A 224,267-nucleotide genomic window follows, 5' to 3' on the forward strand; every position below is an offset into this window, starting at 1 on the left:
ACTCGCAGCCCGTCCACCCCGCGCACCTTCAGCGACGGGTCGACGACGGCGTTCTCGCCCGTTCCCATCGAGCAGGTCCCGACGGGGTGGTACAGCGTCTGCGTCTTCTCGCGCACGTAGTCGGCCAGTTCGCTGTCGGTCAGGTCGTGGCGTTCCGGCAGGAACGGCTTGTCCAGGTACCGCGCGAGCGGACCGGACTTCCCGATCTCCACCAGTGCCCGCATCCCGGCCAGCATCTTCTCCATGTCCACGGACTCGGCGTAGTAAGCCGGATCGATTTCGGGCTTCCACAGGGGATTCGACGACTTCAACCGCAGCCGTCCCCGGCTCGCGACGTCCACCAGGGTCGCCGCCGACGTGAAGCCGGGCACCGTCGGCTCGCGCATTCCGTTGTCGTAGAACAACGTCGGCGCGACGTGGATCTGCATGTCCGGCGGTGAGACGCCGTCCGCGGCGGGGAAGAACGCGCCCGCCTCGCCGATGTTCGAGGCCAGCGGGCCGCGTTTGGTGAGCTGGTAGCGCACCAGGCCGCCCGGCGTCGCCGCGTCCACCAGGTCGGTGGTGCCGCGGGTCGACCAGATGATCCCGCAGGCGGGGTGGTCGTGCAGGTTTTCGCCGACACCGGGAAGCGCCGCCACGACGTCGATCCCGTGCTCCCGCAGGTGTTCCGCCGGGCCGACCCCGGAGAGCATCAGCAGCTGCGGCGAGTTCACCGCGCCACCGCTCAGCAGGACTTCGGCCGACGCGCGCACCGTCGTCTCGACGCCTTCGTCCAAATAGGACACACCGACGGCGCGGGTCCCTTCGAACACCACGCGCGTTGCTTGGGCGTTGGTCCGCACGGTGAGGTTCGGACGCGACAACGCGGGCCGCAGGTACGCGTCGGCCGTCGACCAGCGGCGGCCCTTCTTGCAGGTCACCTGGTAGACGCCGGCGCCTTCCTGCGACTCGCCGTTGAAGTCGTCGGTGCGCTTGAGGCCCCAGGCGACCGCGGAATCCACCCAGGCGTGGGACAGCTCGTGGGTGAAGCGGCGGTCTTCGACGTTCAGTGGCCCGTCGGTGCCGTGCAGCGGCCCGCCGAGCCGCTGGTTGCCTTCCGCCCGTTTGAAGTACGGCAGGACGTCGTCGAAACCCCAGCCCTCGGCGCCGTGCCCGTCACGCCAGCCGTCGTAGTCCGCGCGGTTGCCGCGGATGTAGATCATCGCGTTGATCGAGGAACAGCCGCCGAGCGTCTTCCCGCGCGGCCAGTACAGCGTCTTGCCGGTGTGCTTCTGCTCGACCGTCTCGTAGTTCCAGTCCCACTTCGTCTTGAACAGACCGGGGAACGCCGCGGGAATGTGGATCTCGTCCGCGTCGTCCTCGCCGCCCGCTTCGAGCAGGAGCACCCGCGCTGACGGATCCTCACTCAGCCGGTTCGCCAGCACGCATCCCGCGCTGCCCGCGCCGACGATGACGTAGTCGAAGGAGTCCTGATCGGCCACGGTGCCTCCTGCTGCTGCTCACCCGGTGTTGGCGTGCTGCCAATGGCCCATCTTGGCCCAGCGACGCGCTCCGAGCATCCCCCAGTCGAAGGACTGATGCGAGCTCAGTCGGAGTCGGGTGAAAAAGAAGCCACGCAGGGCCCGCCTTCGGCACTGTCGTCGGTCTCGATCCGCCCGGGCTGCCGGACCCCGTCGACCTCGCCCGCGAGGTGCAGGATCGTCTGCTCGGCCGTGGTCAGCAGGTCGGCCTTCTCGACGGTGTACCTGGCCTCGCCGTGGATGATCTGCTGCACGCCGTCGCGGGTCGTGTCGGGCACCTTCTCGCACAGCACCGACAACGCCGCCGGGATGTCACGCGTGTTGATCGCGTCGACGAACTTGTTCCCCGCCTCTTCCCCGGTCTTGACGTCGGGCCGCGGCGACGGCTTCGTCTCGATGCCCGGCAGCGGCTCGGGCTCGCCGCCGACCTTGGCGTCACGCACGCACCAGCCGCCCTCGCCGGGGATCATCGCGATCCCGACGGTCTGACCCCCTGCGGTGAACGCGGCCGAGTACTCCTGCGCCGCACGCTGGTGCGCGGGCGTGCTCAACTGTGCGCCGTCGGAGACGGCCATGGTCTGCTCGAAGGTGTAGGACCGCTTCGAGCGGATCGGGCACCAGAGCTGACTGACGCGGTCTTCGGCGACGCCGTTCACGAACGACTGGCTCAGCTGCTCCGGCGTCGCGCGCGAGGTCGTGTCCGCCTTGGCCTTGAAGAACCCCGGCGAGACGAAGCCGGTGAACGCGACACCGCCCGCGATCAGGACGAAGACCAGCACGAGAGTGATCCAGAGCCAGGCCTTCGACTTCTTCGGCGGCGGGTTGTACCCGTACTGCGGTTGCCCGTAGGTCATGCGGCAACCGTAGTGAAGTAGGCTCGGGCGGTACCCACGACCTGCGTGAATAAGGAGCAGCCTGCCGTGGCCCGAGTCGTTGTCGACGTCATGCCCAAGCCCGAAATCCTCGACCCGCAGGGGCAGGCCGCGCTCGGCGCCGCCGGTCGTCTCGGCTTCACCGGGATCACCGAGATCCGTCAGGGCAAGCACTTCGAGATCGAGGTCGACGACTCCGTCGACGACGCGACGCTCGAAAAGATCGCCGAAGGATTCCTCGCGAACCCGGTCATCGAGCAGTGGACCATCAAGCGGGTGGAAGCGTGAGCGCCCGCATCGGGGTCATCACCTTCCCCGGCACGCTCGACGACGGTGACGCGGCCCGCGCCGTCCGCTACGCCGACGCCGAGGCCGTGCCCCTGTGGCACGCGGACGAAGACCTGAAGGGCGTCGACGCCGTCGTCGTCCCCGGTGGCTTCTCCTACGGCGACTACCTGCGCGCCGGCGTCATCGCCCGCTTCGCGCCGGTGATGTCTTCGGTGATCGAGGCCGCCCACAAGGGCATGCCGGTGCTGGGCATCTGCAACGGCTTCCAGATCCTGTGCGAGGCCGGGCTGCTGCCGGGCGCGATGATCCGCAACGCGGGCCTGCACTTCATCTGCCGTGACCAGTGGCTGCGCGTCGAGAACAACGACACCGCGTGGACCACCCGGTACGACAAAGACGCCGAGATCCTCATCCCGATGAAGAACATCGACGGCTGCTTCGTCGCCGAGCAGGCCACCCTCGACGAGCTGGAGGGTGAGGGCCGCGTGGTGTTCCGCTACGTCGGCGGCAACCCGAACGGCTCGCGCAACGACATCGCCGGGATCCGCAGCGAGAACGGCCGCGTCGTCGGGCTCATGCCGCATCCGGAGCACGCCATCGACGCCCTCACCGGGCCTTCCGACGACGGACTCGGCATGTTCTACAGCGCCGTGGACGCTCTATCTGTGTCTTTGGTCGCGCGCTGACGTGAACCCGCCGAAGGGGCGCCGTTTCGTACTCAGCTCACGTTGAGTGCGGAGGCGCCCCTTCATCGTGTTCACGTGGGCCTTCGGCCCGAAAGAGGGCGCGCGACGTGAAGTCTCCGTCGGGCGCGGGGCGCCCTTGGGGAGACGCGTTTCCACCTGACCGCACGCTATGAACGGACCGTTCCTTGCAAAATTTGCAAGGAACGGTCCGTTCATAGCGTTTCAGGAGGCGGCGGCCACCAGGGCGGCGTAGGGCCCACCGGCGGCGAGCAGTTCAGCGTGCGAGCCCAGCTCGGTCACCCGGCCGCCCTCGATGACCGCGACCCGGTCCGCCGCGGCCGCCGTGTGCAGCCGGTGCGCGATCGCGATCACCGTGCGTCCTTCGAGCACCGCGCTCAGCGATCGCTCCAGCTCCCGCGCCGAACCTGTGTCCAGCAGCGATGTCGCCTCGTCCAGCACCAGTGTGTGCGGGTCGGCCAGCACCACCCGCGCCAGCGCCAGCTGCTGCGCCAGCGCCGCCGGGACGGCGACCGCCCCGGCGCCGACCTTCGTGTCCAGTCCGTCCGGCAGGCCCGCCACCCACTCCGAAGCCCCGACCGAGGCCAGCGCGGCCAGCAGCCGGTCGTCGGACCAGTCCCCGGCGGGCAGCGTGAGGTTGTCCCGCAGCGTCCCCGCGAACACGTGCTGCTCCTGGGTCAGCAGCAGGACCTCGCCGCGCAGGACGTCGTCCGGCAGCGTCGACACCTCGGCGCCGCCGACCCGTACGGAACCCGACGTCGGCGCCGACATCCCGGCCAGCAGCCGTCCCAGGGTCGACTTGCCCGCACCGGACGGCCCGACGATCGCCAGCCGTTCACCGGCGGGCACCCGCAGGTCGATCCCGTGCAGCACTTCGCGGTCCGCGTTGTAGCCGAAGCGCACGTCGCGCACCTCGATGTCCTGGCCGCGCGGCGTCTCCGAAGCCGTCTCCGAAGACGGAGCGGGCCGCACGCCCAGCAGCCGCCGCAGCGAGGCCCCGGCGACCTGCATGTCCGCGAGCCAGAACAGCGCCTCGTTCAGCGGACCGGTCATGACCTGCGAGTACAGCAGCATCGCGGTGATCGTGCCGAGCCCTTCCCAGCCGTTCGAATAGGCGAGCAGGCCCAGCCCGAGCATCACCGGCACCGGCAGCACGTAGCTGATCTCCAGCGACGGGATCCACCGCATCTGCAGCGCCCGGATCTTGCGCTCGCCCAGCATCGACGCGTCGAGCCCGTCGTGCCCGGACCGGATCCGGCGGCCGGTCAGGTTCAGCGCCTCGGCCGTCCGCGCGCCCTCCGCGGTCTCGTGCGTGGTGGACTGGAGTTCGGACCACTTGTCCAGCATCCGCCGCATCACGTCCGGGATCCGGCGCTGGTACCAGATGTTCACCGGCACCAGCAGCGGCAACGCCACCAGCAGGCCCAGCGCCAGGAACGGCGACGTGAGCACCATCGCCACCACGGTGAACACCACCGTGACGGCGGCGATCAGGATCTCCGGCGCGCCGAACCGCACCGCGTGGTCGATGCGGCTGACGTCGGTGGTCGCCCGGCTGAGCAGGTCACCGGTGCCCGCGGCCTCGACCGTCCCGAGCGGCAGGTTCAGCGCGTTCCCGACGAACTCCTCGCGGTTCTTCGCCAGGATCCGCTCGCCGAACACCCGCGCGCGGAGCCGGGCCAGACCCTTGAACCACGCCTGTGCGCCCAGCACCACTACGAACGCGACCGCGAGCCAGGTGATCGTGGTGGTCGTCGTGCCTCCGACGACCTCGTCCACCAGCACGCCCAGCAGCCGCGGCCCGGCCAGCCCGATCGCGGTCGCGACGCAGAACAGGCCGAGCATCACGGAGAACTCGCGCTTGTTGTCCCGCGCGGTCTCCTTGATCCATCGTCGAACGTCTTTCTTGTCTGCCAAAGGCAGCTTTTTCATGCCGGTACTTTCGTACTCACGACCACATCGGCCACATGTGTCCACAGTGGACTTTGACTGAACACGACGGTGGTCTTGCCGCGCCGCAGCTTCGCGACGCGTTCGGTTATGCGGGCTTCGGTATGCGCGTCGACGGCCGAGGTCGGCTCGTCGAGCAGCAGGACGTCGGCGTCGGTCGCCAGCGCGCGGGCCAGGTTCAGCCGCTGCCGCTGACCACCGGAAACCTCACGTCCGCGTTCGCCGATCACCTCGTCGACGCCGTTGGGCAGCGCGTCCACGATGTCGTCGGCGTCCGCCGCGTACAGCGCTTCGGTGATCTCGACGTCACCGGGCTCGGTGGGGGCGACCTGTTCGCGCAGCACTCCGGAGAACCAGATGTCCTGGTTGTGCGCGAACACGACCCGCCGCCGCAGCTCGCCGAGGGCGACCCGGTCCACCGGAACCCCGCCGACAAGAGCAGGTTCACTCGGATCGGTGAACCGCGCCATCCGCGAAGCCACCGCTTCGGCATCGGCTCCGACGTCGATGACGGTCAGCTTCCCGGCCTCGGCCTTGATCCCGGTCGTCTCGTCGTACAGGTCCAGCGGGCCTTCCGGCAGCGGGACCGGGTGCTCCGGCTCGGCGAGCGTGCGTTCGGTGGACAGCAGTTTGCACACCTTCCGCGCCGAAACCAGCGCGGCGCTCAGCACACCCGCGAACTCGGTCGCCGTCGTCACCGGGATCACCAGGAACACCGAGACGCCGTAGAACGTGATCAGTTCGCCGACGCCGATGGTGCCGTTGATCGCCAGCTGCGCGCCCAGCCAGGTGATGACCACCGTGACCAGTCCCGGCAGCGCGACCTCGGCGCCCGCGAGCCACGCTTCGCTGCGTCCCACCTGGACACCGGCCGCCCGGACCCGCTGGCTGGAGCGGCGGAAGCGGTCGAGGAATTGCTTCTCGCCGCCGACACCGCGAAGGATTCGCAGGCCGGAGACGATGTCCGCGGCCAGCGCGTTGACGTCGGTCTTCTCCTCGCGCTGCTTCGTCTGGCGCTTCTCCAGCGGCTTCAGCAGCGGACCGATGCCGACCACCGCCAGCGGGACGCCGACCAGTGCGACCACGCCGAGCAGCGGGGACGTCGACAGCAGCGCCGTCGCGCAGACGATGAACGCGATCAGCGAGCCGAAGGCCCGCCCGAGCACCTCGAAGGAGTCACCGATCGGGTTGATGTCGCTGGTGGTGATCGCGACCACGTCACCCGTGGTGGTCGTGTCGCGCAGATTCGCGCCCAGCTTCGCCGCGTGTTCGGTGGCGAGCCGCTGCGTCACCCCGGCGCCGTGGATCCAGCAACCGTAGGAGGCGAAGTGCTGCACCGTGCCCGCGAGCGTTTGCGCGATCCCGAGCCCGGCGGCCGCGAGACCCCACAGCCAGACGGAATCGCCGTCGCCGCGCCCGATCGCGTCGATGCCCCGCCCGATCGCGACCGGCAGCAGGGCGATCGGCAGCGACCACAGCGCACCGCTGATCGCCGAGACGGCGAGCAGTCCCGGGCGCGCGAGCATCATCCTGACGAGGTACCGCCAGGCGGTCGGCTTGGCGGGCAGGCGTAGTCGCGGAAGGGGATATGTGGCGGAAAGCACGATTATCGACGGTAAGCGGATCACCGCCGCGAGCGCGACCGATTTATGCGTGGGCGACCGCGAGCTGCCCTAAACGCTCGCCTACTCTTAAGGCCGTGGCGAACCCTGAGGTTGACACCGTGACCAGCACCGTTGACACCACTCAACGCGCCGAGGCGACCCCCGAAACGACCCAGCCGTACGTAGAGCTCGGCCTCGCCGACGACGAGTACGCCCGGATCCGGGAGATCCTCGGCCGCCGTCCGACCGACGCCGAACTGGCGATGTATTCGGTGATGTGGAGCGAGCACTGCTCGTACAAGTCCTCGAAGAAGCACCTGCGCTACTTCGGTGAGACCGCCACTCCCGAAATGAAGGAGAAGATGCTCGCCGGCATCGCCGAGAACGCGGGCGTCGTCGACATCGGCGAGGGCTGGGCGGTCACCTTCAAGGTCGAGAGCCACAACCACCCGTCCTACGTCGAGCCGTACCAGGGTGCCGCGACCGGCGTCGGCGGCATCGTGCGCGACATCATGGCGATGGGCGCGCGCCCGCTCGCGGTGGCGGACGCGCTGCGCTTCGGCCCGGCGGACGCCCCCGACACCCGCCGGGTGCTCCCCGGTGTGGTCGCCGGCGTCGGCGGCTACGGCAACTGCCTCGGCCTGCCGAACATCGGCGGCGAGCTGGTGTTCGACCAGAGTTACGCGGGAAACCCGCTGGTCAACGCCCTGTGTGTCGGCGCGATGCGGGTCGAGGACCTGCACCTGGCGTTCGCCTCGGGCAAGGGCAACAAGATCATCCTGTTCGGCGCGCGCACCGGCCTCGACGGCATCGGCGGCGTGTCCGTCCTCGCCAGCGACACCTTCTCCGGCGACGAATCCTCGGGTGGCCGCAAGAAGCTGCCCAGTGTTCAGGTCGGCGACCCGTTCACCGAGAAGGTGCTCATCGAGTGCTGTCTCGAACTGTTCGCCCAGAAGCTCGTCGTCGGCATCCAGGACCTCGGCGGCGCCGGGCTCTCCTGCGCGACGTCGGAGCTGGCGGCCGCCGGTGACGGCGGCATGCACATCTACCTCGACCGGGTTCCGTTGCGCGCCACCGGGATGACCCCGGCGGAGGTGCTCTCCAGCGAGTCGCAGGAGCGCATGTGCGCGGTCGTCTCGCCGGAGAACGTCGAGGCGTTCATGAAGGTCTGCGAGAAGTGGGACGTCATCGCCACCGACATCGGCAAGGCCACCGACGGCGAGCACCTGGTCATCACCTGGAACGACGAGGTCGTCGTCGACGTCCCGGCGCACACCGTTGCGCACCAGGGCCCGGTGTACGACCGCCCGATCCAGCGTCCGTCCACACAGGACGCGCTGCAGGCCGACACCTCGGCCAAGCTGCCGCGTCCGTCCACATCGGACGAACTGCGGGCCGACATCCTCAAGCTGATCTCGTCGCCGAACCAGGCGTCGAAGGAATGGGTGACCTCCCAGTACGACCGCTACGTGCGCGGCAACACCGTGTCCGCGCAGCCGTCGGACTCCGGCGTCATCCGGATCGACGAGTCGACCGGCCGCGGGGTCGCCGTCTCCACCGACTGCAACAGCAAGTTCGTCTACCTCGACCCGTACGAGGGCGCGAAGCTCGCGCTGGCCGAGGCGTACCGCAACGTCGCCACCAGTGGCGCGAAGCCGGTCGCGGTGTCGGACTGCCTGAACTTCGGCGCGCCGACCGACCCGGGCGTGATGTGGCAGTTCGAGCAGGCCGTGCACGGTCTCGCCGACGGCTGCGTCGAACTCGGCATCCCGGTCACCGGCGGCAACGTCAGCTTCTTCAACCAGACCGGTGACGTCGCCATCCTGCCGACCCCGGTGGTCGGTGTGCTCGGCGTGATCGACGACGTCACCCGCCGCATCCCCACCGGGATCGGCGCCGAGGCCGGGGAAACCCTGCTGCTGCTCGGCGAAACGCACGACGAGCTGGACGGTTCCGCCTGGGCGCGCGAACTGCACGGCCACCTCGGCGGCCGCCCGCCGAAGGTCGATCTGGCCCGCGAGAAGCTGCTCGCCGACATCCTCATCGCCGGTTCCCGCGACGGCATGATCTCCGCCGCGCACGACGTCTCCGACGGCGGCCTGATCCAGACCCTCGTCGAGACCGTCCTCATCGGACAGTGCGGCGCCCGGGTCTTCCTCGACTCGGAGCAGGACCCGTTCGTGCAGCTGTTCTCCGAATCCGCGGGCCGGGTGCTGGTCGCCGTGCCGCGCACCGAGGAACTGCGGTTCACCGAGATGCTCACCGCGCGCGGCCTGCCGTGGCGCAAGACCGGCGTGGTGGACCCGGAATCGGGCTCGCTCGAACTCCAGGACATCACGGAGTTCACGCTGGACGAGCTTCGGGAGACCTGGGAGCGGACCCTTCCGGCACTTTTCGACTGAAGCGTCGTGAGTGGTAAGTGTCGTTAGAACGACACTTACCACTCACGACATCTTTGAACCCGCCCCGAACTCGGCGCCCTCCAGCGAAGGCGGCTCCGCGAAGGTCGCCACGCTGAAGTCGACCGGGGTCTCGACGACGAGGTTGTCCAGCGACACCTTGCGTTCGAAGCTCGCCCGCGTGAGTACGAACCCGCCGTGGATCGTCGCGTTCTCGAGCAGGAACTTCCCGGACAGCTGGGTGTCGGTGAGGTCCAGGTAGGTCAGCACCTCGCAACGATCCGCGCCGAACCAGCCGACCCGCCTGCCGAGCAGTCCCAGCTTGTCGAGCCGCGCGTCGCTGAGGTTGAGCGAAAGCGTCGGCCCGGTGGTCCCGGCGTGGGGAAGGATGTCGCGGATCAGCCGTTCGGCCGCGCGCCGGACCAGCCGTTCCCGCTCCGCGGCCGCCTTGTCCGCCGGTTCCCACTCGCGGTCTCGGTCGAAACTCGGATGTTCGAACGGCCGCCGCAAATAGGCGCACAGCACGTCGAGCACCGTCTGCCGGTATTCCGGACGTGTCCTGGCCAGTCCCGCGAGCGAATGCATCGCGCCGACCCGGACCTGATCGGCCTCGTTGCCCAGCAGTTCGATCGACTTGGCGAAGCGCTCGTCGGAGATCCGGCTGCGCTCGATCTCGTGCCTGTCCTCTTCGGTCCGCCTTCGCCGGTCGTTGAGCCAGAGCCCGTAGAGCGCGGCGATCGCCCCGCCGGCGAGGGCGCCGGTCTTGAGCGCGTCACCGCGGCTGGTCGCGCGATCCGTGAGCAGCCAAGCGGTGACCCCGACGAGCACCACGACCGAGGACAGCAACGTCCACAGCAGCGGCGACTTGAGCAGGCGCTTCATCGGTCCTTCACCGTGAGCCGGGCACGGCCGTCCGGCAGGGTCTCGACGGTCCAGCCGTCCGGGAGTTCGTGGTCCCTGGCGGGTTCCACCGTCGTGTTGTACAGCGAAACGGTGCCGGGCGGCTCGCGGAAACTCAGATCCGCGAGGCCTTGGAACCGGGCGCGGTGCAGATCCAGCGTCCCCTTGAACCGGGAGCCGGCGAAGACCGCGTCCTTGGCGAAGACACTGTCCTTGAAGGACGTCTCGCCCGCGAACACGGTGCCGCGGAACTCGGCGTCCTCGGAGAAGCGGACCCCGCTGAACCACGCCCGTTGTTCGAATTTGGCGTCATTGCACCGGAAGAAGCCGATCAGCTTCTTCGGGACCGTTCCCGCGCCGGTCAGGTACACCGGCCCGAGGAACACACAGCCGGACAGGTTGGTGCTGCTGTACAGACCGCCGTAGCGGAGCAACAGCTTGCCGATCTTCCGCTCCGAAAGATCGAAGTACTCCAGCACCGCGCCGGTCAGGTCGAGGTCGTATCCGGGCGTGCCCTCGGAATCCGCGGCCGGGAGCAGTTCCCCGATCAGCCGTTGCGCGGTCTGCCGCACCTGGAGTTCTTGGTCCTCCTCCGCGGAGCCCTCCTGCGGTGCGGTGTTCCCGTCCCGTTTCGCCGTGTCCTTGTACCGCGGATGTTCGAACGGCCGCCGCAGGTACGAGCACAGGATGTCCAGCACGGTCTGCGTGTAGATCGCCCGGCCGCGGGCCAGCCCGGCCAGTGCGTGCAGGGCGCCGACCCGCACCTGGTCGGCGTCGTGCCCGAGCAGTTCGACGGCCTTCGCGAACCGTTCGTCCGAGATCCGGTCGCGGTCCTGGTCGGCCCGCCGCTGTTCGAGTTCTTGCCGCTGTCGCTCGACTTCCTGCCGCCGCTCCTCGACGCGGCGCCGCCTGTCGTTGAGCCACAACGCGTACAGCGCGACGATGGCGCCTCCGGCGATGCCGCCGGTCTTCAGTGCCTCGCTGCGGCTGGTCGCCGGATCCGTCAGCAACCAGCCGCCGACCGCGAGCAGCAGGACGAGCGAAACGACGAACGTCCAGAGCAGCGGGGAGCGGAGGAACCGCTTCATCGGACCTTGGAGACCAGCAGGGAAGAGACGCAGTAGGCGCTGCCCGATTGGCTCTGCGCGATCACGGTGCCCTTGGCGTCGGCACCCTCGACCGTTCCGGTGATCTCGGCCATGACGATGCTGCTGGTGCCCTGGGTCTTCTTGACCTCGGCCGTGGAGCCCGGCGGCAGGAAGAGGTCGATCATGCTGCCCATGTTCGCCCGCCGGTTTTCACAGGCCAGGGCGACGGCGCCGGTCTTGTCGCCGCTGGAGATCTTGGCGAGGAAGTCCGTGATGACCTGGACGCCCTGAGGATCGCCGGCACCGCCGCCGTTCTCCGTGCTCCTCGGGGTCCTGGTCGTGCTCGACTTCGGGCTGCTCTTCGGCGCGGAGGTCGGCGCGTTCTCGGACGACGACGCGGGCGGCGCGGCGGTGTTGTTCCCGTCGTCCTTGCTGAGCAGGAAGCCCGGCGCGACGAAACCGGTGACACCGAAGGCGATCAGCACGACCACGCCGATCACGATCCCGATGATCAGCCCGGTCTTGCTCTTCTGCGGCGGCGGGCCGCCCTGGCCCTGCGGGTAACCCTGGTTGTTCGGGTCCCAGCCCTGCTGCTGGTACTGCTGGTTCGGGTCCCAGCCCTGCTGGGGCTGCTGCTGGTACTGCTGCGTCTGGTCCCAGCCCTGCTGCTGCCCGTACTGCTGAGGCTGACCGTACTGCTGGGTCTGGTCCCAGCCACCCGGCTGCGGTTGCTGTCCCTGGGGGTCCTGGCCGTAGGGCTGGCCTGGCTGGGGTGGGTAGGTCATCGGTCTCGCCTTCCGTACTGGGGCCTGAGGCTGGAGATCAGACGACCGGCGGTCAGCGCTGGTTCCGGATCCGCCCATGCCAGGGATTTCTGCTCGGAAGGTACCTGGCGTGAAAAAACGGCTCCCGGCCGAGGCCGGGAGCCGCCTTTTCACGGAATGCGCAGCTCAGCCGTTGGCCAGTGCCTGCAAACGGTCATAGGCGCCGTTGAAGGTGTTCTGGTCGAGCGGGCTGGAGGTGTACTGCCACACGGTGTAGAAGCTCCAGCCGTACGGCAGCGTGCCCACGGTGGACGCGTACCGCGCGATCCACAGCGGGACGGTGCCACCGAAGTTCTGCGACGTGCCGACGCAGGTGCTCCACCAGCTCGTCGAGGTGTAGATGACGGGCCAGCGGCCGGTGCGTGCCTTGTAGCGGTCGTGGAACGCGCGGATCCATGCCCCCATGGAAGCCTGGCTCAAGCCGTAGCAGGTGGCGCCGTACGGGTTGTACTCCATGTCCAGCGCGCCCGGCAGGGTCTTGCCGTCCTTGGACCAGCCGCCGCCGTTGTTGATGAAGAAGTCCGCCTGCGCCGCACCGCTGGAGACGTTCGGCAGGGCGAAGTGGTACGCGCCGCGGATGAAGCCCTGGTTGTAGGAACCGTTGTACTGCTGGGCGAAGTACGGGTTCTTGTAGCTCGTGCCTTCGGTGGCCTTCGTCCACACGAAGCGCTTGCCCTGACCCCACCAGTAGGCCCAGTCGACGTTCTTCTGATAGCTGGCCACGTCCATGCCCGCGACGGTCGCGAGCACCCCGGCCTCCGGCTGCGGCTGCGCGGCCTTGGCCTTCGATTCCGGGGTGGAGGTGTCGCCTTCCACACGCCGGATCTGCGATCCGATCGTGTGGTCGTTCTGCTGGAGATCCTGTTCGATCGACATGATCTCGGGGGACGGGGCGGCCGACGCCTGGACCGTGCTGCCGAGCAGGAGCAGCGCGGAGCCGACGGCGATGGTGATTCTTCGGGAAGTGCGCATTACGACAATCCCTTCACGGATAACCCTCGCTGAGGACGGCGACCTTGCAGGTGGTAGCCGTCCGGGCACGATTGTTGACGATGAGTGCCGGGTTTGTCACTAACTTCCGTGAAATTGGTACTACGCGTGGGTGATTTTCATTTCCAACTAGGTCGGGTTATGTGATCTTGTAACACCCACTCGGGGGACCGCTCAGCCGACGGCCAGCGCGCGCACCCGGTCGACCGTGCCGTTGAACCAGTTCTGGTCGCCGGGCAGGCTGCCCTTGTTCGAGAACTGCCAGATGGTCTGGTGTTTCCAGCTCGCGGGCAGCTCGCCGATCTCCGTGTTGTAACGCGCCAGCCACAACGGGTTCTGCCAGAACACGTTGCTGTTGCCGGTGCAGCGCTTCCACCAGCTCGTCGACGTGTAGATCGCCGGATGCCGCCCGGTCCGCCACAGATAGGTCTCCGCGAACGACGCCATCCACGCCACCATCTGCGCCGGCGTCTTGCCGTAACACGTTTCGCCGTAAGGGTTGTACTCGACGTCGAGCGCGCCCGGCAGCGTCTTGCCGTCACCGGACCAGCCGCCGCCGTGGTCGACGAAGTAGTGCGCCTGCGCGGCGCCGTCCGAGATGTCGGGGCGGGCGAAGTGGTACGCGCCGCGGATCAGGCCGACACCGTAGGAACCGTTGTACTGCTGGGGAAACCGCGGATTGACGAAGCCGGTGCCTTCGGTCGCCTTCACGTAGACGAACTTCGCGCCGGTCCTGGCGGCTCCGGGCCAGTCGACGTCGCCCTGATGTCCGCTGACGTCGTGACCGAGCGTCTGCGCTTCGCCGCCGTACAGCGGCCCCACCGACACATTGACGCCTTCGTGCAGCGCGATCTGCGAACCGGCGTAGTGCTCCTCCGCCCCGTCGTATCGGGGCCCGCTTTCACGTGCGACGGCGGGGGTCTGCGCGAGCAGCAGAACCCCCGCCGCGAGGACGGCCCCCCAGCCTTTTGAACACACTCTGCGACTCATCACGTCGCCACGATCCCCCGCGGAAAGGGAATCAGCGACTCGAACATCACCCGAAAGAGTGGCCTGCAGGCCGAAAAAATTGGGCCGAGTGGGTTAATCGGACCTCAACGACGCTCGTCCAGAAGGGCTTTGTCGAGGTGCTCCGAGGGGATGATCGCGGTGAGCCGGTCGTGGGGATTGATCGTCACGGGGTGCCCGGCGAGCAGCGGGACCATGTCCCGGCCCAGCACCGCGCGGGCATGCGGCCATTCGCGCGGGACCAGCGCCTTCGCCGTGTACGCCGGCACGAGCACCTTGCCGTCGGTGTTGTGGAAGCCGATCACCGTGCGCTGCACCGGGGAAAGCGCGTAGACGAACAGCGTCGAGTCGAGGATGACCCGGGGCAGATCCGCGGCCGGGCGGTGGTTCGTGCGCACCAGCTGAAGCAACTGCTCGAGTTCGTTGCGCGGCTCCGGGAAGCCGAGCGCCTTCGGCGAGGGGCGGTAGCGGTCGTTGGGGTGGAAGTCCTCGACGATCTCGCCCGCGCCGTTCACCGGGTACGCGCCGACGACCGCCCAGGACGGCACCGGGCCGTCGGGATCGAAGGCCTCGTCGATGACATAAAGCCAGCTGTTCGGGTTGGCCCTGGCGTTGGCGCGCATCTCTTCGGTGATCTTCGGCTTGGCCTGTTTCCGCTTGCCCGCCGGGCTCGACGCCAACCGATCCGCCTCGTCCCGCTGCGCCATCGCCATCCCCACGTTCCGGGTGCCTGAAGGTTTGTTCGCGCTCACTCTACTGTTCTCCCATGGCCTCTTCGCGTTCGGTCGACCCCGCTGAGTTACGTGCCGCGATCGCGGCGATTTCCCCTTGGTTGAGCGGATCCGGTCCGGAACCGGCCCGTCCGGAGCTGGCCGCGGCGGTGCGGCTGAGCCTGCGGACGCTGGCCGGGGACGCCCCGGGGAAGAGTGTCGAAGTGCGGGTGCCGCCGTTCGCGGCTGTGCAGTGTGTCGAAGGATTGCGCCATACGCGCGGGACGCCGCCGAACGTCGTCGAAACGGATCCGCGCACGTGGCTGGAACTGGCGACCGGGCTGCTCGGCTGGGCCGACGCCGTCGAATCGGGGCGGGTCACCGCCTCCGGGAGCAGGGCCGATCTGGCCCGCTGGCTGCCGCTGGTGCGCCTCTGAACCCGCTCCGGCATGCGAGGAACGGTCCGTTCCTTGCGAAATTTGCAAGGAACGGACCGTTCATAGCAGCTGGGGGCGGGCTTAAGCCTTCCGGCCGATGCCGCCCGAGATCGTCCGCTGAGCCGTGTTCAGCTCCTTGATCCGCGGGCCGTCCGGCCACCAGTCGGCGCACAGCTGGACGCCCGGCTCGACCATCTCGAGGTCGTGGAACAGCTCCTCGATCTCGGCCTTCGTGCGGAAGGTGCCGGACCCCATCGGGCTGTGGATGAAGAACTCCTCCATCTTGCGCGCGATCTCGGACAGTTCGTCCTGCGGGTCGGAGAAGTGCGAGATCGCCACGTACGAACCCGACGGCAGCGCGTCGATGTACTTCTTCATGATCTTGGCCGGTTCGTCGTGCGGCCCGTTGTAGTGGTGCAGGGTCCCGAGCTGCAGCAACGCGATCGGCCGCGTGAAGTCGATGTGCCGCCGGATGTCCGGGTTGTCGACGATCCGCTCCGGCTCGAAGATGTCGTCCGACACGAAGTGCGTGTTCTCGTTCTCTTCGAGCAGCGCGCGCCCGTGTGCGAGGACGACCGGGTCGTTGTCGACGTAGACGACCTTGATCTCCGGGTTGATCCGCTGCACGACCTGGTGCGTGTTCTCGGCGGTCGGGAGGCCGGATCCGAGGTCGAGGAACTGCGTGATGCCCGTCTGGCTGGCGAGGAACCGGCACGCGCGGATGAGGAAGCCGCGGTTCTCGGTCGCCAGGTCCTGCGCCTCGGGGGCCGCCTGCTGGACCTTGCGCAGCACCTCCCGGTCGATCTCGTAGTTGTCCTTGCCGAGCAGGAAGGCGTCGTACACCCGGGCGATGCTTGCCCGCGTCGGGTCGACACCCACAGGCACTCGTTCCGTCCGGGGCGGGGCGTCGGGCATCTTGAACCTCACAAAACTGTGTCGGAAGTCTCGGGCTCTACGTAGAGTAGAACCACGTACGCGACCGGTAAACCGAGCCGTCCCTGTCGTGTCGAGGTCCAAACGTGTACTTTCAGTAATCGGCTTGTTCCCCTGTGAGTGTCGTCTTACGAAAGGTCCCCGGTCGATGAACGCGGTCACCCCGCCTGGCGGTGAGCAGTCCCTGGGTCCCACCGCGCGGCGGATGATCCTCGGCTCTCAGCTCCGGCGGATGCGTGAGGACGCGGGCATCACGCGCCAGGAGGCCGGCTACAGCATCCGGGGTTCCGAATCGAAGATCAGCCGTCTCGAACTGGGCCGCGTCGGCTTCAAGGAACGCGACGTCGCCGATCTGCTGACCATGTACGGGATGACCGATCCCGGTGAGCGGCAGCAGTTCCTCGACATGGTCAAGGAGTCGAACGAGCCGGGTTGGTGGCGCCGCTACGGCGACCTGATGCCGAGCTGGTTCAACGACCTCGTCGGGCTCGAAGAGGCGGCGGCTCGCATCCAGGTGTGGGAGCCGCTGTACGTCACGGGTCTGCTGCAGACCGAGGACTACGCGCGGGCGATCATGAGTCACGGCCGCAAGGACATGGTCAACGAGCAGATCGACCGCCGGGTCGCGCTGCGGATGCGGCGGCAGAAGATGCTGTCCCGGCCGGACGCGCCGCGGTTGTGGCTGGTGCTCGACGAGTCGGTGCTCTACCGCCCGATCGGCGACCGCGAGGTGCTGAAGGCGCAGATCGACCACCTGCTGGAGATGATCCAGCAGCCGAACATCTCGGTGCAGGTCCTCCCGTACGACCGGAGCGGCTACTCCGCCGACAGCGCGTTCTCGCTGCTCAGGTTCGCCGAAGAGGAATTGCCGAACATCGCCTACACCGAGTACCTGACCGGCGCGCACTACATCGACAAGCGCGACGAGATCGAGCGGTACAGCCGGGCGCTGGACATGCTCGCGGTCGACGCGGAGACGCCGGACCGCAGCCGCCAGATGTTGATGAAGCGCCGCGCCGAAATCTGAGCCACTCACCGTTGTGGTGTTCTCCCGCCGTCGCGGTGACGACCGGGGTTTCCTTGCCTGCACCCGAAAGTTCGACCACAAACGGTAGTTGTTCACCCATCGGGGGCTGCGGTCGTCACGCTTTAGTGGGACGGCCGAGGACTTAAGTCATCACCGCATGCGAATTCTGCAAAAACTTCTGCACGTGCATTTACCGCTGCAGTCACACGTGCTAACTTTGGGATCACAGGCAAATGCACATGCAGATGCATCGCCCGAAGTCTTCTGTCGGGGAAGGTGGGGACAATGGCTGAACAGTTCGACAACGGCATCCCGGCCGATCGTCTTACCGGTGCCCAGTGGCGCAAAGCCAGCTACAGCAACGCCATCGGCAACTGTGTCGAGGTGGCACCGCTCGCGTCCGGCGAGATCGCGATGCGCAATTCGCGCTTCCCGACCGGTCCGGCCCTGATCTACACCCAGGCTGAGATGGCCGCGTTCCTCGCGGGCGCCAAGGACGGCGAATTCGATGACGTTCTCGGGTGACACCATCACCGCGGAAATCACCGACATCGAAAGCGGCCTGCAGGAACTGATCCACCGCGGGTACCAGTTCGTGCACCCGTGCGACGCGAACGGCGAGGTCATGGCCGTGGTCGGCGTGCGAGTCCACGACAACGTGGTCGACGTGGTCCGGCTCAACGCCGAGGACGACGTCGTCGCGACCCGCATGCCCGGTACCGAGGAGGACATCCTCGAGCCCGCGGTCTGGCTGTGGCGGTCCGCCGGCGACGCGGCGACGGTGCTGACGGCACTGCTCGCGCTCCCGGACGAGCGGACTCCCGGCGCGCTGTTCCTTCCGGAGACCGCGGCCAAGGGCTGCTGGGTCCCCGGCCGCGGCGGCACGTCCAAATGGCTCGCCGCGGGCTGAACCAACTCCCTATGCACAGTCGACCGCCTCTGTCGAGGGGGAGCGGTCGGCTGGTCGGGGGTCGTGAGTGCCGGGCCTTGACACCCGCTCGTCACTCACGGTCATCACTCGAAGCGTGTCCAGTGCCACGTCGCGCGGCGCGTTGATCTCCGGCTCACCGTTTAGACTGGTGGTGGCCTGCCCTCTTCTCCCTGGGAGCACCTCGGTGGTTTCCGACCCGTCCGTCGCCGGACAGCCCGTGACCGACCAGCCCGATCCGGAACCCCGCGAGGAATGCGGCGTCTTCGGTGTCTGGGCGCCCGGAGAAGAGGTCGCGAAGCTGACCTACTACGGGCTCTACGCACTTCAGCACCGCGGCCAGGAGGCGGCCGGCATCTCGGTCTCCGACGGTTCGCAGATCGTCGTCTTCAAGGATCTCGGCCTGGTCAGCCAGGTGTTCGACGAGCAGGTCCTGCAGTCGCTGCAAGGACATATCGCCGTCGGCCACTGCCGCTACTCGACCACCGGCGCGACCATCTGGGAGAACGCGCAGCCGATCTTCCGCACCACCGCCACCGGCAGCGGCCTGTCCTTCGCGCACAACGGGAACCTGGTCAACACCGCCGAACTGCGGGATCGCACGGTCGAAGCCGGGCTCAAACCGCACGCGGGCCTGACCGGTTCGTCCAGCGACTCCGACCTGGTGTGCGGGCTGCTCGCGGCCAACGCCGCCGACAAGGGCATCGAAGCCGCCGCGCTGGAACTGCTGCCCACCCTCAAGGGCGCCTTCTGCCTGGTCTTCGCCGACGAGTCCACCTTGTACGCCGCGCGTGACCCGCACGGCGTGCACCCGCTGGTGCTCGGCAGGCTCGAACGCGGCTGGGTGGTCGCGAGCGAGACGGCCGCACTCGACATCTGCGGTGCTTCGTTCGTGCGTGAGGTCGAGCCGGGTGAGCTCATCGCGATCAACGCGGAGGGCCTGCGTTCCTCTCGGTTCGCGAACCCCGAGCCCAAGGGCTGTGTCTTCGAGTACGTCTACCTGGCGCGCCCCGACACCTCGATCGCCGGCCGCAGCGTGCACGCCACCCGCGTCGAGATCGGCCGCAAACTCGCCGTCGAGCATCCGGCCGACGCCGACCTGGTCATGCCGGTGCCCGAATCCGGCACCCCGGCCGCCATCGGCTACGCGCAGGGCTCCGGCATTCCCTACGGCACCGGCCTGGTGAAGAACGCCTACGTCGGCCGCACCTTCATCCAGCCGTCGCAGACCATCCGCCAGCTCGGCATCCGGTTGAAGCTGAACCCGCTGCGCGACGTCATCCGCGGCAAGCGGCTCGTCGTGGTCGACGACTCCATCGTCCGCGGCAACACCCAGCGCGCGCTGGTCCGCATGCTGCGGGAGGCGGGCGCGCTCGAGGTGCACGTCCGCATCGCGTCGCCGCCCGTCCGCTGGCCGTGTTTCTACGGGATCGACTTCGCCTCGCGCGCCGAACTGGTGGCCAACGGCGTCGACCTCGACGGCATCCGCCGCTCCATCGGTGCGGACACCTTGGGTTACATCTCCCTGGACGGGCTGGTCGCGGCTTCGGAGCAGCCGAAGTCGCGGTTGTGCACCGCGTGCTTCTCCGGCGAGTACCCGATCGCGCTCCCCGAAGACGCGCTGATCGGGAAGCACCTGCTGGAGAGCCTGGACTCGGTCAATGGCGCGGCGAAGCCCGTCAGCCCCGCCGGGTACGGTGCTGAAGACGCCATCCGGCGTCCCTAGCCCGATTTCCTTTCTTCCAGAGTTGGAGTCCGCTTCCGTGAGCGAGTCCACGAGCGCCACGTACGCCGCCGCCGGCGTCAGCATCGACGCCGGTGACAAAGCCGTCGAGTTGCTCAAACCGCACGCCGAGAGGGCCACGCGGCCCGAGGTGATGGGCGGGGTCGGCGGTTTCGCCGGACTGTTCTCCCTGAAGCTGGACAAGTGGAAAGAGCCGGTGCTCGCCTCGTCGACAGACGGGGTCGGCACCAAGATCGCCGTCGCGCAGGCGCTCGACAAGCACGACACGGTCGGCATCGACCTGGTCGCGATGGTCGTCGACGATCTGGTCGTCACCGGCGCCGAGCCGCTGTTCATGCAGGACTACATCGCCGTCGGCAAGGTCGTGCCGGAGAAGATCGCGGCACTGGTCGGCGGCATCGCCGAAGGCTGTGTCCAGGCGGGCTGCGCGCTGCTCGGCGGCGAGACCGCGGAGCACCCCGGCCTGATGGGCGAGCACGACTACGACCTTTCGGGCACCGGCATCGGCGTCGTCGAAAAGTCGAACTTGCTCGGCCCGGAGCGGGTCCGCCCCGGTGACGTCGTCCTCGCGCTCGGCTCGTCCGGCCTGCACTCCAACGGCTACTCGCTCGCCCGGCACGTGCTGCTGGAAATCGCGCGCATGCCGCTCGACGGGCACGTCGAGGAGTTCGGCCGCTCGCTGGGCGAGGAAATGCTGGAGCCGACCAGGATCTACGCGAAGGACTGCCTCGCGCTGGCGGCCGAGGCCGACGTCCGCACGTTCGCGCACATCACCGGCGGCGGCCTGGAGCAGAACCTCGCCCGTGTCATGCCGCGCGGCCTGGTCGCGCGGCTCGAACGCGGCACCTGGACCCCGGCGCCGGTGTTCGCGCTGATCGGCCACCGCGGCAAGGTCGAGCGCGCCGAACTGGAGAAGACGTTCAACATGGGCGTCGGCATGGTCGCGATCGCCGGCGCCGACGACGTCGACCGGGCGCTGGCGATGCTGACCGCGCGGCACGTGCCGGCGTGGATCCTCGGCGACGTGCAGCCCGCGGAAGATCCGGACGGCCCCCGCGCCGTGCTTTCCGGTGACCACCCGCGCTTCTGAATATTCTCTTGGCGCTGGTGGAACACTGGGTCCGTGGCTGATGACATGGTGGTCGGCACCCGGTTCGTGATCCCGGGTGCCGAATTGAGCGAACGGTTCTCCCGGTCTTCGGGTCCGGGTGGGCAGGGCGTGAACACCACGGACTCGCGGGTCGAACTGTCCTTCGACGTGGCCGGTTCGGCTTCGATCCCGGACCATCTCCGGGCCCGGATGCTGGACCGGCTTTCGTCGCGCCTTGTCGACGGCGTCGTCACGATCACCGCGTCCGAACACCGCTCCCAGCTGATGAACCGGGAAGCCGCGCGCGCCCGGCTGATGATGCTGCTGCTGGACGCGTCGGCGCCGCCGGCCGCCAAGCGGCGTCCCACCAAACCTTCCCGAGGTTCGAAGGAACGCCGCCTGGCGTCGAAGAAACGCCGCGGCGAGGTCAAGAAGTCACGCCGCGGTGGCTACTCAGACGACTGACAGATGCACGCACTCGGCCGCGGTCTTGAAACCGACCCGGCCGTAGACGCGTTCCGCCTGCCCGGCGCCCGGCGTCAGGAACACCGACCGGCCGCCGCGCGCGTGAGCTTCACGCGTCAGGTACTCCGTCATCGCCGCCGCGATACCGCGGCTCCGGTACTCCTCGAGCACCCCGATCCCGGCGACCTCCGTCGCGCCGTCGAGGATCTCGGTCGCGACCCCGCCGCCGACGACCTCGCCGGACTCGGTCACGGCCATCACCGAGAGGGTGTCGCCGCTCAGCTGATCCGGCGTCGGCTCGACGTGCTCGCCGGGGTCGGGCTCGCCGAACGCCACGTTCTGTACCCGGATCATCCGCCGGAGTTCGGCCGGTGTCTTCGGGGTGACTAGCGTGATCCCGGTGGGAACCGGCTGTTCGACGACCTGCCCCGGAGTGCAGATCATCAGCGGAACCCGCCGCTCCAGCGTGTAACCGCACTCGAGGAGCACGGCCTCGGCAGCCGGAACCGCTTCGGTGAGGAACTCCAGACGCGGCACGAGCCCGCGCTCGCGGAACGCCTCGGTGAGCGCGGCGACGTCGTCCGCGGTGGGGACGTCGCCGTCGTCAGGGATCGCGTAGTTGAGGAACATGTGGTCGTTCCCGGCCGTGAAGGTCGCCAGGAACGGCCCGATCCGCTCGGTCTCCCGGAACTTCGCCGCGGTGAGGCGAATGTAGGACTGCAAAGCACGAATCGTCTCGGAAAGCACTGGTGGAAAGCCTTTCGGGCAGAAGAAAGAGACGCACGGGAGGACCCGCGTGCGTGGTGGAGCTGGCGTATGCGCCGGCTAGCTCGTGCCGACGCCACCGAAGGCGTCAGGCATGAGGCATCCCTCTTTCTTGAAAAGACACTGCTCGGTACGTAGGGCTTTCGTGATCACTCTCGCACGACGGTCAAACCGTTTATCTCCGCTGCGGATGCGCGATGCTCGAATACCGCTCGTCCCACACCGATCTCGGGACCCGCAGCCGGACGGGGGCGTCACAGACCCGCCGCACCTGCACCGGGATCTTCACCGGCGGCCGGACGTCCAGGCGGTGCCACAGCCGTCTGCTCACCGCGGCACCCGCCACCGCGCCCAGCGTGTTCAGCAGGATGTCGTCGATGGAGGTCACCCGGCCGGCCTGGATCAGATACTGCGTGCCCTCCACCAGCACCGACACGGCCAGCGCGCCCAGCGCGATCCGGAACAGTGAACGCAAGCGGCGGGAGCGCACCGGAAGCAGCGCGCCGAGCGGGCTCAGCATGAGGACGTTGCCCAGCGCCTGCCAGAGGTTGGCGCTGTCACTCAGGACGAGACGCAGGTCGGTGCCGGGTTCGAGGCTGAGCCTGCTGGCCTGCGCGCCGGCCACCGGCATCGTGACCAGGCACAACACCAGGAAACAGCCCAGCGCGAGCGTCATGTCGACGGCGGCCGTCGCCGACGCGCAGAAGCGGTCGGCTTGTCTTCGCCGTCGTCGATGCGCCGCGAGCAGCGGCCAGCCGAGTAACGCGTACGGGATCGCGGTGATCGTCAACGGGATCATCGCGCCGAAAGCACGGAGCAGCTCTCCCATGGCCTTCCTTTCCGGAGCGCCCAAGATCACCTTCGCATCACAAGATCAACTCGGCATGGCGGAGTGACCGCACTAAGAGGTGATCTTTTTCGCGCTGGACCGTCCACAAAGGAGGCCTGTGGACAACCTGTGGACAGATCTGGAAGTAACCGGAAGAAGGTGTTATCGCACAAGGAAAAGCCTTGTGAGTGACCTGTGTACTACTTGCCGTGTCCGGCGAGCCGCCGCGCGTGTTCGAGCAGTTTCTGGAGGTGCAGACCACGACGCACGTCACACGGGTGCGAGGTCGTCCCGCTCGCGGCCATGGCGGCGAAATCGTCCAGGAGCGCGGTGTACGACTCGCCTGCGGCGCCCGGCTTGCGGCCCAAAGTGCGGTAACCGTGCTCGCCGTAAACGGCCACTTCGACGACCGTCGGCTGGATCGGCAACCGCAGCGACAAGGTCGCCGTACTGGTCGCGCCACCCTCGTGGGCTAACAGCAATTGCCACAGATCGTCATCGGTCCGATGCGCGGCGAGCACGTCGGTGATCTCACCGAGCGCCGCGTCCAGTAGATCGAGGGCGTGCGGACCGATGTCGGCGAGCGCGCCGGAGTCATGCCGCCACGCGGACGACTGATACTGACCGCCGAGCAGTGCACCCGAAAGCCATCGCGCGCCACCGCCCCGCCAGCCGCCGGCTTCCTTGATGCCGTCGAGCCACTCGCGGGTCATCGGCGAAAAACGCAAAATCAAGACCACGAGGGCGGCCACACCCGCGGCCTCCACCGCGTCCGCGAGCCGTCGCGCGCCGTCGAGATCCGCGGCGATCGGCTTCTCCAGGATCAGATGCTTTCCGGCCTCGGCCGCCTTGACCGCCAGCTCCGCCTGCACGGCGGGCGGAACCGCGAAGGCGACCGCGTCCACCTGGTCGAGCAGCTCGTCGAAACTGTCGACAGCCTGCGCGCCGTGTGCTTCGGCCAGCTCCTTCGCGGCTTCAGGACGCCTGGCCCAGACCGCGCGCAACGTCACCCCGGGGTGATCGGCGAGGCCCGGCGCGTGCACCGTCTTCGCCCACGGACCGGCACCGACCAGACCCACGCGCAGCTGTCCCTGTCCCACGCCTCCGAGTCTAGGGCCCTGGCGTTTAGTCCTCTGAATGCGGTAGTTGCGCGTGCAAGAACCGCATCCAGAGGACTAAACGCGTAGGAAGACGGGTCGATCAGGAGTAGCTGTAGAAGCCGCGGCCGGTCTTCTTGCCGAGCAGGCCGGCGTCGACCATGCGCAGCAGCAGCGGCGGCGACGAGTACAGCGGCTCCTTGAACTCGGCGTACATCGAGTCCGCGATCGCCTTGATGGTGTCCAGGCCGATCAGGTCCGAAAGCCGCAGCGGGCCCATCGGGTGCGCGGTGCCCAGCTCCATACCGCGGTCGATGTCCTCCGCCGACGCGAAGCCCGACTCGATCATCCGGATCGCCGAAAGCAGATACGGCACGAGCAGCGAGTTCACGATGAACCCGGCGCGGTCCTGCGACCGGATCACCGTCTTGCTCAACGCCGTGGTCGCGTGCTCCTCCGCGCGGCGGGCGGTGTCGTCGCTGGTCAGCAGCGAGGGCACCAGCTCGACGAGCGGCAGCACCGGGACCGGGTTGAAGAAGTGGATGCCGACCACCTGCTGCGGGCGGCCGGTGGCCATCCCGAGCTTCATGATCGGGATCGACGAGGTGTTGGACGCGAACACCGCGTCCTCACGCTCGACGATCTTGTCCAGCGACCGGAACACCTCGACCTTGGCCTGCTCCTGTTCCAGGATGGCCTCGATGACGAGGTCGCGGTCGGCGAACTCGCCGATCTCGGTGGTGAAGCGGAGCCGTCCGAGCGCCGCGTCGGCGTCTTCCTGCGAGAGCTTCCCGTTCTTGACCCCGCGTTGCAGCGACTTCTCGATCCGCGCTCGCCCGGAGTCCAGCGCCGGCTGGTTCACCTCGGTGACGATCACGTCCAGACCGGCCCGTGCGTGCACCTCGGCGATGCCGGAGCCCATGAGCCCGGCTCCGATGACACCTACTCGTTCTACGTCGGACATGGCACCTCCTCGTTTTTGGGCAGCACGCGACACGCGAGGGCGGTTACCCGGGCAAACCCGGATCCACCCTCGCGTGTCACGCGTTGCTCAGCGGCGGTAGTCGTCGTACCCGTCGTACGGGTCGTCGTCAAACCGCTTGTCGTCCTCGTGCCTGTCTTCCGAGGAACTACTGGACAGCTCGCGCTGCAAAGCATCGAAGTCGGTTTCGTGCGAGCTGTACTTGAGCTCGCGCGCCACCTTCGTCTGCTTGGCCTTAGCCCGGCCGCGCCCCATGGCTCGACCCCCTCGCACAGGGGCGGGGCGGCCGGGGGAATCGGCGGCCCCGCATCGTCTCGACAATTATTTCCTGCTGACACCGTACCGTGTCCGGGGGGTTGGATGCGACGTGGCACGGTGTGCCGGTGGCGACAGTGTTCACCGGACGCCGGTTACCGGCCGGTCGGTGGCGATAGTCGCAGGTCGGCGTGCCACGATGCTCGTGTGCCCCGTCCGTTCGCGGCTTACCTCCGCGTCTATGAGCCCCTGCTCGCGCTGGGGGATCCACCGGACGAACGCCTGCTCGAGGCCGTCGAAGCGGCCCGGCTCGATCGTTCGGCCGCGGGCGAGCGCGAGCAGACACTGTGGCTCAAGTCACAACACGTCGGACGGTTGCTGCCCGCCGAACTCGCGGACGGCAGGCCCGCGCCCAGTCTCATCACCGATGTCCTCGTCATGGACCCCGAAGACGTACCCGAGGGTGAGCACGGCGACGCGGGTCCGGGCCCGCTGATCTGCCCGATGGAGATCCGCGCCCGCTCGGCCGCGGCGTTGGTGACCTTCCTCGGCGACGCGCATCCGGCGCTGAAGAACGCGGTGCTCGACGCGGGCGGCGCGTCGCTCGACACGATCCGCTCGCGGGCGAAGTCCGCCATCGGCGACTTGTCCGCTTCGGCCTCGCACACGCTCTCGACGACGTGGACCGTCCCGCTTCCGTGGTTCGTGCTGTTCGATCCCGGGATGCGCCGGGTCAAACTGGGCAAGGGCCGCGACGACCCCGAGCGCGAAGTGTCGTGGCGGGTGTCCATGGCCGACGCGCGGCATCGTGCTCGCGAGGTCGGAGACCTGCTCGAAGCGACCTTCGGTGACTCAGGACCCGGCCGGGTGCTGCTCGAAACGCGACGCTGGCTCGACAGCTTCCACCCCGGTTCCGCGGTCGAACTCGACTACGGCGGTCTCGTGCAGCTCTTCGGAGACGCGATCCTGCAGGCAGACACGACCGCCGAAGAAGTGCACGACATCCTCGACGCGCTTCGCACCGGCAACGTCGACGAGCTGGCGGAACTGTTCGCCGACCTGCGGGACTTCTGGGGTGACCTGGCCGCGCGGGAACGCGCGAACTAGCCGAAGAGGCCGGTGACGACCCTCAGTTCGCCGACCGGTTTCCCGCCACCCAGGACCGCGTTGCGCGCGAGGTCGCCGGCTTCGTCGCCCGGGTCGATGCCGAGGTGACGCAGGGTCGCGAGCAGCAGCGGGATCCGGGCGCGGGCGGCGCCGTCGTCGATCTTCAGCGCCAGCGCCGTGCCGTCCGGGAGAGCGAACGCGTGCACTCCCTCGGCGCCGCCCTTCGAAAGCAGGCCCTCGACGCTCCGCATGAGCACGGTGTCTTCGCGGCCGGTGCCCGCGACGTGCCACGGATGCGCGCGGACTGCGTCGGCGACGCGGCGGTCCGGCCCGCCCATCGCGGTGACCAGCCTGCCGAAGGACCGGGCGAGGCCGGTGAGGGAGAACGCGAACAGCGGGGCGCCGCAGCCGTCGACGCCGACCGTTTCGATCGTCTCGCTGGTGAGGTCGGCGACCGTGGCTTGGACGACCTTCTGCAGCGGATGGGTCGCGGCCGCGTAATCCTTGGTCGGCCAGCCGAGCTGCGCGCAGGTCATGAGCATCGCGGCGTGTTTGCCGGAGCAGTTCATGGCGGCGCGGCGTTTCCCGGCCGGGGCCGCGGCCAGCATGCTCGGCTCGTGCAGCGGGAAGGCGGGCGGGCAGGCCAGCGCGTCCTCGGTCAGCCCCGCGAGGGAGAGCATCGACAAGGCGCCCTCGACGTGGCCGGGCTCGCCGTTGTGCGATCCGCAGCCCAGCGCGAGCTCTTCGTCGCCGATCGTGAGGCCGGCGCGGAGCATCCCGACGGCTTGCAGGGGTTTGTTGGACGAGCGCGGGTACACCGGCCGCTCGATGTCGCCCGCGGCGAACCGCACCGACCCGTCCGGGGCGGTGATCACGAGCGCGCCGCGGTGCGTGCTCTCCACGAACCCGGACCGGACGACCTCGACCAGGACGGGATTCGTCACTCGGGCCCGCCGCGTTCGGTGTCGAGCAGGTCGTCGACCGATGCCGTGCCCTTGCGGTAACGGGTCGCGATCTCGGCGTTGATCGTGTCCATCACGCCCTGCACCTCGCGGCGGTACGAAGAGACCGAGACCTCTTCGTCGGCGTACCGGTTGAGGGCGTTGATCAGCTTCTCGTCCGACAGCGTGCTGACGTCGGAAAGATCCGTGTCGCCGATGAGCGCCTCGGCGAACCGCCGATGCTCGCCGGCACGCGACGGCTCCAGCCGCTGATGCCTGCCCGAGCCCGTGGCCGGGCCGATCGCGTTGTCCGCCAGGATCGCGGCAAGCCGCTCGACGACACTGCTCTCGTCACCGCCCGAAGTCCGGCGCTTCTGCTCGGCCCGCACGATGTCGATCCGCGCGTGCAGCAGACGCCGCAGGTACGACAGGTCGGTCTCCTCCTGCGCGGCCTCGTCACGGCGCTCGCGCAGCACGGAAAGGGTCAGCTCGCCGAGGTCGCTGAGATACCCAGGGCCGAGCACGCGGTCGATACGACGGCGACCACCGGGCCGGACTTCGATCACCCGCGTAGCTTATCGCGCTCCAGCGGAAATGTTCCGCAGGGAGCGATACCACAAGGATCTCTGTCCCTCACGACACCCTCCGGCGCCACGCTGCTCTTTCGGTTCCTTCCAGAGCGCGCCCCCCACCCGTCCCGGGGGCGGCCCCTGGTCCAGTCTACCGGGGGTGGGGGCGGAAAAGTGCTGGTCGGCGAGGTTGTCCACAGGTGGATGGGGTTGTGGACAACTTGTGGATGACTGTGGTGGGCGGGAGTACATGAAGGCCCCCTTTGTTGCGTCTAGCGCAATGAAGGGGGCCTTCATGTACTTGGACGCGAGCGAAGGGCGAGTTTCCAGCGCTCAGCCGAGGGAAGGGGTCCTTCACGCGCAGCCCATGTGACGGATGGGGCTGCTGTGACTAGTGAGGCGAGAGTGACGCACCGCAGGTCCGTGAAGGCCTCCTTGAGGGACCCAGAGTCCCTCAAGGAGGCCTTCACGGACCACGCCGCGAGAGTCGCAAGGTAGTGAACGGCCCCTTCCCTACCCTCAAGGTAGGGAAGGAGGCCTTCACGGAACGGAACGGGAACGCGACCGGCAAGCCCGCGTAGCAACGTAAGCCCGCAGAAGCCCCTCAGCTCAACCCCGCAGTCGCTGAGCCGCTTCCCGTCCGGGAGCCGGCGCTTCGCCAGGCACGGAGTCCGGGTCGATGGCCGCCTGCACGACGCGGTCCTCGGCGCCGACCAGCAGTTCCGCGCCCGGCTTCGTCGAGCGTTTGACCAGCGCCAGCGCGATCGGGCCCAGTTCGTGGTGCTGCACCACGCTGCCGACGCGGCCGACCGTCCGCTCGCCCAGCAGCACCGGGTCGCCGGTTTCCGGCGTGATCTCCGGCGAACCGTCCAGGTGCAGCAGCGCCATGTACCGCGGCGGCCGCCCGACGTTGTGGACCTTCGCGACGGTCTCCTGTCCGCGGTAGCAGCCCTTCGCCACGTGCGCGGCGGAGTCGACCCAGTTCACCTCGTGCGGGATCGTGCGGTCGTCGGTGTCGAGGCCCAGCCGCGGCCGCAGCGATTCGACCCGCAGCGCGTCGAACGCCCAGCTGCCCGCGGGGCGCGCGCCCGCGTCGGTCAGGCGGCGCCACCAGTCGGCGAGTTCGGCGCGGGGCACGGCGAGGTCGACGCTGTGCCGTCCGGGCCACGGCATCCGTCGCGCGAAACCGCCGGGGATCGGCACGACCGAGTACGGGTCCGAGCTCAGGGAAACATCCACGGCGGCCAGCACACGGTCCGCCTCGGGCCCGAGGACGGTCAGCAGCGCCAGCTCGTCCGAGACATCGCGGATGTCCACTTTGGACCAGAACTTCATCGCTTCGAGGTAGTCACGCAGGGTCTGCTTGCCGCCGGACGGCAGCGCGCTGGTGGCCACCGCGCCCCGGTCGCTGTCCAGCCACACCGTTCCGTCCGCGTGCGCGACGACCATGTGGGTGTCGACGCGGCCATGGGTGTCCAGGACGAGCGCCTCGGTGCCGGTGCCTTCGGCGAGTCCGGTGACGTGCTGCGAGATCACCAAATGCAGCCAGGACAACCGTTCTTCCCCGGTCACGGCCAGGATCTCGCGATGCGAACGGTCGATCACGACCGCGCCGCGCGCGGCCGTCCGCTGCTCGGCGAAGGGGTCTCCCCAATGCCACGGGACACCCTCTTCAGGATGCCCGTCGGGAGCCGCGATCGGTCCGGGAAGGTCGAGCAGGGGGGAGCGGTAGGGCATGAAACCCATGCTAGTGAGTACCGTGTCCCCATGCGCGTGCTTGCCTTTCTCGACGGGACCCTGGCCGACCCCGAAGCCGCTCACCTGCGGGTAGACGACCTCGGGCTGCTTCGCGGTGACGGCGTGTTCGAGACGATCCTCGTCGTCGACGGGCGCCCTCGTGAGCTCCGCCCGCATCTCGAGCGGCTGGCCCGTTCCGCGGCCATGCTCGACCTGCCGGAGCCGGACCTCGCGGACTGGGAGCGCGCCGCGCAGACCGTCATCGACAACTGGTCCGGCCCCGCCGAAATCGCGCTGAAACTGGTGTACACCAGGGGAATCGACGGTGATCCGGAGGCGAAGCCGTTCGGGTTCGCGCTCGGTGTCGAGATCGACGAGAAGGTCCAGCGGGCCCGTGTCGAAGGCGTCGCGGCGATCACTCTCGAGCGCGGTATCGAGCCCGATCTCGCCGAGCGCGCGCCGTGGCTGCTGCTGGGCGCGAAGTCGATTTCGTACGGCGTCAACATGGCCGCGCTGCGGGAGGCGGGCCGCCGCGGCGCGAGCGATGTGATTTTCACCGCCGCCGACGGTTCGGTCTTCGAGGGGCCGACGTCGACGGTCGTCCTCGCGAAGGAGAGGACGATCTACACGCCGCCGGCGACCATCGGCATCCTGCCCGGCACGACGCAGGCGGCGCTGTTCCGCGGTGCCGAGCGGGCGGGCTGGTCGGTCAAGGTCGAGCCGCTCAAGGTCTCGGACCTCATCGAGGGCGAGGGGCTGTTCCTCGCCTCGTCGGTCCGCAAGCTGACCAGGGTGCACACGCTCGACGGCGTCGCGCTCACCGACTCCAGCGCGATCCACGCCGAACTGGCCGCCGCGTACGAGAGCGAGTACGCGATCAGCTGAGCGTCGTCCGAAGCTTGGCGATGGTGTGAAGGACCTCGGCCCGGTGCTTCGCCATCGTCATCCACGAGGGCAGTCGCGCGACCAAGGTCAGGCCGGGGCGATCCCCGAGTCCGCGTTCTCGCAGCGTCGCCGCGACGAACCGTTCGATCAGGTCCAGGTGGCTGACGTGGAACGCCCAGAGGGTGTGCCCGCCACAGCAGTCGGCTCGCAGCCACAGAGGTTCGCGAAAGAACGGGTCGATCGGACGGTTCCACACCCGGTGGTCCGGGCGGGGAGGAACACGCACCAGAGCGCAGCCGGCGCAGGTCAGCCGGTCGGGTGTGACCGAGGCACGGTGCGAGCAGCGCGGGCAGACGACCAGGATCGGCTCGTCCGCGAGATCGTCGAGCCGGGTCTGGGGATCGCGGAACCGTGGGGTGTCCATCAACCCAGCGGGCTGATGATCAGCAGGTGCGGCAGGATCGCTTCTTCGCGGTAGGCCGCGATCTTGTGGTGCCCGTCGAGGATCACCGCCGCGTCGGCGGTCTCCAGTACGACCGCGACCGGCCGGTGCCCGCTCTTGATCGCCGTCCGGTAGTAGCCGACCCGGGACACGTCGGCGGGCGGCCAGTCGGCGCTCGGGGTCAGGTAGCGGTCCTCGGCGAGCCGTTCGGGGCCGGTGACCTGATATTCGCCGTCGGCGAAGAGATCGAGAAGCGGGCGGAGTGTGTCGCCGAGCGGGCGTCGCATCTGGCCGGTGGCCAGCGCGATCCGCAGCGACTGCGGGAGTTCGGGTTGGACGGGGACCGAAGTTGTGGCGATGACACCTGTGCCACCGTCGACCTTTACCTGTTCCACACCTTCGTGGACGAGTGAAAGCGGAGAAGGGTTCCGGGTCGGGCCTGCGCGAGTGCCGGGAGTGACGCCTGTCTCACCACGGCCGCCACCGGGTAACCACCGGTAGTTGGATGATCCGCCAAGAACACGACCGGCAACCCGTTCGGCGGCACCTGGACAGCGCCGGTCAACAGGCCTTCGCTCGGCAGTTCCCGCTCCGCGTATTCGTCCCCGCGAGCCAAGGCGGGCCCGTCGAGCCGGAGCCCGACGCGGTTGGATTCCGCCGTCACCGTCCAGGTCTTCGCGAGCCCGGCCGCCAGGTTTTCGAACCAATGCGCCCGCGGCCCCGGGTCGACCAGTACGGCGACCTCCGCCGGAGCTATCGTGGGCAAGACGACGTCGGCGCCTCCGGTCACGGACGGTGCGCCGAGAGGGAGGACGTCGCCCGCCTTCAGCGGCGCGGGCCCGATCTCCGAAAGGACGTCCCGCGAGCGGCTGCCGAGTTCCGCCTCGACCGTGATTCCGCCGGAAACCGCCAGGTAGCACCGCAAACCGGTGGCGGGTGCGCCGATCGCCATGACCTGGCCCGCGGCCAGCCACACCGGTGCGTGCGAGCCGACGTCGCGTCCGTCGACCTCGACGGTGACGGCGGGGCCCGTCACCGCGATGGTGCAGGACGCCGACGCGCGCAGTCGCAGGCCGCCGAACAGGCACTCGACGCCCGCGGCGTCCTCGGCGTTGCCGACGAGCCGGTTGGCCAGTTTCAGCGCGGAGACGTCCAGCGCGCCGGACGGCGGGACACCGAGATGCGCGTAACCGGGCCTGCCGAGGTCCTGGATCAGCGCGAGCGGGCCGGTCTCGACCACTTCGAGCGCCCTCATCCCGCACTCCGGAACCGCACCCGGTCGCCGGGGGCCAGCAGCGCGGGCGGGTCGGCGCGCGGATCGAACAGGACGGTCCGGGTGTGGCCGATCAGCCGCCAGCCACCGGGCGAGACGCGCGGGTAGACGCCGGTGAACTCGCCCGCGATCCCGACCGAACCCGGCGGCACGCGAGTGCGCGGAGTCGACAGCCGGGGCTGCCGGAGCGGCTCGGGAAGTCCTGTCAGGTAACCGAATCCGGGCGCGAACCCGGTGAAGGCCACGGTGTAGACGGCGCCGGTGTGCAGCCGGACGACGTCCTCAGTGGACACTCCGGCGTCCCGTGCGACGAGTTCGAGATCCTCGCCGTCGTAGGTGACGTCGAGAGTGATCTCCCCGGCTTCGCCTTCGGGCGGATGTTCGAGATCGGCGTCCGCCAGCAGGTCACGAGCGGCCAAGAGGGCGCCGGAGCCCGGGGTTTCCACCACGAGCAGGCTGCGGGCGCCGGGGACGAGTTCGGCGATCCCCGGCGGGCGCGCGGCCGAAATCGCGGCGTGTGCCGCGATCGTCTGGGCAAGGGAATCGCAGTCGAGAAGGGCGGCGTGCTCGCCGTAGGCACGCCACCGCATGGAAAGAGGGTCAGCCCACCACGCGACGCAGCAGCGCCGACGTGTGCGGCTGGAGTTCCTGGCCCATCATGGCGCGCTCCTCGACATAGCCGAGTTCGCCGTTGACGATGCCGTAGAGCCGCTGCGACGCCGTGACGTCCTTGGCGCTCGACGAGCGGACGACCGCGTCGGTGCCCAGCTCCCAGGCCGGGACCGAAGCCTTGCCACGCGGCTTGCCGTAGAAGAGTTCCACGATGCCGGTGTTGTGGGTCAGCAGCAGTTCGATCGTGTCGTCCGCCTGCGGCCGCCAGAACCCGGATTCCCGCGCGGCCGGACGGATGACCTTGCCGTCCTCGTCGAGCAGCCAGGCACGCGCCTCGTGGATGAGGAACGGGCGGCCGTCGTGCGCGATGGTCAGCTGCATGCCGAACCGGTACGGGCCTTCGATGGTCGGGTAGTCGACCTCGCCCTCACCGCGCCAGACGCCGACGAGCGGCAGCAGCGCCAGGCAGGCGTCGTTGAGGTTCGCTCCTTCGCGCAGGTTCGCCGTGTCGCCCGGGATGGGCATGTCGTCGAACTGCGGAAGGTTCCGGTCGCGCGTGTTTTCCGCGCGCTTCTCCGCGGCCTGGATGGCCTCGTCGCCCTTGGCCGTCATCGGTCAGCGCTGGTCCGCGTAAAGCCGGTAGACGACGTACACGGCGAACCAGGTGATCGCGACGCCGGCGAGCACCAGCAGGGTCGTAAACAGGATCTCCACGCCACGCACTTTAGTCGCTACCTGCCCGGACAGGCCTGCCGAGGTCGCGTGGCCGTGCCCACACGCGCGTGAAGGCCCCCTTCCCTCGGCTCAGCCGAGGGAAGGGGGCCTTCACGCGCGAAACGTCAGGCGACAGAGATGGCGAGTTGGTGCACGCCCGGTCCCTGTGCGGTGACAGAGGCTTCGCCGTTGCCGGAGCGGTGCAGCGCGCGCACCGTCCAGTCGCCGGGGGCCGCGTAGAAGCGGAAGTCGCCGTCGGCCGACGAGACCACCTCGCCGGTGAAGTCGCCGCCGCCGTCCAGCAACCGCACGAAGGCGCCGCCGACGGGGCCCTCCGAACCGGTCACCTTGCCTGCCAGCACGACCTGGCCGCGGGTGTCGTAATCGGCGGGCGTGGCCTCCTGGACCGGTGCGCCGCAGCTGTCGTCTGCCGCCATCACTTAGCTCCCAACTCGACCGGCACGCCGACGAGCGAGCCGTATTCCGTCCATGAACCGTCGTAGTTCTTCACGGCGTCGTAGCCGAGGAGCTCGTGCAGCGCGAACCACGCGATGGACGAACGCTCACCGATCCGGCAGTACGCGATCGTGGACTTCGACTCGTCGAGGCCCTCGTCGGAGTACAGCTCCTTGATCTCTTCCTCGGTCTTGAAGGTGCCGTCCTCGTTGGCGACCTTCGCCCACGGGACGTTCAGCGCGCCCGGGATGTGGCCGGGGACCTGCGACTGCTCCTGCGGCAGGTGCGCCGGGGCGAGCAGCTTGCCGGAGAACTCGTCGGGCGAACGCACATCGACGAAGTTGCTGGCACCGATGGCCTGGACGACCTCGTCGCGGAACGCGCGGATCGAGAGGTCCTGCTCCTTGGCCTTGTACTCGGCCGGCTCGCGCTTGACGTCCTCGGAGTTCAGCTCGCGGCCGTCGAGCTCCCACTTCTTGCGGCCGCCGTCGAGCAGCTGCACGTTCTCGTGGCCGTAGAGCTTGAAGTACCAGTACGCGTACGCGGCGAACCAGTTGTTGTTGCCGCCGTAGAGGATCACGCGGTCGTCGTTCGAGATGCCCTTCTCGGACAGCAGCTTCTCGAAGCCCTCCTTGTCGACGAAGTCGCGGCGGACCCCGTCCTGCAGGTCCTTGCGCCAGTCGAACTTCACCGCACCGCGGATGTGTCCGTTGTCGTACGCGGTCGTGTCCTCGTCGACCTCGATGAACACGACACCCGGGGTGTCCAGGTTCTCTTCGGCCCACTGGGTGGTGACCAGGACGTCTTCACGGCTCATGGAGCTGACTCTCTTTCTGGGTTAGGACGCGCGAGGGCTGGGGCTGAAACGTTTGATGAGCAGGTACATCTCGCAACCGAGACAGAAGTCGAACGCCGCGTTGAGGAAGGCCGCGAGCAGCGCGAACGCCGTCGCGACGAAGCCGAGCGCGGTCAACCCGGTCGCGAAGCCGACGGTGCCGACGACGGCGAACACGAACCCGACGGCCTGCGCGAACCGCAGCGGGGCGGCGTCCTCGCGTTCGGCCGTCGGGCCGAGCCGCGGCGCGACCAGGTAGCGGTAGAGGACGGAGTACGGCGAGGGCTTGAGCCCGATGAAGGCCCCGATCGCGAACACCACCGCCTGCGCCGCGAGCAGTGGCCACCACTGGGTGATGAGCACGACCGCGAGCACGATCGTCGTCAGGATGGCGGCGAAACGCGGACCACGGGGGTCGACGGCCGGTCCTGCGGACATGGTTCCTCCTGCGAACGAGAGGGAAAGGTGCGTGCCGGAAGGGCACGCGCAGGCATCAGGGCGCGTTCAGCGAGCCGGACACAGGCTGCTGCGAACGCGGCACAGATCCACTGCGCGGCGCTGGGTCAGCAAGGTTCGGGGCAGCCTGTTCACGGGCACGAGGGTACGCAGAGCTCCCTCAGGTTGGGAACCGTGTTCACACCTTGGGACGCTTCCCAAAATTCGGGATCAGACGTTCGCCAGGTGGGGTTTCAGGGCTTCGAGAAGCTCCTGACCTCGGGGAACGCCGCCGACGCGAAAAACCTCCCGGCCGTCCGGCGTCAAGGCCAGCGTCGTCGGAGTCCGCAATATCGAAAGTGCTTGGGCGACTTCGGGGGTCTCGGTGACGTCCAGATCGACGTGCGTGAGGCCGTCGGTCTTGTCCGCGAGCGCCGACAGGATCACGCGGGTGTGGCGGCACGGCGCGCAGAACGTCGTCGAGATCTGGACCAGGGTGACGCCTTCGGGCGCGAGGGCGTCCGAGACGCGGCCGGGCAGTGCGGGCTCGCCTGTCTTCGCCGCGCGGACGCGGCCGTTGCGCGCCTGCAGCAGCGCGCCCGCCACGCCGCCGAGCACCAGTACGCCCAGCAGCACCCACACCCCGGTCATCCGCAAGTCACCCCTGAGGCTTCGCTCCGCTGAAGGCGACGTTCTTGCCTTCACCCTTGATGGTCACCGAGCCGCTGTTCACGCGTACCGACGTCGGGGTCACCGAGAACGGCATCGCGCCGGTGTCGATGGTCGCGTTGAAGTTCGGCAGCAGCGCGTCCTGTACCGCTTGGGGAACGACGGTGGTCTCCTTGTCATTCCCGAACTGCAGCCGCTTCGGCTCGATGCTGATCTTCTGGCCCTTGAGTTCGATCATCGCGAAGCAGAAGATCTCCACCTTCTGCCCGGCGATCTGCACGTTGCCCGACAGCCGGATGCCCGCGCTGGAGCTGTCGATCGGTTCGCCCTGCGCGTTGGTGGTCGGCGGCGTCGTCTCGCCCTGGCCGTTCTCGCCGTTGCGGACGTAGTCCTCGGTGACCGGCTCGATCTTGAGGTTCTCGATCTTGTCGAGCGGGGCCTGCTTCGCGATGTCGGAAGCCTTGACGGTCACTTCGCCCTTGAGCGTGCCGATGACGATCGACTTCGTGTTGCCGGAGGTCAGATCCGACAGCGGCGCCGTGACGTCACTCATGTCCGCGTTGAAATCCACGTCCCGCAGCTTCGGCGGGACGGCGACGCCCTGGGCGTTGATGGTGATGTGACTGTAGTCACCGGAAAGGGCCTGGGTCAGGAACGGGAAACCGTGCACCGTGACGGCCGGATCGTTGGCCAGCGCCAGCTGTTCGCGGGTCTTCTGGGAGATCGTGTGCTCGGCGAACGCCGCCGCCCCGAAATCGGCCCCGACCAGCAGCACCACCAGTACCGCGAGGGCGATGAGCCAGCCCCGTCCACGGCGCTTTCCTCGCTTGGCGGACCGGCCGGGGGACGGTCGGTCGTCATGCGCCACGGGCCTGCTCACCATTGCGTCGAATCTCCTTTGTAAAGCTCTTTGGCCAGGTGTGATCGATCCAGCACGGGGTAGGTCCTCGGCTGTTCACCCGCTATTCTCACTAAGCACCGGCTGTAGCCACGTTCGAGGCGACCACGACTGAAGGCGGTGCGGCGATGAGCCTGGACCTTCTGGTACTGACCCCGGAAGCAGATGCCACCACGGTGCTCCCCGCCCTGGATCTGCTGCCCCACACCGTACGCGTCCGTGCTCCGGAAGTGACCGCGCTGCTCGACGCGGGCCACCGCGACGTCATCGTCCTCGACGCCCGCAGCGATCTCGCCTCCGCGAAGAGCCTCTGCCGCCTGCTCAAGGGCGCCGGTGAGGACGAGACCTCCACGCCGGTCATCGCCGTCGTCGGCGAAGGCGGATTGGTCGCGGTCAGCGCGGAATGGCGCACCGACGACATCCTCCTTCCGACCGCTGGCCCCGCCGAGGTCGACGCGCGGCTGCGGCTGGTCACCACCCGCGACGGCGCTTCCGCGCAGGTCGACGCCGAGCTCCGGGTGGGCGAACTGGTCATCGACGAGGCGACGTACACCGCGAAGCTGCGCAAGCGCACCCTCGAGCTCACCTACAAGGAGTTCGAACTCCTCAAATACCTCGCGCAGCACGCCGGCCGGGTGTTCACCCGCGCCCAGCTGCTGCAGGAGGTCTGGGGCTACGACTTCTTCGGCGGCACGCGCACGGTCGACGTCCACGTCCGGCGCCTGCGCGCGAAGCTCGGGCCTGAGCACGAGCAGATGATCGGGACCGTGCGCAACGTCGGCTACAAGTTCGAGCGGCCCGCCAAGGGCACTGCTGCCGCGGCCAAGCAGGCCGTAGCCCCGGACGCGAGCGTCTACGAGCCGAGCGAGCTTTCCTCGCACTGAGTCCCCTCTCCTCCTGCCTGACAAGACGCCCGGGCGCCCCGCGGGTTCCCCGGTAGGGTCGGTTTCATGCTCGAACTGCTGTGGACCGGTGAACCGGAAACGGAAGAGATCCGCCGTTTCCTGCTCGCCGTGCGTGAAGCCGACGGCCGCCCCGAGGACACCGGTTTCGCCGGTGGACAGCATCTTTTGGGACAGATCGACGGCGAGCTGGTCGCGTACGCGCACCTGGACACCGAAGGCGATTCGCACGGAAACCAGGTCGCCGAGCTTTTCGTTCATCCCGGGCACCGCCGCTCCGGGCACGGCAGGGCGCTCACCAAGGCGCTCGTCGACCACGTCGAAGGGAAGCCGCTGCGCGTCTGGGCGCACGGCGATCACCCCGCCGCCGTCCACCTCGCCGGTACCGAAGGCTTCGAGCGCGCGCGGGAACTGCTGATCCTGCATGCCGACGTCGAAACAGCCGATTGGCCGGAACCCGTGACGCGCGAAGGCGTCACACTGCGCACCTTCGTACCCGGCCAGGATGAGGAAGCGATGGTCCGCGTCAACGCGCGTGCCTTCGACTGGCATCCCGAGCAAGGCGCCCTGACCGCCGACGACGTCCGCGCGACCGAAACCGAGGCCTGGTTCGACCCCGACGGCTTCTTCCTCGCCGAGGAGAACGGTGAGGTCGTCGGCTTCCACTGGACGAAGGTCCACGAGGCCGTTCCCGGCCGATTCGGCGGCGAGCCCGCCGGCGAGGTCTACGTCGTCGGCATCGATCCGGACGCGCAGGGCGGCGGCCTCGGCAAGGCGCTCACGCTCGCCGGGCTGCGGTATCTCCGCGATCGCGGACTCGGCCAAGTGATCTTGTACGTCGAAGGCGACAACGCCCCCGCACTCGCCGTTTATTCGAAGCTCGGCTTCACCCGATACGAGGTCGACGTTCAATACGCTCGGTAACCGTGTTCACACGTGCGGCACTTGACCGGTCACGGAGAGCAGACGCGCAGGTCACGGCCGGGACACGGTCCACTTTCGGAGTAGTCGCGCTGCTCACATCGGCCGCCTTGTTCACTTGCCGTTCACCCTCTGACGGCCACCTGTCCACTGTCGGTGCTTAGTGTCCGGGTCCGGAAGGAACGCTCCCGTTCCACCGATCCGGCGAAAGTCTCCCAGTGGAGGAAATGCAGTGAAGATCATGCGGCCCGCGGGCGCGATCGGCATCGTGGCCACCGCCGCCCTCGTGCTCGGCGCCTGTGGATCCGACCCGGCGGCGACCAAGCCCGGCAGCACCGGTGCCGCCGCCGCGCCCAGCGGCACGGCCGACGTCGATTGCGGCGGCAAGAACCCGCTTTCGGCCGAGGGCTCGTCCGCCCAGAAGACGGCGATCGACATCTTCGTGCAGGCCTACGCCGCCAAGTGCTCCGGCCAGAAGGTGAACTACAACCCCAGCGGTTCGGGCGCCGGCGTCAAGCAGTTCAACGGCAACCAGGTCGACTTCGCCGGATCCGACTCGCCGCTCAAGTCCGGTGAGGAAGCCGACAAGGCCAAGGCCCGGTGCGCCTCCGACGCCTGGAACCTCCCGCTCGTCATCGGCCCGGTCGCGGTCGCCTACAAGGTTTCCGGGGTCGACAAGCTGACCCTGACCCCCGAGGTCACCGCCAAGATCTTCAACGGCGGCATCACCAAGTGGAACGACCCGGCCATCAAGGCGGTCAAGGGCAACGAGGGCGTCAACCTGCCGGACAAGCCGATCCAGGTCATCTCCCGCACCGACGAGTCGGGCACCACCGACAACTTCCAGAAGTACCTGAAGATCGCCTCGAAGGGCGCTTGGACCCAGGGCGACGGCAAGAAGTTCAACGGTGGCGTCGGTAACGGTGCCGAAAAGTCCAACGGTGTGGCCAGCGCGGTCAAGGCCACCGACGGCGCCATCACCTACGTCGAGTCCGCCTTCGCGAAGGACGGCCTCAACGCCGCCCTGATCGACAGCGGCTCCGGCGGTGTCGAGCTCAACGCGGCGAACGTCGCCAAGTCCCTCGACGCGGCGAAGTTCAAGAAGGAGGGCTCCAACGACCTCGCCCTCGACCTCGACGCGATCTACGGCAGCAACGTCGCCGGCGCGTACCCGGTCATCCTCGCCACCTACGAGATCGTCTGCTCGAAGTACGCCGACGCCGAGGTCGCCAAGGCCGTCAAGGCCTTCCTGACCGTCGCCGCCACGGACGGCCAGAAGCCGCTCGCGGACAAGGGTTACGTGCCGATCCCGCAGAGCCTGCAGGACAAGGTCCTGACCGCCGTCAAGGCCATCGCCTGACCTTCAGGTTGATCGGTAGAAGACAGGCTGGACAGAAGTAGTCGATGAGCGATTCATCTTCGCCCAGAACGCCCACCGGCGACCCCGGTGGGCGTTCTGGCGTCCGCGAGACCTTCACGGAGGACCCGATTTCGGAGCAACCTGCCGCGTCACCGCCCGAGAAGTCCTCGGTGCCGCTCGCGAGCCCCAATTCCAGGACGGTGCGACCCGGTGACCGCATCTTCCAGTTCCTGACCACCGGTGCCGGCGTCTTCGTCGTCGCACTGATCGGCCTGATCGGACTGTTCCTGCTGGTGCAGGCCATTCCGGCGCTCCAGGCCGACGAAGCGAGCTTCCTGACGAGCCAGGTCTGGCAGACCGATCCGGGCGACATGCGCTTCGGCATCATGGGCCTGCTGCTGGTCACGGTCTACTCGTCGCTGCTGGCGCTGATCATCGCGATGCCGATCTCGCTCGGCATCGCCCTCTTCCTGACCCAGTACGCGCCGAAGCGGCTGGCGCGGCCGTTCGCCTACGTCATCGACCTGCTCGCCACGGTCCCCTCGATCATCTACGGCCTGTGGGGCCTGATGGTCTTCGCGCCGACGATCGAGCCCTTCTCCCGGTGGGTCAACGACACCTTCTCGTGGATCCCGATCTTCGCGGCGGGCAACGTCTCGCCGGACATGCGCGGCACGATCTTCACCGCGGGCATCGTGCTCGCCGTGATGATCCTGCCGATCATCACCTCGCTGTCCCGCGAGGTGTTCGAGCGGACCCCGACCCCGCACATCGAAGGCGCGCTGGCGCTGGGCGCCACCCGCTGGGAGGTCATCCGCACCACGGTGCTGCCGTTCGGCAAGGCGGGCTACATCGGCGCCTCCATGCTCGGCCTCGGCCGAGCGCTCGGCGAGACGATCGCGCTCGCGATCATCCTGACCGGCGCGGTGGGCCGCGAGTTCACCTGGAGCCTCTTCGACGGCGGCGCCACCTTCGCCTCGAAGATCGCGGCGGACTACGCGGAACTCAACAACGAGATCTCGGCGGGCGCGTACATCGCGGCCGGCCTCGTGCTGTTCCTGCTGACGTTCGTCGTCAACTTCGCCGCGCGATCCATCATCGCCAAGAAGGGGGACTGAGCATGTCCACCACGCTCGAGAAAACCCCCGCCACCACCCCCGCCTTCCAGCAGGTCAGCCTCGCGCGGAAGGCCAAAAACGGCCTCGCCACGGCCCTGATCTGGCTGTCGTTCCTCATCGCCGTCGTGCCGCTGGTGTGGCTGCTCGCCACGGTGGTCATCAACGGCGTCAAGCGGATCCCCTACAGCAACTGGTGGACCGAGGACTTCGGCTCGGTGCTGTCGGACGTGGTCGGCGGCGGCGTGGCACACGCCGTCATCGGCTCGGTGCTGCAGGGTGTGGTCTGCGCGATCATCGCGGTCCCGATCGGCATGCTGGTCGCGATCTACCTGGTCGAGTACGGCCGCGGCAAACTGGCGAAGACCACGACGTTCATGGTGGACATCCTCTCCGGTGTCCCCTCGATCGTCGCGGCGCTGTTCATCTACGCGCTGTGGATCACCACGTTCGGCCTCCCGCGCAGCGGTTTCGCCGTGTCGCTCGCCCTGGTGCTGCTGATGATCCCGGTGGTCGTGCGGTCCTCGGAGGAGATGCTGCGGATCGTCCCCGACGACCTGCGCGAAGCCTCCTACGCGCTCGGCGTGCCGAAGTGGAAGACGATCATGAAGATCGTCCTGCCGACCGCGCTGTCCGGCATCATCGGCGGCATCATGATGGCGCTCGCCCGGGTCATGGGCGAGACCGCGCCGCTGCTGGTCCTCGTGGGCTACTCCGCCTACGTGAACTGGGACATCTTCGGTGGCGAGCAGGCCGCTCTGCCGCTTCTGATGAACAACGAACGGGTCAGCAACCCGTTCGACGAAGGTACCGTCGCTTTCGACAGGATCTGGGGTGCCGCCCTCACCCTGGTGCTGATCATCGCGATCGTGAACCTCCTCGCCATGCTCTTTGCCCGTCTTGTCGCCCCGAAGAAGAAGTGAGCTGTTTGAGATGGCCAAACGAATCGACGTCAAAGACGTGGACATCTACTACGGCAAATTCCACGCCGTGGACGGCGTCACCCTCTCGGTGCCGCCGCGGAACGTCACCGCGTTCATCGGCCCTTCGGGCTGCGGCAAGTCGACGGTGCTGCGCACGCTGAACCGCATGCACGAAGTCATCCCCGGCGCCCGCGTCGAGGGCGAGGTGCTGCTCGACGGCGAGGACATCTACGGCGCCGGCGTCGACCCGGTGCAGGTCCGCCGCACCATCGGCATGGTGTTCCAGCGGCCCAACCCGTTCCCGACGATGTCGATCCTCGACAACGTCGTGGCGGGCCTCCGCCTCGGCGGCGCCAAGGGCAAGAAGGAACTCGACGAGGTCGCCGAGCGCGCGCTGCGCGGCGCGAACCTGTGGAACGAGGTCAAGGACCGGCTCAACAAACCGGGCGGCGGCCTCTCCGGCGGTCAGCAGCAGCGGCTCTGCATCGCGCGGGCGATCGCCGTGCGGCCCGACGTGCTGCTGATGGACGAACCGTGCTCCGCGCTCGACCCGATCTCGACGCTCGCCATCGAGGACCTGATCGGCGAGCTCAAGAAGGAATACACGATCGTCATCGTGACCCACAACATGCAGCAGGCGGCGCGGGTCTCGGACCAGACCGCGTTCTTCAACCTGGCGGGTGTCGGCCAGCCGGGCCGCCTGGTGGAGCTGAACGACACCGAGAAGATCTTCTCGAACCCGGACGAGAAGGCGACCGAGGACTACATCTCGGGCCGGTTCGGCTGAGTCTTTTTTGCGCGTGAAGGCCCCCTTCCCTCGGCTCAGCCGAGGGAAGGGGGCCTTCACGCGCTTTGGGGGGCTGGACTGGCGAGGCGACGTTGCGAAAGCCACTTTCGCAACGTTGAAGGTTGCGAAAGTGGCTTTCGCAACCCCTTTCCGGGCGACCAGATCGAGTCGATTTCGCGTAACTGAGTGGACGGCACGTGTGCTCCGACGGACGACACGCGTGACTGGATGGACGACACGCGGACGCGACCGGTCCCGCCGCGAGTCGTTCGGCTGGACACGCGTGTCGGCCAACCAATCACGCGTGTCGTCCATCTGAGCACACGTGCCCGCCCGACAGGGTTTGTAAGACAGGATGCGGGTTCTAACCCGAATCGCCACTCACGACCTGGGCGAGCGTGGCGGGGCGCTGACGTGACGAAGAAGGGGCCCTTCACCGCATCACATGCGGTGAAGGGCCCCTTCGTCAGCGCTCGACAGAAGTTACAGCTCGTCGGGTCCGTAGCCGGGCATCTTGCCGGTCACCACGAAGATCATCCGGCGCGCGACCGAGACGGCGTGGTCGGCGAAGCGCTCGTAGAAGCGGCCCAGCAGGGTGACGTCCACGGCCGCGGCGACGCCGTGGTCCCAGTTCCGGTCCATGATGACGGTGAACAGGTGCTTGTGGATCTCGTCGACCTCGTCGTCGTCCGACTCGATCGTGCGGGCGGCCTCGACGTCCTTGGACTTGATGACCTGTTCGACCTGGCGGGCCAGGCTCACTCCGACCTCGCCCATCTTGGCGAAGTCGGCCTTCACCTCGTCGGGCAGCACCGGGTCCGGGTGACGGCGGCGCGCGGCCTTGGCCACGTGCAGCGCCAGATCGCCCATCCGTTCCAGGCTTTCCGCCGCGTGGATCGCGGCGAGGACGGTCCGCAGGTCGGTCGCGACGGGTGCCTGCAGTGCCAGCAGCGCGTACGCCTGCTCCTCGCATTCGGCGCGCGCGTCGTCGACCTTCGCGTCGTCGCTGATCACCTGCTCGGCGAGTCCGAGATCGACCTCGAGCAACGCCCGGGTCGCCCGCTCCATCGCGTCGGCGACCTGGAGGGACATGCTCGCTAGGTTCTCGGCGAGCTGTTCGAGTTCGACATGGTAAGCCTCACGCATGGCCCAACCCTACGGGGAACGGGCACCAAAAGCCGCATCCCAGAGTGAACCCGACGTGAACCCGGACTAACGAATGATCCTCAGCCTGAGCTGGTGCTCTTCTTGGCGCCACCGGACTTGGCGGAGCTGGTCGGAGCGGCCGCCGTGTCGCTCGCGGGAGGCGCCGGCGCCTTCTCTTCCAGCGGGGTGTTGTTGATCAGCGCGTCGAAGACGGCCTTCGCCCGGCTCTGCACCAGGACCTCGTTGCCGCGCTTGTTCGCCTCTTCGGTGGTGGGCACGGTGAGGAATTTGACCTTGTCCGAACCCATCCCGCGCATCGACTTCGCCAGCGTCATCATCTGGTTGATGCCGAGGTTCTCGCCGAAGGTGGCCTTGGCGAACGCGTCGATGAAACCGCTGAGCTTGCCGGTGTCCAGGATGACGTCCTTCGACATCACCGTCTTCAGCAACGCGCCGAGGAAGGCCTGCTGCCGTTTGATCCGGCCGTAGTCCGACGTCGGGTCGCCCTTGACGTGCCGGGCGCGGACGTAGTTCAGCGCCTGGTCGCCGGAGATCCGGACCTCGCCCGCCTGCGGGATGATCATGCCGAGCGTGGTGTCGTCGACCGGCTTCTCGTTGTACACGGTGACGCCCTGCACGGCGTCGACCATGGATTTGAAGCCGTTGAAGTCGATCCCGACGAAGTGGTTCATCTTCATGCCGGTGATCTGCTGGATGACCTTCGTGACGCACTGCGGGCCGCCGACCGCGTAGGCCGTGTTCAGCTTCGCGATCTTCTGCGCCGGCGAGGTCTCTTCCTTGTACGACGACGTCGCCGGGTCCCAGCGCTTGCATTCGGGACGGTTGATCTCGAGGTCGCGGGGGAAGGACACCATGACGACGCGCTGCCGGTCGGCGGGGACGTGCGCGATCATCACCGTGTCCGAACGGGCACCCGGGGTGCCGTCGGCGTCGCCGACGCCGTCTTCGGCGGCCGCGCCGTCACGGGTGTCGGAGCCGACCATCAGGAAGTTCTCGTCGCCGGTCTGACCGGCGGCGTCCTGGATGTCGGCGGAGTCTTCGTCGAGCGAGGCGACGTTGTTGAACTTCGCGTCGAACCAGGTCTGGGCACCCCAGGCCGAACCGATGGAGAGGAACACGAGCGCGGCGACGACGGCGGCCGCGATCCGGCCGGCCTTGGCCGTCTGCCTGGTCTTGCGTTCCTTCTTCTCCTGCAGGCGGGTCTGCGGCGACGATTCCCCGGAGGCCTCCGCAGGCTCGGAATCGGTGGTCGTGACCACGCGCTGCAAGGCAGTGCGGGTCTGCTCCAGCAGTGCTGCGGGACGGGAAGCGAGCCGTTCGCGGCGCTCGCGTTTCTTGGCCTCTTCGGCCTCGAGTTCGTCGTGCGCGGCGGAGAACCGGGCGAGCGTGTGGTCGATCTTGCGTTTGATGATCGTCGCGTCGTCGATCGCTTCGAGCTCGTCGGTCATCGTGAGCGGGTCCATCTCGGACCGCGGCGGGACACCGGGCGAGAGGGACGGCTGCGGGACCGGGGCGACCGGGGGTTGCTGCACCGGCCGCTGCGGCGGGCGGCGGGGACGACGTGGGGGCGCCGGGGCGACGGGCTGCTGCTGCGCGCCGGGATTCACCACCGGCGGACGGCGCTGCGTCGGCGCTTCGGGGGTGGGCGCGACCTGCGGAGTGCGGCGCGGCTGGCGTGCGCGAGGCGGGCGCGGGGTCTCCGCGGGCGGCGTCTGAACAGGCGGTGCGGCGGGGCCGGCCGCACGAGGCGCGGGCGCCGGGCTTTCGACGGGGGCGGCCGAACGAGGCCGACGTGGTGCGGGCGGCTCCACCCTGGCGGCACGCGCACCGGGTCTCGGAGGCTCGGGAGACGGCTCGTCCTGCCGGAGACGGCGCGGAGCGGGTGCCTCGGCGGCGGGGTCGAAGGTCGGGCGCTCACCGGTGTGACGTGCGACGACGTCGGAAACGCTGATCCCGCCGTGGGTGTCCATCGAGCGGCGTCGAGCCCTGCGGCCGCGCTCACCGGGACTTCTCTCCGTCTGGCTGTGGCGACCGGTCCCCGGGTTGTGGTGCTCGTCGGGCACTCGGTCTCCTTTCACGAATCGGTCGAAGCTCTTTCGTTATCGTACGGACACCTTGGGTTCGTGACGACAACCATCCCGGAATTTTCTTCACCCAAGGTACCGAGAAGCGCCGAGCGGTCCATGCGATCGGGTGAGCGGTCGTGGTTAAAGCTGCGTTAAAAGGTGCGAAACCACTACGCAGAGTGCGAGTGTTGGCCGAGTGAGTGGCCTAGCCGCCGGCCGAGTCCGCCGCGTTCATCGGATGCGGAATCGTCCGTGAAGATTCCTCATCGTGATAGGCGACTTTGTTCCGTCCTGCCCGTTTCGCCATATACAACAAAGCGTCGGCACTACGCAACTGTCGTTCCGGTTCCACCGCGGGATTCGCTTCCGCGCGGCTCTCGTGCGAGAGTCCCACGCTGATCGTCACCGACAGGCCGGGCCGGATCCGGCGCCACGGATGGCGGGCGACCCGGATACGGGCGGTGTCCGCGATGCGCACGGCGCGGGCGGCGTCGACGTCCGGGATGACGAGCGCGAACTCCTCGCCGCCGTAGCGGGCGCAGAACGCCTCGGGCGGCAGCCCCTGTTGCAGCAGATCGGCAACTTCACGCAGCACCCGATCGCCGACGAGATGCCCGAAAGTGTCGTTGACGCCCTTGAACAGGTCGAGGTCGACCAGCGCGATCGCGATCCCTGGCGGGCCGCGGTGGCCGACCGCCGGGCCGTGCAGCCACTGGTCGAGGTAGCGGCGGTTGTAGCTGGACGTCAGCGTGTCCCGCAGGCTGCCGGCCCTGGCGAGGTCGAAGGCGGATTTGAGGTGGTGATAGGCGCGGCGCCAGTCACCCTGGGTGGCGAGCACCCCGGCGATCGACTCGTGGAGGCTGAGCAGATCGGTGGCCGGCGCGCCCGATGGGAGCGCGGCCTCGTCGTCGGCTGCCACGCTCACCTCCGCCACGAATTGGTTTTCGTCGTATAGGAGGGATCTCTTGAGGTATGAGTACGGTCCAAAGTGAATATCGCTCAAGTGGACGACGGTCGAGCACCATTGTCACGCACCGAAGTGCCGTTCTGTAAGGCCGAAAACGGCTCGGCGTCTTTGAGCTGCGAAAACTGATCTTTCGCCCAGTAACTCACGTCAGTCACATCGTCATTCAGCAACAGTGCGTAATCATTCCAGCTCACCCAGCGCCAGTCGCCGACCTCGTCCGGATGCGGTTCCGGATCTTCGTCGACCCAGGCGACGAAGACCGGGCAGAACTCGTTCTCGACCACTCCATCGAATGGTGGCGTGGAGTAGCGGTACGCCGGAAGGACGCAGCGGAGCCCGTTCAGCCGGGGCAAGCCGAGCTCGAAGTCGGCACGGCGCCGGACGGCCTCCTCGATCGGCTCACCGGGTGCGGGATGCCCGCAGACACTGTTGGTCCAGACCCGGGGCCACACCTTCTTGGTGGCCGCGCGGCTGGTGATCAGCAGGGCCTGGTCGCTGCTGCGCAGCAGGTAACAGGAGAACGCCAGGTGCAGCCTGGTGTGCTCGTGGTGCGCGGCCAGCTTGGGCGCGGTTTCGCCGGTCGGCTCGCCGTCCTCGGTGACGTAGACGATGCGTTCGGTGTCCACTTCGGTCGTTTCGTTCACCGGACCCACTGAACCAGCAGGCTCGCTGTAACCGGTACCGCGACCAGAGTTACCCCTGTTAGTGGGATGAGAGGTGCTCCACGAGCAAAGAAGTGACGGCCTCGGGCGCCTCTTCCACCACCCAGTGGGAGGCGTCCTCGATCATCTCGAAGCGGTACGGGCCGGTGACCCGGTTCGCGGTGTCGAGCGCGGCCGTCGACCCGAAGGCGGCGTCCTCGGTGCTCCAGATGTAGAGCGTCGGAACCTCGATCGGCCCGATCTTCCCGCCGGGACGGCCGGCGCGGTACCAATTGAGCGCGGCGGTCAGCGCGCCCGGTTCGGACAGCCGCCGGACGTACTCGTCGACCTTGCTCGGTGGTAGCTTCCAGTCGAACATGCGGCGCAGCGCGTCGGCGTTGTTCTCGAGCATCCGCCGTTCGGTGACGCGGGTCTGCCGCCATTCGGTCATGTACCCCGAACGGAGGTGCTGGTCCTCGTCGGTCTTCATGGCCTCCGCCAGCGCCGCCGGATGCGGCGTCGAAATGACGGCGAGACTGCGGAGCCTGCCGGGATGCGCGTCGGCCGTCCACCACGCGACGGCGCCGCCCCAATCGTGCCCGACGAGATCGAATTCGTTCCACCCCAAGCGATCCGCGATCGCGATGACGTCAGCGACGAGGTAGTCCATGTTGTACTCGGACGCCTGTTCCGGCCGGACGTCCGGCGAGTAACCGCGCTGATCCGGTGCCACCGCGCGATAGCCCAGCACGCCGAGCGTGGCGACCTGGTGCTCCCATTCCACCGCTGCCTCGGGAAACCCGTGCAGCAACAGGACGGGGCGGCCGTCTTCGGGGCCCGCCGCGATGGCGTCGAAGGAACCGGCGTCGGTGGGAATGGTCAGCTGCTCGATCACGGCACCGACTTTACGGGGACGGTCAGCCGCCCGAGTGCATGTCCTCGGCTTCGGGGACGCAGTCGTCGTCCGGGTCGTCGAGCCAGCCGTGCGGCAGCGTGACCTTGCCCGGCGAACCCTGCCGCCCGCGCGGCCCGGTGGCGGCGCTGGGGAACGGGGCGTCGTGGTCGAGCTTGGCGATGAGATCGTCGAGTTCGTCCATACCGGACAACATCGCGAAGCCGCGGCGAAGTTCGGAGCCGACCGGGAAACCCATGAAGTACCAAGCCATGTGCTTGCGGATGTCCCGCATCGCCTTGTCGTGGCCGTCGTGTTCGACGAGCAATTCCGTGTGGCGGCGCAAGACTTTCGCGACTTCGCCGAGATTCGGCGGCGTCGGCTGCGGACGCCCGGCGAAGGCGGCTTCCAGTTCGCCGAACAGCCAAGGCCTGCCCAAGCAACCGCGTCCGACCACGACACCGTCGCAGCCGGTCTCGTCGACCATGCGCAACGCGTCTTCGGCGGAGAAGATGTCGCCGTTGCCGAGCACCGGGATACTGGTGACGGCTTCCTTGAGCGCCGCGATCTTCGTCCAGTCGGCCTGGCCGGAGTAGCGCTGCGCGGCGGTGCGCGCGTGCAGGCTGACCGCCGCCGCGCCCTCCGCCTCGGCGATCCGCCCGGCGTCGAGATAGGTGAGATGGTCGTCGTCGATGCCCACCCGGAACTTGACCGTGAACGGCACACCCGCCTCGGCCGCGGCCTTCGCCGACTCGCGCACGATGTCCGCGAACAGCTTGCGTTTGAACGGCAAGGCCGCTCCGCCGCCCTTGCGCGTCACCTTCGCCACCGGGCAGCCGAAGTTGCTGTCGATGTGGTCGGCGAGCCCTTCGCCGGTGATGATGCGGACGGCCTCGGCCATGGTCTTGGGGTCGACCCCGTAAAGCTGCATGGACCTGGGCTTTTCGTTCTCGCCGAAGGTCATCATGTGCATGGTGCCGGGGTGGCGCTCGACCACCGCGCGGGCGGTGATCATCTCGCAGACGTAGATACCCGCGCCGTACTCCTGGCACAGCTGCCGGAACGCGACGTTGGTGATGCCCGCCATGGGAGCGAGCACGACCGGCGGATCGACCTCGTAGGGGCCGATCTTCAGGACGGGCTTGCTCAGGGTGGCTGTCACGTCCTCCATTGTCGCCTGTGGTGTCTGTCACTCGCAGGTGGGCCGGTCTCCGCCGCCGATCGCCTCGCCGCGAGGGGCGGTCACCCACCATTTGGTCGTGCCGTCGGGGTAGGTCCCGTCGATGTAGGTCATGCAGTCGGCGGTGATCACGCCGGTGTGCTTCGGGGACCTCAATTCGATCCGCAGGTTGTGGAAGCGGTACTTCTCGTTCTCGAGAACCTCGTCTTCGTCTCTCCACACGGTCAGTTCGGGAAAGTGGAGGCTGTCGAAGTGCATGGATCGGACGCCTTCGAAGTGGAGTTCGGCGGGGTCCTCGTCCGGCCTGAAGACGGATCGGAGGAACAACTGCGAGTGTCCGGCGCCGTATCGCCACAGTTCGAAGGTGCGCGACGTGCTGAGGAGCGTTTCACCGGGGTTCATCAGGCCAGTATGGAGAAATTCCGATACCCGGTTCGGAAGTGATGCGCAGTTCGGACATGCGTAAGGCCAGGGTCCCGGTATTCCCCGGGTGCACATGGCCTTGCGACTCGTGCGATGCCCACGGCGCCACACTCCGCGTCGTCCTGACCTGCTCGGGCGACATCACAAGCGTAGCTCGTGTGCGCGCAGAGTACTGAAACCTCCATTGCCGCGTGTGCTGCCTGTCGCTCGCAGGTGGAACGCGCCCGACGGAGAACCACGCGACCGCTCGGCTGCCGGTTCGGCTCACTTGTTCCAGACGGTGACCTTGGTACGAATGGTGTTACCGGCACCGACCACGTCAAGGACGAAGATCCGTCCCTCGGCAGTGCGCCCGCATACCTGATTTCCGGTAGTGACCTGGACCTGGTTGGAGCCGTCCGTGTCCACGGCCGAAGCGCACTCGCCTTTGCCTGGCCGTCCGCTCTTCTTCCAGGACGTCACGATCGTATTTCCTTTGACATACAAGGAGTCGCTCGAAATTCTGGCGAGGTACTCACCGTCGGTGTAATTCGGTGGGTTGTGGTCGAGGTTGAACTTGCCCCACGTGAGCTCGCCGGTCCAGTAGACCGCTCCGTCGGTCTTGGGTTGCGGTGCTGTTGTCGGGGCTTCACCGACGGGCCGAACTTCTGGCGTCGCGGTGACGGTGACCGTCTCAGTCGAGGAGACGGTCGTTGCCTTCGACTGTTCCGCGTCCGGAGCGCTCGTGCGGCCGAGGAAGAAACCGGCCCCGGCCAACGCGGTCACCAATGCGGCGATCGCGGTGATCCATTGATGGCCGAGTTGACCCCAGCCGCTCTTCTTTGTGGATTCCTGATCATCACTCATGATGCCCCCCTGACCCTCCGTGATCGGGGTAACACCTTAGTGGCGGAGCATCGAACTCATGAGCCCGGCCCCGTGAGCTGATCGTGCCGTACAAGCGGACTCGTCAGGACGACTTCGCCAATTGGCTGACTCGCTGGAACGACATGCCGGAGGACGCCTTCGCATTCCTTGAAAATGTCGACGGCGAAGACCTCGCCCAGTTCCAGGATCCACGCCGCGCGTTGCCGCCTGGCGGCGACAGTGAACCTGTCTAGGGGCGGGAGACGCAGTCATCAAGGCCGGGCTGGGCATCTCCCGAGATGGGATGAGCACGGTCCGCTCGTCGCCGCCGCGCATCACCGGATTTCGGCGGCTTCGCCTTCATGAGCGTCCAGACAAGGCGCGACTCCGCCGTCGATGGCGAGGCGGGTCGACAGGGGCTGCCTGGCCGGAATCGCGGTCATTCCAGACTCAAGATCCGGTGCCGGACGGTCGATGAGTCTGTCCGGGGCACCCACGAGCGGTCTTGAGTCGGCAGATGCGCGGGCTATAGATCGGCAGATCAGCGACAACATCTTCGGCAGACCAGCGACACGTGTATCGGCAGATCCACGGACGCTGGTAGGGTCGAGCCGTGCACAGAGCTGACGGCTACCTTCCGCGCAGAGCCGCTGACATGGTCGTGGAGGCGCTCGGCGACACGCGTGTCGTCATCCTCAACGGAGCACGTCAAACGGGTAAAAGCACCCTTGCCGAACTGTGTTTGCGTGACCACCCTGCTGGCGTGCGGCGATACCTGGATGATCCGCGGACCAGGGCTTCGGCCGCTGCGGATCCAGTGGCATTTCTGGACGCGCCGGGGGCCATGCTCATCGATGAGGTCCAGCGGGTTCCGGAACTGTGGCTGACCATCAAGCACATAGTGGACCGAGACCCGCGTCCGGGGCGGTTCCTGTTGACCGGCTCGGCACGGCTGCTCGGCTTGAGTCAACTTCCTGATTCCCTGCCGGGACGCTCGGAGACGATCGAACTGTTCCCCTTGTCGCAGGGGGAAATCACTGGCAAGCCCGATGGTTTCGTCGACGCCGCGTTCGAGCACGGCAGTCGGCTGCGAGCAGTATCCTCGACCTTGCGCCGCCGCGACTATCTGGCTCTTGCCGCTCGTGGTGGATACCCCGAAGCCGTTCGTCGTGAAACGCCCCGGCGGCGTGCTCAGTTTTTCAGGTCGTATCTCGACGACATCATGAGCCGGGACGTGCACCAAGTCGCGGACATCCAACGCATCTCCGATATGCGGCGATTGATCGGAACGCTCGCGGCCCAGTCCGGCGGCTTGCTCAACTACAGCCGGCTTTCATCGGATCTGGCTCTCCCCGCGTCGACTGTCCGTGATTACGTCGGACTCCTCGAGCTGATCTACCTCATCCGATTGATTCCGGCGTGGTCGGCGAACGCGACGACACGGGCGGTCGCCACGCCGAAGCTGGTGTTCAACGACGTGGGGCTGGCAGGGCACCTCGTCTCCGGCGTCAACAACGACGCCACGACCGGCGGACTGGTCGAAACCTTCGTCATCGGCGAACTTGCCCGCCAGATCACGTGGAGCCAGACGATGCCTCGTCTGCATCACTATCGTGACCGCGACGGCTACGAGGTCGACGCGGTGCTGGAGGACAACGCCGGTCTGGTGGTGGCTATCGAAGTGAAGGCCGCGGAAACCGTCCGGACCGACGATTTTCGCTCGATCCGGGTTCTGCAACGCCGGCTGGGCGACCGGTTTCGTGCCGGTTTCGTCCTCTATTGCGGCGACCAGCAGCTTCCCTTCGGAGAGAACCTCGCTTGTCTCCCGATCAGCGCGCTGTGGACCACTCGGCCGGAGTGAAGAACGTTCTCTTTCGGTAGCTTCGCCTCCATGAGCGTCCGGACCAGACTCGACGACCTCTACGCGCGACGGCTCCGCGCACGTCTTCGCCGAGGCCCGCTACCGCGGCATGTCGGCGTGATCATCGACGGCAACCGTCGCTGGGCTCGCCGGATGGGGTTCGAGGACGTCCGCGAGGGGCATCGGCACGGCGCCCGGCACATCGCGCGGTTGATGACGTGGTGCGAAGGCCTCGGCATCGGGCACGTGACGGTGTACCTCGCTTCGGTCGACAATCTGACGAAGCGTGCGTCGCCGGAGATGGCCTTCCTGATGCAGGTGATCGAGGACGTCGTCCGTGACCGGCTCACCGCGCCGGGTGCGAACTGGCGTGTCGTGCCTGTGGGGCGTCTCGACATGCTGCCGTCGTCCACGGCCGAAGTGCTGAAGCAGGCCGAAGAGGACACTCGCGGCGCGACGGGGCCTGAGCTGACTCTCGCCATCGGGTACGGAAGCCGCGAGGAGATCGTCGACGCCGTGCGCGATCTGGTGCTCGAAGGGGCGGCGGACGGCAAGTCCCTTGTGGAGATCGCGGAAACCGTTTCCGTGGACGCCCTTTCCGCGCATCTGTACACGGTGGGCAGTCCCGATCCGGACCTGATCATCCGGACGAGCGGCGAGGTCCGGCTGTCCGGATTCCTGCTTTGGCAGGCGAAGGATTCCCAGCTGTACTTCTGCGACGCCAACTGGCCGGGCTTCCGGTACATCGACCTTCTGCGGGCGCTTCGGGTGTGGGCTCGATCTCGATGATCTTGCAGGTCGCGACCACATCGTCATCACGATTGAGTAGTGCTACGGATCCATCGGCGGGTCTCAGGCCGCATGCTGGTCGCCATGACCACCGATGGGGATGTGCTCCTCAGGCTCGCCGGGGAGATCGACGACCTTGGGGCCCGCCTCGCGCGGGTCGGTACGGAGCTGCGGACCGTCCGATCAGGAGCGGAGCCGACGCGCGAAGAGGCGCCTGAGCAGGCTGCCCAAGAGCAGCCCGCGCAGCCCGAGCAGCAGGCACCGCAAGCAGAGCAGCAGGCACCGCAGGCCCAGCCCCAAGCCGAGCAGGCCCAGCAGCCGCCAGCCGAGCAGCCCCAGCCGCAAGCCCAGCAGGCACCGCAGCCCCAGGTGCCGCAGCAGCCGTACCCCCACCCCCAGTACCAGCACCCGCAGTACGCCCACTACCAGCAGCAATACCAGCAGGCCCAGTACGCGCAGTGGCAGCAACAGCAGTACCGGCAGCAGCACGCGCCGCAGCAGCCCTACCGCCCGTATCAGCCTGCCCCGAAGGTCACGCTCGGCGAGAAGCTGAGCAAGGAAGGCGCCGGCAGCAGGCTGCTGGCCTGGATCGGTGGCGCGGTCACGCTGCTGGGTGTCGTGCTGTTCCTCGTGCTCGCGATCCAGCGTGGCTGGTTCGGCCCGTTGCCGCGGGTGCTCGGGGGCGCCGTGCTCGGTGCGGCGCTGGTCGGGATCGGGCTTCGCCTGCACCGCACGCCGGCGGGCCGCACGGGCGCGTTCGCGGTCGCCGCGACCGGGATCGGGGCGTTGTACCTCGACGCCATCGCCGCGACGACGATGTACGAGTACCTCCCTGCCTACGCCGGTCTCGCGATCGGGCTCCTGATCGCGGTCGGCGGGTTGCTGCTGGCCGTGCGGTGGAAGTCTTCGCTGCTCGCGACGGCCGTCGTGCTCGGCTGTGTGGTCTGCGCGCCGATCATCACGCAGGGTTTCACCCCGCAGCTGGTCGCGTTCCTGCTGGTGGTCCAGGTCGCTTCGACGCCGGTGCAGTTGCGCCAGTCGTGGCCGTCGGTGGCGGTCGCGGCCGGGATCCCGCCGCTGGTCGCGTCGGTCTTCAGCACGGCGTTCACCGGTTTCGGTGGCAGCACCGCCAACACTGCCGCCGCGCTGGCCGCGGGAGGCGTCGCACTCGCGCTGGCGCTGATCGTCACGGCCAAGCGGCCTGGGGACGCCGCCGCGCTCGCCCTGCTGGCCGTCGCGCCGGCGCCGTCGTTGCTCGCCGCGTTGTTCCTGCCGAAGACCCCGGCCGTGCTCGTCACCGCGTCGGTGGCGCTGGTGCTGCTCGGGGTGTGGGCGGCCGGGCAGTGGCTCGACGGCTGGACGGGTGACCTCGCTGGCGCCGCCGGGCTCCTGGCGGCCCTGCAGACGACGATGACGCTGTTCGACGGCAGTGCCCGTTCGGCGATCCTCATCGGCGAAGGCGTTCTGCTGGCACTGGTCGCGCTGTGGACGAAGAAGCACGTCGCGCTCTTCGGCGGGCTGGGCTTCGCCGTCATCGGCGGCATGATCGCGCTGGCCTTCGACGTCCCGCCGACGCTGTTCTTCCTGATCAGGAACCGGCCGGACGCCGACCTCGCCGCCTCCTTGCTGGTGGCCGTCGCGATCCTGGCGGTCTCGATCACGCTTCCGTGGGTCGCGCATCGGCTCGGGCTGTTCAAGGCCGCGTCGGAGAACGTGGTGCCGTGGCTCTTCGCCGGGGTCTGCGGGCTCTACGGCGCGGGCGCGATGGTGCTGTGCGGCGCGCTGCTGGCCGTCCCCGGCCGCTCGGGTTTCCTGGTCGGCCACGTGGTGATCACGGTGTCCTGGACGGTCGCCGCGCTGGTGCTGCTCATCCGCGGCATCTCCGCGGTCAGCCTGCGGGTGATCGGGTTCGTGCTGGTCGGGGCGGCGGTGCTGAAGCTGGTGCTGTTCGACCTCTCCGCGCTCGACGGTCTCGCCAGGGTCGCCGCTTTCCTCCTCGCCGGTCTGGTGTTGCTCGGCGCCGGGACGCGCTACGCGAAACTCGTCGCGTCTCGCTGAGCGGACGAGGAAGAAATGTCGGTGGGCCGTGGTTGGGTCGGGCATGAGCTACCGACCCGACCCGCGGCTCGCCGAGCGGGCGAAGGAGAACGTCGCCTGGCTGACCACGATCAGCCCGAAGGGACGCCCTTCGCCCCGCCCGGTGTGGTTCGTACTCGACGGCGACGACATCATCGTCTTCAGTCAGCGGGACACGGCGAAGACCCGGCACATCGAGGCCAACCCCGAGGTCAGCCTCCACTTCAACAGCGACGAGCACGGCGGCTCGATCCTGGTGATCGGTGGCCGGGCCGAGATCCTGCCGGACGGCCTCCCCTCGGAACAGCCGGGCTATCTCGAAAAGTACGAGAAGCACTACCCGGCGATCGACTACGACATCGCGAAGTTCGACAAGGAGTACGGCGCCCGGATCAGGATCCGGCCCGAACGCACCTGGGGGTTTTAGGAAACGCCGCTAGAAGCCGACGGTCACACAGGCCAGCCTGGCGCCCGCGGTCCCGGCGTGCCCGGGGTCGGTGTGCGTATGCGTTTCGTGGATCACGATGGAGTTCGCGCGCCGATCGGTGAACGTCCAGTCCACTTTGGACACGGCGGCGCCGCGGCCGGTGGCGTCGGTGGTGAGGTCGAGCCAGATCTCGTTGCGGGGGTTGGCGTAGGCCGGATCCACCGACGGCTTCACCGGGTCTTCGACGTTCTGGTAGTGCGGGCCGGCGAGGTCGCCGGTGGCACCGCACGGCTTCGTGTGCGCGTGGGCGCCGTATTCGCGGTTGGGCAGCAGGCCGGTCACGAGGACCGCGGTCGAGGTTCCGTAGGCCTTGGACGTCAACCCGAAGACGTGCGCGCGGGCGCCGGGCGGCACCAGTTCGGGTTTGTAGATCGTGAGGCCGCTCTTGGCGGTGATCACGTGGACGCGGGAGCCGGGGACGGCGGTGGCCGGCCCGGCGCCGGCGGTCAGGGCCAATGCGGCCGCGGACAGGATGAGGGCGAGTGTGGGGATGGGGCGCATGCCCCCTGCCTAGTCCGCCCGAATCGGACACGCCAGAGCGGTCACTCCGTCGGGCGATCATTCTCAAACTATGGGCAGGATACGTGAGTACTAACCCTCCGGATCGTACTTGGCTGGTCGCGGTCGCCGCCGCTCTTTGGGGCACCGACGGGCTTCTGAGGCTTCCGCTCGCCGAGGCGCTCCCGGCGGCCACGGTCGTCTTCTGGGAGCACCTGCTCGTGGTGCTCGTGCTGAGCCCGTTGATCCCCGGCGCCTTCCGGGCGTTGCGCCGATGCGGTCCGCGGGAATGGCTGGCCGTGCTCGCGATCGGCGGCGGCTCTTCCGCGCTGGCGACGGCGATGTTCACCGCGGCCTTCAAACTGGGCGATCCCGTGACGCCGTTGGTGCTGCAGAAGCTCCAGCCGGTGTTCGCCGTTCTGGCGGCATATTTCGTACTTCGTGAGCGGGTCCGCCCGGGGTACGCCTTCTTCGCGGTCCCGGCGCTGTTGGGCGCTTGGCTGCTGGCGTTCAAGGATCCGCTGAACATCCAGCTCGCCGCGGCGAAGGCGGCGCTGCTGGCGATCGGCGCGGCCGCGTTGTGGGCGGCGGGCACGGTGCTCGGACGGCTGCTCTCCACCGAACTGGCGCCGAAGGAGGTCACCACCCTGCGGTTCACCGTCGGGCTCCCGGTGGCGGCGGGCATCGTGGCCGTTCAGGGCGGCGAGTTCGCGGTCGGCTGGGACAACGCGCTCGGGCTCGCACTGCTCGCGCTGGTCCCCGGCCTGCTGGCGCTGAGCCTGTACTACGTCGGCCTGCGGTCGACGCCCGCGGCCAGGGCGACGTTGGCCGAGCTGGCGTTCCCCGTCACGGCCGCCATCATCGGCGTATTGTGCTTGAACGCCGATTTGTCGGGTACTCAGTGGCTGGGCCTCGCCGTAGTGGTCGTGTCAGTGACATCGCTCGGCTGGCACGAGAAGGTCAGGCGTCAACCGATGGTCCTGGAGCCACCACATGGTCGAGCACACCGGCGAGACGAAGAACGAACGCCTGACCCGCAACGTCAGTGAGCTCCTGCAGGAGCTGCGGGTCGCGCAGGCCGGCGTTCAGATCCTCTTCGGTTTCCTGCTCACGGTGGTGTTCACCGACGAGTTCCACGCGGCGAGCGGGTTCGAGAAAGCCGTCCACCTGACGGCGGTCCTGCTCACGGTCTGTTCGACGGTGCTGCTGACGGCGCCCGCCGCCTGGCACCGGCTGTTGTTCCGCACCGGCAATCGTGAGCGGATCCTCACCGTCGGCAACCGTTCCGTCCTCGTCGGGCTCGGCTGCCTCGCGGCCGCCATCACCACGACCGTCGCGCTCATCGCCAAGGTCGTCTACGGCCCGATCTCGATGACGATCTTCGGTGTGGTGTCGGCGGTGCTGTTCGTCGTCATGTGGTTCGTGGTGCCGAAGAAGATCGACCGCAACGGCGACTGATCACCGACCGGCGCGCACCGGGGTTCCTGCCGGAAGGCCGAACGCGGCGGCCGACACCGACTTCGGTTCGTCCGGGCTCGCGCCGTCGAGCACCCGGCGGGCGCCGACCCACGAGAACATCTCCTTGACCGAGGGCGAATAGCCGGCACCGTCCTTCGCGAGCTCCCGGTCGAGCACGCGGTACCCGTCGGGAGTGCGTTCGACGCGGTAGACCATCGCCCGGCGGCGGAATCCGCTGCGCGTGACGAGCTCGCCGCCCTCTTTAGCGACCTCGTCGCAGCTCGCGACCAGGCCGATCTTGACCCGCTCGCCGTCCGGGCGGGTCTCGATCACCTTCTGCGTGCACACCCAGCGGATTTCCGGGCCGCCGGAACCGGCGAGCGCGCGCACATGCCGGTCGATCGGCGGCAGCGCCTCTCGCGCGACGGCGTCGTCCACCGTCGGCATCTCGTCCACGATCCACCAGGCCGCCGCGGTCACCACCACACCGACCCCGGCGAGCACGGGCCAGCGTTTGACGTTCCCCATGTGACGAAGCTACCGAGCGGGGCAAGTGTTCACCCGCGGTTCGGGACGCGTTGCCTCCGCGACCGTAGGTTGCGGCCGTGAACGACTCCTCCAGACGGACCTTCCTGCGCGGTGCGGGCCTGCTCGGCGCCGGTGCGGCGGTGTCCGCGTTGCCGGCACTCGGTGCCCCAGCGGCTTCGGCGACCTTCGGCCACCACGGCCCGGACGCCGAAGACGGCCGCTTCACCCTCGCGGTCCTGCCCGACACCCAGTACCTCTTCGACGCCGACCGCGGCGATCCCGCGCCGTTGGACGCCACGCTGCGGTACGTCACCGGCGGCGACGAGAACATCGTCTTCCTGGCGCATCTCGGCGACCTCACCGAGAACGGGCAGCCGGGCGAGTTCGACCAGATCAGCCGGTCGTTCCAGCACCTGGACCGGCGACGGTTCCCGTACAGCACGCTGGCGGGCAACCACGACATCAAGTCCTCGACCGACGACCAGCGCGGTCGCACGCCGTATCTGGACGCGTTCGGCCCGCAGCGGCAACGGGGTTCGCGGACTTTCCGCGGCGCGAGCCCGGACGGCTACAACAGCCACCACGTCTTCCGTGCGGGCGGACGTGAGTGGCTGCTGCTCGCGCTCGACTGGCGGCCGTCGGCGGGCGGGCTGGAGTGGGCGCGGTCGGTGCTCGCGCGGAACCCGCGGCTTCCGGCCATTCTGACCATCCATGAATTGGTATGGGCCGACGAGGCCGGACAGGCTCAGTTCTCGGAGTTCGGGCAGCGGGTCTGGGACGAGCTGATCGCCGGGAACGACCAGATCTTCCTCACCCTCAACGGGCACTTCTGGCCGCCGGGCCGCGCGGTGAAGCGGAACAACGCGGGCAACGACGTCCATCTGCACATCACCAACTACCAGGACCGCTACTACGGCGGCAGCGCGATGATCCGGCTCTACCGGTTCGACCTGGCGCGGAACGTGATCGACGTCCGCACGTTCTCGCCGTGGCTGGCGGACCAGGCGCCGCGGCTGAACGAGCTGCAACGGCGGGAGATCGAACGCACCGGTCCGGCGGACTACTTCAGCCTGGAGGTCGACTTCGAGTCGAGGTTCGCCGGTTTCGCGCCGGTCCCGGTCCCGCCCGCGCGGCCTGCCGATCGGCAGCTGATCCGCGGGACCGTGGCCTATTGGCGGTTCGAAGGCCGTGACGGCGCGCCTGTCGGTGGCGTGCGCGACCTTTCGGGCCGTGGCAACGATCTGGTCCGGGTGACCCTGCCCGGCAGCGCACCCGAGGCGCTGCGGTTCTCCGGCGAGTTCTCCGGGCGGCAGCCGTCGAGGTCGAGCCTTCGCTTCGACGGCGGCAAGAAACCGGCTCGCGGCGGGTATCTGCGCACGGCGGACTCCGCGCCGATGAACGCGGAGACGTTCGCCCGCGGCTACACCGTCGAGGCGTTCGTGAAGCTGCCCGCGGATTTCAAGGACGGCAAGCATTCCTGGGCGGCGATCTTCGGCAGGCAGGGTTCCGGCGGCAAGGCGGGCAAAACCGGTGACGACCCCGGCGAGCCGTCGGCCACACTGTCCCTTTCGGACGGTGCGGCGTTCCAATGGGCGGTGTTCCCGGTGAACCAGAACGGGATTTCGACCTGCTGGAGCCACGAACTGGCGTTGCAGGAGTGGATCCACGTCGCGGCCGTCAACGACGGCAGGCGGACGACGCTCTACGTCGACGGCTGCCCGGTGCTGCGGAATCCGAAGACGCCTGCCACGGGGATCGCGAACCCCGGCGGCTCCTGGCTGATCGGCGCCTACGCCTACGACTCGATCGTCGAGCAGGCGTTCCACGGCTGGCTCGGCGACGTCCGTGTGGTGGGGAGGGCGCTGGACCCGCGCGAGTTCATGCTCGGCTGAGTGCTTCAGGCGGTGCGCGGTAATGGTGGATCTTCGTCCCCATTATCGCGCACTGTCGTTTCCGGTGGAATACCGGGTCCCTCTTGACAAGCGGTGGACAATAGAAAATCGGCGCCCAATCAGAAATGCTGATCGGTACGCCGAATGTGTTGTCAGTCTAACCGCTGTGAGGGGAACTTGTCAAATCAGGGGTACGACGAGGAATTGCGGTCCGAACGGCAGTATGTCGCGTCGCTCTACGGACGGCTGGACACCGAACGCGCGCGGGTGAAGGAGGCGTATGCCGTTGCGCTGCGGGGAGAAGGCTTCGCGCTTTCCGACCGTGAGGTGTCCGCCGACGCCAAGGCGAGCGAGATGGCCAGGCTGAAGATCGCCGACGAGGGCCTTTGTTTCGGCCGTTTGGACGCCCTTTCGGGAGAACGGAGGTATGTCGGCCGGATCGGCCTTTTCGACGAGGAGAACGACTACGAACCGTTGGTGCTGGACTGGCGGGCGCCGGCGTCGCGCGCGTTTTACTGCGCGACGGGCGCGTCCCCGGAAGGAACGTCCCGGCGCCGTCAATTCCGCACCCTCGGACGTGACGTCCTCGACTTCACCGACGAGGTCTTCGGCCGTCCGGAATCGGCGGGCGAACGGGGTGACGTCGCGTTGCTGGCCGCGGTCAACGCGCCGCGCGGCGAGGGGATGCGGGACATCGTCGCGACGATCCAGGCCGAGCAGGACGAGATCATCCGGCTGGACCACGCGGGCGTCGTCGTCGTGGAGGGCGGCCCCGGCACCGGGAAGACGGCGGTGGCGCTGCACCGGGTGGCGTACCTGCTGTACACGAAACGTGAGCGCATGGAACGCCGCGGCGTGCTCGTGGTCGGGCCAAGCAGCGGCTTCCTGGACCACATCGGCCGGGTCCTGCCGTCGCTCGGCGAGACCAGCGTCGTCTTCGCGACGCCTGGTGACCTCGTCGCCGGTTTGCATGCCGAACGCGAGGATCCGCCGCCGGTGCAGCGGCTGAAGGGCTCGCTGGCGATCCTGGACGTGCTTTCGGCGGCGGTGGCGGACCGGCAGGAACTCCCGGCCGAGGCCGAGCCGATCGAACTCGACGACGTCACCGTGCTGGTGGACGCCGAGATCGCGGCCGCCGCGCGTGCGGTGGCCAGGGAAAGCGGCCTGCTGCACAACGAGGCGCGGCCCGTCTTCGACCGGGAGGTGATCGCCGCGCTGGCCACCCGCGCGGTCGACCGGCTCGGCGCGGGCTGGCTGCCGCGGGACGACGAGCACACGCGTCCGGAGCTGCTGAAGAACGCCCGGCGCGACCTGGAAGCCAGCGAGGAGCTCCGCGCGGTGCTCGACCGCCTCTGGCCGGTGCTGACGCCACAGCGGCTGCTCGCCGACCTCTACGCCTCGCCGGAGCGGTTGCGGGCGGCAGGGGCCGATCCGGCGCTGTTCCGCGAGGACGCCGACGCGTGGACGGTGTCCGACGTGCCGCTGCTGGACGAAGCCGTCGAACTGCTCGGCAGGGACCGCACCGCCGAACGCCTGGCGGCGGAACGGGAGCGGCTGGCGCGGAAGGAATACGCCGAGCGGGTGCTGGAGATCGTGGAGGTCGAGGACGACCACGACGACTACGAATTCGCGCTCCGGCCGACGGACGTGCTGATGGCGGAGGAGCTGGCGGACCGGTTCGCCGAACGCGACGAACGGGATCTGGCCGAACCCGCCGCCGCCGACCGGGAATGGACCTATGGCCACGTCGTGGTCGACGAGGCGCAGGAACTGTCCGAAATGGACTGGCGGGTGCTGATGCGGCGCTGCCCCAGCCGGTCGTTCACCGTCGTCGGGGATCTCGCGCAGCGGCGGTCGCCGTCCGGCGCGCGATCGTGGGACGCGATGCTCTCCCGGTACGTCGCCGACCGATGGTTGTATCGGAAACTGACCGTCAACTACCGGACGCCGTCGGAGATCATGGCGGTGGCTGCCTCGCTGCTGGCGAGGTTCGCGCCGGACGCCGTTCCGCCGGACTCGGTGCGTTCGTGCGGCGTGCGGCCGTGGGCCCGTCGAGTGTCCGAAATGGACATCGAAGAGGCAGTCGCCGAGTTCACCCGCGAGGAAGCGGGGCGTGAGGGGACTTCGGTCGTGATCGGGCCGCCGGGGGTGCCGGGCGCGATCCCGCCGTCCGCCACCAAGGGGCTGGAGTACGACGCGGTACTGGTGGTGGAGCCGGAGCGGATCCTCGCGGACGGCCCGAGCGGCGAGGCGGAACTGTACGTCGCCCTGACGCGGGCGACGCAGCGGCTCGGGGTCTTGTACAGCGGGGCGCTGCCCGCCGTGCTGCGCGGGCTGGACACGCGGCGGCGGACGCCGGACGCGTACTTGCGCTGTGTCTAGCCCCTCCGCGAGTGCAATGAAAGGTCCCTTCCTTGCAAATTTTGCAAGGAAGGGACCTTTCATTGCACCTTCGGACCTTGATTCGGGTGCCCGCGAGCCCGTGGTCTTGGGGTCGTGAGTCCCCTTCAGGCCGCCGCCGGTCCGATGCGCGGCGGCCCTGGCCTACTTGGTCAGGTTTCCCCAGGCGTATGTCTGTTTTGCCAGTTTCAGGTAGACCAGTGTTTCGGTGCTGACGACACCCGGTATGGGCCGGATGTCGTCGTTCAGCACACTCAAGAGGTGTTCGTCGTCCCGGCAGGCGACCTCGGCGAGCAGGTCGTAGCCTCCCGCGGTCAGCACGACGTAATGGACGTCCGGCAATCCGGAGAGCTGGTCGGAGACCGCTCGCGGATCGCCATGGACCTTGATCCCGACCATCGCCTGACGGCCGAGCCCGACGTTCGCCGGATCCGTGACCGCGACGATCTGCATCGTCTCGTCCCGCAGCAGTCGCTGGACGCGCTGCCGCACGGCACCCTCCGACAGTCCGACGGCCTTGGCCAAGGCCGTGAACGAGGCCCGCCCGTCGACTTGCAGTAGAGCGATCAGAGTGCGATCGGTATTGTCCAAACCTCTAGGCGTGCGCTGCTCCATCTGCGCGCGTGGTTCGTCACCCATGCCGTCCCTCCCTTTGTTTCGGCATGCGATTCTTGTCGCGCAGCGTATCGATCAATGTCCAGAATGCTACCGCCGTTAAGTTGTTTGTCGCGATTCTCTTTCCCGGCACCTTCGACCCGAGGATTCTGTCGCGCGACAGGCCGGGTGCCGAGGTTTTCGGACGGCGTGTCAGCCCAGGTCGCGTTTCAGCAGGTCTTCCTCGGTTTCGCGGCGTACGAGCAGGGTCGCCGTACCTCGCGAGACACCGACCACAGGGGGCCTGCCGACGAGGTTGTAATTCGACGCGAGCGAGTGGTGATAGGCCCCGGTGCACGGAACGGCGAGCAGATCGCCGGGATGGACGTCGTCGGGGAGCGAGAGCCCGTCGGCGAGGACGTCACCCGATTCGCAGTGCCGTCCGACCACCGTCATCGGCCGCCGTGCGGCCCGGCTGCGCCTGCCGATCAGGCGCGCGGTGTACGCCGCCCCGTAGAGCGCGGGCCGCGCGTTGTCGCTCATCCCGCCGTCGACGGCGACGAAGGTGCGCGAACCGCGTTTCACCGCGCAGACCCGGTACACGGTGATCCCCGCCGGGCCGACGATCGCGCGGCCCGGTTCGATCGTCAGTTTCGGCAGCGGGAAACCGTGCGAAGCGCATTCGTAAGCGAGCGCGACACGCAGACGCCGCACATAACCGTCGATGTCGAAACCCGTGTCGCCGGGCAGATAACGCACGGCGTGCCCGCCGCCGAGATCCAGTTCGCGCAGGGTGATGCCGTGGGTTTCGCGGAGCGCGACCAGCACCGCGATCATCTTGCGGGCGGCCAGTTCGTAGAAATCGACCCGGGACACCTGCGAACCGATGTGGCAGTGCAGACCGGCCAGGCGGAGCCCGGGTTGGGCGAGCACCGCGGAGACCGCGCGGCCGAGGTTGTCGCGGACCTCCTCGCGCAGCGAGAAGCCGAACTTCTGGCCTTCGGTGCCGGTGGTGATCGCCGCGTGCGTCCCCGCCGCGACGTCGGGTGTCACGCGGACCAGCACCTGCTGGGCGCCGGTGGCCAGCGCGCCGAGCTGCTCGATCTCGTCGAGCGAGTCCACCACGATCCGGCGGACGCCGTAGGACAGCGCCGCCTTGAGGTCTTCGGGGGTCTTCGCGTTGCCGTGCAGCAGGATCCGCTCGGCGGGGAAGCCGGCCGACCGCGCCACCGCGATCTCGCCCGCCGAGCAGGTGTCGAGGGAAAGTCCTTCTTCGGCGACCCAGCGCAGGACGGCGCGGATGCACAGCGCCTTGCTCGCGTACGCCACCTCGGCGTCCGGCAGCGCCCGGCGGTACGCGCGGGCGTTCTGGCGGACCTCGTCCTCGTCGAGCAGGTACGCCGGTGTCCCGAACCTCGCAGCGAGGTGGGACACCGGCGCGCCGGCGAACAGCAGTTCCCCGCCGTCCCCGAGCCGGGTGCTCCGCGGCCAGACCCCGGGTTCGAGGTGGTCGGCGGCTTCGCAGCCGAGGCTGGGCAGGAGCTCGCTGAGCGTCACGGTTACCTCCGCGTCGATCGGTCAGTGCTCTCTCAGCACAACTCCGATCGACCCGGCACGGCCGCTTCGGCAACGTCTCCCTGACGCGTTCCGGGGGCTCGCTGACGCGATGTTTACGCGCGAGTAACCCGGGCCACAGCGATCTAGCGGACGGCTTCCGGAACGGTGTCCAGCGCCCGAACCATGTGCACGGCCAAGGCGAACGCGGCCTCGTTGCCGAGGTCGGTGTGTTCGTTGACGATCTTCTTCACGGTGTCGACCCGCATCTCGTAGCGGGAGACGGGGACGGTATCGGCGTTCATGGTGATCCTCTATTCGGTTGTTTCGGGTTTCGTGGCACAGGTGCAGCCGCGGCTGAACCCGCCGGCCGCGGTCGCGGTGCAGAAGCGGCGGGCGATCGCGTCGTGCGCGGACAGGGGATGCGGGCAGCTCGGGCAGCGGTCGTCGGCGGCGGGTTCGGCCACATCGCCGAGGGAACGGATCGAGGAGGTCATCGCGCGGCCACCGGTTGAGCGCGCAACGGCGCCCCCACTTCGTGCAGATGCCTGAGTACGTAGCCGTACGAGGCCGCCCAGCCGCACTGGGCGTAGTCGATGCCGTGCTTCGCGCAGAACTCCCGCACGATCACCTGCGCGTGCTTGAGGTTCGGCCGCGCCATGCTCGGGAAGAGGTGGTGCTCGATCTGGTAGTTGAGCCCGCCGAGCGCGAAGTCGACGACCGGGCCGCCGCGCACGTTGCGCGAGGTCAGCACCTGCTTGCGCAGGAAGTCGAGGGTGTGCCCGGCCGACAGCGTCGGCATTCCCTTGTGGTTCGGGGCGAACGAGCAGCCCATGTACACCCCCCAAAGGCACTGGTGCACGGCGATGAAGGCGAAACCGACACCGGGCGAGAGGACCACGAACACCGCTGTCAGGTACGCGGCGACGTGGGCCAGCATCAGCGCCGATTCGAGCTTCCGCCGTTTGAAGCCGCGCTGGAAGATCGCCGTGATGCTCGAGACGTGCAGGTTCAGGCCTTCCAGCAGCAGCAGCGGGAAGAACAGGAACGCCTGGTATTTCGCCATCCAGCGCAGGAAACCACGTCGTCCGGTGCCCTGGCCCTTGGTGAAGATGAGCGCGGCGAGGTTGACGTCCGGGTCTTCGTCCTCGTGGTTGGGATTGGCGTGGTGGCGGGTGTGCGTGCCGATCCACCAGCCGTAGCTCAGCCCGGTCAGTCCGCCGTGGACGAAACCGGTGACGTCGTTCGCCTTGCGGCCGCGGAAGATCTGTTTGTGTCCCGCGTCGTGGCCGATGAAGGACAGCTGCGTGAACATCATCGCGAAGAACGCGGCAAGGAACAGCTGCCACCAGGAGTCCCCGAGATGTGCGAACGCGACCCAGCCGCCCGCGAAAGCGAGCAGGTTCAAGGCGATCTTCACCGCGTAGTACTTGCGCCGTCGGTCGAGGAGCCCGGCGTCTTTGACCAATTTGGACAGTTCAGCGAAGTCGCTGCCCTGCCTTGTCTGTGTGGAGGTCATAGAAGAGTCACACCGTTCTGGTTCGTGAAAGTGGACAATCCAGCAACGGGTTTCAGAACACCGAAGGGGTCTGGTTCGGCCGAGAAAAGGCACTGGTACCACAACACGCCACGGTCGCTCCGTGGCCTGCCCCCAGTGTCCCACGGCGGCGGAGCGGAAGCAATTCACCAAAACCGCAAGATCCGGCGTACAGTCGAAGACATCGAGGGAAATTTCCCCCGGTTCCATCCGGTCGTGAGACTCGATCGGAGACAGGAGCACCGGCCAGACACATCGTTCTTCGCGCTCATGGTCCCGCCGGCATTGTCCGGTGAGCAGCCGCCCGCCGCGCTACAGCGCGCCCCGAGGCGCCCATCAGGGCCACGCCGCGATCGTCGATGGCCACGACCTCTGACCTGTCGCCGTGTCCGCACCCGCCCCTGGTCGGTGCGGGCACGGTCCGAAAATTCGCTAGCGAAGACCCCACTTCTCAAGCAGCCCGGCGACTTTCCCGCGTTCGCCGTCGGTCAGCGCGCGGCTCGGCGGCCGGACATCGGAGCGGCACAAACCCAGCTGTGCCAACGCTTCCTTGACCACGCTCACGTTGTTGGCGTTGCCGTCCGCGGCTCGTAGTTCCTCGAACGGCCGGACGCGTTCCCAGCAGGCCATCGCGCCGCGGAAGTCACTGTCCCGCAGTGCGCGGAACATCTCCAGCGAGATCGACGGCGCGACGTTCACCAGTCCCGACGTGAACCCGGTCGCGCCGACGGCGAAGTAGCCCGGCGCCGAGAGCTCCGCCAGTCCGGCGATCCACACGAAGCGATCGATCCCCGCGTCCCGTGCCACCGAAGCGAAACGAACCGGATCCGGCACGGCGTACTTCACCCCGATCACGTTCTCCGCCGCGTCGGCGAGGCTGGCGAGCTGCCGGCCGTCGATCTTCGGATCACGCACGTACGGCACGACACCCAGTTCCGGGACCGCGGCCGCGATGGCGCGGTGGTACTCGACCCAGCCCTCCGCCGAGACGTACGGATGCACCGGCTGATGGATCATGATCAGCTCCGCGCCCGTCTCGCGCGCGTGCCGTGCCGCCCCGATCGCCGTCCGGACGTCGTGCCCGACACCGGCGACCACACTCGCCCGTCCCGCCGCGGCCCGGACCGCCAATTCGAGGCAGCGCCGCGCCTCGGCCTCGTCCAACGCGTAGAACTCGCCGGTGTTCCCGTTCGGAGTCACGACGTCGACACCGCCGGTGATCAGCCGGTCCACCAAGTTCACGTAGGACTCCGGAGCCACGGCGCCGTCGGCGTCGAACGGGGTCACCGGGATGGCCACGACCCCGGACAGCCGCCGTTTCCGCTCGTCGAACCGCGAGGAGGCCACTGGCATGTCCTATCTGATATATGATGTGACACTTCACTCTAACAGATTCGAAGTCGTCCACAGGTGGACAACCTGTGGACAACTCAGTGGAGAGTCTACTTAGGACAGTGTGGCGAGGAAGGTTTCCAGCTGCTCGACGACGAACGCGTGATCGTCGGCCTGGGGCAGTCCCGAGACGCCGACTGTGCCGACCGGCCCCACGCCCTCGACGATCACCGGGAACACGCCGCCGTGCGCCGCGTACAGGTCCGTGTCGAGGCGGGAAGCGGCTTCGAACGTCGTGCCCTTCGCGCGGAACTGTTCGCCGACGAGGAACGAGCTGTGCCCGTACCGGTCGACGACACGGCTCTTGCGGTCGATCCACGCGTCGTTGTCGGCCGAGGTCCCCGGCAAGGCCGCGTGGAACAGCCGCTGGCCGCCGCGGCGCACGGACACCGTCACCGGGAGGGCGCGGTCCCGTGCCGCCGCGAGGAGGTGGGCGCCCAGCTTCAGCGCGGTCTCGTTGTCGAACCGGCGGAAGACCAGGCGCTCCTCCTGCGCGGCCAGCACGGCCAGGATGTCATCGCTCATGGCATCCATTAAATCAACACTGTTGTGTAAAGGCTACCGAAGCGCGTCCAGCGCGAAGGCGGCGTACATCGCGACGCCGTTGGCCATCGCGTCCTCGTCGAAGACCACGCGGTTCGAGTGGTTCGCCTCCGCCTCGTCCGGGTCGACGCCCGCCGGCCGGGCGCCGAGGAACGCGAACGCGCCCGGAACCCGCTGCAGGACGTAGGAAAAGTCCTCCGCGCCCATCACCGGGTTCTCCATCACCTCGGTGTTGTCGGCCCCGAGCACCTCGGCCGCCAGCTCCAGCACGCGCTCCGCGACCTGCGGATCGTTCACCGTGACCGGGTAGCCGGCGACGACTTCGGCGCTCACCCGGACGCCGTGCGCGGCGCCGACCGCTTCACAGACCTTCGGCAGTTCCTCGCGCACGTACGCCTGCGTCCGGTCGGACAGCGTGCGGATCGTGCCCTCCAGGAACGCCGTCTCCGGGATGATGTTCGTCGTCGTCCCGGCCTCGATACGGGTGACCGAGACCACCGCGGGCTCGAACACGCTCACCTTGCGGGTCACCATCGTCTGCAGCGCGCTCACCATCGCGGCCGCGGCGGGCACCGGGTCGATCGCCTGATGCGGTGCCGAGCCGTGCCCGCCCCTGCCGGTGACCTTCACGTGGAAGCTGTTCGCCGACGCCATGATCGGGCCGGGCCGCGTCTGCACGACCCCGGACGCGGCCGAGGTGAAGATGTGCAGGCCGAACGCCTTCTCGACGCGCTCGCCGGCGGCTTCGAGCACGCCTTCGTGGATCATGTGGCGCGCGCCGTGCTCGCCTTCCTCTCCGGGCTGGAACATGAACACCACCGACCCGGCCAGTTCGTCGACGTGCTCGCTGAGCAGCCGCGCGGCCGACGCCAGCATCGCGACATGGGTGTCGTGCCCGCAGGCGTGCATCGCGCCGTCTTCCTCGGAGGTGAAGTCGACGCCGGTGTCCTCCTGCAGCGGCAACGCGTCCATGTCGCCGCGGAGCAGGATCGCCGGACCCGGCTGCTCGGCGAGGAGGACGGCGGTCAGCGAGGTGGTGGATTTGCCCTCGGTGATCTCCAGCGGGAGGCCTTCGAGGGCGGCCTTGATCGAGGCCTGGGTTTTCGGCAAGTGGAGGCCGATCTCCGGATTCCGGTGGATCTCCCGGCGGAGCTCTACGGTTTTCGTCTGGAGCGCGCGGGCTTCCTCCAGCAATCCGGCGAAGCGCGCATCGGGGAGGGTGGGCAGGTCGGTCGGTCCGGTCATGTCTCGATAGTGGCGCATGCGGCGCTTCGGGCGCACCGTGCGTGCGTTCCGAAAGCGGGCGGAATACGGTGTGCGCATGGCGGTGCAAGAGCCGATCACGGGGTTCGCGGTGGCCGTGGTGCGGGAGGACGGTCGATGGCGGTGCAGCTCCCTTGATCCCGGGGCCCTGGCCGAACTCGACGCTGCGATCACTGAGCTCGGAAAACTGCGCTCGACAGGGGCCGCCTTCGGGCTGCTCGCGGTCGACGACGAGTTCTTCGTGATCGTCCGGCCGAGTCCGAGAGGGCCGTCGCTGCTGCTGTCCGACGCCGCCGCGGCGCTCGACTACGACATCGCCGCCGACGTCCTCGACGTGCTGAGAGTCGACCCGCCGGACGAGGACGACGACGCGGTCTGGCCGGAAGGCGATCTGGAGATCCTGGCCGATCTCGGACTGCCGGGGGCCGAACTCCAGGTGATCGTCGGCGAGGTCGACCTCTATCCGGACGAACAACTCCAGATGGTCGCGCAGCGGTGCGGATTCGCCCCCGAGTTCACCAAGATCCTGGACGAGATCTGAGCCCCGCCGCCTCCGCCGCCGACATCGCCGCCGTCCGGGCGGCGATCGGCGCGGCGCGAGGTGCGGGCGACGACGTGCCGATCGGCGCCGTCGTCCTCGCCCCGGACGGGACACCGCTCGCCTCGGCGCGCAACGCCCGCGAGGAACTCGGCGACCCGACGGCGCACGCGGAGATCCTCGCGCTGCGGGCCGCGTCCAAGCTCTACGGCGACGGCTGGCGGCTCGAAGGCTGCACGCTCGCCGTGACACTGGAGCCGTGCACGATGTGCGCCGGCGCCCTCGTGATGGCCCGGGTCGCGAAGGTCGTCTTCGGCGCATGGGAGCCCAAAACCGGGGCCGTGGGGTCGTTGTGGGACGTCGTCCGCGACCGCCGGCTCAGCCACCGCGCGGAAGTCGTCGGCGGCGTCCTGGAGGCCGAATGCGCGGCCCTGCTCGAAGACTTCTTCCACGGGCAACGGGGTAACCGCACCGGGTGACGGATGTGTCGGATCCGGCGACCCGGGTAACCCTGGGGCAGGCGGCCGCAAACGGCGGCCGCAGTCGAAGGAGGAACACCCGCCATGAGCGTTTTCGACAAGGCGAAGGACAAGGCCGAGCAGGCCATCGGCGCCGCCAAGGAGAAGCTCGGCGAGAAGACCGGCAACCAGGACCTCGCGAACTCGGGCCGGGCCGACCAGACCGAAGGCCAGGTCAAGGAGACCGGACACGACCTGCGCGACCGCGCCGAGGGTGGCGTGCAGGACCTCAAGGACAAGTTCAACAAGTAGTCCGGACGCAGAAGAGCCGGTCTCCGTGGAGACCGGCTCTTCGCTGCGGTGGCGGTGGGATTTGAACCCACGGACGGGTATTAACCGTCACACGATTTCGAGTCGTGCTCCTTCGGCCGCTCGGACACGCCACCGCCGAGAACAATACCGGAGGGGCTTCCGGGGCCTTCAGGGGGTCAAGAAAGCTGCGCGGTGATCTCGTCGATCGCCGCCGTCTGGTTCTCGACGATCTCCTTGGCGAGCGCCTTGGTCTCGGCGTGCTGTCCCGACGACAGCACGGTTTTGGCCATCTCGACGCCGTTGCGCAGGTGTTCGGCCATCAGCGGGAGCCACGTCTTGTCGAACTCGGCGCCGGTCAGGTTCTGGAGCGAGGCGACCTGCCCGGCGGTGATCATCCCCGGCATCGTGTGCCCGGCGTGACCCGCCGCGGGCAGCACGGCCGCGTTCCACGATTGCAGCCAGCCGGTCATCGTCTGGACCTCGGCCGACTCGGCCTTGACGATCTTGGTCGCGGTGGCCTTCACGTACTCGGACGCGGACCGTTCCGCGGCCAGGTTCGCGACCTGGATCGACTGCTGGTGATGCGGCACCATCTGCTGGGAGAAGGTGATGTCGGCCTGGTTCGCGCCCGGCGTCGCCGGTGCCGCGCCCGTGGCCGTCGAGCAGCCCGCGAGCACCCACACGACCAGCCCGAACAGTGCCATCGGCAGTCGCCGTCGCATCGATACCTCCGTAGTCAGGGGAAACCGGCCCCTCCGTTCTGTGATACGGCTGTGACCTTCCGGCGGTTCAAAATCGGATTAGCCTTGGCAGGCATGACGGATCCGAAGACCGTGGTGACCGGTTTCCTTCAAGCCCTCGAAGAGCTCGACATCGACCGCGCGCTGGGCTTCGTCGCGATCGACATCGTCTATCAGAACGTCCCGCTGCCGCCTGCCCGTGGCCTTTCGGCGGTGGAGAAGCAGTTGCGCACCATGGCCCGCTACGGCAGCGGGTTCGAGGCGCGCACCCACCACATCGCCGCCGACGGCCCGATCGTGCTCACCGAGCGCACCGACGTCCTGCGTCGCGGTTCGTGGGCGGCCGAGTTCTGGGTGTGCGGCACGTTCGAGGTGCGCGATGGCCGGATCGTGCTGTGGCGCGACTACTTCGACTGGACGACTTTCCTGGCCGCCAGCGCGAAGGGCGCGGGCAAGGCGGCGGTCGCCGGGGCGAAGTCGCTCATCGGGAAGTACAAAAGCAGGCAGGAACTCGCGAGCGGCAAGGACGGCTAGAGCCGACACGCGGGTGTCGTCCATCCAGTCATGCGTGTCGTCCGTCGGATCACGCGCGTCGTCCGATCAGCCACGCGAAACCGCAGGCCGGCCTTTCGCCGCGTCTGATGCGGCGAAGGGAGCCTGCACCACCAGTCACAGCGGGCGCTCGCGTGAGTTGTCGCGGTCGTGGGACATGAGAGTTCGGCGTCGGAAGCGCTGAAGGCGAGGCCCGAAATGACACACCGCCGGTGTACGGGCTCCGTCCTCCCCCGACGGGTCCCGTGCACCGGCGGTGCGCCCCCAGTTCCCCCTGCTCACCCTCCCCGGTGAGCGTTCCGGCGGAATTCACGCGAGCCGCCGCGCTTCCGGTCGCGAAGATCGACGACCAGGGCGAAGGCCAGCAGCGATCCGACGACCATGCCTGCGATGAGCAATCCCATCCGACACCCCCTCGGGTCCCGTGAGCGGGAGAATGTGTCCTCGCTCACGTGATCCAAGGTAGCGCCGGAAATGGCCGGATGTACCCGGACTTGAGGTTCATTTAAGGCAGGGAAACCCCAATGGGCTATTTGTGCGGGGTTCCCGCGACATAAACGTCACCGTCGGCCACGGAGACGTCACGCGCACTCGACGCGCCGGTCGCCAGAATGCGCGCGGGGTCGCGGAAACCGGTGATCATTTCCACGCGCTGGACCGGTTTCGGTGTGGTGATCACGGTTTCCGGCTTCCAGACGCGGCCGTTCTCCAGCAGGAACGTTTCGATGTCCGGTTGTCCGTCGCGGGTAGCGTAAACGCGCCAAGTGCCGCCATTGAGCTGTTCGATCTCGCGCAAACGGAGTCCGTTCGCGACTTCGCGCACTTCCCAGTTCCGGCCGTTCCACGCACCCGCGAAATCGCGCGGCGAACCCGCGGCGTCGAACTGGAACCACGTGACGAACGGTTTGCCGTCGCGTTGGGTGCCGGCCTGCAGGATGTAATCCGGCGACTTGAGCCCGCCGGGGAGTTCGAGCGGGGTTTCGGTGACCTTGAGGTACCGCTCCTGCTCGGCGTCGTCGACCTGCGTGCCGAGGTCGCGGCCCGCCGCGGAGAAGAAGCGCAGGGTGCGGACGTCGAACGAGAGGTAGTAGACGTTGCGGTGGTAGACGTCGTGTTTGTGCTGTGCCGGCCCGCCGCCCGCGAGGGTGTAGACGAACTGGATCCGCCCGGAAGACGGCAGGTACCGCAGCTGCCCGACGTAGATCTCGTCCATGTGGTCTGCCCTGCCCAGCGAGCCGAACGCCCACTGCTTCCCGGTCAGCTGAACGGAGTTCTTCCACGTCCGCCCGTTGTCGCGGGAGACGAGGTACTTCATCGGCCGGAAGTCCGTGTTCGCGCCCGGCGTGACCTGATCGGCCGTCTCGCGATAGAACAGGAACAGCGTGCCGTCGGTGGTCTTGACCGGCATCGGGTAGCTCGCCGCGTCACCCTCGGGGACCTCGGTGTCCGTCCAGGTGCCCTCGAGGGAATGGGCGCGCGGCGCGCGGCTGATCACCGTCCGCGTGTTGTGCATGCCGCGGAAGATCAGCAGGTGCCCGTCGCCCGCCAGCAGCATCGTCGGATAGTTGTGCGGATCGGATTCGCCGTCGGCGATCTTCTTCGGCGCGGTCCAGGCGCCGGTCCGGTGATCGTAGGCCTGGACGTAGGTGTCCGCGGCCTTGCCGGACCACGAGATGAACGTCTTGCGCGCGACCGGGTCGAAGATCCCGCCCGCGTTCGGCCGCCGGTCGGTGCGGGACGCGACCGTACTCGCCGGGGTCATCACCTCGAACGAGGTCTTCTCCGGTGGCTTGGCGGCCGCCTGGGGGATCGGGGTCACGAGACCTGCCGCGATGAGCACGCAAAGCAGTCTGCGCATGAGGACGCCTCCTGGTGTGACAGGCGGCGGAAGCCGATCATCTCACGCGAAACCGGCACTGGGAACTACGAAAGTGTGGGTCCGAACGGACCAACGGTGACGAATCGTTGTCTTGCCGTCTTCCTCATTTCACTTGTCCGGGGGAGTATTCCTCGACCGATCTTGCGAAATGGGGACTCAGAGTGACCATATCCCGACGTGCCGCCCGGCGAAGGGCCCTGACCGTGGCCGTCGCCTCCGGGCTGGTCGTGAGCGGTGTATCCGCTCCGGCCGCGCTCGCCACGCCCAGCGCCGACGCCGTGATCGCCGAGGTCTACGGCGGTGGCGGTAACTCGGGCGCCACGCTGACCAACGACTTCGTCGAACTCGCCAACCGCGGCGCGGCCGCCGTGAGCCTCGACGGCTTCAGCGTCCAGTACGCGCCCGCGTCGGGGAGCAGCTGGCAGGTCACGCCGCTGACCGGCGGTGTCGCGCCGGGCGCGCGGTACCTCGTGGCGCAGGCGAAGGGCGCGGGCGGCACCGTCGCGCTGCCGACGCCGGACGCCACCGGTTCGCTGGCCCTGTCCGCGAGCGCCGGCACCATCGCGCTCGTCCAGGGCACCACGGCGCTGACCTGCAAGACGGCCGCCGACTGCGCGGCCGACACCAGGATCAAGGACCTCGTCGGTTTCGGCTCGACAGCCACCATCCGGGAGGGCGCCGTGGCGCCCGCGCCGTCCAACACCGCGTCCGTCGCCAGGGGGACGGCGCTCGCGGACACCGACGACAACGCCGCGGACTTCACCTCCGGGGCGCCCACCCCGACCAACGGCAAGGGTGAGACGCCGGGCGACACCGGCCCGCCGCCGGTGACCGCCAAGATCCACGAGATCCAGGGCACCACCCGGATCTCGCCGTTCAAGGACCGCAAGGTCGCCGGGGTCACCGGTGTGGTGACCGCGATCCGGAGCTTCGGTTCGGCCCGCGGGTTCTGGCTCACCGACACCGCTCCCGACGTCGACCCGCGCACCAGCGAGGGCCTGTTCGTCTTCACCGGCTCGACCACCCCCGCCGTGGCCGTCGGCGACGCGGTGACCGCCACCGGCACCGTCCGCGAGTTCTACCCGGACGCGCCCGCGACCTCGCCGTACCAGTCGCTCACCGAACTGACGAGTGCACAGTGGACGGTCGATTCGAGCGGGAACGCTTTGCACGCGGCGACCGTCGTCACGCCGGACACGGTCCCGGACACCGTCGCCCCCGCGCCCGGCGGAAGCATCGAGCCGTTGCCGCTGGAGCCGGCGAAGTACTCGCTGGACTTCTGGGAGACGCACGAGAGCGAGATCGTCAGCGTCTCCGACGCGCGCGTCGTCGGCCCGACGTCGTCGTTCAACGAGCTTTACGTGACCACCAAACCGAAGCAGAACCCGAGCGTCCGCGGCGGCGCGGTGTACCTGGACTACGACCGGCTCAACACCGGCGTGCTCAAGGTCGCTTCGCTGATCCCGTTCGCCGAGCAGCCGTTCCCGAAGGTCAACACCGGCGACGTGCTCACCGGTGAGACCTCCGGCCCGGTCGAGTACAGCAACTTCGGCGGTTACACGCTGTTCGCGACGAAGCTCGGTGCCGCCAAGGACAACGGTTTGCAGCGCGAGAGCACCCGCGCGCAGCGTGGCGGTGAGCTGTCGGTGGCCACCTACAACGTCGAGAACCTGTCCGCTTTGGACGGTGCGGAGAAGTTCGGCGAGCTGGCCAAGGCGATCGCCACCAACCTGGCGAAGCCGGACATCCTGAACCTGGAAGAGATCCAGGACAACAACGGGCCGGCGAACGATGGCACCGTCGCCGCCGATCAGACGTTGCAGAAGTTCGTCGACGCGATCGTCGCCGCCGGCGGGCCGCGCTACGAATGGCGCCAGATCGACCCGGTGAACGGCAAGGACGGCGGCCAGCCGGGTGGCAACATCCGCGTCGGCTTCCTGTTCAACCCGGCCCGCGTGTCCTTTGTGGACCGCAAGGGTGGCGACGCGACCACCCCGGTCGACGTGGTCAAGGAACGCGGCAAGACCCACCTGACCGTCTCACCCGGCCGCGTCGACCCCGCCAACGAAGCGTGGGAGACCAGCCGCAAGCCCCTTGTCGGCGAGTTCGTCTTCCAGGGCCGCACCGTGTTCGTCATCGCGAACCACTTCAACTCCAAGGGCGGCGACCAGCCGACGCACGGCCGCAACCAGCCGCCGGTCCGGAGTTCCGAGGTGCAGCGCGTCAAGCAGGCGACCGTGCTCCGCGGTTTCGTCGACAAGCTGCTCGCGTCGGACAAGAACGCGAACATCGTGGTCGCCGGTGACATCAACGACTACCCGTTCTCGCCCGCGGTGCAGACGCTGACCGCCGGTGGCGCGCTGAAGGACCTCATCGCTTCGCTGCCCGAGAACGAGCGGTACAGCTACGTTTTCGAGGGTCAGTCGCAGGTGCTGGACCACATCCTGGCGTCGAAGGCGCCGCGCGGGCTCGACTACGACGTCGTCCACCTGAACGCGGAGTTCGCGAAGCAGGCCAGCGACCACGACCCGCAGGTGCTGCGATTCCGGCCGAGCGCGGGCAACCCGGTCCTGGACGCCTTCCACGACCTGGCGGACTACCTGGAGCGCGTCTTCGGCCCTTACCTGCCGAAGCCCTGATCCGCCGCAATCAGTCACCTACTTGCGTAGGACGAATCTCGCAAGTAGGTGACTGATTGCGTGGTCAGGAGCGTTTCGCGCGCCAGCCCAGGGAAAGTACGGCCTGCACGAGTTCCTGGTAGCTCGGCTTGACCTCTTCCAGATACTTCTCCAGGTAGCTGGGCCGCGCGTTCGGGACCGGCCTCGGGTCCTCGTCGTCGGGCAGCCACGAGAGGCCTTCGACGTTGTGCTGCGCCATCTTCCACCAGCGGGTGCACCGGTCGACGGCGCGCTGCTCGCGTTCGGCGGCGTCCGCGACGGCCTGGTGCGCCTCGGCGAGCCGGGCCTCCAGTTCGTCCGCGCGGCCGATCTCCCAGTTGCGGAGGTTCTCCGCCGAGGTGCGCGCGCGGCCGACGATCTCCTTGTACCGCATGGCCGCGGTGATGCCGTCATCCATCGAGAAGCCCTTCCGGACGCTGGAACGGGATGATCACCTCAGGGGCGCCGTGGGTGGTGCGGTCGAAGAACAGTGCCCGGCCCGCCCGCGGCGACCAGTGCACGACCTGGCCCGCGGCGAACGGCGACAGTTCGTTGCCTTGGACGTCCAGTGCCGCCCAGGTGCCGATGTCGTCGGTGCCCGCGAAACCGAGGGTGTCCTTCAGCCGGGCGATGCTGCGCCACCAGCCGATGGTGTGGACGCCGTGTGTCGGACCCTGTTTCAGCAGCACGCGCAGCTGATCCAAACCGCTCTTGAGCTGACCGGGCGCCTTCGCCTCCAGCGCGGGGATCGAGGCGTCGACGCCGTACAGCAGCAACACCTGTGCTTTGTCCAAAGAGGACAGGTTCTCCGCGATATCGATTACCCGGGCGGGTAAATCGTCGACCAGGGTCGCCTCGTGTCCCTCCGCGCGCAGTCGCTCGGCCAGCTCGGCCACGGCGGGGACGGAGGCTTCGATGGGGCACGAGAGCACGAACTCCACCGACTCGTAACGGTACTGGCGGGCCAGCGATCGAGCGGCGGAGTCCATGATGGACAGTGCCTCCGCGGTGGCCGCGCCGAGGACGGCGACGTTCCGGCCCGGTGCTTTCGGCAGGTCCACCCCGCAGGCGGCCTCGTCGACGTCGATGGACTGGCCGAGCAGCGCACGCGGTTTGTCCGTCGGCTTCAGCTCGGTGAACGCCGGGAACTGTTCCAGCACCGGGGAATGCGCGCCGTCGAACAGCCGGGGCCGCTTGAACGACTCCGAGTACTGTTCCCAAAGCCGTTGCTGCAGCTTGTTGAAGACGTCCTTGCTGCTCGCGTCCGGCACGTGGGCGAGCTGATTCCCGTGCGCCACACCGGAATCGTGGTTGATCACCGCATGCCACTTCGGCGCCGAGACCGCCGCGTTGTTGGTCTCGGACAGCACGCGCCGTGCCTTCGGCATCGCGATCCGCAGCGTGCACTGCTCGAACACCGCCGGTTTGCCCCAGAAGGCCTCGATCCCGGCGACGTCCTGGCTCGCCAGCACCAGGTGGATGCCCTGGGACCGGCCTCGCCGCGCGATGTCCTCCAGCAGCTGGGTCGCGGTCGCGGTCACGCCGTCGCGGCCGGCGAACAGGTACTGGAATTCGTCGATGACGGCGACGATCCGCGGCCAGTGCCCGCCGGGATCCTGTTCGCGCAGGTCCGCGAGGTTGGTGACCTCGTGCAGTTTCGCCGCGGCGGACCGGCGGCGCAGCTCGTCGGCGAGGAACCGCAGCAGCGCAAGGCCGAACTCGCGGTCGGTGTTGACGTTGACCCCGATGAGTTTGGCGTGCGGCAGCCAGCTGGCGTCCCGCCGCCCCGGCGCGAGCCCGGCGAACGACACGCCTTCCTTGAAGTCCAGCAGATACAGCGCGAGTTCGTCCGGCGAGTACCGCGCCGCGAGGCTGCCGAGCAGCGAGTACAGGAAATTCGTCTTCCCCGAACCGCTCGGCCCGCCGATGAGCACGTGCGGGCTGGCGTCACCGATGACGACTTCCACCGGCTCGCCCTCGAAGAACCCGACGGGCGCACGGAGTTCCCGCGCCGAACTCTCCTTGCCCAGTTCGGTGGGCAGCAGGTCGGCGAACGCGCGGGGCCCGCCCTGTTTGGCGATCAGCGCCTCGGCGATCCGCCCGGCGGCCCGGATGACCTGCCCGGACGGCATCGGCGGGTCGAGGTCGACGATCAGGTCGGGGCCGGTCATGCTGCTCGTCGCGTGCCGGTCGTCGTGCAGGCTCAGCGATTCGACCGACGTCGACAGCATGGTCGGCACGTCGATCAGGATCAGGCAGATCCCGGCCGCGAGCGCCCCGGTGGCGACGCGTTTCAGTTCGCGGGCACGCTCCGGTTCGAGGGTCTCGCCGTTGCCGTACAGCACCGCGACGCGGAACGGTTCGACGCGCTGGCCGCTCGCCCGCCGGATCTCCCGCAGCGACGTGTGCCCCGCCTGCATCCCGGTCGCGTGGATGCGGCGGATGTGCCCGGCCAGCTCGTCGAGGAGGTCTTCGAGCCGCCCGGGGTCGTACAGGGTGAGCGCGCTCGTGCGGCTCAGCGGGTACAGGTCGGGCAGGATCGCGGTCAGCTGGCCGACGTCCCACAGGTGGACGCGCACCGCGCCGGGTTCGAACGTGCTCAGGATCCGCATCAGCAGGTTCTGCACGATGCCGTCCACCGCGGCCCGGGTCTTCGGTGCCGACGTGATGGACAGATGCGACTCGTCGAGCAGCGGCAGCGCGACGTCGAACGTGCGCGGGACGTCCCTGCCCGGCACGGTGGCCGAACCGATGCGCCACAGCCCCGGCGCGGTGATGCCGGGATTCCCGCCGACGCGGCCGAGCCAGTTGCCCGGCTCCCGGCTCGCGGGGCCCGGCGCGTTGTTCGCGACGAGTTCGCGCAGCTCGTTCGGGCCCGCTTCCCAGTCCGCGTAGAACTGGCCTCGCACAGTGCCGAGCAGGCCGAACACCTCGTTCGCGGCGGGGTGCCGCGACCATTCGGTGTACTGCTCCGAGGTGGAGTTGTTCATCCCCACCCGGACTATGTGCTGTTCCAGTTGCAGTTTGGCCAGTTCCGCTTCGGCGGACTGGCGGGCGCCGGCGGCGGCGCCGAGGACGAGCCCGATCCGGTGCCGGACCCGCTCCAGCGCCGTAACGACGCGATTGCGCTGTTCACTCGCTTTGCTGCCCATACCGGCTCGCCGATCTCAGAGGCGTGATTGGTAACCGCTGACCAGGTCGTCAGCGGCGGAAAGGCGCGTCAGGAGGTTTTCGATCCCCTCGTCGGCCTGCGCCAGCTGCGACGGCACCCATGGAACGGCTTGGGCCTGTGGTTCCACAAGAGCGCGCCTGGATTCCTCGAGCAGGCTTCTGGCCCGCTCGGCATGGGCACGTCCGTCGGCGAGGCCGGTTTGGACGGCCGTCAGCAGCTGGTGCAGTTCTTCGAGGTACATGCGCTAGAGGCGGGTCGAGTAGGACTCGGCCGACGAAATGCCCGCCTGGATCGTGCTCTGCATACCGGTGATGCCCTGCAGGGCCTCGGCGAGAAGCCCGTGCGCCTGGCTCACCTCGTGCTGGGTGCTGCCCTGGGTGGCCTGGGAAAGCGAAAGCTGTGCTTCTTCGAGAGACTGCGCTGCCTGCTGAAGTGCGGCGATGCTCGCGGATGCCTTCTCGTTCGCGAGCGCGATACCAGCGCGGATCTCTTCGACTCCGGCCATTTTGGCGGACTCCTTGGGACGTCGGGGGCTGGAACGACCACTATTAAACTTAGCGTGATCAACTGACTCTGTTAAGTGAAGGTCCTGCTAACTAATCAACAAGGCCCCGGACGTCGGAACGTCCGGGGCCTTGCTGACGGCGGAGGATACAGGATTCGAACCTGCGAGGGCGTGAACCCAACACGCTTTCCAAGCGTGCGCCTTAGGCCGCTCGGCCAATCCTCCGTGGGGAACTTTACCGGATGCCCTTTCGGCCCCGCGAAGGCGGGTCTGACCTGCGTTCGCGGCTTCCCGGGCTCAGGCGGGCGCGGGGGCGAGAACGTCGGCGACGACGCAGGTGATGTTGTCCGGTCCGCCGCCTTCGTTGGCCAGGTCGATCAGCCTCGGGACGGTCTCGGCGGGATCTTGGAAGGCGCCGAGGACGTCCTTGATAACGGTTTCGACAACCGTTGCCGTTAACCCGTCCGAGCACAGCAGGAGACGGTCTCCGGGGGCGGCGTCGAAGGCCCAAATGTCCGCTTCGCCGCTCCCGGTGCTCAGGAGCGCCTTCATCAGCAGTGAGCCGCGAGGGTGACCCTCGACCTCCGACGGGTCGATGCGGCCGTCGTCCGCGAGCGCTTGCGCGAGGGTGTGGTCGCGAGTGAAGCGCTGAAGCGTTCCTCCGCGGAGGAGGTATCCCTTGGAGTCGCCGATGTGGGCGGCCGTGAAGTGCGAGCCGTCGAACAGCAACGCCGTCAGGGTGGTGCCCATGCCCCGCGTCTCGGGCTCCTGCTCGGCCGTCGCGGCGAGCCGGTCGTCGATGGTGCGCAGGCCGCCCGAGATCACCTCGGCCAGGTCGACTTCCGCGAGGTCGAAACCGTGGAGGTCCGCGTCGAGCCGGGACAGGACGCCGACCGCCTCGGCGCTGGCCACCTCGCCGTGCGGCTGGCCGCCGATGCCGTCGGCGACGGCCAGCATCCTGGCGCTGGCGTAGACCGAGTCCTGGTTGACCTGGCGGCGCCGCCCGACGTCCGAGCCGGCCGCGTACCGAAGGGTGTACCTCATGGACCCCAGTAAAGCAGCTGTGTACTGAGTTCACAAACAAAGGGCTGGAATGCTCAGCTGTCGGTTACGATGCGCCGATGGAGGAGCAAGCCACCGTCAGCGCGGCGGACATCGCGCGGATCGCCGGCGTCGGCCGCGCCGCGGTGAGCAACTGGCGTCGACGTTACGGAGATTTTCCGCCGCCCGTCGGCGGGACGGCGTCGAGCCCCCTCTTTTCCCTTGTCCACGTCGAACACTGGCTGCGTGAGCGCGGCAAACCGGTCGAGATCTCGCTCGGTGACCGGATCTGGCAGCGGCTGCGGAACCTCGGCGACGACCTGGCGCTCGGCGACCGGGTCGGCAGGGTGGGCGCCTACCTGTCGCGACGAGGTGTCCGGGAATGGACCTTTTCGCCCCGCTACGACGATGTCGAGCTGTTCGAACTGGTGGACCGCTTCGCCGACGAGCAGGGCGCGCGGGACGCCTTCGAGTTCCTGTGCGAGCGCTACGTCGAGGCGCACTCCCGACGGCTGCCCGTCACTCCCGGGCCGGTGGCCGCGCTGGTGGCCCGCCTCATCGGTCCCGAACCCGGCGTCGTGCTCGACCCCGCGTGCGGGCTCGGGACCCTGCTGCTCGCCTCCGGCGGGACCCGGCTGCTCGGCCAGGTCGACGATCCGGCGACCTCGTGCATCGCCGCGCATCGGCTGCTGCTCGCGGGGGCCGACATGGAGATGTATGGCGCGGACGCGCTGTCGATGGACTCCTACGAAGGGGTTCTCGCGGACGCCGTCGTCTGCGATCCGCCGTTCAACGAACGCGAATGGGGCTACGACGACCTCGTCGGCGACCCGCGGTGGAAGTACGGCCAGCCGCCGCGAGGCGAACCGGAACTGGCGTGGGTCCAGCACTGTCTCGCGCATGTGAAGCCCGGCGGGCTGGTCGCGATCCGCATGCCGCCCGCCGCCGCCGGACGCCGCACCGGACGGCGGATCCGCGGGAACCTGTTGCGGGCCGGGGCTTTGCGCGCGGTGGTGACCGTCGCCGGAGCGGATCTCTGGCTGTTGCGCCGACCGGAACCCGGGGAGCGGCCGCCGTCCCGGCTTCTCCTGTCGGCCGATCCGTCCACTGTGGAGGAACAGTGGCGAGCGCATCTGCGCGGCGCCGAGGTGCCGGGCGCGGTCCGGATCATCGACCTGCTCGACGAGGAGATCGACCTTTCCCCGGCACGGCATCAGGCGCGGGACGAACACGCGGGTGAGGCGTTCCTGGAAGTCCGGAAGCGGTTCGACGGGATCCGGCCGGAACTGCCGTCGCTGGCGGTTTCCGACGAGAAGCCGGCGTTCACCACGATCGGCGAGCTGCTGAAGTCCGGCGTGCTCATCGTGCCGGAATCGGTGGAAGAGGGCGATGTCGTCGCGTCGCCCGCCGTACCCGCGTATGTCCACAGTGGAGAGATGGTCCCGGCGGAGCCGACGATGTCCAAGTACCGCACCGATCCCGAACGGCTGGACGCCGCGTTCCTCGCCGGCTGCCTGCGCGCGGCCGGGCAGGTCGCGCCGACCTCCTCGACCAGGATCGACCTCAAGCGCACCCGGATCCCGCGCCTGCCCATCGAGACACAGCGGTCCTACGGGGCGGCCTTCACCCGGCTCGCCACCTTCGAGGCCGCCCTGCGCGAGGCGGCGGAATCGGGCCTGGAGCTGGTGCGGCTAGGCTTGGCGGGGCTCACCGAAGGACAGCTCGAGCCGGAGAACTAGGTTGCTGATCGCCGATCGCTACGAACTCGACGAGCTGCCGCTCGGCCGGGGTGGGATGGGCGCGGTCTACGCGGGCCACGACCGGCATCTCGGCCGCCGCGTGGCGGTGAAGTTCCTCGGGCTCCCCGGCGGTCCGGACGCCGAACTCGAGCAGCGGTTCATCCGCGAGGCGCGGATCCTCGCGACCCTGGAACACGCGGGCGCGCCGACGCTGTACGACTTCGGCACCTACGACGAGCGGCTGTACCAGGTCATGCAGTTCATCGAGGGCGTGACCGTCGCCGATCTCGCCGCCGAACACGGGCCGCTGCCGGTGCCGACGGCGGCCGCGATCGCGGCGCAGGCCTGCGCCGTGCTGTCCGCCGCGCACGCGCTTTCGATCTGCCACCGCGATCTCAAGCCCACCAACCTGATGTTGTGTCCCGACGGCAGCGTGAAGGTGCTCGACTTCGGGCTCGCGATGCTGCGCGAGACCGACGTCGCCCAGTTCACCCGTGCCGGGCAGATCCTGGGCACCCCCGCGTACATGGCGCCCGAGCAGATCCAGCGCGGGATCGCCGGGCCGCGCAGCGATCTGTACGCGCTGGGCTGCGTCCTGCACGAAATGCTGACCGGCAGGCAGCTCTTCACCGGCCCGACGGCGTACGCGGTCTTCGAGAAGCAGGTCAAGGAGAGCCCGGCCGAAGTGGACGGTGTCCCGGATGGACTGCGGGTGCTGCTCGCGGATCTCCTGGAGAAGGACCCGGAACGGCGTCCGTCCGACGCGGACGAACTGTTCGGGCGGCTGGCCGTGTTCGCGCGGGACCTGCCGCCGCTGCCCGGATATCTGGACGAAGGCGCCAATCCGGGCCGGATGTACGCGCGGGTCGTCGGCCGCGTGCCCTGAGACGCGATCGTGACCTTCCGATCAACAACCCCGGACGGGTGACCTCCGTCTTTACCCATGTCAGCAGGACTACGGGCAAACGGGGGTACGGGTCGTGAAGAAGTTCCTGGTGGGGGTGAGCGCACTGGCCACGGCGCTGGTGCTGACCGCGTGTTCCGGCAACGCCGGCGGCAGCGCGCCCGGTGGCGGCGCCGTCGCGCAGGGCGGCCCGGTGGGCGGGACCACGACCACGTCGGCGCCTGCCACGTCTTCGCCGACGCCTACGCCGACGCCCAGTAGCTCCAGCTCCAAGCCGAAGCCGACATCTTCGAAGCCCAAGCCGACGCCGAAGCCCACGCCGAAACCGGCGGCCAAGCCCGCCGCCAACGCCGCCGCCGTCCCCTGCAAGGCCGCACTGGCCTCGCCGGGCGTGAGCGCCTGTGTGGACCTCTCCGCGCTGAAGACGTGGCTGCTGCAGGACGGCAAGGTCATCTACGGCCCCGTCAAGCAGCTGCCCGGCAAGAAGGGGCACGCCACGCCGACCGGGGTCTTCCACGTTTCGGCCAAGGTCAAGAACTACCACTCGAAGCAGTTCGACGCGCCGATGCCGAACTCGGTGTTCTTCCTGCCGGGCATCGCGTTCCACACCGGCAGCCTCTCGGTGTACTCGCACGGCTGCATCCACCTGTCCGCGGCGGCTTCGCAGAAGTACTTCACGACGCTGCAGAACGGCGACATGGTGCAGGTCGTGGCCTGAGGGTCGTGATTCGGGTTCTACCAAGTGGCGACGGTTGCCGCAGGTCACGCGCTCGGTTGCCCTGGCCGACGGGAGCCGGCACGCTCCTGGTGTCCACTGTGGACATATTTCGATGCCTGCGTGTCCGATTGATGACGAAATGGGCGGTTCTGTCAAGGGGTCGTGAGTGGCAAAGGTCGTTCTAGCCCTCATTGCCACTCACGACCCCCTCTCGTAGCTGCGCAAAGCACCCAAATCGGGCACCCAGAGCCGGACTAGTGTCCGGTGTGGACAGTCGCGTCTCGGGTCCGCAGCCGCTCAAGATCGACTTAAAGCTACGCGGCGAGTCGGGTTCTGACCCGAATCGCCACTCACGACTACCTGTACCGGCCATGTCACGTGATCGACCGGACGACACGCGTGATCCGGCGGACGACACGCGTGACTGGATGGACGACTCGACCGCGGCGGGGGCCCGCCACGAGTCGTCCGGTCAGTCACGTGAACCCGCCACCCGCAGTAGATACCTAAGGCACTTTCGGCCCAGTAACCCGAATCGCCACTCACGACCACGGTGAGGCAGCGTTCTCGTGTGGATCATTGCGGTTCGGTTGCTTCGGCACGGATTCCGCAATGACCCGGCCTTCCCCGGCGACCTGCCATGACACGCCGGAAATGGGGAAGCGCCGATGAAGCCGAGCCGGGCACTCACTCGCATACTCGTGGCCTTGTCGGTTGCCATCCTGCTTCTCCCGGGATGGGTTGCCGCTCCGGAAGCGAGCGCGGCGCCCACCCTGCCGTCCGGCTTCGTGTTGCGTGATCAGCCGAGCGGTCAGGCCGCGTTCGACCTGACCGATTTCGCTTATCTGCCGGACGGTTCGGTGCTCAGTATCGGCAAGAGCGGCAAGGTCGCCTGGGTGCCCGTGACCGGTCCGGCACGGACGGTCGCGACCCTTCCCGTCCACGACAACGGGGATCTCGGCCTCGTCGGTCTCGCCGTCGCCCCGGATTTCGCCATCTCGCGCCGGATCTACCTCGCATGGTCGTTCGACACGGGCGGCGGCGCGTTCACCATGCGGGTGGCGCGCTGGACGGTGACCGGAACGGACATCCCCACCGGACTCGCGAACGAACGAGTGCTCGTCGACCTTCCCGGGTTCCACAACGTCCACGGAGTCTCCGGGCTCGTCGCAGCATCGGACGGGACGTTGTGGATCTCCATCGGTGACGCCGCCGACTTCACCAGGATGGATCCGGGCGCGTTGCGCGCACTCGACCTCGATCAGCTGTACGGCAAGATCCTGCACGTCACGCCGGATGGCGTCGGCTTGCCCGGCAACCCTTATTACTCCGCCGCGGCGCCGAATTCGAATCGCTCCAAGGTTTTCTCCAGCGGTTACCGCAGCCCGTTCCGGTTCTCCCTCGACCCGCGGCTCGGCCTGCCGGTCGTGGGCGACGTCGGCTGGAACACCTGGGAAGAGGTCGACGTCGTGCGGCCGGGCGCGAACCACGGTTGGCCTTGTTGGGAAGGGAATTCTCCGACGCCCGGATACGCCGGCCTCGCCGGTTGCGCGGGTGTGGTGAACACGCCGCCGATCACCGCGTACCACCACGGTTCCGGGGTCGACGAAGGGAACAGTGTCACCGCCGGAATCGTCTACAGTGGATCGTCCTATCCGGACGAATACCGCGGCGCCTTCTTCTTCGGCGACTACGTCACGCAGAAGATCTGGACGATGACGTACGACAGCCAGGGCAGGCTCGTCCAGGCACCGCAACGGCCGCCGAAGTTCACCGGCGTCGGCGGCCCGGTCAAGTTCGCGGCCGCGGCCAACGGCGACATCGTGTACGCCGACATCCACACCGGGAACCTGCGGCGGCTCAGCTATCCGGGGACGAACGCGGAACCGGTCGCGGTGGCGGCGTCGAGCACCGAGCCGTCGACGAGGACGGTGACCTTCGACGGCGCCGGGTCCTACGACTTCGACGGCGATCCGCTGACCTACCACTGGGATTTCGGCGACGGTACGAGCCAGACCGGGGTCCGGGTGACCCACGCCTACGGTGCCGGAATGACGAGTGCGAGCGCGCGGCTCACCGTCACCGACCGGCTCGGTGCCTCCGGCGGCACCGATGTGGTCGTGGTTCCGGGAAACCATTCGCCGGATCCGGTGATGACGGATCCCGGCGCGCGGACCTTCGCGGTCGGGGAACCGGTCGTCGTCGGGGTGACGGCGACCGATGCCGAGGACGGCGCGCTGCCGGTCGCCTGGACCACGCTGATCCGGCACTGCCCGGAGGAGGCGACCTGTCACGCGCATCCCGGTTCGCCGGGCGGCGGACCGGATTTCACCGTGCCCTTCACCGATCATCAGGACTCCCGCGTCGAGATCACCGCGACGGTGACCGACAGTGCCGGGGTGGCGGCGAGCAGGACCTACGTCGCCCTGCCGCGTGAGCACCGGCTGACGCTGGCCGGCAGCGTCCCCGCGGCGTTGAGCATCCCGGCCGAGGGCGGGGTGAGCACGGCGATGGTGACCGAGGGTGCGACGTTCGAGGTGGTGGCGGAGGAGGTCGCCGCGGACGGCGTTTCGACGTTCGTGAACTGGTCCGACGGGAGGACGTCGCGCACGGTGACCGTCACCGTCCCGGCGCACGACCTGACCATGACCGCGAACTACCTCACCCCGATCGACAAGCGCTATCAGGCGGAACCCGCGCTGCGGCAACGGCTCGGCGCGCCGGCCGGGCCCGAGATCACCGACGGGACCGTGCGCTACCGGGCGTACGCGGGCGGCAGGCTCTACTGGAGCGCCGAGACCGGCGTGAAGCAGATCGAAGGCGAGATCCTCAAGAAGTACCTCGCGCTCGGCGGGCACCGGAAGTTCGGTCCGCCCGCGACGGACGAGGCCGCCACTCCGGACGGCGTCGGGCGGTACAACCACTTCCCGAACTGGCCGGGCACGGCGCAGTCCTCGATCTACTGGACGCCGTCGACCGGCGCGCATCCGGTGTACGGGCGGATCCGGGTCAAATGGGCGGCACTGGGCTGGGAGAGGGGGCCGCTCGGCTACCCGGCGACGGACGAGCTCCCGACCCCCGACGGCGCCGGCCGGTACAACCACTTCACGAAGGCGGGCTCGGTCTACTGGACGATGGCCACCGACGCGCACGCGATCTACGGGGCGATCCGGCAGCGCTGGGCCGCGCTCGGCTGGGAGCGGTCGTACCTGCGCTACCCGGCGACGGACGAGTTCGGCATCCCCATCGGACGGCAGAACAGCTTCCAAGGCGGCTACGTCACGTGGAACCGGAGCACGGGGCAGGTGATCGACCGAAGGTGGTGATCACAATTCGATAAAGGCACTCGAAAGTGTGAAATGCGCACCTGGGCCCCGTCGATGAGACGTTCGACTGGGGAAGGGGCCCTTGCATGCCTTCGAAATTCCGCGCGCTCTGTCACGCCGTCGTGACGTTGCTGATAGTGACCTTGCTGGTGCCGCTGACGTCGACTTCCGCGTCCGCCGCACCCGTTATGCCGCCCGGCTTCGTCCTGCGTGACCAGCAGAGCGGGCAGGCTCCATACGACCTGACCGACTTCGCCTACCTGCCCGACGGCTCGATGCTGACCACCGGAAAGCAGGGCAACGTCGCCTGGGTGTCCACCACCGGACAGACGCAGAGCATCGCGACCCTGTCCGTTCGCAGCACCGGCGACCTCGGGCTGGTCGGTATCGCGATCGCACCCGACTACGCCACCTCCCGCGCGATCTACACAGCCCGCGCGGTCGACGTCGCCGGCGGCGGGATCGCCCTGCGCGCCTCGCGCTGGACCGTCTCCGGCACCGACCGGCCGACCGGGCTGACCGGCGAAAAGGTGCTCATCGAGGGCGCCGCCAACACCGACATCCACGGCATCACCGGTGTCGTGGCCGCCCCCGACGGCACGGTGTGGGTCTCGACCGGCGACAGCTCCCGCTTCCAGGGCGCGGCCGACCCGTTCGCGCTCAACGTGTACGACCTCGACAAGATCTTCGGCAAGATCTTCCACATCACCGCGGACGGCGCAGGCGTGCCGGACAACCCCTACTACACCGCGGCGAACCCGACCTCGCTGCGCTCCAAGGTGTTCGCGAGCGGTTTCCGCAGCCCGTTCCGGTTCAGCCTCGACGCCAGCACCGGCCTGCCGGTGGTCGGCGACGTCGGCTGGGGCACCTGGGAAGAGATCAACTTCGTCCAGAAGGGCGCGAACCACGGCTGGCCGTGTTTCGAGGGCAACCAGCCCTCCGACGGTTTCTCCGCGATGCCGCAGTGCGCGTCGGCCGTGAACACCCCGCCGATGCTGGCGATCCGCCACGGGCAGGGCGTCGACAACGGCAACAGCATCACCGCCGGAATTGTCTACAATGGAGAGTCGTACCCGGAGGAATACCGCGGCGCGTACTTCTTCGGTGACTACGCCACCCAGAAGCTCTGGACGGCCAAGTACGACACGCAGGGCCGCGTCGTCCGCCCGCAGGAGACGCCGCCGAAGTTCACCGGCATCGGTGGTCCGGTCAAATTCCTCGCCGCGGCCAACGGCGACATCGTGTACGCCGACATCTACACCGGCCTGCTGCGACGGCTCAGCTACACCACCGGGAACAAGGCTCCCGTCGCGGTGGCGACTTCGGAGACGAACCCCGAAACCCGCACGGTCTCCTTCGACGGCAGCGGTTCCTACGACTTCGACGACGACCCGCTGACCTACCAGTGGGACTTCGGTGACGGCACCACCGGCACCGGCGCGAAGGTCAGCCACACCTACGCGGCCGGGACCGAGAAGTTCACCGCGAAACTGACGGTGAAGGACGGCCTGCAGGCCTCCGGGAGCACGGACATCGCCGTGGCGCCCGGAAACCACTCGCCGAAGCTCGTCATGACCGACCCCGGTGACCGCCTGTTCGCGGTCGGCGAGGAGGTCAAGGTCGGCGCGACCATCACCGACACCGAGGACGGCGCCCTCCCGGTCACCTGGACCACGCTGGTCCGGCACTGCCCGGAGAACGCGGTCTGCCACGCGCATCCCGACCGCGGCGGCACCGGCCCCGAGTTCACCATGCCGTTCACCGATCACACGGACTCCAACCTGGAGTTCACCGCGACGGCGACCGACAGCGCCGGCGTCACGGTCTCGAAGACCTACGTCGCGAAGCCGCGCGAGCACCGGCTGACCCTGACCAGCAACATCGCCGCGGCGCTCGGCATCACGCCGGAAGGCGGCGCCACTTCGGCGATGGTGGTCGAAGGCGCGACCGTCGAGATCCAGGCGGCCGAGGTCGCTTCCGACGGTTCGTCGACCTTCACCGGCTGGTCCAACGGGGCCACCGGGCGGCTGACGAACATCACCATGGGCACCGTCGACCAGACGATCACGGCGAACTACATCACGCCGATCGACAAGCGCTACCGCGACGAACCCGCGCTGGCGCAACGACTCGGCGCGCCGACCGCACCCGAAGCCGTCGACGGCACGGTCCGCTTCCGCACCTACGAGCGCGGGCGGCTGTACTGGTCGAAGGAGACGGGCGTCAAGCAGATCGAAGGCGAGATCCTCAAGAAGTACCTCGCCGCCGGTGGGCATGTGAAGTTCGGCCCGCCCGCCACCGACGAACAGGCCACTCCGGACGGTGTCGCCCGGTACAACCACTTCCCGGTCTGGCCCGGCGTTCTGCAGTCGTCGATCTACTACACCGTGAACACCGGAGCCCACCCGATCTACGGCAGGATCCGGCAGAAGTGGGCGTCGCTCGACTGGGAGCGGGGACCGCTGGGTTACCCGAGCACCGACGAGGCGGGCACTCCGGACGGGCTCGGCCGCTACAACCACTTCAGCAAGGCCGGTTCGATCTACTACACCGTCCAGACGGACGCGAGGGCGATCCACGGCCGGATCCGCGTCCGCTGGGCGGCGCTCGGCTGGGAAGCCGGGCCCATGGGATACCCGGCCACGGACGAGGCGGCGACCCCGGACGGCGTCGGCCGGTACACCCACTTCACCAAGGCCGGTTCCATCTACTGGTCGATGGCGACCGACGCGCACGGCGTGTGGGGCGAGATCCGCAAGCGCTGGGCGGCGCTCGGCTGGGAACGTTCTTACCTGCGTTACCCGACCAGCGACGAACTCGTCGTCACCGGCGGAAGGCAGAACAACTTCCAGGGCGGCTACGTGTTCTGGAACGCCTCCAACGGTTCGGTGACCGACCGCCCCTGGTAGGCACTGATCGCGCGTGAAGGCCCCCTTCCCTCGGCTCAGCCGAGGGAAGGGGGCCTTCACGCGCTTGGGGGCCTCAGCGCAGGAGGTCGGCGGGGACGGTGCCCGTCGAGGTGAGCGGCAGGCCGAGCGCGACGCGTTCGGTCAGCCAGGGGCTCGGCCGGTAGCGCTGATCGCCGGTGCTCGCGACGAGTCCGCGCAGGACCCGCAGCAGGAGGTCCGCGCCCGCTTCGTCGCCCCAGGTCAGCGGGCCGCGAGGGTAGCCGAGGCCGAGCCGGACGGCGGTGTCGATGTCCTCCGGTGTGGCGAGCCGCTGTCCGGCGATGAAGCAGGCGGTGTTGACGATCGACGCCAGCAGCCGCTGCGCGATCGGCGCGGGGCCGTCGCGGACCACCGTCACCGGCAGCCCGGTCGCGGCGAGCGCGCCCCAGGCGGTGCGGCCCGCGGCCGGGTCGAGCGCGGGGTGGACCGAAAGCGTCAGGCGTTTCCCGTAGCCGCCGAGCGGGTCGACGCCGACGACCCGTTCCGCCGGGAGGCCAGCGGCCAGTGCGGTGTCCACAGTGGACGAACCGATCGGGCTGACGATCAGGACCGTGTCCGGGTAGGCGGAGTGCACGACCTGGATCCCCGCCGCGGAAAGCAGCGTGCCGAGCCGTTCGTCGTCGACCCACACGGGAGTGGTGGGGGCCTCCGGCGCGGTCGGCTCCGGCTCCACCTGCTGTTGCCCGTCGACGTAGCTGTAGAAGCCCTCGCCGTTCTTGCGTCCGAACAGCCCGGCGGCGACGCGGGGACGCGTCAGCCACGACGGCCGCAGCCGCGGTTCGCCGTGGAAGCCGCTCCAGATGCTTTCGAGCACGGCGTGCGAGACGTCGAGGCCGGTGAGGTCCAGCAGTTCGAACGGGCCGAGTTTCAAGCCGAGCACGTCACGCGCGACGCGGTCCACCTCGGCCGGGGTCGCGATCCCCTCGGCGAGGATTTGCAGTGCCTCGGTGCCCAGCCCGCGTCCGGCGTGGTTGACCAGGAAACCCGGCGCGTCGCGCGCGAGGACGGGTTCGTGTCCCCAGCCGCGGACGAGTTCGGTCACGGCGGGCGGCAGCCACGCGGCCGTCCGCGCGCCGGGCACGACCTCGACCAGCCGCATCAGCGGGACCGGGTTGAAGAAGTGCAGGCCGAGCAAACGGCCCGGATCGGTCAGCGCGGCACCGATCTCGGTGACCGAAAGCGAGCTGGTGTTGGTGGCGAACACGGTGTCCGGGCCGCAGATCCGTTCCAGTTCGGCGAACAGCGCGCGTTTGATCTCGAGGTCCTCGCGGACCGCTTCGATGACGAGGTCGACACCGTCGGCGGGGGCCAGCGGGTCTTCGGCCGCGATCAGCCTGCCTTTCGCGGCCGTGGCGGCTTCTTCGGTGATCTTGCCCTTCGAAGCGAGCTTGCCGAGCATCGCGCCGACGTGATCGATGGCCTCGCCGACGGCGTCGGGCCGGGCGTCGGCGAGCTCGACCTCGAGCCCCGCCGTCACGGCCCGCTGGACGATGCCCCGGCCCATCACCCCGGTTCCGATGACCCGGATCCTGCCGACCTGCTCCGCCCACTTCTCCACCGCGAGCCGCCTTTCCCTCGATGTCGTCCCGTCGTGACGCTAGCCGCCACGCCGGTATCTCGCCCGGAAGGGTGATCCGTGCCCACTCGGCGTAAGGCCACCGACCCGGCGCGGTCCCCTCCGCGAAGACCAAGTGTTTCGCGCCCCACCCCGAAGGGAAAGCTCCCATGGTGACCGTCCCCGCCGCCACAGCCGTCCGGACCACGCCGTTGCTCCTCGTCGCCGTTCTCTTCGGCGCGGTCGCCGCGTTCTTGGCGAGCCAGGCCTTGTGGTCGCTCACCGCGGTGGCCGTCGTGGTCGCCGCCGCCGTCCTCGCGGGCGGGGTGTGGCTGACCGGCCGGAAGAGCGGAAGTTCTCCCGCCGAGAGCTGATTCGGCACAGCTCTAAGATCGCCGTGTGACGGCGAAACGCTTGACGCGCGAAGAAAGCCGCGAGCAGACCAGGCAGCGCCTGCTCGCGGCGGCCGCCGAGCTGTTCTCCGAACGCGGGGTCAACGGCACGTCCGTCGAGCAGATCGCCGAACGGGCCGGATTCACCCGAGGGGCCTTCTACGGCAACTTCGACGGCAAGCACGAGCTGGTCGTCGAACTGCTGCGCCGCCGGACCCAGCGCGAGGCCGAAGAGGTCTCCGCGCTGCGTGAGGGCGTCGGCTCCTTCGCGGAGATGATGGACCGCCTGCGCGCGTGGAACGTCGAACGCGCCGAACACCTCGCCGGCTGGCTCACCCTGCGCACCGAGCTGGCCCTTTACGCGCTGCGGAATCCCGACGCGCGCCCGCTCGTCGGCGAAGGCGAGAAGTCGACAAGGGCACTGCTGGAGACCTCGATCCGGACCGAGCTCGCCGCGCGGGGCGCGGAACCGCCAGCGGACCCGGCCTTCCTCGCGTTGATCCTGCACGCGCTCGAGGACGGTCTCCTGTTGCAGCGTTTCCTCAGCCCGGAGGGGACGGGCGACGAGGACGTGGTGGACGCCGTCCAGCTGCTGATGCGGTCTTGGACCGCGCTCAGCCGGTCATCTTGATCCCGGTGAACTCGGCCATCTGACGGATCCCGTGCGCGAAGAAGGCGTCCGACGGGTCGACGGAGCCGACATACTGGCCGAACAGCTCGAAGTTGATCATCCCGAACAGCTGGGTCCAGGCCATGATCAGCCGGGAGGCTGTCTCGGGCGCCAAGTTGATCTTGAGGATCTCGGTGACGGCGTCGAGCTGGTGCAGTAACTCGACGGGCATCTCGCCGACCTCGGTCTCGACCCGGAGGTTCGCGTCGCGCAGGACCGCGACCAGCGCGAACGCCACCCGGCCCGCGGGTGCGACGGTGTCCTGCGGGGCCTGGTAGCCGGGGATCGGCGAGCCGTAGATCAGCGCGTACTCGTGCGGGTGCGCCTTCGCCCAGGCGCGGACCGCGTGCCAGATCGACTCCCACCGCGCCAGCGAGGACTTCTTGGGGTCGTCTGCCGCCTCCGCGGCTTCGCCGACGGCGTTGTAGGCGTCGACGATCAGTGCGGTCAGCAGCTGTTCCCGGCTGGAGAAGTACCGGTAGAGCGCCGACGAGACCATGCCCAGCTCCCGCGCGACCGCGCGGAGCGAGAGACCGAGCGCGCCGACTTCGGCGAGCTGGCGGCGGGCTTCGTCCTTGATCTCGCGGGTGAGCTCGGCTCGGGCGCGTTCGCGCGCGGTCTGGGTGGCAGCCATGCTCTCACCATAGAGCATCGCACCAAAACAAGAGCACTGCTCTTGACATGACGCACTGCTCTGGTGTTCACTGCTCTTAACAGAGAGCACTGCTCTCGAAAACTTCGAGGAGCCGAGATGACCGCCACTTCCCCCGCCGCCGCCACCCGCTACGTCAAGCCGGCCAAGGCCACCAACGCGTTCAACGAGTTCGTGCTCAAGCTGACGAAACTCGGCGTCTCGGTCATGGGCAGCCGGGTGCTCTCGGTCCGGGGCCGGAAAAGCGGCGAACTGCGCTCGGTCCCGGTCAACCTGCTGAAGCTGGACGGCGAGCGCTACCTGGTCGCGCCGCGCGGTGTCACGCAGTGGGTGCGTAACCTGCGCGTCGCGGGTGAAGGACAGCTCAGCGTCGGGCGCCGGACCGAGACGTTCACCTACACCGAACTCGCCGACGACGAGAAGCCGGCGATCCTGCGCGCGTACCTCAAGCGCTGGAAGTTCGAGGTCGGCGTGTTCTTCGACGGTGTCGACGCGAAGGCCTCCGACGAAGAACTGCTGGCGATCGCGCCCGGCTACCCGATCTTCAAGATCGCCTGAAACCGCGAGTTACGCCTCCAATCACGCGTGCCGTCCCTCTGGACACGCGTGTCGTCTCTCCGATCACGCGAGTTCGCCGTCCAATCACGTGAGTTACGCCCCTAGTCACGCGAGTTACGCCTCTGATCACGCGAGTTCGCCCTCCTGAGGCGGACCTCGCGTGTAGCTGGGCGGATGTCACGTGCGCGGAGACGGATCTCGCGTGTGCGGAAGCGGATCTCGCGTGCTGGGCTGGATACGTCGGCCGTGTCGTCCGGCTGGACACGCGTGTCGTCTCTCTGATCACGCGTGTCGGCGGCCGGTGGAAGTCCGAAAGCGAAAAGGCGCGGCTAATCCTCGGTAGGTGCCCGACGCGGGCGGCGGGCGGTGGCCGCCACCAGCACCACCCCGACCAGGAACGCGACGAGCCCGATCAGGAACCACAGTTTCTGCCCGGTCATGAAGCTGCCGGTCAGCACGCCCGCGCCCTGGAGCACCCAGACGCCGCCCACCAGCAGGAAGACCAGTCCGATCGTGAGCGTCACCCAGCGTTTCATCCACGGCTCCCCGCCTCGACGTGCCCTGCGGTGATTCTGGCACCGGGAGCCCCGTCCGGCGAACCGATCATCGTCTGCCGACGAGGCCGTTCCGGAACGCGTAGACGACGGCGTGCACCCGGTCGCGCAACCCCAGTTTGGCGAGGATGCGGGAAACGTGGGTCTTCACCGTCTCTTCGCCCACGTGCAGATGCGCGGCGATTTCCGCGTTGCTGGAGGCGTCGGCGACGAGCATGAGGACTTCGCGTTCGCGTGAGGTGAGCCGTTCCAGTTCCGCCGGTTGGGCGGCCGCGGGTTCGATGCTGGTGGCGAAGGTCGACACGAGCCGCCGGGTCACCGTCGGGTCGATCAGCGCGTCTCCGCGTGCGGCGACGCGCATGGCCGAGACGAGTTCCTCGGGCGCGAGGCTTTTCAACAGGAACCCGCTCGCGCCGGCCCGCAGTGCGCGATACACGTACTCGTCGGAGTCGTAGGTCGTCAGCACGAGGACGCGGGTGTCGTTACCGGGCGCGGACATGATCGCCTCGGTCGCGGCCAGACCGTCCAATTTGGGCATTCGGACGTCGAGCACGGCGACGTCCGGGCGCAGTGCGGCCGCCTGCGCGACGGCTTCGCGTCCGTCCGCGGCCTCGCCGACGCATTCGAAGTCCGCCTGGGTGTCCAGCACCGCGCGCATCCCGGACCGGAACATCGCGTGGTCGTCCGCCAGCAGAACCCGGATCACTGTGCCTCCAAAGGAAAACCGACTCGAATCCGCCAGTGCCGCCCGTCGTCGAGCGGTCCGCATTCCGCCTGGCCGCCGAACAGCGCGACCCGTTGCCGGATTCCGGCGAGGCCGCGTTTCGTCGACTCGGCCGGCGTGTTCGGGCGGCCCATCTCGTTCGTGATCGTGAGGACGACCTCCGTCTGCCGGTAGGCGAGGTCGATCTCGACGATCCCGCCGCGACCGTGCCGGAGCGCGTTCGTCAGCGCCTCCTGCGCGATGCGGTACAACGCGACGTCCACCGAGCCCGGGAGTTCCCGCGACCCGCCGTGGGTGGTCAGCCGCGCGGGCAGCCCGGCGGTGCGGAGGTTGTCGAGCAGTTCGTCGAGGTTGTCCAACCCCGGCTGCCGCTGTGCGTCGGCGTTCTCCTTGCCGTGCAAGAGATCCAGCAGACGCCGCAGGTCGGCCATCGCGGCCCGGCTCGACGATTCGACGGCCGAGAGCGAACGCCGCACGGCGGGTTCTCCTTCTGGCAGCCCGAGCCGCGCGGCGCCGGCGTGCACACCGATCGCGCTGACGTGGTGGGAGATCACGTCGTGCAGGTCGCGGGCGATCGTCGTGCGTTCTTCGGCGACGGCCCGGCCGACGGCCTCCGCTTCGTGCTGCTGCCGTTGTTCCTCCGCGCGCTGGAGATCGGCGATGTACGCGCGCCGCGCGGTCGTGTAGCGGCCGACCATCCACGGCAGCAGCCCGCTCACGCCGACGTCGATGACCAGCACCCGCCAGTCCCGATCGCCCCGGTCGACCGGGATGAGGTTGCAGGCGACGAGACCGGCGAGCATCGCGGCGAGTGCGGCCAGCGCGGGTTTGGTCGCGAGCCAGGCGCCCGCGCGGTAGCCCGCGATCAGCACGCCCGCGTTCGTGGCCTGCAGGTAGTGGTCGTACGGGTACAGCATCAGCGGCGCGGCGACGAGCAGGACGGCGTGCGCGCCGGAAACCCAGCCGGAGTACCGCGAAGGCCCGGCGAGCGCGGCGTTGGCGAGGATTCCGCCCACCAGCGGCACCCACACCTGCCAGCCGAGCGAGAGCGGCGGTCCGCCGATGAGATACAGCCCGGCGTCGGCGACCAGACAGACGGCCGCGACCGCGTACGCCTGTCTCGCCAGCGAACCACTGATGTCCCGCACGCGCCCAACTCTGCCCTATTTCGCTGGACAGGGGTTCCTAAGATCGAAAGCCATGGGGACCACGAAGACGCCCGTGCTCTGGACGACCGGGGCGCCGGCAGCCGGGAAATCCACCACCGCCTGGGGTTTGTACACGCGCATCGTGGAAGCGGGCGGCAACGTCGCGTACGTCGACATCGACCAGTTCGGGCTGATCGGCCCGCCTCCGGGCGGTGGCGAAGCCGCACATGCGATCAAGGCGGCCAATCTGCTGCGGGTGCTGGAGATCCTGCGCTCCCGGGGTGCCAGGCAGCTCGTCGTGTCCGGGATCGTGGACCCCGAAAACGGTGTCGAGCCGCATTTCGAGGGCGGCGGCTTCGACCTCACCCTCATTCGGCTGACGTGTGATCGCGACGAACTCCGGAGCCGGTTCCTCGGCCGTGGTTCACCCGCCGCCGCGCTGCCCGACCTTTACGCGGTGGCGGACGCCTACGACCGCACCGGTTTCGGCGAGGCGATGGACACGACCGGGCAGCGGCACGAGGAGACCGTGGAGGCGCTGTTCCCGCGATGCGTCGTGGGCGACGGACCGGTCCGGGCGCCGGATGTCGTGGAGCCACTGCCCGGTCCGGTGACCGTGGTGACCGGCCCGACGGCGGTCGGCAAATCGACGGCCGCCTTCTGCGCGCTTCGGGACCTCTGGGCGCGCGAAATTCCTGTCGCCTACGTCGATCTAGCGCAACTCGGGTTCGCGAACCCCGGGCCGGATCCGGCACTGGAGGCGGCGAATCTCGCGGCCGTCTGGCGCGGCTACCGCGAAGCCGGAGCGAAGCGGCTGATCGTCGTCGCCAGGGAATTCCTTCCGGAGCACCGGCGGGTCTTCGAGGAAGTCGCCGTCGTCCACCTCGACGCGGACGCCCCGACGCTCACCGAACGCGTCGGGCGCCGCGCCGAGGGCGAAAGCGCACTACTGGCGGGTGACGAACTACGCGGCGTGCCGCCAGTTGTACGGGACCGGGTGGCCGCCCGCGCGATCACCGAGGCGGCCCGGATGCGGCAGGCCCGCACCGACCGCGTCGTCCTGGACACCACCGGGCAGGAGCCCGCCGAGACGGCCGCCGCGCTGCTCGCCGTCGTGGCTCAGTAGCGACCCTGTTGGCCCGGACCCTGTTGACCCTGACCGGGCGGCCCGCCGCGCTGGTTCTGCCCCGGTTTGCCGATGGTCGTCGCCGTCGCGGTGTCGCCGGTGACCCTGGCGTTCACCATCACCGTCTCGCCGGTCTTGGGATCGCCCGTCTTCCGCGTCGACGCGTCGATCGTGTAGACCTGCTTGTAGCCGTCCTTGCTGGTCAGGCTGATGGACGTCGCGCTGATCTCGGTGATCTCGCCGGTCTGCGTTCGTTCGGTGCGGTAGCCGCCCTTGCCGTCGGAGACGACGAAGTCGCCGTGCAGCGTGTCGCGCGGCATACCCCCGCCAGGGCCGACGAGCACCCGGCCGCCGCCGGGGCCGCCCATCATCCCGCTCTGTTCGGCGCCGTTCGCGGCGGTTCCGGCCCAGATCGCGGCCCCGCCGCCGGCGGCGATCACCACCGCGACCCCGGCCGCGATCGCGGTCTTGCGGCCCGACCAGGTCTTCTTCGGTTCACCCGCCGGGGCAGGCGCACCCCAGGTGGCGGTCTCGTCCGCCGGGGGTTCGGCGGGTTTGGTCGGTTCGGTCATCTGGTCGCCTCCGTGTGGTCGGTTGCGGCCATGGTCGGCGCCGTCGCTGTGCGGAAGCTGTGCCGTCGGTGGGCACGCGCTGTGTTTCGCTCCCCGGCAGGGTGATCGTTCACAGGAAACGCACAGGCGGGACACAGAGAAGCCTCATCGGGGCCGCCCAGGATGGCAGCATGACCAGTGTGAACGTCCCTTCGCCCGGTTCCGGCAAGGCGGGCCTGCGCCGTGCCGACGGCAGCCCCGTGCGGGTGCTGGTCGTCGACGACGAGGCGACCCTGTCCGAGCTCGTGTCGATGGCGCTGCGCATGGAGGGCTGGGACATCCGCACCGCCGCCGACGGTATCGAGGCGGTCCGCGTCGCCAGGGAATTCCGGCCGGACGCGGTGGTGCTGGACGTCATGCTGCCGGATATGAGCGGCCTGGACGTGTTGCGGCGCCTGCGTTCCGAGGTGCCGAACCTGCCGGTGCTGTTCCTGACCGCGAAGGACGCGGTGGAGGACCGGATCGCCGGGCTCACCGCGGGCGGCGACGACTACGTCACCAAACCGTTCAGCCTGGAGGAGGTCGCGTTGCGGCTGCGCGCGCTGTTGCGGCGTGCGGGCGGGGTGGCCGGGCCGAGCGGTTCGACGCTGGTCGTCGGAGACCTGACGCTGGACGAGGACAGCCGCGAAGTGCACCGCGGCGGTGACTTGGTGCCGCTGACCGCGACCGAGTTCGAGCTGCTGCGTTACCTCATGCGGAATCCGAAGCGGGTGCTGTCGAAGGCGCAGATCCTCGACCGGGTGTGGAGCTACGACTTCGGCGGCCAGGCCAACATCGTCGAGCTGTACATTTCCTACCTCCGCAAGAAGATCGACGCCGACAGGGAACCGATGATCCACACGATGCGCGGCGCCGGGTATGTCCTCAAACCCGCGGGGTAGGCGGCCGTGGTCGCTGCGACGGCGGTTGATCGCGCAGGTCGCGGGGCTGCTCGCGCTCGTCTGCCTGGTGGTCGGCGTGGTGACCGAACTGGCGTTGCGCGACTTCCTGTTCGACCAGCTCGACGCCCGGCTCGCCGAGACGAGTGAACGCGCGAGCCGTCCGCCGCCACCGGGCCGTCCCGGCGGGGAAAGGGTTCCCGAGGGCCTGCGCGCGTACGGGCAGAGCACCGGTTCGTTGTTCGTGACCATCCTCCCGGACGGGCGCGTGATCGCGGCGGTGCTGCGGTCCAGCTACGACGCGAAGATCGCCGATCCGTTCCCCCACGACCCGATCGGCCAGGTCCAGCTGTCCGCCCTGCTGCGGTCGACGCCGACCGACAAGCCCACCGACGTGGACCTCGGGGCACTCGGGGAATACCGCGTGGTGGCCAAACCGGCGGCCAACGGCAGCGTCGCGATCACCGGACTGCCCACAAAGGACGTCACGGATACGTTGTGGAACCTCGGTTTCATCTTCGGCGGCGTGGCCATCGGCGGCATCCTCCTCGCGGGCGCGCTCGGTGCGGTGACCGTGCGGCGCACCATGAAACCCCTCGACCGGCTGGCCGCCACCGCGACCAGGGTCGCCGAACTCCCGTTGGACCGCGGCGAGGTCGCGCTGTTCGAGCGAGTGTCCGAAGTGGACACGGATCCGCGCACCGAGGTCGGCAAGGTCGGCTTCGCGCTCAACCGCATGCTCGGCCACATCGCGAGCGCCTTGTCCGCCCGTCAGGCCAGTGAGAGCCGGGTGCGCCGGTTCGTCGCGGACGCCAGCCACGAACTGCGGACCCCGCTCGCGGCCATCCGCGGCTACGCGGAACTCACCCGGCGGTCCGGCTCCGAGGTGCCGCCGGACATCGCGTTCGCGATGGGCAGGGTCGAGTCGGAATCGACACGGATGACCGGCCTTGTCGAGGATCTGCTGCTGCTCGCGCGGCTCGACTCCGGCCGTCCGGTGGTGCACCAGCCGGTCGATCTGTCCCGGCTGGTCGCGGACGCCGTCGCCGACGCGCACGTCGCCGGGCCGGAGCACAAGTGGCTGCTGGAGGTGCCGCCGGAGCCGATCACCGTCCTCGGCGACGCGGATCAGCTGCACCAGGTGGTGATCAACCTGCTGGGCAACGCGCGCACGCACACCCCGGCGGGCACCGAGGTCACCACTTCGCTGTCCATAATGGACTCGACGGTGACACTGTCCATTGTCGACAGTGGTCCGGGTATCCCGCCGGCGATCCTCCCGGACGTCTTCGAACGCTTCGCCCGCGGCGACGATTCGAGGTCACGGGCGGCGGGCAGCACCGGACTCGGGCTGGCCATCGTCGCGGCCGTCGTCGCCGCGCACGGCGGGCAGGTCGGGGTCGCCAGTCATCCGGGGCGGACGGAGTTCCGGGTCAGGCTCCGGGCGTCCAGTCACTGTTAGCGCCGCACAGGATGACGCAGGGCAGCTCGCCCTCGGTCCGTCCGGCCAGCCACCCGGCGAACGGGACGGCCGCGGCCGGTTCGACGGCGAGGCGGAACTCCTCCCAGAGCCGGTCCCGCGCGGCGAGCAGTTCCGCGTCGCTGACCAGTGCGGAGGTCACCCGCTCGCGGAGCACGGCGAACGGGACGCTGCCGATCCTGGTCGCGCCCAGCGCCGACGCCGCCACCGAGTCGATCTCCACGTCCACCGGCTCGCCCGCCGCCAGCGCGGCGTCGAGCGCACGGCACCGCTCCGGCTCGACGGCGTACGTCGGCAACCCGGCCAGCGACGTCCCCGCGACCAGCCCGCCACCGCCGACCGCGACCAAGAACGCGTCGACGTCCGGCGCGTCCTGGACCACTTCGGCCGCCACAGTGCCCTGACCAGCGACGACGGTGGGATCGTCGTACGCGTGCAGATACCGCGTACCCGGCTCAGAGGCGGCTTCGAGCGCCTTCGCGGCGGCCTCGGCGTACGTCGCTCCGTGACGGATGAGCTTCGCGCCCGCGGCCTCGATCCTGGCCGTCTTCGCCTGCGGAGCCGACTCCGGCACGTACACCGTCGCGGGCACATTCAGCAGCGAAGCCGCCGTCGCCACGCCCAGCCCGTGGTTGCCGCCGGACGCCGTCAGCACCCGCTCCGGCAACGGCCCGCTCAGCAGCGCGTTCACCGCGCCCCGCAGTTTGAACGACCCGCTCCGCTGCAGATGCTCCAGCTTGAGCACCAGCGGCCGCCCGTCGACCTCGGCGCGCAGCAGCGGCGTGTGTCGCACGAACGGGTGGACGGCTTCGGCGGCCTCGAGGACATCTACCCAGGTCGGAGTACTCATACCCCCCACTGTCCTCCATGCCTGGACGGGAGTGACTACACTGGTCCTCGGATCCCGCGCGGCGTCCATCTTGTGAACCTCCCCAGGGCCGGAAGGCAGCAAGGATAAGCAAGCTCTGACGGGTGCGCGGGATCCCCTTTCATTTCCGGGGTCCAGTCCCCGCCCCGAGGGTCAGGGCCTCGGCAAAGTCGCCTAACCGCTGTTCGGTTCTCGGTGGGGGTCGTGAGTGGTAATGAGCGTTAGAACGCTCATTACCACTCACGACCTGACCTCAGGGGCAGGGAAGGAGTCCTTCACGGACCTGCGATCCCGACCCAAGACACCCGTGGCTCTGACCCGAATCACTCACGAGCCCTAGAAGATCCCGAAGACGTCCTTCGGCGGTACAGGCGACGGCAGGGCTTCCGCGTCGGTGACGGGTTTCGCTTTGCCTTGCAGGTCGCGGAGGTCTTCGCCCGCGACGCAGCGAGCCGGATAGGCGGACGACGCGGCCCGCCGGGTCATCTCGGTCACCGGCAGTTCGACGCGGGAAGCGGCGACGACGATGTTCCCGAACCGGCGGCCCCGCAGGACACCCGGCTCCGCGAGCAGCGCGAGGTGCGGGAACGACGTCGCCAGTGTCGCCAGGAACCGGCGAAGGAACGGCAGGTTCGGACCGTCGGAGATGTTGGCCAGGTAGGTCCCGGCCGGCCGGAGGACGCGCGCGACCTCGTTCGTGAACTCGACGGTCGCGAGCCCGCCGGCCAGGATTCCGCGTTCGAAAGCGTCCACGATGACCAGGTCGGCCGAAGCGTCGTACCTGCCGGAGACGCCTTCGCGGCCGTCGCCGACACGGACCTTCAGCCCCTTCAGGCCCAGTTGCTCGCGGATGAGCGCGACGAGCTCGCCGTCGGCGTCGAAGACCAGCTGCCGCGAGCGCGGCCGCGCGGCGGTGATGTAGCGGGGGAGCGTGCAGGCCGCCCCGCCGACATGCAGCACGTCGAGCGGTCCTTCGCCGAGGCAGTCGACGACGTCGGCGATCCGGCGGATGTAGTCGAACTCGAGATCCGTGGGGTCGTCGAGGTTGACGTGCGACTGGGCGACCCCGTCGACCGTGATCATCCAGGCGTTGGCGCGGTCGGCGTCTTGGAGCAGCTCGGCCGTGCCGAAGCGGACCGGATACTTGCCGGGGGTCGGTGCCGGTCCCACCTGTCGTGCCCTCCCGGTAGTCTCGCCGCGTGGCTCTAGCTCTATACCGAAAGTACCGTCCGGCTACCTTCGCCGAGGTCGTCGGGCAGGAGCATGTGACCGATCCGCTGCGTACGGCGCTGGCCGCCGGGCGCATCAACCACGCCTACCTCTTCTCCGGCCCGCGCGGCTGCGGCAAGACGTCGAGCGCCCGCATCATGGCGCGTTCGCTGAACTGCGCGAAGGGTCCGACGCCGGATCCGTGTGGCGAGTGCAACTCGTGCCGCAACCTCGCGCCCGAAGGCCCCGGCAGCGTCGACGTCACCGAACTCGACGCCGCCAGCCACGGTGGCGTCGACGACGCCCGCGAGTTGCGGGACAGGGCCTTCTACGCCCCGGCGGACTCGCGCTACCGCGTCTTCATCATCGACGAGGCGCACATGGTCACCACGCAGGGCTTCAACGCCCTGCTGAAGATCGTGGAAGAGCCGCCGGAGCACCTGATCTTCATCTTCGCGACCACCGAACCGGACAAGGTGCTGCCCACCATCCGGTCGCGGACGCACCACTACCCCTTCCGGCTGATCCCGCCCAGCTCCATGCGTGAGCTGCTGGAACGCAACGTCGCCGCCGAGGGCGCGCAGGTCGAGCCCGCGGTGTATCCGCTGGTCATCCGCGCGGGCGGCGGTTCGGCGCGGGACACGCAATCGGTGCTGGACCAGCTGCTGGCAGGGGCGGGGCCGGACGGCGTCGACTACTCGCGCGCGGTGTCGCTGCTGGGTGTCACCGACGTCGCGCTCATCGACGGCATGGTCGACGCGTTGGCCGCGGACGACGCGGCCGGCGTGTTCGGCACCGTCGAGAGCCTCGCCGAGGCCGGGCACGACCCGCGCCGGTTCGCCACCGACCTGCTCGACCGCCTGCGCGATCTGGTGATGCTGCGTTCGGTGCCGGACGCCGGTGAGCGCGGGCTGGTCGCCGCGCCGGACGACGAACTCAAGAAGATGAAGGAGCAGGCGGGCAAACTGGAGCCCGCCACGCTCTCGCGCTACGCCGACATCGTCCACAATGGACTCTTGGAGATGCGGGGCGCGACCTCGCCGCGGCTGGTGCTGGAACTGCTGACGGCGCGGATGCTGCTGCCTTCGGTCGCCGAGGGCACCGACGCGTTGCTCGCCCGTCTCGAACGGCTCGAGCGGCGTGCCGCCTCGGCTCCGGCGCCCGTCGCCAGTGGTCCGGCTCCGGCCGCGCAAGCTGCTCCGGCTGCTCCGGCCGCTCCGGTGGCGCAGTCCGCCCCGGCCGTGCCTTCGGGTGAACCCGTCCGAGAGTTCCAGCGGCCGTCGCGACGTCCCGCCGCACCCGCTCAGGAGTCCGCGCCGTCCCCGCAGGCCGCCGCACCGGCACCCCAGCCCGTCGCGCGGCCGGAACCGGTCGCCGAACGGCCCGCCCCGCAACGCCCGTCCGCGCCCACCCCGCCGCCGGCCGCGCCCGCGGCGGCGGCAGCGCCTTCGGATGGCTCGACGGACGTGGACGGGATCCGCGCCCGCTGGCCGCAGGTGCAGGCCGCGATCCGCAAGATCCCGGGCGGCACCGTCACCGGCGCGATGCTCACGCAGGCCAGTGTGGTGAGTGTCGAAGGCAACGCCGTCACGCTCACGCACAACGCGGAACCGGTGGTCCGCAGGCTTTCCGAACCGCTGCACACGGAGCGCATCGCGGCCGCGTTCAAGGCGGTCTTCGAAGACGACTGGCAGATCCGGTGCGTCCACGGCGGCGCGCAGCCCCGGCAGGCCGCCGCTCCCAAGGCCGCGCCGACGTCGTCCGCGCCTGAGCGTTCCTTCACCCGCCGGTCCGCCGAAGCGCCCTCCGCGGCTCCGGCGCCTCCCGCGCCGAAGCCGGAGCCCCAGCGGCCGAAGGTGGTCACGACCGAGCCCGACATCCCGCTCCCGCCCGAGCCGGTCGAGGAGGACGAGGACCTCTACAACGAGGACGCGAGCCCCGCGCCGCCGCCTCCGCCGCTCCCGCCCGAGAAGGATCCGGAAGAGATCGCCCGGAAACTGCTCGCCGACCACCTCAACGCCCGCCCCCTCGACGAACGCAAGTAGTCACCTGGATGCGGGGGTCACCGGGTCAGGGTGACTCGCCAGGCCGGGTGATCGGTGCCGGGGATCGACGTCTTCCCGGAGCTGCCGAAGTCGAAGGCGCTCCCGGCGATGATGTGCTGCACGCTGCCGTCGCCCTTCCGGAACGACCCAGCGGGAACGCACGCCTGCGCGCTCGGATCACCCGGGTAGCGCAGGTTCAGGTCGCCGCCGAACACGGTGCCGGTGCCGTACTTCGCCAGCAGTCCCTTCAGGTCCTGGCACTGCTGTTCGACCGCGGGCCGCTTCGTCGACAGGTGCGTGGTGCACGCGTTGACCGTGCCGAACTTCGCGCACAGGTACGCGCGCTGTTCCGCCCCGCCGTCCTGAGGCCCGAAGTAGCCGCCTTCGCGTGCCTTCACCGCGCCGAGGTCCTGCCTGGCCAGCACGGCGATGCCGTACTCGCCACGCCCTGACGTGCACGGATACGGCGTCGTCCGGCCGTTCTCCTTCTTGCCGACGGGCTGCCACACGACCGTGTAGACCCGGCCCGACTGCGCCTTGACGTCGGCGGCCAGCTTCGTCGTTTCCGACGCGCAGGCCTCGTTCAACGTCACGACGGCCGGGTTCACCGCGACGATCGTGCTCGCCGCCTTCGCCATCGGATTCGTCCCGCCCTGGTCGAAGCATTTCGCGACACCGCTGCGGCACAGGTTCATCTGCAACACCGGGAAGTCCGCCGCCGCCGCGGCGGCGGGGGCGGCCGTGCCGAGGAGCAGGGCGACGGCGGCGAGTACCGATTTCATGGAGAGGTCCCTTCGTGGAGTTCCCCGGTGAGCAGTGCCGTGCCGAGGCGGGTGAGGTGGTGCAGGATGGCGCCGCCCTGCCGGGCGCTGGAGACGAGCCCGGCCTCGCGCAGCACGGCGGCCTGTTTGCTGGCCGTGCCGATCGAGGTGCCGAGGCATGTGGCCAGCTTGCTGGTCGTACGCGGTACGCGCAGCGCCCCGAGGCTCTCGGCGCGGGTCCGGCCGAGAAGCGCCACCAGTTCGGGGGACGTGTCCGCCGGACGGGCGCTCGTCACGCGGGCGGGGTAGAGCAGCACCGGCGGCAGCGCCGGATCGATGAAGGTGACCGGCGTGTTCGCGCAGAACCGGCTCGGGATCAGGGTCAATCCCCGGCCGCCGAGGTGGACGGTCCGCTCCCGGGGGTACGCGACCTCCAGCACCTCGCCGTCCCAGCCGCGCACGCCGGGGATGCCGCGCATCATCGCTCCCGCCCCCTCGGTGGCCAACGTGCGGACGCGGCGGGCGCGATCGGCGGCGACGGTCTCGCGCATGCTGTGCCAGAACGGCGCGATCACCAGTTCGTAGGAGTCGCGCAGGGCGCCGACGACCCCGTGCACCTCCTCGCGATCGCCGTCGGCGAGCCGTTTCACCCAGTGCGGCGCGGCGCCGGTGAACACGGTCCGTAGATCGGCGCACAACCGGCGGCGGGGTGTGCACGCCACCGCTTCGAGCCCGCTTTCGAACGATCCCGCCGAGCCGGGTGGGGTCAGGAAGTCGGGAAAGTTCCCCTTCGGCGGAACCAGCGTGAACAGCGTCTTCAGTGATCGTGCCGCTTCTTCGTTCTGCCGCGCGTTCAGCTGGACTCGCTGACGCCAGGCCGACGGATGGTTCTCCCGCAGTTGATGTGAACCGAGGACCAGTTCCCACAACGGGTCGGGTGCTTCGGCGATCCGGATCCCTTGGAGATCCTCACGATCGAAGATCATGCGCAGAGTCATGCCATGTCCCCCTCAAGACGGCATTTCATTCGCTGGCGGTAACTCAAACGTGCCTGACGCGGCCCGGCAAGCAGTTCGGCCAGATCCGGGAGGGTGAGACGAAAACCCGGCGCTGACCTGCGGGAACGTAGGCGCCTGAGACGTCTCTGGGACGGCAGGCGGCGGCAGGGTTTTCGCTGGAGCGAAAAGGTGTGTCCCCGCGCGCGGCCATCGGTGACGCTTCGTGGGCACCATTCGGGGAGGGCCCATGACAGGTGGAGAGCACGGCCGCGCCTTGGCGGAACTGCTCGTGGAGCTGAAACGGCGTAGTGGCCACAGCTACGAACGGATCGGCGCCAAGGCGCAGCTGAGCCGGTCGACGGTCCATCGCTACTGCAGCGGGGTCACCGTTCCGGTCACTTTCGGTCCGCTGGAACGGATCGCGACGGTCTGCCGGGCCGGACGCGACGAGCGGGCGAAGCTCTTCCGGTTGTGGGAACGCGCGGACGCGGCAAGGGGGAGGGACGCCGCGTCCGCGCCTCCCGTTCCGGCGCCAGGGAAACGGAACCGGATGGGCTGGTGGCCTCGGCGCCTGCGGTGGAAGCGGTCTTGCCGAGCCCCTAGCCCGTTAGGTAGTCCTCGATGGCCTTCGCGATGACTGCCGCGTACTGCTGACGTCCTTCTTCACTCGCCATCGCCGCGGCCTCGGCGGCGTTGCGCATGTTCCCGCATTCGACGAGCGCGGCCGGCCGGGTCGAGAGGTTGAGACCACCGAGGTCGCCGCGCGGGGCGAGCCCGTTCGAACCGAGGTACGTCGACGTCGGGAAACCGCCCGCGCGGATGCCGTCCCGCAACGCCGTCGCGAGTTTCACCGAGGGCTCGCCCTGCTGGGGGTTCAGCGGCGGGGCGGAATAGGCGACGTGGAAACCGTGCGCTCCGGCGGAATTCGAGCCGTCCGCGTGGATCGACACGACGGCGTCCGCCTCGGCGTCGTTCCCGATCGCGGCGCGTTCGTTGACGCACGGCCCGACCCCGGTGTCGTTCTGCCGGGTGAGGACGACGCGGATTCCCTTGGCCACCAAGGCCTGCGAGATCCGCTGCGACACATCCCAGGTGAACGCGTGCTCGGAATAGCCGGAATTCGTCGAGGTTCCGGTGGTGTTGCACGGTTTCGTGTTGCCGCGCCCCGCCGGGACCTGCTTGTTGATCTCGCCGGGCTTGCCGGAGTTCCCGCCGTTGTGGCCGGGATCGAGCACGACGACCTTGCCCGTCTTCGGCTGCCGTGTGCCCGGAGGCGGCTGAGGCGCGCTCGAAGGCGGCGCGCTCGTCGTGGGACTCGGCTGCGGAAGCGTGGTGAAGACCGTGGTGGTCCCCGGAGCGGACGGACTCGACGGCAACGACGCGGGGGTGTCCACCCCGCACGCCGTGAACAGCGTCAAGCCGATCGCCACCATGAGGCCCATCCGTCGTCGCACGGCGCCCACGGTGCCACACGGGTGACGGCTAGGCTGGTAGGCGGCACGGGATTTTCCAGGAGAGGACCGATCGGATCATGGTGCAACCCGGTGGCGGCTTCGACCTGTCGCAGATCATGCAGCAGGCACAGCAGATGCAGCAGAAGCTGGTCGAGGCCCAGGAAGAGCTGGCCAACACGGAGGTGACCGGCACTTCCGGCGGCGGCCTGGTCACCGCGACCGTGTCCGGCGACAGTCAGCTCAAAGCGCTGGCCATCGACCCCAAGGTGGTCGACCCCGACGACGTCGAGACCCTGTCCGACCTGGTCATCGCGGCCGTGCGGGACGCCTCGGCCAACGCGCAGAAGCTCACCGAACAGAAACTCGGCCCGCTCGCCGGCGGTCTCGGCGGCGGGATGCCGGACCTCGGCGGCTTCCCCGGGCTCGGCGGCTAGCTTGTACGAGGGTGTCGTCCAGGATCTGATCGACGAGCTCGGGCGGCTGCCCGGCGTCGGTCCCAAGAGCGCGCAACGGATCGCCTTCCACCTGCTGGCGGCCGATCCCGCGGATATCTCGCGCTTGCAGGAAGTGCTCGGCAAGGTCAAGGAAGGCGTGCAGTTCTGCGAGGTCTGCGGCAACGTCTCGGAACAGGAGACCTGCCGGATCTGCCGCGACACCCGCCGCGACCTCACGGTCATCTGCGTGGTCGAGGAGCCGAAGGACGTCCTCGCCGTCGAGCGGACGCGCGAGTTCAAGGGCCGCTACCACGTGCTCGGCGGCGCACTGGACCCGTTGTCCGGCATCGGGCCGGAGCAGCTGCGCATGCGTGAGCTGCTCGCGCGGATCGGCGGCGCGGAGATCAGCGAGATCATCATCGCGACCGACCCGAACACCGAAGGCGAGGCGACCGCGACGTACCTCGTGCGGATGCTTCGCGACTTCCCCGGCTTGTCCGTGACGCGGCTGGCGTCGGGGCTGCCGATGGGCGGCGACCTGGAGTTCGCGGACGAGCTGACGCTGGGGCGGGCACTTTCGGGCCGGCGGGCTCTGTAGCTCCTCGCGCACTGTGACGGCCGCGAGGAGCTCCTGCGGACCCTGAAGTCACTCACGAAACGCCATGAACGGTCCGTTACTTGCAAATTTCGCAAGTAACGGACCGTTCATGGCGCGTGAAGGGGCTTTCGGGCGCGTCAGGTCCGAGACCGCGCCCCAAGTGTCATGAAAGGGTCATTCAGGACAAAAAACGTCCTGAACGACCCTTTCATGACATCCGCGAGGGGCCGAGCGAAGCGTCAGCAGTAGCCCAGGCGAGCCAGCGTGTCGACGATGATCTCCGACGGGTGGAACTTGTCGACCCAGGACTCACCGCGGCGGTTCTGGTAGGTGTCGAGGAAGTTCTGCAGCTTGTCCCCGCGCATCTCGGTCAGCACGACGGTCTCGCCCAGGTGCTGCGGCGTCTCGGTGCGCTCGCGGTGCACGGCGCACGGCAGGCCGAGGTAGTAGCACTCGGCCGACAGGCCGCCCGAGTCGGTGACGACGTATTCGGCGCGCGCGACCAGCGGCAGGAACTTCAGGTACCGCATCTTCGGCTGGATGATGAAGTTCTTCTCGTCGAAGAGGTTCGCCAGGCCGAGCGAGCGGATCTTCTCGCGCTCGGGCGCGCCCGCCATGTAGAGGATCGGCATCTGCTTGCTCTGCTCGCGCAGGATCTCCAGCGCCTCGCGGTACTTGTCCGCGCGCGAGACCAGCTCGAAGCGGTGCAGGGTGGCGAGGCCGAACTTCTCCGGCAGGCCCTCGACGTCGAGCGGGCCGTTGATGGCCATCCGCATCGCGTCGATCGCGGTGTTCGCCTCGGTGTCGACGACGACGCCGCGTGCGTTGCGGAGGTTGTTCACCTCGCGCGCGCTCGGCGCGAAGTGCATGTCGACGATCTTCGCGGCGATCTTCCGGTTCAGCTCCTCCGGCAGCGGCGACATGATGCTGCCCGACCGCGCGCCGGCCTCGACGTGCCCGACCCGCGACTTGAGAATCCGCTTCCCGATGAGCGAGCCGTACGGCGTGGTGAACGTGTCACCGTGCACCAGCACCAGCGGCGGACGGCCGTCCTCGACCAGCGCGGCCTTCAGTTCGGCGCGGCGGCTCCACGCGGTGCGCAGCACCTGCGCGGCCCAGCCCGGCACCTGCGCGGGCGACTCCAGGTTGTGCGCCTTCTCCTTCGGCACCAGCCAGACGTCGGGCTCGGGGAGGTTCAGATCGGCGAGAACGTCCGAGACCTCGTCGACGTGCTGGGCGGTGAACCAGATCTTCGGCCGGACCCCGCGTTCGAGGATGCCGTGGTAGACCGGCGCGATTTTGATCAGTTCCGCCGTGGTGCCGAGAATGAAGGAAATCACCGGAACAGCCATTCTGTCGGGGTCTGCGGTGCCCGAAGGATACTGGTGGGCCGCGCAAGGTAACCTCGCCGGGGTGAGTGCGAATTCGCTCCTCCCGGCCCTGTCCGTGGTGATCCCGGTCTACAACGAGCAGAACTGGATCGACCGCAGTGTGGGGGCGCTGATCGCGTCGGCACAGGCGGCGAGCTGGCCGGTCGAGGTCGTCGTGGTCGACGACGGCAGCACCGACGGCACCGGCGGCAAGCTCGCCAAGCTGCAGGAGCTGTACGGCATCACCGTGCTCACCCAGCCGAACAGCGGCCGGTTCGAGGCACGCCGGGCGGGCATCGCGAAGGCGTCCGGGCGGCAGATCCTGCTGCTCGACAGCCGCGTGATCGTGGACTCCGGCTCGCTCACCTTCCTCCGCGACCAGCTCGCGGACCATCCGGAACGCACGGTGTGGAACGGTCACGTCAACGTCGCGTCCGAACACAATCCGTATGCGGGATTCATGGCCGGGCTGGTCAAGATCCCGTGGCGCCGTTATTGCGCGAACCCGCGGTTGATGTCCTTCGGTATCGAAGAGTTCGACGTCTTCCCTAAAGGCACGGGATTCTTTTCCGCGCCGAAGGACGTTCTCGAGGATTCGTCCAACGCGTTCGAGTCGCTCTTCGAAGACGTCCGTTTCGCCAGTGACGACACGGGTGTTCTGCGCTGGATCGCCGAACGGCACCGCATCTTCCTCGCGCCCGGCTTCTCCGCGACCTACCACGGCCGGGATTCGTTCAAGAAGTTCATCGGCCAGTCGTATTTCCGCGGCACCACGTTCGTCGATTCGTATCTCGCGTCGCCGGGGCCCGCGCGCAACGGACTGTTCGCCGCCATGGCCGTCGGAGTGCTCGGGCTCGGTGTCGCCGCGAAGCGTCCGAAGACCGCTGTCGCGCTGGCCGCCGCGGGTTCGACGGCCGCCGGCTTCGCGGTGACGAAGTTCGGCGCGACCAAGGCCGAGGCCAAGGCGGTCGCCCAGCTCACCCCGGTGTTCGCCGCCGGCTTCGGCGCCGGAGCGCTCCGAGGCCTCTTCATGGCACTGCGGGCCCGGCTGCGGCGATGAGCAGCACGGTGAGCAGCGAAAAACTGGCGAAGGACATCGGGAAATCCGCCGGGCGGATCGGCGTCTACCTGCTGATCGCGATCGCCCTCGGCTACGTCCTCACCGTCGTCTGGGGCCGGACGCTCTCGCAGGCCGACAACGCCGTCCTGCTCTCCTTCTGGGGCATGTTGATGGGGCTGGGCGCCGCCCTGTCCCCGCTCGAGCAGGAGATCTCGCGTCAGTCCGCGCACGCCGCGCTCGACGGCCGCAAGGCGGGCCGCCCGGCGGTGATCGCCTTCGCCACCAGCGCGATCGCCGTGGTGCTCGTCGGACTGGTCACGCTGCTGCCGCCGATCACCGACAAGGTCTACGGCGGCCAGTTCGCGCTCGCCGTGATCGTGCTCGCGGGCGGGCTTTCGTTCGCCTTCCAGTTCGCCGCGCGCGGTCTGCTGATCGGCCAGGACCACGTCCGGTCCTACTCGTGGCTGATCCTGGTCGAGGCCGCCGTGCGGATCCTGGTGGTCGCCGCGCTGGTGGTCGCCGGGCTCACCCAGGTCTACTGGTTCGCCATCGCCGCCGCGACCGGTTCGTTCGCCTGGCTGCTCTTCGCTCGTGGTGCCGCCAAGCTGGTCGATCCCAAGCTCGAAGCCGACGCGCCCGCGAGGCCGATCGTCAAGAACATGCTGATGCTCCTCGCGGGCGCCGGGCTCACCGCGAGCGTCATCACCGGGTACCCGGCGCTGGTCAGCCTGCTCGCTCCCGGTGGCGACAAGGACAAGCTCGGCGTGCTCTTCCTCGCCCTGTTCGTGGCCAGGACGCCGCTCACGCTGATGGCGCCGGTCCAGGCCCTCGCGGTGCCGACCGTGGTGCGCCTGTCGAGCACCGAGGAGGGCAAGCACCGGCTGCGGAAGCTGCTCGCGCTCGGCTCGATGGGCGCGCTGGCGCTCGGGGCGCTCGGCGCGCTGATCGGCTGGCTGATCGGCCCTTGGGCGGTGCGCCTGGTCTACGGCGCCAAGAACGACCCCGAGGCCTGGTGGATGGCCGGACTGGTCTGGTCCTCGGTGCTGCTGGCCGCGATGCAGCTGCTCGCCGCCGTCCTCGTCGCGCAGGCCAAGGCCACGAAAGTGCTGATCACCTGGGCGGCCGTCGTCGTCGCGACCGCGCTGGTCCTGCTGTTCTTCCCGGGCGACACCGTCGTGCGCGCCGTCGTCGGCCTCGCCGCCGGACCGACCGTCGGCCTGCTGGTCGTCATGGCGTTCGTGGTGCGCGGCACGCCCGGGCCGGGCAACGCGCGGCCTTCCGAAACGTCTCGATAGTGTGGCGGCGCCATCGCGCGCCGCGAACTTCGGTGGCGTTCCTGACGCCGAATAGGGTTGGACAGCGAATTCGATGAACGTTCTTTTGGTCTTGCTGGCGTTCTGGCTGCCGGGGCTCGTCTTCGGCGGCGCGATCAGGCTGCGCGGCTGGACCCTCGCCGCCGCGGCCCCGCTGCTGACCTTCGGCCTCGTCGCCATCGGCATCCCGATCCTCGGCCGCTTCGGCATCCGCTGGACGATGCTGAACGTCGGCCTGTGGGTGCTGCTGCTGTCCCTCGTCGGCTTCGGCCTTTCGTTCCTCGTGCTCCGCTTCACCGCGAAGCGGCACCCCGAGTGGGCTGAGGACGAAGACGACGACGAGACCAAGCGCTCCCTGCGTGACCACCTGCTGATCGGCGCCGGTGTGGTGGTCGGCCTCGGCGTCGGCCTGGTCACCTTCCTGCGTGGTTCGCACAGCCTGGAGAACGTCCAGCAGGGGTGGGACGCCCCGTTCCACGGCAACCTGGTGCGCTGGATCGCCGAGCACGGCGACGCGCGCGCGTCGACCGTCGGCACCATCGCGAACCTGCCTAACCAGCACGACTACTTCTACCCGGACACCTACCACGCGCTGCTCGCCCTGATCTTCGGCAAGGGCGGCCTGACGATGATGCCGACGCTGAACCTGGCGGCGCTCATGGTCGTGCTGACCGTCCCGGTCGGCGTCGCGGCGATGTGCCGCGCCTGGCGCATGCCGGTCCTCGCGACCGCCGCCGCCGCGGCCGTGTCCACCTGGTTCACCGCGTTCCCGTACGACTCGCTGTGGCGCGGCCCGCTGTGGCCGTACGTCGCCGGGGTGGCGCTCGTCCCCGCGATGCTCGCGCTCGCCCGCCTGCTGCTCAAGCCGAACGGCATCGCCGGACCGGTCGCGATCGGCGTCGGCGTCGCCGGGCTGGCCGGCCTGCACACCAGCCTGATCTTCGTGATCATGGTCTACTTCCTGCTGATCCTGCTCGCGGTGCTGTTCCGCTTCGAGAAGATCGACTGGCGCCGGAGCGCGGCCTCCCTGGTGGCCACGATCGGGGTCGCGGTCGTCCTCGGCGTGCCACAGGTGCTGCCCGCGCTCTACAACGCGGGCGGCGTGACGAGCGCGTTCTGGGCATCGGAGACCAGCGTGTCCGGCGCGCTCGGGCAGACCATCACGTTCTCGCCGATGGCGTCGTTCCCGCAGTGGTGGATCGGCATCCCGGCGATCATCGGTGTGTTCTTCCTGGTCCGGCACCGGCGGATGCTCTGGATGGTCGGCGCGTACGTCGTACTCGGCGGCCTGTTCGCCGCGACGATCTCGCTGGAGACCCCGCTCATCCACACCCTGACCGGCGTGTTCTACAACGACCACTGGCGGATCGGCGCGCTCGTCCCGCTGGCGGGCGCCGTCGCGTTCGGCGAGTTCGTGCACACCACGTCGGGCAAGATCGCGGAGAAGCTCGGCGAGCGCAGGCCCGGCCTGAACCCGGTCACCGCGGCCATCGCGGGCGCGGTGGTGGTCGGCCTGGTCGTCACGGTGCTGAGCAAGGGCGGCTACATCGGCCGTAACTCCGCGCGGCTCGCGATGAACTACGGCGAGGGCCCCTCGGTCAGCAAGGGCGAGGAAGCGGCCTACGCCTGGCTCGGGAAGCACGTCGTGCCGGGCGAGCGCGTGATGAACGACAAGGCCGACGGCTCGGTGTGGATGTACGCCCTTTCGGGGGTTCAGCCGGTCGAGTGGACCAACTACGGCGCCGAGTTCACCACCAAGGCGGGCTGGCTCAGCGTCTTCCTGAACGACATCAACCGCGAGCCGCGCGTGCGCGAGGCGCTCACCGACCTCAAGGTGCGTTACGTGCTCGTCGGCAAGGGCAAGGTGGCCCCCAACGCGCAGTCCGCGGTGGGTCTCCAGCGCCTCGACATCACTCCGGGTTTCAAACGCGTCTTCCACAACCTCGACGCGTCGGTTTACGAAATCGAAGGTCAGCAAGGTGTGGTCGCCGATGGCGCGCCCGCCGGGTCCGACACCGCTCACGGCCAGTAAGAAGATAGAGTGATCCAGTGTCCAGTACGTCCGTGACCACCCGCCGCGTACTCATCGTGATGCCCGCGTTGAACGAGCAGGCCAGTGTCGGTGCGGTCATTTCCCAGGTCAAGCAGTCCTTGCCGGGCATGGACGTGCTGGTCGTCGACGACGGCTCGTCCGACGACACGGCCAACCTCGCCCGCGCGGCGGGCGCGGAGGTGGCCCGCCTGGCGGTGAACCTCGGCGTCGGCGGGGCGATGCGCACCGGCTTCCGGTACGCGGCCGCCCGCGGCTACGACGTCGTCGTGCAGGTGGACGCGGACGGTCAGCACGACCCCGACGAGGTCGCCGCCCTGCTGGACGCGCTCGACGACGCCGACATCGCGATCGGCTCGCGGTTCGCGGGCAAGGGTTCGTACAAGGCGAGCGGCCCGCGGAAATACGCGATGGTCGCGCTCTCGCTCGTTTTCTCCCGGCTCGGGAAGACCAAGCTCACCGACGTGACCTCCGGGTTCAAGGCGATGGGCCCGCGCGCGATCAAACTGTTCGCCGCGTACTACCCGGCCGAATACCTCGGCGACACGGTCGAATCGCTCGTGATGGCGATCCGCGCCGAACTGAAGATCAAGGAAATCCCGGTGATCATGCGCGAACGGGCGGCCGGAACGCCGAGCCATTCGCCGGTGAAATCGGCCGTCTACCTCGGCCGCGCCGGACTCGCCCTGCTGCTGGCGCTGGTGCGCCGCCGCCCCGCCGTCGACTCGTCGGATTCGGCGTAAAAGGAGCTGATTATGGCTGGCTGGCGCATTCTCAGCATCGTCGTCGCCTGTCTCGTGCTGTTCGTCGTCCTCGAGATGATGCGACGGCGGAAACTGCGGGAAAAGTACGCGGGTGTTTGGCTCGTCCTCGCCGTCGGTGTGGTCGTGCTCGCCCTCGTTCCGCAGGCCGCCGACTTCCTGGCCCGGGTAACCGGCGTTCAGACGCCGTCGAACTTCGTATTCCTCTTGGCCGGTGTGGTGCTCGCACTGGTCGCCCTGCATCTGTCGACCGAGGTCGGGCATCTCGAAGAAGAGGTCCGGACCTCCGTCGAGGAGATCGCGCTGCTCCGCTGCGAACTCGCCGACGCCCAGCGTGACCTGGAAGAACGCGTCGCCGCGCTCGAAGCGAGGACGGCCGCGCCCGACAACGTCAAAGGGCTCCCCGAAGTGAGCCCCGCACGCGCACGCTGATCGACGCCCTTTTCGCGGCCCCGCCGAGGTTGGGCGCCGTCCGCGTGCTCACCGTCGACGGCCCGTCCGGCTCCGGGAAGTCCACGCTGGCCGGGAAGATCGTCGCCGAACTCGCCGGCCGCGGCATCCACGTCGCGCTGGTGAGTACCGACGAGTTCGCCACCTGGGACGAGCCCGTTTCATGGTGGCCGCGCCTGGAAACCGGGGTACTGGAACCGTTGCGCGCGGGCAGGCCCGGCCGCTACCGGCGGGTGGACTGGACCAGCGGCACCCCTCGACCGGGTGAAGAAGCCGAGATCCCGGTCCCCGATGTCCTGGTGCTGGAAGGCGTTTCCAGTGGCCGCGCACGGATCCGGCCGTCGTTGTCGCTGCTGACCTGGCTCGACGGCGGGAACGAGGCCGAACGCCTCGACCGCGCGACGGGCCGCGACGGCGAGGAATCCCGTGTGGACCTGCGGCGCTGGCAACTGTTCGAACGCGGGTGGTTCGCCGTGGACGGGACCCGTGCCGCGGCGGACCGGGTGATCACCTCGCGCGAGTGGTGAGCCGGTGCCGGATGGCGGTCTCGCGTGACTGGACGGACTCGGTGATCGCCACGTTCTTCCCACAGGCACCAGTGGTCACGGCGGCTGCGCGTGAAGGACCCCTTCCCTCGGCTCAGCCGAGGAAACTCGACCTTCACACCTTGCCGAGGTACGTGAAGGGCTCCTTCCCTACCTTGAGGGTAGGGAAGGAGCCCTTCACGTCATGCCGGGCCCAGCTCAGCCGAGCCGAGGCAGGAACGCCACCTTGAGCCTCAGCACTACAGCGCCTTCACGCGCAAACCCCAGTACATGAAGGACCCCATCCTTGCGCCTAGGTACAGCAAGGAGGCCTTCACGGACTTCAGGACCCCGGCGCGGCACCTTTGTGCGGGTAGGCCTTACCACTTGCGAGAGGGACCCGATACCCACGGATGTCCTGTTTTGTCAGTGACCCATTGGTAGTAGCGGTAAGCACCCATTTGAGTCAGTGACCCGGCACTCTGCGCGTTAGTGGTCCGAAATTGATTACACTCCGTCCAGAATTGCGGACACTTTGCGGTCGTATTGGCCGTCGTGTAGCGCGATCGTAACCTCGCGTGCTTAAGTGCGGGCTGAGTTCCCGCTAGTGTCGGCGAGCACACCGATCGTCCGCGGAGTTCGAGTTTCGATCGATCGACGCCGACGGTGCCTAAACACCGAATATCTCCTCAAGGGGTGCCAGATGCAGCAACTGCGGGTGACCCGAGCACGCCGTGTGGCCCTGATCGGGCTTGCCGGCGCACTCGCGGTCTCCATTTCCGCCTGTGCCGAATCGAAGCGTGAAGAAGGCGCAGGGGGTGGCTCGGGAGGCACCATGGTCTTCGGGGCCGCCGGTAACCCGAAGACGTTCGACCCGCTCTTCAACGACGACGGTGAAACCTTCCGCATCATCCGCCAGATGATGGACACGCTGATCATGAACAAGCCGGGGACCGCGGACCTCGAGCCGGGTCTGGCGGAGAAGTGGGAAGGCAGCAACGAAGGCAAGACCTGGACCTTCACCCTGAAGAAGGGTGTGAAGTTCCACGACGGCACCCCGTTCAACGCCGAAGCGGTCTGCTTCAACTTCAACCGCATGTTCAACATGAAGGGCGCCGCCGCCCAGAGCCAGATGATCTACTACGGCGACGTCTTCGAGGGCTTCGCGAAGAACGAGGGCGACGCTTCCGGCGACCCGGTGTTCAAGGACTGCCAGGCCAAGGACGAGTCCACCGCCGTCCTGAACCTGAACAAGGCCAAGGGCGCCTTCCCGGCGGCCTTCACCCTTCCGTCGCTGTCCATCCAGAGCCCGGACGCGCTGAAGAAGTACAACGCCGACGCCGTCACCCAGAGCGGTGACTCGTTCTCCTACCCGGAGTACGCGCTGAAGCACCCGACCGGCACCGGCCCGTTCAAGTTCGAGAGCTGGGACCAGGCCAAGGGTGAGATCACGCTGGTCAAGGCCACCGACTCGCCGACCCAGACGGCCAAGCTCGACAAGCTGGTCTTCAAGGTCATCCCGGATGAGAACGCCCGCAAGCAGGCGCTCAAGGCCGGCGACATCCAGGGCTACGACTACCCGTCGCCCGCGGACTACGGCCTGCTGCGCAACGACGGTGAGCAGGTGCTCATCCGCCCGTCGTTCAACATCCTGTACCTGGGCATCAACCAGAAGAACAACCCGAAGCTGAAGGACCCCAACGTCCGCAAGGCGCTGGCGTACGGCCTCAACCGTGAGCAGTTCGTGAAGTCGAAGCTCCCCGAGGGCGCCGAGACCGCGACGCAGTTCGTGCCGAAGGCGATCGACGGCTACAACGAGAACGTCACCAAGTACGACTACAACCTTCAGAAGGCGAAAGACCTGCTGAAGGCGGCCGGCGCCGAGGGCATGACCCTCAAGTTCTACTACCCGACCGAGGTCACCCGGCCGTACATGCCGAACCCGGCCGACATCTTCACCTCGCTGTCCGAGGACATGAAGGCCATGGGCATCAAGGTCGAGCCGATCGCCAAGCCGTGGAACGGTGGCTACAAGGACGACGTCCAGAAGGCGGGCAAGCACGACGTGCACCTGCTCGGCTGGACCGGTGACTACAACGACGCCGGTAACTTCGTCGGCACCTTCTTCGGCCGCGAGAAGGCGGAGTTCGGTTTCAGCAACCCCGAGCTCTTCACCGCCCTCTCCGCCGCGGAAGACGCGCCCGCCGGTGCCGCGCACACCAAGGCGTACCAGGAAGTCAACAAGCAGATCATGGAATACCTGCCCGCCATCCCGATCTCCTACGGCCCCCCGGCGATCGTCGTCGGCCCGAAGGTGAAGGGTCTGGTCGCCAGCCCGCTGACCGACGAGCGCTTCTACACCGTCACGGTCAACTGATCCACCACCACTAAGCCACCAGGGGGTGGGCGCTACCGCGCCCGCCCCCTGTGGCCCATTCCCGGGCTGGCAACAAAGGAACGCACGTGCTCCGTTTTCTCGTGCGTCGGCTGCTACAAGCGATACCGACGCTCTTGATCCTGTCCATTTTGATCTTCGCCTGGCTCCGGTCCCTTCCCGGCGGCCCCGCCGGCGCCCTGCTGGGTGACAAGGCGACCCCGGAGAAGATCGCCGACCTGAACAAGCTCCTCGGCCTCGACGACCCGATCTTCGTCCAGTACTTCAAGTTCCTCGGCCGGGCGATCACCGGCGACTTCGGCAACTCGCTGGTCTCCGCCCAGCCGGTCATGTCGGAGATCGGGAACTTCCTTCCCGCCACCCTCGAGCTCGGCTTCTGCGCGATGCTCATCGCGGTGGGCTTCGGCATCCCGTTCGGCTACCTGTCCGCCCGCTTCCGCGGCGGGACCGTCGACAACGTCATCATCGTGCTGAGCCTGGTCGGCGTCGCCGTGCCGGTGTTCTTCCTCGGCTACATGATGCAGGACCTGCTGGCCGCCCCGCTGGGACTTCCCTCGCAGGGCCGTCAGATGGCGGGCCTCGACGCCACCACCGTCACCGGATTCGCCGTCCTCGACGGCATCATCACCCAGGAATGGGACGCCGCCTGGGACGCGATCGCCCACCTGATCCTCCCGGCGTTCGCGCTGGCCACGATTCCGCTCGCGGTCATCGTGCGGATCACCCGGGCGTCGGTGCTGGACGTGCTGAACGAGGACTTCATCCGCACGGCCAACTCGAAGGGCCTGACCCAGCCGGTCGTCCGGCGCCGTCACGTGCTCCGCAACGGCCTGCTGCCGGTGGTCACCGTCATCGGTCTCCAGACCGGCGCGCTGCTCGGTGGCGCCGTGCTGACCGAGCGGGTGTTCAACTTCCGCGGCCTCGGCTTCCTGCTCGCCGAAGGCATCGAACGGCGTGACTACCCGCGTCTGCAGGCGCTGCTGCTGTTCGGCGCGCTGGTCTACGTGCTGGTGAACATGCTGGTCGACGTCTCGTACGGGCTCATCGACCCGAGGGTGCGTGTCCGATGAACACTTTGCTGAACAAGAAGAAGGAGCCGATCGACAAGCTCGCGGCTTCGTCGGCGAAGGGGCACAGCCTCGGTGGCGAGGCGCTGCGCCGGATGATGCGGAGCCCGGTGGCCATCACCGGCGCCGTGATCACCGGACTGTTCCTGCTCGTGGCGATCTTCGCGCCGCTTCTGGCGCCGAAGGATCCCTACGAGCGGTATCTGCAGGGCCAGGTCATCCTCGGCCAGGGCATCATTCCGGGCGCTCAGCCCGGTTTCCCGCTCGGTGTCGACGACTTCGGCCGCGACTACCTTTCGCGGCTGCTGGTCGGCGCGCAGAACACGCTGCTGGTCGGTGTGCTCGCGACGATCATCGGCGTCGTGGTCGGCATGATCATCGGTGGCCTCGCCGGTGCCTTCGGCGGCTGGGTCGACACCGTGCTGATGCGGCTCGTCGACGTCATGCTGTCCGTGCCGTCGCTGCTGCTGGCGATCTCGGTCGCCGCGCTGTTCCAGAAGCCGAGCCAGTGGACGGTGATCGTCGCGGTGTCGATGGTCAGCGTGCCGATCTTCGCGCGGTTGCTGCGTGGGTCGATGCTCGCGCAACGGAACAGCGACCATGTGCTCGCGGCGACGTCGCTCGGCGTCAAACGCAGGGCGGTCGTGTTGCGGCACATGCTGCCCAACTCGCTCGGCCCGGTCATCGTGCAGGCCACGCTGACCCTGGCGACCGCCATCCTCGAAGCGGCGGCGCTGTCGTTCCTCGGTCTCGGCGACCCGGACCCGAACCGGGCGGAATGGGGCATCATGCTGAGCCGCAGCGCTCGGCAGTTCCTCGACATCCGCCCCGAGCTGGCGTACTACCCGGCCATCGCGATCATCATCGTCGCGCTCGGGTTCACGCTGCTCGGCGAGTCCTTGCGGGAAGCCCTCGATCCGAAGAACAGGCGGTGATTTCTGATGGCACTCCTCGAAGTACGCGATCTCAAAGTCGTTTTCCAGCGGCGCGGTGAGAAGCCGTTCACCGCGGTGGACGAGGTCAGTTTCGACGTCGAACCCGGCCAGACGGTCGGCCTCGTCGGCGAATCCGGTTGCGGCAAATCCGTGACCTCGCTGGCGATCATGCGGCTGCTCGCGAAACGCGGCAACCACGTCAGCGGTTCGGTGTCGTTCGAAGGCACGGATCTGCTCAGCCTGCCGGACAAGGAAATGCGGGACCGCCGCGGCCGCGACCTCGGCATGGTGTTCCAGGATCCGCTGTCCTCGCTGAACCCGGTCATCCCGATCGGCCTTCAGATCACCGAGGTGCTGGAGCGGCATCGCGGGATGTCGCGCAAGGCGGCGTCGGTGGAGGCGGCGGAACTGCTGGACAAGGTCGGCATCCCCGACCCGGCACGGCGGCTTTCCGAGTACCCGCACCAGCTTTCCGGCGGGATGCGGCAGCGCGCGCTGATCGCGATCGCGCTCGCCTGCCGTCCCCGGCTGCTCATCGCCGACGAGCCGACCACCGCGCTCGACGTGACGATCCAGGCGCAGATCCTCGCGCTGCTGCGGGAACTGGTGCAGGACACCGGGACCGCGCTGATCATGATCACGCACGACCTCGGTGTCGTCGCCGGGCTCTGTGACGAGGTCAACGTGCTCTACGGCGGCAAGATCGTCGAGCGGGCGGAGCGGCACTCGCTGTTCGCCGAGCCTCGGCACCCGTACACGCACGGCCTGCTCGCCTCGATCCCGCGGCTCGACGCGGGCCGCGGCGAGAAACTGATCCCCATCAAGGGATCCGTCTCCGACAACATCCCGTGGGACGGCGGTTGCGCCTTCGCGCCCCGCTGCCCGAACGCTCTCGGCGTGTGCCGGGAGGTTTCACCGCAGCTGACCCCCGATCGCGGTGGACTGCTGCGCTGCCACAACCCGGTGATCCCGGCCGTGGCCGCACGAGGAGGGGCCCGATGACGCACGCGGTACCGGAGCAGGAAGTACTGCTCGAGGTCAACGACCTCAAGGTGCACTTCCCGATCAAACGCGGCATCGTCTTCGACCGCACGGTCGGGTACGTGTACGCCGTGGACGGCGTCGACCTGGCCATCCGCAAGGGTGAAACCTACGGTCTGGTCGGGGAATCCGGCTGCGGGAAGTCCACTTTGGGCAGGGCGATCCTCCGGCTGACCGAGCTGACGAACGGCAACGTCGTCTTCGACGGCACCGACGTCGCGGGCCTCAAGGGCGAGGACCTGCGCAAGGCTCGCCGCCGGATGCAGATGGTGTTCCAGGACCCGATGTCCTCTTTGGACCCTCGGCAGTCGGTGGAATCCATTCTGACCGAAGGAATGAAGGCGCACGGCCTCGCCGACGACAAGGAGACGACCGCCAAGCGGCTGCGCGAACTCCTCTCCGCCGTGGGTCTTCCGGAGTCCTCGCTGCGGAAGTACCCGCACGAGTTCTCGGGCGGCCAGCGTCAGCGCATCGGCATCGCGCGGGCGCTCGCGGTCGAGCCGGACCTGATCGTCGCCGACGAACCGGTGTCCGCGCTGGACGTCTCGGTGCAGGCGCAGGTGGTCAACCTCCTGGAAGATCTGCAGACGAAACTCGGGCTCACCTACCTGGTGATCGCGCACGACCTCGCGGTGGTGCGGCACATCTCCGACCGCATCGGCGTGATGTACCTCGGCTCGCTGGTCGAAGAGGCCGACGCCGACGCGCTGTACGAGAACCCGCTGCACCCGTACACGCGGGCGCTGCTCTCGGCGATCCCCGTGCCGGACCCGGTGGTGGAAGACAGCCGGGAGCAGATCCTGCTCGCCGGTGACCTGCCCTCGCCGGCGCGGCCGCCGTCCGGCTGCCGGTTCCACACGCGGTGCCCGTGGAAGCAGCAGAGCCTGTGCGACACCGACCGCCCGCAGCTGCGGGAGATCGGCGCCGGGCACCGGGTCGCCTGTCACTACGCGGAGGACATCCGCGACGGCCGGATCAAGCCGCACGAGGTCAAGGCGGAACTCGTCGGCGCCGGAGACCTGAACCCCGACGTCGGCGGACTGCCGGACGTCGGCTCGGCGGCGGAGATCCTCTAGCTCCAGCGAAGTGAAGCGCGTGAAGGCCCCCTTCCCTCGGCTCAGCCGAGGGAAGGGGGCCTTCACGCGCACCCGCAAGCAGGTGACGAATTGCGGCACGCGCGACCAGGCAAAAGCGGCCGCCTTCGGGCAGACTCGTGTCATGCGGGTCACAGTGCTGGGTGCGTCGGGGCGGACGGGGATCCACGTGGTCCGGCTCCTGCGGGGGCGGGGCCATCAGGTGCGTGCGGGGTTGCGCAGCCGTCGCCGCGCGGAGGAGGTCGCCGGTCTCGGCGCCGAAACCGTGGTCGCGGACGTCACCGCCGATGCGGACGACCTCGTCGAGGCGCTCGCCGGTTCCGAGGTGGTGATCAGCGCGATCGGCGCGCCCGATCCGGATCAGGCCTCGGTCGATCTCGTCGACCGCGACGGCGTGATCACCGCGATCCGCGCGGCGGAGAAGGCGGGTGTCTCGCGGTTCGTGCAGCTTTCCGCGCAGTTCGCGGACGCGCCGGATCAGGGCGATCGGCTGGTGCGGTCGATCCTGATGGCGAAGCAGATCTCCGACAGTGTCCTGCGCCGTTCGAGCCTGAACTGGACGATCGTCCGGCCCGGCACGCTCACCGACGACCATCCCACCGGCCACGTCAAGGTCGCCGGTCACCTCGAACCGGGCCGCGTCTCCCGCGCGGACGTCGCCGCCGTCCTGGTCGGCACGCTGGAAGAGCCGCTCACCCAGAACCAGGGTTTCGACGTCATCGGCGGCGAGATCCCGATCCCGTCGGCGCTGGCCTCGTGGTCGTGAGTGGCAAGTGTCGTTCTAACCCTCTTTACCACTCACGACCCCTCGCGAACTACGCAAATCGGGCACCTTGACCTTCTCCTCCGCAAAACCGTTCGCGGGAGCACTCAGGCCCGAGGTAGGTTCGCCGCCATGTGTGCTTCCGCGTTCACCAGGACCCGCCGCGCCTAGCGGCGGATCCCCAGCGTCCAGCAAGGAACCGCCGCCCGAGCGAGTCATCGCCGGGCCCGCCTCGTGCTGCCCGGCTCACCTCGAAGCCGCGGAGATCCCTTGCGCACACAACGTCCTGGCCGTCATGAACTCGGCCAGAACTTCCTCATCGACCGGAACACCATCGAAACCGTGGTGCGGCTCGTCGCAGTCACCGAAGGGCCGATCATCGAGATCGGACCTGGCGACGGCGCGCTGACCCTGCCCCTGCAACGGCTGGGCAGGCGGCTGACCGGCGTCGAAATCGACGACCGCCGCGCCGCGAGGCTGGCGGGCCGCGTCGAGCCGCCGACGGAGATCGTCACCGCGGACTTCCTGCGGTTCACCCTGCCGTCGTCGCCGTACGTGCTGGTCGGCAATCTGCCGTTCCACCTGACCACCGCGCTGCTGCGGCGCGTCCTCACCACTCCGATGTGGACGGACGCCGTGCTGCTCACGCAGTGGGAGGTGGCGCGCCGCCGCGCGGGTGTCGGCGGCGCGACCATGATGACCGCGCAGTGGTGGCCGTGGTTCGAGTTCCGGCTGGTCAGCAGGGTCCCGGCGACGGCTTTCCGGCCTCGGCCCGGCGTCGACGGCGGGCTGGTGACCATGACCCGCCGGGAGTGTCCGCTCGTCGAAGACCGCGAGCGCTATCAGGATTTCGTGCGGCGCGTGTTCACCGGCCGGGGCCGGGGGATCGCGGAGATGCTGGGCGCGTCCCGCGCGACCCGGCGCTGGCTTCAGGAGGAGCGGGTCCCGCCGACGGCCCTGCCCAAGACCCTCACCGCACGCCAGTGGGCTGAGGTGTTTCGGCTTCAGGGAGGAAGTCCGGCTCGCGCACGCGGCGTTTCGCCGAACCGAACAGGACCCCGCCGATGACCACGGCCGCCGCGACGATCTCCAGCGGCGACGGCCGCTCGTCCAGCACCAGGAACGCCATCGACAGCCCGACCACGGGCACCAGCAGGGAGAACGGCGCGACCACGCCCGCCGGATTGCGGCGCATCAGCGACGTCCAGATCCCGGAGCCGACGATCGTGCCGAACAGCACCACGTAGGCGAGCCCGCCGAGGCCGATCAGGCCGGTCGGGGTACCCAGCGTGCTCAGCGAGTGCCCGATTTCGGCGGGGCCCTCCATGACCAGCGACAGCGCGAACATCGGCAGCGGCGGCACCACCGACATCCAGAGGACGAAGTTCAGCGGATTGTCCGGTGCCGCCTGCCGGGTGCTCAGGTTGCCGAACGCCCAGCTCAGCGCGCCGAGCAGGGTCAGGATCACCGGCAGCAGGGCGGCGTTCCCCGCCTGCTGCCAGGCGATCGTCGCCATCCCGGCGACGGCGAGGAGTATCCCGGCGAGCTGCCGCCTCGACACCCGTTCCCGCAGGAAGACGGCGCCGAGCAGGACGGTGAACGGGGCCGAAGCCTGCAGCACCAGCGACGCGAGACCGGTCGGCATGCCGGTGTCCATCGCGATGAAGAGGAACACGAACTGCCCGGTGCCGAACCCGAGCCCGTAGCCGAGCAGGTGGCGGATCTTCACCTTCGGCCACGGCACGAACAGGATCGTCGGGATGGCGATGACCGCGAAGCGCAGCCCGCCGGCGAAGACGGGCGGGAACTGGCCGAGGGTGGCGTGGATGGCGAGGAAGTTGCAGCCCCAGAGGACGGCGACGAGCAGGGCGAGCAGACGATCGCGGGCGGGCATGTCTTCACTCTTACGGGTAACGACCATTTAGGACCAGCGAGAATATTTGCAGCGACTGTTCAGTTCGGCTTCACATATGCTGGCGGTATGGACATCGGCCGGTTGCGGACCCTGCGGGAGTTCGCCGACCGCGGCAGCGTGACGGCGGCCGCGAAGGCGTTGCACTGCACCCCGTCCGCGGTTTCCCAGCAGCTGCGCGCCTTGCAGAGTGACGTCGGTCTCGCGCTCACGGAACCCGCCGGGAGGGGGCTTCGGCTGACCGACGCGGGCCGCGCGCTGGTCGCCCGCGCGGACGACGTGCTCGCCGCCCTCGAACGCGCGGAGTCCGAATTGGACACTTACCGCAGCGCTCCGCGCGGCCGCGTGCGGATGGCGATCTTCCAGTCGGCCGGGCTGATGCTGCTGCCCGGCCTGCTGCACCGGACCGCGGAGTTCGACGGACTGGACGTCATCGTGCGCGACGTCGACATGACCCCGCCGGAGGTCCCCGGGCTCGTCGCGGATTACGACATCGTGGTGGCGCACCGGGACGAGCACGCGCCGTCGCTCGGCTCGGACCGGCTGGAGACGCGGCATCTGCTGCGCGAACCGCTCGACGTCGCGCTCCCCGCGGGGCATCGGCTCGCGAAACGGCGCCGCATCGAGCTCGCCGAACTGGCCGACGAACGCTGGATCAGCGTCAACGCCGGCTTCCCGGTCGACGACATCCTCCAGTCGCTGATCATCCGCACCGGCGTGCGCCCTCAGATCGTCCAGCGCATCAACGATTTCCGCATCACCGAACGGCTCGTCGCGGCCGGGCACGGGATCGCGTTGCTGCCTCGGTACACAATGGACACTCGTCGCGGCAGCGGTCTCGTCTGCCGTCCGCTCGCCGGGATCAAGGCGGCGCGGCACGTCGAGGCGGTCTACCGGCTCGGCGCGTCTTCGCGGCCGGCAGTGGCGAAGGTGCTCGACGCGCTCGCCGACGAGGTCGCGGCGCTCACGGGCGAGCGTGACTCTTCAGATGGTCCAGCGCGATCCGGAGCGCGTCGGCGATCGGCGTGATGTCGTGCCGCACGTGGGCCATCAGCAGACCGCCCTGGACGCAGGCCATCGCGGCCTGCGCGAGCCTGGCCGGGTCGGCGTCGTCGACGAGCTTTCCCTTTGCTTGCAAGGACTTCAGTCCGCGTTCGAGATGTGACTCCCATTCGCGGTAGGCCTTGTCGAGCAGCGGCGCCATCTTGGGGTCGTCGCCGAGTTCGCCGGTGAGGTTGCCGAGCGGGCAGGCGATCGGTCCCTTGGGGGTGGTCTGGATGGCCAGGATCTCCTGGGCCCACTGGTCGAAGTCGGCCCAGTCGTGCAGCTCGAAGATGGTCGGCTGGTTGCCGAGGATCTTCTCCAGGAAGCGGGCGATGACCGCTTCGACGAGCTCGTCCTTGTTCTTGAAGTAGTGGTACATCTGCGATTTCCCGGCGCCGCTGGCCGCGAGCACCTTGTCGACACTCGTCCCGGCCACGCCGTTGACGTACATCAGCTCGGCGGCCGCGTCGACGATCGCGTCCCGAGTCATCCGCCCTCGCGGGGTCTTCGCCGGTTGACCGCTCATGTACCGGATAGTACAGTCGACCACACTGTACCGATCAGTACAATCAAAGGAGCCGACCATGGGGGATCTCGACACCGACCTCGCCGAGCTGCGGAACTCGGTCGCGAGCCACGTTCCGGCGGAGATCGCCGAGGTACTCGAGGCCGACCGCGAAACGTTCGTCGGGGTGGTCGCCGAGGCGGCCGCGAAGCCGGGGACGGCGATGCCGGAGCTCACGCTGCCGGACGCCGGCGGCGATCGGATCCGGGTCGCGGACGGGCCCGCGGTCGTCGTGTTCTATCGCGGCGCGTGGTGTCCGTACTGCAATCTGGCCTTGCGCACGTACCAGCAGGAACTGTTGCCGGAGCTGGAAAACCTGGGCGTCAAACTGGTCGCGGTCAGCCCGCAGCTGCCGGACGACTCGCTGTCCACAAAGGATCTTGAGTTCGCCGTGCTGTCCGATGTGGACAACGCGCTCGGGCGTGCACTCGGCATCACGTTCCGGTTGGCGCCGGAGACGAAGCCGGCCTTCGACACGCTCATCGGCGACGTCGAGAAGATCAACGGGGCGGCGGACTGGGAGCTGCCGTACCCGACCGTCCTGGTCGTGGACGGCGAAGGCGTCATCCGCTACATCGACGTGCACCCGGACTACACCACCCGCACCGACCCGGCCGACATCCTGGCCGCCGTGAAGGCCCTCTGACCGGCGCAAGTAGTCCTCTGGTTGCGGGTTGTGCGGGCGTCGCACGTGAGATGAAGGGGCCTTTCATAGCAAAATTTGCTATGAAAGGCCCCTTCATCTCAATCGGGAGACCTACCGGTGAGCCCGGTTCACGGCCGAGACGACGGCCCGCAGCGAAGCGGTCACGATCGACGGGTCGATCCCGATGCCCCAGTACACCCGGTCGGAGATCGCGCACTCGATGTACGACGCGGCGCGCGCGTCGTCGCCCGGCGAGAGCGTGTGCTCGCTGTAGTCCAGCAGCCGCAGGTCGAACCCGACGGTCGACAGCGCGTCGAAGAACGCCGCGATCGGGCCGTTCCCGCGGCCGGTGACCTCGTGTTCGTCGCCTTCGACCCGGACGGTGGCGGTGATGTCGTACTCGCCGTCGCCGTTGTCCCTGACGTGCTGGCGGACCAGCTCCAGCGGCGTCTTCAGCTCCAGGTACTCGGCCGAGAACGCGTTCCACATCGTGGCCGGGTCGACCTCGCCGCCCTCGGTGTCGGTGTGGCGCTGGACGACCTTCGAGAACTCGATCTGCAGGCGCCGCGGCAGGTCGAGCTGGTGCTCGGCCTTCATGATGTAGGCGACGCCGCCCTTGCCGGACTGCGAGTTCACCCGGATGACGGCCTCGTAGTTGCGGCCGATGTCCTTCGGGTCGATCGGCAGGTACGGGACCTCCCACGGGTGCTCGTCGACCGGCGTCCCCGCCTTGTCGGCGGCGGCCTTCATCGCGTCGAGGCCCTTGTTGATCGCGTCCTGGTGGCTGCCGGAGAACGCGGTGAACACCAGGTCACCCGCCCACGGGCTGCGTTCGTGCACCGGCAGCTGGTTGCAGTATTCGACGGTCCGCTTGATCTCGTCCATGTCGGAGAAGTCGATCTGCGGGTCGACGCCCTGGCTGTACAGGTTCATGCCCAGCGCGACCAGGTCGACGTTGCCGGTGCGCTCGCCGTTGCCGAACAGGCAGCCTTCGATCCGGTCCGCGCCCGCCTGGAAGCCCAGTTCGGCGGCGGCGATGCCGGTGCCGCGGTCGTTGTGCGGGTGCAGCGACAGAATCACCGCATCGCGGCGCTCCAGGTTGCGGTGCATCCACTCGATCGAGTCGGCGTAGACGTTCGGCGACGCCATCTCGACGGTGGCGGGCAGGTTCAGGATGGCAGGCTTAGCGCGCGTCGGCTGCCAGATCTCGGTGATCGTGTTGCAGACCTCGAGCGCGTACGACAGCTCGGTGCCCGTGTAGGACTCCGGCGAGTACTGGAAGCGGAAGTCGGTGTCCGGCTGCTTCGCGGCGTAGTCGACGACCAGCTCAGCGGCCTGCGAAGCGATCTTCGTGATGCCGATGCGCTCCTCGCGGAACACGACGCGACGCTGCAGGATCGAGGTCGAGTTGTAGATGTGGACGATCGCGCGCGGCGCGCCTTCGAGCGCCTTGAAGGTGCGCTCGATCAGTTCCGGGCGGCACTGGGTCAGCACCTGGATGCTGACGTCGTCCGGGATGGCGCCCTCGTCGATGATCTCGCGGACGAAGTCGAAGTCCGTCTGCGACGCCGCCGGGAAGCCGACCTCGATCTCCTTGTAGCCCATGCGGACCAGCAGGTCGAAGAACTTGCGCTTGCGCGCGGGCGACATCGGGTCGATCAGGGCCTGGTTGCCGTCGCGCAGGTCGACCGCGCACCACAGCGGCGCGGTGTCGATGCGCTTGTCCGGCCAGGTGCGGTCGGGCAGCGAGATGTCCTCGACCAGGTCGTACCAGGGGCGATAGCGGTGTACGGGCATCGAAGTGCCGCGCTGGGTGTTCCACGAAGCCTGCTCTGAAGGGGCCGGGCGCGTGGGCTTACGGATGCTCATGAGGGGAAGGTTCTCCTGAAGAATCGGGTGCGACGACCGGCACCACGAAGCCCCGCGACGGGGAGCCGGTCCGATCAGGCCCCGTCGCGGCAGCGAAGCAGGAGAACTCGAGCCACGACGTCACCTTAACCACGAGATCTCCCGAAAGGAAACCCGGGCCGCGATCGAACCGTGACCACGGTGGCGCCCATTCGGGTTACTCGCGGGTAGCAATCGGACCAGACGGCGTGCCACACTGCCCGGCATGGGCGAGCACGCTGAAGAGAAGGAAACCGCTGATCAGGAGACCAGACGCAAGGTCGACTGGCGGGCAGGGGGCGGGCGCGCGGCCGGGATACTGGCGAGCGTGGTCCGCTGGGCCGGCTTGGTCTTCGCCGCCATCCTGGTGCTGCACGTCGTCTTCGTGATCGGCGAGGCGAACCCCGACAACGGCATCGTGTCGTTCGTCCGCGGCTGGGCCGACGGGCTCCTGCTGGGCTTCAAGGACCTCTTCATGCCCGAAGACGCCAAGCTCCGCGTACTGATCAACTACGGCATCGCCGCTATCTTCTGGATGGTCGTCACGGGCATCCTCGCGAAGATCATCCGTCGCGTGGGCGGTTCGGCCTAGCAAGGCGCTTTGCGGGCCCGAGAGCACTACGCTCGGAATATGCCCGGGCCCGGCCGCCACGAGGCGGCTTACGAGATCGTCGCCATCGCCTCCTCGGCGGGTGGGGTCAAGGCGCTGATCGAAGTGTTCGGCGCCCTGCCCGCCGACTTTCCCGTGCCCGTGGTCGTCGTCCAGCATCTCGACCCCCGCCGCGAAACGCTCCTCGCCGACATCCTCGACCGCCGGTCTTCGCTCAGCGTCAAGCTGGCCGAGGCCGGTGACGTCCTGCGGCCCGGTGTCGTCTATGTCGCGCCGCCGGACCACCACCTGCTGGTGGAAGCCGGCGACGTGGCCGGGCTGACGGTGACCGAGCAGGTGAAGTTCGTGCGGCCGTCGGCCGATCTGCTCTTCGAGTCCGTCGCCGCCGTGCACGGTCCGGCGGCACTCGCCTGCGTCCTGACCGGGACGGGTTCCGACGGCGCGGCGGGCGCCGCGGCCATCAAGGCCGTCGGCGGTACCGTTGTCTCCCAAGATCCGGAGACCGCCGAATTCAAGGGAATGCCGGACGCGGTGGCGAAGGCCGTGCCGGTCGACCTGGTGCTGCCACTGGACGAAGTCGCCGGTGCGCTCGTCGGCCTGGTCAACGGAACGAGGACGGTATGAACGCGCCGGACGGCGAAATCGAAGACGGCCGGGAACTCGAAACGCTGCTCGCGTTCATCAGGGATTCCCGAGGTTTCGATTTCACCGGTTACAAACGCACTTCGCTGGCCCGCCGGATCCAGAAGCGGATGCAGACGGTGAAGATCGCCGGATACGCCGAGTACCGCGATTTCCTGGAGACCAACGCCGACGAGTTCCTGGGACTTTTCAACACCATCCTGATCAACGTCACCAGTTTCCTCCGTGACACCGAGGCCTGGAGCTATCTGCGGAAGACCGTCGTACCCGAACTCGTCGCGAAGGCCGGGGCCGACGAGGAGATCCGGATCTGGAGCGCCGGCTGTTCGAGCGGGGAAGAGGCGTATTCCCTCGCGATCGTCTTCGCGGAAGAACTCGGCATCGAGGAAAGCACCAAACGGGTCAAGATCTACGGCACCGACGTCGATGAAGAGGCCTTACGAGAGGCGAGGACGGGGCTGTACTCGGCGAAGTCCTTGGAGCACCTTCCCGGCGAGCTGAAGAAGAAGTACTTCGAGCCGAGCGGCAACCTGTTCGCCTTCCGGCGCGACCTCCGCCGCCGGGTGATCTTCGGCAGGCACGATATCACGCGCGACGCCCCCATTTCCCGGGTCGATCTGCTCGCCTGCCGCAACACCCTGATGTATTTCAACGTCGAGGCGCAGGCGAAGATCATCGAACGGTTCCATTTCGCGCTCAACGAAGGCGGCCACCTGTTCCTTGGGAAGGCCGAAATGCTGCTTTCCGACGGCGTCCGTTTCGACGTCGCCAACATCCGGAACCGGGTGTTCAAGCTGCGATCGGGCGGTCCGGTGGTGAAGTCCGCGCGGTTCGACGCCCGGGCGGGCGCGGGGACGCGGGACGCCGCCCGGCGACGGCAGGTGTGCGAACTCGCCTTGGCGTCCTCACCCGATTCCGTGCTGGGGCTCGACCGCGACGGCACGGTCGCGCTGATCAACGGCACGGCGAGGCTCCAGTTCGGGCTCTCCCCGCACGACGTGGGCAGGCCCTTCCACGACCTGGAGGTGTCCTACCGGCCGATCGAACTCCGGGCGGTGATCGACCAGGCCCACAGTGAACGCCGCAGCGTCCGTCTCGAATCCGTGCGGCGGCGGAGGGGCGCGGAAGAAACGCAGTACTTCGACGTCATCGTCCGGCCGCTGATCACCGTCGACGGCGAGGACATCGGCGCGGCGACCACGTTCGTCGACACCACCGAGGCCACCAGGCTGCAGCACGAGGTGAAACGCGTGCAGGAGGATCTGGCGACCGCCTACACCGAACTCCAGTCCACCAACGCGGAACTCGAGACGGTCAACGAGGAACTCCAGTCGAGCATCGAGGAACTCGAGACGACGAACGAGGAACTCCAGTCCACGAACGAAGAGTTGGAGACCACCAACGAAGAGCTCCAGTCGGGCAACGAAGAACTCGAAACGATGAACGAGGAGATGCGCATCCGTACCGCGGAGCTCGACGAGACGCGCATGTTCTTCGAAGGGGTGCTGGCCAGCGTCGAGGCGGGCGTGGTCGTACTCGACGGCGAACTCCAGGTGCGCAGCTGGAACCGCGGCGCGGAGGAGCTGTGGGGCCTCCGGACCGGCGAGGTCTACCGGCAGGACTTCTTCGACCTGGACTTCGGCCTGCCCACGACCACCCTCCGGGACGTCGTCGAGGTCTGCAACGAGACCGGGCACCGGGCGGACCCGGTCGAGATCGACGCGGTGGACAGGAAGGGCAGGTCACTCGTCGCCTCGGTCAGCTGTTCGCCGCTGCGGGGGCCGGGCGGCGGCGTCGTGCTGATGATCGAGAAGCGGCAGACCGACTGAGTCAGGCGCGGCGGTTCGCCTTCATCACGTGCTCGTTGAGCGCCACCACCAGGTCGGCCGCGGTCGTGCGGCGGCCGACGAGGCTCTCGCAAACCTCGCCGATCCGCAGGTTGTGGCTGCGCGCGTAGCGGCGGATCAGGAGGAACGCGTCGTCCGTGCCGATCTCCAGCCGGGCGGACACGAGCCCCTTGGCCTGCTCGATGATCACCCGGCTGCTGAGCGCCCCTTGCAGTTGTTCCGAGGTCGCGGTGAGTCCGGTGATCGCCCGGTGGTTGAGCATGCCGATCGTCGCGGCGTCGGCGAGCGCGATCGCGATGCGCACGTCGGCTTCCGGCAGCCGGGTGGTCTCCGTGGTCAGGATCGTCACCGCGCCGAGGACCTCCTCGTGACGGCTGAACGGAAACGCGTGCACGGTGCGGAAACCGAGGGAAAGGGCGGCGGGCGCCAGCCGTTCCCAGCGTTCGGTCGCCTCGTCGAGCCGGACGTCGACGACCGGTCCCCGGCTTTCGCAGCAGTCGATTCCGGGGCCCTCTTCGGCGAGGAATTCGCCGATCGCGGGTTCGCCGAGCCGCTCGTCCGTGTTCACCACGACGGGCAGAGCGTCGTGGACCCCGAAGACGGCCAGCCGGATCGACGACGACGGAATCAAGTGGGCGTACCGATCCGCCACACAGAGCCAATAATTCACCGGGTCGAGGGCTGGAGCCAGCGTGTCGGCCAGTTCCAGCAAGGTATCGGCGACCCATCTTTCGCGATTTCGCATCAGAAGCGGCCTTCCTGCGGATTGCAGTTCTCAGAGGCGCTGGGCAATCAACGTTAGTCCTCCGCCGGAAGACCGAAAACCCCTGGGGCTCAGCCATTCGGGTCACTTCGACGAGGATGGTGCGGGCGTACGCTCAGCCCATGTGGGACGGCACTGGTGGCCGGTACGACCCGTCGGCGATGCGCGGACTGATCGAAACCGAGGGCGGGCGCGCGGATCGCGCGGCCGCCGTCGCCCGGCGGCACGAAGGCCTGCTGGGCACGGCCACCGAGGCCATGCGGCCGTTCCACCGCCGGATGGCGGAACTCCACCGCGCGACCGAGAACAAGCATCGCGCCGCGGCGGCGCTGCACGCCGGCTACCTCGACGCCGTCGGGCGCTGGGCGGACCGGCCGGCGGAACCGGCCGTCGTCCCCCCGGCGTTCATGGAGGCGGTGGCCGACGTGTCCGGCGTCGAGAGCCTGGTGGTGACCCTGTTCGGCCTCGCCGGGCGGGATTCGGCGGTCGTGGTGTCCGATCCCGTCGCCGCCCGCGTGCACGACCTCGAAGAAGTCCTCGGCGAAGGGCCGTCACGGGACAGGCCGCTGAGGCCCGGTGTCTGCACCGAACCGGAGCTCTCCGGGCGGTGGCCCCGGTTCGGCCCCGCCGCGCGGGAATTCGGGATCCGCGCGGTGGTTTCGGCGCCGCTGGGCCTGCCGGAGGCCTTGATGGGGACCCTCACCGCATATCGGTCCGAGGCCGAACCGGACATCGCGGTGGCCCTGTCCGTGGGAGTGTTCGCCGAAGCGCTGACCGAAACCGCGTTGAACCCGGCCGTGCGGCTCGACGGCGCCGACGGTCTTCCCGTGCACCCGTTGTTCGGCGACCTGGACCGCCGGGTCGTGGTGCATCAGGCCACGGGGATGGTGATGGCCGCCCACGACTGTTCGGTCTCGGACGCGCAGGCCATGCTCCGGGCGCACGCCTTCGCCCGGAACGGCAGCGTCACCGAACTCGCTCAGGCCATCGTGGCCGGGATCTATCGGCTCACCTGATCGCGAGCCGTTCGTAGGCCTCGATGGCGGCTTTCGGGTCGTCCGCCTGGAACTTCACGACGCGGACGGACTCGGTCTTGCCGAGCGGCCGGGTCACGGTGATCGGCTCACGCAGTTCGGCGACCAGGTTCGTCTCGTAGAAATTGTCGTGGCTGAGCCAGGTTTCGTCGCGGAACGCCTTCGCCTTGGCCGGTTCGTGACTATCCTTCAGGTGCCGCAGGCTGACGACGTTCTCCCTCGGGATCCGCACGTCGTAGAACGAGCTGTAGCGCACCCGGACCTCGCGCGACGAGATCACATGCGGCCGGACGACGGTGCCGGCGTAGACCCCGAACACCAGCAGCGCCGAGTACACGCCCAGGACGAGCAGTAACAGGTCGACGATCAGGCCGAAGTCGATCAACCAGAACAGACCCGCCTCGACGGCGCTCACCACGGCCATGACGATGAAGATCGGCTTGCCGCTTCCGCCGTACGGCACCGCGACGGCGTCCCCGTCGATTCCGTCCTTGCGGCCTCTCAGGTAGAGCCAGAGACCCGCCATCGTGCGCGATTCGTTGCGGACGAGACTGTGTAAAGCCCCCATGACCCCAGGTTACCGGGCAAAGTGCGTCAAGATCCCAATGCCACGTAGCCCTCAGCGTCCACTGTGGACGCATTTCGATGACTGAATGTCCGATTGATGACGAATGGGCGGTTCTGTCAAGGGGTCGTGAGTGGCAAAGGTCGTTCTAACCCTCATTGCCACTCACGACCCCCTCCTGTAGCTGCGCAAAGCACCCAAATCGGGCACCCAGATCCTGACTGGCGTCCCGTGTGGACAGGCGCGCCTCGGGTCCACTGCCGGTGACTTGACCGGCTTGATCGAGCAGACCGGCAGCCGCCCAAGCTCAACTTGAGCTACGTGGCATTGGATTAGAGCCATGGGCGGCTTAGGTACGTGCTGCCGGTGCGCGGGTGGCGGTTTCGTGTGATTGAACGGACGGCACACGTGTTGGGAGGGACGACACGCGTGATTGGACGGACGGCTCGTGGGGGAACCCGGCCGCGGTCGTGTCCTCCATCCAGTCACGTGTGTCGTCCGCCGGATCACGGGTGTCGTCCGGTCAATCACGGGACATCGCCGGTCAAGCCTCGTGAGTGGTAAGGACGGTTAGGGCCAAAGGTGGCTTCACGACATAGGAGTTCGACGCCCCGCTTTCGCGACAAGCCACTCACGACTCCCGGCCAAAGTGCGTCAAGATCTTCAGCGCGTCGGCCGAACCCGGGTCCTTCGGCGTGTAGATCTCCAACCGGTGGTCGGGACTGTCCGGCTGGAGCCACACCTGGTAATCGACGCTCACCGTGCCGACCGTCGGATGCTGGAGATGCATGGCGCCGACGGTGCAGTCGGCGACGTCGCCGGTCGCCCAAAGGGTCGCGAATTCGTCGCTGCGCATCGACAGTTCGCCGATGAGCGCGGCCAGCCGGGCGTCGGTGGGGTGGCGGCCCGCGGTCAACCGCAGATAGGCGACGTGGACGCGGGCGAGTTCGGCCCGGTTCCGGTGCAGGTCGCGGGTGAGCGGGTCGAGGAAGAACATGCGCGGCAGCGAAGGCCGTCGCTCCGGATCCGACGGAGCGTCGAAATCGAGGTGTTCGGCCATGAGCGCGTGCCCGGCGTGGTTCCACGCGAGCACGTCGCCGCGACGGCCGAAGACGAGCGCGGGTACGGCCTCGCCGAGGTTCTCCAGCAGCGCGAGGACGCGGGGATGCGGATCCTCCTGGCCGGGGTCGGACAGCTTCGGGAGCGGAGACTGCCGGGCGAGGTTGTGCAGGTGGACGGTCTCGACGTCGTCGAGCCGGAGTGCGCGGGCGAGCGCGTCGAGCACCTGTCGTGAAGCGGTTTCGGCCAGGCCCTGTTCCAGTCGCGTGTAGTACCCGGCGCTCACCCCGGCGAGCTGGGCGAGCTCCTCGCGGCGCAGGCCGGGCACGCGTCGTGAGGTGCCGTAGGTGCGCAGGCCGAGTTCGGCGGGAGTCACCCGGTCACGACGGCTCTTGAGGTACACACCGAGGCTTTCCATACCCCGAGCCTAGGTTTCCGGGCGGCGCCGTGGGTGTACCTGCCGGGTGTACCCACGCCACGGGGATGGTTGCCGCGGCGGCGCCCGCGCACCGTCGACGGCATGACACGACAGCATTCCCGGGCCTGGTTCGGCCTGCTGGTGATCCTTTGCCCGGTCTTCCTGGTCTCCATGGACGGTTCGATCCTGTTCCTCGCGATGCCCAGGATCAGCCAGGCGCTCACCCCGACGGCCGATCAGGCGTTGTGGATCCTGGACGTCTACGGGTTCGCGGTCGGCTCGCTGCTGGTCGCCTTCGGCACCATCGGCGACCGGTACGGCCGCCTGAAGCTGCTGATGATCGGCGCGGCCGTGTTCGGCGTCGGTTCGGCGGGGGCGGCGTTCGCCCCGAGCCCGGAGCTGCTGATCGCGTTCCGGGCTTTGATGGGGCTCGCGGGCGCGACGCTGCTGCCGTCCGCGCTGGCCGTGCTGAGCGAACTCTTCACCGACCCTCGCCGACGGGCGCAGGCCATCGGCGTCTTCGCGGCCGCGTTCGCCGCCGGTTTCGCGATCGGCCCGGTCGTCGGCGGGATCCTGCTGGAGCGGTTCCCGTGGGGTTCGGTCTTCCTGGTCAACCTGCCGGTGATCGCGGTGTTCCTGGCGCTCGCGCCGGTGCTGCTGCGGGAGGTGCGGGCCACCGGACGGGGACGTGTCGACGTGCACAGCGTGGTGCTCTCCGCCGCCGGCCTCCTGCTCGCGATCTACGGGATCAAGCACGCGGCCGCCGACGGCCTGTCCTTGGTCGCGGTCTCCGCGGGGATCACCGGAGCGGTGCTACTGGTGTGGTTCGCCCGGCGTCAGCGGGGCCTCGATCACCCGCTGGTCGACTTCTCCCTGTTCCGCGACCGCGTCTTCACCATCGCGATCGTCACCGGGCTGCTGCCGCTGGCGGCATGGTCGGCGGCCGCGTACCTGTCGGGGATCCATCTTCAGTCCGTGCTCGGGCTACCCGTTCTGCACGCGGCGCTGCTCGCGCTGCCAGGGGCGGCCGTGCTCACGATCATGTGCGTCACCACACCCGCGCTGGTCGACCGCATCGGCAAACGCGCGGCGCTGGCCGTCTGCCACTTCTCCATCGCCGCCGGGCTCGCCCTGCTGCTCATGACCGGTGTCACGGGCGGAGCGGGCTGGTACGTCGCCTCGACGGTGGTCGCCGGTGTCGGCTACGGCATCTCGTTCAGCGTGGTGGCCGACACGGCCGTCGCCGCGGTGCCGGCGGAGGGGGCGGGAGCGGCGGGCGCGATCGCCGAAACGAGCAACGAGATCGGCAACGCGCTGGGCATCGCGCTCATGGGTTCGCTCGCCGCGCTGGTGTTCCGCCTGGCGGGCCCGGACGTCGCGCCGACACTCGGCGAAACCCTCGAGATCGCGCCCACGGCCGCTCTCGACGCGAAGGAGGCGTTCGTCGCGGGCCTGCACATAGCCGCCGCCGTGCTGAGCCTGCTGCACGCCGGGCTGGGGGCTCTCGCTCTGCGATGGCTCCCTCACTCGGAGAAAGCGCTTGTGCCCCAGGCGTCGGCGTAGGCGAAATCGGCCAGCGGGACTCGCTCACGCGGCGCCTTCTCGCGCTCGATCCGCCAGTCCTCTTCGAGCACAGAGGCGTCCGCGGGCGAGCCGACGGCGATGGCGACCTTCGGAACGACGTCGTCGGGGAGCCCGAAGAAGTCCTTCGCAGCTTCAGCGGAGAAGCCCGCCATCTGATGCGCGATCAGGCCGAGGTCGACGGCCTGGAGCACGAGATTCTCGCTCGCCAGCCCCAGCCCGTACTCGGCGTACGGGACGTCGCCCTTCTCGTTCGTGGTCACCATCACGCCGATCAGCAGCAGCCCGGCGCGATGGGCCCACGCGCGGTTGCCCGAGTTGAGTGTCGAGAGGATGCGGTCGAACGACGGCGTGCCGCGCAACCCGACCAGGTAGCGGGCGGGCTGGGTGTTGCCGAACGACGGCGCCCAGCGGGCCGCTTCGAGCAGCGCGCGGAGCTGGTCTTCGGTGACGATCGCTGACTCGTCGTAGGCGCGCGGGCTCCAGCGGTGGGCCAGGATCGACGCGATCGGGATACTCGTGTCGGCGGGTTTGTGCACCACTGGACCGTAACAAGGGGTGCTCTCCGTCACTAAAGTGAAAGCCCTCCGACTATTTCGTTGGTGTTAAGGAAGATTTACTTCCTGGAGTCCTCGAAGCGGTGGTCAGGACCACTTACGAGGGTGGCGAGCGTGCGTGACCCCGGTAGGCTTTCGCCCAAATAAGGGACGCGGGGGCTCCTCGGTGCCCACCAGGAGCACGCCCGGCCCGTCGAGGAGGTTCGGGCGTGGCCCTCGTGGTCCAGAAGTACGGCGGTTCGTCGCTGGAAAGTGCCGACCGGATCAAACGCGTCGCGGAACGCATCGTCGCCACCAAGAAGGCGGGCAACGACGTGGTCGTCGTCTGCTCCGCCATGGGTGACACGACGGACGAGCTGCTCGACCTGGCTCAGCAGGTCAACCCGGCGCCCCCGGAACGCGAGATGGACATGCTGCTCACAGCGGGTGAGCGCATCTCCAACTCGCTGGTGGCGATGGCGATTTCGGCGCAGGGCGCGGAGGCGTGGTCGTTCACCGGCTCGCAGGCCGGCGTGGTGACGACGTCCGTGCACGGCAACGCGCGGATCATCGACGTCAGCCCCAGCCGTGTGACGGAAGCCCTCGACCAGGGCTACATCGCGCTGGTGGCGGGTTTCCAGGGCGTGTCGCAGGACACCAAGGACATCACCACCCTCGGCCGCGGCGGCTCGGACACCACCGCCGTCGCGCTGGCCGCGGCGCTGAACGCCGACGTCTGCGAGATCTATTCCGATGTGGACGGTGTGTACACCGCCGATCCCCGGGTCGTGCCCGACGCCCGCAGGCTGGACACCATCGCCTATGAGGAGATGCTGGAGCTGGCCGCGAGCGGGTCGAAGATCCTGCACCTGCGCTCGGTGGAGTACGCGCGCCGCTACGGCGTCCCGATCCGAGTCCGTTCTTCCTACAGTGACAAGCCGGGCACCACGGTGACCGGTTCTATCGAGGAGATCCCCGTGGAACAAGCGTTGATCACCGGTGTGGCGCACGACCGCTCCGAAGCCAAGATCACGGTGACCGGAGTGCCGGACCACGCCGGTGCCGCCGCCAGGATCTTCCGGGTGATCGCCGACGACGAGATCGACATCGACATGGTGCTGCAGAACGTGTCCAGCACCGTCTCGGGCCGCACCGACATCACCTTCACGCTGTCGAAGGCCAACGGCGCCAAGGCCGTGCGGTCGCTGGAGAAGATCAAGGAGGGGATCGGCTTCGAGTCGGTCCTCTACGACGACCACGTCGGCAAGGTCTCGCTCGTCGGCGCGGGGATGCGTTCGCACCCCGGTGTCACGGCGACGTTCTGCGAGGCGCTCGCGCAGTCGGGCGTCAACATCGAAATCATCAACACCTCGGAGATCCGGATCTCGGTGCTGATCCGGGACGCGCAGCTCGACGACGCGGTGCGCGCGATCCACGAGGCATTCGAACTCGGCGGCGACGAAGAAGCCGTCGTCTACGCGGGGAGTGGTCGCTGATGTCGGAAGGTCTGCGGGTAGGGGTCGTCGGGGCGACCGGTCAGGTCGGCGGTGTCATGCGCCGTCTGCTGGCCGAACGGGGTTTCCCGGTCGCCCAAATGCGATACTTCGCTTCGGCGCGGTCCGCCGGTTCGAAGCTTCCTTGGCAGGACGAGGAAATCGTCATCGAGGACGCGACGACCGCGGATCCGTCCGGTTTGGACATCGCGCTGTTCTCCGCCGGTGGCTCGACCTCCAAGGCGCAGGCGGAGCGGTTCGCCGCGGCCGGTGCCACGGTGATCGACAACTCGTCGGCGTGGCGCATGGACCCGGACGTCCCGCTGATCGTCAGCGAGGTCAACCCGGAGGCGATCAAGGAAGCGCGCAAGGGGATCATCGCGAACCCCAACTGCACCACCATGGCCGCGATGCCGGTGCTCAAGCCGCTGCACGCCGAAGCGGGCCTCGTGCGGCTGGTCGCGAGCACCTACCAGGCGGTGTCCGGCAGCGGGCTCGCCGGTGTCGAGGAACTCGAAGGCCAGCTCGCCGCGGCGGCGTCGAACGCGGGCGCGCTGACCCACGACGGCGCGGCGGTGACCTTCCCCGAGCCGAAGAAGTACGCGCGGCCCATCGCGCACAACGTCCTCCCGCTGGCCGGGTCCATTGTGGACGACGGTGAGTTCGAGACGGACGAGGAGAAGAAGTTCCGCAACGAGAGCCGCAAGATCCTGAGCATCCCGGAGCTGCGGGTCTCCTGCACCTGCGTGCGGGTGCCGGTGTTCTCGGGACACTCGATCTCGATCAACGCGGAGTTCTCGCAGCCGCTTTCGGTCGCCCGCGCGACCGAGCTGCTCACCGGCGCTCCCGGCGTTGAGCTGTCGGACATCCCGACGCCGCTGCAGGCCGCAGGCCAGGACCCGTCGTACGTCGGTCGCCTGCGGACGGACCCGGGTGTCAACGACGGCCGCGGCCTGGTGCTGTTCCTGTCGAACGACAACCTGCGGAAGGGCGCGGCGCTCAACGCCGTCCAGATCGCGGAACTGGTCGCCGCGAACTCCTGACGCCTGCTGGCTCGACAGCAACTAGAGGACTAATTGCGCCGCGGCCTCACGCCGTGATGATGGCAAGGTCTCGTGAAGGCCTCCTTCCCTACCCTCAAGGTAGTGAAGGAGGCCTTCACGACATCGCGACCCGGCGCGGGTGGGATCGCTTCATCTCACGAGCCAGGAACTCGCCTCGCGCGTCGCCGGGAACCCCGCTGGCAGGACGACAGCGAGCAGCCCGCGAAACGGACCTTCCCCAGAGTCGGTGTGCATCGGCCCACCGAAACGCTCGTGACTGTCCATTGTGGAGACTGGTAATTGCCTTGTCCGGTTCGCCCGGTCCGGGCATCCTCAAGGACGACAAACGTTTCCACGAAGGGAAAATCATGTACACGGCGGTCGAAGGCTCGCGGGTGCCGATCCGGATGTGGGCCGACCCCACATCGGTCGAGGACCAGGCCATGCGGCAGCTGCACAACGTCGCCAACCTGCCGTGGGTGCACGGCGTCGCGGTCATGCCCGACGTCCACTACGGCAAGGGCGCGACCGTCGGCAGCGTGATCGCGATGCGCGACGCGGTGTCCCCGGCCGCCGTCGGCGTGGACATCGGCTGTGGGATGAGCGCGGTACGGACCTCGCTCACCGCCGCCGATCTGCCCGACGACCTGCTGAAGCTCCGCCGCCGGATCGAATCGGCCGTCCCGGTCGGCTTCGGCCTGCACAAGACCCCGGTGAACCCGGCGAAGGTGCACGGTGTCGGTGGCTGGGACGCGTTCTGGAAGTCCTTCGGCGACCTGCATCCCGGCGTCCAGGACCTGCACGACCGCGCGTCGCGCCAGATCGGGAGCCTCGGCGGCGGCAACCACTTCATCGAGGTCTGCCTCGAACAGGGCGGCGACGACGAAGGCCGCGTGTGGCTGATGCTGCACTCGGGTTCGCGCAACATCGGCAAGGAACTCGCGGAACGGCATATGGCCGTCGCGCGGAAGCTGCCGCACAACGCGGACCTGCCGGATCCGGACCTCGCCGTGTTCGTCGCGGGCACCCCGGAGATGCAGGCGTACCGGCGGGACCTGTTCTGGGCGCAGGACTACGCGGCGCGCAACCGCGCCACCATGGTCGCGCTCGTGAAGCAGGCGCTGAAGGACGTCGTCCCGCAGACGACGTTCGACGACGCGATCAGCTGCCATCACAATTACGTCGCTGAAGAGACCTACGACGGCGTCGATCTGCTGGTGACCCGCAAGGGCGCGATCCGCGCGGGTTCGGGTGACCTCGGGATCATCCCGGGCAGCATGGGCACCGGTTCGTACATCGTGCGCGGCCTCGGGAACGCGTCGTCCTTCCAGTCCGCGTCGCACGGCGCGGGCCGCCGGATGTCGCGGAACAAGGCCAAGAAGCTGTTCACCGCCGAAGACCTCGCCGCGCAGACCGCCGGCGTCGAATGCCGCAAGGACTCCGGCGTGGTGGACGAGATCCCGGCCGCGTACAAGGACATCGAAACGGTGATCAAGGCGCAGACCGACCTCGTCGAGGTGGTCGCGCATCTGAAGCAGGTCGTCTGCGTCAAGGGGTGAAGCGGGGTGGTGTGCCGGGGGAACCCGACATACCACCCACGTTTCTCGCTACTGTGGTTCCTATGAAGAGGTTGGGAATCGCGGCGCTACTGGCGGCCGCCGGACTTGCGCTGGCGGGCTGCAGCGAGGTCACGAACGCCGTCGATCAGACGAACAAGGCCGCGACGAAGGTCGGCGCGTGCGCCGAGGCACTCAGCCTCGTCGACCTCAACCCGGACCCGGCGACCATCAAGGAGCGGGCCGCGGACAAGGAAAAACGCCTGCGTGAGCTGGCGAACAGCGTCGGCGAGCAGAACGTGGCGGGCGCGCTCACCGGCATGGCCGACTCGTATCTGCAGGTCCAGAAGGAGAACATCCAGGACGCGGGCAAGATCGCGGACTGGACCAAGCGCAACATCGAGCGGGTCGACGCCCTCCGGAAGGTCTGCGCCTAGCCCCATCTCGCGTTTAGTCCTCTGAATGCGGTAGTTGCCCGCGCAACTACCGCATTCAGAGGACTAAACGCATCAGGAGGAAGTGAGCGCGGGCACCTGGGCGGGGGTACGGGAGCGACGCCAGAACAAGCCGACCGCGGCGATCATCAGCGCGCCCAGCGCCGAGGCCGCGAATCCCCAGCCCGGGCTGGAATGGTCGATCACGAACCCGATGATCGGGCTCCCGATCGCCAGCCCGATCCTGCTGGCCGCGTCGAGCAGGCCCATCGCCTCGCCGCGCACCCGCGGCGGTGCCGCCGCGCTGACCGTCTCCGTGCTCGCCGCGAGCGTCGGCGCGCACAGCACGTTGCTCGGGAACAGCACGATCGCCAGTAGCCACCACGGCCCGGCGATCAGCCCGACCGGCAGGGTGAGCACCGCGAGCAGCAGCATCAGCGTGCCCTGCGAGAGCGACCGCCGGACCGCGCCGTCGACCTTGCCGCCGAGCACGGACGCGACGCACATCACCGTGATCAACAGTCCGGACCAGGCGATGTCGCCGCTCGCGCGCAGCGTCGCCAAGGCGGCGAGTTCCATGCCGACCAGGCAGAACAGCGCGCCGGCGGCGATGAACATCGCCATCACGAGTCGTCCGGTGAGCCAGCTTCGGACGGTCGGCCGTTCCCCGGTGAACACGCCGGCGTCGGCTTCGGCGCGGATCGGCGGGTTCTGCCGGTAGATCAGCGTCGCCGAAAGCGCGAAGCAGACTCCGATACCGGTGAGCGCGTAAACCGCGGGCAGTTGCGTGATCGCCATGATCCCGGCCGACGGCCCGATCATGAACGACGCTTCCACCAGGATCGTGTCCAGCGAGTAGGCCGCCCGCCGCTGCTCCAGCGGCACGAGCGCGGTGAGCACCAGCCGCGCGAGCGTTCCGGCGGGCACCGACAGCACACCCGCGGGGAGCGCGACCACCAGCAGCACCTGATACGGCAGATGCGGCGCGCTGATCCAGAACGTCGTCGAGGCCAGCCCGCAGATCGCGACCACCGGCCGCAGCCCGTAGCGGTCGACGTACCGGCCGACGAGTGGTGCCCCGATCGCGCTGCCGAGGGTGGTGGCGGCGCCGACCAGCCCGGCCGCGCCGTAGCCGCGGCCGAGATCGTTGACCACGTACAGCGTCATCGTCACGCCCATGGCCGTCATCGGGAGCCGCGCCAGGAACATCAGCAGCATCGAGCTGGGAACTCCGGGCACGGCTAACACGCGACGGTACGGAGCGAGGGCCATACGTCCGATGAGAACGTAACTTGGTACGCGCGTGCAACTTTATTTCGCGGTGTCCGTCACCCGACCCGGGATGTTTTCTTGACTGATTCCAGATTGCGCGAGAGGGTGGAGGGAGCTGACCGCTCCACCACCACGAACCAGGAGGCACCTGCGTGAGCTTGCCGACCACGAACAACGTGGGCATCCCCGTCGCGAGCGACAACGACTCGCTGACGGTGGGCGCCAACGGCCCGATCCTGCTCCAGGACCACTACCTGATCGAGAAGAACGCCCAGTTCAACCGGGAGCGCGTGCCGGAACGCGTCGTCCACGCCAAGGGCGGCGGCGCGCACGGGTTCCTCGAGGTCACCGAAGACGTCAGCCAGTTCACGAAGGCCGCGCTCTTCCAGCCGGGTGTGCGCACGGAGAGCCTGGCCCGCTTCTCGTCGGTCGCCGGCGAGAACGGCTCGCCCGACACGTGGCGCGACCCGCGCGGCTTCGCGGTGAAGTTCTACACCTCCGAGGGCAACTACGACCTCGTCGGCAACAACACCCCGGTGTTCTTCATCCGCGACCCGATCAAGTTCCCCGACTTCATCCACTCGCAGAAGCGCCGCGCCGACAACCACCTGCGCGACCACGACATCCAGTGGGACTTCTGGACGCTGCGGCCCGAGTCCGCGCACCAGGTCACCTGGCTGATGGGCGACCGCGGCATCCCGTCGAACTGGCGCGAGATGGACGGCTTCGGCTCGCACACCTATCTGTGGGAGAACGCCGGCGGCGAGAAGTTCTGGGTCAAGTACCACTTCAAGACCGACCAGGGCATCGGCTACCTGCCGCAGGCCGACGCCGACCGCATCGCGGGCGAGGACTCGGACTACTACATCCGCGACCTGTTCAAGAACATCAAGCAGGGCAACCACCCCAGCTGGACGTTGTACGTCCAGGTGATGCCGTACGCCGAAGCCGCGGACTACCGCTTCAACCCGTTCGACCTGACCAAGGTGTGGCCGAAGAGCGACTACCCGCTGATCAAGGTCGGTCGCTGGGTGCTCGACCGCAATCCGGCGAACTACTTCGCGGAGATCGAGCAGGCCGCGTTCGAGCCGTCCAACCTGGTGCCGGGCATCGGCCCGTCGCCGGACAAGATGCTGCAGGGCCGCCTGTTCGCGTACCCGGACGCCCACCGCTACCGGATCGGCGCGAACTACACGCAGCTGCCGGTCAACGCGCCGAAGTCCCCGGTCAACAGCTACTCGCGCGACGGCGCGATGCGCTACAACAACCCGGGCGACCCGGTGTACGCGCCGAACTCCTACGGCGGCCCGCACGCCAGCGCGGAGATCGCTTCCGAGACCGCGTCGGGCTACGGCGTCGAGGACGAGGTCATCCGGTCGGCGTACAAGCTCCACGCCGAGGACGACGACTTCGGCCAGCCGGGCACGCTCGTCCGCGAGGTGATGGACGACGAGCAGCGTGAGCGGCTCGCGAACAACATCATCGGCCACGCCTCGAACGACGTCTCGCGGCCGGTGCTCGAGCGCGTCTTCGAGTACTGGCGGAACGTCGACAAGGACCTCGGCGACAAGGTCGCGGACGCCTTCCGCGAGTGAAGAACCTCTCCTGGAGAGGCTGCTCCCACCACTGAACGCCCCCGGTGCAGGCACCGGGGGCGTTCCCATGTCCCCACTCGCATGTGAAACCAGAAGGTGGCGTGGCGTGCGTGGGGGACAACCCGAGTGGAGCAGTGCGACACGCCTGTCCGACGGAGTGATGAAGCGAAACGATCACCGTTTACACCGCTGTGGGTGAACGAACCGCACTACCGTGTCGATCGGTCACAGGTGGTCATAAAACCGCGGGAAAATGATGATCTTCAGGGGGAAGCACAAGATTTCGACGTTAATCAATTGCGGGGGTCTTCCCCTGGAATGAATCCGGCACGTAAGGGTTGGAAAACTGTCCTAACCGGTGATCGGGTGGTGTTCGGCCGATACGGCGGGTATCGATTTACCTCGTCAGGTCCCAGAGGCCAGGAGGTAAGGGAATGAAAGGCAACATTGCCCGGACGATTGCCGCGGTCGCCGCAGGCAGTCTGTTGGCGGTGGCCTCAGCCGGCGCCGCTACGGCTAGCACCGATGGTGGAAAGGGCTCGTCGAACACACAGGCGCTCGCCGCGCAGGTGCTGCAGATGCGAGACGGCCTCACCAAGGTGGCCTACGCCGGAGACGTCGCCAAGACGCGGGCGGACTTGGACAAGCTCAGCCCCGTCCTCGGCGACATCGCCGCGGGCAAGCGCTACCAGATCCAGACCGAGACCCAGAAGCTCGGCGACCTGGCACAGGGCCGTTCCGTCGAGACCGGCAGGCTGCTGGCCGACCCGACGGCCAAGGCCCGTCAGCTGCCGCCGTTGCCGGTGCCGATCCCGTCGCTTCCGGACCTGCCCGGACCGCTGAAGATCGTCAGTGACCTGGTGAAAGCCCTGCTCACGGCCGTGACCGGCATTCTTGCCGGGCTGCTCGGCGGACTCCCTGTCCCGCCGCTGCCGGTCCCACCCGTCCCGCTTCCCACGCCGTAGAGGAGACCGAAAATCGTCAGGGTTCGCCGTGCAGGGCGGCGGGCCACGATATGGGGGCCGGAGCCCGAGTGGGGACATTTCTCCTCACTCGGGCTCTGGCTTTCACTTCGGAGCGAGGCCCAGCCGCAGGGCTCCCGCCGCTTCGGCCGTCGCCTCGCGGAACCGCCGCCCGACGCCGAGGAAGTTGATGTACCCGTGGATCAGGTCCGGCTGGCGGCTGAGCGCCACCGGCACCCCGGCCTTCCGCAATTTCTCCGCGTAAGCCTCACCCTCGTCGCGCAGCGGGTCGAAACCGGCCGTCGCGATATACGCGGGCGGCAATCCGGAAACGTCGCCGTGCAGCGGTGACAGTTTCGGGTTGTACAGATCGGTGCCTTTCGGCACGTAATGGCCTTCGAACCAGGTCATATCCGTATCGGTGAGGAACAGGTCCTCCGCGAACAATTCCCGGGAGCGGCGGCGCACGGTGAAATCGGTCGCCGGATAGAACAGCAGCTGGAACGCCGGGACTCCGCCGCCGCGTTTCACCGCCTGCTGTGCCGTGACCGCCGCCAGGTTCCCGCCCGCGCTGTCGCCGCCGACGGCGATGCGCGCCGGGTCGGCGCCCAGGTCGCGTGCCTTCGCGAAGGCGTACTCGAACGCCGCGATCGCGTCTTCGGTGGCGCCGGGGAACCGCGTCTCCGGCGCGAGCCGGTACTCCACCGAAAGAACCCGCACTCCCGCCTGTTTCGCCAGGTAGCGGACGGTGTTGTCGTGCGAGGCGCGGCTGCCGACCACCCAGCCGCCGCCGTGGAAGAACACCAGCAGCCCGGACGGATCCGGCAGCCCGGCCGGTGTGTAGAGCGTGGCGGGCACGTCGCCGTCACCCGTCGGGATGAGCAGCTCCCGGGTGGCGACCGGTTCGATCGTCGGCCCGCTGACCAGATGCCTGCTGGCCAGGAGCATGCTGCGCGACTCTTCGACGCTTCCCCGCACCAGCGACGCCTTCGCCAGCTTCTGCAGGCGGAGCAGAAGCTGGGCGTCCAGCGCGAGTTCCTGTCCGTCGAGGCGGAGCGGCGGCCCGGCGATAGCCCTTCTGACCGGCTTCGGGAGCCAGAACGCCAGCTGCGAAAACGCGGCCTCGGCACGGATCTGGAGCGGTATCGCCATGCTTCCTCCTGGGGGCTTCCGGTCAGGTTACTTTCGAGTAGGTATGCCGTCCAGCGGGAACCGGCGCCATTGCGGCGAACGGGTGTGACGCAGACCTCCGTTCCAGATCCTGGTCCTCCACTTAAGTAGAGGGGTTAGCCTCGAAAGCGTGACTTCGACGAACGCGGTGCATGTCCTCGGTATCGGCGGCTCCCTGCGGGAGGGCTCGCAATCCGAGCGCGCGCTGCGCATCGCGCTCGGTAGCGCGGCCGAAGCGGGAGTCACCACCGAGCTGATCTCCGGTCCCGAGCTGGTGCTGCCGTTCTACGACACCGCGTTGGACGAACGACACGAGCGGGCCGTGCGCCTGGTCGAGGCGATCCGCCGCGCCGACGGGATCATCGTGGTCTCACCCGGCTACCACGGCGCGTTGTCCGGCCTGGTCAAGAACGCCCTGGATTACGTCGAAGACCTCCGTGACGACGCCCGGCCGTACCTCGACGGCCGCGCGGTCGGCCTCGCCGCCGTCGCGTTCGGCTGGCAGGCGGCGGTCACCACGCTGGAGCAGCTGCGCACGATCACGCACGCGCTGCGCGGCTGGGCCACCCCATTGGGTGGTTCCATCAACACCGCGGAGACCAAGTTCGACGAAGCGGGCGGCGCCTCGGACGAGAAGAGCGTCCGCACGCTTCGCCTGATCGGAACCCAGGTCGCCGAGTTCGCCCTGAGTCGCGCCGGTCACTAGCCGGTTTGCCTCCGTCATCGTCCGGGTAATTCCCGGACGTGATGCCTGCCATGGGGTGGCAAGGTTTCGCGGTTGCGGGACGTTGACACCGAAGAGACGCTCAACGGGGCGTGTCTTGAGACCAGGAGGTAGGCGAAGAATGGCTGAGGCTCTGTACACCGCTGTGGCCACCGCTCGCGGCGACGGCCGCAACGGTGAGGTCACGTCCTCTGACGGCGTCATCGACGAGTCGTTGGCGATCCCGAAGGAGATGGGCGGGCCGGGCGGGGACAAGACGAACCCCGAGCAGCTCTTCGCCGCCGGCTATTCCGCCTGCTTCCACTCCGCGTTGCAGCTCGTCGCGCGCCAGGCGAAGGTGACGCTGGACGGCTCCACCGTGACCGCCGAGGTCAGCGTGCTCAAGCAGGGCGAAGGCTTCGGTCTCGGTGTGGCGCTCAACGTTTCGCTGCCCGGCCTGGAGCAGGCGCAGGCCGATCAGCTCGTCGAGCAGGCGCACCAGGTGTGCCCCTACTCGAACGCGACCCGCGGCAACATCGAGGTCGCGCTGTCCGCGACGGTCTGATCCCGGCCGCGGCAGGTCCATTCCCGAACCGGCTAGTTTCTGAAAGGAAGACCGAATATGAGCAAGTCTCCGATCAAGAGTCCGCTGAGCGAAGCCGACAAGGAGATCACCGGTAACGCCTTGCAGGCCACGCTGGTCGATCTGGTGGATCTGTCGCTGATCGCGAAGCAGGCCCACTGGAACGTCGTCGGCGCGAACTTCCGCAGCGCGCACCTCCAGCTCGACGAGCTGGTCGCCACCGCGCGCCAGTACGTCGACGAGGTCGCCGAACGCGCCAACGCCATCGGCATCTCGCCGAACGGCCAGGCGAAGGTCGTCGTGGAGAGCTCCGGCCTGCCGGACTACCCCGACAACTGGCAGTCCGTCGAGGCCACGGTCGCCGCGATCGTCGACATCCTCGCCACGCTGATCGAGCGGCTGCGCAAGCGCATCGACGAGACCGACAAGAGCGACCTGGTCACCCAGGACCTGCTCATCGAGATCACCCAGGAGCTCGAGAAGGCGCACTGGATGTGGCAGGCGCAGCAGGCCTGACCCGCCGGTCCCGAATGCTATGAACGGACCGTTCCTTGCCAAATTTGCAAGGAACGGTCCGTTCATTGCACGTCGGGGGCGATCGAGGTGCCCCCGTCGGCGTCCCGGGCTACGTTCGGTCCATGGTGCTGCACAAGGGGAAAGCGACCGATCCGGATCGCCAGGGCGGAGCCAACCCGCTGCACGCCGGCGCGTACCCCGCGCTCGCCGCGAGCATCCGCCTCCCGCACGACAGCCTCGCCGAAGACTCCCTGCCGCCCGACACCGCGCTCCAGCTCGTGCGCGACGAGCTGATGCTCGACGGCAACGCCCGCCTCAACCTCGCCACGTTCGTCACCACCTGGATGGAGCCGCAGGCCCGCGAGCTGATGGCCGAATGCGTCGACAAGAACATGATCGACAAGGACGAGTACCCGCAGACCGCGGAACTCGAGCGGCGCTGCGTGAACATCCTCGCCGACCTGTGGCACGCGCCCGATCCCACCGCGATCATGGGCTGTTCCACGACCGGTTCGTCGGAAGCCTGCATGCTCGCCGGGATGGCGTTGAAACGCCGGTGGTCGAAACTGGGGCGTACCGGCAAACCGAATCTGGTGATGGGCGCGAACGTCCAGGTCTGCTGGGAGAAGTTCTGCGAATACTGGGAGGTCGAGCCGCGGCTGGTGCCGATGGACGGCGACCGCTTCCATCTCACCGCGGACGAGGCGATCACCCGGTGCGACGAGAACACCATCGGCGTCGTCGCGATCCTCGGGTCCACCTTCGACGGCAGTTACGAGCCTGTCGCCGAGATCGCGGCCGCGCTCGACGGCTTGGCGGAACGCTCCGGCTGGGACATCCCGGTGCACGTCGACGGCGCTTCCGGCGCGATGATCGCGCCGTTCCTCGACCTCGAGCTGACCTGGGACTTCCGCCTGCCGAGGGTGGCGTCGATCAACACTTCCGGGCACAAGTACGGGCTGGTCTACCCCGGCGTCGGCTGGGTGGTGTGGCGCGACAAGGCCGCGCTGCCGGAGGAGCTCGTCTTCAACGTCAACTACCTCGGTGGCGACATGCCGACTTTCGCGCTGAACTTCTCGCGCCCCGGCGCCGAGGTGGCCGCGCAGTACTACACGTTCGTCCGGCTCGGCCGTGAAGGTTTCCGTGCCGTGCAACAGGCTTCACGCGACGTGGCGACCCAGCTCGCGGACGGGATCGCCGAGCTCGGACCGTTCGAACTGTTGACGCGAGGTGATCAGCTGCCCGTGTTCGCCTTCACGACGAAGGCGGACGTCGAGAGCTTCGACGTCTTCGACGTGTCGCGGCGGCTTCGCGAGCGTGGCTGGCTCGTCCCGGCGTACACGTTCCCGGCGCACCGGACCGATCTCGCGGTGCTGAGGATCGTGGTGCGCAACGGTTTCACGCACGACCTCGCCGATCTGCTGCTCGCCGACCTCCGGCGTCTGCTACCCGAGCTCGATCACGGCCCGCGACCGCGGACCGCGTTCCATCACTGAGCCGGGTGCCCTGCGTCACGCCGGATTTCCCCTGGCTCTACCGGCGCGTAACGTCGGGGGCTATGGGAGTCGCCGGAGACGAACGTCGTGCGTTGAGCGAGCTTTTCGAAGAGGTCGGCCCGGACGCGCCGACCCTGTGCACGGGCTGGAAGACGCGGGATCTCGCGGCGCATCTGCTGGTCCGCGAGCGGCGGCCCGACGCGGGGCCCGGCATCCTGGTCCCGGCGCTGGCGTCGTACACGCAGCGGGTGCAGGACTCCTACGCCGCGCAGCCCTGGTCCGAGGTCGTCGGCAAGGTCCGGTCCGGCCCAGCCTGGTTCTGGCCGACGTCGATCGGCGCGCTCGACGAACTGGTGAACGGCCCGGAATTCCTGGTGCACCACGAGGACGTCCGCCGAGGGCAGCCCGGCTGGGAGCCGCGTCCGGCCGAACCCGCGCGGGACGCGGCGGCGTGGAAATCGGCGAAGCAGGCCTCGAAGCTGAACCTGCGGAAATCACCGGTCGGCGTGATCCTGAAGACCCCCGAAGGCCGCGAAGCGCCGGTGAAGGAAGGTCCGGACACGGTGACCGTGATCGGCGCACCGATCGAGCTGCTGCTGTTCGTCTTCGGCCGCGACGCCGTCCGCCTCACCTTCGAGGGTGACGCCTACGCGGTGGACAGGCTCCGGAAGCACGACCGCGGCCTTTAGAGTTCCGCCCATGCCGATGATCAGCGTCTCCATGTTCCCCGGCCGCACGGCCGAGCAGAAGCAGGCCCTCGTACGCGAGGTGACCGATGCCTTCGTCCGCACCTGCGGTGGCAAGCCCGAAGGCGTCTGGGTGACGCTCAACGAGATCCCCGCCGAACACTGGGCGGCAGGCGGGACGCTCTTGTCCGAACGCTGACCCGCTCGCCGAGTGCTATGAACGGACCGTTCCTTGCAAAATTTGCAAGGAACGGTCCGTTCATAGCACGTCAGCGAAGCCCGACCGCCCGCAGCGCGAAGAACACCTCGATCGCGGTCTGCTTGACCGTCTCGGCGATCACCAGCGACCCGTGGCCCGCGTCGAACCGGTAGAACTCGAACGGGATCTCCCGCTTCGCGAGCCTGTCGAGGTAGTTCTCGACCTGCCGGATCGGGCACCGCGGGTCGTTGTCCCCGGCGAGCACCAGCACCGGCGCCGTCACGGCCTCGACGTAGGTGATCGGCGAGCATTCCCGGTACACCGCCGGCACCGTCTCCGGCGAACCGCCGAACAGCGCCCGGTCGAAGGAGCGGAGCTGCTCCATCTCGTCCTCGTACGCGGCGACGTAGTCCGCGACGGGCACCCCGGCGATCCCCGCCGCCCAGCGCGCCGGCTGGGTGCCCAGTGCCAGAAGGCTCAGGTAACCGCCCCACGAAGCGCCGTTCACCACGCATTTGGCCGGATCGGCGAGTCCACTTTGGACAGCCCAGTCGTGGACGGCGGCGACGTCTTCGAGCTCGGTCAGGCCTGGACGTCCTTCGATGGCGTCACGCCAGGCCGAGCCGTAGCCGGTCGAACCACGGTAGTTGACTTCGACGACGGCGAATCCCGCGTCGAGCCAGACGGCGCGGTACGCGGAAAACCGGTCCTCGTCGGCCGAATGCGGCCCGCCGTGCAAGGAGAAGACCGTCGGAAGCGGACCTTCGGGCGCGTCGGCCGGACGTGAGACCAGTGCGTGGATCTGCCCGCCGATCCCTTCGACGAACGCGTCGGTGACCGGGGCCGATTCCGGAGCCCGATCGCCCGGCGGTTCGAGGAGTACCGAGTCCGCGCCGTCCGACGTCCGCGCGCGCACCGCCGTCGGCTGCGCGGCACTGGACCACGAGTACTCGACGGTGCCGTCCGGTCGCACGCCCGCGCCGCCGATCCTGCCCGGCGGTGTGTCCAAAGAGGACAATTCGCCGCTCGCGAGGTCGTACCGGTGAAGGGAACTGCGGCCTTGGTGGAAGTGGACGACCAGCAGCGCTCGCGCGTCCGGATACCAGCCCGCGACCACTTCGCCGGGCAGATCGAGCTCGATCTCCCGTTCGGTGTCCGCGGCGGTGTCCCAGATCAGGAGTTCTTCGCGGCCGCGCCGTTCGTGCAGCACCAGCAACCGCTGATCGCCCGCGACCGGCGAGAACTCGAGCGCGCCGAGGCCCTTGCCCTCGCCGTCCCACTTGTCGGCGACCGCGGTGAAGCCGTCGGTCGACAGGACGCGCAGCGCGGGGTGTCGTGAATCACCGTGCTCGGAATGGGAGATCGCGAGCAGCGACTCGTCGCGGGACAGCGAGGCGATGCCCGCGTCGTCCTCGTGCTTGTAGAAACTGGTGGTCTTGCCGTCGATATGGGCGAAAAGTTCGCTCCCGTCGTCGGTCGAGACGCCGACGGCGACCACGTTGGTGCCGATCTCGAGACCGGCGGGGTAGCCGTCGTGGACGTCCGGCACCGCTCGCTCGGCGGCGGCACCCGGCGCGAACGGTTCGCGGACCCAGGAACCGAATTCGTCACCGTCGGTGTCGTCGAACCACCAGATCCAGCGGCCGTCGGGGGACGGGGTGGCGTGCATGGTGCCGTTGGGTCGGTCGGTGACTCGGCGGTGCTCGCCGGTCGATCGGTCCCAGGAATAGACCTCCCAAACGCCGCTGGCGTTGGAGACGTAGATGTTCGCGTCGGGGGCGTCGATGGCCCACTCGGGGACCGAAATGCGCGGCGCTCGGAAGCGGGCCCGCCACCTGGCCTCGGCTTCGGCGTCGTCGAACAGGCGGTCCGGGACCGCCGCGGACGGATATTCAGTGCCTGGCTGCGTGCTCACCCCTCGATCCTGCCACTCCGGAGCCGTACTGTGTGCGGGGTGCTGGAGGGAAACCCGCCGCGCGCCGCGGTGTCCGCGCGGTTCGCGCGCCAGGCGGTCGAACGGGCCGTGTTCGCGCAACCGCTGTTCGGGCCGGGGATGGGATGCGTCGACGTCGGCTGCGGGCCGGGATCGATCACCCTCGGTATCGGCAACGGGCACAGAAAGTCCACAGTGGACTTTCTGGTTGGCGACGCGTGCGCGTTGCCGTTCGCCGACGCTTCGGTGGATGTGGCCTTCGCGCACGCCGTCTTCGAGCATCTGCGAGAGCCGGGTGCCGCGCTGGCGGAGATCCGGCGGGTCCTCAAACCCGGCGGAGCCCTCGCACTGTCCACATCGGACTGGAGTCGCGCGCGGCTGCGGCCGAAGACGGCGAACGTCGACGCCGCCCTTCGCGGGCACTATCTGTTGTGCCGCCGCGCCGGCGGTGACCCGTTCGCCGGACGCTCGTTGCCCGCCGCGGTCACGGCCGCCGGTTTCACCGACGTGCGAACGAAAACCCGTTACCGCACGGACACGACGTACCGGGCGCTGGCGACGTACGTGGAGGGGCGTCTGGTGACGGCGCTGGAAACCGCGACGACCCCGGATCGCGACCAACTCGCTTCGGCCGCCCGCTCGGCCTGGTCCTGGGCGCGCTCCGGCGATGGGGACTTCGCGCAATGCTGGACCGAACTCCTCGCCACCCGCTGAGGTCATTCGGTGTCCCCAATGCCGCATTGGGGACACTCAGCGTCTCAAATGAGGCATTGGGAACCCTTGTGCTTCGGCGGCTCTCGGTTGTCCACACCCGACCACCGTTGTGGACAACCAGCCCCGCCACCCCCTCTTTCGCCCGGTCCCGACGGCCCCCGGCGATACGCTGGACCCGGGGTCGCCCCCCTGGGAGTGGCGGGGGCTGCGCGGGGTTGTTTTCTCGGGGTGGGTAGGGCGGGGGTGTGTCCTGAAGGGGGCCTTTGGGACGTTGAGCGTCTTGAAGGGGACCTTCGGGGCATGCGCGGTCTCCGCGGAGGACTTCGTGCTGCCCCCAATGTGGCATTGGGGGCCCTCGGTGTCCCCAATGCCACATTGGGGGCATCGAACTCCTGCCGCGCGGCAAAAGCGGGGCCTGTAACGCGAAAGAGCCCTGCTCGCCGAAGCGAGCAAGGCTCTTCCGATCCAACGTCGGGGTGGCGGGATTCGAACCCACGACCTCCTCGACCCGAACGAGGCACGCTACCAAGCTGCGCCACACCCCGGATACTTCTTAGCGGGTCGAGGAGAAGTTTAGCGGACGGTGTTTCGGGCCTTGCGGGGGGCTGCGTTCCGGTGATTACCGCTGGTCGTGCCCCGTGGCACGAGGGTCAGCAGGCTCGCCTCGGGCGGGCAGGCGAAGCGGGCGGGGGCGTACGGGGAGGTGCCCAGTCCGGCGGAGACGTGGAGCCACATCTGGGCGCCCCAGCGGGACGCGCCGCGGGCGCGGGTGCGGTCGAGTTCGCAGTTGGTGACGAGCGCGCCGTAGCCCGGGATCCGGAGCTGGCCGCCGTGTGTGTGCCCGGCGAGGACGAGGTCGTAGCCGTCGCCCGCGAAATCGTCGAGCACGCGGGGTTCCGGCGAGTGCGTGACGCCGATGCGGACGGCCGCCGCGGTGTCCACCGGGCCGGCGATGTCGGCGTAGCGGTCGCGGCGGAGGTGCGCGTCGTCGACGCCGGCGGTGAACACGTACTGGTCGGCGACCTCGATGGTGCGGCGGACGTGGGTGAGGTCGTGCCAGCCGTGTTCGACGAAGGCCGCGCGGAGGTCGCGCCACGGCAGGTGCTCGCCGTGGATCCGCTTCTTCTTGCCCTTCGGCATGAGGTAGCGCGCGGGGTTCTTCGGCTTCGGCGCGTAGTAGTCGTTGCTGCCGAAGATGAACACGCCGGGCCGCTCGAGCAGGGGGCCGAGTGCGCGCAGCACGGACGGCACGGCCTGCTGATGTGACAGGTTGTCACCGGTGTTGACGACGAGGTCCGGTTCGAGTTCGTCGAGCGCCGCTACCCAGCGTTGCTTGCTCACATGGCCGGGAAGCATGTGCAGGTCCGAGATGTGGAGGATCGTGAAGGGCTTCGCCCCTGCCGCGAGGACCGGGAGCTCCGCGGTGCGAAGCGTCCACCGGCGCCTTTCGATTCCGACCGCGTAACCGAGGGTCGCGGCTCCCAGGGCGACGGTTCCCACGGCCAAGCGCCGTACCGTCGCCCCCGAAGTGCTTTCGTTACTGAGCGTGCTCACAATGTCCAGTTTACGTGCTCGTCGGTGGTGATCGTCCGCCCCCATTCCGGCGATCTCGGTAAATCGCTGGAATGGCCTCTTTTCTTCACCTTCCGTGGTCGGCACGGGGTCTGGCGATCAGTCGACATGATCCCGTCGGCCGTTGTTCCCCGTTAAGCCGCCAGCCGCTCACTCAAAGTTAGATTCACGTGACTCATCGTGATTTGCGCTGGTGAACGCGGTCAGCGTCCGCCGCCCATGTACTTCGGATCCGGCTGCGGCAGCGGCAGCGCTTCCTGGCCTTCGAGGATCTTCGACATCGCCCCGAACCAGGTCTGCGCCGGCGTCTTCCCGCCGAACATGTTTTCGCAGCCGCGAGTGGTCACGTTACCCGGGCCGAGGTAGCACAGGCCGCCGTTTCCACCCTTCGGACGGAACACCATCGCCGCGCCCGCGAGCTGCGGAGTGGCCCCGAGGTACGTTCCCGAGCCGTTGCTCTGGGTGGTCCCGGTCTTGCCCATCACCGGCCGGTTCCACCGGGCGCCGCTCGCGGCGCCTGCCGACGTCCCGCCGGGCTGGCTGTCCCTGCTCATGCCGACCGCGAGGGTGTTGGCGAGCCCTTCGGGCACCACCTGCTCGCAAGCGGCTTCCTTGACGGGCACCGGCTTTCCGTCCCGGTCGGTGACACCGGCCAGCGGGGTCGGCGGGCACCAGACGCCACCGCTCATGATCGTGGCGCCGACGTTCGCCAGTTCCAGACCGCTCAGCGGGGCCGGGCCGAGGGTGAACGAGGCGTTCCCTGGCCAGCCGGGCCGCGGGCCGAAGGCCTGAAGCTGGCTGGTGTTGGCGCCGGGATTGTCGGACTTGGGGTCGACGGCGCCACCGCCGAGGTTGCTGGCCATGGTGTCGCGCATGCCGAGCTTGCGAGCCATTTCCACGATCGGCCCCGTGCTCCCGACCTTCTCTTCGAGGGCCACGAACGCCGTGTTCGGCGAAGTCGCCAGCGCCTGCTGCATCGACATCGTGCCGCCCGCCGGGTTGTAGTCACCCGCGTTGCCGAGGCAGTACCAGCGGGACCGCATCGGAGGTCCGGTCGGGCCGCATTTGGGGCCACCACCGGCGAACACGTGGGAGGTGTAGAAGTCGGGCACGGGAAGGGGACTGTTGATCCCGGCCACACCCGCTTCCAGCGCCGCGGCGGCGGTGAAGACCTTGTACGCGGAGCCCGCGCCGCCTGTGTTGTAGACACCAGAAGGCAACGCGAAGGTCGTCTGTCCCTGGTCTTCGTGAAGTCCGTAGTCACGGTTCGCCGCCAGCGCCACGACTTCGTGTCGTTGCTTGCCCGGCTTCACCAGCGAGAGCGTGTTCGCGACGTTGTCCTGCGTCTTCTTGACCTGGGCTTCGGCCGACATCTTGGCTTCGTGGTTCGCCCGTTCGTCCAAAGTGGTCTTGATCTGGTAGCCGCCGGTGTAGAGATCGTCCTTCGTCATACCGTTCTTGAGGAGATAGTCCTCGACGTACTGGCAGAAGAAACCGTTCTCCGGACCGGCGCCGGTGCAGTTCGACGCGGGCTTCTGCGGTCCGCCTTCGACGACGCCGAGCGGCTCGGCCTTGAAGCGTTCCGCGTCCGCCTTCGCGAGCTTCTGGTTGTCGACCATGCGGTCCAGCACCAGGTTGCGGCGCTCGGTCGCCTTCGCCGGGCTCTTCCACGGGTCGTTGACGACCGGGTTGTTCACCAGACCGGCCAGCAACGCCGCCTGCGGCACCGTGAGCTTCTCGACGGGCGTGTTGAAGTACGCGTTCGCGGCCGCGCCGACGCCGTAGATCTCGCGCGAGAATTCGACGACGTTCAGGTAGCCGGTCAGGATCTGCATCTTGTTCAGCTTGGTTTCCAGCTGGATCGCGATCCGGGCTTCCTTCAGTTTCCGGGCGACCGACTGTTCCTGTGCGCGCTTCTGTCCCGGCTTGTCGTCCCGGTAGACGACGTTGATCAGGTAGTTCTTGACGTACTGCTGGGTCAGCGTCGAGGCGCCCTGCGTGTCCCCGCCGGTGCTGTTGCTGACCGCGGCGCGCAGCGTGCCCTTCCAGTCCACCCCGTTGTGCTCGTAGAAGCGCTTGTCCTCGACCGAGATCAGCGCCCACTTCATGGCGTCGTTGATCTGGGTCTCGGTCGTCGGGATGCGGAACTGCTTGTACAGCGTCGCGATCTGCTTGCCGGTGTTGTCGGTGATCGTCGTCACCAGTGGCGGCGGAATGTCCGCAAGGTCCGAAGACGTCTTGTCGACGGTCTCGCTCGCCTGGTTCGACAGCACCCCCGCGGCACCCGCCACCGGGAACAACATCCCCGCGACCAGCACCCCCGCGAGCACACAAAGGCCAATGAGCTTCAGCAGACCGTCCGTTTTGCGCACGCGGACCAGGGTACGCGGAACCCGTTAGCCCACCGTGACGTCACCTCGCTGTGGGTGGGGTTTTGATTACGAAATCGACCCCATGCGGTGACGGCTGGTAACGGGAGGCATTCTAGGGCTTGGCGGGGGGAACCGAGGGCCCCTACAGTCCGTCAACGTCTCACGTATGAAAAAGCCGACAGACGGGTGAGTGCGAGCGGCAGTCGCATTCGACCGAACGGAGGCACCGGCACCGGGGAGGTGTCGGCTCAACCGACGTGAGCACACAGGGAGACACGCTCATGGGGGCAGGAGCGCAGGCTTTTCGTCCTCCCGTGGTGTGTCGAACACCAGGGTAGGGAGCTGGGGGTATGGAAACCAACCAGTCGAGCTGGCGAGTCAATGCGTCGTGCCGCGACACCGATCCGGACGGCTTGTTCGTCCGGGGGGCGGAACAGAACCGGGCCAAGGCGGTCTGCCTCGGTTGCCCGGTCAGGACGGAATGCCTCGCCGAGGCGCTCGATGGCCGGATCAACTTCGGCATCTGGGGAGGTATGACCGAACGGGAACGGCGGGCGCTGCTGCGGCGGCGGCCGGACGTGACCAGCTGGGCAGACCTGCTTGAAGCGGCAAAGCGCAGTTTCACCGGGATCGACGAAGAGGAAGACGTACGCGTCCGAGTCTCGTGATCATGATTCCGTGAAGGACCTCTTCCCTGAGTCCAAGGTAGGGAAGGGGTCCTTCACGGAAACTCAGGACTGGGTGGCGAGGCGAACGCCGATGTCGCGCAGGCCTTCGAGATCGTGCACGTCACTGGGGAGCGCGGGCACCCGCACCAGCGGGACCTCGGGATGCGCCCGCGTGAACCTGGCGAGCAGCCGCGTCTCTCGATCGGCCAGCGCGACACGGTCCGCGTGCAGGCGAAGGACGGCTTCGGCCAGCGGCGCGCCGGCCTCGCCTTTCGCCAGTTGCTCGGCGGCGGCGACGGCCTCGGGGCCGGACAACGGCGCGAGCACCGGATGCGTCCGGTTCGCGACCAGCCCGGCCAGCGGCATGCTCTCTTCCGAGAGCCGCTCCACGAAGTAGGACGCCTCGCGCAGCGCGTCCGGCTCCGGCGCGGCCACCACCAGGAACGACGTCCCGCCGGACCGCAGCAGTTCGGAGGTCTTGCGCGCGCGTTCGCGGAAGCCGCCGAACATGCTGTCGAAGGCCTGCATGAACGCCGAAGCGTCGGTCAGGAGCTGGCCGCCGATGATCGTCGAGACGGCCTTCGCGAACATCGAGAACCCGGCGTTGACGACCTTGCGCAGGCCCCAGCCGCCGGCCTTCGCCGGCCCGGTGAGCAGCCGGATCATCCGGCCGTCGAGCGCGCTGGAAAGCCGGGTCGGCGCGTCGAGGAAGTCCAGCGCGGACCGGCTCGGCGGCGTGTCGACGATGATCAGATCCCATTCGTCGGTGGCCGCGAGCTGCCCCAGTTTCTCCATCGCCATGTACTCCTGCGTACCGGAGAAAGACGTGGAAATGGTCTGGTAGAAGGGGTTCTGCAGCAGCTGCTCGGCGCGTTCCGGGCCGGCGTGCACGCGCACCATGTCGTCGAAGGTGCGGCGCATGTCGAGCATCATCGCCCAGAGTTCGCCCTTGGGCTCGAAGCCCTCGACCTGCACCTGCTTCGGGTGATTGCCCAGTTCGCGCAGGCCGAGCGCCTGCGCCAGCCGCCGGGCCGGGTCGATGGTGAGCACCACCGTCTGCCGCCCGCGTTCGGCCGCGCGCAACGCCAGCGCCGCCGCGGTCGTCGTCTTGCCGACCCCGCCGGATCCGCAGCACACGATGACCCGGCTCTCCGGATCGTCGATGAGCTTGTCGATCTCCAGGACGTCCGACATCAGCGCACCCCCTGCTCGGTCAGCGCCTCGGCGAGGTCGTAGAGCGCGGCGACGTCGACCCCGTCGGTCAGGTCCGGCAGTTCGAGGCCCGGCAGATCGGCTTCGGCCAGTTGCTCGCGGGCGCGTTGTTCGGCCGCGACCCGCACGGCGTGCTCGACGGTCTCCTCGACCAGCGCGTCGAGGGTGCTGTCGGGCAGGTTCAACCCGGCCGACGCGAGCCCGGCGCGGACGCGCGAGGCGTCGACGCGGCCGTCCGCGGCGGCGGTCACCGAACGGGCGGGCAGCCGCGGCGGGCGGACCCGGTTCACCAGCACCGCGCCGGGGCGCAGATCCGCGCCGTCGAGTTCGGCGACCGCTTCGACGGTCTCTCGAACGGGCATCTCTTCCAGCAGCGTCACCAGGTGGATGGCCGTCTCGCCGGAATGCAGCAGCCGGACGACGCCGTCGGCCTGGCCGCGGATCGGGCCGGTCTTGGCGAGGTCGGTCAGCGCCTTGGTGACGTCGAGGAACTTCACGACCCGGCCGGTGGGCGGCGAGTCGACGACGACGGCGTCGTAGGTGTGGCGGCCGTCCGATTCGGTGCGGCCGACGCATTCCTTGATCTTCCCGGTGAGCAGGACGTCACGCAGACCCGGCGCGAGCGTGGTCGCGAACTCGATCGCGCCCATCCGCCGCAGCGTCCGCCCGGCGAAGCCGAGGTTGTAGAACATCTCGAAGTACTCGAGGAGCGCGGCCTCGACGTCGATGTGCAGGGCGCGCAGCTCCCCGCCGCCGGGGACGGCCGCGATGCGCTGCTCGGCGTACGGCAGCGGCTCGGTGTCGAAGAGCTGGGCGATGCCCTGGCGGCCTTCGACCTCGATCAGCAGCACGCGGCGCCCGCCCTTGGCGAGGGCGAGGCCCAGCGAGGCGGCGAGCGTCGTCTTGCCCGTCCCGCCCTTACCGGTGACGAAATGCAGCCTGGCTCTCGCGAGTTCGTCGGTCCAGCCGGCAAGGGATGTGCTCACCGGTCCCACCCTAATTGAGCGATCAGCTCGCCAGCATCATGACGCCGAGCGCAGCCGCGACCAGTCCGACGATGGCCCAGGTCAGGACCGCGGGCAGCACCGTGAGCATCACCACACCGAGCAGCAGGAGGACCACGAAGGCCACCGCGCCGGTGATCGCGACCGTCGCCGAGCTGTCCGTGCGGTCCCGTGCCTTCGCCATCAGGACCAGCACCAGCGGCAGCCCGGCCGCGGCGAGCAGGACGGTCGCGACCACGCGCCAGGTCTCCACGGGCCCACCGTAGCGCCGTCATACGCGTGATTGAGCGCGTAACTCGCGTGATCGAGGGCGTAACTCGCGTGATTGGGCGGGTCAGCTCCCGATGGGGGTGGCGGGAACGCAGGGGACCGGTTTCGCGTGCGCCGGGTCCAGCGCGTTGAGGACGTGCCCGGCGGCGTTGCGGTCGGCGGCGACGCCGGCGTGCTCGGCCAGGTCCAGCAGGCAGCCGTCCTGCAGGACGATGTTCTTCACGTTCGGGCCCTTGCCCATGCCGCTCGTGTACGGGACGACGGCCTCGTCGTAGCGGGTCATGATGTTCGTGTAGGTCACACCCGGCTGGAAGACGCCGTTGCCCGACCGCAGGTTCGTGAGGAACTCCGAGCCGCGCAGGAACTGGCGGCAAGAGCCGCACAACGGGTCGAGGATGCCGTTGAAGCCGGTCGCGAGTCCCAGCGCGCCGGCGAGCGCGTACAGATGCGAGGCGCCGAACAGGGTCGTGCCCTCCCAAAGCGGCGTCAGGCTGACGTACTTGTCCACTTTGGACGCTCCGCCGAGGAACTTCACGTAATAGGAAGGCATCAGCGTTCCCTCGGAATGCCCGAGGAGGTCCACCTTGGACGCCCCGGTCGCGCCGAGCACCTTGTCGACGAACGCCGAAAGTTCCTTCGCGCTCTGCTCCATCGGCAGGAGTCCGCCGGGCTGGTAGATCGGCAGCGGTTTCCCGGGAACGCCGTAGGTCAAGGAGAAGACGCAGTACCCCTTGTTCTTGAGCAGCGGGCTGAACGTCTGCCAGTTCACCGTCTGGTTGGCGCTGAGACCGTGGGTGAGCACCACCGGATTCGGATGGGCCTCGCTGGGACGGCAGTCGAAGTCGTTCGCGCCGGGTGGTGGGCCGCCAGGATTCGCCGCCTGCGCGGGCAGTGCCGCGGCGAGTGTCCACGGGACGGGGAGTTCCTCCTCCGCGATCGCCGGTGAAGCGCAGATCAGGGCAAGGGCCGCGGCCAGGAAAGTGGCGGCGAGGGACTTCGTCGTCCGCATGTCGGCGTCCTATCTACTCCCGAGTAGGTGTGAAGTGAACCACATCGACGGGAAATCGGCGAACCGGTCGCGAGAGGGTTTTCCGCATGTGTGTCGGGCGCCCTTGCCGGTTTGGCTACGCTCCCGGGCATGAGCGCCACCAAGTGGGAGTACGCGACCGTCCCCCTGTTGATCCACGCCACCAAGCAGATCCTCGACCAGTGGGGCGAGGACGGCTGGGAGCTCGTCACCGTGCTCCCGAACCCGACCGGCGAACAGCACGTCGCCTACCTCAAACGAGCCAAGAACTGAGGGATTGAAGCCATGACCTGGAGCGATCGACTCGCCGAGCTCGGTATCGAACTGCCGGCCGTCGCCGCGCCGCTGGCGGCCTACGTGCCCGCCGTCCGCACCGGTTCGCACGTCTACACGGCCGGGCAGCTGCCCTTCGTCAAGGGCGAGCTCGAAGCGACCGGCAAGGTCGGCGCCGAGGTCAGTCCCGAAGAGGCGAAGCAGTACGCGCGGACGTCGATCCTGAACGCCCTCGCCGCGGTCGACTCGGTCGCCGGGATCGACAACGTGGTCCGGGTGGTCAAGGTCGTCGGGTTCGTGGCGTCCGCGGAGGGCTTCACCGGCCAGCCCGCGGTGATCAACGGGGCGTCCGAGCTGCTCGGCGAGGTCTTCGGCGAGGCGGGCATCCACGCCCGGTCGGCCGTCGGCGTCGCCGAGCTGCCGATCGGGGCGCCGGTCGAGATCGAACTGATCGTGGAGGTGAAGTGATGGACCCGGACATCGAGAAGTCCTCGCACGAGCTCCTGCTCCGGCTGGCCGGACGGCTGCCGGACCAGCTCCTGTGGCGGTTCCGTGACTGGCTGGGCGAAGGCGCGATGGGGACGCTCGCGCGAACCCTGCCGAGGTCTTTGCTTAAGCACAGGATCGACCTCGATCAAACCGAATATCGCCTGCTAGTCGCCGGGCTCATTCCTCACGGGGCCGACTGGCATCAGGTGAGTTCCACCCTGGGGGTAGACGACGTCACCGAGACCAGGTACACATTCACGCAGAGTGCGCCCGAATGGGTGAACTCCGTCGACTCTGTGTCCGTATTGATCCACGCGACGTTGCGGGGACGGCCGGATGTGGGTGAAGTGCGGCAAAGCTGGCGACACCTCGGTGTGGTCGGCGAGGGTGGGGCGAAACGAGTCCTCCTGGTCACGGCGCTGAACGGGCTGCCGAGGCTGACCGGTGAACTGCAGCGCGTCCTGCGCGTGCTGGGTGACGAGGAGCCCGGCGTCGAGGTTCTGCCGCCGAGCATCGACCTCACCGGCTATCACCGCACCGCGCTCGCCAACTCCGAGCTCGTCTGTGTGGGTGCGGTGGACACCGGAAGTCGGCTGGTCGCCGCTTAACGCTCGCTCCACCAGGCGAGCCGGGAGGGAGCAGAGCAATGGTGGAGGTCCACGACGGCCCGCCCATGGACGGGTTCTCGGTGCCCCTGCGCCTGCACAACCTGTTACTGGCCTTGGCGGGTCGTATCGACGACAGTGCTTTGACCGAAGCGCGTGAGCTGATCGCGCGTGCGCACATCGACGAAGCGGTGGAGCTCACCACCGGCACCCTGATCGCGGGGAAGATCCCGGTGAGCTCGTCCGAACAACGCGAACTCGCCCTCGTCCTCGAGATGAGCCGGTCCGACGCCACCTTGGCGAACGACCTGCTGGTCGTCGAGGAGGACGAGCCGGTGCTCACCCACCGGTTCACCGGCGAGAACCAGCCCGAATTCGGCCTCGCCGAGGCGCTCGACCGCACCCTCCAGGTGCTGCCGGACGTCCGGTCGGTGCACGCGGTGTGGCGGAACACGCCCGCCGGCAGCGTGCCCGGTGCGTTGCCGCAGCGGGTCGTCCTGGTCGAGATCGGCCCGGATGGCAACCCGCCCGCGGTCGCGTTCCGCGTGGACACCGCGCTTCGCCGCGCGGGCATCCGTTCGGTCGTCGAGGTCGCGGGACCCGGCGTCGCACGGTCCGCGTACCACCAGGCCGCTTCGTCGGCCGCGAGTCCTGTCTGGGTCACCGGGAGTACCCATTCCAGTGACTTTCGGTCCGAGCCGGTGACTCCGCCGCCCGCTCCCGCCCCGGCTCCCGAGCCGGTCAAGGAGCAGCCGAGCAGGCACGGGCTGCGGCCGGTCAGCAGCAGCACGCACGAACCGGTCGAGCCGATCGCGCCGGTGGTGCCGATCGTGCAGGCGCCCGCACCGGCGACGCCTGCTCCGGAGACGGCGCCGCCGCGCAAATCGCGGGCGGAGACCCGCGCCGAGCGCACGGCCGACCTGACCCCGGCCGAAGTGGCGCAGCTGCGCCAGGCGCTCAAGGAGGACCCGGAAAAGGGCCGCGAGATCGCCACGGGCAAGCCGAGCATGCACGAGGTCGTCGAGCTGCCCGCTCTCGACCTCGACGACCCCAGCCTGAGCGAGCGCGACCGCGCTCTCCTGCGCGAGCTGCACGCCGAGCTCGCCGAACGGGAGCGCGCCGAAGCGGCGAAGATCCGGCTGAACGGCGCTTCGCGCAGCAGCGGCTCTAGCTGGTCCTGACGAGCTCTGAGCATTTCGTCCTCTGGATGCGGTGGTTGCACGCGCAACTACCGCATCCAGAGGACGAATTGCGATGTTAGGTTGCTGGTGTGGCTGAAGAACTGACATTCGACATCCCGGTGGGGGCCGGGGTGGGCACCCGGGCCAACGCCGACGGCGAGCCGGTGACGCCCAAGGACGCGGCGACCGTGATCCTCCTCCGCGACGGCGCCGACGGCGTCGAGGTCTTCCTGCAGCATCGGGTGAAGGGCATGCCGTTCGCGGGCGGGATGACCGTCTTCCCCGGCGGTGGCGTGGATTCCCGCGATGTCGACACCTCGGTGAGCTGGGCGGGCCCGGAGCCCGCTTGGTGGGCGGGACGCTTCGGTTGCGACGAATCGCTGGCCCGCGCCCTCGTGTGCGCGGCCGTGCGGGAGACGTTCGAGGAGTCGGGCGTACTGCTCGCGAGCACCGGGGACACCGTCGTCACCGACACGACGCCCTACCACGACGCCCGCGAAAAGCTGGTCTCCCGAGAGCTCTCGCTCGCCGCGTTCCTCGAGGCGAACGGCCTGACGCTGCGCGCGGATCTCCTTCGCCCGTGGGCGAACTGGGTCACCCCGCCGCAGGAACCGCGCCGCTACGACACCTGCTTCTTCGTCGCCGTGCTGCCCGAGGGGCAAGACGCGGACAGCGCCACCTCCGAAGCCGTCAGCTCCGGCTGGCAGCGGCCCGAAGAGGCCATCGCCGACGCCAAGGAAGGGCGCCGCATGCTCATGCCTCCGACCTGGATCACCCTCGCGGAACTGGCCGAATTCGACTCGGCGGCCGCGGCTCAGGCCGTCGAACGCGAGATCTCGAAGATCATGCCGACGCTGGTGCGCGACGGCGACAAGGTCCGCGTCATCCTGGACCCGGCGTGAGCGCCCCCGCGTACGGCGTGCTGCGCCAGGTCACGCCGACGGCTTCCGTGCTGCTGGAGCACAACCCGTCCTCGATGACGTTGGAGGGCACCAATTCCTGGGTGCTGCGCGGCTCCGGCGCGTCCGGTTCCGTGGTCGTCGACCCCGGCCACGAGGACGTCGAGCACCTGACGCTGCTGGCGGAGACCGGCGCCGTCGAGCTGATCGTCCTGACCCACCACCACCCCGACCACGCCGAGGGTGCGCCCTGGTTCGCCGACCGCGTCGGCGCACCGGTGCGGGCCTTCGACGAGTCGCTCTGCGTCGGCGGGAAGTCCCTTGTGGACGGTGAAGTGATCGAGGCGGGCGGCGTCCGGCTGTCGGTGCTGCACACGCCAGGACACACCGGCGACTCGATCTGCCTGGTGTCCGACGGGCAGATCCTCACCGGTGACACCATCCTCGGCCGCGGCACCACCGTGCTGCACGACCTCGGCGACTACCTGCGCTCGCTGCGGAAACTCATCGAGCTGCCCGGCGGCACCATCGGCCTGCCGGGCCACGGCCCGGAACTGCCCGATCTGGCCGCGACCGCGCGCGAATACCTGGCGCACCGGGAAGAACGGCTCGACCAGGTACGTTCGGCCTTGGAGACGCTCGGCGCCGACGCCACACCGCGCCAAGTCGTCGAGGTCGTCTACGCCGATGTCGACAAGGCTCTGTGGGCGCCCGCGGAGTGGAGTGTGCAGGCACAGTTGGACTACCTGAGGTCGGAGGACGGCGAATGAGTGACGTCGAGGTCGAGTTCTACTGGCGGCCCGGATGCGGGTTCTGCGCCGCGTTGGAGCGGCCGCTGTCGAAGAGCGGCTTCACCGTGAAGCGGGTCAACATCTGGGAGGACCCGGACGCCGCCGCGCGGGTGCGTTCGGTGGCGAACGGGAACGAGGTCGTGCCGACGGTCTTCGTGGGCTCGAAGGCGATGGTGAACCCTTCATTCGGTGAGATCGAGGCCGCTGTGAAGGCTGCTTCCGCCTGAGTCGCCAAATGCTATGAACGGTCCGTTACTTGCAAATTTTGCAAGTAACGGACCGTTCATAGCGTTCGGCAGGGGATGAGCCGGTGTCAACGCGGCAGCATGGGCATCACGTAATACGTCAGCTCCACATCGCCCGGCTCCACCGCGCGGATGACGCAGGCCCGCATACCGGGCTGGATGTCGAGCCGCACCCGCTCCCCGGCGAAACCCTGCAGCGCGTCCAGCAGGTAGCGCGCCTGGAACGAGGGTGACGTCCGGCCGCCCGAAACCTCGGCCTTCAAGGTCTCCTCGGCCTCGCCGGTGTCCTGCTTCGAACTGGCGAGCCGCAGCTGCGAGTCGCCGACCTCCAGCGTCAGTACCCGGCGCTCGTCCGCGTAGACGCCCACCCTGCGCACGGCGGCGGCCAGCGCGTCGGCGGCGACCTCGACCGTCGTGTCCACAGTGGACGACTCGATCAGCTTCTCCGACAGGAATCCCGCGTCGAGGACGGCGGTGGTGACGGTGACTCCTGCCCAGCTCAGGCCGAATCGGGTCCTGTCGCCGTGCAGGCCGACGATGCCGCGAGCCTGCTTCGCCGTCTCGGCCAGCAGGCCCGCCGGGACGAGCGCGTCGATCGGCTCGCCTTCGGAACGCAGCGGCAGGGTGGCGACGGCCATCCGGTACCGGTCGGACGCCGTCAGCCGCAGCTCACGGCTGAAGCTCTGCACGCGGACGCCGGTGAACATCGGCAGCGCGTCGTCCTTGGCGGCCGTGCCCGCGACCGTGCGCAAAGCGGTCACCAGCGCGTGACCGTCCACTTCGGACACCTTCGGCGGCATGTCCGGGAGGTTCAGTTCGCGGCTCAGCAACGGAAGCGCGAACCGGCCGCCTTCCACGCGCACGGCCAGCCGTGATCCCTCGACGACCAGGCGCACCAAATCGCCGTCGAGCATCCGCAGCGTTTCCGCGAGCGGCCCGGCCGGGACGAGGACCTCGCCATCGGTGTGGACCATGGCGTCGCTGGTCAGGCGGACCGCTCGTTCGCTGTCGCTGCCGCCGACGGTCAGGCCTTCCCGCCCGGCACGCAGGAGCAGACCGGAGCGGGCCGACAGCAACCGTGCGGCGGCGGAAACGGCGGACGAGAGGGAGCGGGTGTCGGCAGTCAGGTCCATGCCCGCAAGTTAGCGGGCGGCACCGACAAGTTCGGGGGCTTCGGCGACGGGCCCGGAAGGCCGCGGGCGGAAGCTTCCGCGCATCAGCCACACGACCGCGGCGAGCGCGAACCCGACGGCGCCGGCGGCGAGGAACGCCGCTTCGTGCCCGGCGTGCTCGACGAGGTAACCGCTGATCGACTGCCCGAACGCCAGACCGAGGGTCACCGCGGTGAGCACCCAGCCGAACGCCTCGGCCGCCGTGCCCTTCGGCGCGGCGATCTCGATGGCCGCCGAGTGTGTCGTCGACTGTGGCGTGATGAGCGCGCCCGCGGCGAGCATGGCGAGCGCGAGGCCCCAGAGCGAACCGGGCAGCGCGAGCAGCGCCACCAAAGCGCCGAAGCCCGCCAGCAGCACCGGCAGCCGCAGGCCCATCTGACGCGGCCACGGGCGCAGGCTGTACGCGACGCCGAACGCGACCGAGCTGACCGACCAGGCCGAGAGCAGCAGCCCGCCGATGGAGGTGTTCCCCGCTTCGGCGGCGGCCGCCGGGACGGCGACCTCGACGAAGCCGATCACGGCGCCGAAGCCCAGCGCGGCGATCGCGAGCGTGCGCATGCCGGGGCTGGCCAGCGCGCCGAGCAGTTTGCCGCCCGAGGAAGGCGATGGTCCCCATGCCCGCACGGTCGGGCTCAGCGCGAACAGCACCGCACCCGCGATCATCGTCAGCGAGCCGGTCACGATGCCGGTGCCCGCCCACGGCGCGGCGATCAGCAGCCCGGCGAACCCTGGGCCGAGGATGAAGAAGACCTCCATGCTGATCGCCTCGTACGAGAACGCGGCGTTCCGCGTCGGCCCGGCGGGCAGCAGCCGTGTCCACAGCGCCCGGGAGGCCGAGCCGACCATCGGTTCCGTGATCCCGGTGCCGAAGGCGAGCGGGACCAGCACGAGGGTCGGCGCGTGCGCCTCGATGGCGAACACCAGCCCGGTCATCGCCAGCGCGAAGAACACCGTGGTGGTCAGCAGCGGCCGTGTCGGCCCGAAGCGGTCGATGAGCCGTCCCTGCACGACCGCGCCGACCGAGACACCCACCAGCGACCCGGCCGAAACCAGCCCGGCCGAGGCGAAGGAGCCCGTCTCGCGCTGGACGTAGAGCAGCGCGGAGATGCCGATCATCGCGATCGGCAGGCGGGCGAGCAGCGACGCGATCACCGCCGCGCGGGATCCGGGCGCGGTCAGCGCGGCTCGATAGTCGGCGAGGGAGGTGCGGTGGCTCTCGGCGGAGGCGGACACAGACTGGGACACGCGTACCAGTATGAACTACTCTGGTACGCGAGTACCAGTTCTGTGCCGGTAAGTTTGGTCACCACCGGATTCGGGTACGTCGGGCAATGAACCGGCCCGGTTCGTCACGATCGGGTAACAGTCAGGCGATTCTGAGTCATTCGGGGCAACAAATCGACGCAGATGGCGTCCTTGAGAGTGAAAGAACTTGAGTTCACGGCCGATGGCCGTGGATGGTTGTACGACAACCACACAGTCTCCAGCTCCCTCCGGCGTACGGGTCGGGGCCTTGTTCCGGAGGGCGGGGAGCGCGGATCGTCGGGGGATGGTCCGCGCACAGCGAAGAGCCGGTGCGCCACGTCGGGGGTGGCGCCCGGCTCTTCGTTGTTTCTCCCGCGCTGGGTCACGCGAATGCAATGAAGGGGCCTTTCATCGCAAAATTTGCGATGAAAGGCCCCTTCATTGCGCTTGAAGCAAGGGACTAGCGGGCGCGGCGTGCCAAACGCTCCGGGTCCAGGATCAGGACGCTCTTGCCTTCGAGCCGCAGCCAGCCACGGTGCGCGAAGTCGGCGAGAGCCTTGTTGACGGTCTCGCGCGAAGCGCCGACGTACTGGGCGATCTCTTCCTGCGTCAGGTCGTGGGTGACCCGCAGCAGACCGGCTTCCTGGCTGCCGAACCGCTGCGCGAGCTGCAGCAGCGCGCGCGCCACGCGTCCGGGGACGTCGGTGAAGATCAGCTCGGCGACCATGTTGTTCGTCCGGCGCAGCCTGCGGGCGACCACGCGCAGTAACTGCTCGGCGATCTCCGGGCGGGTGGAGATCCACTGCCGCAGCGCCGGTCGGTCCATCGTCACCGCGCGGACCTCGGTCACGGTCGTCGCGCTGGACGTCCGCGGGCCGGGGTCGAAAATGGACAGCTCGCCGAACATGTCGGACGGGCCGAAGATGCCCAGCAGGTTCTCGCGGCCGTCCGGTGACTTGCGGCCGATCTTCACCTTGCCGGACTGGATGATGTAAAGCTTGTCGCCGGGTTCACCCTCGTTGAAGATGACATGCCCGCGAGGGAACTCCACGGATTCCAAGGTCTGTGCCAGCGCCTCGGCGGCTGCCGGCTCAACACCCTGGAAAATGCCCGCTCGGGCCAGGGTTTCGTCCACCTCGGGTGCCTCCTCATCGAGATACGACGTCGATCCTCATCTGCCGAGGACCGTGTCGTCGATCACTTTTCGCGTCAGTCTAGGTCGTGCGCGCGAGATCGCTCGTCGGCACGCCGAACGTGCGCGCGTGCCTGGAACGATCTCGCTCGAACGTGGAGCCTAACTCCGCACGCGTCGCGCGCGAAGCCTGGCCGCCTTCCCGCCGAGCCTGCGCAGCCGGAAGAGCTCGAGCGCGCGCCCGATGCCGTGCCCGTAAAGGGCCCTGACCTCGTTGGGCTGTGCCTGCTCGAGGAACTCCTCGACTTCGTTCTCCTGCACCGCGACGTGCTTGAGCCGGGTCTCCACGCGTTCCATGAACAGCGCGAAGAACATGATCACCAAGGGAACGAGGATGACGAACCAGACGGTCATGCGCCCTGCCCCGGGAATTCCGAAAAGTTGTGCATTACTCCAGATCCTCGCTCATGGCGTCCTCGATCGAAGCGCCGAGGTGGTGTTCTGGCGTGTCGGCCGTCGACCGGCGGGTGCTCCCCACTGGCTCGTCCGATGGCGCCCGTAGGCTATCGGGGTGCCTCCTGCCCCCACCAATGCCCCCCGTGCGGGGGGTGCGGGTGAAAGCCGGCTCGCCTTGGTGAGACGCGCCAGGCGGATGAAGCGTTGCCTCGACGACGAGTTCCCCGGCGCGCACTGTGAGCTTGACTTCACCAACCCGCTCGAACTGCTGGTCGCGGTCGTGCTGTCGGCACAGACCACCGACGTCCGCGTGAATCAGGTCACGCCCGCGCTCTTCGCGCGCTATCGGACCGCCGCCGACTACGCCGGCGCCGATCGCGCCGAACTCGAGGAGTACCTCCGGCCGACGGGATTCTTCCGCGCCAAGGCGAACTCGGTGATGGGGCTGGGCGCCGCCCTGGTGGAGCGCTACGACGGCGAAGTGCCCGGCAAGCTGAAGGACCTCGTCACGTTGCCCGGTGTCGGCCGCAAGACGGCCAACGTCGTGCTCGGCGACGCCTTCGGGGTCCCCGGGATCACCGTCGACACCCATTTCGGCCGCCTGGTCCGCCGCTGGGGCTGGACCGAGGAGGAGGACCCGGTCAAGGTCGAGCACGCCGTCGGCGAGCTGATCCCGCGCAAGGAGTGGACGCTCCTGTCGCACCGGACGATCTTCCACGGCCGTCGCGTCTGCCACGCCCGCAAACCCGCCTGTGGCGCCTGCCCGCTGGCCAAGATGTGCCCTTCGTTCGGAACCGGCCCGACTGAGTTCGAAGAGGCCGCGAAGCTGGTCAAGGGCGAAGAGCGCGAACACATCCTCGACTTGGCGGCGCGCCGGTGACCAGGGTCACCAAACTGGCTCTCGGCGCCGCCGTGCTGGTGGTGGCCCTGATCGTCGCGTTGCTCACCACCCGTGACGGCCAGGAGCCCGCCAAGACGTCGGGGGATCTCACGGCCGCCCGTGCGAAGGCCGCGCTCGCTCCCTGCCCGCCGCCCGGGCCGGGCGAGGTGGCGAAGCTGCGCGGCGTCGACGTCGAATGTCTCGGCGACGGCTCCCGGGTCGACCTCGCCAAGGTGCTCTCGGGCGGTCCCGTGCTGGTCAACCTGTGGGCGTCGTGGTGCGAGCCGTGCCGCGCCGAACTGCCGTTGCTGCAGGAGTACGCCGCGCTGCCCGGCGCCGCCCGCGTGCTCCTCGTCCAGGTCGCGAGCTCCGGGGCCGACGGGTTGGCCATGCTGAGCGACCTTGGTGTCCGGTTGCCGTCGGTGTTCGACGGTGACGGACAGTCGGGCCCCGTGCGGACGGCACTAAAGGTCCCTTCCTCCCTTCCCGCGACGTACCTGGTCACGGCGGGTGGCGACGTCAGGCTCATCGAGAACCCACGCGTCTTCCTGAACACTGACCAGATGCGCGCCGCTGTGGAAGGGAAACCATGACCGGCCCCCTCGTGGACACCGACGCCGTGCCCGCCTGGTTGCAGCCGCTGGTCAAGATCAGCGGGGACCTCGACACGGCCACCTTCAGCCGGTTCAGCGTGCCGCCGGACGCGAGCTACCGGTCCGCGTCCGTCCTGATGCTCTTCGGCGAGGGCCCGCAGGGGCCGGACGTACTGCTCCAGCGCCGCGCCGACACCCTCGGCTCGCACGCGGGCCAGGTCTCCTTCCCCGGCGGGGGAGCCGAGCCGGACGACGACGGGCCGGTCGGCACCGCGTTGCGCGAGGCCGAGGAGGAGACCGGCGTCGAACCCTCGGGCGTGCTGCCGGTGGCGATCTTCCCGGAACTGTTCGTGCCGGTGTCCGCCTTCGCCGTGACGCCGGTGCTCGCCTACTGGCGGACACCGTCGCCCGTGCACGCCGTCGATCCCGGCGAGACGGCGGCGGTGGCCAGGGTGCCGGTCGCGGAACTCACCGACCCGGCCAACCGGTTCCAGGTGACGCGCAAGGGCTACGACTGGAAGGGGCCCGCGTTCGACGTCGGCGGGCTCTTCGTCTGGGGTTTCACGGGCGGCCTGCTGGCGAGGACGTTGTCGCTCGGTGGCTGGGAACGGGACTGGGACCACGGCGACGTCCGGGACCTTGACGTAGCGTTGGCCGAACATCAGGCGCGGGTCGACGGGCGGCAAGTGCCGGAGAAGGAGTAGGCGCCGGTGAACTGGGTCGACGTACTGGTGATCCTCCTCGCGCTGCTGGCGGGCGTGTCCGGCGCGTTCCAGGGGGTGATCATCGCCCTTCCCTCGCTGGTCGGAGTGGTGCTCGGCGCGCTGGCGGGGATCAAGATCGCGCCGCTGATCGTCGAACTCTTCGAACATCCGGCGGCGAAGGTCGCCTTCGCGGTGGCGACCGTGGTGTTCCTGGTCGCGCTTGGCGAGACCCTCGGGGTCTGGGCCGGCCGGAGACTGCGGCAGAAGATCAACCCGGACAAGCTTTCCGGGGTCGACAAGACACTCGGCGCGGTGGTCCAGGCCGCCGTGGTGTTCGTGGTCGCTTGGCTGATCGCGACGCCGCTCACGGCCGTCTCGGGAGTGCCAGGGCTGGCGAAGTCGATCAACAGCTCGGTCGTGCTCGGCGAGGTCAACAACGTCATGCCGGACGCGGCGCAGGGCTTCCCGAGCGAACTGCGCAAACTGCTCGACGCGTCGGGCTTCCCGTCCATTGTGGACCCGTTCCAGAAGCCGAACGTCCAGGACACCAGCCCGCCGGACACCGCCCTGCAGGCGAGCGCGATCGTCAAACAGGTGCACCGCAGCGTCGTGAAGATCCGCGGGAACGCGACTTCGTGCTCGCGGGCGCTGGAAGGCAGCGGTTTCGTCGTCGCGCCGCAGCGCGTGATGACGAACGCGCACGTCGTCGCGGGGACCGACGAGGTCGCCATCGAGTCGACTTCGGGCAAGTTCCCGGCCAGGGTCGTCTACTTCGACCCCGAGGCCGACGTCGCCGTGCTCGCGGTGCCGAGGCTTCAAGCACCGGTGCTGCCGTTCACGCCGCGGGTCGCGCGGGCCGGCGACAACGCGATCGTGCTCGGCTATCCGCTCGACGGCCCGTACACCGCGACCCCGGCCAGAGTGCGCGGCCGGATCAACCTGCGCGGACCGGACATCTACGAGTCCAACACCGTGCAGCGTGACGTGTTCACCGTGCGCGGGCAGGTCCGCAGCGGCAACTCGGGCGGGCCGATGATCAACCCCGAGGGCGAGGTCATCGGGGTCGTCTTCGGCGCGGCCGTCGAAGACCCGGAGACCGGCTTCACGCTGACTTCGGAGCAGGTGCGGCCCGTGGTGGACACGGCACCGGCGTTGAGCGCGAACGCGTCGACCGGTCCCTGCGCGAACTGAGCTGATCCCTTCGCCGATGCTAGGAACGGTCCGTTCATTGCAAAATTTGCAATGAACGGACCGTTCCTAGCACGCGCGGAGGGTGAATCAGGAGCCTGACGACAGTCCCTCGCGCCAAGAAGCGACGGTCTCCTCCACGTCCAGCGGCCGTGCCCGCAGCACCGGGCCGCCCGCCGGACGCCGGTGCTCGGCGCGGATCCGTTCGTTCAGGTCCTCGACGATCTCCCGCACCCGTGCCTCACGGCGCACCCGCGCCAGCGTGTCCGGCAGGTCGTCGAGTTCCTTCGCGATGGCCAGCGACGGCGGCAGCAGCGCCGATACGTCGTGCCCTTCGCTACGGACCTTGTTCACCACCCAGGCCAGAGCCGTGTCGTTGCCGTCGGTTTTCGGCAGCGGTTTCCCCGCGCCGGGAAGGTCGTCGAACTCGCCCTTCGCCTCCGCGGCGCTGACCTGCCGGTCCACCCAGGACTCGAACGACATGCCCGTCGGTTTGCGCTCGGTCATGCTTCCAAGATACGGAGGAAGTCCAGCAGCGCCACAGATGTGCGCTCCGGGGCCTCCAGATGCGGGAAGTGCCCGATGCCTGGCCAGCGCTCGAGACGGGCGTCCGGGGCCCAGCGCCGCGACGCCGCCGCCGTCTCGGGCAGGACGCATCGGTCTTCCTCGCCGTGCAGTTGCAGTACGCGGGGAGCGAAGCGGCCTTGCAGCGCTTCGCTGAACCGGCGGCCTTCGCCGCGGAACTGCGCGCGGAACGCCCATCGGTAGTACTCGAGCGCGCTGTGGGGCACTCCCTGCACGAGCATCGCCTGCCGGAACGTCCGCACGGTCTCGGTGAAGTCGGAAGTGTCCGTCCACTGTGGACCGGACCAGGCGCGGAACAGCTCTTCGACGGCAAGTGCTTCGTCCTTGACCAGCCATTTTTCCGGCGCCATCGGTACCTGGAAACGGAACAGATGTCCCGACGCGCGCAGTTGTCCCGGCCGCCGGACGGCCCGGCGCAACGCCAGCGGATGCGCGCCGCCCAGCACGCTGACCGAAGACACCAGCCGGGGATGCAGCGCGCCGACCGTCCACGCGAGCATGCCGCCCCAGGCATGTCCGACGAGATGGGCCTTGCGCGCGCCGAGGGACTTGATCAGCCCGCCGACGTCGCCGGCCAGGGTCCACGCGTCGTAGCCGCGCGGGGGCTTGTCCGAGTCGCCGTAACCGCGCAGATCGACCGCGATCGCGCGGAAACCGGCGTCGGCGAGCGCCGTCAGCTGGTGGTGCCAGGTCCACCAGAACTCGGCGAACCCGTGCAGCAGCAGGACCACCGGCCCGTCGCCGAGTTCGGCGACGTGCAGCCGGATGCCGTTCGCCGAGACGTCACGATGGGTCCACGGGCCGTCGATCCGGACGATCGACGGATCCGGTGTCGCCTGCACCGCTCGAAGACTCAGTCTTGGTCTTCGGCGCCGTGACGCGGCTTGAAGGCGGCGGCGGTGTCCTTGAAGCTGTTGATCGTGCGCTCCGGCGCCTTGATCTTCTTCACCTTGCGGTAGCCGAGGAAGCCCGCGGCCGCCGTCGAGACGAGCATCAGCCCGAACACGATCAGGAACGCCGCCCAGCGCTGCAGGAACTCCGACAGCAGTTCGCCGAGGAAGAAAAAGAAGAAGAACGAGCTGTACAGGCCGATGACCAGCGCGACAAGGAAGAAGATGGCGCCCTTGAGGCCCTTCTTCGCCTCCGCGACGACCTCGGACTTGGCCAGCTCGACCTCGGCGCGGATCAGCGTCGAAACGTGCTGTGTGGCATCGCCGACGAGTTTCCCGAGGGACTGCTCGCTCGCTACCACGTCGTCATCGCTCGACAGGGGGAGGTAGGGCACGGCCCCCACGCCGTCGGGGCCGGTACGTTCGTGCTTGGGGCTGCTCACACCGGTCATCGTGCCACGTGCCCCGATCACGGGCGCGGCGGACCGGCGAGTGTCGCCTACTCAATGTCCATTGGTGAACCCGCGACCACGATCGCGGGGCCGGGTTCTCAGTCGTCCTTCGCGTGCACGCGGCTGCGGTGCACGAGCATCGCGGCGGCCGAAAGCGAGGCGATGGCCGAAGCGATCAGCACCGCCGCCTTCGCCAGTTCGACGGACTCCCCGTCGAGCGCGAGATCGGCGATCAGCAGGCTCACCGTGAACCCGACGCCGCCGAGCATCGACAGCGCGCCGATGTCCCGCCAGCCCATCCCCCTGGGTTTCTCCGCGAGTTTGAACTTCACCGCGAGCAGGCTGGCGCCGAAGATCCCGATCAGCTTCCCGCCGACCAGCCCGACCAGGATGGCCAGCGGCAACGCCGTGGTGAACACGTCGCCGAGCGATTCGGCGTCCACCTTGATCCCGGCCGCGAACAGCGCGAACAGCGGCACCGCGACCGCGGCCGACCACGGCTGCAACCGGTGTTCGAGCCGGATCGCGGGCGCGTGCTCCTCGCCCTCGTCGGCGCGGACGCGGGTGAGCAGGCCGAGCGCGACGCCGGCGATGGTGGCGTGGACGCCCGCCGAGTGCACCGCGATCCAGGTGATCAAGGCCAGCGGCACGTAGATCCAGGCGCTGCGGACACGGCGCTTCTGCAGGTACGCGTACAACGCGAGCGCGACGACGGCGACGCCCGCGGCGACGAGGTCGAACTTCGCGGTGAACAGGATCGCGATGACGAGGATCGCGCCGAGGTCGTCGACCACCGCGAGCGAGAGCAGGAAGACCCTGGCACTGCTCGGCAGGTTCGACGCGGTCAGCGCGAGGACGCCCAGCGCGAACGCGATGTCCGTGGCGACCGGGATGGCCCACGCGCGTTCGATGCCCGGCGTTCCCCAGCCGACGGCGAGCGCGACCAGCGCCGGGACGATCATGCCGCCGATCGCGGCGACCACCGGCAGGATCGCCTGTTTGAACCGGGAAAGCTCGCCGACCACGAGTTCGCGTTTGAGTTCGAGCCCCGCGACGAAGAAGAACAGCGCGAGCAGGCCGTCTTTCGCCCAGTCGCCGATCGTCAGGTTCAGGTGGAGGAATTCGGGGCCGAGCCGGAAATCACGGATCGCGCGATAAAGGTCGTCGATGGGCGAATTGGCCCAAAGCAGGGCGATCGCGGTGGCGCCGAGCAGGATCAACCCGCCGGTCGTCTCCGTGCGCAGGTAGCGGGCGAACTCGGCGACGGCTTTGGCGGGGCGGTTGGGGCCGGACAAGGCATCCTCCGGGTTTCGGCGTCGACGAACACTGTTGCCGACCAGACTTCCCGGCGCACCTTGACGCAATTTTAATGCCTCAAGCTGCGGAAATCTCGCTTTCATGACAGCTGCCACAGAGATCATGCGGACGTCGGTGTCCCGTCCACATGGTGGGCTTCTAGCATGTCAACCGGAAACCGACAACGATGTCTTCACTAAGGACGGCATGGTGAGTACCTCTACCGAGGTCCAGCAAGACACGAGGTTCTTCGGGCACCCACGAGGGCTCGCGAACCTCTTCGGCGTCGAGATGTGGGAGCGTTTCTCGTTCTACGGGATGCTCGGCATCCTCCCGATCTACCTCTACTACGAAGTCAGCCAGGGCGGCCTGGCGCTGCCGAAGGCCTCCGCGCTCGGCATCGTCGGCGCGTACGGCGGCATGGTCTACCTGTCGGCCGTGATCGGCGCCTGGGTCGCGGACCGCGTGCTCGGCTCCGAACGGACGCTGTTCTACAGCGCGATCCTCATCATGATCGGGCACGTCAGCCTCGCCGTGCTGCCCGGTCTCGCGGGCATCGGTGTCGGCCTCGTCTGCGTGGCCGTCGGCAGCGGCGGGCTGAAGTCCAACGCCACCGCCATCGTCGGCACGCTGTACGCGCCAGGTGACGAGCGCCGTGACGGCGGTTTCACGATCTTCTACATGGGCGTGAACGTCGGTGGCTTCGTCGGGCCGCTGCTGACCGGGCTCGCGCAGAGCGAGATCGGTTTCCACGTCGGCTTCGGGCTCGCCGCGGTCGGCATGGCGCTCGGCCTGATCCAGTACACGATCGGCCGCAAGAACCTCGGCGAGAAGGCGAGCGAGATCCCCAACCCGCTGCCCGCGTCGCAGCGCCCGGTGGTCTACGCCGGCACCGCGGTCGGTGTCGCGGCGATCGTCCTGCTGGTGGTGTTCGGTGTGATCAACCCGGCGAACCTGGTCGACATCGTCGTCGGGGCCGTCGCGGTCATCTCGGTCATCTACTTCGTGGTGATCATCAGCAGCAAGAAGATCACCTCCGACGAACGCACCAGGGTGTACTCGTTCATCCCGATGTTCATCGCGAGCGCGGCGTTCTTCTCGCTGTACCAGCAGCAGTTCACCGTCGTCGCCGCCTACACCGACGAGCGGCTGAACCGCACCGTCTTCGGCTGGGAGATGCCGGTGGCGTGGGTCAACTCGATCAACCCGGTGTTCATCATCCTGTTCGCGCCGGTGATCGCGGCGATCTGGACGAAACTCGGCCCCAAGCAGCCGTCCTCGCCGATCAAATTCGTGCTCGGCACCGTCACCATGGGCTTGGCGTTCCTGCTGTTCCTCCCGATGGTCGGCAGCGGCAAGAACGCGAGCCCGCTGCTCGCGCTGGCGGGCATCCTGTTCGTGTTCACCATGGCGGAACTGATGCTTTCGCCGGTCGGCCTCTCGCTGTCGACCAAACTCGCGCCGGAGGCGTTCCGGACGCAGATGGTGGCGCTGAACTTCCTGTCCATTTCGCTCGGTACGGCGATGTCCGGAAAGCTCGCCGAGTTCTACTCGGTGGAGAACGAAGCGCCGTATTTCAGCATCGTCGGCGGAGTGGCCATCGTGGTCGGTGTGGCGCTCCTGGTGGCGACGCCGATGATCCGCAAGCTGATGAAGGGCGTTCACTAGACGCTCCGAATCACCTGATGAAGGCCCTCTTCCGGCGCACAACGCGGGAAGGGGGCCTTCGTCCATTCCGGACTGGGAACCCCACGGCGTCGAACTGCGTCAAAGCCGGCGAACTGAGACGATCGCCATGGACGACGCAAAACGGACCACCAGGGTTGACGAAATGACCAGTCCCGAAAACGCACAGCCGGAAAGCAAGCCGATCCCGCGGGAATTCCCGCCGGTCGTGTACCTGCCCTGTATGGAAGCGGTGGCCGACGCCAATGAAGCCCGCGTCGCCATGCGCACGACGAGAGACGGCAGGGTCGCGCTCCTCGCCTATTCCGCGCTCGATCGCCTGCACGATTGCTGTGGTCCGCATCAGCCGTGGATCGTCATGCCGACACCCGGGCTCGACGCGTTGCAGAAGGCGCAGCCCTTTCAGCTTCTGCTGCTCGACGTCGTGATTCCCGAGGACAAACGGCAGGAGGGGGCGGCGTGACCGGGCCGAAGGTCGATCACGACGTCCTCGACGGCATCGCCAGCACGCTTCGCAACGCCAGCTCCGACGTCGACAAGCTGGGCAACTCGGTCCCCGGCGCTCCCGACGCGGGAGTCGGTACGACGGCGGTCGTCGGCATCCTCGCCCATTTCGTCGAGAACGCGAGCGCGCTGGTGCTCGGCGCGGCCGGTGCCGGCGACGACGTCGCTTCGGCGAACAAGGGCTACCGCGAGCAGGACCACGCCGCGGGAGAAGACGTCCGTAAAGCGGCCGGGGGGCGCTGACCATGGGGATCGACACGAAGATCGAGGGAAATCCGGAAAGCGTCCGCGGCGCGGGGCATTGGCTGCGCGACTCGCTGGCGAAAAGCGTTTCGGACGCGGCGACGCAGATCTATCACGCCAGGAACAGCGCGGATGCCGGATGGGGCGGCGATGGCGGCCAGGCCTTCCGCGCCAAGATGACCACCGGCGCCGAGAAGACCGACCAGTTGTCCGCCGCCGCCAAGACGGCCGCGCAGAACTTCGACACCTACGCCGCAGACCTCCACCGCGCCCAGGAAGACATGCGCGGGGTCCGGAAACGCGCCGCAGCCGCCGGGCTCACGGTGAACGGCGACGTCATCGAGGATCCGGGCAAGGGCCCGTCCGCGCCCGGCGCGGCACCCACCGGCGAGGCCGCCACGCCGGAGGCGATGACGGCGCACAACGACGCCGTCACCGCTTCGAACGCGCACGCGGCCAAGGTCAAGGCGTACAACACAGCCAAGACCGAGTCCGACGCCGCGAGCCACATCGCGAAACTCGCGGGCGACACGCTGAAGAACGTCTGGCAGGACGTCACGCAGAAGTGGTTCCTCGTGGTCGGTGACCTCACCAGCGGTGCCGCCGGGACACTCGCCGCCAAACATTCGTCGATCCTCGGCAAACAGGCGAAGTTCCTTTCCGAGGAATCCGCGAAGTTCCTGGAGCGGGCGCGAACCGCGCCGGCGGGGACGCCCGCGTCGCAGATCTATCGCGATGTCGACCTCGGACGGACCGCCGCCCAGCAGGCGGACGATGTCGCCGCGGCGGCGAAGAACACCGATGCCAACGCGGCCAAATGGGGCCTTCGAGCGGGTGGCGCGCTCGCCGTCGCCGGGGTCGCCTACGACATCGCCAACGGCAAACCGGCCGCGCAGGCGATCGTTTCCGGTGGTGTCGGTTTCGGTGCCTCGGTGGCCGCCGGCGCGGCGATCGGCACGCTGATCCCGGTGCCCGTCGTCGGAACGGCGGTCGGTGCCATCGGCGGTGCTGTGGTAGGTGTATTCGCGTCGGGCATGGTCGATTCCCTGTGGACGAACGGGATCGGCGACGTGGGCGGAGCGATCGAGGACGGGGCCGAAGCTGTGGGCGATGCGGGCAAGGCCATCGGCGGACTCGCCAAGGACGCGTGGGATGCCATCTTCTGACTTCGGCGAGCGACCCGCGGAATGGCCGCCCGGTGACGGCGCGAAGTACAAGGCGGCGCTGGTCTTCGTCGTGCTCCTCGGGGTCGCCTGTGTGCCCGTCGGGTTCGGGTTCGTCGCGATCGGCAAGGCCGGTGCGCTGAAGTATGCCCTCCTGCTCGCGGCGTTGTTCCTGCTCACAGCGGTGTACGGGCTGGTGACGAGGATCCGTCCGGGGCACCGCCATGCCGACATCGCGATCACCACCTACGAGGGGCGCCCCGCCACCGAAATCCGCTACTCGCAAGTGGCCTTCACGGTCCTGACGCTGCTGATGGTCTGCCTGACGGCCATCTGCGCGCTGGGCGCCTGGGACTTCCTGTCCGCGGGCGAAGAGGTGCCGGCGGCACCGGTCGGAGCGGCGTTGATGGGGCTCGCCGCCTTGTTCTTCTTGAGTTTCCTCGTGTTCGTGGTGGCGGGCCGGTTGCGGCGCGGCCGGGTCGTCCTGGCGCAGCAGGGGATCTTCCAGCGCGGGAGGGCCTTCTCGTCGTTCCTGCCGTGGGAGGCGTTCGCCGGGGCGAAGGCCGCGTACAACGGGACGCCCGAAGTGCTGGTGATCGCCTACACCAACGCGCCATGGGACAAGCGGCGGCTCGGCGGGATCTGGAAGCTCGACAAGCTGCCGCCCGCGCCGATGATCGAGATCGACACGACGTCGTTCGCGCTCGACCCGACCGTGGTCTATCACCTGGTGCGGTTCTACGTGGAGAACCCGGCCGCCCGCGTGGAACTGGGCACGGACGCCTCCCTGCGCCGGTTCAGCCCACGCTGACGCCGAACAGCACGCCGACGTAGTAGGTCACCAGCATCGTCAGCGCGCCGACGCCGACGTTCCGCGCGATCGCGCGGCCGACGCGGGCGTCGCCGAGTTTCGCGCTGACGAACCCGGTCAGTGCCAGGCCTGCCACCACCGCCGACGCGCACGCCCAGACCCGCGCCGAGGTCGGCGTCCACACGATCGACAGCAGCGGTAGCAGCGCGCCGACGGTGAACGCGACCAGCGAGGCCCACGCCGCCTGCCACGGGCTGGTCAGATTGTCCGGATCGATGCCGAGTTCGGCTTCCGCGTGTGCCTGCAGGGCGTCCTTTTCGGTCAGTTCGCGGGCGACCTCGGCGGCGAGTTCCGGGGACAGCCCTTTCGACTCGTAGATCTCCGCGAGTTCCCGTTCTTCGGCCTCTGGCATCTCTTTGAGTTCACGCTTTTCCAGGCGCAACTGGGCGCGTTCGGTGTCGCGCTGGGTGCTCACCGACACGTATTCGCCGCCCGCCATCGAAAGGGCGCCCGCGACCAGTCCGGCGATTCCCGCGGTCGCGATCACGGTGGAGTCGGTGGTCGCGCCCGCGACGCCGACCACGATGCCCGCCACCGAGACGATCCCGTCGTTCGCACCGAGAACCCCGGCGCGAAGCCAGTTCAGCTTGCCGCTCAGATCCGCGTGCGGCTCGTGCGGATGTGAAGTCGATACGGTATCGGTCACCTTTTCAGTGAAACACAAAGAACGGGGATCGGCGAGGGAAGGCCGTTTCGGTAAATAGAGGCAATCCTTATTGACTATTGCCTTACCTAACCCGTCGGCTAGGTTGAGTCCGTGGCAGAGGTGGTGATCCTGATCGGGCTCCAGGCGTCCGGGAAGACGACGTTCTTCCGCCGGGAGTTCGCGAGCACTCACGTCCATGTCAGCAAGGACACCTTCCCCAACGCCCGGCGTCCCCAGGTCCGGCAACTGCGGATGCTGGCCGAAGCGCTCGAGGACGGCCGTTCGGTGGTCGTGGACAACACCAACCCCTCGCCGGAGGAATGGGCGCCGCTCATCGAGGTCGCCAGGCGGTACGGCGCGCGGGTGCGCGGCTACTGGTTCCCGCCCGACCTCGCCGGGTCCCACGGGCGCAACGCGCTCAGGAAAGGGAAAACCCGGGTGCCCGACGTCGGTCTGTATGCGACGCTGAAACGCCTCAGGCGACCTGGCGCCGAGGACGGTTTCGACGAGCTGTACACCGTCGGTTTCGACGGTGAGGGCGGTTTCGTCGTGGAACGGGGGTGACCGTGGAATCCGGTGGTTTCGAGGCGCGGCAACGCGAACGCGAGTGGTTCCACGGCCTGACCGTCCCGCCGGGATCGTGGACGGTGCTCCGCGTGGACGGCCGTGGGTTCTCCAAGTTCACCGAAGCGCGGTTCGAGAAGCCCTTCGATCCCCGGTTCAGCGAGTGCATGGTCGAGGCGGCCAAGGCTTTGATGACGGACTTCGCCGCGCCGTACGTCTACACCGAGAGCGACGAGATCTCGATCCTGCTCGATCCCGCCGCCGACCTGTTCGGCAGGGGAGTCGAGAAGCTCGTGTCGATCTCCGCCGGGATCGCGTCGGCGGCGTTCACGCACGCGGCCGGAGTGCCCGCGCACTTCGACGGCCGGGTTTGGCTCGGCACGACGGCGGACGATGTCGTCGACTATTTCTCCTGGCGTCAAGCGGACGCGACACGCTGCGCGCTCAACGGCTGGTGCTACTGGACCTTGCGCAAGGCGGGGAAGTCGGCGCGGGAAGCGGGAGACGTCTTGGAGGGCGCGGGTATTCCGGAGAAGAACGAGCTGCTTTACGCGCACGGCGTCAACTTCACCGAAGTACCCGCCTGGCAGCGACGCGGCGTCGGGCTGTACTGGGAATCCTACGAACGCACCGGATTCGATCCGGTGCGCGAGATCGAGGTCCCCGCGGCCCGCCGCCGCGTCCGCGTGGAGCGCGAGCTGCCGATGAAGGACGGATACCGAGCCTTCCTCGGTGAACTGCTTCAGCCGATCGGTTCGGGCAGCCGCCGCACGGTGTAGGCGAGTTCGATCGTCTCGCCGGTCGCCGGATCACCCAGTTCCACGCGCCAGGAGTCGGCGAACTGGTCGACGCCGTGCACCATCGGGATGGTCCCCGAGATCAGCACGGTGCCCGGAGCGTGGAGGCCGCGTTCGCGCAGCACGTCCAGCCAGTACGACGGCGGCAGGAGCTCCGCGAGTTTCCCTTGCTGAATCAGGGTTTCCCCGGCCCAAGCCGAGAGCGTGAGGTCGTCGAGCCGGTCCTGGACGTCGACGAGACGCCAGGCCTTGGCGGCGAGGACGTCGGGGCCGGCGTTCTTGCTCCACGCGACGCCGTGCGCTTCGAGCGCGCGGTCGGTGTGGTCGCAGGCGGCGGTCAGGAGGACGTCCTCCGGCTCGGGGCCGGTGATGACGAGGGCCCATTCGGCCTCGCCGGAGGTTCGCTCGTGCTGCACGGGGACCTCGTCGGTCTGGCTGGCCAGGTACGGCGCGACCGGGTAGAGCGCCGGGATCACCGAAGGCGCGGGGACGCCGAGTTCGGCCAGTTCGGCCACGTGGGCGGCGACGTCCTCCTGGCTGCGACCGGCGTATCCGGCGTTCAGGAGCGTGTGGACCTCGGTCCGCCGCTCCTCGCCGCCGGGAAGGGTGAAACGCAGCTCAGGCATCTGTCCTCCGAGATTGGGGGTTGCGCATACGCCTTGTATACAAGGAGTATATCCGCAATTCAACCCCTCCCGGCGGGGTTGCGGATCTCCTACGGACGGGATGTGGACATGACCTCACCAGCCGGTGACCGGCGTTCGCTGCACAAGGCCTTCGCGGCCAGCCTCTCGGGGACAGCGCTCGAGTGGTACGACTTCGCGGCCTACTCGGTGGCGGCCGCGACGATCTTCGGGCATCTCTTCTTCCCCTCGGAAGACCAGCTCGCGAGCACGATGGCGGCGTTCTCCACCTACGCCGTCGGCTACCTCGCCCGGCCGCTCGGCGGATTCCTCTTCGGCCGCCTCGGCGACGTGCTCGGCCGCAAGCGGATCCTGGTCATGACGCTCGTGCTCACCGGGGTGGCGACGTTCCTCATCGGTGTCCTGCCCACCTACGAGAGCATCGGCGGCTTCGCGGCCGTGCTGCTCGTCGCGCTGCGGTTCGCGCAGGGTGTCGGCATCGGCGGCGAATGGGGTGGCGCCGTCCTGCTCTCCAGTGAGTTCGGCGATCCGGCCAAACGCGGGTTCTGGGCGTCGGCCGCCCAGATCGGCCCGCCCGCGGGCAACCTGCTCGCCAACGGTGTCCTCGCCGTACTGGCCGCGTTGCTCACCGAGGCCCAGTTCAACAGCTGGGGTTGGCGGATCGCGTTCCTGCTTTCCGGCGCGCTGGTCGGTTTCGGCCTGTGGATCCGGCTCAAGCTGGAGGAGACGCCGGTCTTCAAGCAGATCCAGGAGCGCGGCGAGCGTTCGTCGGCACCGATCTCCGAGGTCTTCCGCACCGAACGCCGCGCGCTGGTCGCGGCCGTGCTGATCCGCGTCTGCCCGGACGTGCTGTACGCGCTGTTCACCGTCTTCGTGCTCACCTACGTCACCACGCACACCGACCTCTCGCGTGGCGCCGGACTGGCCGCGGTGATGATCGGTTCGGCGTTCCAGCTGGTGCTGATGCCGTTGTTCGGCGCGCTCTCGGACCGCGTCTCGCGGCGCAAGATGTACCTGGTCGCGACCATCGCGGCCGGGATCTGGCCGTTCGTGTTCTTTCCGATGGTCAGCGGCGGCTCGTTCCTCATGCTGGCGCTCGGCATCGTGCTCGCGCTGGTCATCCACGCCGCGCTCTACGGCCCGCAGGCCGCGCTCGTCACCGAGCAGTTCTCGCCGCGTCTGCGCTACACCGGCAGCTCGCTGGCGTACACGCTCGCCGGCGTGATCGGCGGGGCGCCCGCGCCGCTGCTGTTCACGGCGCTGCTGGCAGGCTTCGACACCTGGGTCGCGATCGGCGTCTACCTGCTCGCGACCGCGGTGGTGAGCATCATCGGTGTCGTGCTCGCCCGTGACCCGGACCGCGAGGAGGAGGCGGCGGCCATGGAGCCCGCGCGATGACCTGGTCCCCGATGTCCACAGTGGAGGGTCTGCCGCTGGTCGGCGGGCAGGGCCGGTTCCGGACGCTCGCCACGGCGGAAGGCGGGCTGGCGTACGAGATCCACTATCCGGCGGGCGTCGCTTCCCCCGTGCACAGCCACGATCACGACAGCATCGTGTACCTGCTGTCCGGCTCGCTGCGCGGCACTCTCGACGGCAGGGAAGTGACTCTCGAAGCGGGCGGCACGATCGTCCATCCGCGCGGGGTTCCGCACAGCGTCGAGGCCATTGTGGACAGTCAGTGGATCGAGTTCAAGACTCCGCTGCCCTCGCGGCCACCGATCGCGGAATGAAAAAACCGGGGCGGACACTGATATCCAGCGTCCGCCCCGGTCGGGAGAAAAGTCTTACGCGTCCAGCTCGGCCAGCGCCAGCTTCGCCTTCTCCAGCTCGGCTTCGAGCTGAGCGACCTTCGCGGCCTGAAGCTCGCGGGCGGCGTTGATGACCTCGTCGATCGGGCCCGACAGGTCCGCGTGCAGTTCCTTGGCGGCGCGGGACACGGCCGCGGCCGGGATCTCCAGGCCCTTCGCGACCCACTTGGCGCCGTTCTTGAGCTCGGCCTGCCACTCGCCGTCGGCGGTGCCGGTGACCGTGAGGGTCAGCTCGACGGTGCGGGTCTTCTTCGCCGTCGTGGCGACCTTCGGGCGGCCACGCTTGGGCTTGGGGGACTCCACCGCGCTGTCGGTGGCGTCTTCGGTGGGGGTCTCCGGGGTTTCCGGAGTCTCGGTCTTGGCCTCGGCAGGGGCTTCGGCCGTCTCCGCCTGCGGCGTCGAGTCGACGGGCGCTTCGGTAGCCGCTTCTTCGGACACGGCGTCAGTGCGTGTCAAGGCATCCACGGTCATCGTCGGTGTCGTCTCCTTGCCCGGGTATGGGGTGGTACCCGGCACATCCTAGAACAGGCGTTCGAGTGATGCGAACCGGGGTGTGGTAGGCGTGTCGGATGCGAGGAACGGTCCGTTCCTTGCGAAATTTGCAAGGAACGGACCGTTCATAGCGCGCGAGGTGGGGTTACTCCTCCGACTTGCCGGTCTTCAGGCCCGAAGAGATCAGGTCCATCACCGACGAGTCGGCCAGCGTGGTCACGTCGCCGACCTGGCGGTTCTCGGCGACGTCGCGCAGCAGGCGGCGCATGATCTTGCCGGACCGCGTCTTCGGCAGCTCCTGCACGACCAGGATCTGCCGCGGCTTCGCGATCGGCCCGATCTCCTTGGCGACGTGGTTGCGCAGCTCCTGCACGGCCTTGTCGCCACCGTCCACCGCGTTGCCACGGAGAATGACGAACGCGACGATGCCCTGCCCGGTGGTCGGGTCGGTCGCGCCGACGACGGCGGCCTCGGCGACCGTCGGATGCGAGACCAGCGCGGACTCGACCTCGGTGGTCGAGATGCGGTGCCCGGACACGTTCATCACGTCGTCGACCCGGCCCAGCAGCCAGACGTCGCCGTCGGTGTCGTACTTCGCGCCGTCGCCGGCGAAGTAGTAGCCCTGGTCGGCGAAGCGGGACCAGTAGGTCTCGCGGAAACGCTCCTCGTCGCCCCAGATGCCGCGCAGCATGCCCGGCCACGGCTTGTCGAGCACGAGGTACCCGCCGCCGCCGTTGCCGACCTCGACGCCCTGGTCGTCGACGACCTTCGCCGAGATGCCCGGCAGTGCCCTCTGCGCCGAGCCCGGCTTCGTGGCGGTGACGCCCGGCAGCGGCGAGATCATGATCCCGCCGGTCTCGGTCTGCCACCAGGTGTCGACGATCGGCGCCGAGTTCGCGCCGACGTTCTCGCGGTACCAGATCCACGCTTCGGGGTTGATCGGCTCGCCGACGCTGCCGAGCACGCGCAGCGACGAGAGGTCGTACTTCTGCGGGATCTCGTTGCCCCACTTCATGAACGTGCGGATCAGCGTGGGCGCGGTGTAGTAGATGGAGACTTTGTGCTGCTGGACGATCTCCCAGTGGCGGCCCTCGTGCGGGGTGTTCGGCGTGCCTTCGTAGACGACCTGCGTCGTCCGGTTCGCCAAGGGCCCGTACACGATGTACGTGTGCCCGGTGATCCAGCCGATGTCGGCGGTGCACCAGTAGACGTCTTCGCCGGCCTTGTGGTCGAAGACGTTGTGGTGCGTGTATGCGGCCTGGGTCAGGTATCCGCCGGAGGTGTGCAGGATGCCCTTCGGCTTCCCGGTGGTGCCGGAGGTGTAGAGGATGAAGAGCGGGTGCTCGGAGTCGAACGCCTGCGGCGCGTGCTCCGCGGACTGGCCGTCGACCAGTTCGTGCCACCAGAGGTCGCGGCCTTCGGTGATCGGCACCTCTTCGCCGGTGCGGCGGACGACGATGACCTTCTCGACCGATTCGGCGCCTTCGAGCGCTTCGTCGACATTGACCTTCATCGGGGCGGCCTTGCCGCGGCGGTACTGGCCGTCGGTCGTGATGACGATCCGCGCCGCCTGGTCGTCCACCCGGGATCGCAGTGCTGTCGGGGAAAAACCACCGAACACGACACTGTGCAAGACACCGATGCGGGCGCACGCGAGCATCGCGACGATCGCTTCGGGCACCATCGGCATCTGGATGGCGACCCGGTCGCCCGCCGTGAGGCCGAGGGATTCGAAGGCGTTCGCGGCCTTGGAAACCTCGTCCTTCAGCTGCGCGTAGGTGATGTCACGGTTGTCGCCGGGCTCGCCGACCCAGTGGATGGCGACCTGGTCGCCGTGCCCGGAATCGACATGGCGGTCGACGCAGTTGTACGCGACGTTGAGCTTCCCGCCCACGAACCACTTCGCCACCGGCGCATTGGTCCAGTCCAGTACCTGGGACCACTTCGTTTCCCAGTGGAGGCGCTCGGCCTGCTTGGCCCAGAACGCTTCGCGGTCGGCGTCGGCTTCGGCGTAGAAGTCGGCGGTGGCATTCGCTTGCGCGCTGAAAGCCTCACTCGGGGGGAAGGTCCTGCTCTCCGTGAGCAAATTGTCCAGCGCCGGCGACTGCTCGGTCATGGTGCGATGCCTCCTGTGATTCGCGTGTCTTCACGCCCGTTGGCACGCTATCGACGTTACGACGCGAAGTAAAAGGTTGCATCGTGGTTGCGCGCGGCATTCACACGCTTGAGGACAAAGCGGTACGGACCGCCGGCCATTCTGGTCCGGTGACGGAGTAGACGACGGTGTCACGGATGGTCCCGTCGGGCCGGACGCGATGCGCGCGCAGCACGCCTTCCCGTTGCGCGCCGAGACGTTCGATCGCCTTCTGGGACTGGAGGTTGCGGATATCGGTCTCCCACGAGACGCGGTTCGCGCCGAGGTCGTCGAAAGCGTGGCGCAGCAACAGGAGTTTCGACTCGCGGTTGAGTCCGGTCCGCTGCCATTCGGAACCGATCCAGGTGTAGCCGAGGGAAACGATCTTGTGGCGCGCGTTCATCGCGTAGAACGACGTCGTGCCCGCGACCTCGCCGGTGCGGGCGTCGATCTGGGCCCAGGCGCGGCGGTCCGGGTCGGCGAGGATGCCGTCGACCATGGTTTCGGCGGCAGCGAGGTCCCGCGGCTGCCGGAGGCTGAGCCACGTCCAGATCGCCGGGTCGGAGCCCGCCGCGAACAGGCCCTTCGCGTGGTCGCTGGTGAGCGGTTCGAGATGGACGCGTTCGCCGCGCAGCGTGGCGTGGGTGTTCCAGTCGGTCACGGGCTCGACGCTACGGACGGCAATGGCCTTACTGGAGAGCCAGTTTCGAAGCATTCGAGAAGGCCACTGGGGCGTTGCCTATGCTCGCGGGAACGATCGAGAAGGCGAGGCAGCATGGCCGAGGAGCGGGAAGAGCTCACCTGGGAGTTGTTCGGGGCGGCCAGCAGGGAGCTGGCGCAGGCCGTCGCCGACGACGGCTTCGAGCCGGACCTCATCCTGTCGATCGCGCGAGGCGGGCTGTTCGTCGCGGGCGCGCTCGGCTACGCGCTCGACGTGAAGAACCTGCACGTGATGAACGTCGAGTTCTACACCGGCGTCGATCAGCGTCTCGACCTGCCGGTGATGCTGCCGCCGGTGCCGAACGTCGTCGACCTGACGAAGAAGAAGGTGCTCGTCGCCGACGACGTCGCGGACACGGGTGCGACGTTGAAGCTGGTCCGCGACTTCTGCGCCGACCACGTCGCCGAGGTGCGCTGCGCGGTCGTCTACGAGAAGCCGCGCTCCGAGGTCAAATGCGAGTACGTCTGGAAACACACGGACCGCTGGATCAACTTCCCGTGGTCGGTGCAGGCACCGGTCGTACGCCGTGAAGGCCAGGTGCTGGACGCGTGACGGATCCGCTGAAGCCGCTGCTGGACCTCGAAGGGGTCGCCGCGGCCGCGAAATCGGCACAGGACGCGGTGTTCGCCGTCCACCGCCTGCCCGCCAACCTGCGCGGCGGCGCGGAGACGGCCGCCGAAGCGTCCGTGCGATCGGCGCGGGCGTCGGCGGGGATCGAAGGCGCCGCGCCCGAACTGCCCGAATCCGGTGAAGTGACCGATCCGGTGCTGGCGGGCGCGCTGCGGGTCGCGGAAGCACTGGAAAGTCTGCTGCCGACGTGGCGTCGTGCGCCGTTGCAGGCGTTGGCGCGCTTGCACCTTCTCGCCGCGTCGGATCTGGTGACGGATCCCGACGCGCTCGGGCGGCCGCGGTCGTCCGGCGACGTCGGCCCGCGGCTGGAGATGCTGGCGCAACTGATCACCGGCGCGACGTCGGTGCCGGGGCCGGTGCTGACCGCCGTCGTGCACGGGGAACTGTTGGCGCTCAAGGCTTTCGGCTCCGCGGACGGTGTCGTCGCGAGGGCGGCGGCGCGGCTTTCGGCGGTGGCGACCGGGCTGGACCCGAAGGCACTGACGGTGCCCGAGGTGGCGTACTTCCGACGCGTGCCGAAGTACCTCGAAGCCGCTTCGGCCTTCAGCTCCGGGACCCCGGAGGGCGTCCGGGCTTGGCTGCTCTTTTCGTGTGAAGCCTTCGAGACGGGTGCCCGCGAGGCGAAGTCGATCTCCGACGCCGCCGGCTGACTTACCGCATTTAGTCCTCTGGATGCGGTCCTTGCGCGTGCAACTACCGCATCCAGAGGACTAAATGCGGGAGTGTGGTGGGCTCACACGGGATCTAGCGCAGGTGTAGGGCGTAACCACATGGTCTAAGTGCCGAGAGCGACCTAACGTCGTCCGGCATGAGTGGTGCGTATCACAGCGATCTGGCCGGTAAGTCCGCGCTGGTCACGGGTGCGGCGAGCGGGATCGGCCTGGCCTGCGCCGAAGCGCTCGCCGAGGCGGGGGCCAAGGTCCACCTCGCCGACATCGACGACGCCGTCGAGAAGGCGGCCGCCGGCATCAACGGCATCGCGCACGTCGTCGACCTCACCGACGCCCAGGCCGTCGAGACCCTCCCGGCCGAGATCGACATCCTCGTCAACAACGCCGGTTTCCAGCACATCGCGCCGATCCACGAATTCCCGCCGGAGACGTTCACCGGCATCCAGGCGCTCATGGTCACCGCGCCGTTCCTGCTCATCCGCCGCGTGCTGCCGAACATGTACGAACGCGGCTGGGGGCGCGTGGTCAACATGTCCAGCGTCCACGGCCTCCGCGCGAGCCCGTTCAAATCCGCGTACGTCACCGCGAAACACGCGCTCGAAGGGCTCTCCAAGGTCACCGCGCTCGAAGGCGCGGAACACGGCGTGACCAGCAACTGCGTCAACCCCGGCTACGTCCGCACGCCGCTGGTCACCGGCCAGCTCCAGGCGCAGGCCGAAGAACACGGGCTCGAACGCGACGCCGTCATCGAACAGGTCCTGCTCCGCCGGTCGGCGATCAAGCGGCTCATCGAACCCGCCGACGTCGCCGCCTGCGTGCTCTGGCTGTCCGGCGACCACGCCGCCCACGTCACCGGCACCTCCATCCCCCTCGACGGCGGCTGGACCGCCGCGTGAACCCTGTGTCTCCGGTGAACCCGCGACCGCGATCGACGTCGGCAGGGCGCTGCCCGGCCGTCCATCTCACGACGGCGAAAGGGCGCCCCGCCACCGCGATAGCGGGGCCTTCGGCCGGCGCGGGTTCGTGCGTTCGGCCGCTTTCGGAATCCACTTCCAGCTCCGCCAACAGGTACTAAAGAAAGGAAGCCCTCGGTGACCACCCAGAACCGCGGCTCGATCGCGAAGGTCGTCAGCGCCAGCCTGATCGGCACGACGATCGAGTGGTACGACTTCTTCCTCTACACCTCCGCCGCGGCGCTGGTGTTCGGCAAACTGTTCTTTCCCAGCAACGATCCGCTGACCGGCACGCTGCTCGCGTTCTTGACCTACGCGGTCGGTTTCCTCGCGCGGCCGGTCGGCGGGCTGGTGTTCGGGCACTTCGGCGACCGGGTCGGCCGCAAGAAACTGCTGGTGCTGAGCCTGCTGCTGATGGGCGGTTCGACCTGCGCGATGGGCATCCTCCCGACGTACGCCTCCGTCGGTGTCCTGGCGCCGATCCTGCTGACACTGCTGCGGCTGGTGCAGGGTTTCGCGCTCGGCGGCGAATGGGGCGGCGCGGTGCTGATCGTCTCCGAACACGGCGACGACAAACGGCGCGGGTTCTGGGCGTCTTGGCCGCAGTGCGGTGCTCCCGGCGGGAACCTGCTCGCGACGGCGGTCTTGGCGATCCTCGCCGGGACGCAGTCCGATGAAGCGTTCCTCAGCTGGGGCTGGCGGATCCCGTTCCTGCTTTCCGGTGTCCTCGTGGTGATCGGGCTGTGGATCCGGCTCGCGGTCAGCGAATCGCCGGTCTTCCTTGCCGCGCAGGAGAAAAGCAAGCCCACACACGCGCCGGTGGTCGAGGTGTTCCGGAACAACTGGCGCGCGGTGCTGATCACGATCGGCTCGCGGATGGCGGAGAACGTTTCGTACTACGTGATCACGGCGTTCATTCTCGTTTACGTCACCACCGGACTGGGTTTGCCGAAATCGGCCGGATTGAACGCGGTACTCATCGGTTCCGCCGTGCATTTCGTGACGATTCCCTTGTGGGGAATTCTTTCCGACCGGATCGGCCGCCGACCGGTCTATCTGTTCGGCGCGATCGGTATGGCGGCGTGGAGCTTCGCGTTCTTCGCGATGCTCGACACGAAGAATTCCGGTGTCATCATTCTCGCGGCGACCGTCGGGCTGGTGCTGCACGGCGCGATGTACGGCCCGCAGGCCGCGTTCTTCTCCGAGCAGTTCCCGACGCGGGTCCGCTACACCGGCCTTTCGGTCGGCGGGCAGCTGTCGTCGATCGCGGCGGGGGCGGTGGCGCCGCTCATCGCGGTCGCGCTGTTCAAGGAGTTCGGCAGCACGATCCCGGTGTCGCTCTACGTGGTCGCGATGTGCGTGCTGACCGTGATCGCACTGCTCGCCGCCTGCGAGACCAAGGGCGAGTCCCTGCACTCCGAAGTTCTCACGGAGCGCGGTCACGTGCCAGCATGACCGTTGTGGACGGTGCTGAGACGGCGACGCGGTTGCGCCGGCTGCTCGAACTGCTCGCCTCCGGGGCGGGCAGCGAGCAGCTGGCGCAGGTCCCTGTCGATCCGAAGGCCACCGAGCTGGCGCTGCGGATCCGGGACACCGTCGCCGAGCACCGGCGGCGCGAGGCGGAGCTGGCCGCGCTGTTCGACACGGCCAGCGACCTCGCCAGGCTGGACGATCCGGACGCCGTCCTCCGGTCGATCGTGCGGCGGGCGCGGGCGTTGCTCGGCGTGGACGTCTCGTATCTCAGCCTCAACGACGAAACCGAAGGCAAGACCTATGTCCGCGTGACCGACGGCTCGGTTTCCGCGCTGTTCCAAGACATCGTGCTGGGGATGGGCGAGGGGCTCGGCGGGCTGGTCGCGCAGACCGCGCGGCCGTACGCGACGGCGGATTACTTCGACGACAAGCGGTTCCGCCATACGTCGTCGATCGACACCGGGGTGCTCGACGAAGGACTGACCGCGATCCTCGGGGTGCCGCTGGCGATCGGCAGCAAGGTCATCGGGGTGCTGTTCGCCTCCGACCGCACCACGCGGGAGTTCTCGCCCGACGAGGTCGCGCTGCTGTCGTCGCTGGCCGACCACGCGGCGATCGCGCTGGACAACGCGCATCTGCTCGACGAGACGCGCCGCGCGGTCGCCGAACTGAACGCCGCCAACGCGACGATCAGCGCGCACAACGACGCGATGCGCCGCGCGGAAGACGCGCACGACCGGCTGATGGATCTCGTGCTGCGCGGCGGCGATCTGGCCGAGGTCGCCGCCGCGGTCGCGGACGTGCTCGGCGGCGCCATCGCCGTCTACGACGCGGAAGGCGTTGTCCTGGCCCGCACCGGTGCGGAGCTGAGCCTCTCGCGTGCTGCGGTCTCGGCGTCCCGGGCGAGCGGCCGGGCGGTGTCCACAGAGGACGGTTGGTTGTGCGCCGTCCAGGCGGGGCAGGAATTCCTCGGCAGCCTGGTACTCGGTGGCGGTCCGTCGCTCGGTGAGGCCGATCGGCGGCTGTTCGAGCGGGCGGGCGTGGTCACCGCGGTGCTGCTGATGCAACGGCGTTCCGTCGCGCGCGCCGAGGACGAAGTGCGCGGGGAGCTGCTGTCGGACCTGCTCACCGCGCCTGGCCGCAACCCCTCCGCGCTACTGGCTCGCGGTCGCCGCTTGGGAGTCGATTTGTCGACACCGCACGCGGTGCTGATCGCGCATTCCGGCGACGTCTCCCGGCGACGGCTGGCCGCGGCGGCCGCGCGGCACGCGGATCTGGTCGGTGTCCACGCCGACGAGGTCGTCCTGCTGGTCCGCGGCGCGGATCCCGGGGCACTGGCCAGATCCGTCGCCGCCGAACTCTCGTCCACAATGGACTGTCCGGTGACGGTGGGTGCGGCCGGTCCGGCTGCCTCGCCGCGGGAACTGGCCGTGGCGCACGCCGAAGCCGCGCGGTGCGTCGCGTCGTTGCTGGCGCTCGGACGGGCGGGGGAAGGCGCGAGCATGGCCGATCTCGGCTTCGTCGGGCTGCTCCTCGGCGAGCACGCGGATCTGGGCGCGTACGTGACCGCCACGATCGGCCCGGTGCTCGACTACGACGAACGCCGCGGCACGGATCTGATCGGTACTCTTCGCGCGTATTTCGCCTGCGGCGGCAACTTGACGCGGGCGAAGGAACTGCTCCACGTGCACGTCAACACCGTCGTGCAGCGGCTGGACCGCATCGCGTCACTGCTGGGCGAGCAGTGGCAGGCGCCCGAGCGCGCGCTGGAACTCCAGCTCGCGCTCAGGCTGCACCGCCTCACCAGTGACCGAAACGGATGACCTCGTCGAAGCCGCGGCGAGCGACTTTGGTCGCCGAAGAGCCTGGCGAAGGTCCTGGTTCGGCACCGTGTCCGAGCGCCACGACGCCGATCGGGTCGTGATCCGCGGGCACCCCGAACTCGCTGTGAAGCCGCTCCACGCTTTCCGGCGCGAGCCCGAAGAACACCGCGCCGAGGCCCTCGTCGACGGCCGTCTGAAGGATCAGCATCGTCGCCATCCCGGTGTCGACATCCCAGTACGGCACGCGCCACCACGAGTCGTCGCCCTCGGCGAAACCCTTGTCCGGCTTGGCATACCGGTCCAGGTAGGCGTTCTTGACCGAGAGCGGGACGATCGCGACCGGTGCAGTGGTCACGGTTTCCGGCGCCCAGCTCGCCCCGAACTCCCAGAACTTCGCCAGTTCCTCGCCGGTGAGGACGAGAAATCCTTGTCCCTGCGAGAAACCGGCAGAGGGACCTTTCAGCGCGTTGCGCAGGATGCGCCGCAGACTCTCTTCCGCGACGGGTTCATCGGTGAACTTCCGGACCATGCGACGGCGTCGTACGACGTCCTGGAATTCCATCCGATCAGCTTAGTGCGCAAGTGGCCGCGAGGTCACCGCTCGCGCGCGGGATCGTCGCCGAAGCAGGTGGCCGTATGCCGTCGAGCCAGCCTTCGAGCGCGGTGAACGCCGTGCGGAAACACGGGCCGATGGGCCGCAGCTTGTCCGGGTACGCGTCGTAGAGCCCGTCGACGTGGTTGCCGTCGACGATCCGGTAGTAGCGCTGTAGCCCGGCGCGGCCCTGCTCGGCGATCATGCGCTGGTAGACGTCGGAATCGCGGGTGATCGGCAGGAGGGTGTCGAGGGTGCCGTGCAGGGTGATCAGCGGTTTGCCGATCCGGCCGGTCAGCGAAATCCGTTCGACCGCACGGTGCACCGACCGTGGGCGAGTGGCGTAGTCGTAGTCGGTTCCGGCGAACGCCGGGTCGAACTCGGCCTGGTAGATACGTTGCGTCAGGCCCCAGTAGACGTCGTTGTGGTACTGCCAAAGGAATTCCGAGCCCGGCGCGAAACCGGCGTCGAGGATCTGCTGGTGGGCTTGCGCCGAGCCGGCGACGTACGCGGGGTAAGCCTTGATCGCGGGCGGCAGGAAGGTGAACAGGTTCGGGCCGTCTTCGTGCCAAAGCGTGCCCTCCCAATCGATGCCGCCGTCGTAGAGCCACGGCCGGTTCTCGAGTTGCCAGCGGACGAGGTAGCCGCCGTTCGACATCCCGGCCGCGAGCGTGCGGCTCGGCAGGCGTCCGTAGCGGTGCGTCACGGCGGCCTTCGCGGCGATGGTCAGCTGGGTGACCCGCGAGTTCCACTCGGCGAGCGCGTCGCCGGGACGACGTCCGTCGGTGTGGAAGCCGGCTCCGGTGTTGCCCTTGTCGGTGGCGGCGAACGCGTAGCCGGCGGCGAGGACCTGGTCGCCGATCGCGCGATCGTTCGCGTACTGCCGCCGCACGCCGGGTGACCCCGAGACGACGAGGCCGCCGTTCCAGCGATCGGGCAGCCGTAACACGAATTGCGCGTCGTGGTTCCAGCCGTGTGTGGTGTTCGCCGTCGAGGTGTCCGGGAAGTAGCCGTCGATCTGGACGCCGGGAACCCCCTTGGGCGCGGGGAAACCGGCCGAGGTCAGCCCGGCCCAGTCGGCCTGGACCGTATGCCCGGTGGCGAGGGTCCCGGCGGTGGTCAGATCGTCCAAACAGGACAGTTGCTGCTTCGCGGCCCCGGGAACGCGCACGTTCCCGCAACCGCTTGCCGCCTGGGCGGGGGTGGCCAGGGCCAGCATTATCGCGAGGACCAGAATGAACCGCATCGGCCGACGATAAGCGCGGTCTTCGGAGGCCGGTACCCGGCGCGACCACACAAAACGGGCCGCGGCTGTGGTGGTCCGCCACGTGGAAATCCCGCGGGTGGCGGTTTTAGCCTCGGGTGATGCGAAAACTCCTCATCGGCGCGGTGGTTTCGGCATTGACCCTTCTCTTTTCGGCTCCGGCACAGGCGGCGGCGATCCACCCGGTGACCGGGTTCGGGAGCAATCCCGGTGCGTTGCGGATGTTCGAATACGTTCCCGACGGGCTGCCGTCCGGACGTCCGGCGGTGGTCGTGCTGCACGGCTGCACCCAGGACGCGGCAGGCTACGCGCGCGGCTCCGGCTGGGTCGGGCTCGCGGACAAGCTGCGCTTCAAACTCGTTCTGCCACAACAGGTTTCGGCGAACAACTTCAGCAAGTGCTTCAACTGGTTCCAGGCGGGCGACAGCAAACGCGGGTCCGGGGAGGCCGAATCGATCGCGCAGATGACGCGATACGCGGCCGGAAGCCGGACGTACGTGACCGGCCTGTCGGCGGGTGGCGCGATGACTTCGGTGCTGCTGGCGACGTATCCGGAACTGTTCGCGGGCGGCGGTGTCGTGGCGGGACTGCCTTACGGCTGCGCGACTTCGATGATCGACGCCTACTCCTGCATGAACCCCGGCAAGGATCTGACCCCGGAACAGTGGGGTGACAAGGTGCGGGCCGCGGGCACGGGGCCGCGGTCGCCGGTCAGCGTCTGGCACGGGACGGCGGACTACACGGTCGCCCCGATGAACATGCGCGAGCTCGCCGAGCAGTGGACCGACGTCGGCGCCGCCGTCGACACGCACGCCGTCACCGGGATGGGGCACGGTCAGCCGATCGCGCCGGGATCCGGTTGCGGTCAGGCCGGGCCGTATCTGCTCGACGTCGGCGTGTGCGCCGCGGGAGAACTCGCGGCGAAGTGGCGGCTAGGCGAGGACGGCGTCCAGTAACCCGGGGAACCGCGCGTGGACGTCCTCGGTCCGTAACTCGACCCAGCGGGTCCGGCCCTCGACGAACGTCGTCGTGAGGCCGGCCTCGCGTAAGACCTTCCAGTGATGGGAAAGCGTCGGCGCGCTGATCTCGACGGCGTACTCGGTGACGGCGCAGCTTCGCGGCGAAGGGTTGCTTCGCAGGGCGCGGATCAGCTCCAGGCGTACGGGATCCGCGAGCGCCTGGAGGACCGGCACGATCTCGATCTCCTCGGTCGCCGGCTGCGGCAGCGTGGTGCTCACTTCGCTCCAACTGTTTGACAGTCATCGAATAGTCCGGCCACTATACCTCTCATGACGATTCGACGATCATCTAATGATCGGCTCGCTCTGGGGGCTCTGCTGGTACTCGCCGTCGGGACGTTCACCGTCGGCACCGACGGGTTCGTCCTGAACGGGCTGCTGCCCACCATCGCCGCCGACCTGCGCGTTTCCGAAGCCGTCGCGGGCCAGCTGACCACGGTCTTCGCGGTGACCTACGCGGTTTCCTCGCCGCTCATCGCGGCGTTCACCGGCAAGCTCGATCGGCGGTGGGTGCTCGGCGCGGGGATGGTGCTGTTCACGATCGGCATGGCCGGTCAGGCGCTCGGCGAGTCCTTCGCCGTGGTCGCCGTCGCACGCGTGCTGGCCGCACTCGGCGCCGCCGCGTTCCAATCCAACGCCTACGTCCTCGCCGGGGCACTGGCCTCGGACGAGCGCCGCGGCCGCGCTCTGGCCACCGTCTCCGCCGGGATGAGCGTCTCGATGGTGCTCGGCGTGCCGATCGGGGTGCTCGCCGGGAACTGGTTCGGCTGGCGCGCGGTCATGTGGGGGATCGGCGCGGTGGCGGTGGTGGTGACGCTGCTCGTGCCGCTGCTGCCCGGCGTCCGGATGCCGACGGTGACCCTGCGCGCCAGGCTCGCCGTCGTCGCGCGGCCGCCGATCGCGCGCGTGCTCGGCATAAGCGTTCTCGGTACCGCTGCGGGCTTCGCGGCCTTCGTGTACCTGCCGGTGCTGGTGGCGCCCGTGGCGGCGGGCGCGATGATCTCGTGGCTGCTCGTCGGTTTCGGGATCGGGCAGATCGTGGGCAACGCCTTCGCGGGCCGGGCGACCGACTCACTCGGCTCCGCGCGCGTCCGCGCGATCTCGCTCGTCGGCACGGTCGCGACGCTGGCGCTGCTGGACGTCGCCGTGCTGAGCCTGCCCGGCGCCCTGGTCTTCGCGCTGGCTTCGGGGGTGTTCGGCGGGATGCTGATGGTGCCGCAGCAGCACCGGCTGTTCTCACTGGCGCCCGACGCGCCGACGGTCGCCATGGGACTCAACGGTTCCGCGATCTACGCCGGCGGTGCCCTCGGTGCCGCGCTGGGTGGCGTCGTCCTGTCGTCGGCGGGCGTCTGGTGGGTCGGCCCTGTTGCCGCCTTCGTCGCTCTGCTCGCCTTCGCGCTTTCGGTCCCTTCGCGGAGGCCGGTGGCCCAGCCCGCCTGACCGAAAGTGATAGCAAGGGACCCTTGCTATCGTTAGCGTGGGTACGCTAAATATCGCGTGGCCGCTCGACTTTCCCGTGCTGTGGTGTCCCCAATGTGGCATTGGGGACACTCAGCGTCTCCAATGCCACATTGGGGACACCAGGGTCACCGCAGGGTCTTACGAGCACGAAGGCATCCCGGCGACGGACACCCGTTCGCGTCGCGTGAGCGCGAAGCGTCGGGATGAACGGGTCTGTCCGCCGGTGGTTCAGCTCGCGCGCACCCGCAGGGAGTCGAGAGCCTTGCGTACGTGGCCATCGTTGGCCGCCAGCGCCTTCGCCGCGTTCGCGACGTCCTCGCCGGACAGCAGATGGACCAGCGCGACCTTGAGGTCGCCGTCGGCCTCGGTGAGCGCGTCGGAGCAGTCCGCCATGCTCATCCCGGTGGCCTCGCGCAGGATCCGGATGGTCCGTCCGCGCAGCTTCGCGTTGGTCGCCCGCATGCTGACCATCAGGTTCGAGTAGGTGCGGCCGAGCTTGATCATCGTCGCGGTGGAGAACGCCGTGAGGATGATCTTCTGCGCCGTGCCCGCCTTCATCCGCGTCGACCCGGCGATCGCCTCGGGGCCGGTGTCCACCGCGATGAGGACATCGACCCCCGGCGGCGTCACCGCGGCCGGATTGCCCGAGACCAAAGCGGTCCTGGCGCCGCGACGGCTGGCCGCGGCCAGCGCGCCGAGGACGTAGGGAGTCCGGCCGGAAGCCGTCAGCCCGAGCACGAAGTCGCCGGGGGCGACCGACTCGGTCACCTCGGCGGCTCCGGCCTTCGCGTTGTCCTCGGCGTCTTCGACGGCTTGGCGCAGCGCGCGTGCGCCGCCCGCGTGATGCGCGATGAACCAATCGGAGGGCACGTTGAACGTCGGCACGAGCTCCGCCGCGTCCAACGTCGCCAGCCTGCCGGAGGTGCCGGCCCCGAAGTAGTGCACGCGGTTTCCCGACCGCAGCGCTTCCACGGCGAAGTCGACCGCCCGTGCCACCTGCGGCAGCACCGCGGCGACGGCTTCGGGGACCCGGCGATCCTCGGCGTTGATGGCGCCGAGGATCCCCATGGTCGACATCAGGTCGATGTCGGTCGTCCGTGGATTGCGCTGTTCGGTTGGCGAATCGACGTGCACCACCTGGCGTGGGACGGTCATCATGCGCCTCACTTTTTCGCTCATTTGCCGGTTTCCCGCGGCCGCCGCCTGCCGTCGGGCCGGACGCCCAGACGGTGCGAGCCAACCGCGTCCCTGGTCGCGTCGAGCGCGTTGACCGACGCGTCCATGTGCCGCTGCGCGACACCGATGAACAGGCAGTCGATGACGGTCAGCTGCGCGATGCGACTGGCGGTCGCACCCGAGCGGAACGTCGTCTCCCGCGCGGCCGTGGTCAGTACGTGGTCGGAGACCTCGGTGATCGGCGAACGCGGGAAGTTCGTCACGGCGACGGTGATCGCGCCGTGCTCGCGGGCCACGCGCAGCGCCTCGACGGTGTCCGTGGTCGCGCCCGTGTGGGAGATGCCGATCGCGACGTCTCCCGTGCTCAGCACGGCGGCCGAGGTGAGCATGATGTGCGTGTCCGACCAGGCGAAACTGACCCGCCCGATGCGGTGCAGCTTCTGCTGCAGGTCCGCGGCCACGAACGCGCTCGCGCCCACGCCGTAGACGTCGACCCGGCCGGCGCCCGCCAAAACGTCGATCACCCGCTGTAGCGACGGGACGTCGAGCTGGTCGGCGGTCTCCTCCACGGCACGGGCGTCCGCGAAGCTCACCTTGCCGATCACCGCGGCCAGGTCGTCCTCCGGACCGATCTCGCCGCCGAGGTTCCGGCTCGACCGGGCCTCCGTGCGGGCGGTGTCGGCCGCCAAGGCGATCCTGAGCTGCGGATACCCGCCGACCCCGACGGCCTTGCAGAACCGCGTGACGGTGGTTTCGCTCGTGTTGGCCGCGAGTGCGACCTCGGTGATGCTGCGTCGTGCGACCGTCGCGGGGTCCTCGAGGACGACCTTCGCGACACGCTGTTCAGCCCGGGCGAGCCCGGGCAGGAGGGAGCGAATCCGGACAAGCGGGCTCGCGTCAGCGTCCCGTGCCGTCTGCGCCGGCACGGCCTCGGACGGTGCGGCCGCGATTACGGAATCGGTATCGCCCACCGTGGGAAAGTTACTAACCGTTGGCATCTGCGACAAGGCTACCCACACCCTTCGGGAAGATCGCAACCTATCCGTGTCTGCGGATTCGATTTGCGATTAATCGTTGACCAGAAAGTCGCTAACCAGGTCGAGGCCGTTAACGAGGTCGAGCTAACGACTTGGCAACTTAGTGTCGCGACGCAAGGGGCTGTGTCCCGGTCAACGGAGCAGTCAGGTCACCGCATCGGAATCGGCTGGTTACCTAGGGCTCAATTTCCAGCCGGTAGCGACGAAAGTAGGCGGATTATGCTCACTGTCCAGCAGTGTGCGGCCGCGTTCAGTGACTTTCACACCGTCCAAAGAAATTCCCCGTCCGGTGTAACGGGCATCGGTCGTGTAACGCCAGCGGAGGGTGATTTGTGAGCTTTGCGACACCTCGGCGGCGACCCGCCACCAAGCCCGATGGCCGTGTCCGCCGAGTCCGGGCTGATCCCCGGCGGGAGCGCCTGGTCCGTTTGCACGCAGAGTAATCGTTTTCCAGGTGGCTCCGCCGTCGGTACTCGCTTCCAAGAAGAGCGAGTCCGAGGGGCCTTCGGTGTCCACGAAGGTGGCGAAGGAGACCTTCAGCGGCCCGCCACGCGTCTGTAGCGGCGGAGTCGTGAGCGTGGCCGTGGAGACGTCCCCGGCGCCGCTGAACCACGCCTCACGGCCGTGCGCCGGGCGGACGGCCATCGCCTTCGCGAGCGAACTCGCCCACGCCTCCCTGGCGAGGTTGATCGAGCCCCAGCTCCGCGTCGGATGTACGCGGTTGGTGAGCAGGATCGCGAACGACCTCGACAGCGGGTCGATCACCAGCGAGGTCCCGGTGAACCCGGTGTGGCCCGCCGTCGAGGGCGCCGACAGCGCGCCCATGTACCAGGGCTGGTCGAGTTCGAAACCGAGCCCGTGGGAGTTGTCGGGGAACTTGTGGTTGTAGTTCGTCAGCATCGACTGGACGGTCTCCGGACGCAGGATCCGCTGACCGCGGTACGCGCCGCCGTTGAGGATCGTCTGCGCCAGCACGGCCATGTCCGGCGCGGTGGAGAAGACGCCCGCGTGCCCGGCGACGCCGCCCAGCGACCAGGCGTTCTCGTCGTGGACTTCGCCGCGTACGAGCCCCCGAGGCGGCTTCGCGGCGTACTCGGTCGCCGCGACCCTTGCGAGTTTCGACACCGGCGGGTTGTATCCGGTGTCGGCCAGGCCCAGCGGGCCGGCGATGCGGTCCTGGACCACCTTGTCCAGCGGCGCCCCGGCCAGCTTTTCGACCAGGAAGCCGAGCGTCAGCAGGTTGATGTCGGAGTACAGGTACGTGCTGCCTGGCGCGTTCTTCAGCGGGCTGTCGAGGACGGCCTTCCGGCGCGACGGGATGTCCGGGTAGCCCTCCCACAGCGACGGGAGCGGTGTCGCGGCGAAGCCCGAGACGTGCGTGAGCAGCTGCTGGACGGTGACGGCCTCTTTGCCGTTCACCCCGAACTCCGGCAGGTACCGCACCACCGGCGCCGAGATGTCCAGCTTGCCCGCCTCGGCCAGCTGCATCACCGCGATGGAGGTGAACAGCTTCGAGATCGAGGCCATGTCGAAGATGGTGTCCGCGCGCATCGGCACCTGCTGCTCCGGTGGCAGCTCTGTGCCCTTCGCGTCGGCGTAGCGGACAGCGCCGCCGACGGCCTGGCGCTCGACGACCACGCCGTCGTGCGCGAGCAGGCCGACCGCTCCGGAGAAGTGGGGATGCCCGGTGGCGTCCGGCTTCGTCCAGCTCTCGATGAACTGCTCGGCCGCCTTGATCGGCGCCGGATCGAGGCCGGCCTCGGAGGGCGCGCCGTCGCGCAGGACGGTGGACGCGGGCGCGAAGCCCCCACGCGGCTTGTCGAACCGGCCCGCCGCGCGGTCTCCCTGTTCTCCGGTACCCGGAATCGCCTGCGCTCCCGCCGTCGACAGCGTGGTCGCCGCGACCAGGACGGAAACAGCCGCGATCAGGATCTTCCTAACACGCAAGGTCGTTCCCCTCAGCGCTGGTCGTCGCCACGGCGCGGCCCTGGTCTTTCAGGTCAAGGTGGCGGACACGGCGCCGTGGCACCGCGATAGCGGGGCCTTCGGCCGGGGCGGGTTCACACGTTCGGTCACTTTTCGGATGCATCTTCAGCTCCGCCGTCCCTTCAGCGATAGATGAGATGGCGACGGCGTTTCCGGTCGAACTCGGCCAGTTCGGCCTGCCAGGACCCGACGATCTCGTCCGGCCCGGCGCCCTTGTCGATCATCGTGCGCAGCCTGTCGGAACCCGAGAGCTTGTCGAGGAAGTTGTCGGGCCGCCACTTGAACTTGTCCGGGTGCACCTGTTTCGCGGTGACGAACATGGTGACCGCGGTGCGGATGGCGTCGAAAGCGCGCGGGTCCGTGATGGTCACCTGCACGCCGCCGCAGGGCTCGTTGACGAACTTGCCGAACGTCGGCACGAAGTACGCCTCACGGAACTTCACACCGGGAAGCCGCAGTTCGCCGAGCTTTTCGCGCCAGCGCCAGTCGAGGCCGGGCGCGCCGATGATCTCGAACGGCCTGGTGGTGCCGCGGCCTTCGGAGAATACGGTGCCTTCGAACATCCCGGTGCCGGGATAGACGAGCGCGGTGTCCGGCGTCGGCATGTTCGGGCTCGGCGGGACCCAGGTCAGCCCGGTGCGGTCGAAGAGCTGATCACGCCGCCAGTCACGCACTTCGACGATTTCGAGCCTGCCCGGCGTGACACCCTCGGCAGGCAGGAACTCGGCCGCGAAGAACCGCGCGAGTTCGCCGACGGTCATGCCGTGCTGCTGCACGATCGGCTTCCGGCCGACACCCGAGGCGAACGCCGGGTTCAGCATCGGCCCGGCGGCCCTGCCGCCCAGCGGGTTCGGCCGGTCCAGCACGACGATCGCCGCGCCGACCTTCGCCGCCGCGACCATCGCCGTGTACAGGGACCAGATGTAGGTGTAGAACCGCGCGCCGACATCGGCGATGTCGAAGACGACGGTGTCCACACCCGCCTTCGTGAACATCCCGGCGAGCTTCGTCGCGTCGGCGCCGTACGCGTCGTACACCGGCACGCCGGTGCGCGGGTCGGTGTAGTCGCCTTCGGAACCGCCTGCCTGCGCGCTGCCGCGGAAACCGTGCTCCGGCCCGAACGCGGCGCGGGGCCGGACGCCGGCGGCGACCATCGAGTCGACGATGTGGTCGCCGCTCGCCAGCACACCCGTCGGATTCGACAGCACTCCGAGCTTCCGGCCGGACAGCGGTGCCCAGCCCTTGGCGGCCAGCACGTCCGCTCCGGTGCGGGTGAGCGGGGGACCTTTGCTCTCGCTTTCCGGCTGCGCCCGCGCGACCGAGGACCCGGCCGTCAGCGCCGGGACCGCGAGCGCACCGGTGGCGAGGAAGTGGCGGCGGTTGAGGTTCACCAGGTCAGCCCATGGCCGAAGGGGTATTTCACCGTGCCGACGTCCTTGCCCGCGGGGACGTCCACCGGCAGCTTGCCCTGCGGTTTCACCTTCCCGAGGATCACCTTCGCCAGCGCTTCGAGCGAAGGCGAGATGTAGCCGTACGTGGCGAGCCACGTCTTGATCGGGTTCTCGTAACCGGCGTCGTAGGGGATCTGGGCGGCGACCGCGACGACGGGCTTCCCGGTGTCGGCCAGCGCCTGCAACAGCTTGCCCTGCAACGGATATGTGCCGACGTTGTTGGTCAGCACGACGACGAGGTCGACGTTCTTCGCCGCCGCGACGGCCTGCGCGATCTGCGCGTCGGTCGGTGTCTGGCCGGTCTGCAACGCCGTCGCCTGCGTGCCGTGCGCGGTGAGCTTCGCGGCCAGTGACGTCGTCGTGCTCACGCCCCAGCCGGTCACGAGCGTCTTCGCGGGCTGCTGCTTGAGCGGCAGGACGCCGCCGTCGTTGCGGATCGCGGTGACCGACCGGTCGGCGATGCCCTGCGCGGTCGCGAGGTTGGCCGGGGTGCCGACCTTCGACATCACCTTGGCCGGGTCGACGAACGGCGACGTCAGGATGCCCCGGTTCAGCTTGAGCTTGAGCACCCGGAGGACGCTCTCGTCGATGCGCCGCTCGGTCAGCTCACCCTTGCGGACGGCGTCGAGCACCGAGTTGATCGCGAGTTCGAGGTTCACCGGCATGAGCAGCTGGTCGATGCCCGCCTTCAGCGCCAGCACCGGGATCTCCGCGTCGCTGTGCATCTCGCGCACGGCGTCCATCGAGAGCGAGTCGGTGACGACGACACCGCGGTAACCGAGCTCCTCGCGCAGCTTGCCGGTGAGGATCGGCTTCGACAGCGTCGCGGGCTCGCCCGACGGGTCGAGGCTGGGGAACTGGATGTGCGCGCTCATGATCGAGTCGATGCCGGCCTTGATCGCGGCCTTGAACGGCGGCACGTCGGTCTCGCGCCAGCTGGCCTCGCTCCGGTCGATCCTGGGCAGCTCGTGGTGACTGTCGGTGGCGGCGTCGCCGTGGCCGGGGAAGTGCTTCGCGGCGGCGGACACCGTCTCGGAGCGCCGCCCGGAGTTCTGGAAGCCCTTGACCTGGGCCGCGACGAACTCGCTCGCCAGATCCGGGCGGCCGGAGAAGGAACGGACACCGATCACCGGGTTCGCCGGGTTGGAGTTCACGTCGGCGTCGGGGGCGAAGTCCTGGTTGATGCCGACGGCGCGCAGTTCGTGCCCGAGGATCCGGGCGGCCTCCTGCGCGGCCTTGGTGTCACGGCCCGCCGAGATCGCCATCGCGTTCGGCAGTTCGGTGGCGGGGGCACCCATCCGGGTGACCGTGCCGCCTTCCTGGTCGGTCGCGATCTGCAATGGGATGCGGGCGCCGCTGCGGAGCGCGGCCCGCTGGAGCCCGTTCGAGAGCTTGGCGACCTGGACCGGGTCGTCGAAGTTGTCGCGGCTGTCGTTGTTGAAGTAGATGACACCGCCAAGGTGGAACTTCTCGACCACCTGCGCGGGGGTGTCCACACCGAAGTCGGCCTTGTTCTTGGCGTTGACCTCGTCGGCGGACTTCCCGTTCACCCAGGTGACGAACAGCTGCCCGACCTTCTGCTCCAGGGTCAATCCGCGCAACGTCCGCTGCGCCTCCACGTCCGCCGTCACCGGCTGCGCGGTCGCCGGAACGGCCGTGACGGCGAGGGTGAGCAGACCCGCGAGGGGCACGGCGAGCGCATGGATCCTCCGATGACGGGCGTGCGCGGTTCGGGTCGTCACCTCAAAGCCTCCCAGATTCGTGCCTGACTCTCAGGTGGAAAGAAGTCCACCTGGAAGCACTGATATCCGGAAGCTACCCACGAGCACTTTGCTTGTCCATCGGCCACCCCCGCGATAGGTCCGTTCATACACAAAGGGACGCGAACGGGCCTGTCACGCTTGAAAACAGGGGTAAAACACTGGCGGCGCCCGTCGGCCGAAGCCGGCGGGCGCCGCCAGTCAGTGCGGGCAACTCGGGCGACCAAGCGTGCAACTCTGGTCGTACCTTCATGGACTCGGCGTCCGGCGTCCCGGTACGCAGTCCCTAGACGACGAGCCTCCCGCGGCGCGCTGCGCGTGGGTACCCGGTGTCCGCACACGGAGATTCGCCGGGGTGGAACAGGCTTCTCTTCTACCTGTTCCCTGGCCGACCGAACGTCCGCACCTACTTTCTACGCCGTGAGCCGGGTCACTTCAAGTGCGCAGACGGGTGCACCGGTACAGAGGCTCGATCTAGTGACACGGGCACCCTCCGCGACGGACAATTCGCGGCCCTGGCTGCGAAAACCGGTTCGGTACCGCCGTGTGGGTGTGCGCTCAGCGGGTGCGTTTGCGCCGGTTGTAGCCGTACCAGGTGGCCCCCGCTGCGAAGGCGCCGAGCGCCACCAGCCCCGCCGACCGCGCCGGGATCCGGGTCCGCAGCGACATCGGGTGCTCGAAGGCCAGGATCTCCCAGCCCTGTTCCGTCGCGTGCTTGCGCAGGACGCGGTCGGGGTTGACGGCGTGCGGCCGTCCGACGACTTCGAGTAGCGGGATGTCTGTGCTGGAGTCGGTGTACGCGTGGCACTGGGTGAGGTCGTAGCCGTACGTCGTCGCGAGTTGCTTCGCGGCGACGGCCTTGTTCTCGCCGTAGCAGTAGAAATCGACTTCGCCCGAGTAGCGACCGTCCACGATCTGCATCCGCGTGGCCACGCTGCGCGTCGCGCCGAGCATTTCGGCGACCGGGGCGACGACTTCCTCGCCGGTCGCCGACAACACGACGACGTCGTGCCCGTCCGCGCGATGCGAAGAGATCAGTTCCGCGGCTTCCGCGTAGACGAGCGGATCGACGACGTCGTGCAGCGTCTCGCGGACGATCGCGGACACCTGGGCGACGTCCCATCCGGCGCACAGCGCGGAAACCTCGGCCCGCATCCGCTCGGTCTTCGCCGCGTCCGCACCCGCGAGGGAGAAGACGAGCTGGGCGTACGCGCTGCGAAGCGCGGCTCGGCGGTTGATCAGGCCTTCGCGCAGAAGAGGCTTGCTGAAGGCCAGCGCGCTCGAGGAGGCGATGATCGTCTTGTCGAGATCGAAGAACGCCGCGACCGTGCTGGGCGTCGTGCTGGGTCGGTCCACCCGCCAAGGATAGGAGAGCCGGACACCGGCCCGCCCGTTGGTCGACCACGGCCGGGATATCGCGGTGGAAAATTCACGACCGCGCACCGGATCCGGCGCGTCGTGCCGTTATCGAATTGTGGGTACCGGCGTCGCCCGCAACGGGCCGGTATCGGAGTTACAGTGAGATTGTCCGGTATAGCACCGGGCCCTGGTTCAGTCCGACCCCCCGGGGCTGAACCCCAGGCGGCCCTCGTCCCTCCCCCCTGGCGAGGGCCGCCCTCTAACTTCCCACCCTGCCAATGGTTCAGACCTTGGCGGTCGCAGAAATCCCTTCAGGACAAGGCTGAATCGGCCGGAGTTCGTTAACTTTCTTTTCTCTCAAGGGTTTTCGCGCGCGGCTTCGTCGAGGAACACGACGGACGGAAAGCCGGGAAGTGTGCCGGACGGGACCGACAAAACCGCCGGGAAACCGATCTCCCGCCGCGGAGTTGTCCACAACACCCCGGTTGTCCACAGGCGGGACGGAACGGCGTTGTGCGCGGCCGGAAGCGGCGCGACCGTGGAGTCACAACCCGAGTCCGACCGATCACTGGGGGAGCCATGACCGAAGAACATCCACTCGTCGTCGCCGGAGACGACATCCTGCTCGACGAGATCCTGCGCGTGGCGGCTGCCGCGGGCTGCGAGGTCGAACGAGCGCCGGATCTGGACGCCGCACGCGGGAGATGGGCCCGCGCGCCGCTCGTGGTGCTCGACGAGGAGGCCGCGAGCACACCGAATCGCCTGCTGCGACGGAACAAGGTCCTGCTCGTCTGCAAGGGCGCGCCGACCCCGGTGACGTGGGAGCGTGCCTTCAACACCGGTTCGGAGAAGGTCCTTTCGCTGCCGGACGAGGAAAGCGACCTCATCGGCGAGTTCGCCGACGTCGTCGACGGGCCCGCGCGGGACGACGGCGTCGTCATCGGGGTCATCGGCGGGCGGGGCGGAGCCGGTGCTTCCGTACTGGCGGCCGCCGTCGCGTACCGGGCGGAGAAGTCCGGGAGCGGCGGCCTGCTCGTCGACTGCGACCCGCTCGGCGGCGGGGTCGACGTCCTCCTCGCCGCCGAACGCGATCGCGGGCCGCGCTGGCCGGAGCTCGACCTCGGCGGCAGGGTGTCGATGACCGCGTTGAGCGAAGCCTTGCCGCGAAAGAAATACGCGACCGGCTCACTGTCCTTTGTGTCCTACGGCAGGGAAGGACGCGGCCCCGGGCCGGACGCGATCGAGGGCGTGTTGTGCGCCGGGCGGCGGGCCGGTCGGACGGTCGTCTGCGATCTGCCGAGGTATTTCGGCACCGAAACGTCCGCCGTGATCGGGCTGGCCGATCTGGTCGTGGTCGTCGTCCCCGCGGAACTCCGTGCCTGCGCGGCGGCGAAACAGGTCATCGCCAGGCTCGAACCCCACGCGACACGGATCGGTGTCGCGGTCCGGGGCCCGTCGCCCGCCGGGCTGATCCCGCAAGAGATCGCCGACGCCGTCGGCGTCCCGCTCATCACGTCGATGGGTCGCGAGCGGTCCCTTTCGGCGACCCTCGATCGCGGCGAGTTCCTTCTGAAGCCTCGCGGACACCTGGCGACGGCCGCCACCGAAGTCCTCGCGGCCGCACGCGGAAACCTGGCCGGTGCCTCGCGATGACCGACGATCTGGTCGAGCGGGTCCGGCGGCGGCTGGCCGGATCGGCCGTCCCGGCGGATCCGGTGAGCGTCGCGCGGGCCGTCCGCGCCGAAGCAGGCGGGGCGCTTGGTCAGGACGCCGTCCTCGGCGCGGTCCGGCTGGCGCGTGACGAGTTCGTCGGCGTCGGCCCGCTCGCGCCGCTTCTCGAAAAGCCCGGCGTCACCGACATCCTCGTCACCGCCCCCGATGAGGTCTGGGCCGACATCGGTGAAGGTCCCAAAGAGACAGAAGTTCGCTTCACCGACGAGGAAGCGGTCCGCAGGCTGGCCCAGCGGCTCGCCCTCGCCGGTGGACGGCGGCTGGACGACGCGCAACCGTTCGCCGACTGCTGGCTGCCTGGAGCGGGACCGCGACGCCGGATCAGGATGCACGCGGTCCTCCCGCCGATCGCACCGGCCGGGACTTCCCTTTCGCTCCGCATTCTCCGGCCCGCCAGTCATGATCTCGCCGAACTCCGGTTGCGCGGGGTGTTCGGCACCAGCGGCGCGGATCTGCTCGATTCGGTCATCCAGCGTCGGCTCGCGTTCCTGGTGTCCGGCGGGACAGGGGCCGGCAAGACGACCCTGCTCTCCGCGCTGCTCGGCGCGGTGCCTCCGGGCGAACGCATCGTCTGCGTCGAGGACGCCGGCGAACTGCAACCGGATCATCCGCAGTTCGTCAGCCTGATCGCCCGCCCGGCCAACGTCGAGGGCGCGGGAGAGATCAGTCTTGGTGAGCTGGTGCGGCAGGCGTTGCGCATGCGCCCGGACCGCCTGGTCGTCGGCGAGGTGCGTGGCGCGGAGGTTTGCGCGCTGCTCAACGCGATGAACACCGGGCACGAGGGCGGAGGCTGCACCGTGCACGCCAATTCACCGATGGAGGTCCCGGCCCGGATGGAGGCGCTGGCTTCGCTCGGCGGGCTCAAACGGGACGCCCTGCACAGCCAGCTGGCGGCCGCGGTGCGGGTGGTGCTGCACATGCGCCGCCTGCCGGGCGGGATCCGGCGGCTGGACGAGGTCGGCGTCCTCCGGTCGTTCCGAGGCGAGGCCAAGGTCGTCCCGATCTGGAGCAAGGGCAACTGGATCGGCGACGAGACCCCGTTCGAGGAGATGGCGGCATGAACCCCTGGTTCCTCCTGTCCTGCGGCGCGGGAGTGGCCTGCTGGCCGAGACCCGTGGCGGGCACGCCGTTCGCCTGGCGGCCACCCCGAGCCGTCCGCGCGGCCTGGTGGCCGCTGCCCGCGTTGCTCGTCCTGCCGCTGCTCGGGATCGGCTGGGCGGTGGCGACGCTAGTGGTGACCTTGACCGTCCGTCAGGAGCACCGATGGCGGGCACGGGCGAAGGCGGCGCTGGCCGAAGCAGAACTCACCGCCTCCGTGCTGCGGACGATGATCGGCGAACTCCGGGCGGGTGCCCATCCGGTGGCGGCGATCGAAGCCACCGCGGAGGCGATGCCCGCGGCGTCCGAACGGCTGCGCGGACTCGGCGCGGCCGCCCGGCTCGGTGGTGAAACCGTCGATCCGGACGCGCCACCGGCGCTGGCGAACGCCTGGACCCTCGCGAACCGGTTCGGGCTTCCGATGGCCGACGTGCTCGACGCCGCGCGACGGGATGCCGAGGCGGAGATCGGCTTCCGGCGCCGTCTCAAAGCCAAGATGGCCGGTCCCCGGGCGAGTGCCGCCGTACTCGCCGTCCTCCCGCTGGTGTGCCTGCCGCTCGGCGAGGCGATGGGGGCGAGCCCGGTCGGCGTCCTCACCGGGACGGGTGCCGGTCAGTTCCTGCTCGTCGTCGGCAGCGGGCTGCTCTGGACGGGCACGGCCTGGTGCCGGGCACTCACCGGGCGGGTGGCGCCGTGCTGACCGGAGCGGCGTTGGTCCTGCTGGGCGGTGCCGTCTTCTCGTGGCCGTACGTCGCTGCCCGGACCGTCGCGCGGCCAGGACGTCTCCTCGCCTGGCTCCGGGAACGGTCGTCCCGGGACAAAGGCGTCTCCGAACTCCTCCGGTCCGCCGCCACGCTCGACCTGCTGGCCGCCTGCCTGGCGGGCGGGCTGCCGGTGCCCGTCGCGCTCGAGGCCGTCGTACCGGCCGCTTCACCGAAGACCGCGGCGGCGCTGCGTTCGGTGGCGGCGCACCTCGCCGTGGGTATCGGACCGGCGGAAGCCTGGGCACCGATCCGCGATCGGCCCGGCCTGACCGAACTGTCCGTCGCCGCCGTCCGCACGGCGAGAGCGGGCACCGCGCTCGCGACCCACGCGAAGGACCTCGCGCGAAGACTGCGCGAGTCGCTCTCCGCCGAGGCCGAGGAACGCGCCGAACGGGCCGGAGTGCTGCTCGCGGCACCGATCGGCCTCTGCTTCCTCCCCGCGTTTCTCTGCCTCGGCGTCCTGCCCGTCGTGCTCGGCCTCGCCGGTCGTCTCGGCGGCCCCCTCTAAGAGCCGGACGGCGGAGCTGAAGAGGAAGCACGAACAAGCGACCAAAGCCGTGAACCCGCCCCGGCCGAAGGCCCCGCTATCGCGGTGGCAGGACGCCCTGTCGATCAACGTGACGCCGGAAGACCAGGCAGCGTCCTGCCGACGTCGATCGCGGTCGCGGGTTCACCGACACACAGAACCGAAAGGCGATTCCCCATGTACAAGCTCCCCACCTTCCGCGACGACGACGGCATGGTGACGATCGAATACGCCATCGCCACCTTGGCCGCCGCCGCGCTGGCCGCCGTCCTCTACCTGGTCGTCAGCAGCGAGGCCGTCGTCTCCGGGCTCACCGGGCTCATCGAGCGGGCCTTGTCGGTGAAGTTCTGATGCCCGACCGCGGATCCGTCACGGTGGAGGCCGCGCTCGGTATCGGCGCGCTGACCTTCGTCTCGGCGCTGCTGTTCGCCGGGATCGGGGCCGCTTCCGACCAGCTTCGCTGCACTGACGCGGCTCGTGAGGCGGCCCGGCTCCTCGCCCGCGGCCAGCCCGCCCGCGCCGAACAGGCGGTGCGGGAGATCGCGCCGCCCGGCGCGCGGCTGGACGTCGTCCGCGAAGGCGACACCATCTCCGCCGGCGTCGAGGCCGAACCGGTGGCCGGACTCCTGCCGGGAATCCGGCTGAACTCCCGTGCCTTCGCCATCGCCGAGCCGGGGAGCGGGCCGTGACCGCGGACGATCGCGGCGTCGCGACCGCGTGGACCGCCTCGATCGTCGCCGTCCTGATCGGCGCGGTGGCGTTCGTCTTCTGGCTCGGCGCCGCCGTCACGACCCGGCACCGCGCCGAGGCCGCCGCCGATCTGGCGGCGCTCGCGGCGGCCTCGCACGCGACGGACGGTCCCGGCGTGGCTTGCGAACGGGCACGGCAGGTCGCCGTCCGGATGGCGGTCACGCTGCTGACCTGCCGGTGGGAGCGCGGCGATGCCCTGGTAGAGGTGCGATCGGAGCCGTCAGGACACCTGGCCACCATCGGACAGGCCGAGGCACGCGCCAGGGCCGGTCCGGTCGACCGGCCACCGTGACAGGCGTCGCACGATGAACGGTCGCCGGGCGGTGACCGGCCGGTAGTACGCGTGAGTAACCGCTGGGCGCGGGCAGCGGTCGTTGACGCACGGCGAGCGGTCGAAACCATGATCAGCGCTCCGCCGAACGGTCGTCCGCTGCTCACCGTGAGCGCCGTCACGAGGGCCGGAAGCCCAGGTCGGCTGCGACGAACGGCCCAGGCCCGGTCGGAGACGCCGGTTAACCGGACGTCCGGCGTTCGGTCCGTCCGGTCGCACTACCGCGCGTTCATCGCTGCGTAACCGCCGGTTGTCGCGTGAGGTCTTCTCCCGATGTGCAACTTGCCGTTTATTGAGATGTGCACCACTTCGAAAAGTTCGCCGAGGCCGGTGCGACAGAGACAGACACAGGACAGAGTTGACCTGAGGCAGGGACAGTAATGTTGGACGCGAATTGGCCGGACAGCTGGCGGGGCGCCTTCCGCATCGAAATGCGTGCGGAGGCGATCGGTCTCGCCTGGCGTGGCTGGCCGGTGCTCCCGGGTGCCGAGCCCGCGGCGCTCACCGCCGAAGGTGACGACCTCACCTGGCGGCGTCCCGTCCCGGCCCAGGACAACTGGCGCGAACTGACCGAGACCCACCCGCACGAGGTCGCCACCTGGTTCGGCGACGAAACGCACAGCCTGCTCGTAGCCACCGGCACCGTGCTGGACGCCATCGAGGTCGACGACGAGCTGGGCAAGGCCGCGGCCCGTCTGCTGCGCGCCACCGGTCACCCGGCGCCGATCGTCGCGATGCCGAACGGCCGCTGGCTGTTCCTCACCACCGTCGCCACGAGCATCCCGCGGGAACTGGCCGACGAGGCTTCGATCCAGTGGCACGGCGCGAACGACTACATCCCGCTGCCCCCGTCGCCGTTCCAGCACGGTGTCGTGCACTGGCGGGTCAAGCCCGAGGTCTGGGGCTGGCAGCTGCCCGAGGCCACCGAGGTGCACGACGTGCTCGTCCGTGCGCTGGCCGGTGACAAGGCCGCCACCCCCGTGGCGACCCTGAGCACCGCCGCCTGATCAACCCACAATTTCAAGCCAACAGGTGGCCGGACCGGGACCCGTGCTGACGCAACGCCCCGAGCACGGTGTCCAGAACAGCCACCGCCCCCGCCTTGTCCAGCGGATCGTTGCCGTTCCCGCACTTCGGCGACTGGACGCAGGACGGGCAGCCGGCCGGGCACTCGCAGGAAACGATCGCCTCCCGCGTTGCGGCCAGCCAAGGGACAATTGCGGCAAACCCGCGATCGGCGAATCCCGCACCCCCGGGATGGCCATCGTGCACGAACACCGTCGCCTCCCCGGTGTCTTCGTGCCACGCGGTCGACACCCCGCCGATGTCCCAGCGGTCGCACGTAGCGAACAGCGGTAGCAGGCCGATCGCCGCGTGCTCGGCGGCATGCAGGGCACCGGGGACGCGCGCCGGATCCAATCCGGCGCCCGTCCCCGGTGCTCCGCCAAGTTCCCCGGTCCCCACCCTGGAGCCTCCGGTCCCCACCGGCTCCAGAACCCCGGCCCCCGGCCGATGGCCCCCGGTCCCCGCCACGCCATCGGACAGGCCGAGCAGCTCCGCCGAGATCGTGTACCAGACGGCGCGGGTGTGCAGGCTCTGCTCCGGCAGGTCGAGCGGGGTCTGATCCAGCACCTCACCCGACGGGCGTCTCCGCAAGTAGCCGACCACTTGCGAACTCACCGACACCTCGCCGAGGTTCACCGTGATCCCGCCGTGCGTCCTGGTCTCCTCGGTGCGCAGCACGCTGATGTCGACGATCTCGCGCGGTGACGTGCTCCAGTCCGGATCCTCCGCGTGTACCAGGGCGAGCCCGGTCTCCAGATCCAGTTCGTCGACCACATAGGACGAACCCTGGTGCAGGTACACCGCGCCGGGATGCACCGCGTAGCAGGCGGAACCCGGGTCGACCGTGCCCAGCATCCGGCCGGAATCGGCTTCCACCACGGCGATCTGCTCGCCGCCGGAACCGCGGATGCCGACCTCGGAATGCGGCCGGTCGCGCGAAGTCCAGTACCAGCCGCTCGTGCGGCGCCGGATGATCTTCTCCTTGACCAGATCGGCGAGTACGGCACGCGCCGAGTCACCGCCGAAGGCCGCGACCTCCGGTTCGGTCAACGGGAGTTCGGCGATGGCGCAGGCCAGTTGCGGCCCCAGCACATACGGATTCGACGGGTCGAGGACGGCGGCCTCCACCGGCCGGTCCAGGATCGCGGCCGGATGGTGCACGAGATAGGTGTCCAGCGGATCGTCACGGGCCACGAACACGACAAGTGCCGCGTCACCCGCTCGCCCGGCCCGGCCTGCCTGCTGCCAGAACGACGCGAGCGTCCCCGGGTAACCGGCCAGCACCACCGCGTCCAGCCCGGCGATGTCGACGCCGAGTTCGAGCGCGTTCGTCGTCGCGACGCCGAGCAGCCGCCCGGAGAGCAACGCCGCTTCGAGGGCACGCCGCTCCTCCGGCAGGTACCCGGAGCGATACGCGGCGACGGAATCCGCCAAGGAACTGTCCACTTCGGACAGAATCCGCCTGGCGCCGAGCGCGGTCAGCTCCGCTCCTCGCCGCGACCGGACGAACGCCAGCGAGCGGGCGCCCTCGATGACCAGTTCGGCGAGGATCCGGGAAGCCTCGGCGCCTGCCGAGCGCCGCACCGGTGCCCCGTTCTCGCCCGAAAGTTCCGACAGCAGCGGGGGTTCCCACAACGCGACCGTGCGGGCGCCGCGCGGCGAGCCGTCCTCGGTGACCGGGACACAGTCCTGTCCGGAGAGCTTCGCGGCGAACGCCGCCGGATCCGCCGTGGTCGCGGACGCGAGGACGAAGACCGGCGAGGCGCCGTAGTACGCCGCGACCCTTCGCAGCCTGCGCATCAGCAGCGCCACATGGGAACCGAAGACACCGCGGTAGCTGTGGCATTCGTCGACGACGACGAACGAGAGCCGCCGGAAGAACCGTGACCAGCGCGCGTGCGACGAGAGGATCCCCCGGTGCAGCATGTCCGGGTTCGTGAACACCCAGTTCGCGTGCGCGCGGACCCAGTCCCGCTCTTCCAGCGGGGTGTCGCCGTCGAACGACGCCGCCCGTGCCTTCTTGATGTCCAAAGAAGACACGGCGCGCAACTGATCGGCGCCGAGTGCCTTGGTCGGGGACAGGTACAGCGCCGTGGCCCGCTCGTCTTCGACCAGTGCCGAGAGCACCGGCAACTGGTACGCGAGCGACTTGCCCGACGCGGTGCCGGTGGAGATCACGACGTGCTTGCCGTCGCGGGCCAGCGACGCGGCTTCCGCCTGATGCCGCCACGGCGCCTTGACGCCGTTCGCCCTCAGCGCCTCGACGACCGGAGCCGCCGCCCACTCCGGCCAATCCACCGAATCCGCCGGGCGTGACGGCAGTTCGGCCACATGGGTGACCGGGTACAGCGAAGCCGGGATTCCCGCCGTCGCGCGGTCGAGAAGCCGCCGACCCTTACCGGATTCCGCCGTGCCGTCCACCCTCGGAAGCTTTGCACAGCGCACCGACAGAAACGGACCGCCGCCGGACGGAACGAGCACTGGAACGGGCCGCCGATGATCGATACAGTGACCAGTCTCACAAGATTACGGAACGTGCGGTGGCGGGGACGCCTTGCCGCCCTCCATCCCACTACCAATACACTCCCGCAATCCACACCGTCTGTGGCGAGCGTCATGTGAGACGTGCCTTGCAGTGCGACTAGCGTGACGTTCGGCTCAGATCCCATGTCAACGCACGAGCCGCCGGATCCATCGGCGGATCGTCGTTGGCCAACGGCGACGTCTCCAGGAGGACGAATGTCCCGGCAGTTCCTCGCGGAGGGCGAACTCACGCTCTCCGGAGGTGGTTACACCATCGTCGGTGTGATCGCCGTGGTCGCCCTTGCCGCACTGGTCATCGGCTACGTTCTGATGAAGGAGGTCTTGGCCGCGGGCCAGGGCACCTCCAAGATGCAGGACATCGCGAAGGCAGTGCAGGAAGGCGCGGCTGCCTATCTCAAACGGCAGCGCAACACTCTCGCGATCTTCGGTGCGATCGTTTTCGTGCTGCTGTTCGCTTTGCCGGCCGAAGACTGGAACGAGAAGATCGGCAGGTCCCTCTTCTTCCTGGTCGGCGCGGGGTTCTCCTTCGCGATCGGCTACCTCGGCATGTGGCTGGCGACGCAGGCGAACCTGCGTGTCGCGGCCGCTTCGCGTGAGCCCGGCGGTCGCGAAAAGGCGATGCGACTGGCGTTCCGCACCGGTGGCGTCGTCGGCATGATCACCGTCGGTCTCGGCCTCTTCGGCGCCGCGGTGGTCGTCCTGGTCTACACCGGACAGGCCCCGAAGGTGTTGGAGGGCTTCGGTTTCGGTGCCGCGCTGATCGCGATGTTCATGCGTGTCGGCGGCGGTATCTTCACGAAGGCCGCCGACGTCGGCGCCGACCTGGTCGGCAAGGTCGAGCAGGGCATCCCCGAAGACGACCCGCGTAACGCGGCCACCATCGCCGACAACGTCGGTGACAACGTGGGCGACTGCGCCGGGATGGCGGCGGACCTCTTCGAGTCGTACGCGGTCATGCTCGTCGCGGCGCTGATCCTGGGTAGCACCGCCTTCGGCGTGCACGGCCTGATCTTCCCGCTCATCGTTCCCGCCATCGGCGTGATCACCGCGGTCATCGGTGTCTACATCACCAAGGCCAAGGCGGGCGAAGGCGGTCTGGTCACGATCAACCGCTCGTTCTACATCTCCGCGGGGATTTCCGCGGTGCTCTCGACGATCGCGGCGTTCGTCTACCTGCCCGGTTCGTTCTCCGAGTTCGGACAGGCCTTCGCCGGCAAGTCCGGCAACCCGGCGCTGATCGCGACCCTCTCGGTGATCATCGGCATCGTGCTCGCCGCGATCATCCTCAAGCTCACCGGCTACTACACCGGCACCGAGTACAAGCCGGTCAAGGAGGTCGGCAAGTCCTCGGAAACCGGTGCGGCGACGGTGATCCTGGCCGGTATCTCGGTCGGTTTCGAATCCGCCGTGTACACCGCGCTGGTCATCGGCGCGGCCGTTTTCGGCGCCTTCCTGGTCGGTGGCGGCGTCGCGCTGTTCGCCGTGGCGCTGGCCGGTACCGGTCTGCTGACCACCGTCGGTGTCATCGTCGCGATGGACACCTTCGGCCCGATTTCGGACAACGCGCAGGGCATCGCCGAGATGTCGGGTGACGTCGACGAGGACGCCGCGCAGATCCTCACCGAGCTCGACGCGGTCGGCAACACCACCAAGGCCATCACCAAGGGCATCGCGATCGCCACGGCGGTCCTCGCGGCGACGGCGCTGTTCGGGTCCTATCAGGACGCGATCACCAAGGCGATCGGCGACGGCAAGGAATTCGTCGCGAACATCGTCGGCCCGGAGACGCTCGTCGGTGTGATCATCGGCGCGGCGGTCGTGTTCCTGTTCTCCGGTCTCGCGGTCAACGCGGTGTCCCGTGCCGCCGGCGCGGTCGTCTACGAAGTGCGCCGCCAGTTCCGCGACATCCCGGGGATCATGGAGGGCACCACGCGGCCCGAGTACGGCCGTGTCGTCGACATCGTCACGCGCGACTCGCTGCGTGAGCTGACCACTCCCGGTCTGCTCGCGGTCTTCGCCCCGATCGCGGTCGGTTTCGGTCTCGGCACCGGCGCGCTCGCCGGTTACCTTGGCGGTGCGATCGCGACCGGCACCCTGATGGCGATCTTCCTCGCCAACTCCGGTGGTGCCTGGGACAACGCGAAGAAGCTCGTGGAGGACGGAAGCCACGGCGGCAAGGGTTCGGACGCGCACGAGGCAACCATCATCGGTGACACCGTGGGTGACCCGTTCAAGGACACCGCCGGTCCGGCGATCAACCCGCTGATCAAGGTGATGAACCTGGTGTCGGTGCTGATCGCCCCGGCGGTCGTGCAGTTCTCGATCGGCCCGGACGCCAACGTCGGCATCCGGATCGGGATCTCGCTGGTCGCCGTCGCGATCATCGTCGCCGCGATCGTCGTCTCGAAGCGCCGCGAGTCGGTCCTTTCCGACACGCCCGCGCAAGCGAAGGCGTAACGCCGAAAGTCCAGTTCCGCCGGGCCCGCCACGATTTCCGTGGCGGGCCCGGCGGCTTTCCGGCGCAGGCTAATCTCTGCGCGTCACGCCGATCCGATCCGGGGGAGTCCCTGCCATGAGGCGTTCGATCGTCCTGTTCGCCGCCGTTCTCCTGCTGGCGGGCTGCGGTGGCGCCGAGCAGGCGGCCACCCCTTCTCCTTCTTCTCCCGCTCCCGCCGCCGGGGGTTCGTGGATGGACGGTTTCTGCGGTTCGCTGATCGACTTCGCCAAGATCGGTGACTTCACGATGCCCGACTTCGAGCAGGACGACGTCGCCGGCGCGCGGCGGGTGATGGACGAGGCGTTCGGGGTGTTCGCGCCCGGTTTCGACAACGCGGTCACGGGCCTGAGGAAGCTCGGCCAGGCACCGAGCGCGGAAGCGGACGCGGCACGCAAGAGCATCGTCGACGCGCTGACGCCGATCCGGGACGAGGTGCTCGCCGCGAAGGCCGCGCTGGACGCCGCGCCGAAGGACGACAAGAGGGCCGTGGCGGCCGCCGCGGCCGCTTTCCGGCAGATCGGCTCCGACATCAACGACATGTCCGACCCGTTCCAGCAGCTGGAAACGAACGCGTCGTTGAAAGCGCTGGCCGCACAGGCGCCGAACTGCAAGAAGCTGCCTTCCTGACCTTCTTGCCGCCACGTTGATTTGCATTGCCCACCGGTATCGGTACCGTCGGGGGCCAATCGGGAAGTCGTCAGGTCGGGAGGTGTTTTCGTGCGGCCGCGGTTCACCGTCCTTGCCGCGCTAGCAACAGGTATCGGGCTCGGCCTCGCCGGGTGCGGGCAGCAGCCCGCGGTGACTTCCCACGCCAGACAAGAAGGTCTCGCGACGGTCAGCGCGTCGGAGGCCGACCCCGCCTCCGCTTGGGCGGAGGGATACTGCGGCGCGGCGGGCGGACTCGTCCGGACGCTGGCGACGTTGCCCAGCGTCGATCCGAGCTCGCCGCAGCAGGCTTCGCGTACGTCCAGCGAGCTGATGGCCTCGGTGGTCCGAGGGCTGGACCGCACCACCGCCGCCCTCGAGGACCTCGGCCCGGCCCCGGTCGCCGGCGGCGACACCTCGCGAACGGCCGCCGTCGTCCAGCTAGAGGGCATCCGCGCCCGTGCCGACGACGTCCGCCACCGTCTCGACTCCTCAACGGACCCCGAAGCCACGAAAACCGCGCTTCGCGACGCGAGGACGTCGCTCGACGAACTAGACCGCCTCGACCTTCTCAGGGGCCTTAACGACGTCCCTCAGCTCGCCGCGGCGAGCAGCCGGCTCGCGATTTGCCAGGAATTGGTCAAACAACCTCGCTGAGTCACCGCCTCATCACTGGCCATGACTCGAACTTGTGTTCTATTCTGTGCGGGTGGACGGGACGATCTCGCTCTTCTCGGCGGAGGCGAGCGGGCCAGGGCTCGCCGACCTCGCCGGGGTGCTGTGCGGGCCCGGGTGGATGACGGGTTTCGGGCGAACGGCCGCGCGGCTGTCCGCCGTGGTCGACGAGCCGTGGCGGGCGGGTGCCCTCGCCAGGGAATGCCGTCGGCGCGGCGCCGAGGCACAGGTCTCGGCCGCCGAATGCGGGCGGCCGCTGGTGAGAACGCCGTTCCGGGTCGACCTGCTGCCGCTGGAGCGGGGCTGGAGCCGTGGTGAAGAAAAGAAGGTCCTGCCGGACGGGTTCCGGCTCGACGGTGCGATGTTGAGGATGTGGGCGCTGGCGGCGGGCAGTCCCCAAGGCAACGGCTACCTGCTCGCGCTCGACCCGGAAGCGCCGGAGACGCACGAGCGGCTGATCGCTGCGCTGGCCCAGCTGGGCGTGCCGGCGAAGGCGCAGCGTGGCGAGGAGGCGTTGTTGCGGGTCACCGGGCGGAGGCGGCTCGCGCATGTGCTGGAGCTGATCGGAGACGCGCCCGCCGGGGCGGAGCCCGCTTGGCCGAGTCTGGTGCCCGTGGTCCGCGCCGGTTGATCCTCACGTGAACGCTATGAACGGTCCGTTCCTTGCAAAATTTGCAAGGAACGGACCGTTCATAGCACTAGGTCAGGGTTTCGGAGCCCGGCAGTTCGGGTTCGACAGGTCCAGTTCACTGCGCGAAAGACAGGAGGTCAGCTGATAGGTCTGCTCCCCGTAGTTGATGCCCTTCCGCACGGTCACGTTCCCGGCGGCGTCGACCTCGCACGGGTTGTTCATCGTGCACCGCTGGCCGCTTTCGTTGCCGGTGTTGTTGACGCCGACGACCTTCCCGGTAGAGGTCTCGATGATCGGCGACCCCGAGGTCCCGCCGATCGTCTTGCACGCCGGGGTGTACCTGATC

At 68.7% G+C, this 224,267-nt stretch carries 226 protein-coding genes, 3 tRNA genes and 1 other RNA gene (2 of these 230 only partly in view); 120 read left to right on the top strand and 110 right to left on the bottom strand.

Annotated features, from left to right (window positions below):
- Positions 1-1,481: the 5' portion of a GMC family oxidoreductase gene (locus DMH03_RS06230; RefSeq protein ID WP_125790988.1), read on the bottom strand. The gene continues 100 nt to the left of window position 1, outside the view; the window shows 1,481 of its 1,581 coding nt (coding positions 1-1,481); its start codon is at positions 1,479-1,481; the stop codon falls past the left edge of the window.
- A gap of 104 nt (positions 1,482-1,585) precedes the next feature.
- Positions 1,586-2,374, bottom strand: a complete 789-nt coding sequence (locus tag DMH03_RS06235) for a hypothetical protein (RefSeq protein WP_125790989.1) — start codon at positions 2,372-2,374, stop codon at positions 1,586-1,588.
- A 66-nt stretch (positions 2,375-2,440) separates the two neighbouring features.
- Between DMH03_RS06235 and purS the strand changes: the two genes are divergently transcribed.
- Both purS and purQ read left to right on the top strand, forming a co-directional pair.
- On the top strand, positions 2,441-2,680 hold the full coding sequence (gene purS, locus DMH03_RS06240) for a phosphoribosylformylglycinamidine synthase subunit PurS (protein WP_037320498.1): 240 nt from the start codon (positions 2,441-2,443) through the stop codon (positions 2,678-2,680).
- Positions 2,677-3,366 (top strand): phosphoribosylformylglycinamidine synthase subunit PurQ, encoded by a 690-nt coding sequence (gene purQ, locus DMH03_RS06245; protein ID WP_125790990.1) that lies wholly within the window; start codon positions 2,677-2,679, stop codon positions 3,364-3,366. The genes purS and purQ overlap by 4 nt, the downstream gene beginning before the upstream one ends.
- 222 nt (positions 3,367-3,588) lie before the next feature.
- Here purQ and DMH03_RS06250 read toward each other — a convergent pair whose 3' ends face one another.
- Together DMH03_RS06250 and DMH03_RS06255 are read right to left on the bottom strand one after the other, a co-directional pair.
- Positions 3,589-5,316 carry an ABC transporter ATP-binding protein gene (locus DMH03_RS06250; protein ID WP_125790991.1) on the bottom strand — a complete coding sequence of 576 codons (1,728 nt, stop codon included), beginning with the start codon at positions 5,314-5,316 and terminating at the stop codon, positions 3,589-3,591.
- Positions 5,313-6,938, bottom strand: a complete 1,626-nt coding sequence (locus tag DMH03_RS06255; RefSeq protein WP_125790992.1) for an ABC transporter ATP-binding protein — start codon at positions 6,936-6,938, stop codon at positions 5,313-5,315. The genes DMH03_RS06250 and DMH03_RS06255 overlap by 4 nt, the downstream gene beginning before the upstream one ends.
- A gap of 119 nt (positions 6,939-7,057) precedes the next feature.
- On the opposite strand from DMH03_RS06255, the gene purL reads away from it, so the two are divergent.
- Entirely contained in the window at positions 7,058-9,340 is a 2,283-nt protein-coding gene (gene purL, locus DMH03_RS06260) for a phosphoribosylformylglycinamidine synthase subunit PurL (protein ID WP_125790993.1), read from the top strand.
- 42 nt (positions 9,341-9,382) lie between these two features.
- On the opposite strand, the gene DMH03_RS06265 is transcribed toward purL, so the two are convergent.
- The 6 genes from DMH03_RS06265 to DMH03_RS06290 all read right to left on the bottom strand — a co-directional run bounded on the left by DMH03_RS06265 (position 9,383) and on the right by DMH03_RS06290 (position 14,860).
- Entirely contained in the window at positions 9,383-10,219 is an 837-nt protein-coding gene (locus tag DMH03_RS06265; RefSeq protein ID WP_125790994.1) for a hypothetical protein, read from the bottom strand.
- Positions 10,216-11,325 (bottom strand): pentapeptide repeat-containing protein, encoded by a 1,110-nt coding sequence (locus DMH03_RS06270; protein ID WP_125790995.1) that lies wholly within the window; start codon positions 11,323-11,325, stop codon positions 10,216-10,218. Before DMH03_RS06270 ends, DMH03_RS06265 begins: the two co-directional genes overlap by 4 nt.
- Entirely contained in the window at positions 11,322-12,110 is a 789-nt protein-coding gene (locus DMH03_RS06275; RefSeq protein ID WP_125790996.1) for a Twin-arginine translocation protein TatA, read from the bottom strand. The genes DMH03_RS06270 and DMH03_RS06275 overlap by 4 nt, the downstream gene beginning before the upstream one ends.
- Before the next feature lie 165 nt (positions 12,111-12,275).
- On the bottom strand, positions 12,276-13,121 hold the full coding sequence (locus DMH03_RS06280; RefSeq protein WP_125784874.1) for a lysozyme: 846 nt from the start codon (positions 13,119-13,121) through the stop codon (positions 12,276-12,278).
- 192 nt (positions 13,122-13,313) lie between these two features.
- The gene (locus tag DMH03_RS06285) at positions 13,314-14,129 is read right to left on the bottom strand and encodes a lysozyme (protein WP_199748764.1); all 816 of its coding nucleotides are present in this window, start codon (positions 14,127-14,129) and stop codon (positions 13,314-13,316) included.
- Positions 14,130-14,233: 104 nt separating this feature from the next.
- Complete coding sequence (locus DMH03_RS06290; protein ID WP_125791568.1) at positions 14,234-14,860, bottom strand: type VII secretion system-associated protein; 627 nt, start codon at positions 14,858-14,860, stop codon at positions 14,234-14,236.
- Between the two features lie 53 nt (positions 14,861-14,913).
- Here DMH03_RS06290 and DMH03_RS06295 point away from each other — a divergent pair, with 53 nt between their 5' ends.
- Complete coding sequence (locus tag DMH03_RS06295; RefSeq protein ID WP_034312575.1) at positions 14,914-15,294, top strand: sterol carrier family protein; 381 nt, start codon at positions 14,914-14,916, stop codon at positions 15,292-15,294.
- Positions 15,295-15,375: 81 nt separating this feature from the next.
- Here the strand turns inward: DMH03_RS06295 and DMH03_RS06300 are convergent, their stop codons facing one another.
- Positions 15,376-16,173 (bottom strand): SAM-dependent methyltransferase, encoded by a 798-nt coding sequence (locus DMH03_RS06300; RefSeq protein WP_199748685.1) that lies wholly within the window; start codon positions 16,171-16,173, stop codon positions 15,376-15,378.
- Between the two features lie 202 nt (positions 16,174-16,375).
- On the opposite strand from DMH03_RS06300, the gene DMH03_RS06305 reads away from it, so the two are divergent.
- The 6 genes from DMH03_RS06305 to arfB all read left to right on the top strand — a co-directional run bounded on the left by DMH03_RS06305 (position 16,376) and on the right by arfB (position 21,481).
- Positions 16,376-17,254 carry a helix-turn-helix transcriptional regulator gene (locus DMH03_RS06305; RefSeq protein ID WP_125790998.1) on the top strand — a complete coding sequence of 293 codons (879 nt, stop codon included), beginning with the start codon at positions 16,376-16,378 and terminating at the stop codon, positions 17,252-17,254.
- Positions 17,255-17,539: 285 nt separating this feature from the next.
- On the top strand, positions 17,540-17,779 hold the full coding sequence (locus DMH03_RS06310) for a DUF397 domain-containing protein (RefSeq protein ID WP_005152616.1): 240 nt from the start codon (positions 17,540-17,542) through the stop codon (positions 17,777-17,779).
- Positions 17,763-18,164 carry a hypothetical protein gene (locus DMH03_RS06315; RefSeq protein ID WP_125790999.1) on the top strand — a complete coding sequence of 134 codons (402 nt, stop codon included), beginning with the start codon at positions 17,763-17,765 and terminating at the stop codon, positions 18,162-18,164. Before DMH03_RS06310 ends, DMH03_RS06315 begins: the two co-directional genes overlap by 17 nt.
- Positions 18,165-18,369: 205 nt before the next feature.
- Complete coding sequence (gene purF / locus DMH03_RS06320) at positions 18,370-19,908, top strand: amidophosphoribosyltransferase (RefSeq protein ID WP_125791000.1); 1,539 nt, start codon at positions 18,370-18,372, stop codon at positions 19,906-19,908.
- A 37-nt stretch (positions 19,909-19,945) separates the two neighbouring features.
- Positions 19,946-21,016, top strand: coding sequence for a phosphoribosylformylglycinamidine cyclo-ligase (purM, locus tag DMH03_RS06325; RefSeq protein WP_125791001.1), 1,071 nt, complete (start codon positions 19,946-19,948; stop codon positions 21,014-21,016).
- 45 nt (positions 21,017-21,061) lie between these two features.
- The gene (gene arfB, locus DMH03_RS06330; protein ID WP_125791569.1) at positions 21,062-21,481 is read left to right on the top strand and encodes an alternative ribosome rescue aminoacyl-tRNA hydrolase ArfB; all 420 of its coding nucleotides are present in this window, start codon (positions 21,062-21,064) and stop codon (positions 21,479-21,481) included.
- On the opposite strand, the gene DMH03_RS06335 is transcribed toward arfB, so the two are convergent.
- The 5 genes from DMH03_RS06335 to DMH03_RS06355 form a co-directional block, all read right to left on the bottom strand.
- Positions 21,470-22,228 carry a GNAT family N-acetyltransferase gene (locus DMH03_RS06335; RefSeq protein ID WP_125791002.1) on the bottom strand — a complete coding sequence of 253 codons (759 nt, stop codon included), beginning with the start codon at positions 22,226-22,228 and terminating at the stop codon, positions 21,470-21,472. The two genes, arfB and DMH03_RS06335, sit on opposite strands and share 12 nt — an antisense overlap.
- Positions 22,229-22,421: 193 nt before the next feature.
- Entirely contained in the window at positions 22,422-23,075 is a 654-nt protein-coding gene (locus tag DMH03_RS06340) for a VanZ family protein (RefSeq protein ID WP_125791003.1), read from the bottom strand.
- A 200-nt stretch (positions 23,076-23,275) separates the two neighbouring features.
- Positions 23,276-24,175 carry a Gfo/Idh/MocA family protein gene (locus tag DMH03_RS06345; protein WP_125791004.1) on the bottom strand — a complete coding sequence of 300 codons (900 nt, stop codon included), beginning with the start codon at positions 24,173-24,175 and terminating at the stop codon, positions 23,276-23,278.
- 100 nt (positions 24,176-24,275) lie between these two features.
- On the bottom strand, positions 24,276-25,136 hold the full coding sequence (locus DMH03_RS06350) for a 3-hydroxybutyryl-CoA dehydrogenase (RefSeq protein WP_125784883.1): 861 nt from the start codon (positions 25,134-25,136) through the stop codon (positions 24,276-24,278).
- 87 nt (positions 25,137-25,223) lie between these two features.
- Positions 25,224-25,409 carry a DUF3073 domain-containing protein gene (locus DMH03_RS06355; protein ID WP_125784884.1) on the bottom strand — a complete coding sequence of 62 codons (186 nt, stop codon included), beginning with the start codon at positions 25,407-25,409 and terminating at the stop codon, positions 25,224-25,226.
- Between the two features lie 207 nt (positions 25,410-25,616).
- On the opposite strand from DMH03_RS06355, the gene DMH03_RS06360 reads away from it, so the two are divergent.
- Complete coding sequence (locus DMH03_RS06360; RefSeq protein WP_125791005.1) at positions 25,617-26,516, top strand: hypothetical protein; 900 nt, start codon at positions 25,617-25,619, stop codon at positions 26,514-26,516.
- Here the strand turns inward: DMH03_RS06360 and DMH03_RS06365 are convergent.
- The 3 genes from DMH03_RS06365 to DMH03_RS06375 form a co-directional block, all read right to left on the bottom strand.
- A complete protein-coding gene (locus DMH03_RS06365) occupies positions 26,513-27,460 on the bottom strand; it encodes an asparaginase (protein WP_125791006.1) in 948 nt (315 codons plus the stop codon). The two genes, DMH03_RS06360 and DMH03_RS06365, sit on opposite strands and share 4 nt — an antisense overlap.
- The gene (locus tag DMH03_RS06370) at positions 27,457-28,023 is read right to left on the bottom strand and encodes an aerial mycelium formation protein (RefSeq protein WP_125791007.1); all 567 of its coding nucleotides are present in this window, start codon (positions 28,021-28,023) and stop codon (positions 27,457-27,459) included. The genes DMH03_RS06365 and DMH03_RS06370 overlap by 4 nt, the downstream gene beginning before the upstream one ends.
- Positions 28,024-28,635: 612 nt before the next feature.
- On the bottom strand, positions 28,636-29,763 hold the full coding sequence (locus DMH03_RS06375; protein ID WP_125791008.1) for a folate-binding protein YgfZ: 1,128 nt from the start codon (positions 29,761-29,763) through the stop codon (positions 28,636-28,638).
- A 30-nt stretch (positions 29,764-29,793) separates the two neighbouring features.
- On the opposite strand from DMH03_RS06375, the gene DMH03_RS06380 reads away from it, so the two are divergent.
- Positions 29,794-30,648 carry an aminodeoxychorismate lyase gene (locus DMH03_RS06380; protein WP_125784889.1) on the top strand — a complete coding sequence of 285 codons (855 nt, stop codon included), beginning with the start codon at positions 29,794-29,796 and terminating at the stop codon, positions 30,646-30,648.
- Here DMH03_RS06380 and DMH03_RS06385 read toward each other — a convergent pair.
- The 10 genes from DMH03_RS06385 to DMH03_RS06430 form a co-directional block, all read right to left on the bottom strand.
- Positions 30,641-31,072 carry a TFIIB-type zinc ribbon-containing protein gene (locus DMH03_RS06385; RefSeq protein WP_125791009.1) on the bottom strand — a complete coding sequence of 144 codons (432 nt, stop codon included), beginning with the start codon at positions 31,070-31,072 and terminating at the stop codon, positions 30,641-30,643. The genes DMH03_RS06380 and DMH03_RS06385 overlap by 8 nt on opposite strands.
- Positions 31,072-31,485, bottom strand: a complete 414-nt coding sequence (locus DMH03_RS06390) for a hypothetical protein (protein ID WP_125791010.1) — start codon at positions 31,483-31,485, stop codon at positions 31,072-31,074. The genes DMH03_RS06385 and DMH03_RS06390 overlap by 1 nt, the downstream gene beginning before the upstream one ends.
- On the bottom strand, positions 31,473-32,345 hold the full coding sequence (locus DMH03_RS06395; RefSeq protein ID WP_125791011.1) for a biotin-dependent carboxyltransferase family protein: 873 nt from the start codon (positions 32,343-32,345) through the stop codon (positions 31,473-31,475). Before DMH03_RS06395 ends, DMH03_RS06390 begins: the two co-directional genes overlap by 13 nt.
- Positions 32,342-32,953 carry a 5-oxoprolinase subunit PxpB gene (pxpB, locus tag DMH03_RS06400; protein ID WP_125791012.1) on the bottom strand — a complete coding sequence of 204 codons (612 nt, stop codon included), beginning with the start codon at positions 32,951-32,953 and terminating at the stop codon, positions 32,342-32,344. The genes DMH03_RS06395 and pxpB overlap by 4 nt, the downstream gene beginning before the upstream one ends.
- Before the next feature lie 10 nt (positions 32,954-32,963).
- Positions 32,964-33,587, bottom strand: coding sequence for an FABP family protein (locus DMH03_RS06405; RefSeq protein WP_125791013.1), 624 nt, complete (start codon positions 33,585-33,587; stop codon positions 32,964-32,966).
- Positions 33,588-33,814: 227 nt separating this feature from the next.
- Positions 33,815-34,126: a DUF1416 domain-containing protein gene (locus DMH03_RS06410; RefSeq protein ID WP_199748687.1), complete on the bottom strand. Its 312-nt coding sequence runs from the start codon at positions 34,124-34,126 to the stop codon at positions 33,815-33,817.
- A complete protein-coding gene (locus DMH03_RS06415) occupies positions 34,126-34,962 on the bottom strand; it encodes a sulfurtransferase (RefSeq protein WP_125791015.1) in 837 nt (278 codons plus the stop codon). Before DMH03_RS06415 ends, DMH03_RS06410 begins: the two co-directional genes overlap by 1 nt.
- Positions 34,963-34,983: 21 nt before the next feature.
- Positions 34,984-35,418, bottom strand: a complete 435-nt coding sequence (locus DMH03_RS06420; protein ID WP_125791016.1) for a DUF4395 domain-containing protein — start codon at positions 35,416-35,418, stop codon at positions 34,984-34,986.
- Between the two features lie 228 nt (positions 35,419-35,646).
- Positions 35,647-36,066 carry a thioredoxin family protein gene (locus tag DMH03_RS06425; protein WP_125791017.1) on the bottom strand — a complete coding sequence of 140 codons (420 nt, stop codon included), beginning with the start codon at positions 36,064-36,066 and terminating at the stop codon, positions 35,647-35,649.
- A gap of 7 nt (positions 36,067-36,073) precedes the next feature.
- Positions 36,074-36,967 carry a DUF2993 domain-containing protein gene (locus DMH03_RS06430; RefSeq protein WP_125791018.1) on the bottom strand — a complete coding sequence of 298 codons (894 nt, stop codon included), beginning with the start codon at positions 36,965-36,967 and terminating at the stop codon, positions 36,074-36,076.
- Between the two features lie 143 nt (positions 36,968-37,110).
- Between DMH03_RS06430 and DMH03_RS06435 the strand changes: the two genes are divergently transcribed.
- From DMH03_RS06435 to pstB, 6 genes are all read left to right on the top strand, one after another.
- Positions 37,111-37,866 carry a response regulator transcription factor gene (locus DMH03_RS06435; RefSeq protein ID WP_125791019.1) on the top strand — a complete coding sequence of 252 codons (756 nt, stop codon included), beginning with the start codon at positions 37,111-37,113 and terminating at the stop codon, positions 37,864-37,866.
- 66 nt (positions 37,867-37,932) lie between these two features.
- A complete protein-coding gene (gene mshD / locus DMH03_RS06440; RefSeq protein WP_125791020.1) occupies positions 37,933-38,808 on the top strand; it encodes a mycothiol synthase in 876 nt (291 codons plus the stop codon).
- A gap of 229 nt (positions 38,809-39,037) precedes the next feature.
- The gene (pstS, locus tag DMH03_RS06445) at positions 39,038-40,165 is read left to right on the top strand and encodes a phosphate ABC transporter substrate-binding protein PstS (RefSeq protein ID WP_125791021.1); all 1,128 of its coding nucleotides are present in this window, start codon (positions 39,038-39,040) and stop codon (positions 40,163-40,165) included.
- Positions 40,166-40,365: 200 nt separating this feature from the next.
- The gene (gene pstC / locus DMH03_RS06450) at positions 40,366-41,283 is read left to right on the top strand and encodes a phosphate ABC transporter permease subunit PstC (RefSeq protein ID WP_125791570.1); all 918 of its coding nucleotides are present in this window, start codon (positions 40,366-40,368) and stop codon (positions 41,281-41,283) included.
- 2 nt (positions 41,284-41,285) lie between these two features.
- Positions 41,286-42,203 carry a phosphate ABC transporter permease PstA gene (gene pstA, locus DMH03_RS06455; RefSeq protein ID WP_125791022.1) on the top strand — a complete coding sequence of 306 codons (918 nt, stop codon included), beginning with the start codon at positions 41,286-41,288 and terminating at the stop codon, positions 42,201-42,203.
- A gap of 10 nt (positions 42,204-42,213) precedes the next feature.
- On the top strand, positions 42,214-42,990 hold the full coding sequence (gene pstB / locus DMH03_RS06460; RefSeq protein ID WP_125791023.1) for a phosphate ABC transporter ATP-binding protein PstB: 777 nt from the start codon (positions 42,214-42,216) through the stop codon (positions 42,988-42,990).
- 483 nt (positions 42,991-43,473) lie between these two features.
- Here the strand turns inward: pstB and phoU are convergent, their stop codons facing one another.
- From phoU to DMH03_RS06505, 8 genes are all read right to left on the bottom strand, one after another.
- Complete coding sequence (phoU, locus tag DMH03_RS06470) at positions 43,474-44,136, bottom strand: phosphate signaling complex protein PhoU (RefSeq protein WP_125679662.1); 663 nt, start codon at positions 44,134-44,136, stop codon at positions 43,474-43,476.
- Between the two features lie 80 nt (positions 44,137-44,216).
- Positions 44,217-46,220, bottom strand: coding sequence for an LCP family protein (locus tag DMH03_RS06475; protein WP_370310650.1), 2,004 nt, complete (start codon positions 46,218-46,220; stop codon positions 44,217-44,219).
- 208 nt (positions 46,221-46,428) lie between these two features.
- Positions 46,429-47,157: a GGDEF domain-containing protein gene (locus DMH03_RS06480; protein ID WP_125791025.1), complete on the bottom strand. Its 729-nt coding sequence runs from the start codon at positions 47,155-47,157 to the stop codon at positions 46,429-46,431.
- A 65-nt stretch (positions 47,158-47,222) separates the two neighbouring features.
- Positions 47,223-47,834: an isopentenyl-diphosphate Delta-isomerase gene (gene idi / locus DMH03_RS06485; RefSeq protein ID WP_125791026.1), complete on the bottom strand. Its 612-nt coding sequence runs from the start codon at positions 47,832-47,834 to the stop codon at positions 47,223-47,225.
- A gap of 58 nt (positions 47,835-47,892) precedes the next feature.
- Positions 47,893-48,726 carry an alpha/beta fold hydrolase gene (locus DMH03_RS06490; RefSeq protein WP_125791027.1) on the bottom strand — a complete coding sequence of 278 codons (834 nt, stop codon included), beginning with the start codon at positions 48,724-48,726 and terminating at the stop codon, positions 47,893-47,895.
- A gap of 22 nt (positions 48,727-48,748) precedes the next feature.
- Positions 48,749-49,894, bottom strand: a complete 1,146-nt coding sequence (dusB, locus tag DMH03_RS06495) for a tRNA dihydrouridine synthase DusB (RefSeq protein ID WP_125791028.1) — start codon at positions 49,892-49,894, stop codon at positions 48,749-48,751.
- An 18-nt stretch (positions 49,895-49,912) separates the two neighbouring features.
- Entirely contained in the window at positions 49,913-50,305 is a 393-nt protein-coding gene (locus DMH03_RS06500; protein ID WP_125791029.1) for a hypothetical protein, read from the bottom strand.
- A 285-nt stretch (positions 50,306-50,590) separates the two neighbouring features.
- Positions 50,591-51,172 carry a hypothetical protein gene (locus DMH03_RS06505; RefSeq protein ID WP_125791030.1) on the bottom strand — a complete coding sequence of 194 codons (582 nt, stop codon included), beginning with the start codon at positions 51,170-51,172 and terminating at the stop codon, positions 50,591-50,593.
- A gap of 613 nt (positions 51,173-51,785) precedes the next feature.
- On the opposite strand from DMH03_RS06505, the gene DMH03_RS06510 reads away from it, so the two are divergent.
- The 4 genes from DMH03_RS06510 to DMH03_RS06525 all read left to right on the top strand — a co-directional run bounded on the left by DMH03_RS06510 (position 51,786) and on the right by DMH03_RS06525 (position 56,325).
- The gene (locus DMH03_RS06510) at positions 51,786-53,033 is read left to right on the top strand and encodes an ATP-binding protein (RefSeq protein ID WP_233611299.1); all 1,248 of its coding nucleotides are present in this window, start codon (positions 51,786-51,788) and stop codon (positions 53,031-53,033) included.
- 30 nt (positions 53,034-53,063) lie between these two features.
- Positions 53,064-53,822, top strand: coding sequence for a polyprenyl diphosphate synthase (gene uppS, locus DMH03_RS06515; RefSeq protein ID WP_125791031.1), 759 nt, complete (start codon positions 53,064-53,066; stop codon positions 53,820-53,822).
- A 72-nt stretch (positions 53,823-53,894) separates the two neighbouring features.
- On the top strand, positions 53,895-55,880 hold the full coding sequence (locus DMH03_RS06520; protein ID WP_125791573.1) for a DUF2339 domain-containing protein: 1,986 nt from the start codon (positions 53,895-53,897) through the stop codon (positions 55,878-55,880).
- 43 nt (positions 55,881-55,923) lie between these two features.
- A complete protein-coding gene (locus DMH03_RS06525; protein ID WP_125791032.1) occupies positions 55,924-56,325 on the top strand; it encodes a TIGR03667 family PPOX class F420-dependent oxidoreductase in 402 nt (133 codons plus the stop codon).
- Positions 56,326-56,334: 9 nt separating this feature from the next.
- Here the strand turns inward: DMH03_RS06525 and DMH03_RS06530 are convergent, their stop codons facing one another.
- On the bottom strand, positions 56,335-56,886 hold the full coding sequence (locus tag DMH03_RS06530) for a superoxide dismutase family protein (protein ID WP_125791033.1): 552 nt from the start codon (positions 56,884-56,886) through the stop codon (positions 56,335-56,337).
- A gap of 83 nt (positions 56,887-56,969) precedes the next feature.
- On the opposite strand from DMH03_RS06530, the gene DMH03_RS06535 reads away from it, so the two are divergent.
- Together DMH03_RS06535 and DMH03_RS06540 are read left to right on the top strand one after the other, a co-directional pair.
- Positions 56,970-57,932, top strand: coding sequence for a DMT family transporter (locus DMH03_RS06535; RefSeq protein ID WP_125791034.1), 963 nt, complete (start codon positions 56,970-56,972; stop codon positions 57,930-57,932).
- The gene (locus DMH03_RS06540) at positions 57,877-58,341 is read left to right on the top strand and encodes a DUF6328 family protein (RefSeq protein ID WP_125791035.1); all 465 of its coding nucleotides are present in this window, start codon (positions 57,877-57,879) and stop codon (positions 58,339-58,341) included. The genes DMH03_RS06535 and DMH03_RS06540 overlap by 56 nt, the downstream gene beginning before the upstream one ends.
- Here the strand turns inward: DMH03_RS06540 and DMH03_RS06545 are convergent, their stop codons facing one another.
- Entirely contained in the window at positions 58,342-58,869 is a 528-nt protein-coding gene (locus tag DMH03_RS06545; RefSeq protein WP_125791036.1) for a hypothetical protein, read from the bottom strand. It lies immediately after the preceding gene.
- A gap of 77 nt (positions 58,870-58,946) precedes the next feature.
- On the opposite strand from DMH03_RS06545, the gene DMH03_RS06550 reads away from it, so the two are divergent.
- Together DMH03_RS06550 and helR are read left to right on the top strand one after the other, a co-directional pair.
- Positions 58,947-60,761: a LamG-like jellyroll fold domain-containing protein gene (locus tag DMH03_RS06550; RefSeq protein WP_125791037.1), complete on the top strand. Its 1,815-nt coding sequence runs from the start codon at positions 58,947-58,949 to the stop codon at positions 60,759-60,761.
- Between the two features lie 177 nt (positions 60,762-60,938).
- Positions 60,939-63,143 carry an RNA polymerase recycling motor ATPase HelR gene (gene helR / locus DMH03_RS06555; RefSeq protein WP_305021751.1) on the top strand — a complete coding sequence of 735 codons (2,205 nt, stop codon included), beginning with the start codon at positions 60,939-60,941 and terminating at the stop codon, positions 63,141-63,143.
- Positions 63,144-63,305: 162 nt separating this feature from the next.
- Here the strand turns inward: helR and DMH03_RS06560 are convergent, their stop codons facing one another.
- The 8 genes from DMH03_RS06560 to DMH03_RS06590 all read right to left on the bottom strand — a co-directional run bounded on the left by DMH03_RS06560 (position 63,306) and on the right by DMH03_RS06590 (position 70,026).
- The gene (locus tag DMH03_RS06560) at positions 63,306-63,800 is read right to left on the bottom strand and encodes an Lrp/AsnC family transcriptional regulator (RefSeq protein WP_125791038.1); all 495 of its coding nucleotides are present in this window, start codon (positions 63,798-63,800) and stop codon (positions 63,306-63,308) included.
- Positions 63,801-63,968: 168 nt separating this feature from the next.
- Positions 63,969-65,312, bottom strand: a complete 1,344-nt coding sequence (gene lysA, locus DMH03_RS06565) for a diaminopimelate decarboxylase (protein ID WP_125791039.1) — start codon at positions 65,310-65,312, stop codon at positions 63,969-63,971.
- Positions 65,313-65,455: 143 nt separating this feature from the next.
- Positions 65,456-65,614 (bottom strand): DUF6307 family protein, encoded by a 159-nt coding sequence (locus DMH03_RS42280; protein WP_199748688.1) that lies wholly within the window; start codon positions 65,612-65,614, stop codon positions 65,456-65,458.
- A 9-nt stretch (positions 65,615-65,623) separates the two neighbouring features.
- Positions 65,624-65,806 (bottom strand): RGCVC family protein, encoded by a 183-nt coding sequence (locus tag DMH03_RS06570; RefSeq protein WP_125791040.1) that lies wholly within the window; start codon positions 65,804-65,806, stop codon positions 65,624-65,626.
- Positions 65,803-66,828, bottom strand: coding sequence for an acyl-CoA desaturase (locus DMH03_RS06575; RefSeq protein ID WP_125791041.1), 1,026 nt, complete (start codon positions 66,826-66,828; stop codon positions 65,803-65,805). The genes DMH03_RS06570 and DMH03_RS06575 overlap by 4 nt, the downstream gene beginning before the upstream one ends.
- 450 nt (positions 66,829-67,278) lie before the next feature.
- A complete protein-coding gene (locus DMH03_RS06580) occupies positions 67,279-68,199 on the bottom strand; it encodes a dihydrodipicolinate synthase family protein (protein WP_125791042.1) in 921 nt (306 codons plus the stop codon).
- A 93-nt stretch (positions 68,200-68,292) separates the two neighbouring features.
- Positions 68,293-68,763 (bottom strand): heme-degrading domain-containing protein, encoded by a 471-nt coding sequence (locus DMH03_RS06585; RefSeq protein ID WP_125791043.1) that lies wholly within the window; start codon positions 68,761-68,763, stop codon positions 68,293-68,295.
- A 33-nt stretch (positions 68,764-68,796) separates the two neighbouring features.
- Positions 68,797-70,026 carry a M20 family metallopeptidase gene (locus DMH03_RS06590; protein WP_125791044.1) on the bottom strand — a complete coding sequence of 410 codons (1,230 nt, stop codon included), beginning with the start codon at positions 70,024-70,026 and terminating at the stop codon, positions 68,797-68,799.
- Between the two features lie 76 nt (positions 70,027-70,102).
- Here DMH03_RS06590 and DMH03_RS06595 point away from each other — a divergent pair, with 76 nt between their 5' ends.
- The 3 genes from DMH03_RS06595 to DMH03_RS06605 all read left to right on the top strand — a co-directional run bounded on the left by DMH03_RS06595 (position 70,103) and on the right by DMH03_RS06605 (position 71,352).
- Positions 70,103-70,585 (top strand): tRNA adenosine deaminase-associated protein, encoded by a 483-nt coding sequence (locus DMH03_RS06595; RefSeq protein WP_199748689.1) that lies wholly within the window; start codon positions 70,103-70,105, stop codon positions 70,583-70,585.
- A gap of 23 nt (positions 70,586-70,608) precedes the next feature.
- The gene (locus DMH03_RS06600; RefSeq protein ID WP_125791575.1) at positions 70,609-71,061 is read left to right on the top strand and encodes a nucleoside deaminase; all 453 of its coding nucleotides are present in this window, start codon (positions 70,609-70,611) and stop codon (positions 71,059-71,061) included.
- An 84-nt stretch (positions 71,062-71,145) separates the two neighbouring features.
- Complete coding sequence (locus DMH03_RS06605; RefSeq protein ID WP_093938135.1) at positions 71,146-71,352, top strand: CsbD family protein; 207 nt, start codon at positions 71,146-71,148, stop codon at positions 71,350-71,352.
- Between the two features lie 46 nt (positions 71,353-71,398).
- Here the strand turns inward: DMH03_RS06605 and DMH03_RS06610 are convergent.
- Both DMH03_RS06610 and DMH03_RS06615 read right to left on the bottom strand, forming a co-directional pair.
- Positions 71,399-71,486 (bottom strand) — tRNA-Ser (locus tag DMH03_RS06610).
- Between the two features lie 42 nt (positions 71,487-71,528).
- Positions 71,529-72,074, bottom strand: a complete 546-nt coding sequence (locus tag DMH03_RS06615) for a DUF305 domain-containing protein (RefSeq protein WP_125791046.1) — start codon at positions 72,072-72,074, stop codon at positions 71,529-71,531.
- Between the two features lie 93 nt (positions 72,075-72,167).
- On the opposite strand from DMH03_RS06615, the gene DMH03_RS06620 reads away from it, so the two are divergent.
- On the top strand, positions 72,168-72,626 hold the full coding sequence (locus tag DMH03_RS06620; RefSeq protein ID WP_199748691.1) for a limonene-1,2-epoxide hydrolase family protein: 459 nt from the start codon (positions 72,168-72,170) through the stop codon (positions 72,624-72,626).
- 296 nt (positions 72,627-72,922) lie between these two features.
- Here DMH03_RS06620 and DMH03_RS42850 read toward each other — a convergent pair whose 3' ends face one another.
- Positions 72,923-73,048 (bottom strand): hypothetical protein, encoded by a 126-nt coding sequence (locus tag DMH03_RS42850; RefSeq protein ID WP_255431230.1) that lies wholly within the window; start codon positions 73,046-73,048, stop codon positions 72,923-72,925.
- Between the two features lie 125 nt (positions 73,049-73,173).
- The gene (locus DMH03_RS06625) at positions 73,174-74,502 is read right to left on the bottom strand and encodes a BNR-4 repeat-containing protein (protein WP_125791047.1); all 1,329 of its coding nucleotides are present in this window, start codon (positions 74,500-74,502) and stop codon (positions 73,174-73,176) included.
- 182 nt (positions 74,503-74,684) lie between these two features.
- Between DMH03_RS06625 and DMH03_RS06630 the strand changes: the two genes are divergently transcribed.
- Positions 74,685-77,162 carry an endonuclease/exonuclease/phosphatase family protein gene (locus tag DMH03_RS06630; protein WP_305021752.1) on the top strand — a complete coding sequence of 826 codons (2,478 nt, stop codon included), beginning with the start codon at positions 74,685-74,687 and terminating at the stop codon, positions 77,160-77,162.
- A 64-nt stretch (positions 77,163-77,226) separates the two neighbouring features.
- Here the strand turns inward: DMH03_RS06630 and DMH03_RS06635 are convergent, their stop codons facing one another.
- The 6 genes from DMH03_RS06635 to DMH03_RS06660 all read right to left on the bottom strand — a co-directional run bounded on the left by DMH03_RS06635 (position 77,227) and on the right by DMH03_RS06660 (position 81,901).
- Positions 77,227-77,598 (bottom strand): hypothetical protein, encoded by a 372-nt coding sequence (locus tag DMH03_RS06635; RefSeq protein ID WP_125791048.1) that lies wholly within the window; start codon positions 77,596-77,598, stop codon positions 77,227-77,229.
- Positions 77,591-80,332 (bottom strand): FtsK/SpoIIIE domain-containing protein, encoded by a 2,742-nt coding sequence (locus tag DMH03_RS06640; RefSeq protein ID WP_125791049.1) that lies wholly within the window; start codon positions 80,330-80,332, stop codon positions 77,591-77,593. The genes DMH03_RS06635 and DMH03_RS06640 overlap by 8 nt, the downstream gene beginning before the upstream one ends.
- 15 nt (positions 80,333-80,347) lie before the next feature.
- Positions 80,348-80,593 carry a hypothetical protein gene (locus DMH03_RS06645; RefSeq protein ID WP_125784931.1) on the bottom strand — a complete coding sequence of 82 codons (246 nt, stop codon included), beginning with the start codon at positions 80,591-80,593 and terminating at the stop codon, positions 80,348-80,350.
- A 3-nt stretch (positions 80,594-80,596) separates the two neighbouring features.
- A complete protein-coding gene (locus tag DMH03_RS06650; RefSeq protein ID WP_005167132.1) occupies positions 80,597-80,857 on the bottom strand; it encodes a hypothetical protein in 261 nt (86 codons plus the stop codon).
- Positions 80,858-80,997: 140 nt separating this feature from the next.
- A tRNA-Ser gene (locus tag DMH03_RS06655) sits at positions 80,998-81,082 on the bottom strand.
- Positions 81,083-81,154: 72 nt separating this feature from the next.
- A complete protein-coding gene (locus tag DMH03_RS06660) occupies positions 81,155-81,901 on the bottom strand; it encodes a PP2C family serine/threonine-protein phosphatase (protein ID WP_125791050.1) in 747 nt (248 codons plus the stop codon).
- Positions 81,902-81,978: 77 nt separating this feature from the next.
- Here DMH03_RS06660 and DMH03_RS06665 point away from each other — a divergent pair, with 77 nt between their 5' ends.
- From DMH03_RS06665 to DMH03_RS06685, 5 genes are all read left to right on the top strand, one after another.
- Positions 81,979-83,637: an N-6 DNA methylase gene (locus DMH03_RS06665; RefSeq protein WP_125791051.1), complete on the top strand. Its 1,659-nt coding sequence runs from the start codon at positions 81,979-81,981 to the stop codon at positions 83,635-83,637.
- Position 83,638: 1 nt separating this feature from the next.
- Positions 83,639-84,523, top strand: a complete 885-nt coding sequence (locus DMH03_RS06670) for a serine/threonine-protein kinase (protein ID WP_125791052.1) — start codon at positions 83,639-83,641, stop codon at positions 84,521-84,523.
- 94 nt (positions 84,524-84,617) lie between these two features.
- A complete protein-coding gene (locus tag DMH03_RS06675; protein WP_125791053.1) occupies positions 84,618-85,259 on the top strand; it encodes a L,D-transpeptidase in 642 nt (213 codons plus the stop codon).
- Between the two features lie 668 nt (positions 85,260-85,927).
- Entirely contained in the window at positions 85,928-88,585 is a 2,658-nt protein-coding gene (locus DMH03_RS06680; RefSeq protein WP_125791054.1) for a PQQ-dependent sugar dehydrogenase, read from the top strand.
- An 86-nt stretch (positions 88,586-88,671) separates the two neighbouring features.
- Entirely contained in the window at positions 88,672-91,494 is a 2,823-nt protein-coding gene (locus DMH03_RS06685; RefSeq protein ID WP_125791055.1) for a PQQ-dependent sugar dehydrogenase, read from the top strand.
- 73 nt (positions 91,495-91,567) lie between these two features.
- Here the strand turns inward: DMH03_RS06685 and DMH03_RS06690 are convergent, their stop codons facing one another.
- Positions 91,568-93,091 (bottom strand): 3-hydroxyacyl-CoA dehydrogenase, encoded by a 1,524-nt coding sequence (locus DMH03_RS06690; RefSeq protein ID WP_125791056.1) that lies wholly within the window; start codon positions 93,089-93,091, stop codon positions 91,568-91,570.
- 167 nt (positions 93,092-93,258) lie between these two features.
- On the opposite strand from DMH03_RS06690, the gene DMH03_RS06695 reads away from it, so the two are divergent.
- On the top strand, positions 93,259-93,462 hold the full coding sequence (locus tag DMH03_RS06695) for a hypothetical protein (protein WP_125791057.1): 204 nt from the start codon (positions 93,259-93,261) through the stop codon (positions 93,460-93,462).
- Between the two features lie 25 nt (positions 93,463-93,487).
- Positions 93,488-94,111, top strand: coding sequence for a TetR/AcrR family transcriptional regulator (locus tag DMH03_RS06700; RefSeq protein WP_125784941.1), 624 nt, complete (start codon positions 93,488-93,490; stop codon positions 94,109-94,111).
- Here the strand turns inward: DMH03_RS06700 and DMH03_RS06705 are convergent.
- Positions 94,095-94,784 (bottom strand): TetR/AcrR family transcriptional regulator, encoded by a 690-nt coding sequence (locus DMH03_RS06705; RefSeq protein WP_199748693.1) that lies wholly within the window; start codon positions 94,782-94,784, stop codon positions 94,095-94,097. The two genes, DMH03_RS06700 and DMH03_RS06705, sit on opposite strands and share 17 nt — an antisense overlap.
- Positions 94,785-94,901: 117 nt before the next feature.
- Here DMH03_RS06705 and DMH03_RS06710 point away from each other — a divergent pair, with 117 nt between their 5' ends.
- On the top strand, positions 94,902-95,360 hold the full coding sequence (locus tag DMH03_RS06710) for a nitroreductase/quinone reductase family protein (protein WP_125791059.1): 459 nt from the start codon (positions 94,902-94,904) through the stop codon (positions 95,358-95,360).
- Between the two features lie 329 nt (positions 95,361-95,689).
- Here the strand turns inward: DMH03_RS06710 and DMH03_RS06715 are convergent, their stop codons facing one another.
- The 3 genes from DMH03_RS06715 to DMH03_RS06725 form a co-directional block, all read right to left on the bottom strand.
- Positions 95,690-95,896 (bottom strand): hypothetical protein, encoded by a 207-nt coding sequence (locus DMH03_RS06715; protein ID WP_125791060.1) that lies wholly within the window; start codon positions 95,894-95,896, stop codon positions 95,690-95,692.
- A 67-nt stretch (positions 95,897-95,963) separates the two neighbouring features.
- The gene (locus tag DMH03_RS06720) at positions 95,964-96,620 is read right to left on the bottom strand and encodes a response regulator transcription factor (protein WP_125791061.1); all 657 of its coding nucleotides are present in this window, start codon (positions 96,618-96,620) and stop codon (positions 95,964-95,966) included.
- A complete protein-coding gene (locus DMH03_RS06725) occupies positions 96,617-97,786 on the bottom strand; it encodes a sensor histidine kinase (RefSeq protein ID WP_125791062.1) in 1,170 nt (389 codons plus the stop codon). Before DMH03_RS06725 ends, DMH03_RS06720 begins: the two co-directional genes overlap by 4 nt.
- A 52-nt stretch (positions 97,787-97,838) precedes the next feature.
- On the opposite strand from DMH03_RS06725, the gene DMH03_RS06730 reads away from it, so the two are divergent.
- Positions 97,839-98,912, top strand: a complete 1,074-nt coding sequence (locus tag DMH03_RS06730) for a hypothetical protein (RefSeq protein WP_125791063.1) — start codon at positions 97,839-97,841, stop codon at positions 98,910-98,912.
- Here DMH03_RS06730 and DMH03_RS06735 read toward each other — a convergent pair.
- The gene (locus DMH03_RS06735; RefSeq protein ID WP_125791064.1) at positions 98,906-99,484 is read right to left on the bottom strand and encodes a hypothetical protein; all 579 of its coding nucleotides are present in this window, start codon (positions 99,482-99,484) and stop codon (positions 98,906-98,908) included. The two genes, DMH03_RS06730 and DMH03_RS06735, sit on opposite strands and share 7 nt — an antisense overlap.
- A gap of 170 nt (positions 99,485-99,654) precedes the next feature.
- Here DMH03_RS06735 and DMH03_RS06740 point away from each other — a divergent pair, with 170 nt between their 5' ends.
- Together DMH03_RS06740 and DMH03_RS06745 are read left to right on the top strand one after the other, a co-directional pair.
- The gene (locus tag DMH03_RS06740) at positions 99,655-100,404 is read left to right on the top strand and encodes a response regulator transcription factor (protein WP_125791065.1); all 750 of its coding nucleotides are present in this window, start codon (positions 99,655-99,657) and stop codon (positions 100,402-100,404) included.
- The gene (locus DMH03_RS06745) at positions 100,382-101,863 is read left to right on the top strand and encodes an ATP-binding protein (RefSeq protein ID WP_125791066.1); all 1,482 of its coding nucleotides are present in this window, start codon (positions 100,382-100,384) and stop codon (positions 101,861-101,863) included. Before DMH03_RS06740 ends, DMH03_RS06745 begins: the two co-directional genes overlap by 23 nt.
- Here the strand turns inward: DMH03_RS06745 and DMH03_RS06750 are convergent.
- Positions 101,835-102,731: a serine/threonine dehydratase gene (locus DMH03_RS06750; RefSeq protein WP_125791067.1), complete on the bottom strand. Its 897-nt coding sequence runs from the start codon at positions 102,729-102,731 to the stop codon at positions 101,835-101,837. The genes DMH03_RS06745 and DMH03_RS06750 overlap by 29 nt on opposite strands.
- Positions 102,732-102,777: 46 nt before the next feature.
- On the opposite strand from DMH03_RS06750, the gene ffs reads away from it, so the two are divergent.
- Positions 102,778-102,872: signal recognition particle sRNA small type (gene ffs, locus DMH03_RS06755), an RNA gene on the top strand.
- A gap of 213 nt (positions 102,873-103,085) precedes the next feature.
- Here ffs and DMH03_RS06760 read toward each other — a convergent pair.
- A complete protein-coding gene (locus DMH03_RS06760) occupies positions 103,086-103,919 on the bottom strand; it encodes a spermidine synthase (protein ID WP_125791068.1) in 834 nt (277 codons plus the stop codon).
- Between the two features lie 29 nt (positions 103,920-103,948).
- On the opposite strand from DMH03_RS06760, the gene DMH03_RS06765 reads away from it, so the two are divergent.
- Positions 103,949-106,003, top strand: coding sequence for a DNA polymerase III subunit gamma and tau (locus tag DMH03_RS06765; protein WP_125791069.1), 2,055 nt, complete (start codon positions 103,949-103,951; stop codon positions 106,001-106,003).
- Positions 106,004-106,020: 17 nt separating this feature from the next.
- Here the strand turns inward: DMH03_RS06765 and DMH03_RS06770 are convergent, their stop codons facing one another.
- Entirely contained in the window at positions 106,021-106,785 is a 765-nt protein-coding gene (locus DMH03_RS06770; protein ID WP_125791070.1) for an endonuclease/exonuclease/phosphatase family protein, read from the bottom strand.
- Entirely contained in the window at positions 106,782-107,762 is a 981-nt protein-coding gene (locus tag DMH03_RS06775; RefSeq protein WP_125791071.1) for a helix-turn-helix transcriptional regulator, read from the bottom strand. The genes DMH03_RS06770 and DMH03_RS06775 overlap by 4 nt, the downstream gene beginning before the upstream one ends.
- Positions 107,763-108,009: 247 nt before the next feature.
- On the opposite strand from DMH03_RS06775, the gene DMH03_RS06780 reads away from it, so the two are divergent.
- Positions 108,010-108,399: a helix-turn-helix transcriptional regulator gene (locus tag DMH03_RS06780; RefSeq protein WP_125791072.1), complete on the top strand. Its 390-nt coding sequence runs from the start codon at positions 108,010-108,012 to the stop codon at positions 108,397-108,399.
- On the opposite strand, the gene DMH03_RS06785 is transcribed toward DMH03_RS06780, so the two are convergent.
- Positions 108,362-109,204 carry an N-acetylmuramoyl-L-alanine amidase gene (locus DMH03_RS06785; RefSeq protein WP_125791578.1) on the bottom strand — a complete coding sequence of 281 codons (843 nt, stop codon included), beginning with the start codon at positions 109,202-109,204 and terminating at the stop codon, positions 108,362-108,364. The genes DMH03_RS06780 and DMH03_RS06785 overlap by 38 nt on opposite strands.
- Before the next feature lie 89 nt (positions 109,205-109,293).
- On the opposite strand from DMH03_RS06785, the gene DMH03_RS06790 reads away from it, so the two are divergent.
- Together DMH03_RS06790 and recR are read left to right on the top strand one after the other, a co-directional pair.
- Entirely contained in the window at positions 109,294-109,650 is a 357-nt protein-coding gene (locus DMH03_RS06790) for a YbaB/EbfC family nucleoid-associated protein (protein ID WP_125791073.1), read from the top strand.
- 1 nt (position 109,651) lies between these two features.
- A complete protein-coding gene (gene recR / locus DMH03_RS06795; protein WP_125791074.1) occupies positions 109,652-110,248 on the top strand; it encodes a recombination mediator RecR in 597 nt (198 codons plus the stop codon).
- A 239-nt stretch (positions 110,249-110,487) separates the two neighbouring features.
- On the opposite strand, the gene DMH03_RS06800 is transcribed toward recR, so the two are convergent.
- Entirely contained in the window at positions 110,488-111,600 is a 1,113-nt protein-coding gene (locus tag DMH03_RS06800) for a UDP-N-acetylglucosamine 2-epimerase (RefSeq protein WP_125791075.1), read from the bottom strand.
- 61 nt (positions 111,601-111,661) lie between these two features.
- Between DMH03_RS06800 and DMH03_RS06805 the strand changes: the two genes are divergently transcribed.
- From DMH03_RS06805 to erm, 13 genes are all read left to right on the top strand, one after another.
- Positions 111,662-112,678 (top strand): glycosyltransferase family 2 protein, encoded by a 1,017-nt coding sequence (locus DMH03_RS06805; RefSeq protein WP_125791076.1) that lies wholly within the window; start codon positions 111,662-111,664, stop codon positions 112,676-112,678.
- A complete protein-coding gene (locus DMH03_RS06810) occupies positions 112,675-113,973 on the top strand; it encodes a hypothetical protein (protein ID WP_125791077.1) in 1,299 nt (432 codons plus the stop codon). The genes DMH03_RS06805 and DMH03_RS06810 overlap by 4 nt, the downstream gene beginning before the upstream one ends.
- A gap of 73 nt (positions 113,974-114,046) precedes the next feature.
- The gene (locus DMH03_RS06815) at positions 114,047-116,023 is read left to right on the top strand and encodes a DUF6541 family protein (RefSeq protein WP_125791078.1); all 1,977 of its coding nucleotides are present in this window, start codon (positions 114,047-114,049) and stop codon (positions 116,021-116,023) included.
- Between the two features lie 17 nt (positions 116,024-116,040).
- The gene (locus tag DMH03_RS06820) at positions 116,041-116,784 is read left to right on the top strand and encodes a glycosyltransferase family 2 protein (RefSeq protein ID WP_255431231.1); all 744 of its coding nucleotides are present in this window, start codon (positions 116,041-116,043) and stop codon (positions 116,782-116,784) included.
- A 12-nt stretch (positions 116,785-116,796) separates the two neighbouring features.
- Positions 116,797-117,234, top strand: coding sequence for a DUF2304 domain-containing protein (locus tag DMH03_RS06825; RefSeq protein WP_125784962.1), 438 nt, complete (start codon positions 116,797-116,799; stop codon positions 117,232-117,234).
- Positions 117,231-117,779: a uridine kinase gene (locus tag DMH03_RS06830; RefSeq protein WP_125791079.1), complete on the top strand. Its 549-nt coding sequence runs from the start codon at positions 117,231-117,233 to the stop codon at positions 117,777-117,779. Before DMH03_RS06825 ends, DMH03_RS06830 begins: the two co-directional genes overlap by 4 nt.
- Positions 117,780-118,611: 832 nt before the next feature.
- Positions 118,612-120,153 carry an ABC transporter substrate-binding protein gene (locus DMH03_RS06835; RefSeq protein WP_125791080.1) on the top strand — a complete coding sequence of 514 codons (1,542 nt, stop codon included), beginning with the start codon at positions 118,612-118,614 and terminating at the stop codon, positions 120,151-120,153.
- 86 nt (positions 120,154-120,239) lie between these two features.
- On the top strand, positions 120,240-121,241 hold the full coding sequence (locus DMH03_RS06840) for an ABC transporter permease (protein WP_125791081.1): 1,002 nt from the start codon (positions 120,240-120,242) through the stop codon (positions 121,239-121,241).
- The gene (locus DMH03_RS06845; protein ID WP_125791082.1) at positions 121,238-122,173 is read left to right on the top strand and encodes an ABC transporter permease; all 936 of its coding nucleotides are present in this window, start codon (positions 121,238-121,240) and stop codon (positions 122,171-122,173) included. Before DMH03_RS06840 ends, DMH03_RS06845 begins: the two co-directional genes overlap by 4 nt.
- 6 nt (positions 122,174-122,179) lie before the next feature.
- The gene (locus tag DMH03_RS06850) at positions 122,180-123,175 is read left to right on the top strand and encodes an ABC transporter ATP-binding protein (protein ID WP_125791083.1); all 996 of its coding nucleotides are present in this window, start codon (positions 122,180-122,182) and stop codon (positions 123,173-123,175) included.
- On the top strand, positions 123,172-124,290 hold the full coding sequence (locus DMH03_RS06855; protein ID WP_125791084.1) for an ABC transporter ATP-binding protein: 1,119 nt from the start codon (positions 123,172-123,174) through the stop codon (positions 124,288-124,290). Before DMH03_RS06850 ends, DMH03_RS06855 begins: the two co-directional genes overlap by 4 nt.
- Before the next feature lie 142 nt (positions 124,291-124,432).
- The gene (locus DMH03_RS06860) at positions 124,433-125,074 is read left to right on the top strand and encodes an SDR family oxidoreductase (protein ID WP_125791085.1); all 642 of its coding nucleotides are present in this window, start codon (positions 124,433-124,435) and stop codon (positions 125,072-125,074) included.
- 267 nt (positions 125,075-125,341) lie between these two features.
- Complete coding sequence (gene erm / locus DMH03_RS06865; protein ID WP_125791086.1) at positions 125,342-126,139, top strand: 23S ribosomal RNA methyltransferase Erm; 798 nt, start codon at positions 125,342-125,344, stop codon at positions 126,137-126,139.
- Here the strand turns inward: erm and DMH03_RS06870 are convergent.
- Positions 126,042-126,965 carry an EamA family transporter gene (locus DMH03_RS06870; protein ID WP_125791087.1) on the bottom strand — a complete coding sequence of 308 codons (924 nt, stop codon included), beginning with the start codon at positions 126,963-126,965 and terminating at the stop codon, positions 126,042-126,044. The genes erm and DMH03_RS06870 overlap by 98 nt on opposite strands.
- 87 nt (positions 126,966-127,052) lie before the next feature.
- Here DMH03_RS06870 and DMH03_RS06875 point away from each other — a divergent pair, with 87 nt between their 5' ends.
- Complete coding sequence (locus DMH03_RS06875) at positions 127,053-128,012, top strand: LysR family transcriptional regulator (RefSeq protein WP_125791088.1); 960 nt, start codon at positions 127,053-127,055, stop codon at positions 128,010-128,012.
- On the opposite strand, the gene DMH03_RS06880 is transcribed toward DMH03_RS06875, so the two are convergent.
- Positions 127,948-128,553, bottom strand: coding sequence for a TetR/AcrR family transcriptional regulator (locus tag DMH03_RS06880; protein ID WP_370310664.1), 606 nt, complete (start codon positions 128,551-128,553; stop codon positions 127,948-127,950). The genes DMH03_RS06875 and DMH03_RS06880 overlap by 65 nt on opposite strands.
- 58 nt (positions 128,554-128,611) lie before the next feature.
- Between DMH03_RS06880 and DMH03_RS06885 the strand changes: the two genes are divergently transcribed.
- On the top strand, positions 128,612-129,238 hold the full coding sequence (locus tag DMH03_RS06885; RefSeq protein ID WP_125791089.1) for a peroxiredoxin-like family protein: 627 nt from the start codon (positions 128,612-128,614) through the stop codon (positions 129,236-129,238).
- Between the two features lie 111 nt (positions 129,239-129,349).
- Here DMH03_RS06885 and leuA read toward each other — a convergent pair whose 3' ends face one another.
- Complete coding sequence (leuA, locus tag DMH03_RS06890; protein ID WP_199748695.1) at positions 129,350-131,107, bottom strand: 2-isopropylmalate synthase; 1,758 nt, start codon at positions 131,105-131,107, stop codon at positions 129,350-129,352.
- Between the two features lie 244 nt (positions 131,108-131,351).
- Here leuA and DMH03_RS06895 point away from each other — a divergent pair, with 244 nt between their 5' ends.
- Genes DMH03_RS06895 through DMH03_RS06905 form a run of 3 tightly spaced genes read left to right on the top strand, consistent with a single transcriptional unit; the run spans position 131,352 to position 134,206 of the window.
- Entirely contained in the window at positions 131,352-131,717 is a 366-nt protein-coding gene (locus tag DMH03_RS06895; RefSeq protein WP_125791090.1) for a hypothetical protein, read from the top strand.
- Positions 131,718-131,756: 39 nt separating this feature from the next.
- Complete coding sequence (locus tag DMH03_RS06900) at positions 131,757-132,359, top strand: chemotaxis protein CheB (protein ID WP_125791091.1); 603 nt, start codon at positions 131,757-131,759, stop codon at positions 132,357-132,359.
- On the top strand, positions 132,356-134,206 hold the full coding sequence (locus DMH03_RS06905; RefSeq protein ID WP_125791092.1) for a protein-glutamate O-methyltransferase CheR: 1,851 nt from the start codon (positions 132,356-132,358) through the stop codon (positions 134,204-134,206). Before DMH03_RS06900 ends, DMH03_RS06905 begins: the two co-directional genes overlap by 4 nt.
- A 1-nt stretch (position 134,207) precedes the next feature.
- Here DMH03_RS06905 and DMH03_RS06910 read toward each other — a convergent pair whose 3' ends face one another.
- Positions 134,208-134,969: an ANTAR domain-containing protein gene (locus DMH03_RS06910; RefSeq protein ID WP_125791093.1), complete on the bottom strand. Its 762-nt coding sequence runs from the start codon at positions 134,967-134,969 to the stop codon at positions 134,208-134,210.
- Between the two features lie 140 nt (positions 134,970-135,109).
- Here DMH03_RS06910 and DMH03_RS06915 point away from each other — a divergent pair, with 140 nt between their 5' ends.
- A complete protein-coding gene (locus DMH03_RS06915; RefSeq protein WP_125791094.1) occupies positions 135,110-136,003 on the top strand; it encodes an ANTAR domain-containing protein in 894 nt (297 codons plus the stop codon).
- Here the strand turns inward: DMH03_RS06915 and DMH03_RS06920 are convergent.
- Entirely contained in the window at positions 135,996-136,589 is a 594-nt protein-coding gene (locus DMH03_RS06920; RefSeq protein WP_233611300.1) for a hypothetical protein, read from the bottom strand. The two genes, DMH03_RS06915 and DMH03_RS06920, sit on opposite strands and share 8 nt — an antisense overlap.
- A 628-nt stretch (positions 136,590-137,217) precedes the next feature.
- On the bottom strand, positions 137,218-138,063 hold the full coding sequence (locus DMH03_RS06925) for a helix-turn-helix transcriptional regulator (protein ID WP_125791095.1): 846 nt from the start codon (positions 138,061-138,063) through the stop codon (positions 137,218-137,220).
- Between the two features lie 102 nt (positions 138,064-138,165).
- Here DMH03_RS06925 and DMH03_RS06930 point away from each other — a divergent pair, with 102 nt between their 5' ends.
- Positions 138,166-139,626, top strand: a complete 1,461-nt coding sequence (locus DMH03_RS06930; RefSeq protein WP_125791096.1) for an MFS transporter — start codon at positions 138,166-138,168, stop codon at positions 139,624-139,626.
- Here the strand turns inward: DMH03_RS06930 and DMH03_RS06935 are convergent.
- Positions 139,587-140,183 carry a nitroreductase family protein gene (locus DMH03_RS06935; RefSeq protein WP_125791097.1) on the bottom strand — a complete coding sequence of 199 codons (597 nt, stop codon included), beginning with the start codon at positions 140,181-140,183 and terminating at the stop codon, positions 139,587-139,589. The two genes, DMH03_RS06930 and DMH03_RS06935, sit on opposite strands and share 40 nt — an antisense overlap.
- A 227-nt stretch (positions 140,184-140,410) precedes the next feature.
- Here DMH03_RS06935 and DMH03_RS06940 point away from each other — a divergent pair, with 227 nt between their 5' ends.
- From DMH03_RS06940 to DMH03_RS06955, 4 genes are all read left to right on the top strand, one after another.
- Positions 140,411-141,676 carry an aspartate kinase gene (locus tag DMH03_RS06940; protein WP_125791098.1) on the top strand — a complete coding sequence of 422 codons (1,266 nt, stop codon included), beginning with the start codon at positions 140,411-140,413 and terminating at the stop codon, positions 141,674-141,676.
- On the top strand, positions 141,676-142,716 hold the full coding sequence (locus tag DMH03_RS06945) for an aspartate-semialdehyde dehydrogenase (protein WP_125791099.1): 1,041 nt from the start codon (positions 141,676-141,678) through the stop codon (positions 142,714-142,716). The genes DMH03_RS06940 and DMH03_RS06945 overlap by 1 nt, the downstream gene beginning before the upstream one ends.
- Positions 142,717-143,084: 368 nt before the next feature.
- Positions 143,085-144,275, top strand: coding sequence for an RtcB family protein (locus DMH03_RS06950; protein WP_125791100.1), 1,191 nt, complete (start codon positions 143,085-143,087; stop codon positions 144,273-144,275).
- Between the two features lie 62 nt (positions 144,276-144,337).
- Positions 144,338-144,709 (top strand): hypothetical protein, encoded by a 372-nt coding sequence (locus tag DMH03_RS06955; RefSeq protein WP_125791101.1) that lies wholly within the window; start codon positions 144,338-144,340, stop codon positions 144,707-144,709.
- A 72-nt stretch (positions 144,710-144,781) separates the two neighbouring features.
- Here the strand turns inward: DMH03_RS06955 and DMH03_RS06960 are convergent, their stop codons facing one another.
- Positions 144,782-145,924 carry an MFS transporter gene (locus DMH03_RS06960; protein WP_125791583.1) on the bottom strand — a complete coding sequence of 381 codons (1,143 nt, stop codon included), beginning with the start codon at positions 145,922-145,924 and terminating at the stop codon, positions 144,782-144,784.
- A 206-nt stretch (positions 145,925-146,130) separates the two neighbouring features.
- Here DMH03_RS06960 and DMH03_RS06965 point away from each other — a divergent pair, with 206 nt between their 5' ends.
- Both DMH03_RS06965 and DMH03_RS06970 read left to right on the top strand, forming a co-directional pair.
- Positions 146,131-147,573 carry a catalase gene (locus DMH03_RS06965; RefSeq protein WP_125791102.1) on the top strand — a complete coding sequence of 481 codons (1,443 nt, stop codon included), beginning with the start codon at positions 146,131-146,133 and terminating at the stop codon, positions 147,571-147,573.
- A 434-nt stretch (positions 147,574-148,007) separates the two neighbouring features.
- On the top strand, positions 148,008-148,538 hold the full coding sequence (locus DMH03_RS06970; RefSeq protein ID WP_125791103.1) for a hypothetical protein: 531 nt from the start codon (positions 148,008-148,010) through the stop codon (positions 148,536-148,538).
- Positions 148,539-148,640: 102 nt separating this feature from the next.
- On the opposite strand, the gene DMH03_RS06975 is transcribed toward DMH03_RS06970, so the two are convergent.
- Positions 148,641-149,687 (bottom strand): alpha/beta hydrolase, encoded by a 1,047-nt coding sequence (locus tag DMH03_RS06975; protein WP_125791104.1) that lies wholly within the window; start codon positions 149,685-149,687, stop codon positions 148,641-148,643.
- 148 nt (positions 149,688-149,835) lie between these two features.
- On the opposite strand from DMH03_RS06975, the gene DMH03_RS06980 reads away from it, so the two are divergent.
- From DMH03_RS06980 to DMH03_RS07005, 6 genes are all read left to right on the top strand, one after another.
- Positions 149,836-150,411 (top strand): NADPH-dependent FMN reductase, encoded by a 576-nt coding sequence (locus tag DMH03_RS06980; RefSeq protein WP_125791105.1) that lies wholly within the window; start codon positions 149,836-149,838, stop codon positions 150,409-150,411.
- 139 nt (positions 150,412-150,550) lie between these two features.
- Complete coding sequence (locus DMH03_RS06985) at positions 150,551-150,973, top strand: organic hydroperoxide resistance protein (protein ID WP_125791106.1); 423 nt, start codon at positions 150,551-150,553, stop codon at positions 150,971-150,973.
- A gap of 57 nt (positions 150,974-151,030) precedes the next feature.
- Entirely contained in the window at positions 151,031-151,507 is a 477-nt protein-coding gene (locus tag DMH03_RS06990; protein ID WP_125791107.1) for a Dps family protein, read from the top strand.
- A 122-nt stretch (positions 151,508-151,629) separates the two neighbouring features.
- Entirely contained in the window at positions 151,630-153,003 is a 1,374-nt protein-coding gene (locus DMH03_RS06995) for a glutamate decarboxylase (RefSeq protein WP_125791108.1), read from the top strand.
- 62 nt (positions 153,004-153,065) lie between these two features.
- Positions 153,066-153,692, top strand: a complete 627-nt coding sequence (locus DMH03_RS07000) for a TIGR03085 family metal-binding protein (RefSeq protein WP_125791109.1) — start codon at positions 153,066-153,068, stop codon at positions 153,690-153,692.
- Between the two features lie 10 nt (positions 153,693-153,702).
- Positions 153,703-153,888: a 2-hydroxymuconate tautomerase gene (locus DMH03_RS07005; protein ID WP_125791110.1), complete on the top strand. Its 186-nt coding sequence runs from the start codon at positions 153,703-153,705 to the stop codon at positions 153,886-153,888.
- A 70-nt stretch (positions 153,889-153,958) separates the two neighbouring features.
- On the opposite strand, the gene DMH03_RS07010 is transcribed toward DMH03_RS07005, so the two are convergent.
- Entirely contained in the window at positions 153,959-155,803 is a 1,845-nt protein-coding gene (locus tag DMH03_RS07010; RefSeq protein ID WP_125791111.1) for a prolyl oligopeptidase family serine peptidase, read from the bottom strand.
- Between the two features lie 39 nt (positions 155,804-155,842).
- Between DMH03_RS07010 and DMH03_RS07015 the strand changes: the two genes are divergently transcribed.
- On the top strand, positions 155,843-156,535 hold the full coding sequence (locus tag DMH03_RS07015) for a methyltransferase domain-containing protein (protein WP_125791112.1): 693 nt from the start codon (positions 155,843-155,845) through the stop codon (positions 156,533-156,535).
- Between the two features lie 471 nt (positions 156,536-157,006).
- Here DMH03_RS07015 and DMH03_RS07020 read toward each other — a convergent pair.
- From DMH03_RS07020 to DMH03_RS07030, 3 genes are all read right to left on the bottom strand, one after another.
- Positions 157,007-157,080, bottom strand: a tRNA-Pro gene (locus tag DMH03_RS07020).
- A 28-nt stretch (positions 157,081-157,108) separates the two neighbouring features.
- Positions 157,109-158,035 (bottom strand): metallophosphoesterase, encoded by a 927-nt coding sequence (locus tag DMH03_RS07025; protein WP_199748770.1) that lies wholly within the window; start codon positions 158,033-158,035, stop codon positions 157,109-157,111.
- A 275-nt stretch (positions 158,036-158,310) separates the two neighbouring features.
- Entirely contained in the window at positions 158,311-160,479 is a 2,169-nt protein-coding gene (locus tag DMH03_RS07030) for a transglycosylase domain-containing protein (protein ID WP_125791114.1), read from the bottom strand.
- A 350-nt stretch (positions 160,480-160,829) separates the two neighbouring features.
- On the opposite strand from DMH03_RS07030, the gene DMH03_RS07035 reads away from it, so the two are divergent.
- The gene (locus tag DMH03_RS07035) at positions 160,830-161,147 is read left to right on the top strand and encodes a WhiB family transcriptional regulator (RefSeq protein WP_020632155.1); all 318 of its coding nucleotides are present in this window, start codon (positions 160,830-160,832) and stop codon (positions 161,145-161,147) included.
- Positions 161,148-161,210: 63 nt separating this feature from the next.
- On the opposite strand, the gene DMH03_RS07040 is transcribed toward DMH03_RS07035, so the two are convergent.
- The 4 genes from DMH03_RS07040 to DMH03_RS07055 form a co-directional block, all read right to left on the bottom strand.
- Positions 161,211-162,341 (bottom strand): ArsA family ATPase, encoded by a 1,131-nt coding sequence (locus DMH03_RS07040; RefSeq protein WP_125791115.1) that lies wholly within the window; start codon positions 162,339-162,341, stop codon positions 161,211-161,213.
- A complete protein-coding gene (locus DMH03_RS07045) occupies positions 162,341-163,345 on the bottom strand; it encodes an ArsA-related P-loop ATPase (RefSeq protein ID WP_125791116.1) in 1,005 nt (334 codons plus the stop codon). Before DMH03_RS07045 ends, DMH03_RS07040 begins: the two co-directional genes overlap by 1 nt.
- A 22-nt stretch (positions 163,346-163,367) precedes the next feature.
- Positions 163,368-163,616: a hypothetical protein gene (locus DMH03_RS07050; protein WP_125791117.1), complete on the bottom strand. Its 249-nt coding sequence runs from the start codon at positions 163,614-163,616 to the stop codon at positions 163,368-163,370.
- A gap of 81 nt (positions 163,617-163,697) precedes the next feature.
- Positions 163,698-164,642, bottom strand: coding sequence for a triacylglycerol lipase (locus DMH03_RS07055; protein ID WP_125791118.1), 945 nt, complete (start codon positions 164,640-164,642; stop codon positions 163,698-163,700).
- Positions 164,643-164,771: 129 nt separating this feature from the next.
- Between DMH03_RS07055 and DMH03_RS07060 the strand changes: the two genes are divergently transcribed.
- The 7 genes from DMH03_RS07060 (at position 164,772) to DMH03_RS07090 (ending at position 169,125) form a co-directional block, all read left to right on the top strand.
- Complete coding sequence (locus DMH03_RS07060; protein ID WP_005166970.1) at positions 164,772-164,933, top strand: DUF4177 domain-containing protein; 162 nt, start codon at positions 164,772-164,774, stop codon at positions 164,931-164,933.
- 12 nt (positions 164,934-164,945) lie between these two features.
- Complete coding sequence (locus DMH03_RS07065; protein ID WP_125791119.1) at positions 164,946-165,401, top strand: RidA family protein; 456 nt, start codon at positions 164,946-164,948, stop codon at positions 165,399-165,401.
- A complete protein-coding gene (locus DMH03_RS07070) occupies positions 165,401-166,030 on the top strand; it encodes a hypothetical protein (protein ID WP_037318589.1) in 630 nt (209 codons plus the stop codon). The genes DMH03_RS07065 and DMH03_RS07070 overlap by 1 nt, the downstream gene beginning before the upstream one ends.
- A gap of 38 nt (positions 166,031-166,068) precedes the next feature.
- On the top strand, positions 166,069-167,208 hold the full coding sequence (locus tag DMH03_RS07075; RefSeq protein WP_125791120.1) for a hypothetical protein: 1,140 nt from the start codon (positions 166,069-166,071) through the stop codon (positions 167,206-167,208).
- Positions 167,209-167,297: 89 nt separating this feature from the next.
- Entirely contained in the window at positions 167,298-168,110 is an 813-nt protein-coding gene (locus DMH03_RS07080; RefSeq protein WP_125791121.1) for an NUDIX domain-containing protein, read from the top strand.
- Entirely contained in the window at positions 168,107-168,877 is a 771-nt protein-coding gene (locus DMH03_RS07085; RefSeq protein WP_125791122.1) for an MBL fold metallo-hydrolase, read from the top strand. The genes DMH03_RS07080 and DMH03_RS07085 overlap by 4 nt, the downstream gene beginning before the upstream one ends.
- Positions 168,874-169,125, top strand: coding sequence for a glutaredoxin domain-containing protein (locus DMH03_RS07090; protein WP_125779656.1), 252 nt, complete (start codon positions 168,874-168,876; stop codon positions 169,123-169,125). Before DMH03_RS07085 ends, DMH03_RS07090 begins: the two co-directional genes overlap by 4 nt.
- Before the next feature lie 86 nt (positions 169,126-169,211).
- Here the strand turns inward: DMH03_RS07090 and dnaN are convergent, their stop codons facing one another.
- The 4 genes from dnaN to DMH03_RS07110 all read right to left on the bottom strand — a co-directional run bounded on the left by dnaN (position 169,212) and on the right by DMH03_RS07110 (position 173,106).
- Positions 169,212-170,276, bottom strand: coding sequence for a DNA polymerase III subunit beta (dnaN, locus tag DMH03_RS07095; RefSeq protein ID WP_125791123.1), 1,065 nt, complete (start codon positions 170,274-170,276; stop codon positions 169,212-169,214).
- A 9-nt stretch (positions 170,277-170,285) separates the two neighbouring features.
- Positions 170,286-171,548 carry an MFS transporter gene (locus DMH03_RS07100; RefSeq protein ID WP_199748772.1) on the bottom strand — a complete coding sequence of 421 codons (1,263 nt, stop codon included), beginning with the start codon at positions 171,546-171,548 and terminating at the stop codon, positions 170,286-170,288.
- 472 nt (positions 171,549-172,020) lie between these two features.
- On the bottom strand, positions 172,021-172,695 hold the full coding sequence (locus DMH03_RS07105; protein ID WP_003081747.1) for a Crp/Fnr family transcriptional regulator: 675 nt from the start codon (positions 172,693-172,695) through the stop codon (positions 172,021-172,023).
- A gap of 159 nt (positions 172,696-172,854) precedes the next feature.
- On the bottom strand, positions 172,855-173,106 hold the full coding sequence (locus DMH03_RS07110; RefSeq protein WP_005166943.1) for a hypothetical protein: 252 nt from the start codon (positions 173,104-173,106) through the stop codon (positions 172,855-172,857).
- A gap of 238 nt (positions 173,107-173,344) precedes the next feature.
- Here DMH03_RS07110 and nth point away from each other — a divergent pair, with 238 nt between their 5' ends.
- Genes nth through DMH03_RS07130 form a run of 4 tightly spaced genes read left to right on the top strand, consistent with a single transcriptional unit; the run spans position 173,345 to position 176,516 of the window.
- Positions 173,345-174,028 carry an endonuclease III gene (gene nth, locus DMH03_RS07115; protein WP_125791125.1) on the top strand — a complete coding sequence of 228 codons (684 nt, stop codon included), beginning with the start codon at positions 173,345-173,347 and terminating at the stop codon, positions 174,026-174,028.
- On the top strand, positions 174,025-174,621 hold the full coding sequence (locus DMH03_RS07120; protein ID WP_125791126.1) for a TlpA disulfide reductase family protein: 597 nt from the start codon (positions 174,025-174,027) through the stop codon (positions 174,619-174,621). The genes nth and DMH03_RS07120 overlap by 4 nt, the downstream gene beginning before the upstream one ends.
- A complete protein-coding gene (locus DMH03_RS07125; protein ID WP_125791127.1) occupies positions 174,618-175,325 on the top strand; it encodes a CoA pyrophosphatase in 708 nt (235 codons plus the stop codon). Before DMH03_RS07120 ends, DMH03_RS07125 begins: the two co-directional genes overlap by 4 nt.
- A 6-nt stretch (positions 175,326-175,331) precedes the next feature.
- Positions 175,332-176,516 (top strand): MarP family serine protease, encoded by a 1,185-nt coding sequence (locus tag DMH03_RS07130; protein ID WP_125791128.1) that lies wholly within the window; start codon positions 175,332-175,334, stop codon positions 176,514-176,516.
- Between the two features lie 87 nt (positions 176,517-176,603).
- Here DMH03_RS07130 and DMH03_RS07135 read toward each other — a convergent pair whose 3' ends face one another.
- The 4 genes from DMH03_RS07135 to nhaA form a co-directional block, all read right to left on the bottom strand.
- Positions 176,604-177,020 (bottom strand): DUF1992 domain-containing protein, encoded by a 417-nt coding sequence (locus tag DMH03_RS07135; RefSeq protein ID WP_125791129.1) that lies wholly within the window; start codon positions 177,018-177,020, stop codon positions 176,604-176,606.
- Positions 177,017-177,940 (bottom strand): alpha/beta fold hydrolase, encoded by a 924-nt coding sequence (locus DMH03_RS07140; protein ID WP_125791130.1) that lies wholly within the window; start codon positions 177,938-177,940, stop codon positions 177,017-177,019. Before DMH03_RS07140 ends, DMH03_RS07135 begins: the two co-directional genes overlap by 4 nt.
- Before the next feature lie 11 nt (positions 177,941-177,951).
- The gene (locus tag DMH03_RS07145) at positions 177,952-178,440 is read right to left on the bottom strand and encodes a phage holin family protein (RefSeq protein ID WP_125791131.1); all 489 of its coding nucleotides are present in this window, start codon (positions 178,438-178,440) and stop codon (positions 177,952-177,954) included.
- Positions 178,441-178,538: 98 nt separating this feature from the next.
- The gene (gene nhaA / locus DMH03_RS07150; RefSeq protein WP_125791132.1) at positions 178,539-179,735 is read right to left on the bottom strand and encodes a Na+/H+ antiporter NhaA; all 1,197 of its coding nucleotides are present in this window, start codon (positions 179,733-179,735) and stop codon (positions 178,539-178,541) included.
- A 208-nt stretch (positions 179,736-179,943) separates the two neighbouring features.
- Between nhaA and DMH03_RS07155 the strand changes: the two genes are divergently transcribed.
- From DMH03_RS07155 to DMH03_RS07175, 5 genes are all read left to right on the top strand, one after another.
- Positions 179,944-181,404, top strand: coding sequence for a peptide MFS transporter (locus DMH03_RS07155; protein ID WP_199748696.1), 1,461 nt, complete (start codon positions 179,944-179,946; stop codon positions 181,402-181,404).
- A 163-nt stretch (positions 181,405-181,567) separates the two neighbouring features.
- Positions 181,568-181,885, top strand: a complete 318-nt coding sequence (locus DMH03_RS07160) for an SAV_915 family protein (RefSeq protein WP_125791133.1) — start codon at positions 181,568-181,570, stop codon at positions 181,883-181,885.
- On the top strand, positions 181,882-182,169 hold the full coding sequence (locus DMH03_RS07165; RefSeq protein ID WP_125791134.1) for a hypothetical protein: 288 nt from the start codon (positions 181,882-181,884) through the stop codon (positions 182,167-182,169). The genes DMH03_RS07160 and DMH03_RS07165 overlap by 4 nt, the downstream gene beginning before the upstream one ends.
- 2 nt (positions 182,170-182,171) lie before the next feature.
- Positions 182,172-183,335, top strand: a complete 1,164-nt coding sequence (locus tag DMH03_RS07170) for a hypothetical protein (protein WP_125791135.1) — start codon at positions 182,172-182,174, stop codon at positions 183,333-183,335.
- Positions 183,322-184,143 carry a hypothetical protein gene (locus tag DMH03_RS07175; RefSeq protein ID WP_125791136.1) on the top strand — a complete coding sequence of 274 codons (822 nt, stop codon included), beginning with the start codon at positions 183,322-183,324 and terminating at the stop codon, positions 184,141-184,143. The genes DMH03_RS07170 and DMH03_RS07175 overlap by 14 nt, the downstream gene beginning before the upstream one ends.
- Here the strand turns inward: DMH03_RS07175 and DMH03_RS07180 are convergent.
- Complete coding sequence (locus DMH03_RS07180; RefSeq protein WP_125791137.1) at positions 184,130-184,849, bottom strand: VIT family protein; 720 nt, start codon at positions 184,847-184,849, stop codon at positions 184,130-184,132. The two genes, DMH03_RS07175 and DMH03_RS07180, sit on opposite strands and share 14 nt — an antisense overlap.
- 111 nt (positions 184,850-184,960) lie before the next feature.
- On the opposite strand from DMH03_RS07180, the gene DMH03_RS07185 reads away from it, so the two are divergent.
- A complete protein-coding gene (locus DMH03_RS07185) occupies positions 184,961-185,413 on the top strand; it encodes an ATP-binding protein (protein WP_125791138.1) in 453 nt (150 codons plus the stop codon).
- The gene (locus DMH03_RS07190) at positions 185,410-186,192 is read left to right on the top strand and encodes a tRNA(His) guanylyltransferase Thg1 family protein (protein WP_233611302.1); all 783 of its coding nucleotides are present in this window, start codon (positions 185,410-185,412) and stop codon (positions 186,190-186,192) included. The genes DMH03_RS07185 and DMH03_RS07190 overlap by 4 nt, the downstream gene beginning before the upstream one ends.
- Here the strand turns inward: DMH03_RS07190 and DMH03_RS07195 are convergent.
- The gene (locus tag DMH03_RS07195; RefSeq protein ID WP_125791139.1) at positions 186,156-186,836 is read right to left on the bottom strand and encodes a DUF2848 domain-containing protein; all 681 of its coding nucleotides are present in this window, start codon (positions 186,834-186,836) and stop codon (positions 186,156-186,158) included. The genes DMH03_RS07190 and DMH03_RS07195 overlap by 37 nt on opposite strands.
- A gap of 108 nt (positions 186,837-186,944) precedes the next feature.
- Here DMH03_RS07195 and DMH03_RS07200 point away from each other — a divergent pair, with 108 nt between their 5' ends.
- Complete coding sequence (locus DMH03_RS07200) at positions 186,945-188,252, top strand: MFS transporter (RefSeq protein ID WP_125791140.1); 1,308 nt, start codon at positions 186,945-186,947, stop codon at positions 188,250-188,252.
- On the top strand, positions 188,249-188,584 hold the full coding sequence (locus DMH03_RS07205) for a cupin domain-containing protein (protein WP_125791141.1): 336 nt from the start codon (positions 188,249-188,251) through the stop codon (positions 188,582-188,584). Before DMH03_RS07200 ends, DMH03_RS07205 begins: the two co-directional genes overlap by 4 nt.
- A gap of 54 nt (positions 188,585-188,638) precedes the next feature.
- On the opposite strand, the gene DMH03_RS07210 is transcribed toward DMH03_RS07205, so the two are convergent.
- From DMH03_RS07210 to DMH03_RS07220, 3 genes are all read right to left on the bottom strand, one after another.
- Complete coding sequence (locus tag DMH03_RS07210) at positions 188,639-189,133, bottom strand: DUF6319 family protein (RefSeq protein ID WP_125791142.1); 495 nt, start codon at positions 189,131-189,133, stop codon at positions 188,639-188,641.
- A gap of 166 nt (positions 189,134-189,299) precedes the next feature.
- A complete protein-coding gene (gene acs, locus DMH03_RS07215; protein WP_125791143.1) occupies positions 189,300-191,270 on the bottom strand; it encodes an acetate--CoA ligase in 1,971 nt (656 codons plus the stop codon).
- Between the two features lie 100 nt (positions 191,271-191,370).
- The gene (locus tag DMH03_RS07220) at positions 191,371-191,949 is read right to left on the bottom strand and encodes a GNAT family N-acetyltransferase (protein WP_125791144.1); all 579 of its coding nucleotides are present in this window, start codon (positions 191,947-191,949) and stop codon (positions 191,371-191,373) included.
- A gap of 114 nt (positions 191,950-192,063) precedes the next feature.
- Between DMH03_RS07220 and DMH03_RS07225 the strand changes: the two genes are divergently transcribed.
- The 5 genes from DMH03_RS07225 to DMH03_RS07245 all read left to right on the top strand — a co-directional run bounded on the left by DMH03_RS07225 (position 192,064) and on the right by DMH03_RS07245 (position 197,559).
- Positions 192,064-192,561: a phosphoribosyltransferase gene (locus DMH03_RS07225; protein WP_125791145.1), complete on the top strand. Its 498-nt coding sequence runs from the start codon at positions 192,064-192,066 to the stop codon at positions 192,559-192,561.
- Positions 192,558-193,289 carry an oxidoreductase gene (locus DMH03_RS07230; protein WP_125791146.1) on the top strand — a complete coding sequence of 244 codons (732 nt, stop codon included), beginning with the start codon at positions 192,558-192,560 and terminating at the stop codon, positions 193,287-193,289. Before DMH03_RS07225 ends, DMH03_RS07230 begins: the two co-directional genes overlap by 4 nt.
- A 158-nt stretch (positions 193,290-193,447) precedes the next feature.
- A complete protein-coding gene (locus DMH03_RS07235) occupies positions 193,448-194,206 on the top strand; it encodes a 3-hydroxybutyrate dehydrogenase (RefSeq protein WP_125791147.1) in 759 nt (252 codons plus the stop codon).
- A 195-nt stretch (positions 194,207-194,401) separates the two neighbouring features.
- Positions 194,402-195,718 carry an MFS transporter gene (locus DMH03_RS07240; RefSeq protein WP_125791148.1) on the top strand — a complete coding sequence of 439 codons (1,317 nt, stop codon included), beginning with the start codon at positions 194,402-194,404 and terminating at the stop codon, positions 195,716-195,718.
- On the top strand, positions 195,715-197,559 hold the full coding sequence (locus DMH03_RS07245; protein WP_125791149.1) for a GAF domain-containing protein: 1,845 nt from the start codon (positions 195,715-195,717) through the stop codon (positions 197,557-197,559). Before DMH03_RS07240 ends, DMH03_RS07245 begins: the two co-directional genes overlap by 4 nt.
- On the opposite strand, the gene DMH03_RS07250 is transcribed toward DMH03_RS07245, so the two are convergent.
- Positions 197,537-198,121, bottom strand: a complete 585-nt coding sequence (locus tag DMH03_RS07250; protein WP_125791150.1) for a nitroreductase family protein — start codon at positions 198,119-198,121, stop codon at positions 197,537-197,539. The two genes, DMH03_RS07245 and DMH03_RS07250, sit on opposite strands and share 23 nt — an antisense overlap.
- Positions 198,122-198,125: 4 nt before the next feature.
- The gene (locus tag DMH03_RS07255) at positions 198,126-199,397 is read right to left on the bottom strand and encodes a tannase/feruloyl esterase family alpha/beta hydrolase (protein WP_199748697.1); all 1,272 of its coding nucleotides are present in this window, start codon (positions 199,395-199,397) and stop codon (positions 198,126-198,128) included.
- Positions 199,398-199,516: 119 nt separating this feature from the next.
- Here DMH03_RS07255 and DMH03_RS07260 point away from each other — a divergent pair, with 119 nt between their 5' ends.
- Positions 199,517-200,371, top strand: coding sequence for a PHB depolymerase family esterase (locus tag DMH03_RS07260; protein WP_125791151.1), 855 nt, complete (start codon positions 199,517-199,519; stop codon positions 200,369-200,371).
- Here the strand turns inward: DMH03_RS07260 and DMH03_RS07265 are convergent.
- A complete protein-coding gene (locus DMH03_RS07265) occupies positions 200,348-200,653 on the bottom strand; it encodes a helix-turn-helix transcriptional regulator (protein WP_125791152.1) in 306 nt (101 codons plus the stop codon). The genes DMH03_RS07260 and DMH03_RS07265 overlap by 24 nt on opposite strands.
- 51 nt (positions 200,654-200,704) lie before the next feature.
- Between DMH03_RS07265 and DMH03_RS07270 the strand changes: the two genes are divergently transcribed.
- The gene (locus tag DMH03_RS07270) at positions 200,705-201,874 is read left to right on the top strand and encodes an MFS transporter (protein WP_125791153.1); all 1,170 of its coding nucleotides are present in this window, start codon (positions 200,705-200,707) and stop codon (positions 201,872-201,874) included.
- A gap of 249 nt (positions 201,875-202,123) precedes the next feature.
- Here DMH03_RS07270 and DMH03_RS07275 read toward each other — a convergent pair whose 3' ends face one another.
- The 6 genes from DMH03_RS07275 to DMH03_RS07300 all read right to left on the bottom strand — a co-directional run bounded on the left by DMH03_RS07275 (position 202,124) and on the right by DMH03_RS07300 (position 210,661).
- Positions 202,124-203,053: an N-acetylmuramic acid 6-phosphate etherase gene (locus DMH03_RS07275; RefSeq protein ID WP_125791154.1), complete on the bottom strand. Its 930-nt coding sequence runs from the start codon at positions 203,051-203,053 to the stop codon at positions 202,124-202,126.
- Between the two features lie 17 nt (positions 203,054-203,070).
- A complete protein-coding gene (locus tag DMH03_RS07280) occupies positions 203,071-204,069 on the bottom strand; it encodes a MurR/RpiR family transcriptional regulator (RefSeq protein ID WP_370310678.1) in 999 nt (332 codons plus the stop codon).
- Between the two features lie 210 nt (positions 204,070-204,279).
- A complete protein-coding gene (locus DMH03_RS07285; RefSeq protein WP_125791155.1) occupies positions 204,280-206,055 on the bottom strand; it encodes a serine hydrolase in 1,776 nt (591 codons plus the stop codon).
- 161 nt (positions 206,056-206,216) lie between these two features.
- Entirely contained in the window at positions 206,217-207,485 is a 1,269-nt protein-coding gene (locus tag DMH03_RS07290; protein WP_125791156.1) for an exo-beta-N-acetylmuramidase NamZ domain-containing protein, read from the bottom strand.
- On the bottom strand, positions 207,482-209,287 hold the full coding sequence (locus DMH03_RS07295; RefSeq protein WP_125791157.1) for a glycoside hydrolase family 3 protein: 1,806 nt from the start codon (positions 209,285-209,287) through the stop codon (positions 207,482-207,484). Before DMH03_RS07295 ends, DMH03_RS07290 begins: the two co-directional genes overlap by 4 nt.
- A 576-nt stretch (positions 209,288-209,863) precedes the next feature.
- On the bottom strand, positions 209,864-210,661 hold the full coding sequence (locus DMH03_RS07300) for an HAD family phosphatase (protein ID WP_125791158.1): 798 nt from the start codon (positions 210,659-210,661) through the stop codon (positions 209,864-209,866).
- Positions 210,662-211,243: 582 nt separating this feature from the next.
- On the opposite strand from DMH03_RS07300, the gene ssd reads away from it, so the two are divergent.
- The 8 genes from ssd (at position 211,244) to DMH03_RS07340 (ending at position 216,871) form a co-directional block, all read left to right on the top strand.
- The gene (ssd, locus tag DMH03_RS07305) at positions 211,244-212,317 is read left to right on the top strand and encodes a septum site-determining protein Ssd (protein ID WP_125791159.1); all 1,074 of its coding nucleotides are present in this window, start codon (positions 211,244-211,246) and stop codon (positions 212,315-212,317) included.
- Entirely contained in the window at positions 212,314-213,456 is a 1,143-nt protein-coding gene (locus tag DMH03_RS07310) for a TadA family conjugal transfer-associated ATPase (RefSeq protein ID WP_125791160.1), read from the top strand. The genes ssd and DMH03_RS07310 overlap by 4 nt, the downstream gene beginning before the upstream one ends.
- Positions 213,453-214,193, top strand: coding sequence for a type II secretion system F family protein (locus tag DMH03_RS07315; protein WP_125791161.1), 741 nt, complete (start codon positions 213,453-213,455; stop codon positions 214,191-214,193). Before DMH03_RS07310 ends, DMH03_RS07315 begins: the two co-directional genes overlap by 4 nt.
- Positions 214,187-214,765 (top strand): type II secretion system F family protein, encoded by a 579-nt coding sequence (locus DMH03_RS07320; protein WP_125791162.1) that lies wholly within the window; start codon positions 214,187-214,189, stop codon positions 214,763-214,765. The genes DMH03_RS07315 and DMH03_RS07320 overlap by 7 nt, the downstream gene beginning before the upstream one ends.
- Before the next feature lie 195 nt (positions 214,766-214,960).
- On the top strand, positions 214,961-215,134 hold the full coding sequence (locus DMH03_RS07325) for a DUF4244 domain-containing protein (protein WP_125791163.1): 174 nt from the start codon (positions 214,961-214,963) through the stop codon (positions 215,132-215,134).
- Positions 215,134-215,472: a TadE family type IV pilus minor pilin gene (locus DMH03_RS07330; RefSeq protein WP_125791164.1), complete on the top strand. Its 339-nt coding sequence runs from the start codon at positions 215,134-215,136 to the stop codon at positions 215,470-215,472. The genes DMH03_RS07325 and DMH03_RS07330 overlap by 1 nt, the downstream gene beginning before the upstream one ends.
- Entirely contained in the window at positions 215,469-215,825 is a 357-nt protein-coding gene (locus DMH03_RS07335; protein ID WP_125791165.1) for an Rv3654c family TadE-like protein, read from the top strand. Before DMH03_RS07330 ends, DMH03_RS07335 begins: the two co-directional genes overlap by 4 nt.
- Before the next feature lie 419 nt (positions 215,826-216,244).
- Positions 216,245-216,871, top strand: coding sequence for a bifunctional DNA primase/polymerase (locus DMH03_RS07340; protein ID WP_125791166.1), 627 nt, complete (start codon positions 216,245-216,247; stop codon positions 216,869-216,871).
- 13 nt (positions 216,872-216,884) lie between these two features.
- Here DMH03_RS07340 and DMH03_RS07345 read toward each other — a convergent pair whose 3' ends face one another.
- A complete protein-coding gene (locus DMH03_RS07345) occupies positions 216,885-219,350 on the bottom strand; it encodes a DEAD/DEAH box helicase (RefSeq protein ID WP_125791167.1) in 2,466 nt (821 codons plus the stop codon).
- Between the two features lie 318 nt (positions 219,351-219,668).
- On the opposite strand from DMH03_RS07345, the gene DMH03_RS07350 reads away from it, so the two are divergent.
- From DMH03_RS07350 to DMH03_RS07365, 4 genes are all read left to right on the top strand, one after another.
- Positions 219,669-221,930: a sodium-translocating pyrophosphatase gene (locus tag DMH03_RS07350; protein WP_125791168.1), complete on the top strand. Its 2,262-nt coding sequence runs from the start codon at positions 219,669-219,671 to the stop codon at positions 221,928-221,930.
- A gap of 115 nt (positions 221,931-222,045) precedes the next feature.
- Positions 222,046-222,597, top strand: a complete 552-nt coding sequence (locus tag DMH03_RS07355; RefSeq protein WP_233611306.1) for a hypothetical protein — start codon at positions 222,046-222,048, stop codon at positions 222,595-222,597.
- Positions 222,598-222,687: 90 nt separating this feature from the next.
- A complete protein-coding gene (locus DMH03_RS07360) occupies positions 222,688-223,272 on the top strand; it encodes a hypothetical protein (protein WP_125791169.1) in 585 nt (194 codons plus the stop codon).
- Positions 223,273-223,306: 34 nt separating this feature from the next.
- Positions 223,307-223,921 carry a hypothetical protein gene (locus DMH03_RS07365; protein ID WP_125791170.1) on the top strand — a complete coding sequence of 205 codons (615 nt, stop codon included), beginning with the start codon at positions 223,307-223,309 and terminating at the stop codon, positions 223,919-223,921.
- 72 nt (positions 223,922-223,993) lie between these two features.
- Here the strand turns inward: DMH03_RS07365 and DMH03_RS07370 are convergent, their stop codons facing one another.
- Positions 223,994-224,267, bottom strand: partial view of a serine protease gene (locus DMH03_RS07370; RefSeq protein ID WP_125791171.1) — the 3' end only. Its footprint extends 539 nt past the window's final position; only the last 274 of its 813 coding nucleotides appear in the window; its start codon lies beyond the right edge, outside the window; the stop codon is at positions 223,994-223,996.

The organism is Amycolatopsis sp. WAC 01376, from assembly GCF_003947415.1.
Classification (GTDB): domain Bacteria; phylum Actinomycetota; class Actinomycetes; order Mycobacteriales; family Pseudonocardiaceae; genus Amycolatopsis.

Coding starts and splice junctions, on each gene's coding strand:
- DMH03_RS07075 (WP_125791120.1), top strand. CDS start 166,069: ATGGTGGAGGTCCACGACGGCCCGCCCATGGACGGGTTCTCGGTGCCC.
- DMH03_RS07135 (WP_125791129.1), bottom strand. CDS start 177,020: ATGACCGAGCGCAAACCGACGGGCATGTCGTTCGAGTCCTGGGTGGAC.
- DMH03_RS06270 (WP_125790995.1), bottom strand. CDS start 11,325: ATGAAGCGGTTCCTCCGCTCCCCGCTGCTCTGGACGTTCGTCGTTTCG.
- DMH03_RS07255 (WP_199748697.1), bottom strand. CDS start 199,397: ATGCGGTTCATTCTGGTCCTCGCGATAATGCTGGCCCTGGCCACCCCC.
- DMH03_RS06740 (WP_125791065.1), top strand. CDS start 99,655: ATGACCAGTGTGAACGTCCCTTCGCCCGGTTCCGGCAAGGCGGGCCTG.
- DMH03_RS06250 (WP_125790991.1), bottom strand. CDS start 5,316: ATGAAAAAGCTGCCTTTGGCAGACAAGAAAGACGTTCGACGATGGATC.
- DMH03_RS06945 (WP_125791099.1), top strand. CDS start 141,676: ATGTCGGAAGGTCTGCGGGTAGGGGTCGTCGGGGCGACCGGTCAGGTC.
- DMH03_RS07245 (WP_125791149.1), top strand. CDS start 195,715: ATGACCGTTGTGGACGGTGCTGAGACGGCGACGCGGTTGCGCCGGCTG.
- DMH03_RS06505 (WP_125791030.1), bottom strand. CDS start 51,172: ATGAGTGATGATCAGGAATCCACAAAGAAGAGCGGCTGGGGTCAACTC.
- DMH03_RS06920 (WP_233611300.1), bottom strand. CDS start 136,589: ATGGGGGCTTTACACAGTCTCGTCCGCAACGAATCGCGCACGATGGCG.
- DMH03_RS06560 (WP_125791038.1), bottom strand. CDS start 63,800: ATGGGTGACGAACCACGCGCGCAGATGGAGCAGCGCACGCCTAGAGGT.
- DMH03_RS06845 (WP_125791082.1), top strand. CDS start 121,238: ATGAACACTTTGCTGAACAAGAAGAAGGAGCCGATCGACAAGCTCGCG.
- DMH03_RS06680 (WP_125791054.1), top strand. CDS start 85,928: ATGAAGCCGAGCCGGGCACTCACTCGCATACTCGTGGCCTTGTCGGTT.
- DMH03_RS06305 (WP_125790998.1), top strand. CDS start 16,376: ATGAACGCGGTCACCCCGCCTGGCGGTGAGCAGTCCCTGGGTCCCACC.
- DMH03_RS07110 (WP_005166943.1), bottom strand. CDS start 173,106: ATGACCGTCTGGTTCGTCATCCTCGTTCCCTTGGTGATCATGTTCTTC.
- DMH03_RS06860 (WP_125791085.1), top strand. CDS start 124,433: ATGCGGGTCACAGTGCTGGGTGCGTCGGGGCGGACGGGGATCCACGTG.
- DMH03_RS06290 (WP_125791568.1), bottom strand. CDS start 14,860: ATGGCGATGGCGCAGCGGGACGAGGCGGATCGGTTGGCGTCGAGCCCG.
- DMH03_RS07325 (WP_125791163.1), top strand. CDS start 214,961: ATGTACAAGCTCCCCACCTTCCGCGACGACGACGGCATGGTGACGATC.
- DMH03_RS06405 (WP_125791013.1), bottom strand. CDS start 33,587: ATGACGGCCAAGGGCGACGAGGCCATCCAGGCCGCGGAGAAGCGCGCG.
- nth (WP_125791125.1), top strand. CDS start 173,345: ATGAAGCGTTGCCTCGACGACGAGTTCCCCGGCGCGCACTGTGAGCTT.
- DMH03_RS07205 (WP_125791141.1), top strand. CDS start 188,249: ATGACCTGGTCCCCGATGTCCACAGTGGAGGGTCTGCCGCTGGTCGGC.
- DMH03_RS06990 (WP_125791107.1), top strand. CDS start 151,031: ATGAGCAAGTCTCCGATCAAGAGTCCGCTGAGCGAAGCCGACAAGGAG.
- DMH03_RS07005 (WP_125791110.1), top strand. CDS start 153,703: ATGCCGATGATCAGCGTCTCCATGTTCCCCGGCCGCACGGCCGAGCAG.
- DMH03_RS06790 (WP_125791073.1), top strand. CDS start 109,294: ATGGTGCAACCCGGTGGCGGCTTCGACCTGTCGCAGATCATGCAGCAG.
- DMH03_RS06995 (WP_125791108.1), top strand. CDS start 151,630: ATGGTGCTGCACAAGGGGAAAGCGACCGATCCGGATCGCCAGGGCGGA.
- DMH03_RS07260 (WP_125791151.1), top strand. CDS start 199,517: ATGCGAAAACTCCTCATCGGCGCGGTGGTTTCGGCATTGACCCTTCTC.
- DMH03_RS06340 (WP_125791003.1), bottom strand. CDS start 23,075: ATGGGAGAGCTGCTCCGTGCTTTCGGCGCGATGATCCCGTTGACGATC.
- DMH03_RS07070 (WP_037318589.1), top strand. CDS start 165,401: ATGGACCCGGACATCGAGAAGTCCTCGCACGAGCTCCTGCTCCGGCTG.
- dnaN (WP_125791123.1), bottom strand. CDS start 170,276: ATGGACCTGACTGCCGACACCCGCTCCCTCTCGTCCGCCGTTTCCGCC.
- DMH03_RS06310 (WP_005152616.1), top strand. CDS start 17,540: ATGGCTGAACAGTTCGACAACGGCATCCCGGCCGATCGTCTTACCGGT.
- DMH03_RS07090 (WP_125779656.1), top strand. CDS start 168,874: ATGAGTGACGTCGAGGTCGAGTTCTACTGGCGGCCCGGATGCGGGTTC.
- DMH03_RS07145 (WP_125791131.1), bottom strand. CDS start 178,440: ATGACCGGTGTGAGCAGCCCCAAGCACGAACGTACCGGCCCCGACGGC.
- DMH03_RS06430 (WP_125791018.1), bottom strand. CDS start 36,967: ATGGTGAGCAGGCCCGTGGCGCATGACGACCGACCGTCCCCCGGCCGG.
- DMH03_RS06415 (WP_125791015.1), bottom strand. CDS start 34,962: ATGAGCCGTGAAGACGTCCTGGTCACCACCCAGTGGGCCGAAGAGAAC.
- DMH03_RS06735 (WP_125791064.1), bottom strand. CDS start 99,484: ATGACCGAACCGACCAAACCCGCCGAACCCCCGGCGGACGAGACCGCC.
- DMH03_RS06315 (WP_125790999.1), top strand. CDS start 17,763: ATGACGTTCTCGGGTGACACCATCACCGCGGAAATCACCGACATCGAA.
- DMH03_RS06780 (WP_125791072.1), top strand. CDS start 108,010: ATGACAGGTGGAGAGCACGGCCGCGCCTTGGCGGAACTGCTCGTGGAG.
- dusB (WP_125791028.1), bottom strand. CDS start 49,894: ATGGAGGACGTGACAGCCACCCTGAGCAAGCCCGTCCTGAAGATCGGC.
- DMH03_RS07355 (WP_233611306.1), top strand. CDS start 222,046: ATGAGGCGTTCGATCGTCCTGTTCGCCGCCGTTCTCCTGCTGGCGGGC.
- DMH03_RS06530 (WP_125791033.1), bottom strand. CDS start 56,886: ATGCGCCCCATCCCCACACTCGCCCTCATCCTGTCCGCGGCCGCATTG.
- DMH03_RS06500 (WP_125791029.1), bottom strand. CDS start 50,305: ATGAACCCCGGTGAAACGCTCCTCAGCACGTCGCGCACCTTCGAACTG.
- phoU (WP_125679662.1), bottom strand. CDS start 44,136: ATGCGTGAGGCTTACCATGTCGAACTCGAACAGCTCGCCGAGAACCTA.
- DMH03_RS06810 (WP_125791077.1), top strand. CDS start 112,675: ATGAGCAGCACGGTGAGCAGCGAAAAACTGGCGAAGGACATCGGGAAA.
- DMH03_RS06905 (WP_125791092.1), top strand. CDS start 132,356: ATGAACGCGCCGGACGGCGAAATCGAAGACGGCCGGGAACTCGAAACG.
- DMH03_RS06835 (WP_125791080.1), top strand. CDS start 118,612: ATGGTCTTCGGGGCCGCCGGTAACCCGAAGACGTTCGACCCGCTCTTC.
- pxpB (WP_125791012.1), bottom strand. CDS start 32,953: ATGCGGTGGCGTGCCTACGGCGAGCACGCCGCCCTTCTCGACTGCGAT.
- DMH03_RS06265 (WP_125790994.1), bottom strand. CDS start 10,219: ATGAAGCGCCTGCTCAAGTCGCCGCTGCTGTGGACGTTGCTGTCCTCG.
- DMH03_RS07310 (WP_125791160.1), top strand. CDS start 212,314: ATGACCGACGATCTGGTCGAGCGGGTCCGGCGGCGGCTGGCCGGATCG.
- DMH03_RS07175 (WP_125791136.1), top strand. CDS start 183,322: ATGCCATCTTCTGACTTCGGCGAGCGACCCGCGGAATGGCCGCCCGGT.
- DMH03_RS06950 (WP_125791100.1), top strand. CDS start 143,085: ATGTACACGGCGGTCGAAGGCTCGCGGGTGCCGATCCGGATGTGGGCC.
- DMH03_RS06420 (WP_125791016.1), bottom strand. CDS start 35,418: ATGTCCGCAGGACCGGCCGTCGACCCCCGTGGTCCGCGTTTCGCCGCC.
- DMH03_RS06910 (WP_125791093.1), bottom strand. CDS start 134,969: ATGCGAAATCGCGAAAGATGGGTCGCCGATACCTTGCTGGAACTGGCC.
- DMH03_RS06645 (WP_125784931.1), bottom strand. CDS start 80,593: ATGTACCTCGAAGAACTGCACCAGCTGCTGACGGCCGTCCAAACCGGC.
- DMH03_RS06395 (WP_125791011.1), bottom strand. CDS start 32,345: ATGAGGGCGCTCGAAGTGGTCGAGACCGGCCCGCTCGCGCTGATCCAG.
- DMH03_RS07065 (WP_125791119.1), top strand. CDS start 164,946: ATGACCTGGAGCGATCGACTCGCCGAGCTCGGTATCGAACTGCCGGCC.
- DMH03_RS07060 (WP_005166970.1), top strand. CDS start 164,772: ATGAGCGCCACCAAGTGGGAGTACGCGACCGTCCCCCTGTTGATCCAC.
- DMH03_RS07315 (WP_125791161.1), top strand. CDS start 213,453: ATGAACCCCTGGTTCCTCCTGTCCTGCGGCGCGGGAGTGGCCTGCTGG.
- arfB (WP_125791569.1), top strand. CDS start 21,062: ATGGTGGTCGGCACCCGGTTCGTGATCCCGGGTGCCGAATTGAGCGAA.
- DMH03_RS42280 (WP_199748688.1), bottom strand. CDS start 65,614: ATGAACGCCGATACCGTCCCCGTCTCCCGCTACGAGATGCGGGTCGAC.
- DMH03_RS06710 (WP_125791059.1), top strand. CDS start 94,902: ATGACCGCCACTTCCCCCGCCGCCGCCACCCGCTACGTCAAGCCGGCC.
- DMH03_RS06625 (WP_125791047.1), bottom strand. CDS start 74,502: ATGCGCAGACTGCTTTGCGTGCTCATCGCGGCAGGTCTCGTGACCCCG.
- DMH03_RS06545 (WP_125791036.1), bottom strand. CDS start 58,869: ATGGGGAACGTCAAACGCTGGCCCGTGCTCGCCGGGGTCGGTGTGGTG.
- DMH03_RS06385 (WP_125791009.1), bottom strand. CDS start 31,072: ATGGACACCCCACGGTTCCGCGATCCCCAGACCCGGCTCGACGATCTC.
- DMH03_RS06985 (WP_125791106.1), top strand. CDS start 150,551: ATGGCTGAGGCTCTGTACACCGCTGTGGCCACCGCTCGCGGCGACGGC.
- DMH03_RS07225 (WP_125791145.1), top strand. CDS start 192,064: ATGGCCGAGGAGCGGGAAGAGCTCACCTGGGAGTTGTTCGGGGCGGCC.
- DMH03_RS06615 (WP_125791046.1), bottom strand. CDS start 72,074: ATGCGACGGCGACTGCCGATGGCACTGTTCGGGCTGGTCGTGTGGGTG.
- DMH03_RS06960 (WP_125791583.1), bottom strand. CDS start 145,924: ATGCTGCTGATGTTCCTGGCGCGGCTCCCGATGACGGCCATGGGCGTG.
- DMH03_RS06235 (WP_125790989.1), bottom strand. CDS start 2,374: ATGACCTACGGGCAACCGCAGTACGGGTACAACCCGCCGCCGAAGAAG.
- DMH03_RS06620 (WP_199748691.1), top strand. CDS start 72,168: ATGACGGATCCGAAGACCGTGGTGACCGGTTTCCTTCAAGCCCTCGAA.
- DMH03_RS06875 (WP_125791088.1), top strand. CDS start 127,053: ATGGACATCGGCCGGTTGCGGACCCTGCGGGAGTTCGCCGACCGCGGC.
- DMH03_RS07270 (WP_125791153.1), top strand. CDS start 200,705: ATGACGATTCGACGATCATCTAATGATCGGCTCGCTCTGGGGGCTCTG.
- DMH03_RS06585 (WP_125791043.1), bottom strand. CDS start 68,763: ATGAGCGATGACATCCTGGCCGTGCTGGCCGCGCAGGAGGAGCGCCTG.
- DMH03_RS07125 (WP_125791127.1), top strand. CDS start 174,618: ATGACCGGCCCCCTCGTGGACACCGACGCCGTGCCCGCCTGGTTGCAG.
- DMH03_RS06770 (WP_125791070.1), bottom strand. CDS start 106,785: ATGAAATCGGTACTCGCCGCCGTCGCCCTGCTCCTCGGCACGGCCGCC.
- DMH03_RS06640 (WP_125791049.1), bottom strand. CDS start 80,332: ATGGGCAGCAAAGCGAGTGAACAGCGCAATCGCGTCGTTACGGCGCTG.
- DMH03_RS06375 (WP_125791008.1), bottom strand. CDS start 29,763: ATGCCCTACCGCTCCCCCCTGCTCGACCTTCCCGGACCGATCGCGGCT.
- DMH03_RS06520 (WP_125791573.1), top strand. CDS start 53,895: ATGCTGGTCGCCATGACCACCGATGGGGATGTGCTCCTCAGGCTCGCC.
- DMH03_RS06785 (WP_125791578.1), bottom strand. CDS start 109,204: ATGGGCCTCATGGTGGCGATCGGCTTGACGCTGTTCACGGCGTGCGGG.
- DMH03_RS06595 (WP_199748689.1), top strand. CDS start 70,103: ATGGCGGTGCAAGAGCCGATCACGGGGTTCGCGGTGGCCGTGGTGCGG.
- DMH03_RS06815 (WP_125791078.1), top strand. CDS start 114,047: ATGAACGTTCTTTTGGTCTTGCTGGCGTTCTGGCTGCCGGGGCTCGTC.
- DMH03_RS07040 (WP_125791115.1), bottom strand. CDS start 162,341: ATGTCGGACGTCCTGGAGATCGACAAGCTCATCGACGATCCGGAGAGC.
- acs (WP_125791143.1), bottom strand. CDS start 191,270: ATGACCGAGCAGTCGCCGGCGCTGGACAATTTGCTCACGGAGAGCAGG.
- DMH03_RS06705 (WP_199748693.1), bottom strand. CDS start 94,784: ATGGCTGCCACCCAGACCGCGCGCGAACGCGCCCGAGCCGAGCTCACC.
- DMH03_RS06280 (WP_125784874.1), bottom strand. CDS start 13,121: ATGCGCACTTCCCGAAGAATCACCATCGCCGTCGGCTCCGCGCTGCTC.
- DMH03_RS06285 (WP_199748764.1), bottom strand. CDS start 14,129: ATGAGTCGCAGAGTGTGTTCAAAAGGCTGGGGGGCCGTCCTCGCGGCG.
- DMH03_RS06570 (WP_125791040.1), bottom strand. CDS start 65,806: ATGACCTCCTCGATCCGTTCCCTCGGCGATGTGGCCGAACCCGCCGCC.
- DMH03_RS06295 (WP_034312575.1), top strand. CDS start 14,914: ATGGCCTCTTCGCGTTCGGTCGACCCCGCTGAGTTACGTGCCGCGATC.
- DMH03_RS07170 (WP_125791135.1), top strand. CDS start 182,172: ATGGGGATCGACACGAAGATCGAGGGAAATCCGGAAAGCGTCCGCGGC.
- DMH03_RS06275 (WP_125790996.1), bottom strand. CDS start 12,110: ATGACCTACCCACCCCAGCCAGGCCAGCCCTACGGCCAGGACCCCCAG.
- DMH03_RS06540 (WP_125791035.1), top strand. CDS start 57,877: ATGGTCGAGCACACCGGCGAGACGAAGAACGAACGCCTGACCCGCAAC.
- DMH03_RS07200 (WP_125791140.1), top strand. CDS start 186,945: ATGACCTCACCAGCCGGTGACCGGCGTTCGCTGCACAAGGCCTTCGCG.
- DMH03_RS07340 (WP_125791166.1), top strand. CDS start 216,245: ATGTTGGACGCGAATTGGCCGGACAGCTGGCGGGGCGCCTTCCGCATC.
- DMH03_RS07330 (WP_125791164.1), top strand. CDS start 215,134: ATGCCCGACCGCGGATCCGTCACGGTGGAGGCCGCGCTCGGTATCGGC.
- DMH03_RS06410 (WP_199748687.1), bottom strand. CDS start 34,126: ATGGCGGCAGACGACAGCTGCGGCGCACCGGTCCAGGAGGCCACGCCC.
- DMH03_RS06925 (WP_125791095.1), bottom strand. CDS start 138,063: ATGGAAAGCCTCGGTGTGTACCTCAAGAGCCGTCGTGACCGGGTGACT.
- DMH03_RS06635 (WP_125791048.1), bottom strand. CDS start 77,598: ATGGATGACGGCATCACCGCGGCCATGCGGTACAAGGAGATCGTCGGC.
- pstA (WP_125791022.1), top strand. CDS start 41,286: ATGTCCACCACGCTCGAGAAAACCCCCGCCACCACCCCCGCCTTCCAG.
- DMH03_RS06730 (WP_125791063.1), top strand. CDS start 97,839: ATGGGGACCACGAAGACGCCCGTGCTCTGGACGACCGGGGCGCCGGCA.
- DMH03_RS06900 (WP_125791091.1), top strand. CDS start 131,757: ATGCCCGGGCCCGGCCGCCACGAGGCGGCTTACGAGATCGTCGCCATC.
- DMH03_RS06380 (WP_125784889.1), top strand. CDS start 29,794: ATGCGCGTGCTTGCCTTTCTCGACGGGACCCTGGCCGACCCCGAAGCC.
- DMH03_RS06750 (WP_125791067.1), bottom strand. CDS start 102,731: ATGAGTACTCCGACCTGGGTAGATGTCCTCGAGGCCGCCGAAGCCGTC.
- leuA (WP_199748695.1), bottom strand. CDS start 131,107: ATGAGCATCCGTAAGCCCACGCGCCCGGCCCCTTCAGAGCAGGCTTCG.
- DMH03_RS07055 (WP_125791118.1), bottom strand. CDS start 164,642: ATGCGGACGACGAAGTCCCTCGCCGCCACTTTCCTGGCCGCGGCCCTT.
- DMH03_RS06975 (WP_125791104.1), bottom strand. CDS start 149,687: ATGGCGATACCGCTCCAGATCCGTGCCGAGGCCGCGTTTTCGCAGCTG.
- DMH03_RS06955 (WP_125791101.1), top strand. CDS start 144,338: ATGAAGAGGTTGGGAATCGCGGCGCTACTGGCGGCCGCCGGACTTGCG.
- DMH03_RS06715 (WP_125791060.1), bottom strand. CDS start 95,896: ATGAAACGCTGGGTGACGCTCACGATCGGACTGGTCTTCCTGCTGGTG.
- DMH03_RS06775 (WP_125791071.1), bottom strand. CDS start 107,762: ATGACTCTGCGCATGATCTTCGATCGTGAGGATCTCCAAGGGATCCGG.
- DMH03_RS07000 (WP_125791109.1), top strand. CDS start 153,066: ATGGGAGTCGCCGGAGACGAACGTCGTGCGTTGAGCGAGCTTTTCGAA.
- DMH03_RS07195 (WP_125791139.1), bottom strand. CDS start 186,836: ATGCCTGAGCTGCGTTTCACCCTTCCCGGCGGCGAGGAGCGGCGGACC.
- DMH03_RS07250 (WP_125791150.1), bottom strand. CDS start 198,121: ATGGAATTCCAGGACGTCGTACGACGCCGTCGCATGGTCCGGAAGTTC.
- DMH03_RS06745 (WP_125791066.1), top strand. CDS start 100,382: ATGTCCTCAAACCCGCGGGGTAGGCGGCCGTGGTCGCTGCGACGGCGG.
- DMH03_RS06825 (WP_125784962.1), top strand. CDS start 116,797: ATGGCTGGCTGGCGCATTCTCAGCATCGTCGTCGCCTGTCTCGTGCTG.
- DMH03_RS07155 (WP_199748696.1), top strand. CDS start 179,944: ATGGTGAGTACCTCTACCGAGGTCCAGCAAGACACGAGGTTCTTCGGG.
- pstB (WP_125791023.1), top strand. CDS start 42,214: ATGGCCAAACGAATCGACGTCAAAGACGTGGACATCTACTACGGCAAA.
- DMH03_RS06435 (WP_125791019.1), top strand. CDS start 37,111: ATGAGCCTGGACCTTCTGGTACTGACCCCGGAAGCAGATGCCACCACG.
- DMH03_RS06650 (WP_005167132.1), bottom strand. CDS start 80,857: ATGGCCGGAGTCGAAGAGATCCGCGCTGGTATCGCGCTCGCGAACGAG.
- DMH03_RS06695 (WP_125791057.1), top strand. CDS start 93,259: ATGGTGACCGTCCCCGCCGCCACAGCCGTCCGGACCACGCCGTTGCTC.
- DMH03_RS06870 (WP_125791087.1), bottom strand. CDS start 126,965: ATGCCCGCCCGCGATCGTCTGCTCGCCCTGCTCGTCGCCGTCCTCTGG.
- DMH03_RS06850 (WP_125791083.1), top strand. CDS start 122,180: ATGGCACTCCTCGAAGTACGCGATCTCAAAGTCGTTTTCCAGCGGCGC.
- mshD (WP_125791020.1), top strand. CDS start 37,933: ATGCTCGAACTGCTGTGGACCGGTGAACCGGAAACGGAAGAGATCCGC.
- DMH03_RS06575 (WP_125791041.1), bottom strand. CDS start 66,828: ATGACCTCCACACAGACAAGGCAGGGCAGCGACTTCGCTGAACTGTCC.
- DMH03_RS06685 (WP_125791055.1), top strand. CDS start 88,672: ATGCCTTCGAAATTCCGCGCGCTCTGTCACGCCGTCGTGACGTTGCTG.
- DMH03_RS42850 (WP_255431230.1), bottom strand. CDS start 73,048: ATGGGATTGCTCATCGCAGGCATGGTCGTCGGATCGCTGCTGGCCTTC.
- DMH03_RS06425 (WP_125791017.1), bottom strand. CDS start 36,066: ATGACCGGGGTGTGGGTGCTGCTGGGCGTACTGGTGCTCGGCGGCGTG.
- DMH03_RS07350 (WP_125791168.1), top strand. CDS start 219,669: ATGTCCCGGCAGTTCCTCGCGGAGGGCGAACTCACGCTCTCCGGAGGT.
- DMH03_RS06580 (WP_125791042.1), bottom strand. CDS start 68,199: ATGCCAGTGGCCTCCTCGCGGTTCGACGAGCGGAAACGGCGGCTGTCC.
- DMH03_RS06350 (WP_125784883.1), bottom strand. CDS start 25,136: ATGTCCGACGTAGAACGAGTAGGTGTCATCGGAGCCGGGCTCATGGGC.
- DMH03_RS07235 (WP_125791147.1), top strand. CDS start 193,448: ATGAGTGGTGCGTATCACAGCGATCTGGCCGGTAAGTCCGCGCTGGTC.
- DMH03_RS07210 (WP_125791142.1), bottom strand. CDS start 189,133: ATGACCGTGGATGCCTTGACACGCACTGACGCCGTGTCCGAAGAAGCG.
- DMH03_RS07280 (WP_370310678.1), bottom strand. CDS start 204,069: ATGCCAACGGTTAGTAACTTTCCCACGGTGGGCGATACCGATTCCGTA.
- DMH03_RS07035 (WP_020632155.1), top strand. CDS start 160,830: ATGGAAACCAACCAGTCGAGCTGGCGAGTCAATGCGTCGTGCCGCGAC.
- DMH03_RS06880 (WP_370310664.1), bottom strand. CDS start 128,553: ATGAGCGGTCAACCGGCGAAGACCCCGCGAGGGCGGATGACTCGGGAC.
- DMH03_RS06525 (WP_125791032.1), top strand. CDS start 55,924: ATGAGCTACCGACCCGACCCGCGGCTCGCCGAGCGGGCGAAGGAGAAC.
- ssd (WP_125791159.1), top strand. CDS start 211,244: ATGACCGAAGAACATCCACTCGTCGTCGCCGGAGACGACATCCTGCTC.
- DMH03_RS06590 (WP_125791044.1), bottom strand. CDS start 70,026: ATGACCGGACCGACCGACCTGCCCACCCTCCCCGATGCGCGCTTCGCC.
- DMH03_RS06605 (WP_093938135.1), top strand. CDS start 71,146: ATGAGCGTTTTCGACAAGGCGAAGGACAAGGCCGAGCAGGCCATCGGC.
- DMH03_RS06665 (WP_125791051.1), top strand. CDS start 81,979: ATGGAGGAGCAAGCCACCGTCAGCGCGGCGGACATCGCGCGGATCGCC.
- DMH03_RS06355 (WP_125784884.1), bottom strand. CDS start 25,409: ATGGGGCGCGGCCGGGCTAAGGCCAAGCAGACGAAGGTGGCGCGCGAG.
- DMH03_RS06895 (WP_125791090.1), top strand. CDS start 131,352: ATGGGCGAGCACGCTGAAGAGAAGGAAACCGCTGATCAGGAGACCAGA.
- DMH03_RS06915 (WP_125791094.1), top strand. CDS start 135,110: ATGTGGGACGGCACTGGTGGCCGGTACGACCCGTCGGCGATGCGCGGA.
- DMH03_RS07275 (WP_125791154.1), bottom strand. CDS start 203,053: ATGATGACCGTCCCACGCCAGGTGGTGCACGTCGATTCGCCAACCGAA.
- DMH03_RS07160 (WP_125791133.1), top strand. CDS start 181,568: ATGACCAGTCCCGAAAACGCACAGCCGGAAAGCAAGCCGATCCCGCGG.
- DMH03_RS06855 (WP_125791084.1), top strand. CDS start 123,172: ATGACGCACGCGGTACCGGAGCAGGAAGTACTGCTCGAGGTCAACGAC.
- DMH03_RS06970 (WP_125791103.1), top strand. CDS start 148,008: ATGAAAGGCAACATTGCCCGGACGATTGCCGCGGTCGCCGCAGGCAGT.
- DMH03_RS06885 (WP_125791089.1), top strand. CDS start 128,612: ATGGGGGATCTCGACACCGACCTCGCCGAGCTGCGGAACTCGGTCGCG.
- DMH03_RS06800 (WP_125791075.1), bottom strand. CDS start 111,600: ATGGCTGTTCCGGTGATTTCCTTCATTCTCGGCACCACGGCGGAACTG.
- DMH03_RS06930 (WP_125791096.1), top strand. CDS start 138,166: ATGACACGACAGCATTCCCGGGCCTGGTTCGGCCTGCTGGTGATCCTT.
- uppS (WP_125791031.1), top strand. CDS start 53,064: ATGAGCGTCCGGACCAGACTCGACGACCTCTACGCGCGACGGCTCCGC.
- DMH03_RS06660 (WP_125791050.1), bottom strand. CDS start 81,901: ATGAGGTACACCCTTCGGTACGCGGCCGGCTCGGACGTCGGGCGGCGC.